Raw genomic sequence first — 230,686 nt, forward strand, 5'->3', positions numbered from 1 at the left:
ACGGTTCTTAAATAAAAAGAGTGTGTTGCTATGAAAAATATCAATCCGACACAAACCGCTGCCTGGCAGGCACTGCAGCAGCATTTTGAACAGATGAAAGATGTGCAAATTGCCGACCTGTTCGCGCAAGATGCCGACCGGTTTGCTAAATTCTCCGCCACTTTTGACGACCAGATGCTGGTGGATTTTTCCAAAAACCGCATCACCCAGGAAACCCTCGACAAGCTGCAAGCGTTGGCGAAAGAGACCGACCTGCAGGGCGCGATCAAGTCGATGTTCTCCGGCGAGAAGATCAACCGCACTGAAGATCGTGCCGTGCTGCACGTGGCGCTGCGCAACCGCAGCAACACCCCGATCATGGTTGATGGCAAAGATGTGATGCCGGAAGTCAACGCGGTGCTGGAAAAGATGAAAGGCTTCTCCGAGCGCATTATCAGCGGCGACTGGAAAGGCTACACCGGCAAAGCCATCACTGACGTGGTGAACATTGGTATCGGCGGCTCCGACCTCGGTCCGTTTATGGTCACCGAAGCACTGCGCCCATATAAGAACCACCTGAATATGCACTTCGTTTCCAACGTCGACGGCACCCATATTGCCGAAACGCTGAAAACGCTGAACCCGGAAACCACGCTGTTCCTCGTGGCCTCGAAAACCTTCACCACTCAGGAGACCATGACCAACGCCCACAGCGCGCGTGACTGGTTCCTGACCTCCGGTGAACAGGAAGACGTGGCGAAGCACTTTGCCGCGCTGTCGACCAATGCTAAAGCGGTCAGCGAGTTCGGGATTGATACTGACAACATGTTCGAATTCTGGGACTGGGTCGGCGGCCGCTACTCACTGTGGTCGGCGATTGGCCTGTCGATCATCCTGTCTATCGGTTTCAGCAACTTTGAGAAGCTGCTGAGCGGCGCGCACGCGATGGACCGCCACTTTGCCGACACGCCGGAAGAGAAAAACCTGCCGGTGCTGCTGGCGCTGATCGGCATCTGGTACAACAACTTCTTTGGTGCTGAAACCGAAGCGATCCTGCCGTACGACCAGTATATGCACCGCTTTGCCGCCTATTTCCAGCAGGGCAACATGGAGTCCAACGGTAAGTACGTTGACCGTAACGGCACGCCGGTAACTTACGAAACGGGTCCGATTATCTGGGGCGAGCCGGGCACTAACGGCCAGCATGCGTTCTACCAGCTGATCCACCAGGGCACTAAGCTTATCCCTTGCGACTTTATTGCTCCGGCGAACACCCACAACAAGCTGGGCGATCATCACAGCAAGCTGCTGTCGAACTTCTTTGCCCAGACCGAAGCGCTGGCGTTTGGTAAAGCGCGTGACGTGGTAGAGAAAGAGTTTGCCGATGCCGGAAAAGATGCGCAGTCCGTCGAGCACGTGGTGCCGTTCAAAGTGTTTGAAGGTAACCGCCCGACCAACTCCATCCTGCTGCGTGATATCACGCCGTTCAGCCTCGGCGCGCTGATTGCGCTGTATGAGCATAAGATCTTCACTCAGGGCGCCATCCTCAACATCTTTACCTTCGATCAGTGGGGCGTTGAGCTGGGCAAACAGCTGGCTAACCGCATCCTGCCGGAACTCTCCGGCGCGGATAACGTCACCAGCCACGACAGCTCTACCAATGGCCTGATTAACCGCTATAAATCCTGGCGTTAATTCTCGGCCTGGGTCAGGCGTGCCTGACCCCTACCAATCCGCATCCCCGTGAACGTAGGGGTCGACCATTTTTTCCGGTCGACCCGTGTTACGGGCTGACCGAAACAGAAGGTCAGCCCCTACAAAACCAGGGCGCTGTGATCCGTGCAGATGATCAATACCCCGCAAGCCGAACCCCCATTTACTGGGGGTTTTTTATTTTCTGGTATTCCCTGGCACTGGTTGACAGCCGGGCAGCCCGCTGTCAGCGATAATCCCACCGTCATCTCGCCGTAAAACCCCCCCAAAGATGAGTAAAGTTTGCGTTTTTGAGATGGGCATATTCCTAAAATTGCGCAAAATCGCCCGATTTTGCGGCAGAAAATTCTGAATCTGGCCGCTGTTTGCAGGGGCTAAACTCGGTCATTCTCTGTGATTATCTTCATGTTTTTAAATGGATTATTACAAAAATAATGCCATTTGCTACCGTCATGTCATTAATATTTCATCTGGCTGGAATTTTTAGCCTATGGCGCCAGATTTAAATTAAATATTGGTATTAATCTCCGTTTAAGGCACTTATGTAGATAAATATCTGCCTTAACCGCAACTTTTTCGCCATTTACCAGTGTTTTACACCATCTCTTTCCGCGCCGGATGGCCCGCTGCTTTCTGATAATTTATTCCCCATACTGGTGTCGCCAGGTGCCATCCAGGCCCTGGTATCCATTCATTTAATGAAGGGAAAGTGTGATGAAAAAAGTCTTATGGGCTACTGCAGCCATAGTGTACTTAGCGAGTGCTTCGGGCGCGTTTGCCGCAGAAGCAGCTGGCGCATCAGCGACAGAGACCGGTGCAGCTGCCGGTGCTGAAGCCGGTGCGATGTCGGCCGGTGTAACCACTGCCGTTGGTATTGGTGCTGCTGGCGCTCTGGCCGGTATTGCGCTGGCCGCGAGCAGCGGTGGTAATGGTTCCAATACCGGAACCACGACCACCACGACCACCAGCACCACCCGCTAAGTACAAAAAATTAATCATAACCACACGCTTGTGTGGTTATTTTCAGCCTTGTTCTACTTTGCTCAGGGACACACACAGGTGCGAAACCTTCCACTGCTGATCCTCTGCCTGCTGCTTCAGGCCTGTACTCAAACGCAAAAAGGATTGGGTGAAACCGTCAAGCTGGCATTTCTCGGCGCTGACGACATCCAGATGACTAACCAACAAATCGACAGTTTGCCCTACGCCAGCATGTATTTGCGCGTCAATGACGGCCAGCAAATCTTCGTGGTGCTCGGCTTCAACGAGAACGGCCAGCAGAAGTGGATCACCCGCGATCGGGCGATGCTGGTGACCCAGCATGGTCGTCTGGTGAAAACGCTGGGCATGGCCGATAACCTCAATGAAGTCAGCAGCCTGGAGAACGACCCGCTGCGCGATGCCCTGCATCTCAGCGTCGGGGCCAGCTGGACGCGGGCCATGAGCTGGACGGAAAACGGCCAGCCGCGCGCCGCAACCGCAACGTCCCACTTTACCCGCCTGAAGGATGAGGTGCTGCAGCTGGCCGGTGAGCCGGTGGCGTGCCGCGTGTGGCAGGAAGAGGTCAGCGCCGACGACGGCCAGTCCTGGCGCAATACGTTCTGGATTGATACCACCAGCGGGCAGGTTCGTCAGGCCCGGCAGATGCTGGGTGCGGACACTATCCCGGTTGAATTCACTATCCTGAAGCCTGCGAAATCATGAAAAAAACTATAACAACTCTTCTCGCAGGGATAGTGGCATCGCTGTCGCTGCAGGCTGTGGCGGATAGCCAGGTCACGGTATTTTATCCCGGGCAAGCGGTACCGGTGGCGATCGTCCACGCCGAAAATCTCGCGCAGCTGGTCACCAGCCCGGTACTCCAGCAGAAAACCTGGTGGCCCGGCACGGTGATAAGCGAAAAGCTGGCCACGGCGGTGGCAGTACAGCAGCAACAGCAGCTGCTGTCGCGCCTGCAGGCGTGGCGTGATGAACTGAAACGTGACGATAACGGCGAACAGGCGGCCATCGTGGATAATCTGCGTCAGCAGATTGCGGCGCTAAAAGTGACAGGACGGCAGAGAGTCAATCTGGACCCGGACTGGGTGCGCTTACGGCCAGAGGCCAACCGCACGCTGCAGGGCGAGTACAGCGTCTATACCCTGGAAAAACCCACGTCGGTGACGCTGGCCGGGGTGGTGGAGAAGGCGGGCAATACGCCATGGGCGGCCGGGCGATCCGTGGTGGATTACCTCGATGCCCACCCGCGCATGAGCGGCGGCGAGCGCAACACCGCGCAGGTGATCTCCCCGGCGGGTGACGTGACCGAGGTGCCCGTGGCTTACTGGAATCGACGTCACTACGAGCCGCAGCCGGGCAGCATCATCTTTGTTGGCTTCTCCTCCTGGACGCTGCCGAGCGCCTATGCCGATCTCAACCAGCAGATCGTTTCTGTTCTGACGCACCGGATCCCTGACTGATGAAAAAACGTTATCTTCTCAGCCTGCTGTCACTTTCCGTCGCCTGTGCCTGCCAGGCTCAGGCGGCGACTTATTCCGATCCGATCGGCCCCTCCCAGTCCGACTTCGGCGGCGTGGGCCTGATGCAGGTACCGACCGCGCGTATGGCAAAAGAGGGCGAGTTCAGCCTTAACTATCGCTACAACGACCAGTACCATTTCTACTCCTCCTCGGTGCAGCTGTTCCCGTGGCTGGAAGCCACCATCCGCTACACCGACGTAAAAACCCGCGAGTACAGCGCGGTGTCGAGCTTCTCGGGGGATCAGACCTATAAAGATAAAGCGTTCGACCTCAAGCTGCGGCTGTGGGAAGAGGGCTTCTGGCTGCCGGAAGTCTCGGTGGGCTCGCGCGATCTCGGCGGCACCGGGCTGTTCGACAGTGAATACCTGGTGGCGACCAAAGCCTGGGGACCGTTTGATTTCACCCTTGGCCTCGGCTGGGGCTACATCGGTAACAGCGGCACCATCAAGAACCCGTTCTGCTCCGCCAGTGAAAAGTACTGCTACCGCACCGAAGGTAACGGCACCGCCGGTTCGGTCAGCGGCAGCGATATGTTCAAAGGCCCGACGGCGCTGTTCGGCGGCATCGAATACCAGACCCCGTGGCAGCCGCTGCGCCTGAAAATGGAGTACGAAGGCAACGACTACCAGGATGATTTTGCCGGTCGTCTGGAGCAGAAGAGCAAGTTCAACGTCGGGGCAATTTACCGCCTTACCGACTGGGCAGACGTCAACGTCAGCTATGAGCGTGGCAACACCTTTATGGCAGGCTTCACCCTGCGCACCAACTTCAACGATCTGCATCAGAACCAGCGTGATATGCCGAAGCCGGAATACAACCCGCAGCCGCAGGATCGCTTCCTCGAGCCGACGGTGACCGCCAGCCAGCTGACCGACCTGAAGTACAATGCCGGGCTGAACGCGCCGAATATTCAGGTGGATGGCAGCACCATGACCGTCACCGGCGAGCAGTATAAGTATCGCGATACTCAGCGCGGCGTCGATCGCGCCAACGTGATCCTCGCCAATCATCTGCCGTCAGGCATTGAGACGCTGCGCGTCACCCAGACGCGCAGCAACATGCCGCAGGTTACTACCGAAACCAACGTCGGCAGCCTGCAACGGCAGCTGGCAGGCTATCCGCTCGGGCGTGAAGAGACGCTACAGCAGCAGCGGGTAAATCCGGTCAGGCTGGGCCATACCGAGCAGGGCTTCCGCATTGATGGCGACCGCCTGAACTACAGCCTGTCGCCGGTGCTTAACCAGTCGGTAGGCGGCCCGGAAAGTTTCTACCTCTACCAGGTGGGGGTGATGGCCAATGCCAGCTTCTGGCTGACCGACCACCTGCTGCTGGACGGCAGCCTGTTCGGCAACCTGGCCAACAACTACGACAAGTTTAACTACAACGGCGCCCCGTCCGACTCCTCGCTGCCGCGCGTGCGTACCCACATTCGCGACTACGTGGAAAACAACGTCTATGTGAATAACCTGCAGGCCAACTACATGCGCGAGCTGGGCAACGGTTTCTACGGTCAGCTGTACGGCGGCTATCTGGAGACCATGTACGGCGGCGTGGGTGGGGAAGTGCTGTATCGTCCGCTGGATGCCAGCTGGGCGGTGGGCGTCGATGCCAATTACGTCAAGCAGCGTGACTGGGACAATATGATGCAGTTCACCGACTATACGGCGAAGGTGGGCAACATTACCGGTTACTGGCAGCCGTGGTTTATGCGTAACGTGCTGGTGAAAGCCAGCGTCGGGCAGTACCTGGCGGAAGATAAAGGCGTGACGGTCGACGTGTCGAAGCGCTTCGACAGCGGCATTATCGTTGGCGCTTACGCCACCAAAACCAACGTCTCGGCGGAGGAGTACGGCGAGGGTGACTTCACCAAAGGCTTCTATATTTCGGTGCCGATGGATGTGTTCAGCGTGTCGCCAACCCGTGGCCGTGCGCAGGTTAACTGGACGCCGCTGACGCGCGATGGCGGTCAGATGCTGGGCCGTAAGTACCAGCTGTACGATATGACCACCGACCGCGACGCCAACTACCGTTAACCACCCCGTTGATGTCGGGGGCGACCTTCTCTTCCGGTCGCCCCGTGCCGACGGTTTGCACCGGCCGTAATGAAGACCTTCTCTTTCGGTCGCCCCGGTTTGACGGGCTGACCGAAAAGGAGGGTCAGCCCCTACGTGTCACACCCTGTAAAATGCCTTTGCCCAATCGAAATGTTGTGATCTGCGTCACGCTCAAGCATATTGTATCCGTCGGCATTCCCGACGGATAACAATGACTTTGAGGCACCCGAGATGACTTCCCAAGACCGTAACACGCCTGCCACCCGGCTGGCATTTGCCCTGCAAATGGTATTAAACACCGGCCTGATCGTGCTGGCCTGTATCCTGATCATCTTCCTCGGCAAAGAGACCATCCACCTCGGCAATGTGCTGCTCAACACCGGCGAGCAGACCTCGTCGTATCTGCTGATTGAAGGCATCGTTATCTACTTTCTTTACTTCGAGTTTATCGCCCTGATCATTAAATACTTCCAGTCGGGCTACCACTTCCCGCTGCGCTACTTTGTTTATATCGGCATCACCGCGATTATCCGCCTGATTATCGTCGACCATAAAAACCCGTTCGACACCCTGGCCTATTCCATAGCCATCCTGATCTTAGTGGTCACGCTGTGGCTGGCGAACAGCAACCGGCTGAAGCGCGAATAAAAAAACAGGCGATCCGAAGATCGCCTGAAGACACAGGGTAACGCTAAGCACTCTCGCAGTGGCAACAACAAAACTGATTTAACCCTTCACGCCGCCCGCCGTCAGGCCGTTAACCAGCCAGCGCTGGGCGACAATAAACACCAGCGTAATCGGCAGCGCAGACAGCACCGCCGCCGCGGCAAAATCACCCCACAGATAGTTCTGCGGATTCAGATACTGCTGCATGCCGACCGCCAGCGTGTAGCTGTTAACGTCGCGCAGCAGCAGCGAGGCGACCGGCACTTCGGTGACGGCGGCAATAAACGACAGAATAAACACCACCGCCAGAATCGGCACCGACAGCGGCAGCAGGATCAGGCGAAACGCCTGCCACGGCGTGGCACCGTCCAGCGCCGCTGCTTCTTCCAGCGAGCCATCGATGGTTTCGAAATAGCCCTTAATCGTCCAGACATGCAGCGCGATACCGCCCAGATAGGCGAAGATCAGCCCGGCATGGGTATTCAGCCCGATAAATGGCAGATACTGGCCAAGGCGGTCAAACAGCGCATACAGCGCCACCAGCGACAGCACCGCCGGGAACATCTGGAAAATCAGCATCCCCTTCAGCAGGCTGGCTTTGCCGCGAAAGCGCATGCGGGCAAAGGCATAAGCGCAGGTGGTGGAGAGGGCGACAATGCCGACGGCGGTGATCGCCGCGACCTTCACCGAATTCCACAGCCACAGCAGCACCGGGAACGGCGGCGGCGTCACGCTGCCGTTCTCATGCGTCACCGCAAAGCCGAGCGCCAGCTTCCAGTGATCCCAGGAAATATGCTCCGGCAGCAGCGAGCCAATCGCATAGTTGCCGGGGCGCAGCGAAATGGCGATCACCATCAGCAGCGGATACATAATCACCGCGACAAACGCCAGCAGCAGCAGGTGGGTCAGCAGCAGCCGCAGCTTTTGCGATTTAGGTTGCACGACAGCCATATCTACCTCACTCGATTTTCATACGCGTGGCTTTCAGGTTCAGCACCGCCAGCCCGCCAACTAACAGGAAGATCAGCGTGGCAATCGCCGCCGCCAGGCCAAAGTCCTGCCCGCCGCCGCCCTCAAAGGCGATGCGCCAGGTGTAGCTCACCAGCAGGTCGGTATAGCCCGCCGGAGTGGTGGTGCCAAGCCGGTCCGGGCCGCCGTTGGTCAGCAGCTGGATCAGCACAAAGTTATTAAAGTTAAAGGCGAAGCTGGCAATCATTAGCGGCGTCAGCGGCTTAAGCAGCAGCGGTAGCGTGATGCGGAAGAAGTTCTGCCCTGGCGTGGCGCCGTCGAGCGCTGAGGCCTCATAGAGATCCTCCGGGATCGCCTTCAGCAGCCCCATGCACAGAATCATCATGTACGGATAGCCAAGCCAGGTATTGACGATCACCAGCATGCCGCGCGCCAGCGTCGGGTCGCTAAACCAGGCCGGTTTTATCCCCAGCAGGCTTTGCAGCATGATATTGATCTCGCCGAAGCTCTGGTTGAACAACCCTTTGAAGATCAGAATCGAGATAAACGCCGGGACCGCATACGGCAGGATCAGCAGCAGGCGATAGGTGGCGCGGCCGCGCAGCGCTTCCCACTGCATCAGGCAGGCCAGCACCATGCCCACGGCGGTGGTCAGCAGAACCGTCAGCAGTGAGAACACCACGGTCCAGACGAAGATCGCCAGGAACGGTTTCTGAATGCCATCGTCGGTCATCACCCGCAGGAAGTTTTTCCAGCCGATCGGCACGGTATAGCCCGGGCTGAGACGCTCGCCGCTCCACTGCTGCGCGGCGTCTTTTGCCTGATAAAACCCGCTGGCGTCGTTAGGCCAGTAAACCGTGCCGTTCTGCTGATTGGTCAGCTCACCCGCGCTGCCCAGCTTGTAGAGCGGCTGGCTGGCGGAAAACTGGCGCAGCGAACTCATGCGCAGGCGGCTGCCGTCCGGCAGCGTGGCGCTGATGCGCGCCAGTGCCTGGCGGTTCTGCGTCACCACGCGCAGCATGGCTCGCTCGCCCGGAGGGTTGCTGCTCTGCGCTTGCAGCGTCAGAGACGGGTCTATCTGCTCATCGAACGAGAACGGCGCAGAGAGGAAACGCTGCTGATTGTCGTCGCTGAGCTGTAAAATCCACTGATTGCCCGCCGGCCACAGGCTGAAGCTGTAGTGCTCCCCGGCCTGGTACTGACGGTCCAGCAGCACCGTCTGCGCCCGTTCAAAGGTCAGCTGGTTGGTGCTGCTGTAGTTGGTAAAGGCAATGGCAATGGTGGCCGCCAGCGGGAACAGGACGAACAGCGCCATGCCCGCTAGCCCCGGATACACATAGCGCCAGGCGCTGGCGCGGCGCTGGGCGAAAATCACCAGCCCGGTGCTGAGCACAATCAGCGTCAGGGCGGCAAACAGCGTTTCGCCCTGCGCATACATCAGCACCACCAGATAACCGGTGAAAATGGCAAACAGGCTGATAACAAGCCACTTCAGGGCGTTCTGTCCGGCTGGCTTCACCATACGAGATTCCTTATCCGGTGGGTTATTTGGTGATGCGCGTCTGCGCGTCTTTCAGCGCGGCATCCACCGTCTGACGGCCATTAATCGCATTCAGCACCGCCGTGCGCTCGGCATACCAGAAGGCGCTCATCTGCGGCACGTTCGGCATGATTTCACCCTTCTGCGAGTTGGCCATGGTGGCGGCGATTTTCGGATCCTGCGCCAGCTTTTCCTGCATCGACTTCAGCGCCACGGCACCCAGCGGCTTATCGGCGTTCACTTTCGCCAGCCCGTCATCGGTCAGCAGATAGTTTTCGATAAACTCTTTCGCCAGCTCTTTGTTCGGACTGGCGGCGTTGATGCCCGCGCTCAGCACGCCAACAAACGGTTTCGACGGCTGGCCTTTAAAGGTCGGCAGCAGGGTAACGCCGTAGTTGATTTTGGCGCTGTCAATATTGCCCCACGCCCACGGGCCGTTGATGGTCATCGCCGTTTCGCCTTTGTTAAAGGCGGCTTCGGCAATGGCAAAGTCGGTATCGGCATTCAGGTGTTTGTTTTTAATCAGGTCGACGAGGAACTGTAAGCCCTCCTGCGAGCCTTTGTTCGCCACGCCAACATCCTTCAGGTCATAGCTGCCGTCAGGTTTTTTCTTGAAGGCGTAGCCACCGTCAGCGGCGGTGAGCGGCCAGGTGAAATAGGGTTCCTGCAGGTTAAACATGATGGCGCTTTTGCCTTTGGCGCGCAGCTGCTTGTCGAGCGCCGGGATCGCTTCCCAACTTTTTGGCGGCTCGGGCAGCAGGTCTTTGTTGTAGATCAGCGACAGCGCTTCGGCCGCAATCGGGTAGCCAATCAGCTTACCGTTAAAACGTACCGCGTCCCAGGTGAAGGGGTAGAGCTTGTCCTGGAAGGCTTTATCCGGCGACACCTCCGCCAGCAGGCCGGACTGCGCGTAGCCGCCAAAGCGGTCATGCGCCCAGAAGATGATGTCCGGGCCGTCCCCGGTAGCCGCCACCTGCGGATACTTCTCTTCCAGCTTGTCCGGGTGCTCTACCGAGACCTTAATGCCGGTATCCTGCTCAAACTTCTTCCCGACTTCCGCCAGACCGTTGTAGCCCTTGTCGCCGTTGATCCAGATAACCAGTTTGCCCTCTTCAATCTTTGCCAGCGCCGTCGCCGGGAGCAGCGCGCAGGTCAGGCTGCACAGCAGCAGGGTTTTCGTACTTAATCTGAACTTCGCCATATTTCGTTCCTCTAAGTGTGAGAAGCCGGGATGTGCCCGCAGTCTGCGGTTAATGCATGCAGCTGGCTTCCTCCCTACGTCTACTCCCCCCAGTTGCGTTATGTGATCGCGCTTACATAAGCGTGAAATCTGCGTGTGCGCGCACAAAAAACACCCCCTGATTTTGCCCGTGACGTCACGAATTTCCGCCGCCGCCCCGGCTTGCCTTCATGCTGCCCGTTTCCTCATCCTCCTTTCTCCTCCCCCATAAAAAAGCGCCCGGTGGAGGAGTTGCCGCGCCGCCGCCTGCCGCACACTCCGGCCATCGAACAGCGTGGAAGGGAGAGGCAGATGGCCAGCGTGGTGCTGAATAATGTCACCAAAGCATGGGGTGACGTGGTGGTATCAGATGCGATTGACCTGACGATTGCCGAAGGGGAATTCGTGGTGTTTGTCGGTCCTTCGGGCTGCGGCAAGTCAACGCTGCTGCGGATGATTGCCGGGCTGGAGGAGATCACCTCCGGCGAGCTGCTGATTGGCGAGCGCCGCATGAATGAAGTGCCGCCCGCCGGGCGCGGCGTCGGCATGGTGTTCCAGTCATACGCGCTCTATCCCCATCTGACCGTGGCGGAAAACATGTCCTTCGGCCTGAAGCTGGCCGGGGTGCCGAAAGCGCAAATCCAGCAGCGGGTGAACCAGGTCGCCGAAGTGCTGCAGCTGGCGCACCTGCTGGAACGCCAGCCGAAAGCGCTCTCCGGCGGCCAGCGTCAGCGCGTGGCAATCGGCCGCACGCTGGTGGCAGAGCCGCAGGTATTCCTGCTGGATGAACCCTTGTCAAACCTCGATGCTGCGCTGCGCGTGCAGATGCGCATTGAGATCTCCCGCCTGCATAAGCGCTTACAGCGCACCATGATTTACGTCACTCACGACCAGGTAGAAGCGATGACGCTGGCCGACAAAATCGTGGTGCTGGAGGGCGGTCGCATTGCCCAGATCGGTAAACCGCTCGAGCTGTACCACTATCCCGCCAACCGCTTCGTTGCCGGGTTTATCGGCTCGCCGAAGATGAACTTCCTGCCGGTCAAAGTGACCGCCACCGCCATCGATCAGGTGCAGGTTGAGCTGCCGAATCGCCAACAGATCTGGCTACCCGTCTCCAGTGACGGCGTGCAGCCCGGCAGCAATATGTCGCTTGGCATTCGCCCCGAGCACCTGCTGCCGAGCGAGGTCGCCGACGTCACGCTCGCCGGTGTGGTGCAGGTGGTCGAACAGCTCGGCCACGAAACCCAGATCCATATCCAGATCCCCGCGCTGCGTCAGAACCTGGTTTACCGCCAGAACGACGTGGTGCTGGTAGAAGAAGGTGCCCATTACGCCATCGGCCTGCCGCCCCAGCGTTGCCATCTGTTTCGCGAAGATGGTCGTGCCTGTCGCCGGCTGCATCAGGAACCGGGTGTTGAAGCACTCCAGCAAAAGCAGTGATAACAGGAGTCAAACAGAATGATTAAGCTGAAATATCCTCTGGCAGTGGCCATTGCGATGGCCATCTCCGGCCAGGCAGCGGCGGTAGATTTTAAAGGCTATGCGCGTTCAGGCATCGGCTGGACCGGCAGCGGCGGCGAGCAGCAGTGCTTCCAGGCGACCGGGGCCAACAGCAAATACCGTCTGGGTAACGAATGTGAAACCTACGCCGAATTAAAACTCGGGCAGGAGCTGTGGAAAGAGGGCGATAAGAGCTTCTACTTCGACACCAACCTGGCCTATGCCGTGTCTCAGCGTTCAGATTTCGAAAGCGTCGATCCCGGCTTTCGTGAAGTGAACGTGCAGGGTAAAAACCTGATCGAGTGGCTGCCAGGCTCTACCCTGTGGGCGGGTAAACGCTTCTATCAGCGTCATGACGTCCATATGATCGACTTCTACTACTGGGACATCTCCGGGCCGGGTGCCGGTCTGGAAAACGTCGATCTCGGCTTCGGTAAACTGTCGATGGCAGTGACGCGTAACGGCGAAGCAGGCGGCTCTTACGGCTTCATCGATAACCAGCAGAACCAGGTGCCGACCATTAACGACACCTTCGACGTGCGGCTTGCCGAGCTGAATACTAACCCGGGCGGCGTGCTGGAGTTCGGCGTCGACTACGGTCGTGCTAACGTGCAGGACGGCTACTCGCTGGCCGACGGCGCCACCAAAGATGGCTGGATGCTGACCGCAGAACATACCCAGACTATCTACAACGGCTACAACAAGTTTGTCGTGCAGTACGCGACCGATGCGCTGACCTCCCAGCGTAACGGCCGTACCGAAGGTTCCAGCATTGATAACAACGGCAAAATGATGCGCTTAATCGACCATGGCGCGCTCGACTTCAATGACAAATGGGGCCTGATGTACGTGGCGATGTTCCAGGATGTGGACCGCGACAACCAGAACGGCACCACCTGGTACACCGCCGGCGTGCGCCCGATGTACAAATGGACGCCAATCATGAGCACCCTGCTGGAGCTCGGCTATGACAACGTCAAGTCGCAGGAAACCGGCGATCGCAACAGCCAGTATAAAGTGACCCTTGCCCAGCAGTGGCAGGCCGGTGACAGCATCTGGTCGCGCCCGGCAATCCGCCTGTTCGCAACTTACGCCAAGTGGGATGAGAAGTGGGGCTACGCCACGGCGGACGATACCGGCTTCACCTCCGGCACCGCCTACAACGATACCAGCGCCAAAACCTTCAGCCGCGGAAACGATGACGAAGTCACCTTCGGCGTGCAGATGGAAGCCTGGTGGTAACCCCTGCCTGACCGCATGTTTTACCCCGATGTTGCATTGCCTGGCGGCATCGGGGTTGTCCGTTTGAGGAACCTAAAATGAAAAAAAATCTGCTGTCTCTCTGCCTGATCGCCGCGCTTGGCCTCGGTGCAGCCCCGCTGTCGCAGGCGGAAACCTTCACTTCTCCGACTAACGTGGCGGTGGCACCGAGCATCCCGGCGGACGCGCTTCAGCGCCTCTCCTGGCTGCCGATGACGCCGCCTGTCTCGAACGATATCCAGCTGAACGCCTCGTCGCAGTCGCTTAACCAGGGCGAAATCACCGGCCCGGTTGCCGCCGTGACGCTGCCCGCCGATCGCGGCTCGCTGGAGATTACCCTCACCAGCGTGGTGAAAGACAAGCGCGTATACGTGCCGAACGTGCTGGTGCTGGATGAGCAGAAACGCCCGGCGGCCTTCTATCCCGGTAGCTACTTCCCGTATGAAAAACCTGGCGTGGTGTCGATGGACAGGCTGGAGGGAACGCTGAAGCTCACCCCGGCGCTGGGCCAGAAGCAGATCTATCTGCTGATCTACACCACCCGTCAGGATCTGACCACCACCACCCAGCTGAAAAATCCAGCAAAAGCCTACGCGGAAGGGGTGGGTAATGCGGTGCCGTCAATCCCCGATCCGGTGGCGACTCACGTCAGCGATGGCCTGATCAAGCTAAAGGTTAAGGCGGAGCAGGGTAGCGGCAACATTATGATAGGCCAGGTGTTTAACCAGCCTGAACCGCAGCCGGTGGTGGTTGGCGGCAGCGCACCCGCCAGCGCTCCGGCTCCGGCGGCGTCAGCGCCTGCAGCCAAAGGCGAACCGATGCTCAGCGATACCGAAAGCTACTTCAACCAGGGCATCCGCCAGGCGGCGAAAGCGGGCGATATCGACAAAGCCCTGCGCCTGATGAATGAGGCTGAGCGTTTAGGCTCCACCTCAGCGCGCAAAACCTTTATCAGCAGTGTGAAAGGCAAGGGCTAAGCTCTGCCCCGCTATGGGCTGCAAGCCCATAGCGGGGGACGGCGTGAAACCCCGCACTGCTGTTGTGGCGGGATGACTGGTGCGCTGCGTTATCGGGCGCACTTTTTTTCACGCTTTTTCCTGACAAAATTCCTCACTTTTACCGCGCTTTAATAGGTTTGCCCCCGGGGTGTGCGATACACTCAGGCATCAAAAGTTTTACGGAGAAGTGTTATGGCTGATAACGCGCTGTCGCTGTTGCGCGCGATCAACTGGCTACCGAACTCATCACCCCTGCTAACCGCCCCCCTGCTCGACTGGCTGATGGAAGTTGATTCCATGACCCGCCGCTTTGAGCGTCACTGCCAGTGCGTGACGGTTAACCTGCTGCGTGAAGGGTTTGTTGGCGCTGAGGAAGCGGGAGAGGATGCGGCGCTGCTGCCCGATGAGTCTCAATACTGGCTGCGGGAAATCGAGCTGTGTGGCGATGGCGTGCCGTGGCTGGTGGCGCGCACCCTGGTGCCGGAATCGACCCTCAACGGCCCGGAGCAAAAGCTCCAGCAGCTCGGCACTGTCCCGCTCGGGCGCTATCTGTTTGCCACCTCGACCCTGACGCGCGATTTTATTGACGTTGGCCACAGTGCTGAACTGTGGGGGCGGCGCTCGCGCCTGCGCCTGGCGGGCAAACCGCTGCTGTTAACCGAACTGTTTTTACCGCCTTCACCGCTCTACGCCAGCCTGGAGGCCAAGTAGCATGGAGAGAACGTTGCCAATGAGTAAGCTGTCGGCATATAGCCGCCTGATGCGCATCGATAAACCGATTGGCTCGCTGCTGCTGCTGTGGCCAACGCTGTGGGCGCTGTGGCTGTCCGGCATGCAGATGCCGCCACTCAATGTGCTGCTGGTGTTCGTGCTGGGCGTATTCTTTATGCGCGCCGCGGGCTGCGTGGTGAATGACTTTGCCGACCGTAAAATCGACGGCCACGTTAAGCGCACGCGCGGGCGCCCGCTGCCGAGCGGCGCGGTCAGCAGTAAAGAGGCTAAAGTGCTGTTTACCGTGCTGGTGCTCATCTCCTTTGCGCTGGTGCTGACCATGAACCGCCTGACTATCTGGCTGTCATTTGGTGGCCTGGCGCTGGCGTGGATGTACCCGTTTATGAAGCGCCATACCCATCTGCCGCAGGTGGTGCTCGGTGCGGCGTTTGGCTGGTCGATCCCGATGGGCTGGGCGGCAGTGAGCGGCAGCGTGCCGCTGAACTGCTGGCTGCTGTTCCTCGCCAATATCTGCTGGACCGTGGCCTACGACACGCAGTATGCGATGGTCGACCGCGATGACGACCTGAAGATCGGCGTGAAATCGACGGCAATCCTGTTTGGGCGCTTCGACAATTTGATTAACGGCGTGCTGCAGCTGGCGGCGCTGGGCCTGCTGGCGCTGGTTGGCATGCGTAGCGGGCTGGGCAGTGCCTTCTACTGGTCGATGCTGGTGGCGGCGGGGTTGTTTGTTTATCAACAGAAGCTGACCGCCAATCGCCAGCGCGAGCTGTGCTTCAAGGCGTTTCTCAATAATAACTGGGTAGGCTTCACGCTGTTCGTCGGCGTGGTGCTGGGCATCTGGCAGTAGCGGGTCGGGCATGCCCGACCCCTACAGAAAACCGGTAACGCACCCGCAGGGCATGAGCATGCCCGACCCCTACAGAAAACCGGTAACGCATCCGTAGGGGACGGGCATGCCCGTCCCGCAGGCACCAAGTTTCCAACGCAATAAAAAAGGGTCGACCGCAAAAAAAGGTCGACCCTTACCGGGATCGGGTGCCGTGAATTATAGGGGCCGATCTTTTGTGTCGATCGGCCCGTAGATCCTGTCCTCAGTCGGGCGCGACCGCGCTCTCAATCGTCATCCGGACTTCCTGAGTAATCAGCTCGGCCAGCAGCTGATAAACCTGCTGCGTGCGCTCGACCTGGGCGTCGCCAGAATCACTGATATAGCCCTCATCACGCAGCGTCAGCACCAGTGAAGTAAACACCGCTTTATCAAAGAACTCCGGCGCGTTAATCCCGTGCAGCACCGACAGGCGCTGGGCCATGGTGCGGCTCTCTTTCTCCAGCGTACCGCGGTTGATTGCCGGGTTAGCGCTGAGGATAGAGAAGGTAATCGCGTAACGCTGCAGGGTTTCACGGACGCCAGCCGCCAGCAGCTGCAGCGTGCGGAAACGACCCGGGCTCAGGCGCAGCGTGCTTTCATCGGCATTCAGCAGCCCCTGGCGCGCCATCTCCGCGATCAGCGCATCCAGCACCGCAGGCAGCTCTGCAATATCCCAGCGCAGGAACAGCTCGGCCTTCAGCATCGGATAAACCACGCTCACCTGGCGCAGCAGCCCGGCGCGGTCGATCTCGCGGTGCTGCATCAGAATCGCAGCAATCAGCGACGGCAGGACCAGCATGTGATGAATGTTGTTGCGGTAATAGGTCATCAGCACCGCCTGCTCGCGCGGCAGAATGACAATCTCACCGATGCTGTCCTGCTCCAGCTCGAACTTATTCATGCTCAGCGCATGTTCCAGCAGCGCTTCCGGCGTCATATCCGGCACGGTGGAGTCCGGCGAATAGGGCACGTTGCGCAGCAGTTGGGTATAGCAGTCGAGCTGTTCAGTCAGCTGTTCACGCGTCATCGAACGCTGGCGCGAGGCCAGCAGCGCGGTGACGCACAGGTTCATGGCATTAGCGGCACCGGCGTTGTTGATGCGCACCATCACTTTCTGGGCGATATCGTTGACGGCCGGGGTCAGCCACGCCGGGCGCTGGGCTTCAATAGGGTCGATCGCGTCACGCCACTCCGGCACCTGCTGGTTAAGGTAGGAGATCAGCGGCAGCGGCTCACCGAAGTTGACGTAGCCCTGACCGAGGTTGCGCAGCTTACGCAGCCCGCGCACCATCGACATAAAGCCCTCTTTCTCTTTCGTCGCCCCGCGCAGCTCTTTGGCGTAAGTACCCACTTCCATCACGTGCTCGTAACCGATGTAGATGGGCACCAGGGTGATTGGGCGATTACCGCCGCGCAGCATCGCCTGAATGGTCATCGACAGCGTGCCGGTTTTCGGGTCGAGCAGGCGACCGGTACGTGAACGGCCCCCCTCAACGAAATACTCCACCGAATAGCCGCGGGTAAACAGCTCGCCGAGATATTCGCGGAACACCGTGGAGTAGAGCTTGTTGCCCTTGAAGGTGCGGCGAATAAAGAACGCACCCAGGCGGCGGAAGATCGGACCGGCTGGCCAGAAGTTCAGGTTGATACCGGCAGCGATATGCGGCGGCACCAGACCCTGGTGATACAGTACGTAAGAGAGCAGCAGGTAGTCCATATGGCTGCGATGGCAGGGGACGTAAACAATTTCATGCCCGTCCTGCGCCAGCTGGCGCACGCGCTCGCCGCCATTAACGTTGATACCCTGATACAGCTTGCTCCAGGTCCAGCCCATAATACGGTCGGTGAGGCGAATCGCCTCGTAGGAGAAGTCGGCAGCAATCTCTTCCATCAGCTCAACGGCGTTCTGCTGGGCTTTCTCATGGGAAATTTTCTTACTGCGCGCTTCATCCTCCACCGCCTTGGCGATAGCTTTCGACTGCAGCAGCTTATTGAACAGGTCCTGACGCACCGGCAGGCGTGGCCCGACGGCAGCCAGACGCTGGCGGGCAAAGTGCATCCGCGCCACGCGGGCCAGCTTCTGGGCAATAATCTTGTCGGTGCCGTGCTCGGTGGCCATATGGCGTAAAGAGACCATCGGCGAGAAGCGCACAAAGCTGTCGCGGCCCAGCCACAGCACCGCAAAGAATTTCTGAATGCCGTTCAGCATCCGCAGATGCGGCTGTGCATCGCCCTGAACCTCGCGGCCCGGCGAGCGCCCGAACATCACCGATACCGGCACCATCTGCACATCCAGTTCCGGATGGCTGCGGTGCAGGTCGAGATATTCATGGAACAGCTTGACTGACTCAAGGTTCGGCACGAAATAGGGGAATACGCGTGGGCCATCATGGATAAACACATGACGTGGCAAAACGGCCCCGTCTATCTCCAGCGGTTCCAGCGGATCGGGGAGATCCTGCTTGCGGCACTGCTCTCGCAGTGCAAGGAGATCGGCCTTTGAATCATAAGGCAGTACATACATAATAGGGCGCGACGTATCCAGCCCGAGCTCGGCAACCGGCTCAGCGGGGATCGCCTTGCTTTTTACCAGGAATTTAACTGGTAGATTCAATAAGTTATAATATAAATTACGCCAACCTGACATAGACAACATGAAGCCTCTTGTTAGCAAAGCGCCGCAAGCATACCAGAAAGCGCCAACAGATTCTGTGGTGTTGCAAAATGTGCGCCACCCAGACATTGACGTTCAACATCGTAAAGGGTTCCCTGATTATGGCAAATAACGTCACCGGATTGACTCGGATTATAAAAGCTGCGGGCTATTCCTGGAAAGGTTTACGCGCGGCATGGCAGCATGAAGCGGCATTTCGTCAGGAGGCTATCGCCGCTATTGTTGCCATTGTTGTTGCTCTGTGGCTCGACGTGGACGCCATCACTCGTGTCCTGCTGGTCGGCTCCGTGGTGCTGGTGATTATCGTTGAGGTGCTCAATAGCGCCGTCGAAGCGGTCGTCGACCGCATCGGCAGTGAAATTCACCCGCTGGCAGGCCGGGCGAAAGACATGGGTTCGGCAGCCGTATTGCTGACGATTTTACTGGCTGTTTTTGTCTGGATCATGCTGTTAGTGCCGCATTTGCGATGAGTTTTCCAAAATTTGCAACAAACTGAATTTTGACCAACTTTAGGTTTTCATCGCGCAAATACCTGTATATACTCACAGTCGACTGTATAAACAACCAGGGGGCGGGATGAAAGCACTAACGGCAAGGCAGCAGCAGGTTTACGACCTGATTCGCGACCACATTAACCAGACCGGCATGCCGCCGACACGGGCAGAGATTGCTACGCAGCTCGGTTTCCGTTCCCCGAATGCCGCTGAAGAACACCTCAAAGCGTTGGCGCGTAAAGGCGTGATTGAGATTGTTTCAGGCGCTTCACGCGGTATCCGCCTGATGATGGAAGAAGAAGACGGTCTTCCGCTGATTGGTCGCGTTGCCGCAGGTGAACCGCTGCTTGCTGAGCAACATATCGAAGGCCACTACAAAGTGGACCCTGACCTGTTTAAACCGGGCGCCGATTTCCTGCTGCGCGTCAGCGGAATGTCGATGAGAGATATCGGCATTATGGATGGTGACCTGCTGGCGGTACATAAAACTGAAGATGTGCGTAACGGCCAGGTGGTGGTTGCCCGTATTGATGATGAAGTGACCGTGAAGCGCCTGAAGCGCCAGGGTAACACCGTGCATCTGCTGCCGGAAAACCCGGAATTCCAGCCTATCGTGGTTGACCTGCGTAACCAGACGCTGACCATCGAAGGTCTGGCCGTCGGCGTGATCCGCAACGGCAACTGGCTGTAGCAGTTACTCCCTCTAAGCGGGTCGGTCATGACCGACCCCGACTAAATCCAGATACCGACCCCTGTGAAATCCTGGTAACGCACCATGCGACTCCTCACTACAGCTGATAAACACCTCTGGCGGCTGGCGCTGCCGATGATCCTCTCCAATATCACCGTGCCGCTGCTAGGCCTGGTGGATACCGCCGTGATTGGCCATCTCGATAGCCCGGTTTACCTGGGCGGCGTTGCGGTCGGTACTACCGTTACCAGCTTCCTGTTTATGCTGCTGCTGTTCCTGCGTATGAGCACCACCGGGCTGACCGCGCAGGCATTTGGCGCGCAGGACAAACCTGCGCTGGCGCGCGCGCTAATGCAGCCGCTGCTGCTGGCACTGCTCGCCGGGCTGCTGTTCATCATCCTGAAAACGCCGCTCACTCAGCTGGCGCTCAGTCTGACCGGCGGCAGCGAGGCGGTGCTGCACCAGGCGGCGCTGTTTATGCAGATCCGCTGGCTCAGCGCCCCGGCAACGCTGGCTAACCTGGTGCTGCTCGGCTGGCTGCTGGGCGTGCAGTATGCGCGTGCGCCGGTGATCCTGCTGGTGGTCGGTAACCTGGTGAATATTCTGCTCGACCTGTGGTTCGTTATCGGCCTGGGGTGGGGCGTGCAGGGCGCGGCGGCGGCCACCGCTATTGCGGAGTACGTCAGCTTTATTGTCGGGCTGCTGCTGGTTTGGCGGGTGATGGTACTGCGCGGCCTGTCGCTGCGCCTGCTGCTCAATGCCTGGCGCGGAAACCTGGGGCGCCTGCTGCGACTTAATCGCGACATCATGCTGCGCTCGCTGCTGCTGCAAATCTGCTTCGCCTCGCTGACCCTCTTCGGGGCGCGGCTCGGCAGCGATGTGGTGGCGGTCAATGCAGTGCTGCTGATGTTCCTGACGTTTACCGCCTATGCCCTCGACGGCTTTGCCTATGCGGTGGAAGCCTGCTCCGGCGAAGCCTACGGCGCCAGCAACAGCCAGCGCCTGCTCAGCGTCTGGCACGCTGCCTGCCGCCAGTCGGTGGTGGTAGCCATCGCCTTCTCGTTACTCTATGCGCTGTGTGGCGAGCAGATAGTCGCGTTGCTGACCTCGCTACAGCCGCTGCAGCAGCTGGCCGATCGCTATCTTTGGTGGCAGGTTGTGATGCCGCTGGCGGGAGTGGGATGCTATCTGCTGGACGGGATGTTTATTGGCGCCACGCGCGCCAGCGAGATGCGTAACGGCATGGCGATAGCCGCGGTCGGTTTTGTCTTAACCCTGTGCAGCGTTCCCTGGTTGGGTAATCATGGGCTGTGGCTGGCAATGACCGTGTTCCTGCTGCTGCGCGGCCTGACGCTGTGGATTATCTGGCGCAGGCACTGGCGCAACGGCACCTGGTTTGCTCACTGAAACATTTGTTTACGTCTTCCGCCGCTGCGCTACCTCTATGATGTATTAGGGTTTTTCTCTGCTTTATGGCTTTTTTGTCAGGGGTTGTCGCAACGAGAACCCATTTCTCTACTACAATTATCTCTACGTTAAGCACTTGACCAGATATTTGACTGGTATCTAAGTGGGATTCTTAACCATAAAAGCTGTTTTAACCCAAGGTAGAGGAAACACATCATGAATAAAGACGAAGCCGGCGGTAACTGGAAACAGTTTAAAGGTAAAGTGAAAGAGCAATGGGGCAAGCTGACGGATGACGACCTGACCGTGGTTGAAGGTAAACGCGATCAGTTGGTCGGCAAAATCCAGGAGCGCTACGGCTATCAGAAAGATCAGGCCGAAAAAGAGCTTAAAGACTGGGAAACCCGTAACGATCATCGCTGGTAAGCGACGAACGACAGTAAGTATTAGCTCCTACCCAGGCACATGGAATGTGCCATCCCCCAATTATTCCCGCAAAAAATTTATCAACGCCCGCGCTTTTTGCTCTGCACGCTATGATCGTGCTGGCACGCATCCTGATGGGTGCAGGCTTCAATCTCACCACACTCCTGACAAAATCCGTGCGCTTCAATCACACTATGCCCAAGGGTAAAACCTGACTTCAGGGCCAATGATTTCAAGATATCTTCCACGCCATCCGCATGCTGCTCGCTTACTGAACCGCAGCGATCGCAAATCAACATCGCTGAGGTGTGCGAAGGCTCTTCAAAATGGTGGCAGACCACGTAGCTATTGGTTGACTCGACGCGGTGGATAAAACCCTGCTCCAGCAGGAAGTCCAGCGCCCGATAAATGGTCGGGGGTTTTGCCTGGGGTTCAGAGACGCGCAGCAGGTCCAGCAGGTCATAGGCGCTGATAGCCCCATTCTGTTCGCTCATCAGGCGCAGCACTTCAAGACGCTGTGGCGTCAGACGCACGCTACGCTGCTGGCAAATCACTTCAGCCTGCGTCAGGATTTTTTCTGCACTGGTAATATTCATGGATCCCCCTCAGGCAAGATAGGATGTTATTTTATCACGTCTGCCACAAAACGCCGAGTTTGCCATTTTAACCTGCCGACCCTGTATAAATGACTGGTATTGCCGATAAGCTAAGCTGATAAAGAACGTTTAATCAGTGGCGGCTTAACGATCGGGTCCAGATTTTTTTTGATTAACACAACTAATCTGATTTGCAGCGCTTAGCGTTTATGTCTACCTTTTTCATAGGGCTGGATGCGTTTTTACCGCGAAGTCACAGTGTAAAAATGCTCAACTGTTAGCGTGTTAACAGATTAATAAAATGGCAATGACCTGAAAAGCCCACTCATTTTCTCTCAATTCACAGCAATGAAATGCTGCCTGTATGTTCATCATTCAGGTATGACGGTTGTGCGCGCGTTTTCGCATTCGCTTTTACATTTTCTATGGTGGATTCTGGGTAAATGGCTAATACATTCAAAAAGTTGATCGGGGTTTCCCGGCCTGTGGTGTTACCCGCTCTGTTTCTGGCGCCTTTCAGCGTGATGGCCGCCGGCAACTATTTCGACGCCCGCAACGATGCGATGGGCGGCACCGGCGTGGCCTCTTCAACCTACGGATCTGCGGTGCTGGCTAACCCAGCCCTGATGACCAAAGCGCAGCCGGAGGATAATGTCAGTATCATCCTGCCTGCGGCCGGTGCGCAGATCAGTGACAACGATAAGCTGATCGATAAAGTTGACGATCTGACCAACTCCGTCGACGGTTATCGTGACCTGCTGAATAACTTCGTCTTCCCCACCGATATTCCGCGTATCCAGGCCGCAGCGGGCGATTTAGCTAACCGGCTGGAGGATATTCGCGGTGAGAAAGCCTGGGGGCAGGCGGGTGCGGCATTTGCCGTGACGGTGCCGAATGATGTGCTGACCTTTGCCCTGGTGACCAAAGCCTACGGAACAGCCTCAGTCAGTAGTGAAATCAGCCAGAGCGATATCGACAACCTGAACGCGGTCGCCGGGGGAGGCTTGCCATCATCGCTGGATCTCACTTCCGTCGGGCTGGGCCGCGGGGCCATCGTCTATGATTTTGGCGTGGCAATGGCGCATGAATTTGATATTGGTGGCCACCCGGTGTCGTTTGGCGTGACGCCGAAACTGCAGAAAACCACGCTGTATAACTATAGCGCCTCGGTATACACCTACGACAAGTCAGACTTTACCGACGGTCGTTACAAGAACAACAATACCGGCTTTAACGTTGACGCCGGTGTCGCCACCGATCTCGGTGACAACTGGACGTTCGGCCTGAGCGGGCAGAACCTGATTTCGCGTGATATCGATACCAAAGAAGTGAACGGTTACATCGATACCTACCAGATCCGCCCGCTGGTCACTTCCGGCGTGTCGTTCCACACCGAGCGTCTGACCACCGCGCTGGATGTTGACCTGACGCCAACCAAACGCTTTAAGTCAATGCAGGACAGCCAGTACGCCTCGGTCGGTGCAGAATATCGTCTGCTGAGCTGGCTGCAGCTGCGCGCCGGCTACCGCGCCGATATGAAATCGAACGATACCAACGTGTTCACCGGTGGTTTCGGTATTTCACCGTACAACAAGGTGCATCTGGATCTCACCGGAATGGCGGGTAAGGACAACACCTGGGGCGCGGTGGCGCAGCTGAACTTCACCTTCTGACCCTCTGCGGGCGAGGCTTGCCTCGCCCCTGCGCGATCCCCGTTTTACGTAGCCAAAACAGTGCCCTGAACTGCACGGATGATGTAAATATCGCCAGGCGTTGCACGTTCAGGAACACGTGGTATGCTGTTCCACATTAAGGAACACGGACGCCACAATGATTGCAAGCTTCAAACACAAAGGATTGAAAAATTTTTTCATGAAAGCCGATCGTAGCGGGATTGAACAAAAATGGGTGTCCCGCATCAAGACACGGCTTACCGTAATCGACGCGGCTGAAACCATCGATGCTATCAATCTCCCTGGGTATGACCTGCATCAGCTCAAGGTCGATCGTGCCGACATCTGGACAATCAGTGTCTCCGGGAACTGGCGCATCACGTTCAGGTTTATCGACGGAGATGCAGAAATTCTCAATTTGGAGGATTATCACTAATGAGAATGGCAACCCCTGCCTATCCGGGCGAAATCATCGCAGAGATTTTGCAAGACAATAACGTTAGTCTTCGACAGTTTGCTAAAGCCATGGACATTGCGCCGTCTACAGCAAGCCGTTTGCTGGCAGGGCAAACTTCGGTAACGTCTGAAATGGCGCTGAAATTGGCGGCTGTGGTTGGTAGCACCCCGGAAACCTGGCTGAAGATTCAGACGAACTTCAGCCTGAATGAAGCCAGGAAAAAGACTGATACCAGCCATTTGCACAAGCTGGTGTTTGCTTGAGCCGGATTTAGGCACAAAAAAAGGGGTATCCTTTCGGCTACCCCTCTCTGTTACTGCATCTTTTGCCATTCGTCTTTAGCTTCCTTTCTTCGCTTATCAATAAACTCCGCCAGGTCCGAAACATCCACTGTGCGCGGTGATTTCTGATAGCTGCGATCCGGAAAGTCGCGAGGAGCAATTCGCCACCGCGCTGGGTTGATACCAGGGGACGACCGGAAAAAAAGGTCGTCCCCTACAGGATCACTCCCCGCCGTGCTATCATTGTGCACAATATCGTCACCCCTTCTGATACAGAGTTAGCGCTTTTCATGACCGAGAAATTACCTGCACACCGCTTTTCCATTGCCCCGATGCTCGACTGGACCGATCGTCACTGTCGTTACTTCCATCGCCAGTTGACGCGGCAGACGCTGCTGTACACCGAAATGGTGACCACCGGCGCGATCATCCACGGTAAAGGCGACTATCTGGCATTCAGCCCGGAAGAGCAGCCGGTTGCACTGCAGCTGGGCGGCAGCGATCCCGCTGCGCTGGCGCAGTGTGCCGTGCTGGCGGAACAGCGCGGCTACAATGAGGTGAACCTCAACGTGGGCTGCCCGTCAGACCGCGTGCAGAACGGCCGCTTTGGTGCCTGTCTGATGGGTGAAGCCCAGCTGGTGGCGGATGGCATTAAAGCGATGCGCGACAAGGTCTCGATTCCGGTCACGGTGAAAACCCGCATCGGCATTGACGACCAGGACAGCTATGAATTTCTCTGTGATTTTATCCGCACGGTGTCAGAGCAGGGCGGCTGCGACTCTTTTATCATCCATGCGCGTAAAGCCTGGCTTTCCGGCCTCAGCCCGAAAGAGAACCGTGAAATCCCACCGCTCGACTACCCGCGCGTTTATCAGCTGAAGCGCGATTTCCCGCACCTGACGCTGGCGATTAACGGCGGCGTGAAGACGCTGGAAGAAGCGCAAACTCACCTGCAGCATCTGGACGGCGTAATGATGGGGCGCGAAGCCTATCAGAACCCTGGCCTGCTGGCGCAGGTGGACCAGCAGATTTTCGGCAGCAGTCAGCCGGTGGTGGACCCGGTTGCCGTGGTGCGTTCAATGTACCCCTACATTGAACGTGAACTGGCGAACGGCACCTACCTCGGCCATGTTACCCGTCATATGTTGGGCCTGTTCCAGGGGATCCCGGGTGCGCGCCAGTGGCGGCGTTACCTCAGCGAAAACGCGCACAAAGCGGGCGCGGGCGTAGACGTGGTCGAGAAGGCGCTCTCGCTGGTTGCCGATAAGATCCCTGCCGCAGTTTAAGTTCGTCAAAACTTCACCAGATAGTGATGAATTTCATCAGGGGAAATCCTCCCCTGGTGGATACCTTTCATGAATATCAATCAGTTAACTTCTTCTCCATTCTGGCACGCTTCTTGTAATAGCTCTCCTGGAGTTCAATATCTGGAGCGAGTGATTATGTTAGAGATCCTGTTTGTCATCGGTTTTTTTCTGATGCTGCTGCTGACCGGTATTTCCCTGCTGGGAATTATCGCGGCGCTGCTGGTTGCCACCGTGGTGATGTTCGTGGGTGGGCTGTTTGCTATTGTTATTAAATTGTTGCCGTGGCTGGTGGTGGCGGTGGTTGCCGTGTGGCTGTATCGCGCGTTGCGCAAGCCGTCAGCGGATGATAAGCCCTGGCTATCTCGCTGATATCAATCAGGAGTCTGCTGCTTCTGTGAATGTAATGCGGGCTGGATCACATCATGACAAATTGCTTAGCTGAATATCGCAATTAAACATATTTTTTACTTATGAATTCTGTCAGGATGGTTTAACTGAATCATCACGTATTCATCGCCGCTGACCCTACACCAGCGCGAACTATAAAAAAGAAAGAAACAAAAAGGGGCTTCCGCAAGGGAGCCCCATTTTTTTGCCTGAATGATGGAGTGGGTCAGGCATCCCTGACCCTGGAACATCTAGGGAATCAACAGGCTCGACCCCTGGGTGCCGCGGCTCTCCAGCGTCTGATGCGCCTTTTGCGCATCCGCCAGCGCAAATTTCTGCGCCTGTGGCACATCTACCCTGATCGCGTTACTGGCAATCAGCGAGAACAGCTCATTGCTGGCCTGCGTCAGCGCCTCACGCGTGGTGATATAGCCGTTGAGCGACGGGCGGGTAACGTACAGCGAGCCTTTCTGATTCAGGATCGCCAGATTCACCCCGGTGACCGGGCCGGAAGAGTTGCCGAAGCTCACCATCAGCCCACGGCGTTGCAGGCAGTCGAGCGAGGCTTCCCAGGTATCTTTCCCCACCGAGTCATACACCACGCGCAGCTTTTTACCGTGCGTCAGCTCGCTGACCCGCCCGGCAATATTCTCTTCGCGATAATTAATGGTGGCCCATGCCCCGGCATCTTTTGCCATCTGCGCCTTCTCCGCTGAGCCGACCGTACCAATCAAATGCGCACCCAGCGCTTTCGCCCACTGGCAGGCAATCAGCCCAACGCCCCCGGCCGCCGCATGGAACAGGAATACCTCATCCGGCTGCACCACATAGGTCTGGCGCAGCAGGTAATGCACGGTCAGCCCTTTGAGGAAGGAGGCAGCAGCCTGCTCAAAGGAGATGGCATCCGGCAGCAGCGCCAGCTTATCTACCGGCACGTTATGCACTTCGCTGTAGGCACCGAGGGAGGATTGCGCGTACACCACGCGGTCACCCGGCTTCAATTCGCTGACGCCGGGGCCAACACGCGTCACCACGCCTGCCGCTTCGGTGCCTAAACCGGACGGCAGCGCGGCAGGGTAAAGCCCACTGCGCACGTAGGTATCGATATAGTTGATACCAATCGCTTTATTCTCAACCTGCACCTCTCCCGCCCCTGGATCGGCCGGGTCGAAGTCCACCAGTTGCATCACTTCGGGTGCGCCGTGCTGGCTGATTTGTATACGTTTTGCCATGATCACTCCTGTGGATTGCGCCGCGAATGGGGGAGGACGCAGGCTATGCAAACGAGTATACTTGCGCGTCCCCCCACAAGATTTTTGGTATTACATCACTATGGCAGGAAATAAACCCACCAACAAATCCTTCGAAAACCGTGAGCCGCGTGACCGTCAGATGGAAGGTCTGAAGCTGCCGCCGCACTCGCTGGAAGCAGAACAGTCGGTGTTGGGCGGTTTAATGCTGGATAACGAACGCTGGGATAATGTCTCCGAGCGCGTGGTGGCGAAGGACTTCTTCAGCCGACCGCACCGCATGATTTTCGCGGAAATGCAGCACCTGCTGGAACAGGGCAAGCCGATCGATCTGATCACGCTGTCCGAGTCGATGGAAACCAAGGGCGAGCTGAGCATGGTGGGTGGCTTTGCTTATCTGGCCGAGCTGTCGAAAAACACGCCAAGTGCGGCGAACATTGGCGCTTATGCCGATATCGTGCGCGAACGCGCGGTAGTACGTGAGATGATTGCGGTGGCGAATGAGATCGCCGACGCGGGTTACGATCCGCAGGGCCGTACCAGCGAGGATCTGCTCGATCTCGCTGAATCCCGCGTATTCCAGATCGCCGAAAGCCGCGCCAATAAAGATGACGGCCCGAAAAGCGTCGATCAGATCCTCGAAGCCACCATTGCGCGTATTGAATCGCTCTATCAGACGCCGCACGACGGGGTAACCGGCGTCGATACCGGCTATCACGACCTGAACAAGAAGACCGCGGGTCTGCAGCGCTCGGATCTGATTATCGTGGCGGCTCGTCCGGCAATGGGTAAAACCACCTTCGCCATGAACCTGTGTGAAAACGCCGCGATGCTGCAGGATAAACCGGTGCTGATCTTCAGCCTCGAGATGCCCGGCGAGCAGATCATGATGCGTATGCTGGCGTCGCTGTCGCGCGTGGACCAGACGCGCATTCGTACCGGCCAGCTGGATGATGAGGACTGGGCGCGTATCTCCAGCACCATGGGCATCCTGCTGGAGAAGAAGAACATGTTTATCGATGACTCTTCCGGCCTGACGCCAACCGAAGTCCGCTCGCGTGCGCGCCGTATCTTCCGCGAGCACGGCGGTCTGAGCATGATCATGATCGACTACCTGCAGCTGATGCGCGTGCCGTCACTGTCCGATAACCGTACGCTGGAGATCGCCGAGATCTCACGCTCGCTTAAAGCGCTGGCGAAAGAGCTGCAGGTGCCGGTGGTGGCGCTGTCGCAGCTTAACCGCTCCCTGGAGCAGCGTGCCGATAAGCGCCCGGTCAACTCCGACCTGCGTGAATCCGGCTCCATCGAGCAGGATGCCGACCTGATCATGTTTATCTACCGTGATGAGGTGTATCACGAAAACAGCGACCTGAAAGGGGTGGCGGAGATCATTCTGGGTAAGCAGCGTAACGGCCCCATCGGCACCGTGCGCCTGACCTTTAACGGCCAGTGGTCACGCTTCGATAACTACGCGGGCCCACAGTACGACGACGAATAATCCCCTCGGGTCAGGCATGCCTGACCCCTACGTCACCTCTCCCTCGTAGGGGGCGGGCATGCCCGACCCGGACCCTCTCCGGATCATCACAAAATAGTGTTGGACAACACTGTAAAAAATGCGGTTATCTGTCGGTAAGCAGTACCCAGCAACCGGCATGGACGAACGATGACTCAGATTGATGATTTCGACCTTAAGATACTGACTTTACTGGAAGCAAACGGCCGCCTGACCAATCAGGAACTGAGCGATATCGTCGGGCTTTCCGCCTCACAGTGTTCCCGCCGCCGCATCAACCTTGAGCAGGCGGGATTGATCCTCGGCTACCACGCCAGGCTGTCGCCGGATGCGGTGGGTTTAGGCATGATCGGCCTGATTGAGGTGCGTCTGATCAACCATACCGCGGAATACGTTGAGAGTTTTCACCGCATGGTGGCGGAGCAGGCGGGCATTGTTGATGCCTATAAAACCACCGGAGATGCCGATTACCTGTTGAAAGTCGCGGTTGCCGATCTCGCCGGGCTGAGTGCTTTAATCAGCCAGCTGGTCGCCGGGCATCAGAGCGTGGCGCATGTGAAAACCTCAGTGGTCCTCAACCGTCTGAAGGAGAATGGTTTGATGTCGGTAAGCGAGACTCTGCTGCGCTAGAATGGTGCGTGTTACGCACCGCAATTGTGCATAAAACTCCGTATGCATGCGGTATCCGTGCGGGAAAGCAGCTTTCAGTGCGTGAAATGATGCTGTATTAATTATTTCATGCACAAAATCGAGCAATAAAGCGCCTTGTATTCAATGGGTTAATTCGCTGGCACCATCCGGTGGTTTGAACCTCCACCGGATTGGTGCGATTTTTGCTAAGTTATTGCTAAAATTTGGCGGTCCCTCTGCCATATCCCTAGTCATAATCACCAGAGAATCAATCTGATGGACAACGTGGTACACCCTGTCAAAATCCCCCATACCCTGCTGGAAGATGTGCTGGCTATCGTGCTCGGCACCCTGATGGTCTCCTTTGGCGTTACCCTGTTAAAACAGGCCGGAGCGTTAACCGGCAGCACTGCAGGCATTGCCTTTCTCATCAGTTACCTGAGCAAAACCTCTTTTGGCCTCGCTTTCTTTCTGATTAACATCCCGTTCTACTGGCTGGCGGTCAGGCGCATGGGCTGGGCATTCACTGTAAAAACCTTCTCTGCCGTGGCGCTGGTGTCGCTCTTCAGCCACCTGCACCCGTTATTTATCCATTTTTCCGCGCTGGATCCCTTTTATGCGACACTGTTCGGTAACGTGGTGATGGGAATTGGGTTTATAGTGTTATTTCGCCATAAGGCCAGCCTTGGCGGCATCAATATTCTGGCGCTGTGGCTGCAGGACCGTTACGGTATCCGTGCCGGAAAATTGCAGATGGTGGTCGATACCTGCGTGGTGCTGGCCTCGCTGTTTGTGGTCTCACGCGAGATGCTGGCAGCCTCAATTGCCGGAGCCGTGGTGCTCAACCTGATTATCGCCATGAACCATCGCCCTGGCCGCTATTTCGTCTGAGTCGCTGAATTTATTGATTATTTAATGGAGATTTGCACCGTGTTTCAAAACGTTGATGCCTACGCTGGCGACCCGATCCTCTCCCTGATGGAAACCTTCAAGCAGGATGCCCGCCCGCACAAGGTCAACCTGAGCATTGGTCTGTACTACAACGAGCAGGGTGTGATCCCACAGATGCAGGCTGTTGCCGCCGCTGAAGAGCAGCTGCACGCCCAGCCGCAGGCCGCCTCGCTCTATCTGCCGATGGAAGGCCTGCCGCCTTACCGCAGCGCCATCGCACCTTTGCTGTTCGGCGCCGAGCACCCGGTACTGAAAGCGGGCCGCATCGCCACTATTCAGACGCTGGGCGGTTCCGGTGCGCTGAAAGTCGGTGCCGACTTCCTGAAGTTCTATTTCCCGGATTCGCAGGTGTGGGTCAGCGATCCGACGTGGGAAAATCATATCGCCATCTTCAACGGTGCCGGTTTCACCGTAAATACCTACCCGTGGTACGACACGGCAACCAACGGCGTGAAGTTTGATGCGCTGCTGGAAAAACTCAATACGCTGCCGGCGCAAAGCATCGTGCTGCTGCATCCGTGCTGTCACAACCCAACCGGTGCTGACCTGACTAATGCGCAGTGGGATGAAGTGACCGGGGTGCTGAAAGATCGCGAGCTGATCCCGTTCCTCGACATCGCCTATCAGGGCTTTGGCGGCGGCATGGAGGAAGATGCCTACGCTATTCGCAGCATCGCCGCAGCGGGCCTGCCAGCGCTGGTCAGTAACTCATTCTCAAAAATCTTCTCGCTGTACGGCGAGCGCGTTGGTGGTCTGTCAATCGTCTGCGATGACGCCGAAGAAGCCGCCCGCGTACTGGGCCAGCTGAAGGCCACCGTGCGCCGCAACTACTCCAGCCCGCCAAACTTCGGGGCGCAGGTGGTTTCCTGCGTGCTGAATAACCCTGAGCTGAAGGCGAGCTGGCTGGCGGAAGTGGAAGCGATGCGCCTGCGTATTATTGAGATGCGCCAGGTGCTGGTGGACGCGCTGACTCAGGCGGTGCCGGGCAAGAACTTCGACTTCCTGCTCAAGCAGCGCGGTATGTTCAGCTACACCGGCCTGAGCGCTGCACAGGTTGATCGTCTGCGTAACGAGTTTGGTGTCTATCTGATCGCCAGCGGCCGCGTCTGCATGGCCGGTCTCAACCGCAACAACGTGCATCAGGTAGCGGAAGCCTTCGCCGCCGTGATGTAATTTCTGCTGGCCGGGGCTGCCCGGCCACAGTTTTTCCCTTTTCAGGTTTACCTTTTCGCCACTTGCTGCACACTTAACGGAACCGATAAGTTAAGGAGCCGTATCATGTGGTATCAGCAAACCCTTACCCTGAACGAAAAACCACGCGGATTTCATCTGGTTACTGACGAAATCCTCGCAGAGCTGCGCCGCTTAGCGGATGTTCAGACCGGGCTGTTGCACCTGCTATTGCAGCACACTTCCGCCTCACTGACGCTGAATGAGAACTGCGACCCAACGGTCCGTGCCGATATGGAGCAGCATTTCCTGCGCACGGTACCGGAAGATGCGCCGTATCAGCACGATTACGAAGGGGCCGACGATATGCCCGCCCACATCAAGTCCTCACTGCTGGGCACCTCGCTGATGCTGCCGGTCAGCCGCGGGCGTCTGCTGCTGGGGACCTGGCAGGGGATTTATCTTGGTGAACACCGTATTCACGGCGGGCAGCGGCGCATTGTCGCCACTTTACAGGGGGATGATTAATTATGACGGTTTCCGATTTGCTCACCTACTGCATGAACAAACCCGGCGCGCAGCAGAGCGTGCACAGCGACTGGAAAGCCACGCAGATTAAGGTCGATGATGTGATGTTTGCCATGGTGCACGAGGTTGATGGCCACCCGGCGGTGGCACTGAAGTGCAGCCCGGCGCTGGCGGAGTTGATCCGCGAGCAGCACAGCGATGTGCATCCCAGCGCGCACCTCAATCCGTCGCACTGGAACACCGTACTGCTCGACGGATCGCTTAAAGATTCACAGATCTATTATCTGGTCGATGCATCGCTGCAGCAGATCCAGAAACAGTTATAACGGGTGTTGACCTCCAGGAAACCCGTAGGGGTCGGGCATGCCCGACCCGCTTCATTATGAGGCGCGCAGTGAATCGATATCGATCACGAAACGGTACTTCACGTCGCTTTTCAGCATACGCTCGTAGGCCTCATTGATCTGATCGATCTTAATCATCTCGATATCGGAAGTGATGTTGTGCTTACCGCAGAAATCCAGCATCTCCTGCGTCTCTTTGATCCCACCGATCAGCGATCCTGCCACGCTGCGGCGTTTGAAGATCATATTAACCACCTGCGTTGACGGATGGTCATGCTCCGGCACGCCAACCAGCGTCATGGTGCCATCGCGGCGCAGCAGGTTGATAAACGGGTTGAGATCGTGCTGAGCAGCAACGGTGTTAAGAATGAAGTCGAAGCTGTTGGTGTGCTGCGCCATCTGATCGGCATCTTTCGAGATCACCACTTCATCGGCGCCCAGGCGCTTACCGTCTTCTACTTTAGAAGGCGAAGTAGTGAAGAGCACAACGTGCGCACCCATCGCATGAGCAATTTTCACGCCCATATGACCCAGTCCGCCAAGGCCAACGATACCAACTTTTTTGCCCGGGCCAACGCCCCAGTGATGCAGTGGGGAGAAGGTGGTGATACCCGCGCACAGCAGCGGAGCAGCACCGGCCGGATCAAGATTTTCCGGCACGCGCAGCACGAAGTCTTCGTGTACGACCACTTGAGTCGAGTAACCGCCGTAGGTGATATCGCCGCTGGTGCGGTCTTTACCGTTGTAGGTGCCGACGAAACCCTCTTCGCAGTACTGCTCAAGATCCTCTTTACAGCTGTCGCAGGTGCGGCAGGAGTCGACCATACAGCCTACGCCGACCAGATCGCCAACTTTGTATTTATGGCCGTGCGCGCCGACTGCCGTCACGCGGCCAACAATCTCGTGGCCTGGCACTACCGGGAAGATCGTGTTGCGCCATTCATTGCGCGCCTGGTGCAGGTCAGAGTGGCACACGCCGCAGTACTGCACTTCAATCTGCACATCATGTTCACGCAGTTCGCGCGGTTTAAATTCAAACGGAGCCAGCGGAGATTTTGCGTCCTGAGCGGCATAAGCATGCGTAATATTCATTGGTCTCTCCAGTTGTGGATGATGTGGCGCAGTGGCCGTAATGGCGGGAGCAGGCAGCAGGAAAAGCGGGCCTTCTCCGCAAAAAGGTGAAGGTTAAGCATAGTCACTCAACGGCGTAACGGGTATATCCAAAACTCGCTAAGTCTTGCCTGATCCTGCAAGATTTTGTGGTAATTGTAAGAAAAGTGCAGCAAATCGCGGGGAAAACCAGGGCTGACAGTAGCGGGGCCGGCATGCCCGACCCGTACGGGATTGCGGCGGGTATAAGCCAGGGGCGAGGCATGGCCTCGCCCGTCGGTTATTAACCCTGTAACAGCGGTTTCAGGAAGCGCGCGGTGTGCGAACGCTCGCACTGCGCCACGGTTTCCGGCGTGCCGGAGACGAGGATTTCACCGCCGCCGCTGCCGCCTTCCGGGCCGAGATCGACAATCCAGTCGGCGGTTTTGATCACATCAAGGTTGTGCTCAATCACCACGATGGTATTGCCCTGGTCGCGCAGCTGGTGCAGGACTTCCAGCAGCTGCTGGATATCGGCGAAGTGCAGACCGGTGGTCGGCTCATCAAGGATATACAGCGTCTGCCCGGTGCCGCGCTTCGACAGCTCACGCGCCAGCTTCACGCGCTGCGCTTCACCGCCGGACAGCGTGGTAGCCGACTGACCGAGGCGGATATACGACAGGCCAACGTCCATCAGCGTTTGCAGCTTACGCGCCAGCGCCGGCACCGCATCGAAGAACTCACGCGCTTCTTCAATGGTCATCTCCAGCACTTCATGAATGCTCTTGCCCTTGTACTTCACTTCCAGCGTCTCGCGGTTATAGCGTTTGCCTTTACACTGGTCGCACGGCACGTAGATATCCGGCAGGAAGTGCATCTCAACCTTGATCACGCCGTCGCCCTGGCAGGCTTCGCAGCGCCCGCCGCGCACGTTAAAGCTGAAACGCCCCGGCGTGTAGCCACGGGTACGTGATTCCGGCACCCCGGCAAACAGCTCGCGCACCGGGGTAAAGATACCGGTATAGGTTGCCGGGTTGGAGCGCGGCGTGCGGCCAATCGGGCTTTGATCGATATCGATAACTTTGTCGAAGTGCTCCATGCCGCTGATGCTGCGGTAAGGCGCGGCTTCGGCAATGGTGGCGCCGTTCAGCTGGCGCTGGGCCAGCGGGAACAGGGTATCGTTGATCAGCGTCGATTTACCGGAGCCGGACACGCCGGTAACGCAGGTAAACAGGCCAACCGGCAGCGTCAGGGTGACATCCTTCAGGTTGTTGCCGCTGGCTCCGGTCAGCTTCAGCACTTTCGCCGGGTCGCCCTTCACCCGCTCCTCAGGAATGGCGATGCCGCGCTTGCCGCTGAGGAACTGCCCGGTCAGCGACGCTTCTACAGCCATAATGTCGTCAACGGTGCCTTCGGCGACAATCTGCCCGCCGTGCACGCCCGCGCCGGGCCCGATATCGATCACATGGTCAGCAGCGCGAATCGCATCTTCATCATGCTCCACCACAATCACCGTATTGCCGAGATTGCGCAGGTGAACCAGCGTTTCCAGCAGGCGTTCATTGTCGCGCTGATGCAGACCGATAGACGGCTCATCCAGCACGTACATCACGCCGACCAGTCCGGCACCGATCTGGCTGGCCAGACGAATACGCTGCGCCTCGCCGCCGGAGAGCGTTTCCGCCGAGCGCGACATCGACAGGTAGTTCAGCCCGACGTTCACCAGGAACTTCAGGCGGTCGCCGATCTCTTTCAGCACTTTCTCAGCAATCTGCGCGCGCTGGCCGCTGAGCTTCATATTCTGGAAAAACGCCATCGCATGGCCGATGCTCATATCTGAGATGGTCGGCAGCGTGGTGTTCTCAACAAAAACGTGGCGCGCTTCACGGCGCAGACGGGTGCCGTGGCAGCTGGTGCAGGAGCGGTTACTGATAAACTTCGCCAGCTCTTCGCGTACCGCAGACGATTCTGTCTCTTTATAACGGCGCTCGATATTGTGCAGCACGCCCTCGAATGGATGGCGGCGCACAGAAGTGTCTCCGCGATCGTTGACGTATTTAAACTCGATATTGTCTTTGCCGGAACCGTACAGGATCACCTTGCGGCTCTCTTCCGGCAGGGAGTTGAACGGCGCTTCGATATCAAACTTCAGATGCTCCGCCAGCGAGCGCAGCATCTGGAAATAGTAGAAGTTGCGGCGGTCCCAGCCGCGGATCGCGCCGCCGGCCAGCGACAGCTCCGGGTTCTGCACCACGCGCTCCGGGTCGAAATACTGCTGAACGCCCAGCCCGTCACAGGTCGGGCAGGCACCGGCCGGGTTATTGAAGGAGAACAGGCGGGGTTCCAGCTCGTTCATGCTGTAGCCGCAAATCGGGCAGGCGAAGTTGGCCGAGAACAGCAGCTCTTCAGCGGCGGCGTCATCCATATCGGCCACCACGGCGGTGCCGCCGGAGAGCTCCAGCGCGGTTTCAAACGACTCTGCCAGGCGCTGCGCGAGATCGTCACGTACCTTAAAGCGGTCCACCACCACTTCGATGGTGTGTTTCTTCTGCAGTTCCAGCTTTGGCGGATCGGAGAGATCGCACACTTCACCGTCGATGCGGGCGCGGATATAGCCCTGGCTGGCGAGGTTTTCCAACGTTTTGCTGTGCTCACCTTTGCGATCTTTGACGATCGGGGCCAGCAGCATCAGGCGGCGGCCTTCCGGCTGCGCCAGCACGTTGTCCACCATCTGGCTGACGGTCTGTGCCGCCAGCGTGACGTCGTGATCCGGACAGCGCGGTTCGCCAACGCGGGCAAACAGCAGGCGCAGGTAGTCATGGATTTCGGTGATGGTGCCGACGGTGGAACGCGGGTTATGCGAGGTAGATTTCTGCTCGATCGAAATCGCCGGAGAGAGCCCCTCAATGTGGTCAACGTCCGGTTTTTCCATCAGTGACAGGAACTGGCGCGCATAGGCGGAGAGCGATTCAACGTAGCGGCGCTGACCCTCGGCGTACAGCGTATCAAACGCCAGCGAGGACTTGCCGGAACCTGACAGGCCGGTCACCACGATCAGTTTATCGCGCGGAATGGTCAGGTTGATGTTTTTCAAATTGTGGGTGCGGGCACCCCGTACTTCGATCTTATCCATTCACAATTCCCGGATTAGCACAAACCTCACCATGCCTGCCCGGCACGGCCAGAAAGAAACGTGTCATTATGGCACAAAAAAACCTGAATGGATAACCAGTGTTTTGCCCTGAAGTGCCATGCAAACTGATGCAACGCTGCAACGAAAGTAAGCCTTTTTCGAGGCGTCTCCTAAATGTAGGATCTCAGGGTAGCCCATGATAGAATTTTGCGCCTAGACTTAGAGAACGAACATTAACCGGAGAGAGCAACATGGCCAGCAGAGGCGTAAACAAAGTAATTTTAGTCGGAAATCTGGGGCAGGACCCGGAAGTTCGCTACATGCCGAATGGCGGTGCCGTTGCCAACATCACTCTGGCTACCTCCGAATCCTGGCGCGACAAGCAGACCGGCGAAACCAAAGAGAAAACTGAATGGCACCGCGTTGTGCTGTTCGGCAAGCTGGCAGAAGTGGCCGGTGAATACCTGCGTAAAGGCTCTCAGGTTTATATCGAAGGCGCACTGCAGACCCGTAAATGGACTGACCAGGCTGGCGTTGAGAAGTACACCACCGAAGTTGTGGTTAACGTTGGCGGCACCATGCAGATGCTGGGCGGTCGTGCTCAGGGCGGCGGTGCTCCAGCAGGCGGCGGTCAGGGCGCAGGCAACAACAACGGTTGGGGCCAGCCTCAGCAGCCACAGGGCGGCAACCAGTTCAGCGGCGGCGCACAGCAGTCCCGTCCGCAGCAGGCTCCACAGCAGAACAGCGCACCTGCTAACAATGAGCCACCAATGGACTTCGACGACGACATCCCTTTCTGATTTGACAGCGTCGTCAGCGAGTCAAAAAAAGCCCCGCATACCAATGCGGGGCTTTTTGTTTTCAGCTCATTTAGAGGGTTCTTTGTCTTTTCTCTTGCCCCATTGATGGGATAACCCTTGTAGACAGGCTGTCAGTTACTCTCCGATTCCGCCTCTTCCGCCTCTTTGCCTTGCTCGTCATCTCCGCCGGAAATCAAATCACTCAGCTTCATCTCGCCCAGTTCGCTGATCTTTTTCTTCGCCTCATCCAGCGGTTGTGCGGCATTCAGCTCGGCCATTTTTTGGTCGGCGAGATCGGTGGCCTGTTTGCGGGTTTCATCCCACTGGGATTGCGCGGATTCGACCAGGCTGGTCGCACTCTTATCGGCTTCTTTGATCTTCTCTTTGGTGGCGTCGTCGCAGGCGGCGATCATCGTCACCATCGCGGTTATGACCAGAATACCTAACTTTTTCATGATGAAGTTTCCCAGATTAATTTAAAGAGCAGGGTTAGCCGCAGGCGCAAACACCTGAATAGCTTTAGTTTTGATTGTGAAGCGAGCAGGGGTCTGCCCGATCAGCTCACCGTCGGCGTTGATATCATGCGGGCGACGGGTGGTCAGCGTCAGCGCGGTGGTGGAAAGCGTGCGCACCTTGCGCCAGCGGCCATGCGTGCCGCGCCGCAGCGCAGGCAGCAGGGCGATCATCTGCCACCAGTGCGCCACTTCCAGGCTGTACACGTCCAGTAATCCGTCATCGGGGGCAGCACTCTGTTCCACGGTCATCCCGCCACCGTAAAAACGCCCGTTTCCGACTGAAACCTGTACGGTTTTCACCTTCTCGGTCACGCCGTCATGCTCGATGCTGGCGCTAAACGGGCGGCTCTGTTTCAGCAGCTTAAACGCGGCCAGCGCATAGCCGAAGGTGCCCCAGCGCTTTTTCGATTCGGCGGTCAGATGGCGGGCAAGCGTGGCGGAAAAGCCGATGCTGGAGACGTTGAAAAACAGGTGGCCATTAACTTCGCCAAGATCGACCTCCCGGCGATGTCCGGCGGCAATAATTTTTACCGCCTGCTGCAGATCGTTGCTGATGCCGAGCGTGCGGGCAAAATCATTGGCGGTACCCAGCGGCAATACGCCGAGCGGCAAGCCGCTGCTCATTAACCCCGGCGCTGCGGCATTCAGGCTGCCGTCACCGCCGCCAACAATCACCAGATCAATGCCGTCGGCCCAGGCGCGGATCAGGTCACTGCTGCTGCGGCGATCCTCTTTTGGCGGTTCAATCACGTCGATGCGGTGCGCTGACAGGCTCTGTTTCGCCTGCTGGCGTAGCGCTTTGCCATTGCGCGAATGCTCATTGATCAATAACAGCGCGGTCAGATTGAGTGGCTCAGAATCGGTGTTATCTCTCATTAGGCTTAATTCAACTCATTGAACGGAACGGGGGGAGAGTGCATCGAATCACGGTAATGAGCAGGTGAGCAATCGCCATTTCTCATGTTTACATTTATCGATAAATCATGACGTCCCCTTTTTCTGCCTCTGCGCCAATTACCCCTGTTTATCTCACGATTTCGGTCATAACTTTTTCTTATCGGTCGTCTCTGCCTTGAGGGGGCGCCAGGGCAGAGCTGGCGGTGCTTTGCGCGATTTTTGCTGCTTTTCCCTGCGCTTTTCAGCTCATCACTTTTTCATTGCACCCTTAAAGTGCGGTGATATAGTCGCGCAAGGAACCTCATCATCCCTCTGATTATCCTGAAAAATAATGAATGTCATTAGGGCTAGCTCATCTCGCATAAGGAATTTGTTATGACAGCTTTTACCTCTCTGGAAGCGTTTCTCACCTCTTTACAGCAGCGCGATCCGCATCAGCCAGAGTATCTGCAGGCGGTGCGCGAAGTATTCACCTCCCTGTGGCCATTCCTCGAACAAAACCCTCACTATCAGCAGCAGGCGCTACTGGAGCGGCTGGTTGAGCCGGAGCGCGCTATTCAGTTCCGCGTGGCCTGGGTTGATGATAAAGGCCAGGTACAGGTTAATCGTGCGTGGCGCGTGCAGTTCAGCTCGGCGATTGGTCCGTATAAAGGAGGGATGCGCTTTCATCCATCGGTAAATCTGTCGATCCTCAAGTTCCTCGGCTTCGAGCAGACCTTTAAAAATGCGCTGACGACGTTACCCATGGGCGGTGGCAAGGGCGGTTCTGACTTCAACCCGAAAGGGAAAAGTCACGGTGAAGTGATGCGCTTCTGTCAGGCGCTGATGACCGAACTGTATCGCCACCTTGGCCCGGATACCGACGTTCCGGCCGGGGATATCGGCGTGGGCGGGCGCGAAGTGGCATTTATGGCTGGGATGATGAAGAAGCTGTCGAATAACACCGCCTGCGTGTTCACCGGCAAAGGACTGTCGTTCGGCGGCAGTCTGATCCGCCCGGAAGCGACCGGCTATGGCCTGGTGTACTTTACCGACGCGATGCTGAAACGCCACGGTCTGGGCTTTGAGGGCAGCACGGTTGCCGTGTCCGGCGCGGGCAACGTGGCGCAGTATGCGATTGAAAAGGCGATGGCGCTGGGCGCGCGCGTGCTGACCGCGTCGGATTCACGCGGCACGGTAGTGGATGAAGCGGGCTTTACGCCTGCGAGCCTGGCGCATCTGGCCGAGATCAAAAACGAACGATACGGCAGCGTGGAAGAGTATGCGCGCGAACGCAACCTGGTGTATCTCGCCGGGCAGCAGCCGTGGAGCGTGCCGGTGGATATCGCGCTGCCGTGCGCCACGCAGAATGAGCTGGATCTACCTGCCGCCCGTCTGCTGATTGCCAATGGCGTAAAGGCGGTGGCGGAAGGTGCCAACATGCCAACCACCATCCAGGCGACCGATGCGTTTCTTGATGCGGGCGTGCTGTTTGCGCCCGGCAAGGCAGCGAATGCGGGCGGGGTGGCGACTTCCGGGCTGGAGATGGCGCAGAACGCCGCCCGTCTGAGCTGGAAGGCGGAGAAGGTCGATATCCGCCTGCAACATATCATGCTGGATATCCACCACGCCTGCGTGGAGCACGGCGGGGAGGGCAAGCAGACGCAGTATGTGCGCGGCGCCAACATTGCCGGATTCGTCAAAGTCGCCGACGCGATGCTGGCGCAGGGCGTGCTGTAAGCGCGATAAACACCCGGCAGGGGCCGATCTTTTTCCGATCGGCCCGTCCCCATGTTGCACCGACGGGCGGACCGGAAAAGAGGGTCCGCCCCTACAAATAACGTGGTTCTCACCTGTAGGGGCCGATCCTCTTTACCGATCGGCCCTACCCATGTTGCCCCGACGGGCGGACCGGAAAAGAGGGTCCGCCCCTACAAATAACGTGGTTCTCACCTGTAGGGGCCGATCCTCTTTACCGATCGGCCCTACCCATGTTGCACCGACGGGCGGACCGGAAAAGAGGGTCCGCCCCTACAAAACAACGCGGTTCTCACCCGTAGGGGCCGATCCTCTTTTTCGATCGGCCGCCGGGCCATTACAAAACCGTGGCGGTCTGCTGCTGCTCCCGGCGCTGCTTCACCCGCCAGAACCACGCCAGCAGGATAAACCACAGCGGCATTGCACAGAGCGCGCTCAGCGTATCCGGGTCAAACACCATCACCACCAGCGAGAACAGGAAAAACAGCAGGGTTAGCCAGCTCATCACAATCCCCGCCGGCATCTTAAACGTCGCGCGCTGGTGCAGTTGCGGGCAGCGCTTGCGGTACACCAGATAGGCCACCAGAATCATCCCCCAGCTGTAAATCACCAGGATTGCCGCCAGCGTCGACACCACGGTAAACAGCGTCATCACGTTCGGCACCAGGAACAGCAGCAGCGTCCCGCTTAACATGCAAAAGCAGGAGAACATCAGGCTGCGCACCGGAATGCGCGTGGTGCGCGACAGAATGCGGAACTGCCAGTGGGCGTGCTGCTCAACCGACAGGCCATAAAGCATGCGCGTGCTGGAGTAGACGCCGCTGTTGGCCGAGGACATCGCCGAGGTCAGGGCCACAAAGTTGATCACCGCGGCGGCGGCAGGCAGGCCCGCCTTGGCAAACAGCGTGACGAACGGGCTGGTCTCCGGCGAAATATGCTGCCACGAGGTCACCGCAATAATCACCACCATCGAAAGCACATAGAAGATGATGATGCGCAGCGGAATCGCCTTGATCGCCTTCGGCAGCACCGTCTGCGGCGATTTGGTTTCGGCGCTCATGGTGCCGAGCAGCTCAATACCGGTGTAGGAGAAAATCGCGATCTGGAAACCGGCAAAAAAGCCGACAATGCCGTGCGGCATAAACACCGCCGGGTCGCTGAGGTTATGCAGCGAGGCGGTCACGCCGTCCGGGGAGGTCCAGCCGGTTGCCACCATCCAGATGCCGGTGACAATCAGCGCCACAATGGCGATCACCTTAATAATCGCAAACCAGAATTCCGCCTCGCCAAACATTTTCACCGACAGCAGGTTAAACAGGCACAGCAACCCAAGGGTGAACAGCGCCGGTATCCACGGTGACAGCTGCGGTAGCCAGTACTGTACATAACCTCCGCACACCACCACATCGGCAATACAGGTCACCACCCAGCTCAGCCAGTAGGACCAGCCGAGGAAGAAGCTGGCCTTAGGGCCGAGATAGTCGGAAACGAAATCGGCGAAGGAGCGGTAATCGAGCTTTGTCAGCAGCACTTCACCCATCGCGCGCATCACCATATACATAAAGAAGCCGACCACGATATAGGTGATAAGGATCGAGGTGCCGGAAACGGCGATGGTTTTGCCCGCGCCCATAAACAGCCCGGTGCCGATCGCACCGCCGAGGGAGATAAGCTGAATATGGCGTGAACTCAGGCCGCGATGCAGGTGTTGCTGCGCATCCGTTTGGTCAGACATAGCATCCTCTCAACATTGTATTATTAGCGGGCAAAACCACCCCTTCCCCATAGAAATATCAGGGCGTTACGAGCGCAGGAAGTCGGTAAGTGGGCATCATGCTGGCGCTGTGCTGTAACAAAGTCAACACAGTGTCATCCGTAATTATTCACTTTATGATCACATTCAACTTTTTGAAAAACAGAGGGAAATTTTTTTATATGCATTTTTACTGCATATAAGTTGCATAAAATTGCGTTATCTATACCAGAGTAAAAAGTTAACTAATTATTCATTCGTAAGCGGGTCAGGTACACTCGATGCGGCAAAAAAATAAACGCTAAGGAGAGGCAAGAAGATGCAACACGCTCTTACCCTGCAACAGCTGACCGACCTGGTCAGCGCCGATAATCTGATTACCGATAGCTACCAGAAAGCCTGGTACTGCAAAGGCTTTCGCGTCGGGCACGGTGATGCGCTGGCGGTGGTGCTGCCGGAAACGCTGCTGCAGCTGTGGCAGGTGCTGCAGGTGTGCCAGCAGGATGACTGCATAATTTTGATGCAGGCATCTAATACCGGGGTGACCGGCGGTTCAACGCCGCACGGTGATGACTACGATCGCCCGGTGATTATCGTCAGCACGCGCAAGATCAAAGGCGTGCAGGTGATTGATAATGCAGAGCAGATTATTGCCTTTCCCGGCAGCACCCTGACCGAGCTGGAAGCGGCGCTTGCCCCTTACAATAAGGAGCCGCATTCGGTGATCGGCTCCTCGTGCATTGGCGCGTCGGTGGTGGGCGGTATCTGTAATAATTCCGGCGGCTCGCTGCTGCAGCGCGGCCCGGCGTTTACCGAGAAGTCGCTGTTTGCGCAAATTACCGAGGACGGCCAGCTGCTGCTGGTCAATCACCTCGGTATCGATCTCGGCACTGCGCCGGAGGAGATCATCGCCAACCTGGAGGCCGGGCAGTACACCACCGGTACCGCGCCGGATTGGGCGGGTAAGATCTGGGCGGATGACTATGCGGCGGTGATCAAAGACGTGGCGGCGGAAACCCCAACGCGCTTCAACGGCAATCCGCAGTATCTGCACGACAGCGCGGGCTGCGCCGGCAAAGTGATCGTTTTCGCCGTGCGCCTGGCAACCTTTGACGCTACCCCGCAGGAGGACACCTTCTATATCGGCAGCAACGATGAGCAGGTGCTGCTCGGCCTGCGCCGCTATCTGATTGAGAATCTGGAAACCCTGCCGATTCAGGCGGAGTATATCCACCGCAACGCCTTCCGTCTGACGCTGCGCTATGCCCGCCATATGTTCCTGTCGATCAAGCGCCTTGGCCCGGCGGCGCTGCCCGGCCTGATGCGTAAAAAGGCGTTGTGGGATGCGCGGGTGAAAAAGCTGAAGCTGTTCCCTGCCAACACCATCGATAAGCTGATCCAGTGGGGCAACCGCGTGACGCCATCAACCGTGGCGCCGCGCCTGCTCTCCTGGCATCGCCGCTATGAACACCATCTGATGATTAAACTGGCCCACGATGAGGTTGCGTCGATGAGCCGTCTGCTGACGGCCTTTTTCGCCGCGCGCAACGGCGAGTGGTTTCACTGCAGCGAAGCTGAACAGCAGGATGCGTTTCTGGTGCGTTTCGGCGTGGGTGCCTGCACGGTGTTCTACTGCGACTATTACGGTATTAATACCGACGACAGGCTGATCGCCTTTGACGTCGCCCTGCGCCGTAACGATACGCAGTGGCTGATCCACCTGCCGCCGGAGCTACAGTCACAGGTGCTGGAAAACTCCTGCTGCGGCCACTTCTTCTGCCTGGTCAACCATCAGGACTACATCCTCAAGCCGGGCGTTGATGGCGCCCGGTTCAAGGCGGCGGTGCTGGAGTATCTCGACCAGCGCGGGGCGAAATATCCGGCCGAGCACAATATTGGCCACCTGTATCACGCCTCACAAGCGCATCAGCAGCACTTCCATCAGCTCGATCCCACCAATAGCTGCAATCCGGGCATTGGCAAAACCAGCAAGAAGAAGCACTGGGCATGAATCCGACACCGTTAGTTTTACTGCCCGGCGTGATGTGTGATGCCGGGCTGTGGCAGCGTATGCTGCCGGAGCTGGAGCAGCTTGGCCCGCTGATTTACGGCGATCTGTCGCAGGGGCGCTCCATTACGGAGATGGCCGATGCGGTACTGGCAGCCTGCCCGCCACGGTTCACGCTGGTGGGGTTCTCAATGGGCGGATATGTTGCGCGCGAGATCCTGCGCCGGGTGCCGCAGCGCGTGCAGAGTCTGGTGCTGATCGCCACCTCCAGCGCGGCGGACAGTGAGGCGATGGCGGAGTTTAAGCAGGCGGTGGCGGAGAATCTGCAGCGCGCCAGCGGCACCTTCCACGGCATCGGCCAGCGGGCGATCGCGCAATCGCTGAGCCGTGACCATCAGTCCGACCCGCAGCTGCAGCAGGCGATCCTCGATATGAGCGTGCGCCTCGGGCGCGAGACCTTTATCCGCCAGCTGCGGATGCCGCGCAGCAGCGACACCGATCTCCTGTCGGCCATCCGCTGCCCCACGCTGGTGATTGCCGCCGCCGACGATCGCATGCGCACGCTGGAAGAGTCGCGGCAGCTGGCGGCGGCCATTCCCGCATCGCGGCTGGAAGTGGTCGAAAACAGTGGGCATATGCTGCCGCTGGAGCAGCCCGGTGCGCTGCTTATGCTGCTGCGCGACTGGCTGGGCAACGCAGCATAAACAGTTACTAAAAAAACAGGCGGGCAGAGGGGCGCAGGGCTGGATTAGCCGGATAATTTCAATACAATCACTGTCGGCCAGGATGGCACTAAAATGCTCAGGAGTGTAAGTGGTGATTTATCCGGGATGGTTTGCATGAAAAAGTGGTTGCTGATGCTGGTTGTCACGCTGTTTGCCTGTGGGGCGGTGGCGGCGGAGCATAACGTCGATCCACAGGGGACCAGCCTGGCCTTTTACAGCTGGTATCTGACGGCATTGAGTAAAGAAGAGAGCCCGATCGATGAACACGATCCGCTGTTAAATGAATATGTCACCCAGCGGCTGCTGCAAAAAATTAACCTGCTGATCAAAAGCCCTGATGGCATGGACGATGACTATTTTCTGCAGGATCAGGACTACAGCGATGGCTGGGTCAATAACGTCAGCGTCAGCCGTTTTACCTACAACGGCAACCGCGCCGCCGGGGATGTGATCCTCGGCCGCGATCCCAGCGACCAGCAGCATCTGCTGGTAACGCTGGTGCATGAACGCGACGGCTGGAAGATCGACGAAGTGCAGCAGGAATCCACCCCCGCGCAGTAATCCCCTCAGGCGAAGCGGCTAAACTGCTGGTGCAGATCGTCCAGCAGCTGATAGCGGCGGCGATACTCCGCGCGTTTCTTACTGGGGATCTCTTCCATGGCTTTGTGTGCCAGTTCCGCTGGCAGTTGCCATAGCTGGCGCGACAGGCGGCTGGCATCAAGCGACTGCCAGAACTCATCATAGCTGGCGACAAACGCCTCTTTCTTTTTAAAGCGATAGCGCAGGCTGCGCCAGGTGTGGCTGCAGTCGCTGACCCCCTGCAGGGTGCTGATACCGAGCTCACGCGCCAGCAAAAATGCCACTTCCAGCAGTAATCGTTTCGGAAACAGACCGTAGCAGGCTTTGGTCGCGAGGCGGATTGCCTCGTGGGGCGTATCGCGATGGGCACCCTGCACGCAACCAATGACCAGCACCGGCTGGCCGCGCTGTTCGGTAATGGCGAACGTCAGCACTGCCAGCGTAACCTCCCCACTACTGAGCAGCATCACCACTTCACCCTCGCGCTCGCAGCGGCCATTACAGGCAACTGTGACGCGAAAAGGTTGGTCATCCTTGCCATAAAAACTCACCAGCTCGGTGGAGTGCGGCGACAGCAGCGCCTGGCGCAGAACGCCAGCGGTTAACTGTTGCATAAAACGGTAATGTTGGCCGATGGTCCGGGCACGCTGGGTGGCGCTCAGCCCCAGATGCAGGTACGGGCGGTGAACTTTTCCCGGCAGCATCGGCTGAAGCACAAGTGCTTCGCGCATTGCCGGGATATCCGCCAGCTGCCTCATATGCAGGGCGGTGCTGTGCGGAAAGGCCAGCGAGCGCAGCAGGAACTTTGCCCGATAAGCGGAGGATTGCCATGTGGCGTTCGGCGTGATGCGTCCGCTGACCAGGGCAGTAAACAGTGAGAGCGCGCTCTCGGGACTGCTGAAAAACAGTGCTTCTGATGACATGACAATAAGCCGTTGTAGGAAAGTGTCCCGATTAAAGCAGGACAAAGCTTAATGGTGCCTCAATGCCCGGTGACTGTTTCGTGACGTTATCATTCGGTTGAATCGGCGTTTACTCTTCTCTGGTAACCCCTGTGCGGTGGCATAAACGGCTAAAGTCGGCGTAGACTGAATCGCGTATGGTGATGCCCATCTATTAACAAGGAGTTAGCTTGATGAAACTGTTCTATACCCCGGGTGCCTGTTCGTTATCTCCCCACATTGCTCTGGAAGAAGTGGGTGCGACCTTCACGCTGGAACGCGTTGATCTGAAAACTAAAAAAACCGAAAGCGGCGCAGATTTCACCACCATCAACAGCAAAGGCTATATTCCTGCCTTACTGCTGGATGATGGCAGCCTGCTGACCGAAGGTACCGTGATTGCGCAGTACGTGGCTGACCTCAAGCCGGAGTCGGGTCTTGCGCCCTTAGCCGGCACCGCCGAACGCTACAGGCTGATGGAGTGGCTGAGCTTTATCAGCACCGAGCTGCACAAGCCGATGGGGTCGCTATTCAACCCCGCGCAGTCGGCGGACTGGAAACAGGCGGCGACCGGCAATCTGAACAAACGTCTCGACTGGCTCTCCGGCGCGCTGGCGGGTAAAAACTGGCTGATGGGCGATAAATTTACCGTGGCCGATGCCTATCTGTTTACCGTTCTCGGCTGGAGCAAAGTGGTGGGCTTTAGCCTGGATAACTGGCCGGATCTGCAGGCGTTTGCGGGCCGCGTTGCGGCTCGTCCGGCGGTTCAGCGCGCGATGAAGGCGGAAGGTCTGATTTAACCCGGCTGGAAAGCGTGAGGCAAACACCGTAAGCTGACGCCCTGTTCATTTTTTGATGGGGTCGGCAGTGGAAGGGGTACCAGAGCAGTTTTGCTACGAGCAGGATCGCGCCAGCTTCCGGCATCTTTCCGGGCAGCCAGGCGTCGAGCTGTATCGTGCGCATATCACGCGTTACGCCTTCGAGCCTCATACGCATGAAGCGTTCGGCATCGGCACCATCGATCGCGGTGCCGAACGCTTTCGCTATCGCGGGGCGCAGCATGTCGCCCCGGTCGATTCACTGGTGCTGATGAACCCGGACGAGCTGCACACCGGCGAATCCGCCACTGAAGGCGGCTGGCAGTACCGTATGATCTACCTTGAGCCACAACGTCTGGCTGCCCTGACCGGGGAAGCAGAATGGTGGTTTGAACAGGCGGTGTGCCACGATCCACAGCGCGCCCGTCTGCTGTCGCAGCTGATGGAAAATCTGTGGCATCACGATGATCCGCTGGCCGTGGATGGCCTGTTGCTCAACCTCTGCGAGCTACTGCGCCCGCACGCCCGCATCGCCCGCCCCTTAGCGGCAGGACCACGCCATCGCTTTGACGTGGTGCGTGATTATCTGCGCGCGAACCTCTGCGAACGCATCTCCCTGAATGAGCTGGCCGCGCTGGTCTCGCTCAGCCCGTATCACTTTCAGCGGCAGTTTAAGGCACAGTACCACGTCACCCCGCATCAGATGCTGATGGCATTTCGCCTTTACCGCGCCAGCCAGCTGTTGGCCGCCGGCCTGCCTGCGGCGGACGTGGCTGCATCGGTCGGGCTGACCGACCAGGCGCACCTGACGCGCTCCTTCGCCATCCGCTACGGCATTACCCCTTCGCGCTATCAGAAGCAGGTGCGTGCTCAGCTGCGCTGATCGCAATTTGCTACAATCTCTGCCCGCTCTCTTTCCCCATACTGGCGTTTTCTTTTGGCCGGAGCGGACTATGCTTGCTGGAATTTTATTTGCCATGATTGCAGGGCTGATGTGGGGGCTGATCTTCGTTGGCCCGCTGATGGTGCCGGATTATCCCGGCACGCTGCAGTCGATGGGGCGCTACCTGGCGTTTGGACTGATTGCGCTGCTGCTGGCCTGGCAGGATCGCCATCGTCTGAAGAAACTGTCGCGCCGCGACTGGCAGGAGGCTTTTCGCCTGACGCTGGTCGGCAACCTTCTCTATTACGCCTGCCTGGCGACGGCGATCCAGCGCACCGGCGCGCCAATCTCTACCATGATTATCGGCACGCTGCCGGTGGTTATCTCGGTGAGTGCCAATCTGTTTTACGGCGCTGAAGAAGGGCGCTTGCGCTGGGCGAAACTCTGCCCCGCGCTGCTGCTGATTGCTGCCGGGCTGGTGTGCGTCAACGTGGCCGAGTTGCGTACAGTGGGGCAGCAGTTTGATCTTTGGCGCTACCTGAGCGGCATGGCGCTGGCGTTTGCCGCCGTCGTTTGCTGGACATGGTATCCACTGCGCAATGCCCGCTGGCTGCGCCGGCATCCCATCCGCCCGGCGACCTGGGCAACTGCGCAGGGGGTGGTCACGCTGCCGCTGGCCGCTGTCGGTTATCTGCTGGTGATGGCGCTGCTTCATGTGACCCGGCCGGAGTTCGCCTTGCCCTTTGGCCCGCGCCCCGGCGTATTTATTGCGCTGATGCTGGCGATTGCGCTGCTCTGCTCGTGGCTGGGCACGCTGTGCTGGAATGAAGCCAGCCAGCGCTTGCCGACTGTGCTGGTGGGGCCACTTATCGTGTTTGAAATCCTCGCCGGGCTCACTTATACCTTTTTATTACGTCAGTCGTGGCCGCCGTTACTCACCCTGTGCGGCGTGGCTTGCCTGATGGTCGGCGTGATTAGCGCAATGCGTATCAAGCCAGAGCCGGTAGTAAAGTCGTTGAAGATAACTGAGTAATGCAGGCTGCTGGCGAGGAAATCCTGATGATTTCTGTCGCGCAGCGGCCCGCTCTGGCTCGCGCTCACCGCGGGCCATATAATCGCATTTGTGTGATTTAGATCACACATTTTTGGCCGTGTCGGTCGCGCTTTTTTTCATCTCTTGCCACCGCTGCATGGCACAATCCAGGATTGTTCCGCTATAAGAATAATCGCTATTCTTATTGCACCTTTTTTTTGGACAGTGAATACCTCCTACTGAATGTTAAATTCTCCATTTTTGAGACGCATTTATCTTGCGGATACCACTATTTAATCGAAAAAATGAGTCAAAAATTGATAAGTCGCCCGAAGTTTTCCCCATGGGAAGAGGAGGGATTGATAAGATAAAACATCATTTAACAGTAGTGAAGGCGTGGGTTAAGCCTGTAATGTTTAACTCTGATAATGTAAAAGCGCACTTGTAGCATGATGCTACTCACATTCTGATGCCCTTAAAGGCGCGTGGCAGCACATTTCGTTAAGCATAAGCTCAGCGACGGAACGCCCACAATAAATCAGTTTAATGAACCAGTGATTAAGCGAGAATGATTATCGTGGCAGGGGCATTAGCGGCGGGGATTGGCAGAATTATTAGAAGTGGTTAAGTCACTTTCGGCGCGTTTATCTTTGCCTGCAAAGATAAACGCGCATTGAAAGCCTTGATGCTACTGAGTTTTTAGCTGGTGACTGAGTAAGTTACGGCCAAACTACTGGGCGGGATTACGAATAATTCATCAGTAAAAATCCGCGCCAAAAAAAACGTCCGGTACTTTTCAATAAGTATTGAGAATATTTTAATTTGGACCTGTTAATACATAACAAACAGCTTAAAACGATTACTGATTTTCGAGATTATACGGGTAATGATAGACGCTACGGCTGATATCCAGCAGGCGACAGCTGCGGCGCGTGCCGATGTCGTAAGTATCCTGCAAAAAATTAACGGCCTGGCGCTTGTCATTGGTGGTAAAGAAATTCTTCAATACGCTTTGCAGCATCTCTTTGTCCGATGACAGGGTTTGTAGTTCCCGCTCCATAGTGTGTACTTTTTCCTCCAACTCTTTGATTTTTCTCCCTTCTTCTGAAGAGAGGCCAGCATATTTCTTTTTCCAACTGTAGAAAGTTGCTTCAGAAATCCCCAGTTCATCACAAATCTCTTTCACCTTAATGCCGCTCTCAGAAGCTTTAATGGCACTGGTGATTTGCTCTTCGGTATATCGTGACTTTCTCATAATGCTATTACCTTTCTTAACAATATTGGGATGAGAATAACTGCATTAATCAATGGATCTGTTTTGTACAGATATTGGCGCAGTGTTTAAAAGTACGCGATTGGAATGGCAGGCTTTAAGTTAAGGGATTATGAAGAAATAACATCATGGGATTTCTCCTATTTTATTTCAAAAGGGTTTTGTTAGCTTTCGATATTGGTTTTTTTGATATAAATTCGTCTCATGCCAGTACAAGACCAGGCAGTAATTAGGAAAACTCCAGCGGGCAGGGAAAAAAAACTGTGCTAACTTTGCTCCCGACTTAAGCATTTTTGTGAAAACGGTCACAGTATGAATAAGACCAGAGTTAACTACACTCGCAGCAGTTGAGAATGTGGCACGGTTAAAAAAACCGTCTCAAAAATAAATGGCATGATTTAATAAAAGGCACGCCGATGCCTGATTAGCAGATTAATTTTCGCTTTGTCGCCAGGTATCACTGTGCGTTATTGAATCAGTTGTGGACAAGGATGTGTTGGTTAGTGGCTTTAGGGTGTTGGAAACACAAAGGATGCTTCGATGAAATACAGTGTGATGTCTAATGCTGCCTGGATGATGTCTGAAAAGATTGTCTCGGTTTTTGGTGTAATTTTTGTCACCTCCTATGTGGCCAAATCTTTCGGTCCAGCCATATTTGGCCAAATAGCATTTTCTGCATCACTTTTTTCAATTGTTCAGACTATTGCCATTTTTGGTACTGAAACCATTCTTTTCAAAAGCATCAGCAAAAGTGCATCGAAAGGAATGCGGTTGATGGCCGTGGCGAAATCACTGCGCCTGACATTATTACTGGTGCTGTCGTTACCGGTATTGCTGTATGTCTGGTTGACCATGCGTGAAAATTTTATTGTTTTTGCCGTGGCTTCATTTATTTCGGCCATGTTCGTTACTCAGGATATTTTTAGCGTATACAACAATGCGCGCCTTGAATCGCGAATGAACACGGTGGCCAATGCCACGGGGATGATACTCAGTTTCGCCATCAGCTTTGGCGTTGCCTGGTTCAAACTCAGCCCGTTGCTGCTGTCACTGTCGATTGTTGCGGTTACGCTGGTACCGTATCTGATCAAGCGCAGTCGCTTTTATCAGACCAACAGCATCAGCCCACCGCCGCGGCGCAAGCGCAGGAATTATTTACGTTATTTACTGCATGCGGGTTTGCCACTGGCGATTTCCAGCGTGTTCATCTCTATTCAGGTAAAGACGGCACAGTTCTTTCTGGTTGGGGTTGGCTCAGCGCATGAGCTGGGGTTGTTCACCGCAGCAAACACCATTTCTGCTTCATGGATTTTTATTCCGGTCGCAATCATTACATCGTGCTTTTCTGAGATTTTCCGGGAACGCGGTGATGTGGCAGTAAAACTGGCTTCACGACTGTACGGATATGTAATGGCAGTTTCATTTTTGATGCTCTCCCTTGTCACGCTGTTTGGTGACAGGATCATCAACAGCCTTTATGGGCAAGACTACACACAATCGGGAAACCTCATTACGTTGTTGTCGTTAGCAACCTGCTTTTCGGCAATGGGAACAGTAGCGTATCGCTACATGGTTAAAGAGGGCGGTTTCAACTACTTACTGGTGAAAGTCATTTTACTGGTGGTGATTGGTCTGGCAACGTCTTACTTCTTTATCCACTCCTGGGGATTAACAGGCGCAGCCTGGAGCGTGTTTGTTACTGAGCTTTTATCCCTGACGATAATGAATTATTTCTTTAAGAATGGCGTCATTCTTAAAATACAGCTTTCCTCACTCAACTACAAAACCTACAGATGAGGTAAATCATGTTGAAGCTCAAAGCAGAATTGAGAAAAGGTTTTGTTTACCTGCTCAAAAAGATGCCTTGGTCTTACCAGGATAAAGTTTATTACTTTCAGAAATTCAGAAGTATACCTAACATCCGGGAACCTAAGTTGTTCAATGAGAAAGTTCTGTATCGTAAATATGTGACCGGCGATCACGTACGCTATGCCAATCTTTCAGATAAATTGCTGGTAAGAGATTATATTGCCCGCGTTATTGGCGAAGAGTATCTGATTCCGTTGATTCATGAGACTGACGATCCGATTTCACTGCTCAGCCTGGGCAGCCTGAAAAATACCGTGATCAAGCCGAACCATGGCTCAGGGATGGTCGAAATCGTGCTGGAAGAGCCCGACTGCATTCAGAAGCAGCTGCTGATTAAACGTTGTGATGAGTGGCTGCATCAGGACTTCTCGCACCATGCGCGTGAGATCCACTATCGCTATATCAAGCCGCGCATTCTGGTTGAGCAATACGTCGGGGATGGCAAGTTTGCCGCCGTTGACTACAAGTTCCATATGTTCAACAAGAAAGATGGCAACTTTGAGTATGTGCTGCAGGTGATCTACAACCGCGCAGGCTGTTCGGCGCTGTCGATGAACTTCTACGTTAACAACCTGAAGAACTGCTTCTACAAAATCCGCGATACCGGTTTTGATATCAGCGGCGATATGGAGACGCTGGAACGTGCGCTAACCCTCAGCAAACAGCTGGCGGCAGATTTTGACTATGTGCGCGTGGACTGGTACATCCATGAAGGGCATATCTACTTTGGCGAACTGACGTTTACCCCAGGCGCGGGGTTGGTGACCGGTCTGGATAACGGACTGAATCAGCTGATGGGAGATATGTGGTTGCAGGACCGTAAATCAGAAGCGTTGCCGGGAAGCAAAGAGCCCGAAGATGTGCCGTTACCGGCGGTGCTAAAAAAGATTTAAAGAGTGGCAAATAATACCCTGTACGGCGAGCCGGGTCAGCTCGCCATGCAGGTGTCGCTTACGGCATTGGCCAGTCAGCGGGTGTACGGCTCATCACTTCGACAAACACATCTTTGGTGATATGCCAGAAGTTGTGCAGATTTTCCATACTCAGCGTAATACCCAGCAGCCCGGTGACAAACCAGCATGACATACCGATACCGATACCAGTAAACATGAAAGCCATCGCATTGCGACTGGCTTTTCGGCACTGCACGTTAAAGGTGCTGGCAATAAACATCATCACTGCACTCAGCAGTTCCCATCTCATGAGTAGTACGCTGGTGGTAATCGTAGCCATCTTATCTAAACTCCACGGTGATCGGTCCTGACAAACGGATGCATCATCACCATGAGCGGACGGGAGCTGCCAGGTAGGCTCCGTTTCGCCTTGACGCGCAGGTCATTAAAGTGTGACGGCGGTCACATTATATCACTCGATTTTAAAAGTTGAACAATATTTATACCTGGTATGGTAGTTTTTTTAGTATCAAAAGTGACCGTAACCTCTGGCGAAAAACGTCTGTTTGCTCTCAGTGATTTGACTTACCGCTAAGTCAAACTTGATGGTTTAAGATGAATCTCACGCTGTTTAAAGTTGTGCAGCCTGGCGATGACCTGTAGGATTTTTATCAATGCTGCTCCTAATCTTAATTTCCAGAAATCTATTCTGGAGGGTTTCCGCTTGCCGAAATCCAAGCAAAAATAATTAATCAGGGGCAGAAGATAATAAGGAGCCTGCGTGTCATTTAATGGTAACTCCTGGCTATCCAGCCTTTTACACCAGCGAAATAAAACCGTGGCCGCGCGCGAACTGCCGACCATGCGCGAGTCTTTTCAGCGCATTCACCTGATCATTATCGTGGTATCGCTGCTGTTTAGCGGCGCATCGCTGTCGGCGCTGTCGATGTTCGCACTGCGCAGCTACGCCGAGAATAATATTCAGCTGGTCGCAACCAGCGTCAGCTACAGCGCGCAAATGGCGGTAGCGCAGAATGATGCAGCAGCGGCAAAGGAGATCCTGCGCGAGATCGGTAACCAGGCCGAATTTGCCTCCGGGCGCATTTATAACGCGAACCTGCAGCTGCTCGCCAGCTGGCAGCAGCCGGGCAAGGCAGAGCACAGCGGGCTGAGCGCTGCCGTGTCGCGCTGGCTGTTTCCGCAACCGGTTAGTGCGCCGGTGATGCTGCATCGGCAGGAAATTGGCCGGGTGTGGATCAGCGGCGATGCGACTCGCGTGCTGCACTATCTGTGGCAGGCACTGCTGTGGCTAAGCGGCAGCCTGTTTGTCACCGCGCTGGTGGCGTGTGCGCTGTCGAACCGCATGCATGCGGGGATCCTCCTGGGCCTGCAAAATATCGCCTCCGTTGCCCACGATGTGCGCCGCCGACGGGCATTTTCCCTGCGCGTGCCGTCATCGTCGATTGCAGAGCTGAACAAGCTAAGCGGCGACTTTAACAGCCTGCTCGACGAGCTGGATAACTGGCAGCGCCATCTGAAGCGTGAAAATGACACGCTGGCCCATCAGGCGCTGCACGATTCCCTGACCGGCCTGCCCAACCGCAAGGCGTTTGAGCAGCAGCTGGCGACGCTGATGCAGGATGCGCTGGCGCGCAAGCAGGTTGGCGTGCTGTTTATTGACGGCGACCGCTTCAAGCAGGTCAACGACCGTTTCGGCCACGCGGCGGGGGACTACGTGCTGACCGTCACCGCGCAGCGGCTGCGCGCCAGTTTACCCGCGTATAATTTGGTGGCGCGTCTCGGCGGCGATGAGTTTGCCGTGCTGCTGCCAACGGTAGAGCGTGAGGAGCAGGTGGCTCAGGTGGCGCGCAACATCCTTGATGCGATGGCGCTGCCGATCCCTCTGCCGGAAGGCACGCGGGTAAGGCAGGCGCTAAGCATTGGCGTGGCGCTGGCTAAAAATCACCGTTCGGCCGAGTCGCTGCTGGCGCAGGCCGATGCGGCGATGTATCACATCAAGGAGATGGGTGGTGGCTGGTACCTGTCGCCCTCGTACTGGGGGCAGGAGGCGCAGGAGCTGCCACCGTCAATCGCAGTGGCGTCGCGCTGATTCAGTTGCGCAGCCCGCTGGTTGAGTAGTCGCTGCAGTCGAAGTTCCAGCTGCTGCGCTGTAAAGACTGGCGGCGCATAGCGTGGCGATAAGCGGTCGGCGTCTGTGAGAACTGGCGGCGGAACACGCGTGAGAAGGTCTGCTGCGAGTCATAGCCATACTGCATAGCGATATCAAACACCGGGCGCTGGGTCTGACGCAGGGCTTCTGCGGCCAGCGTCAGGCGGCGTTCGCGAATATAGTTGCCCAGCGTCTGCCTGGTGACGGTGCGGAACATACGCTGCAGGTGCCATTTCGAATATCCCGATTTTGCCGCCACTTCATCTATCGACAACGTCTTATCCAGGTTGTTATCAATCCAGTGGGTCAGGGTGTTGATGATGTCGTCATGCATTCCTTTTTCTCCCAGGTCTTGTGCGTCAAACGGTCGCGGTCTCAATGGTTGCTGAGTATAATTCCTCAAGTTAACTTGAGGTAAAGGGCCAAATGAAAAAAAGTCTCAACAATCCCAACAAGCGAGAACTGACCCCCGGCGACGTGGCGCAGCGCTGCGGCGTGGCGGTCTCCACGCTGCACTTCTATGAAAGCAAAGGATTAATCAGCAGCTATCGCAACCCCGGCAACCAGCGGCGTTACACGCGCGACGTGCTGCGGCGCGTGGCGGTGATCAAGATTGCCCAGCGCATCGGTATTCCGCTGGCGACCATCAGCGACAGTCTGATGCAGTACCCGCCGGGCAAACGCATGTCGCCAAAAGAGTGGGCGGTGCTGTCGCAGCAGTGGCGTGTAGAGCTGGATCGCCGCATCGAGACGCTGACCCATCTCAGAGACGACCTCGACGGCTGCATCGGCTGTGGCTGCCTGTCGATGGAGGACTGCCCGCTGCGCAACCCGGGCGACAGGCTGAGCGAGCAGGGCACCGGCGCGATCCTGCTGGATGTGAAAGGGCCATAAACTCCTATACTTAGAGTTTGTTCACCGCTTGAAGGAGTGGCTATGATCACCGTGCATCATCTGAATAATTCGCGCTCGCAGCGTGTGCTGTGGCTGCTGGAAGAGCTGGAAGTGCCCTATCAAATCAAGCGTTACCAGCGCGAAACCAGCATGCTGGCCCCCGCCGAGCTGAAAAAAGTGCATCCGCTGGGTAAATCCCCGGTTATCACCGATGGAAATCGCGTGGTGGCCGAGTCCGGCGCGATCCTCGAATACCTGGAAGCCCACTATGACGCAGAAAATCGGCTGAAACTTTTCGATGAGGAGGAGGTGATCCAGTCGCGCTACTGGCTGCACTACGCGGAAGGCTCACTGATGCCGCTGCTGGTGATGAAGCTGATCTTCAGCCGCATGGGGCAGGCTCCGGTGCCGTGGCTGCTGCGCCCGATTGGCAGCGCCTTTGGTAAAGGGGTGCAGAAAGGCTATCTCAACCCGCAGATCGCGACTCATCGCCAGTTTATTGAGCAGCACCTGACCAGCCATCAGTGGTTTGCCGGCAGCCGCTTCAGCATTGCCGATGTGCAAATGAGTTTTCCACTACAGGCGCTGACCGCACGCGGAGGCGCCGCCGACAGCCCGGCGATTCAGGCATGGCTGCAAAAAGTGCAGGCGCGTGCCGCCTGGCAGCGCGCTCTGCAGCAGGGTGGCGAAATCAACCTCTCCTGAATTTTTTTCTCCCTCTGACGCATAAAGGTTTCACCCAGCCTGCATCGTGCCATAGCCATAAGAAAGCGCTATGACGATGCAGGCACGCTCCCCCGCTACTATTTTGCTGAGATCCGCTTAACAGGTGTTGAAAATGCACCAATAAACACCGGATAATCGTTTGCTCACAAATAAGCACTGCAATTACGCGGTTTTTTGCGTGGAATAGAAAACGTTTGCCTTTATCCGGTCAGTGCCTCGCCCTGAGGTTTTTTGTACCGCGTATATTGTGCCAGGGATGCAAATGTTGGACGCCGCTGGGTAACAGCGGTACTGCGCAGCGATAACTCATAAGAAAGCTCAGGGGATTACTATGTCGACTCCTTCTCAACCGGCCAGCGGCTCTTTAGACGCCTGGTTCAAAATCTCTGCGCGCGGCAGTAGCGTGCGCCAGGAAGTCTTAGCCGGACTCACCACCTTCCTTGCGATGGTTTACTCGGTGATCGTGGTGCCTTCAATGCTGGGCAAAGCCGGTTTCCCACCGACCGCCGTGTTCGTCGCGACCTGCCTGGTGGCCGGTTTCGGCTCGCTGCTGATGGGCCTGTGGGCCAACCTGCCGATGGCGATTGGCTGTGCTATCTCGCTGACGGCATTTACCGCCTTCAGCCTGGTGCTGGGCCAGCATATCAGCGTTCCGGTGGCACTCGGTGCGGTATTCCTGATGGGGGTGCTGTTTACGCTGATTTCCGCCACCGGTATCCGCGCGTGGATTTTGCGTAACCTGCCGATGGGCGTGGCGCACGGCACCGGCGTGGGTATTGGCCTGTTCCTGCTGCTGATTGCGGCGGATGGCGTTGGCCTGGTGGTGAAAAACCCGGGCCCAGGCCTGCCGGTTACGCTGGGTCACTTCCCCTCCTTCCCGGTGGTGATGACGCTGCTTGGTCTGGCGGTGATTTTCGGCCTGGAAAAACTGCGCGTGCCGGGCGGCATCCTGCTGACGATTATTGCTATCTCGGTGATTGGTCTGATCTTCGACCCGGCGGTGAGCTATCAGGGGCTGTTCGCGATGCCAAGCCTGAGCGATGCGCAGGGTAACTCGCTGCTGTTCAGCCTTGATATTCTTGGCGCGCTGAAACCGGCGGTGCTGCCAAGCGTGCTGGCGCTGGTGATGACGGCGGTGTTTGACGCCACCGGTACCATCCGCGCGGTGGCTGGCCAGGCAAATCTGCTGGACAAAGATAACCAGATTATTAACGGCGGCAAGGCACTGACCACCGACTCACTGAGCAGCATCTTCTCCGGTCTGGTCGGCGCCGCACCTGCGGCCGTGTATATCGAATCGGCAGCGGGCACGGCGGCGGGCGGTAAAACCGGTCTGACGGCGATTGTGGTTGGCGTGCTGTTCCTGATGATCCTGTTCCTGTCGCCGCTGGCCTATCTGGTCCCTGGCTATGCCACGGCGCCTGCGCTGATGTACGTTGGCCTGCTGATGCTGAGCAACGTGTCGAAAATTGATTTTAGCGACTTCGTGGATGCGATGTCCGGCCTGCTGGCTGCGGTATTTATCGTGCTGACCTGTAACATCGTCACCGGCATCATGCTCGGTTTCGGCGCCCTGGTCATCGGCCGTATCTTTGCCGGCGAGTGGCGCAAGCTGAATGCGGGCACGGTGATCATTGCCGTGGCCCTGGTCGCTTTCTATGCCGGCGGTTGGGCGATTTAATCCTGTTTCGGGGCCGAATTCGTCGGCCCCACCTTCAGATGTCACTGAATTTCTCCTCTATACGCACATCCTGTTTCTAAACATTTTCTTAATTTGTTTTACTATCATTCAGGACATGATCATCATCATGTTCGTGGTTGTTTTTTACCCACCGGAAGACGTATAAAGAAAGGAAAGCATGGAAATCTTCTTCACCATCCTCATTTTGACGCTGGTTGTTTCGCTGTCCGGCGTTGCTGCACGCATCATTCCGTTTCAAATTCCCCTGCCGCTGGTGCAGATCGCCATGGGCGCGCTGCTGGCGTGGCCGACCTTTGGTCTGCATGTCGACTTTGATCCGGAGCTGTTTTTAGTCCTGTTTATCCCGCCGCTGCTGTTTGCCGATGGCTGGAAAACCCCAACCAGTGAGTTTCTGCACCACGGGCGCGAGATCCTCGGCCTGGCGCTGGTGCTGGTACTGATTACCGTGGTCGGTATCGGCTATCTGATTTACTGGCTGGTGCCGGGCATTCCGCTGCTGGCCGCCTTTGCGCTGGCGGCGGTGCTGTCACCCACCGATGCCGTGGCGCTCTCCGGTATCGTCGGCGAGGGGCGCATCCCGAAAAAGATCATGGCGATTTTGCAGGGCGAGGCGCTGATGAACGATGCGTCTGGCCTGGTGTCGCTGAAATTTGCCGTTGCGGTGGCGATGGGCACCATGGTGTTTACCGTTTCCGGCGCCTCGATAGAGTTCCTGAAAGTGGCGATCGGCGGCCTGCTGGCGGGTATTGCCATCTGCTGGCTGTACGGTAAATCGCTGCGCCTGTTCAGCCGCTGGAGCGGGGATGATCCGGCCACCCAGACCGTGCTGCTGCTGCTGCTGCCGTTTGCTTCTTATCTGATTGCCGAACATATCGGCGTCTCCGGTATCCTTGCGGCGGTAGCAGCCGGGATGACCATTTCGCGCTCCGGCATTATCCGCCAGGCACCGCTGGCGATGCGCCTGCGCGCCAACAGCGTCTGGCAGATGCTGGAGTTTGTCTTTAACGGCATGGTGTTCCTGATGCTGGGCCTGCAGCTGCCGGGCATACTTGAAATCTCGGTGCACCAGGCGGATGCGGATCCCAACGTTGAGCTGTGGGCGCTGTTTGCTTCCGTGGTGATGATCTATGTCGCGCTGATGATTGTACGTTTTGGCTGGCTGTGGACCATGCGCCTCATCAGCCGCACCGCGCTGAAAAAGCGTCCGATGGAGTTCTCCAGCTACTCGACGCGTGAACTGCTGATTGCCTCCTTTGCCGGGGTGCGCGGGGCGATTACTCTGGCCGGTGTGCTCTCTATTCCACTGCTGCTGACCAACGGCGATGATTTCCCGGCGCGCTATGAGCTGGTGTTCCTCGCCACCGGGGTGATCCTGTTCTCACTGCTGGTCGGCGTCGTGGTGCTGCCGCTGCTGCTGCGCGGGGTGGAAGGGATTGATAAAACCGTTCACCGCCGCGAAGTACAGATGGCGCGCGCGGTGATGGCCGGCACGGCGATCGAGAGCCTGTACAAGATGGAAGAGCGCCTGGCGGCGGATACGGAAGAGAATATCGACCCGGAGCTGCTGAAAGAGATCAGTTCGCGCGTGGTGGGTAACCTGCGCCGCCGCGTGGACGGTAAGGAAGATCTGGAGCGCGCACTGTATGCCGAGAACCTCGAACGCCGCTTCCGCCTTAGCGGCCTGCGTGCCGAGCGCGGCGAGCTGTATCATCTGCGCGCCACGCAGCAGATCAGCAACGAAACCATGCAGAAACTGCTGCACGACCTCGACCTGCTGGAAACGCTGCTGATTGAGAAAGAGGAATGAAGGGATTGCGGGTCGGGCATGCCCGACCCCTACGCGATTTCGCAGGGGCGAGGCATGCCTCGCCCTGGTTTTGCCGGGGTTACAACGATAACCGCGGCGCTTCTCCCGGCCAGAACTCGCGGCAGCAGGTGATCCACGCCTGGGCGCTGCGCGACAGATAGCTGCCTTCCCGCCAGATCAAGCCCAGTTTCCACACCAGCTCCGACTTCAGCGGCAGCCACAGCAGCTGGCTTTTATCCAGCCGCTGACAGATTGGCTCCGGCAGGATCGCCACCCCCATTCCCGCCTGCACCATTGCCGCCAGAAAATCCCACTGCCCGCTGCGTACCGCAATCTGTGGGGTAAAGCCGCTGGCCTGGAAGGCGCGCATCAGCTGGCGATTGAGCGAGAACTCTTCGTTATAAATCAGGATCGGCAGCCCGGCCAGCTCGCTGATCGGCAGATGACTGCGGCGCAGCCACTGCTCGGTGCGCGGCACCAGTACGCACAGCGGGTGGCTCATCAGCGCCAGCGAGTTTAGCGGCAAATCGTCGGCTACCGGCAGCGCGGTCATGGCGATATCAAGGCTGCCAGACAGCACCGCCTGCTGCACCGTCAGGCCGCCAAATTCGGAAATTTTCAGCTTCACCCCAGGATAGCGCTGGCGAAAGGCCGAAATGGAACCGGCAATCTGCATCCCGACCATGGGCGGAATGCCGAGGCGCAGCTCGCCGGTTTTCAGCTCGTTAATATCGCTGATCTCCGCTTCCAGCTGCTTAAACTCCTGCAGGATGGTCAGCCCGCGCTGATACACCGCCTGGCCGGTATCGGTCAGATGCAGTTTGCGGCCCTCGCGGATCAGCAGCGTACAGCCCAGCTCGTCTTCCAGCTGGCGCAGCATCTTACTGATCGTCGGCTGAGTGACGTACAGCTGCTCGGCTGCGCGGGTAAAGCTCTGCTGGCGAACCACTTCCACAAAGTAGCGCAGGGCGCGAACGTCCATAATCATTCCTGTCTGGCATAGTTTGAATAATATTAAGTCATTTTTTTCACCCTTTGTTACCGCTTTATAATGTTTGCAGTAAAAACAATTGGCGATGGGGTAAACATCATGGCGCTGGCAATAAGCCCGCAGAGAACGGGCTGGCTGCACAGGTTACAGGTTCCGCTACAGGTGATGCTGTACATTGGGCTATTTGTTTTTTCAGAACAGCTAGTTATCTGGTTCCATTTGCCGCTTCCGGCCAATATCGTCGGCATGTTACTGCTGCTGACACTGATTATCTGCCGCGTGATGCCGCTCGGCTGGGTGAAGGCCGGAGCCAGCTGGCTGCTGGCGGAAATGCTGCTGTTTTTTGTTCCTGCGGTGGTGGCGGTGGTTAACTACGCCGAGCTGCTGCGTCTTGAGGGCTGGCGCATTCTGCTGGTGATTGGCCTCAGCACGCTGCTGGTGCTGGCGGCGACCTCGCTGGTGGTCGAGCGGGTTTATCGTTTCGAAATCTGGCTGGCGCAGCGCAAACAGGAGAAACGCGATGCGTGATTTGCTGCTGAGTATTGCCTGCCTGCTGGCCACGCTGCTGGTTTACTTCCTCAACAAACGCCTGTACCGCCGCTGGCACCGACTGCTGATGATGCCGCTGGTGATGACGCCAATGGTGCTGGTGGCGCTGCTGCTGGTGACGCATATCTCCTGGCAGGATTACATTGGCGAGAGCCGCTGGCTGCTGTGGCTGCTCGGCCCGGCCACCCTGGCGTTTGCCGTGCCGGTGTATGAGAACCTGGCGATTATCCGCCGCCACTGGCTGTCGCTCAGCGCCGGGGTGATCACCGCCACTACCGTCGCGGTGTGCAGCTCGGTGTGGCTGGCGCGCCTGCTGACGCTGCCGGAGGAGATCCAGCGCAGCCTGGCAGTGCGCTCCATCACTACACCGTTTGCGCTGGCGGCGGCGAAACAGCTCGGCGGGCAGCCGGATCTGGTGGCGCTGTTCGTGGTGATCACCGGGGTATTTGGTATGGCGGTCGGTGACCTGCTGTTTCTGCGCCTGGCGATCAAGCAGGGGCTGGCAAAAGGTGCCGGGTTTGGCGCGGCATCGCACGGGGCGGGTACGGCACGCGCCTATGAGATCGGCCAGCAGGAGGGGGTGGTTTCCAGCCTGGTGATGATGCTGTCAGGCGTGGTGACCGTGGTGATTGCCCCGGCGATTGGCCATGTTATGTGGGCGGTTGCCTGAAACATTCACTTGCGCGATGTTTTGTAATGTTACTCAAATTCATCTCAATTGGTTTCTTTCTCATATAAATCCGTATTGGGTTGGTTTACTCTGCACAGCCGCCGCATTTCGGCGTGAGTAAAATTAATCAGGAGAAAAAAATGAAAAGAGTGGCAATGACAACGGGCGCACTGGCGCTGCTGGCGCTGGCAGGCTCTGCTCAGGCTATCGAAGGTGGCGTGAATGTGGGCAAAAATTACACTGACGTACACGTAGGCCTGGGAACTAACTCACCTGGTTTTGCCCTTTCCGGTGACTGGTTGCGCAGCGATCACGACGGTAACGTTGAAAGCCTGGGTCTGGGCTACAACGTCGCGGTCGGTGATGTGTTCCTGTCACCTACCGTGAAAGCCATGTCCACCAACCCGAAAGACACCAAAGATGGCTACGGTATTGCTATCGGTGGCGGCGTGAAGGTTCCGGTTACCAATATGTTCAACGTGTACGGTGAATATTTCTGGTCGCCGGATTCGTTCTCCAGCCATATCGACAACTACCAGGAAGCGTCAGCGGGCGTGAGCTTCCAGCCGATTTCGCTGGTTGATGTCAGCGTGGGTTATAAATACATGACGATGAACGGTAAAGATGGCCGTAAAGACAACGTGGTGGCCGATGGCCCATACGTTGGCGCCGCAGTGCATTTCTAATCACGTCACCGTCTCGTAGGGGCGAGGCATGCCTCGCCCTGGGTCGGGCATGCCCGACCCCTACGGGGCCCTTTTCAATGCCGCAGTTAATGTCCTTTCCCACCCTCAATGCCAATACCGGTCTGCGAACGCACAAACTGTGCGCGGAAGCGCAGGCGCTCCTGCGCGCCGGATGCCGAGTGATCGGTGATGGAGAACAGCCACGTCCCGATAAACGCCACCAGCATTGAGAACAGCGCCGGATACTCATACGGGAAGATCGCTTTGGCGTGCCCCAGCACCTGCACCCACACCGTCGGGCCGAGGATCATCAGCAGTACCGCCGTCAGCAGCCCCAGCCAGCCGCCAATCATCGCGCCGCGCGTGGTCAGCTTCGACCAGTACATCGACAGCAGGATAATCGGGAAGTTACAGCTGGCCGCGATGGAGAACGCCAGGCCGACCATAAAGGCGATGTTCTGCTTCTCAAACATTATCCCCAGCAGAATCGCCACCACGCCCAGGATCACCACGGTAATCTTCGAGACGCGCAGCTCCTCTTTCTCACTCGCCTGTCCCTGACGGAACACGCTGGCGTAGAGATCGTGCGAAACGGCCGAAGCGCCAGCCAGCGTCAGCCCGGCGACCACCGCCAGGATAGTGGCAAACGCCACGGCGGAGATAAAGCCAAGGAACAGGCTGCCGCCTACCGCATCGGCCAGATGCACCGCCGCCATGTTATTACCGCCAATCAGCGCGCCGGTGGCATCTTTAAACGCCGGGTTAGCCCCGACCAGCAGGATGGCGCCGAAGCCGATAATAAAGGTCAGGAAGTAGAAGTAGCCCATAAAGCCGGTGGCGTAGAACACGCTTTTACGCGCCTCGCGCGCGTCGCTGACGGTGAAGAAGCGCATCAGGATATGCGGCAGGCCGGCGGTACCAAACATCAACCCGAGGCCGAGCGACAGCGCGGATATCGGGTCATGTACCAGCCCGCCGGGGCTCATAATCGCAATGCCTTTCGGGTGCACCTTCATTGCTTCGGTAAACAGTGTGTTAAAGCTGAAGCCAACGGTCTTCATCACCATAATTGCCATAAAGCTGGCGCCGAACAGCAGCAGCACGGCTTTAATAATCTGCACCCAGGTGGTGGCGAGCATGCCGCCAAACAGCACATACATCACCATCAGAATACCGACCAGCACCACGGCAACGTGATAGTCGAGGCCGAAAAGCAGCTGGATAAGTTTGCCCGCGCCGACCATCTGCGCAATCAAGTACAGCGCCACCACCACCAGCGAGCCGCAGGCCGACAGTACGCGGATCGGCTTCTGCTTCAGGCGGTAAGAGGCGACGTCGGCAAAGGTATAGCGCCCGAGGTTGCGCAGGCGTTCGGCAATCAGGAACAGGATAATTGGCCAGCCGACGAGGAAGCCGAGCGAGTAGATCAGCCCGTCATAGCCGGAGGTGTAAACCAGCGCGGAGATACCGAGGAAAGAGGCCGCCGACATAAAGTCCCCGGCCATCGCCAGCCCGTTCTGGAAGCCGGTGATATTGCCGCCTGCGGTATAATAATCGCTGCGTGAACGGGTGCGTTTGGACGCCCAGTAAGTGATGCCAAGCGTAAAGGCGACGAATATCAGAAACATGATAATCGCTTCGACGTTGGTCGGCTGGCGCTCAACCGCCCCGCTGATAGCATCGGCCGCCAGCACGCCGCCCGGCAGTAACACCGCCAGAGCAGGTAACAGATATCGTGATTTCATCCCTTCACCTCTTTCAGCAGTTCACGGGTCAGGCGATCGAATTCACCATTCGCGCGCCAGACATACACACCGGTCAACAGGAAGGAGATGACAATTAAGCCAACGCCTATGGGAATGCCGCGCGTCACATTGGTGCCTTGGTGCAGCGGCGTACCCAGCCACGCGGGCGCGAAGGCAATCAGTAAAATAAAGCCGACGTAAAGCACCAGCATAATTATCGACAGCAGGGTGGCAAAGCTCTGGCGTTTTCTCACCAGCTCTTTAAAGCGTGCGCTTTTTTCTATTCTTTCATATAAGACATCGTTCATTGCAGCATCTCCAGAGGTAGAGAGGGTGAGTATTTTTTTATAACTTCACGGTGCTGAAAATTAAGACGTAATACGGCAGGGCTGCTCTGTGGCAGTTAGGATTGAGAGAATAATGGGGGCGCTGAGAGGCCCCCACGGAGTTATGGCATTTTAATGGACTGCTTCTCTTCGAGTAATTTTTCCACCACGCCTGGATCGGCGAGAGTCGAGGTATCGCCGAGGTTGCTGGTATCACCGGCGGCAATTTTGCGCAAAATGCGGCGCATAATTTTCCCCGAGCGGGTTTTAGGCAGTGAGTCGGTCCAGTGCAGCACGTCCGGCGTGGCAATCGGGCCGATCTCTTTACGTACCCAGTTACGCACTTCGCTATACAGCTCCGGCGACGGCTCTTCGCCGCTATTCAGCGTGATATAGGCATAGATCGCCTGGCCCTTCAGCCCGTGTGGAATACCGACCACGGCGGCCTCGGCGATTTTCGGATGGGAGACCAGCGCAGATTCAATCTCCGCGGTGCCCAGGCGGTGGCCGGAGACATTCAGTACGTCATCCACGCGCCCGGTGATCCAGTAATAGCCATCTTCATCACGGCGCGCGCCGTCGCCGCTGAAGTACATATTTTTAAAGGTGGAGAAGTAGGTCTGCTCAAAGCGCTCGTGATCGCCAAACAGCGTGCGCGCCTGACCCGGCCAGGAGTCGACAATCGCCAGATTGCCTTCGGTCGCGCCCTCCAGCACGTTGCCTTCGTTATCCACCAGCGCGGGCTGGACGCCGAAGAACGGATGGGTCGCCGAGCCGGGTTTCAGCGCGGTGGCACCCGGCAGCGGGGTGATCATAAAGCCGCCGGTTTCGGTTTGCCACCAGGTGTCAGAGATAGGACAGTTGCCGTTACCTATTTTCTTGTGGAACCACTCCCAGGCTTCCGGGTTGATTGGCTCACCGACGGAGCCGAGAATGCGCAGGCTGGAGCGGTCGGTGCCCTCAATGGCTCTGTCGCCCTCTGCCATGAGCGCACGCACGGCGGTCGGCGCAGTGTAGAGAATGGTGACCTTATGCTTGTCCACCACTTCGGCCATCCGGCTCGGTTTCGGCCAGTTTGGCACCCCTTCAAACATCAGGGTGGTAGCACCACACGCCAGCGGGCCGTACAGCAGGTAGCTGTGACCGGTGACCCAGCCAACATCGGCGGTACACCAGTAGACATCTTCCGGATGGTAATCAAACACGTATTTAAAGGTGGTGGCTGCGTACACCAGGTAGCCGCCGGTGGTGTGCAGCACGCCTTTCGGCTTGCCGGTGGAACCCGAGGTGTAGAGGATAAACAGCGGGTCCTCGGCGTTCATCTCTTCCGGCTGGTGGTGGGCGCTGGCTTTGTTCATCAGCTCGTGCCACCAGAGATCGCGATCGCCGTTCCAGCCGACATCTTTGCCGGTGCGTTTAAACACCACCACTTTACCTACGCTGGTGACAGCGGGGTTAGCCAGCGCGTCGTCGACGTTTTTCTTCAGCGGGATGCTGCGCCCGGCGCGCACGCCCTCATCGGCGGTGATCACCAGGCGGGCGTTACTGTCGATAATCCGGCCAGAGACGGCTTCCGGCGAGAAGCCACCGAAGATCACCGAGTGCACCGCGCCAATGCGCGCGCAGGCCAGCATCGCCACGGCCGCTTCCGGCACCATGGGCATATAGATCGCCACGACATCGCCCTTATTGATGCCGAGCTCTTTCAGGGTGTTGGCAAAGCGGCACACGTCGCGGTGCAGCTCACGGTAGCTAATGGTTTTGCTTTCGCTGGCGTCATCACCTTCCCAGATGATGGCCGGATGGTCGCCGCGCGTTTGCAGATGGCGATCAAGGCAGTTAGCGGCAAGGTTTAGCGTGCCGTCCTCATACCAGCGAATGGAAATATTGCCGGGGGCGAAAGAGGTGTTCTTCACCGTGCGGTAGGGTTTGATCCAGTCAAGTATCTTGCCTTGCTCACCCCAGAATGCGTCTGGGTCCTGTACCGACTGCTGATACATCGACTGGTACTGCTGGGCATTAATCAGGGTGTTTTCCGCGATGTTCGCGGGCACCGGGTATACGTGTGATTGGCTCATGGCTGGTCTCCTTGAAGATGTTAATAATATGTCAATCAATGGTTAAGTGAAGATGCGCGTTTGGCTTTGTTTTCTTTTTGCGCGGCAGATCACGTCATAACGGAATGTAATGAAATGGCAATATCACTTTGCTCAAAAGAGAAGAGGCGATGCTAACAATCTTAGAAAAATGCCCGCTAAGGTGCGCAAAAAAAGCGCAACCAGACCATTTCGTTGTTACGGGTAATTGTTCAATTTTTGCATGGCTATGCTATTTGCCATAAGAATATTACCTTTTATAACAAAGGTTTATTTTAAGTGGCTACAGGCAGTGCTTTATCCTGTCTACTGAGCATTAAATAGACACATCTCGCGTAGGGTTGCATTCTTACCGCTGAAAATGGTACTGATTACGCGCCTGCAAAACAGGAATCAACCATCCATTACCTGCGAATTGCCCGATCCCGGTCATCCTCCTTCGAGTGTTATTCACTCCGCATGCAGTACGCGGAAAGCAGGTTTTGTTAAGGAAAAATACAATATGAAAGCTGTAAAATTCAGCCTCGCCTGGCAAATTCTGGTGGCGTTGGTACTGGGGATCACCGTCGGGGCGATACTGCATAACCAGCCGGAAAACCGTGAATGGTTAGTCACTAACGTACTCACGCCGGCTGGGGATATCTTTATCCACCTGATTAAAATGATCGTGGTGCCTATCGTCATTTCCACGCTGATTGTCGGCATTGCCGGCGTCGGGGATGCGAAAAAACTGGGGCGTATTGGCGTTAAAACCATCGTCTACTTTGAAGTGATTACCACCATTGCCATTGTGACAGGTATTACTCTGGCGAACGTGTTCCAACCCGGCTCCGGCATTGATATGTCGACGCTGGCAACGGTGGACATCTCTAAATATGAAGCGACCACGCAGCAGGTGCAGAGCGGCCCGCATAGCCTGGTGACCACTATCCTGTCGCTGATCCCGCAGAATATCTTCGCGGCGATTGCCAGGGGTGACATGCTGCCGATTATCTTCTTCTCGGTGCTGTTTGGCCTTGGACTCTCTTCACTGCCGTCTGAACACCGCGATCCGCTGGTGAAAGTGTTCCGCTCAACGTCAGAAGCGATGTTCAAAGTGACCCATATGATTATGCGTTATGCCCCTGTTGGGGTGTTTGCGCTGATCTCGGTGACGGTAGCAAACTTCGGTTTTGCCTCGCTGTGGCCGCTGGCGAAGCTGGTGATACTGGTGTATGCCGCTATCTTCTTCTTCGCGCTGGTGGTGCTGGGTGGGGTGGCGCGCTTCTGCGGTCTGCGCATCACCACGCTGATACGTATCCTCAAGGATGAGCTCATCCTCTCTTACTCCACGGCCAGCTCTGAAACCGTGCTGCCGCGCATCATGGAGAAGATGGAAGCCTACGGCGCGCCGAAGTCGATCACCAGCTTTGTGGTGCCGACCGGCTACTCGTTTAACCTGGACGGTTCGACGCTGTACCAAAGTATCGCCGCCATCTTTATCGCGCAGCTATACGGCATTGACCTGTCGCTGGGCGATGAGATCGTACTGGTGCTGACGCTGATGGTGACGTCAAAAGGGATTGCTGGCGTGCCGGGCGTCTCCTTCGTGGTGCTGCTGGCCACTCTTGGCAGCGTCGGAATTCCGCTGGAAGGCCTGGCATTTATCGCCGGCGTTGACCGTATCCTCGATATGGCACGTACCGCGCTGAACGTGGTGGGCAACGCGCTGGCGGTGCTGGTGATTGCCAAGTGGGAAGATCAGTTTGATGCGAAGCAGGCGCTCGCCTATGAAGCACAGCTGAAAGCCCAGCCTACGGGCCAGTAAAAATCGCGGGCGGGTGATGCGTCACCTGCCCGTTTTGCCTCCACTCTCCAGTTTAGCCCTGGATCCTACCTCACAAATCTCGCAAAAATTCCCGTAAGTTTGATTTAAGTGCCCTGGCGTTCAGTGCCGATCTGTGAAGCGGGCGTCTCATACCGCAAGGTTACTATTATGATTTGTCATCAATAAGTTAGCTGAGAATTTTTCGCTGCTATTAGTGTCGCTGTTGGTAACACTATTTTATCTTTGCCGTGAATTTCATAAAAAAATTCAGAATAATGAGTTGCCAGAAAATAAATCAAAAACTATAGATGAATAGACATTATTATCAGCAAAAGTATTAATGAGACTAATTATTGATATTAGTGCCATTTATTTATAGAGATTCTATTTATCATTTATTTTATTTGAATATTTATCCTTGTTATTAACAGGTGCCTTTCTGGGGATGTCACTCCGCACGGATGGATGAATCTGCTGCTTCCCAAGGCCCGGCAATAAACCCTGTATGGACTCAGGGGGACTGCATTCGCCCGGAGGAAATATGCGTTACAGATTAAATCCAGTGTTATCAGGCCTGCTCGCCGCTTTTAGTATTCCTTTCGCTACTGCCGATGTGCTATCTATTTATTCCCCGCTAACGAACGATAATCTTGCTAACCGACAGGCGGTAATTAATGATGGTTCCGTCGGCGCTATTACCGGTAATCAACGCTTCCAGCCCGGAACCAATGGTGCAGTCAATACCACGCTGGGCTCATTACAAAGCGCCGGGCGTATTGTTAATGACAACGGGGTGATTGGTGCCGAGCGTCTCGATCCCGGCCCGCAGAATTTCGCGATAACCATCCCCGATGCGACCACCGGCGGCAACACCACTTTCCAGGTCTATAACCCCGCCAGTCTGGTGGCGCAAACCCCGGTTGGCGCCAGCACTGCGGTAGCGGATATCGTCAACGTGGGTGACGATCAGTACATCAATACCCGTATTGCCGATGTCACAAACGGCACGCTAAACGTCGATATTGGGCAGCGCGGGGCACGGTCGACCGCCGCGACCAATGGCTGGACCATGGCGGCCAAGCAGAGCACGCTGTTCAACGTTGACGGTACCACCAACAGCTCAACGGTGAACTGGAATTCGAACAACCGCATCACCTTTACCGGCGCAGCCGCAGACCCCACGGTGCCGCGCCAGTTCCAGGTCACCAACGTCGCTACCTACAAGGGCGCATTTAGCGTCACCACCCTTGATGGCAAAAGTAACGCGTTTAACGTCACCAGCGCTGCCGGGCTAAAAAGCTATAACGACTGGCTGATTACCCAGCTGAAAAGCGGAAATCTCAATACTGCCTCCTACCTGACCGAATTTAACAAAGCCTTCAGTAAAACCAACCAGAATATCGACTACACCATCAGCGCGGATGACCCGAACGATGACGTGGCGCAGGCGATTGGCGACCGGGTGGTGATCGGCGCCAGCGGGGCCAGTGCGCAGGTGAATATTGCGGCGGGCAGCACGCTGGAAGTGGTCGGCGCCAACGGCGGTGCCATTCGCGCCACCGACGGGGCGACCGTGACAAATAACGGTAAAGTCTCCAGCTCCGGCGGGCTGGGCTCCGACAGCGCGGCGCTGAGCCTGAATACCGGCAGCCGCGGCACCAACTCCGCTACCGGGGTGATCAACGGCGGCTTCTATAATCGCGTCGATGGTACCGGAGTCGGGGCGACCGGCTATAACTCGAACGGCGTCAACGTGGCGGGGGGCAGCACCTTCGATAATGCCGGGATTGTCAACTTCGCCAGCGGCGGCAACCCGGCGGGCGGCTCGACGGCGGCGATTAATCTGACCTCTTCCACGGCGACCAACAGCGGCAACATCAACGTCGGCGTTAATGGCTCCAGCGCCAGCGGCACCACCAGCGGCGTGGCGGTGGATACCGGCTCTGATTTTACCAACGCCCGCGGCGGGACGATCTACCTGGGTCGCGGCCCGCAGAACAGCCTGGGTGAAGAGACGGCAGAAACCGCGCTGAATCAAAGTGGGACCACCAGCGGCATTTCGGTCAGCGGCAACGGCAGCGCCATCAACCACGGTGAGATTATTATGGGTAGCAGGGTACAGAACGGCGCCGGCATGCTGGCCAGCGGCGGAGCTAACAGTACCCTGATTAACGATACCGACGGCGTGATTACCGTCAGCGGCGCAGCGGCGGCTGTACCGCGGGAAAATATCGCCATGTCGGTGCTCAATGCGGGCAGCGGCGGCAATATTGAAAACCGCGGTACCATTAACCTCAACGGCGTCAACGCCACCGGGCTGAAGGTGCTGGCCACCAACGGCAATACGGCGGCAGCGCAGTCCAGCGGCACTATCAACGTTGCGGGCGGCGCGGATCCCGACAGCGGCACGCGCAACTTCGGCGTCTGGGCGGAAGGCCAGGGCAGCGGTACGGCCACGGCCAATGTCGATGGCCCGATCAACCTGACCGGTAACGGGGCCATTGGTGTCCATGCGCGCGGCAATGCGACGGTGCTGGTCAACAGCGACGCCGTACCGCGCTTCAGCCAGGGCAGCAATCAGATCGCCTTCTTCGCTTACGGCCCGAATGCCAGGATCGACGTGACCAATAATAACGCCTTTGACGTAACCACCAGCGGCTCGACCCTGTTCCGTCTGGAGCAGGGCGCGGACTTTGCCGGTAACAACCTGTCGCTAACCGCTTCCGGCGCTAACTCCGTCGGGGTGATGGGGACCGGAACGGGGGGCACCGAGATCAACACGCAGAACGCCAGCTTTGAGGTTTCCGGCAGTGGTGCCACCGCGGTCATTATTGAAGGGGGAGCGGTGGGAAATATTGATGCCGGAACCACCATCAACCTCAGCGGCGTTAATGCTGTCGGGGCGATTGCCGACGGGCAGAAACACACCCTGGCCGGGCGCACCAGCGGCAGCCCGGTGGCCAGCACCACGCTGACCTCGCAGGCTGCCCTCAGCTCCGGCCAGACCGGGCTAACCGGACTGATTGCCCGCAACCGGGCGCAGCTCACCAACGCCGGGAATATCACTTTCACCGGCGCCGGCTCCACCGGCATCCTGGTGGAGAGCGGGGCAACGGGTGCCAACAGCGGCGATATCTCGGTGACCGATGGCGGCTTCGGCATGCGCGTCAACGGCAGCGGTAGCCAGGCGACCACGGCGAACAATAGCGGCACGATTAATGTGGAAGGCGGCTCGACCAGCCAGCGTACGCGCGGCGTCAGCGCGGCCGGCAGCCGGGCGGTGGCAAACCTGACGGGAGCCATCAACATGAACGGACGCGGAGCGATAGGCGCCGAGGCGCTGAACGGCGCAACGGTTAACGTGGGTAGCGCTGCAACGCCCGCGTTTAACAATAGCGATCAGATTGCCTGGCACGCAGCGGGCGTCGGCTCAACCATCAACAGCAGCAGCAGCGCCACCAGCAACGTGACGACCGACCGCTCGGCGCTATACCGCATTGATGATGCCGCCGCGTTGAACTTCAGCACGCCGGCAAATATTACCCTCAGTGGGGCAGGCAGCAGTGGCGTGATCGCCTCCGGCCCCGACAGCCTGTTTAACAGCGGCAGCAGCCAGTTCAACGTTAACGGCAACGGGGCGAATGCGCTACGCGTCGAAGGCGGTGCCAGCGCCACGCTCGGCAGCGGCACCCGCGTGGCGCTTAACGGCGCCAGCAGCATTGGCGTATTGGTGAATAATCTGCGTACCGACCTCAGCAATGCGCTGGATGGCAGTGCAGCGCCCACCCTGGTCACCAGCAGCGCCAGCGTGAGCGCAACAGGTGCCAACAGCATCGGCTATGACGTGGCCAACGGCGCCACGCTGGTTAACGACGGTGCGGTGAATATGAACGGCGCCAACAATATCGGTATCCGCACGCGCAGCGGCAGCAACATTACCAATAACGGCGTGGTGAATGTTGCCAACGGCACCGGGCTGGATATCAGCGGCAGCGGCACCACGCTGGCGAAAGGCGGTGCGATTAACGTGGCGGACGGCGTGGCCGGGGTGCGTATCGGCTCCGGCTCCAGCCTTGCGCTAAGCGGCAGCGACACGGTGATCGCCACCAACGGCAGCGCGCACGGCATTCTGCTCGACAGCGGGGCGGCGGCGCTGAGTGCCAGCGATGCCACCATCAACGTTAACGGCAGCGGCAACGGCATTGAAAACCGCGTCGAGACGCGCAGCGTGACGTTGAATAACCTGACGGTCAACGTCGCCGACGGCAGCGGCCTGCGTACCGCCGTACCGTTCGATCCCGCCTCGACGGTGACCACTAACGTCAGCGGCAGCGGCAGCGGGCTGAATTTCACCCAGGCCAACGGCAGCGCAACCACCAACGATTTGATCCTCGGCAGCGGCTATCAGTTTAACGTCAGCGGCGCGGGCGGCACCGGGATCCGCGCCAATACCACCGGAGCGGTGCAGTCGGCGGCCAACGTCAATATCACCAGCGCCAGCGGCGGTTCGGCCCTGGTAGCGGGCACCGCCAGCTCGGTGCTGAACACCGGGACGCTGGTCTCCGCCAGCACCCGAGCGCCGGTAGTGGATTTACGCGGCGGCACTGCGGTGTTTGAAAACCGTGGCACCATCACGCCAGGCTCGCCTGAGGGCGTGGCGGTGGCGGGCAGCAACGCCAACGATGTGGTGCTGCTGACTAACGGTGACGTGCTGGGGGATATCAATACCGGCGGCGGCACCGATGCACTCGAGTGGACCGGCGGTACGCTGAACGGCAGCCTGACGCTGGGCAATGGTGTGAATAACCGCGCCCTGATCCAGGGCGTTGACCTGGCGCAAACGCGTCACATCACTAACGGCGGAGCAACGGGCAGTGCGTTGACCTTTGACAATATCAGCGCGCGCGGTGGCTCGTTTAGCGCGGATGATATCAGTAAAGGCACCAACCTCGGCTCGGGCTGGAGCACCATTAACTTCAGTAACAGCCAGTGGACGCTGACCGATAATCTGCAGCTGGCGCACAGCACCGTCAATATCGACAGCGGCTCCACGCTGTATGCCGGGAACGGCGTTAATCCGGTGCTGACAGGCGGCAGCAGCAACTCGCTGACGGTGAATAACGGCGGGCTGATTGACCTGACCAACGGCAGCGGATCGCCGGGCAACTCGCTGACGATTAACGGCAATCTCGCCTCTGCAGGTGGTTCGGTGAAAATAAATACCGAGCTGAACGCGGGCGGCGCGCTGAGCAATCAGTTCAGCGATAACCTGCGGGTGACCGGCAATGCCAGCGGCACCACGCTGCTGGATGTCACCCCCACCGCGCTCAGCACGGGGGCGCTGACCGACCTCGACTTCAGCAGCTCAATTGAGAGTAATGAAGGGATTTCACTGGCGCAGGTGGCGGGTAATGCCAGCAGAGATAGCTTTGCGCTGAAGGATGGCTACCTGGCCGCCGGCCCCTGGAGCTACGGGCTGTACAGCTTCGCACCGGGCACCAGTGATGCCAGCCAGCGGCGCGTTGCCGGGGGCAGCGATAATCAGTTCTGGGACTATCGCCTGGCAAATAACTACGTCTGCGCAGGCGGTGCTGCCTGTCTGACCACCTTTAACAACTACCTCGCGCCGAATCAGGAGAGCCGCCCGGCGGTGGTGCCGCAGGTGCCTTCCTATATCTCTGCACCGGTCGGCCTGGCCTACTACACCGCGGCGATTATCGATGACCTGCATAAACGCCTTGGCGAGCTGCGCCACCAGCAGAGCCAGCAGGCGGGCGACAGCGGCGAGATGTTCGTGCGCTATATTGGCTCCAACCTGACCTGGAGCAGTAATAAGAGCTTTAAAGACTTCGGCTATGACTTCGACCTCGACTATAGCGCGCTGCAAATCGGCGGTAACCTGCTGCGGCTCGACGGCGAGAAAGACAGCCTGCGCGGGGGCCTGGCCTATACCCGCGGCAACACCCGCCTGCGCCCGGATGCGGCGGACGGTTACAGCTCCACCACCTTTGACAGCGACAGCCTGGCGCTCTATATGACCTGGCAGCGTGAAAGCGGCTTCTACCTGGATGGCGCACTGTCGTATGACTGGCACCGTGGCGAAACCGATATCCCGCGCCAGAAGGATGTGGCGAAGCTGAGAGGCAAAGGCTGGACGGCATCACTGGAGAGCGGCTACCCGTTTGAGTTTGATAACGGCGTGCGGCTGGAACCGCAGGCGCAGCTAATGTACATGCACCTGGGGATGGATGACTTCACCGATAAAGACCAGCTGACCGTGAAGTACGACAGCTACAACCAGACCATTGGCCGCCTCGGTGCGCGACTCGATCGCACCTGGACCGATGAGAGCAACCGTCAGTACACGCCTTACGTGCGCGCTAACTACTATCGCGGCTGGGGCGGTGAGTCAAAAACCCGCATTGGTGCGGAAAACCTCGACGTCAGTAACACCTTCAGCGGCGGCAACTTTGGCCAGATGTGGGAACTGGGCGTCGGTGGCACCATCACCTTTAAAAACGACGTCTCGCTGTATGCGGAAACCGACTACCGCAAGCAGATCGACGACAACGGGGCTAAGGGCTGGCGCTATAACGTCGGCGTGCGCTGGAACTTCTGATCGTCAGGCGGGCTGTATCACGCAGCCCGCCGTACTAAACATGCATCAGCAGTATTATAAACGTTGCCTTTAGAGTCATCGCTGACTCTGAAGGTGTCTTAGCTGGCTCTTTTCCGCCTCTCCCCGCCAAAATGTCGTTATGCCGCAATATTGCGCGCTTTGCTGGCGCGATCGCAAAATCAGGCGAACGCCGGCTAAAGATCCACGAACTCACGCCGAAAATATAAAAAAACGTAATTAATATTCTCCTCGCCAACCTTTGTTGATCCCTTTAAGGATTTAACCCATGCGTAATAATTTGCCCGTTACACAGCAAGAGTACCTGTTTGACGATCGCGCCACCCTGATGTCAACCACCGACACCCACAGCCATATCACCTATGCCAATGATGCGTTTATTGAGGCCAGCGGTTTCTCGCCGGAGGAGATTAACGGTCAGCCGCACAATATGGTGCGCCACCCGGATATGCCGCCGGAAGCGTTCGCCGATATGTGGGCGACCCTGAAGCAGGGCGAACCCTGGACCGCGCTGGTAAAAAACCGCCGCAAAAACGGCGATCACTACTGGGTGCGCGCCAACGCCATTCCGGTGGTGCGCGACGGCGTGGTACAGGGCTATATGTCGGTGCGCACCAGGCCAACCCCGCAGGAGGTGCGCGACACCGAACGCCTGTATCAGAACTTCCGCGAGGGCAAAGCCAAAGGGCTGCGTTTTCATAAAGGGCTGATTGTCCGCACCGGCATGATGCGCTGGCGCTCGATTTTCAAAACCCTGTCGCTGCGCTGGCGTATTCGCTCGGCGCTGCTGGCCCTGCTGCCGCTGTCAACGCTTGGCGTTTGGGGGCTGGGGCTGAGCCCGGCCGCGCTGGCGATGTTTGCTGGCGGCATGGCGCTGCTGCTGCTGCTGGCTTCGGCCTGGCTGGAGATGCAGGTCTCCCGGCCGATTGAGCGCGTCTGCCGCCAGGCGCTGCGCGTGGCGACCGGGGCCGATCATAAAGTGGAGCAGATGGACCGCGTGGATGAAGTTGGCACGACGCTACGCGCCATTGGTCAGCTGGGGCTGATGTTCCGCTGGCTGGTGGATGACGTCAGCGGCCAGGCGATCAACGTGCTGAGCGCCAGCGATTCTATTGCCCAGAGCAACAGCGAGCTGAGCCGCCGCACGGAACAGGCTGCGGCCAACGTGCAGCAGACGGCAGCGACCATGAACGAGATGACTGCGACGGTGAAGAGCAACACCGAAACTGCCGCCGAAGTGAAAACCCTGTCAGCCAGCACCAGCAGTGCGGCGGTGCAGGGTGGAGAAGCGATGGCGGATATGGTGACGATGATGGCGGAAATTACCGACAGCTCGAAGAAAATCGCCAATATTACCAGCGTGATCGACGGCATCGCCTTCCAGACCAATATCCTGGCGCTGAATGCGGCGGTGGAAGCGGCGCGCGCCGGTGAGCAGGGTAAAGGTTTTGCCGTGGTCGCCGGGGAAGTGCGCAGTCTCGCCCAGCGCAGCGCCAAGGCCGCCAGCGAGATAAAACAGCTGGTGGAAACCAGCGCCGAGAAGGTGAAGTCCGGCACGCTGCACGTTAACGAGGCCGGTAAAACCATCGAAAGTATTGTCTCGCAGGTGCAAAACGTCACCGCGCTGATTGCCCAGATCAGCTCCGCCACCGCCGAGCAGGCCACGGCCATCGGTGAGATTAGCCTGGCAGTGGAAGATCTCGATAACATTACCCACCAGAACGCCGCGAAGGTGGAGGAGGGCGCGCAGGCCTCCGGCCGCATGACCCGCCAGGCCACTCGTCTGGTCGAAGCGATCAGCGTGTTCCGTTAAACCCACCGGGCGCCTTTTCGCGTTGGGGGCGACCCTTTTTTCCGGTCGCCCCGTGCCAAGGACTGGCACCGTCTTGATGAAGATGATCTTTTCCGATCGACCCGTGATTTTGTTAATCTGGTCCTCCATCCCTGCGTGAGGATCCTATGTCAGCCACCGTCGACTTTTCCTTTGCTCACCGCCCGCTGATCCCCTATGCGCACGACTATCGCCACGGCGACTGCCAGCCGCTGCATCATCATAATTGTGCGCAGCTGGTGCATACGCTGAGCGGCGTGGTGAAGGTGGAGACGCCGCAGGGGCACTGGATTGTGCCGCCGGGGCGTGGCGTCTGGCTGCCTGCTGGCGTGCCTCATGCGTTGCAAATCACCGGAGAGGTAGCGGCGCGTACGCTGTTTGTCGACCCGCTGGCGCGCGCCGATCTGCCCGCCACCTGCCAGGTGGTGCAGGTTTCACCGCTGCTGCGTGAGCTGATAGTTAGCGCGCTGGAGCTGCCGGAGGCCTATGCGCCTGCCAGCCGCGCCGAACGGATTTATGAACTGATCCTTGATGAGATCCGCGTGATGGCCGAGCTGCCGTTTACCCTACCGGAACCGAGCAGTAACGCGCTGATTGCGCTGTGCCAGGCATTACGTGCGGCGCCGGGGGAGAGCTGGACGCTGGAGAGCAGCGCCCGGCGGATGAACGTCAGCAGCCGCACTCTGGCGCGGCGCTTTTATCAGGAAACCGGACTGCAGTTCAGTGACTGGGTGCGGCGCGCCAGAGTAATGGAGGCCCTGACGCGGCTGGCGCTCGGTGAGTCGGTGCTGGCGGTCTCACTCGAGCTGGGTTATGAGAGCCAGAGCGCTTTCAGCGCCATGTTCCGCCGCATTCTCGGCGTGGCGCCCAGCGACTACTTCCCGTCCGCCCGCTGACCCTGTGCCAGCGCATTCAGCAGCGCCTGCAGCGAGGCCCGCGACACGTCGCTGTCGATGCCCACGCCCCACGCGCTGCGGTTATCGGGAAAAGTGCAGAGCAGATAGGTGGCGGAGCGGCTGTCGCTACGCTGGCCGAGGGTGTGCTCGTGGTAATCCTGGATTGAGAGCGGCACGTCAAACGCCTGGCGCAGCGCGTCAACCGCCGCGGACAACAGGCCGTTGCCACGCCCGCTAATCTGCTGCATTTTTTCCCCCTGGCGTACGCTGGCGCTGAACAGCAGTTGGCCCTGGCTATCGCTTTCGCTGCGATACTCCGCCAGCTGGAGCGGCGGCGTATCAATGCCGTACTCCTGGCGGAAAAGCTGCCAGAGCGCCGCCTGGGTCATCTCTTTACTCTCGCGGTCTGCTTCCTGCTGCACCCGCTGGCTGAAGTCCTGCTGTAGCGCACGCGGCAGGCTCAGACCGTGATTCTGCTCGATCATCCACGCGGCCCCGCTCTTGCCGGACTGGCTGTTGACGCGGATCACGGCCTCATAGCTACAGCCGATGTCTGCCGGATCGAGCGGCAAATAAGGGACTTCCCAGCGATTATCCTGCTGCTGTTTGCGTTCGGCGAAACCTTTCTTAATCGCATCCTGGTGCGATCCGGAGAAGGCGGTAAATACCAGCTCCCCGGCATAAGGATGGCGCGGATGCACCGGCAGCTGATTGCACAGCTCGACGACGTCCACCACCTGCTTAATCTGACTGAAATCGAGCTGCGGATGGATGCCCTGGCTATAGAAGTTGAGCGCCATCGTGACCAGGTCGACATTGCCAGTGCGCTCGCCGTTGCCGAACAGGCAGCCTTCGACGCGATCCGCACCGGCCAGCAGCGCCAGCTCGGCAGCGGCAATGCCGGTGCCGCGATCGTTATGCGGATGCACGCTGATGCATACCTGCTCACGCTGCGAGAAGTGGCGGCAGAAGTATTCAATCTGGTCGGCGTAAACATTCGGCGTGCTGACCTCCACGGTGGCGGGCAGGTTGATAATCATTGGCCGCGCGGCACACGGCTGCCACACGGCGGCGACCGCCTCGCAGATCTCCAGCGCAAACTCCGCTTCGGTAAAGCAGAAGGTTTCCGGTGAGTATTCATAGGTCCAGCGCGTCTCTGGCTGCGCTTCGCAGCGTTGGCGGATCAGGCGGGTGGCATTCACTGCCAGTTCAATAATCTGCGCTTTGCTCTGGCGGAACACCAGGCGGCGAAACACCGGCGCGGTAGCGTTGTACAGATGAACGCAGGCACTGTGCGCACCCTTCAGCGCGACGAAGGTGCGGTCGATCAGGTCGTCCCTCGCCTGAGTCAGCACCTGGAGGGTGACATCGTCGGGGATCATGCGCTCCTCGATCAGCTCGCGCACAAAGTTAAAATCGGTCTGCGACGCCGAAGGAAACGCCACCTCAATCTCTTTAAAGCCACACTGCAGCAGCAGCTGCCAGAACTGCTTTTTCCGCACGGCATCCATCGGTTCCGCCAGCGACTGATTGCCATCACGCAGGTCGGTGGAGAGCCAGCGCGGTGCCTGGCTGAGCGTGCGTCCGGGCCACTGGCGATCGGTTAACTGTAACGGAGGAAAGGGATGATACTTGTCAGCGGGGTGTTGCAGCATGGTCTGGCTCCTTGTGTTGTGAGCCGTTAGTCTGACGCGCAGCGCGGCGGCTGGCTGGCGCATAACTGACAACCTGTGGTGCAAAACTGACAGGCGAAAAACATAAAAAAAAGAGCAAACGATGAAGTTTGCCCCTTGTAACGCCCTGGTGGTGGCGTGATAGGTCTGTTATCTGCGGATAAATGATCACTGCCAGCAAGGCTGATAGAAATATCTCATTATATCCTTGCTGCTTTAATGGAGATATAGGCGTGCTTTATTATGTCAGTGGATCTGACACTGAAGGTTATAAGCGTCTTTTCTCATCAGTGCAGGAAGATTAATAGCAAAATGTGATTGATACTGCAATTTCATTTAGTACGCCATGCAGCCACTAATATGTGTTTAAATATTACCACAAAGAAAAAATTCATAACATTCAATTGGTTGGTGTTATTTAGTGTGGGGTTTTTCTGAGTTTAGTATCGCGAAGGTTATTTTTCGCTTTCATCACGCGTGCAAACGACGAATAAAAGGCTATAACTGGACGTTAGCAGACTATTAATTATTAGATGTACAGGTAACAGATATTACTCATGCACAAGAGGGAGAGACAATGAGTCAGTTCTTTATGAATCAGAAGCAGGATCTGGTCAATGAGGCGATTGAAGGAGTGCTGCAAAGCGCGGCCAGCCACAATCTGGCGCGGCTGGCGCTGGGGCCGCAGATGCGGGTGGTGGTACGCAGCGACTGGGATAAGTCGCGGGTTGCCCTGATCTCCGGCGGTGGCTCTGGCCATGAACCGGCCCATATCGGTTTTGTTGGCAAAGGCATGCTAACCGCGGCGGTCTGCGGCGATGTATTTGCTTCACCCAGCGTGGATGCGGTGCTGCACGCCATTATTAACGTCACGGGCGAAGCGGGCTGCCTGCTGATCGTCAAAAACTACACCGGCGACCGTCTCAACTTCGGCCTTGCGGCGGAAAAAGCCAAACAGCTGGGCTATCGCGTTGAGATGGTGATGGTGCGTGATGATATCGCCCTGCCGGATAATCCGCAGCCGCGCGGAATTGCCGGAACGGCGCTGGTGCATAAGGTCGCTGGCTTTGCCGCTGAGCAGGGGCAGGGGTTGGAGGCCGTCAGCGCGCTGGCGCAGCGAGCAATTGATGCGACTGCCTCTATCGGGCTGGCCTTTACCACCTGCCACGTGCCGGGGGAGGATCGTGACGATCATCGCGTCGAGCCGGGGTGCAGCGAGCTGGGCATGGGGATCCACGGCGAGCCGGGCGCCTCGACGCTGAAAACGCAAAACAGCGCGGAGATCGTGGCGGAGCTGACGCAGCGTTTAGCCAGCAAAAGTGGCAGCGGTAAGCTGGCGCTGCTGGTGAATAATCTGGGCGGTTTCTCCGCGCTGGAGATGGCTATCCTGACGCGCGAAACGCTGAAATCTGCTCTCGGTAAACAGGTGAAGCTGCTGATTGGCCCGGCAACGCTGGTCAGCGCGCTGGATATGAAAGGCTTCTCACTCTCCACCCTGCAGCTTGATGATGAGCTGGAAGCCGCGCTGTTAGCCCCGGTAGAAACCAGCGGCTGGGTGCGTGCGTTTGAACCCCAGCCGGCAAAAGAGCAGGAAGCGCAACGCGTCGCGCAGCAGCAGAGCTTTACGCCTTCAAATAATGCGGCCGTGGCCGCCACGCTTCACACGCTGTGCCAGACGCTGATTGAACTGGAGAGCGAACTAAACCAGCTGGATGCCAAAGTAGGTGATGGCGATACCGGATCCACCTTCTCTGCCGGAGCGCGCAGCGTGCTGGAAGCCAGCCAGAACGGGGAGCTGCCGCTCGACCAGATGGATGCGCTGCTTACGGTGGTGGGCGAAAAGCTGGCGAACGTGATGGGGGGCTCCAGCGGCGTGCTGATGTCGATTATGTTTACCGCTGCCGGGCAGCAGTTGAAGCAGGGTAAATCGCTGGCCGCGGCGCTGACCTTTGGCCTTGAACGCATGCAGCATTACGGTGGAGCGGGCGTGGGCGACCGCACGATGATCGACGCACTCGACCCGGCGTTTGCCGCGTTAGCGGCAGGCAAAAATCTGGCCGCTGTTGCTGCCGCAGCAAAGCAGGGCGCGGACAGTACCCGCCAGATGCTCAGCGCCGCCGCCGGGCGCTCCTCCTACCTCAATCAGGAGAGCCTGAAGGACGTTAAAGATCCGGGGGCTTACGCGGTGGAGAGCGTCTTCGCTGCGCTGGCCGCTCAAAGATAATGCTGCGGCAAGGGCCGATCGAAACAGAAGATCGGCCCCTACAGTAGGGGCTGACCCTCTTTTTCGGTCAGCCCGAAGGGATCATCCAGCGTGCGCTCAAAGCCACGCAGACGTTTGTAGATCGACATCAGCTCCACCAGCGTGGTCCATGAGTTAATCAGGTACTGGAATGATCCACGTACCTGATCGAATACGTTAGTGATCTGTCTCATCAGCCCAAGCGTGATCGCACCGGTAACAATCGACGGGAACAGCATCAGCATGCCAAATACCGCGTCCACCTGCAGATAGAAAATACGCACGATATTGAAGTAGAGATAGTGGAAGTAGAGGCGGAAATAGTTCCTGCGCACGCCAAGGAACAGTTCACGCACCGTCGGCGGCTGCGCCCGCGATGCATCATCCTCGCCGTAGACCAGCTCTTTACGATAGGCCGCCTCAACCCGCTGATTGCGGAACGACAGCCCCGGCAGTTTGATGCCGACGATGGCCAGTAGCCCGGTGCCGAACAGCGACCACAACACGGCGGCAATCACCAATGCATAAGGGATGCTGCCCAGAACTGGCACGGTTTTCACATGCACCGACAGCGTTACCAGCACCGGCAGGAAGGCAATCAGCGTCATAATGGCGTTAATAAAGCTGACGCCCATATCCTCCAGCGTGGAGGCAAAACGCATCGTGTCCTCCTGCACACGCTGCGCGGCACCCTCAATGTGGCGCAGGCGCGGCCAGTACTGCATGTAGTAATTGTTCATCGCCGTGCGCCAGCGGAACACGTAATGGCTGATAAAGAACAGATTTATCGTGTTAATCGTTACGTAAATCAGGGCGATGTAGAGAAACGTTCTGGTTAACGCGTAGAGGGTGGTCACCTTAACGGTATTGGGATGCGCCATCGCCTGCTGAATGAGATCGAAAAAAGGCTCATACCAGCTGTTGATTGCCACGCCCAGTTCTACCGAAAACCAGGTAATGAAGATAATCAGCGCGCTGCCGAGTATTGACCAGTATTGCCACGGGTGCGGGCTGGCAATAAACCAGAAACCGGCAAACAGCAGCGTGACCAGCAGGTAGTAGCTGTAGATTGCGAGCATCGATGGGGCAATAAAGCGTGAAACGTTATTCGGTAAAGGCCCGTCGGCAACCGGGGAGAAATGCATCAGGTGAGCGAACAGGCTGTCGGCATAGCCGAACCACAGCAGTATCGCCAGCAGGCTCCAGATTGCCGCACTGCTGAAGAACAGCGCTGGCCTGGGGAAAAAGGATTTAAACATAGGCACTCCGCTGTCAATGTTGGATGGTTATACCCTGATTGACTGTGAGTAATCTCACTGTGGTTGTATCTATTAATTTCAGTGGTGAAGCCTGAACGTTTGAATAAGTTATTTATACCTTTTTTAACTCAATTTCATTTATTTTATAAAAGCCAACAGACAAATTTCCCACATAAATATAAGCGCAGCGGCAAGTTTATTTTTTTTTAGCGCTGAATGTTTTTTAAACAAAGCCGATAACGATCAATGAACCGCAGTGCTGAAGCGGAAATTGCTTGAATTGGCTGATGTTTTCGGTTTATACCCGTGTGGTTTTAACACACACAAAACAGGGTACCTGCGGCGAAAGAGCGCGTGGGACGGTAATTTTTACGTCAGTTAATGGCGTATTGCAGCGTTGCGCATATTTTCTACTGTGGGGAAAATGACGGCCAGCGCCCAGGCGAAAATAATAATGAATGAAGACTCTGATGTCATGTACCGTCTACTGGTACAGAGCGTGGTTGACTACGCCATATATATGCTGACGCCAGAAGGTAACGTCGCTAACTGGAATCCGGGCGCGCAGCGCGCCAAAGGATACCGCCCTGATGAGATCGTCGGGAAAAACTTTCGCTGTTTCTACAGCACTCAGGATCGGCTGGACAAAGTACCGGAGAAGAATCTGGCCACCGCTTACCGAACCGGGCGCTTTGAAGAGCAGGGCTGGCGCTACCGTAAAGACGGCAGCGCGTTTTGGGCCAACGTCGTCATTGATGCGGTTCGCGATGATGACGGCAGGCTGATTGGTTACGCCAAGATCACCCGCGACTGTACCGAGGTGCGCGAGTACGAACAGCAGATCCTGCGTGGGAAAGATCTGGCCGAGCAGAACAGTAAAAAAATGGCCTCGCTGTCAAAATTCCTCGACATTATCGTCGCCAATATTCCGTCCAGCGTGATTGTTGAGGATGTGGTCTCGCGCGAGATCCTGCTGATCAACAGCAAGGCGCAGCAGCTGCTTGGCGGCACGCAGCGCCACTTTATCGGCAAGCGCGCGCCCGACTGCATGACGGCGGAAATGGGCGAATATTTTATGCAGCTCTCCGATGCGGCGCAGCGCAAGGAGGGGATGCAGCGCAACGAACGTCTGCTGAACACGCCGGGCGGCGAGCGTATTCTGAATACCACCGCCACCATTATTCGCGGCAACGACGAACGCCATAACTACGTGCTGCTGATCGCCGACGACGTCACCGATCAGCGTGCGGCGGATGCGCGCATCCACCATATGGCGCACCACGATAACCTCACCAGCCTGCCGAACCGCGTGCTGTTTAGCCAGCGCCTGACCGCCGCGCTGCGCGAGGATCGCGATGCCCGCCGGCTGACCGCCACGCTGGGGCTGGATCTCGATAACTTCAAAAACGTTAACGACGCGCTCGGCCATCAGGTCGGCGACGAGCTGCTGCGTTCGGTGGCGGTGCGTCTGCACTCGGTGCTGCGCGACCAGGATACGCTGGCGCGCAGCGGCGGCGATGAGTTCTCTGTCGTGCTGCCGGGGCTGTCGCATCAGCAGGAGGCGGAAGTGGTCGCCAGCCGCCTGATCGAAACCCTTCGTCCGCCGTTTAACGTGGACGGGCACAACCTCTCCATCGGGCTGAGCATCGGTATTGCCATCGCCGACAGCGGCATGACCACCCCGGACCAGCTGCTGCGCTGCGCGGATATGGCGCTGTATGAAGCCAAGCGCAACGGGCGCAACCGCTTTGAACACTTCACCGCTGCCATGGGCGATATGGCGCAGAAGCGTCGGGTCATCGAGAGCGACCTGCGCGAGGCGCTCACCCGCCGCCAGCTCAAGCTTTACTATCAGCCGATCACCAACAACCTGCATCAGGAGATCATCGGCTATGAAGCGCTGATGCGCTGGCATCACCCGGAAAAGGGCACCATCATGCCGATGGACTTTATTCCGATAGCCGAAGAGACCGGCCTGATCCACAGCCTGGGGGCTTACGCGCTGTATGAAGCCTGCCGCGAGGCCGCTACCTGGCCCGGCGATCAGAGCGTGGCGGTCAATCTGTCGCCGCTGCAGTTTAAAAACAGCGCCCTGGTGTCGGTGGTGGAAGCGGCGCTGAAAGATTCCGGGCTGGCCCCGCATCGTCTGGAGGTGGAGATCACCGAATCGGTGCTGCTGGATAACACGCTGGTCAATATCCATATTCTGCAAAAGCTTAAGGCGTTGGGCGTGCATATTGCGCTGGATGATTTCGGCACCGGCTATTCATCGCTCAGCTACCTGCGCTCATTCCCGTTCGATAAGATCAAGATAGACAAGTCGTTTATCAATGATATGCATGACAGTCGGGAAGCGCTGGCGATTATCAGGGCGATTACCGGCATGAGCCGCAGCCTGGATATTCAAATCACCGCCGAAGGAGTGGAGAGCAACGAGCAGTTCGAACGGCTGAAAGCGGAAGGGTGCACCCTGTTCCAGGGCTACTACTTTGGCCGCCCGCAGCCGTCGGAGAGCCGTTTGCAAGAGTTTTAATATCCGTAGGGGGCGACCGCTGTTCTGGTCGCCCCGCCAGCCTCCACCGGTTTAAATATTCTCTAAATTTATCCCGCGCGTTTTCGGCCCGAAAATGCCGATGGTTAGCATCACGATCAACATGCTGACCACGATAAATGCGATCACCCCCTGGGTGCCCGCCGCCTGCAAAATCATGCCGATAATCAGACTGCTAAACACCGTCGACAGGCGGCTGAACGAGTAGCAGAAGCCGACCGCACGGGCGCGAATATAGGTCGGGAACACCTCGGTCTGATAAGCGTGATAGCTGTAGGTCAGCCAGGCATTTGAATAAGTAATGCAGAAGCCGCAGAGGATCAGCATCAGCGGATTATTCTGCAGCGCAAACAGCGTGCCGAACACCACCGTCATCAGCGACGACAGAACGATCTGCCACTTGTTCTCAATCTTATCGGCGTAGCGGCTGCAAATCAGCGAGCCGAGCGGGTAGGCAAGGGTAATAAAGAATGCGTACAGCAGGCTGTGGGTGATGGTCGCGCCTTTGCCGGACAGTAGCGCGGGCAGCCAGTTGCCGAAGCCGAAGAAACCAATCGCCTGGAAGATATTCATCACCACCAGCATCAGCGTGCGCCGGCGGTATTGCGGCGCCCAGATATCGCGAAAACGGCCTTTACGCTGGCTGATTTCTGCCGTTTCAATCTCTTGTGGATGTGGGGCGCTGTCCGCCGCGCCGCAGCGAATTTCCACCGCGCTGACCACCTGATGCGCTTCCTGATGGCGCCCCTGCTGCGCCAGCCAGCGCGGAGACTCCGGCAGGTTCTTGCGTACCAGCCAGATAACCATTGAGCAGACCGCACCGGCTATCACCACCCAGCGCCAGCCTGTCAGGCCAAGAATGGTCTGCGGCACCAGCCACCAGGACATCAGCGCCACCGCCGGTACCGATAAAAACTGTACAAAGAAGGCGAAGGCAAAGGCTTTGCTGCGCAGGCGCGTCGGGACACATTCTGTAAGATAAGTATCGATGGTCACCAGCTCAATGCCCAGCCCGACGCCGACCAGAAAGCGGCAGAAGATGATCCACTCCGCCTGATTCTGAAACGCCATCAGCAGTGAAAAACAGCCGTACCACGCCAGGGCAAACATAAACGTCAGGCGGCGGCCAAAGCGATCGGCGTAAGGGGCCAGCAGACTGGCCCCGAAAAACAGCCCGAGGAAGGTCACGGAAGCAAATGCGGCCTGGTCAGATATGCCAAATACGCCGAGATCGCCAACATGAAATATGCCTCCGGCGATTAAACCTGAACTGATATAGCCCGTCTGGAACAGATCGTAGAGTTCGAAAAAACCGCCAAGCGAGAGTAAGGCAATAAAGCGCCACAGCCCGGCAGAAGCGGGAAGGGCATCGATGCGTTCAGATAATTTATTGTTATTAAAGGGTTTGTGTTGCGGTTCGGGCATCCCTGGGGCGCAGGCTTCACTCATGTTACGTTCCTGATAATCATTGCACGGTAAAATAATTTTCCATGCTAATAGTTAGCAGTAAAATTTAAATTTTGAATTACGCCCTGTAAGCAGAAAAATAAGCATAAAAAATGGCAATGGCCGTTTTGCTGCTATTTCTTCCTGTTTCATCCGCCAGGCGTTCAGACTGAAGCTTGCGCAGTTGTTAATGATTTTGTGCCATTTTGTTTCCATACCCTCACGCTTTTCCCCGGTTACTGTTACAATCTGCATTATTGTTACCGGTAACAATCTGCCGGTAGATACCGACCTGGTAAAAAAGCAGGCGGCGACTCACTATTGTCCCTACACTTTGTGTCATTAAAATTGTGTCACTAAACTTTTTGTCATTAAAAAAGCGACCCCCCATTTTAATCAGCACCCTGTGCTGGTTCGAGAAGGCAATGTCATGTCAGAGCAAAAAAACGGAAGCACGCGCAGAGACTTTCTGCTGAAAACTATCACCCTCGCCCCGGCGATGGCGATTGGCTCCGCAGGGCTGGGTTCACTGGCCGCCGCTGCGCCCGCCGTGGCGAAAGAGGCCGCTAAAACCGGGCCACAGCAGGCGCGCGAGTACCAGCCAACGTGGTTTACCCCCGAAGAGTATGCCTTTCTGCAGGCCGCCGTTGCGCGCCTGATCCCGGCCGATGAACGCGGCCCTGGCGCGCTGGAAGCGGGCGTGCCCGAGTATATCGACCGCCAGATGAACACCCCGTATGCCACCGGCGCCAACTGGTACATGCAGGGGCCGTTCCACCCGGATGCCGATAAAGCGCTGGGCTACCAGCTGCCATTGACCCCGCGTGATATCTATCGCCTTGGCCTGGCCGATGCCGATGCGCTGGCAAAACAGCAGCATGGCAAGGTGTTTGCTGCGCTAAGCGGCGAGCAGCAGGATGCGCTGTTACAGGCGCTGGAAGCGGGCAGCGTGGAGCTGAAACAGCTCCCTGCCAAAACCTTTTTCTCCTTCCTGCTGCAGAACACCCGCGAAGGGTTCTTCAGCGACCCGATCCACGGCGGCAACCAGGGGCTGGTCGGCTGGCAGCTGATTAACTTCCCCGGCGCGCGCGCTGATTTTATGGACTGGGTGGAGCGCGGCGAGCAGTACCCGCTGCCGCCGGTGTCAATTCGTGGGGAAAGAGCATAACCATGGCAAACGTACAGAAGAAAGTCGATGCGGTAATCGTCGGTTTCGGCTGGGCCGGGGCGATTATGGCCAAAGAGCTGACCGAAGCCGGTCTTAACGTGGTGGCGCTGGAGCGCGGCCCGCATCGCGATACCTATCCTGACGGTGCGTATCCGCAGGTGATTGACGAACTGACCTATAACATTCGTAAAAAGCTGTTCCAGGATCTGTCAAAAAGCACCGTGACCATCCGTCATAACTCCGCGCAGACCGCGCAGCCGTATCGTCAGCTGGCGGCATTCCTGCCCGGTACCGGCACCGGCGGCGCGGGCCTGCACTGGTCCGGCGTGCATTTCCGCGTCGACCCGATGGAACTGCGCATGCGCAGCCATTATGAAGAGCGCTACGGCAAAAACTTTATCCCGGAAGGGATGACCATCCAGGACTTCGGCGTCACTTACGACGAGCTGGAACCCTATTTCGACCAGGCCGAGAAGGTGTTCGGCACTTCCGGTTCAGCCTGGAGCGTAAAGGGTAAAGTGGTCGGTCAGGGCGGCAAAGGCAACCCGTTTGCCCCGGACCGCTCCAGCCCGTTCCCGCTGCCCGCGCAGAAGCGCACTTACTCGGCGCAGCTGTTTGCCCAGGCGGCGGAAAGCATTGGCTACCATCCGTACGACCTGCCTTCTGCCAATACCTCCGGCCCGTATACCAACACCTACGGTGCGCAGATGGGGCCGTGCAACTTCTGCGGCTACTGCAGCGGCTATGCCTGCTATATGTATTCCAAAGCCTCGCCGAACGTCAACATCCTGCCTGCACTGCGCCAGGAGTCGAAGTTCGAGCTGCGCAATAACGCTTACGTCCTGCGCGTTAACCTGACGGACGACAAGAAGCACGCGACTGGCGTCACCTATGTTGATGCACTGGGGCGTGAAAACGAACAGCCTGCTGACCTGGTGATCCTCTCCGCGTTCCAGTTCCACAACGTGCATCTGATGCTGCTGTCCGGCATCGGCAAGCCGTACGATCCGGTGACGAACGAAGGCACCGTCGGGCGCAACTTCGCCTATCAGAACATCTCCACCATCAAAGCGTTCTTCGATAAAGACGTGTTCACCAATAACTTTATCGGTGCAGGCGGCGCGGGCGTTGGGGTGGATGACTTCAACGGCGACAACTTCGACCACGCGCAGTATGGCTTCGTTGGCGGTTCGCCGATGTGGGTGAACCAGGCGGGGGTCAAGCCGATCTCCGGCCTGCCTACCCCTCCGGGCACGCCGAACTGGGGCAGCAAGTGGAAAGCGGCGGTGGCCGATCACTACACCCACCACGTGTCGATGGATGCCCACGGCGCGCATCAGTCGTACCGCAATAACTACCTCGACCTCGATCCCAACTACAAGGATATCCACGGCCAGCCGCTGCTGCGTATGACCTTCGACTGGCAGGAAAACGACATCAAAATGTCGCAGTTTATGCACGGTCGCATGCACAAGATTGCCGAGGCGATGAACCCGAAATTGATCAGCGGTGCGCCAAAAATGCCGGGCGCGCACTTCGACACCACCGTCTATCAGACCACGCATATGAACGGCGGCGCGATCATGGGTGAAGATCCAAAAACCAGCGCGATTAACCGTTATCTGCAGAGCTGGGACGTGCCGAACGTCTTTGTGCCGGGCGCCTCCGCTTTCCCGCAGGGGCTGGGCTACAACCCGACCGGTATGGTGGCGGCGCTGACCTACTGGTCGGCGAAGGCGATTCGTGAACAGTACCTGAAAAACCCGGGCCCACTGGTGCAGGCATAAGGATAAGCAGATGAAAAAGTTACTTCTTATTGCCCTGCTGCCGGGCATGCTGGCGTTTAACGCGCTGGCAGAGGATAGCGCGGCGGCTGAAATTCAGCGCGGTGAGTATCTGGCGCGCGCCGGGGACTGCGTGGCCTGCCACACCAAAGCGGGCGGCGAAGCATTTGCCGGTGGCCTGCCGATGGCAACGCCTATCGGCACCATTTACTCCACCAATATTACCCCGGACAAGCAGAGCGGGATTGGCGGCTACAGCTATGACGACTTCCAGAAAGCGGTGCGTCACGGCGTGGCGAAAAACGGCGACACGCTCTACCCGGCGATGCCTTACCCGTCCTACGCGGTGGTCAGCGACGAGGATATGCAGGCGCTTTACACCTACTTTATGCACGGCGTTAAGCCGGTGAACCAGGCGAACAAAGAGAGCGACATTCCGTGGCCGCTGTCGATGCGCTGGCCGCTGGCGATCTGGCGCGGCGTATTTGCGCCGGACGTCAAGGCCTTCCAGCCGATCAAAGGGCAGGATCCGGTGCTGGCGCGCGGCCAGTATCTGGTTGAGGGCCTTGGCCACTGCGGCGCCTGCCATACGCCGCGCAGCATCACCATGCAGGAAAAAGCGCTGAACAACGAGGAAGGCAGTGATTACCTCTCCGGCAGCAGCGCGCCCATCGACGGCTGGACCGCGAGCAATCTGCGCGGTGATGGCCGCGACGGGCTGGGCCGCTGGAGTGAAGATGACCTGGTGCAGTTCCTGCGCATGGGCCGTAACGATCGCACCGCGGTATTTGGCGGTATGACCGATGTGGTACAGCACAGCCTGCAGCACCTGACGCCGGAAGATGCGACCGCGATTGCACGCTACCTGAAATCGCTGGGGGCTAAAGATCCCAACCAGGTGGGCTTCACGCCGGATGATGCAGTGGCGAAAGCGCTGTGGAAGGGCGACGACAGCAAAACTGGCGCATCAGTCTACGTTGACAGCTGCGCGGCCTGCCATAAAACCGACGGCAGCGGCTACCAGCGCTTCTTCCCGGAGCTGCGCGGTAATCCGGTGGTGCTGGCGGAAGATCCGACTTCGCTGATTCATATTGTGCTGAGCGGCGCACAGCTGCCGGGCGTCAAGGATGCACCAACCACCATCACCATGCCGGCCTTCGGCTGGCGCCTGAACGACCAGCAGGTCGCAGACGTGGTGAACTTTATCCGCACCAGCTGGGGCAATACCGCGAAGTCTGCGGTATCAGCCAGCGACGTGGCGAAAGTGCGCAAGGATGAAACGGTGGTCAATCAGCAGGGCAATGTTGATGTGGAGAAGTTGACGCCATAACGTTGAGCTGGCCTTGCGGGTCGATCGGAAAAGATGATCGACCCCTACGGTTCGTGGGCATTTCCGGTTCGGAAAACCCGGCCGTTGTAGGGGCGGACCTTCTGTTTCGGTCCGCCCGCCAATGGGCACTCTATTGCCCGTAATACGCCCCCGCCCCATGTTTACGCAGATAATGCTTATCCAGCAGCACCTGCTGCATATCGCGCATCCCCGGCGTCAGCTGGCGCGAGAAAATCCCCATATAGGCAATCTCCTCCAGTACCACCGCGTTATGCACCGCATTCTCCGCGCTGCTGCCCCAGGCAAACGGGCCGTGGGCGTTGACCAGCACCGCCGGGATCGCCGTCGGGCTGATGCCGCGTGACTGGAAGGTATCAATAATCACCTCGCCGGTGTTGTGTTCGTAATTCTCCGCGATCTCCTGCGCTGTCATCAGACGGGTGCAGGGAATGGTGCCGTAGAAATAGTCGGCGTGGGTGGTGCCCCAGGCGGGGAGATCCAGCCCGGCCTGCGCCCAGATGGTGGCGTGGCGCGAATGGGTATGAACAATGCCGCCGATATCGTTAAACGCACGATACAGCGCCAGATGGGTCGCGGTATCAGAAGAGGGCTTTTTGCTGCCCTCCACGGTGCGGCCGCTCTCCAGCTCCACCACCACGATATCGTCAACGGTCATAACGTCATACTCCACGCCGGAGGGTTTGATCGCCACCAGCCCGCTGTTGCGGTCAATGGCGCTGACGTTGCCCCAGGTGAAGGTCACCAGACGGTGGCGCGGCAGGGCCAGATTGGCCGCGAAAACCTGCTGTTTCAGCGTTGATAAACTCATTGTAAGCCTCCTTCCTGCATTTTCTGTTCAATCCAGCGCCGCGCCTGCACAATCTCGGCCACCGGCTCCTCGGCTTTTTCTGTCCACATCTCAATCAGAAACGCGCCACGATAGTTCAGCTGTTTCAGCGTGCGGAACACGCCAACAAAATCGACGCAGCCTGCGCCAAACGGCACGTCACGAAACTGCCCCGGCGAGCTGGCGGTGACGGGCTGCGTATCTTTGAGGTGGATAGCGGCGATGCGATCAATGCCCAGCGCCAGCTCGGCGGCGACGTCATTGCCCCAGGCGGTCAGATTGCCGACGTCGGGATAGACGGTGAACCACGGCGAGGCCTGCTGCTTATCCCAGTGTTTCCACTTGCTGATGGCGTTGATAAATTCGGTATCCATAATCTCGACGGCCAGCATCACCTGCGCGGCTGCGGCGCGATCCACCGCCCACGCCAGCCCTTCAGCGAAGCGCGCCACCGTCCCCTCGTCATGCGCTTCGTAGTAAACGTCGTAGCCCGCCAGCTGGATGGTGCGGATGCCAACGTCCTTTGCCAGCTGGATCGCCTGCTCCATCAGGCTATAGGCCTGCTGGCGTATCTCCGGGTCGTGACTGCCAAACGGGAAGCGGCGGTGGCCCGAGAGGCACATCGACGGGATGGTCACGCCGGTTTCCATCATTGCGTTGACCAGCGAGAGGCGCTGCTCTTTGCTCCACTGCAGGCGCGACAGCCGCAGATCGGTTTCGTCCACCGACATCTCGACAAAGTCGAAACCGCAGGCTTTTGCCAGCGCCAGACGTTCCGGCCAGCTCAGGTGAGGCGGCAGGGCTTTTTCATAAATTCCCAGCGGATGTTGGCGCATGATTATTGTCCCCAGATGCTGGCAATGGCCTGATGGAAGTCGGCGGCGGTCGCCCGCCCGTCGGCGCTTTCGCTCAGCGCCCGCCCGACGATAAACGCCTTCACGTCGATGTTTTTAAACTGCGGCAGTTCGTCCGGGGTAATGCCGCCGGTGACCGACAGGGCAAAGCCCAGATCGGACAGGGCTTTCATCGCGTCCAGATCCTGCTGGCTCCACTGCTGGCCGCTGGCCTGGGCATCGCGTCCACGATGGTAAATGGCCTGCGTCAGCCCCAGCTCGCGCCAGCGCTTAGCATCAGCCAGCGTCCAGTGGCCGAACAGCTCAATCTGAATGTCGCCCTGATGCTGGTGGGCCACCTCCAGCGCGCTGGCAAAGGTCGCCAGCGGGGCTGCGCAGATCACCGTCATCCAGTTGGCGCCGGCTTCAAACGCCAGCGTCGCCAGCGTCGCCCCGGCATCCGCCACTTTAAAATCGGCCACCAGGGTTTTCGCGGGCAGCTGCTGACGCAGCTGGCGCACCGCGTCTATCCCGGCGCTGAAGCACAGAATGGTGCCGGCTTCGACAATATCGACCTGCTGATGCAGGCGCTGTGCCGTCTCCAGCGCGGCATCCAGCCGGGTGTGGTCGAGGGCCAGCTGAAGCTGGGGAACCCGGGAACGGCTCATGATGTGACTCCTTGTGTGGCGATCAGCGCCGCCAGTAGTTGCTGATAACGTTGATATTTTTTCTGATACAGGGCATGACGCTCGCTATCGGGCTGGTAGCTGACCATTTCGGGTACCAGCGCCTGCTGTGCCTGTTGCAGCGAGACATACGCCCCGGTTCCGGTCATTGCCGCCAGCGCTGCGCCCAGGCAGCCGCTCTCTTCGATCTGCGGGATCTCCACCGGCAGGCCGCTGGCGTCGGCAAACATTTGCATCCATACCGCTGAACGCGTCGATCCCCCGCTCAGGCGCAAGGCCTTGACCTGCGGGAAGCGTGTCAGAATGCGATTGAGGTGGGTGAGGTGGGAGAACACCACGCCTTCGTAGATCGCCTGCACCAGATGGCCGCGCTGGTGGCCCGCCTGCATACCGAAGAAGCTGGCGTGCAGGTCAGCCCCGGCGTTGCAGCCGTAGAGGAACGGCAGGAACAGCAGGGAACTCGCGGCTGGCGGTAGTTCCGCCACCCACTGATTAAGCAGGTCGTAGTCATCGATGCCCCACTGCTGGCAAAACCACTCCAGATTGGCGGCCGAGGTCGGGCTGGCTTCGTGAATAATGTACTGGCCGTCAATGGCATAGCGGCCGTAAACAAACGGATAGTCGGCTTCGTCGCTGATGCGATCGGTAATCCCGCTGGTCACCGACCAGGTGCCCATGACGGCGTTCAGTCGGGTATCGTCATGCAGCCCGGCGCACAGCGCGGTAGAGACCACGTCGAACAGCCCACCGACCACCGGCGTGCCCGCGCGCAGTCCGCACAGGGCGGCCGCTTCAGCGCTGACATAGCCCGCCATGTCCGTTGGCCCGACAATCGGCGGCAGGGCAGGCAGAATATCGCCGATGCCGAGAGTTTCTGCCAGCGCGGCGGACCAGCCGCCCTGCTGCATGTCGTACAGGTTGGATTCGGAGATATTGGTCTCTTCGCAGGCCAGCTCTCCGGTCAGGCAGTAGCGCAGATAGTCATGGGCCATCAGCACGCTGCCGATCGCCGCGTAGCGCTGCGGTTGATGCTCCTTCAGCCAGCGCAGCAGTGACACCGGATGTCCGGTCCATAACGTCTGTCGGGTGAGCGGATATAGCGTCTGCGGCATGCCGTCACGCTGCCACTGCTGCACCAGCGCCAGCGCCCGGCGGTCGGAGGAGAGAATGCCGTTACCCAGCGGCTGCTGCTGTTTATCCAGCAGAAACAGCCCTTTGCCCTGCGCCGAAATGCCGACGCCGGCAATCTGTGCGGCATCCAGCCCGCTGCGTTTCAGCACCTCTGCGATGACCCGTGCGGCCTGCTGCCACAGCAGCGGCATATCGCGCTCGGCCCAGCCCGGCTGCGGCACCTGCACCGGCAGCGTCTGGCGTGACACTGCCTGTTCGCGGCCCTGTGCGTCATACAGCCCGGCCTTAATAAAGGTGCCGCCGCAGTCCAGCCCTAACCAGTAATTCATGCGGCCTCCCGGTGCTGCGCATCGCAGCGGGCTGGCAGCGTTAACGCCAGCAGTGAGGCAATCGCCAGCGCGATCGCCAGGCTGTAGACCCCGGCATCTTTGCTGTACGCCACGATTAACACCCCGACCATATAGGGGCCGCAGAAGCCACCGAGGTTGCCCAGGGCGTTAATCACCCCGCGCGCACCGCCGGCCACTTCGGCATTAAACAGGCGTGGAGGAATGCTCCAGAACACCCCAGCCGCTGACTGGATAAAGAAACCGCAGCCAACCAGCGCTGCGTAAGACCACCAGATATGCGCTTTCAGCACTACCGACAGCGCCATACACAGGGCAAAACCGGCCAGCGGCAGGGCGACGAACAGCTTGCGGCGTCCGGTGGCATCCGACAGCGCGGAGAACAGGAACATGCCGAAAATCGCGCAGACATAGGGCAGGATCGCCAACATGCCGACCTGCTCCAGATTGCCGTGGGTCAGCCCTTTGAGAATGGTGGGTAGCCACAGGGTGTAGCCGTAGATCCCGGTCTGATAGAAGAAGTTCACCAGGATCAGCCGCCACATCACCGGCTCACGCATCACCTGACGCAGTGAGGCTTTACGGCTGTTTTTGCCTTTGATCAGCAGCTGCTCGTCGTGCAGGGTTTTGATCAGATACTGTTTTTCCGCCGCGGAGATCCACTTCGCCTCCTGCGGGCGGTTGCTGATGGTGAAATGCCACAGCGCCATGACAAACAGCGACAGCACACCCTCAACGAAGAACAGCATGCGCCAGTCCCAGGCGGTAATGATCCAGCCGGAGAGCGGGGCGGTGAGGATCCCGGCGATCGGCACAAACATGATCACAATGGCGTTGGCGCGGCCGCGCTCGGCATCGGGGAACCAGTTACCGATCATCGTCAGCACCACCGGTAACATCCCGCCTTCGGAAACCCCCAGCGCAAAACGCAGCGCCAGCAGCTGATACTGATTGCTGGCGAGGCCGGTCAGCAGGGAGATTACCGCCCAGGCCAGCAGTGACCAGCCGATAAAGCGTTTACCGTTGCCGTAGACCGCCAGCTTGCCCCCCGGCACCTGTAAGAACAGATAACCGATAAAGAAGATGCCCCCGGCCAGTCCGGCCATTGAGGCGCTGATGCCGAGATCGGCATCCATCCCGCCCGGCATGGCAAAGGCGATATTGACCCGATCCATATAGGAAATAATGCAGGTGATCAGGATCGGCGGAATGATCCGCAGCCAGCGCAGAGACGGGATCCCTTCGCGGGCGAGGGTGGTAGACGTCAGGCTCATAGCGATCCTCTTTTAGTCAGCGAGATCGGCCACAGGGATCTTTACCACCACCTTGCGGATCGCCTCAGGGGCATGCAGCGCGCAGTTTGGGCGGTGAATATCCTGCGGGAAGAACACCGCGAAGTTTCCCGGCCGCATCCGCAGCAGGGTTTCATTGGCGGCATCCTGGTAAAAGATGATGTCGCGTACGTCATCATACGGCTGGTGGATCGCCGGTTCCGCTCCCCCGGTGGAGACGCCCATCAGCTCATTGCCGCAGACCAGGTACTGCACATCGATAAAGTGCCGGTGCGCCTCCGGGTAGTTGTCGCCGTGCGGGGCGGTTTGCAGGTCAAGCACCTGCACCTGCCAGCCGGTTTGGCTGTCCTGGTAACGCCCGGCGGCCATCGTGGCCAGATCGTGGCGGGCTAAATAGTCGATGGCGCGCGCAATCGCAGGCGGATAGTGACGGGCATCGGTGTGGTTGATATGGCCAAAAATCATGCGGTGTACTCCCGTTACAGTGCCTGGATGCGTGCCCAGACGCGTTCATCCACCGGAATGCCGAGGCGCTGGTTTTCAGCGCGAATACCGGGGAACTTGTGGCCCGGCAGGCGGATCGCCTGCTGGTCGGCGCGCTCGGCACCGGTAATCGATTCGCGGATGCGCGCCAGCTTGCTGTCGCGGGTGGCGCCGTCGATCAGGCGATCGACATCGATGGCGATAAAGACCTGGGAGATGCCAAATTCGTCGCCGTTATCCTCGGTCACTTCGGTAACGGAGGCCCCGTCAGAGAGCAGGGTGGCGACCATATCCAGCACGATTGAGAGCGCGGAACCTTTCCAGTAGCCCATGGGCAAAATGCGGCGATTTTCTTCTATCGTGGCGGGATCGCGAGTGTATTGGCCGTCATTGTCAAAACCGCCGTCGACCGGCAGGGTTTTGCCCGCCAGGCGGTTCACTTCCAGCATGCCGTAGGAGAACATCGACATCGACATATCGACCATGGTGATCGGTTCGCCCGGCACGGCAACGATTAGCGGGTTGGTGCCGATGGCGCAGCTTTTGGCCCCCCACGGCGGCATAACCGCAATGGAGTTGGTCCAGCAGACGCCGATATAGCCTTTTTCTGCTGCCTGCCAGCCGTAGCTGCCGCCGCGCATCCAGTGGTTGGCATTACGCAGCGCCACCAGACCGATCCCGTGGCCGTCGGCCAGTTCAATGGCGCGATCCATCATGCTGCGGGCGGTAAGATTGCCTATCGCACGGTGCGCATCCCACTGTTCGATCGCCCCCAGCGAGAGGATCTTTTCGGCTTCTGCCTGCGGCACGATATGCCCGGCGTCCAGCTGCTGGATAAAGCGGGGAAAACGATTCACCCCGTGGGAGTAAACGCCGCTCTCGCTGGTGTCAGCGAACAGGGTGGCACAGCTTTCGGCTTTCTCTGCTGGCACACCGCGCGCCAGTAACACCCGCAGAAACTCCTGTTTCAACTGCTGATAGCTGATTCTCATACTGCTGTTTCTCCCCGGAGATGGCTTTATTTCAATATATGGAATGTCGTTCCAAATAAATCCTATGCGCCTGACGAGGACAAGTCAAAGAAATGAGCTGTGATTTTGTCTTTATAAAACAGTGAGATAAAAATAGTATTGGGTTCTGTGATCGGTAACACATCGGGTGAAGTCGTGGCGTGGGGAAGCCGGGTCAGGCATGCCTGACCCCGACAAAAAAACGCATCGCGGCCATCCCTTACCGTCAGGGCGTGGCACGCCTTGCCCGGCCGTTAACCGACGATCGCCCGGTACAGCGAGGTGGTGGCGGTAATATACAGCTCATTACCCTGCGGGCCGCCGAGGGTGCAGTTTGACACCCGTTCCGGCACCGCGATCTTGCCGCGCGTCACGCCTTTGCTGTCGAAAATAATCACCCCGTCGGCGCAGCTACAGTAAAGATTGCCGCGCGGATCCACGCAGAAGCCATCCGGAAAACCGGGGGCCACCTCGGCAAACAGCCGCCCGCTGCCCAGCTCCCGGCCATCTACCGGATAGACCCTGAGCTGGCGGCGACCCAGCGTCGGGAAGTCAACCACCGACATATCCGCGACATACAGCAGGCTTTCATCGGGCGAAAAGGCCAGCCCGTTGGGGCGTTGCAGATCGCTGGCGGCGATGGTCAGCCGCTGTTCGATCGGATCGAAGCAGTAGAGATAACAGCCGATCACCTGGCTGTGCGCGTGATAGCCCTCCTCGTCGCTGACGATGCCGTAAGGCGGATCGGTGAACCAGATCGTGCCATCGGATCGCACCACGACGTCGTTCGGCGAGTTGAAACGCTTGCCGTCCACCTTCTCCACCAGCAGCCTGACGCTGCCGTCATGCTCGGTGCGGCTGATGGCGCGGCGGCCATGCTCGCAGCTCACCACCCGGCCCTCATTATCCAGGGCATTGCCGTTGGCGTAGTGCGACGATGCCCGCCACAGGCTGACTTCGCCATTGCGCTGCCAGCAGAACATGCGGTTACCCTTCACGTCGCTGAACACCACTGCATCCTGGCCGGGCAGCCATACCGGCCCCTCAGCCCAGATGGCCGGGGAGCAGAGTTTTTCCAGCGTCAGATTATCGGTCTGCATAGCGCCTCCGTTACTTCACGCCCCAGATAGTTTTGTAATGCCCCTGATAATCATTCTGCGGGTCGTAATGGTTCTGCGGCCCGCCGTCGCTGCCGATATTATCGCGGGTGATCAGATGCGCGGGGGTGACGTAACCTGATGGCGGCTGCCCGGCAAAGGCGCGGTTAAACTCATCCAGCAGCTGCCAGCCGTGCAGTTTCAGCGGCTCGGCCACCGTGCCGATCTGGCTGTCGCCGCTGCGAATACGCTGGAAGGCAGAGATTGACCCATCCCCGGCGGAGATATTAAACGGCGCGTTTTTGCCGCCTTTGCCGGCGGTCTTCAGCGCCGGGGCCATAAAGTCAAAGTAGAGGTCGTTGATCGCCAGCGCGTACTGGAAGCTGTCGCCGTATTTTTGCAGCAGGCTGAAGGTCATCGACGGCATACGGTTGGCGGTATCGGCCAGCGGGGTATCGATAAACTCCACCACTTTACAGCCGCTGCATTTCTCAATTTCCTGCTTCATCGCGTTGGCCTTATCCAGGGCAATTTGATACAGCGAATCGGTGAAAATCAGCACCTGCGCCTTGCCACCGGACTGCACCACCGCATACTGCGCGGCAAGGCGGGCGACCTCGTTAGAGTCTGAGGTGATGTTGGCGACCACGTTATATTTGGCAATCGGTCCCGGCTGCGGTTCGGCGTGCCAGGCCATCAGCACGATTTTTTGCTGAACCGCTTTTTTCAGCGGAATTTTCGCCACGTTCGGATTCCAGCCGCCAATAACAATGCCGTCAGGGCGCTGGGCGATCGCCTGATTGAGCGCCGCCAGCTGATCTTTCACCGAGCCGCCACCGTCGAGGGTTTCCAGCTTCCAGCCCGCCGCCGCCGCGGCTTCACTCAGCCCCTGCTGCACGCCCTGCACGCCGCCGTTTTTCATATCAGAGGCGATAAAAATCACCTTCTTATTCTTTTGCAGGGTCGGGCCGGTCGTCGGGCCGTCCCACTCTGTGACGCTGGCAGTGGCTTTGGTGACCGCCGCCGTGGCCCGATCGAGATAGCTGTCGGCCCAGGCGGGCAGCGAACCTGCCAGCAGGGCGCCAAGGGTCAGAGCAAGAAGATGACGTTTCATAAGGTACTCCCTGGAGTGAGGGTTTTCTGGTTATTGTCAGGAGTGGTAGCCGGAGCGGTTTGACTGCGCACCACGGCCTTTTGATTCAACATCCGGCGACGCTGGGCGTAACCGGCGAGGGTGATGGAGAGCAGCAGGGTGGCGCCGTTAAACAACGGTTCAACCCAGAAGTCGCCGCCGAACTGCTGGATGCCGGCAATGCCGATTGCCAGGATGGCGATGCCGACCACGGTGCCCCAGACATTCACGCGTCCGGGGCGAATGGTGGTACTGCCGAGGAATGCACCCACCAGCGCAGGCAGCAGGTAATCCATGCCGACGCTGGCCTGACCAACGCCCTGTTCGGCGGCGATTAGCACCCCGCTGAAGCCGGTCAGCACGCTGGAGGCGATAAAGGCACCGATGGTAAATTTATTCACCGCAATACCGTTCAGCCGCGCCGCCGCAGGGTTACCGCCTACGGCATACATGCAGCGGCCAAGCGGGGTGTGTTCGGTGATCAGCCACAGGATAATGGCCACGGCCAGTACGTAGAACGCGCCGATTGGGATACCGAAGATTTCGGTATGATGCAGGGCGGTAAAAGCATCAGGCAGATCGCCGACGATCTGGCGGCCGCCGGAGTGCCACAGCGCCACGGCGTACAGCACGGTGCCGGAGCCCAGGGTAGCCACGAAGCTATCGATATCGGCCAGCGCCACCAGAATGCCGTTCAGCAAGCCGTAAACGGCGGAGATGGCCAGTACGGTCAGCACCGCCATCTGCCAGGAGAAGCCATATTCCACCTGTAAGGTGATGGCGAGGATATGCCAAAGCACAATACCAAAGCCGACGTTCAGGTCGATTTTGCCAACAATCATCGGAATGGTGGCGGCCAGCGCCAGCAGGGCAATTTTGGCCTTACTGGCGAGGATCGCCTGTAAGGTCAGCATGCTGGCAAATGAGGGCGACAGTAAGGAAAACAGCAGGGTGAGCAAAATACACAGCAGCAGCAGGCCGTAGCGGGTGACGATCTGCATCAGCCACGCGGCGGGGCCGTGCTCGCTGAGGCTGACCCGCTGTTCCAGCGCGGTAGACTTCACGGATGTTTTGGACATAGCAGCTTCTCCTGCCACCGTTGGGAGGTGGCGTTAATCATTCAGGCGGTGGCGACAGGGGTTTCGTGGCTGGCAGAGGCCAGTTCGAGTAAGTTGGCAAAGGTGACGCGTTCATTTTTCAGTTCACCCACCACCTGACCACGGTTAAACACCAGCGCGCGGTTGCAGATATGGGCGATCTCTTCGAAGTCGTTGGAGATCACCAGCACCGCCACGCCGTCGGCCAGCGCTTTATTCAGCAGGTGATAGATCTCTTCCCGTGCGCCGACATCGACGCCAGCGGTGGGATCTTCGAGGATCAGCAGCGGGGCATTGAGGTGCATCCAGCGCGCCATCACCACTTTTTGCTGATTGCCGCCGGAGAGGGCGCTGATGTCGAGGTTGACGTCTTTCGGACGGACATCGAACAGCTGCACTTTCCACCAGCTGGCCCCGATTTCGGCGCGGCGGCCGTAGCGTGACAGCAGGGCATGGCCGCTGGCGCAGGGATTAATAAACAGGTTTTCGCGCACGCTCATCGACATCACCAGGCTTTCGCCAGTACGGTCGCCTGCCACCAGAGAGATACCTGCGGCCATCGCCTGCTGCGGCGACTGCGCGTCATACCGTTTGTCCCGGAACTGAATGTTGCCGCCGCTGCGCTGGCGCAGGCCAAACAGCAGGCGACCAATCTCCTCCTGCCCGGCACCGCGCAGACCGGCCAGCGCCAGCATCTCGCCGGGTTGCAGGCTGAAGGAGACCGGGCCGACCTCATCAATACACACCTGGTCGAGAGCCAGTACCGGATCTTTGCCTGCCGGCAGGGCTTCACGCCGGTCGCCGTCGATCGCTTCTCCGACGATCATTTCCACCAGATTGCGCAGGGTGTATTGCGCCGTCATCCCGCCCGCCACCCGTTTGCCGTCGCGCATTACGCAGACGCGATCGGCAATCTCTATCACCTCATCCAGACGATGAGTGACGTAAATCATCCCGACCTTCTTACTTTTCAGATGGTTGATCACGCTGAACAGGTGGCGCACGTCGTTGGCGGGTAGCGAGGCGGTGGGCTCATCCAGCACCAGTACTTCGGCGTTGACCGCCACGGCACGGGCAATCGCCAGCAGGGATTTTTCGGTACGCGACAGCTCAAATACGCGGGCGTCCGGATCGAGTGCGATGCCGACCTCCTCCAGCGCCGCACGCGAACGTTCACGCACCGCACGCCAGTCAATCAGCCCCAGACGGCGGGTAAATCCCATCACCAGCGCCATATTCTCCGCCACGGTCATCCACTCAATCAGCCCGAGATCCTGATGGATAAAGGCGATCGGTTGCTGACGGGCGGTTTTTAAACTGGCGGCAGAAGCGATGCTGGTATGTTGAAAACGGATCTCCCCGCTGTCGCGGGCATAGACTCCGGCCAGCACTTTGATCAGCGTGGACTTTCCGGCACCGTTTTCCCCCAACAGGGCGACCACTTCGCCAGGGAAAACCTCCAGACTGACATCGTTAACAGCGATATTGCCGCCAAAGCGTTTGGTGATATGGCTCAGAGTAAGAACCGGCGTACCGGGTGTATGCTGCATGACAGCCTCCTGCAACTCCTGGTGGGCATTCAACGCGGCGTGGTTAGGAAAAAAGCACCGCAATATTCCAATATGCGAAATCAAGTTTCAAAAATACTATTCTCAGTTGCAGCGGAAAGCAAAGGCACGGGTGTTTTATTTGTTTAGATAAAACAATGATTTATTTTTGATGTTGTGGAATTGTGATGGACAGCGCACTTCTGCAGCGGGCGCCTGCGGGTGAAATTCTGCCTAAAACGGCGCTGAAACAGGGTTCCATGTTCACAGTGCAGGGTGCATGGGGTAACATCGGGCCACTCCCCGTTGCGGGGCAGGAACTTAAGGGGAAGTGTGGATGAGCGTGAAGGACGATAAGAAAGACAAGCCGCTGGGCACCCAGAGCCTGTTTCGTGGCCTTCAGTTGATTGAACTGTTAAGCAACTATCCGAACGGCTGCCCGCTGGCCACTCTGTCTGAGCTGTCCGGAATGAATAAAAGTACGGTACACCGCCTGTTGCAGGGGCTGCACAGCAGCGGCTATGTGACTCAGGCACCGTCGCCGGGCAGTTATCGTCTGACCACTAAATTTATCTCCGTCGGGCAGAAGGCGCTCTCGTCGCTGAACGTGATCCACGTTGCGGCGCCGCATCTGGAAAAACTCAATCTTGAGGTCGGTGAAACCGTCAACTTCTCCAGCCGCGAAGATGACCATGTGATCCTGATTTACAAGCTGGAACCGACCACCGGCATGATGCGGACCCGCGCCTATATTGGCCAGCATATGCCGCTTTACTGCTCGGCAATGGGCAAGATTTTTATGGCCTGGGGCAGCGAAGATTATCCCGCGCAGTACTGGCAGAGCCATCAGGACACTATCCAGCCGCTAACGAAAAATACCATCACCACGCTACCGGAGATGCTGGACGAGCTGAAAAATATTCGTCAGCAGCAGACGGCGATGGACCGCGAAGAGAACGAGTTGGGCGTTTCCTGTATTGCCGCGCCGGTGTTTGATATTCAGCAGCGGGTGCCGTTCGCGGTATCGGTATCGTTACCGACGGCGAAACTGCAGCAGATTGGGGTGAAAAAACTGATGGCGCCGGTGGTGGCGACCGCCAAAGCCATCTCCGCCGAATTGGGCTTTCACGGTTAATGCATCATCCCGGGGCGGCCCGTGTTGCGGTCGCCTCGCTTTATTCAATTGTTAATTTCTCCAGCGTGTTCAGCAGGGCATCCACCTTCGGCGTCAGCTGCTTTTTACGTGGCCACACCACGTACAGCGGTAAACCCGGCACGCTCAGCTCCGGCAGGAATGGCACCAGCTCGCCATTGGCTAACTGCTCTTCCATCAGCCACGTTGCCATCTGCGCCACCCCCAAACCCGCCATTACCGCTGCGCGCTGCGCTTCGCCATCCCCTAAAGCCATGCGGTGCGCCACGGTGCGCGTGGTGACCCGTCCGTCCGGCGAGGTGACGTGCCACGGGCTGGTACTGCCGTCGCCGCGGTAATAGACAATCGCCCGGTGCTGCTCCAGCTCGGCCAGCGACTGCGGCGTGCCGTGCTGAGCCAGGTAAGCGGGCGAAGCGCAGAAGATCAGCCGCTCGCAGCCCTGGTAACGTACGCTGAGGGAGGGGGGATAGTTGCCCGGCCCGCCGATGCGGATCGCCACATCCACCCCTTCCTCAAACAGATCGACAAAGCGGTCGGAGAACGACAGGCTGAGCTGCATCTCAGGGTATTGCAGGCAGAACTGGTTGAGCAGCGGCAGCACGTGCAGGCGGCCGTAAGTGTGCGGCACCGTCAGCATCAGGCGCCCGACCGGGATGGTGCGCTGGGCGGCCAGCACCGCTTCGGCTTCCGCCAGTTCGTTCAGCACGCGGGTACAGGTATCATAAAATGCCTGTCCGGCGTCGGTCAGCGCCAGGCTGCGGGTGGTGCGCTCGAACAGCCGCGAGCCGAGCCGCTCCTCCAGCCGCGCGACACTCTTACTCACCGCCGAACTGGTCAGATGCAGGCTCTCCGCCGCCGCGGTAAAGCTGCCGTGTTCCACGGTGGCAACAAACGGGGTTATCCCGCGCAGACGATCGTCAGATAGCGCCATTCATTCCTCCAGTTCATTAATCCTGTGAATTTATACCTGAGATGGGAATTATATTCTCTATTAAGCTTAACCCATCAACCGAACAGGAGAGAACCTATGCAACAACGAGCTTTGATTGTCGGCGTCAGTGGCGTCACCGGAAGTGCGCTGGCGGAACGTCTGCTGGCTGAGGGCTGGGCGGTTTACGGGCTGTCGCGCGGGCGGACTCCGGTCGCTGCAGGCGTGCAATCGCTGACTGCTGACCTGACCGATGCCGCTTCCGTACAGTCCGCATTACAGGGCGTGGTAGTGGATAAGGTGTTCTTCAGCGCCTGGGCGCGCCAGGAAACTGAAAAAGAGAATATCCGCGTCAACGGCGGCATGGTGCGTAACGTGCTGAGCGCGCTGGGTGACTCGCTGAAGGGCGGCCATGTGGCGCTGATCACCGGTCTGAAACACTACCTTGGCCCGTTTGACGCCTACGGTAAAGGCGCCGTGCCGCAGACGCCGTTCCGTGAGGAGCAGGGCCGCCAGCCGGTCGAAAACTTCTACTACGCGCAGGAAGATGAGGTGTTTGCCGCCGCAGAGAAATACGGTTTCAGCTGGAGCGTGCATCGCCCGCATACGGTGATTGGTTTCGCCGTCGGCAACGCGATGAACATGGGCCAGACGCTGGCGGTGTATGCCAGCCTGTGTAAACAGAGCGGGCAGCCGTTTATCTTCCCTGGCTCGAAAGCGCAGTGGGAAGGGGTTAGCGACATGACCGACGCACGGCTGCTGGCCGATCAGCTGCTGTGGGCGGCGACCACGCCGTCGGCGCAGAATCAGGACTACAATGTGGTCAACGGCGACGTGTTCCGCTGGCAGTGGATGTGGGGCGAAATTGCCGACTACTTCGCTATCGAAGCCGCGCCGTTCAGTGGCGAAGTGCAGCCGCTGGAAGGCCGGATGAACGACGCCCCTGCCCAGTGGCAGGCGCTGGCGCAGCAGCACGGGCTCAAGCAGGACGATGTGACTAAGCTGGCCTCCTGGTGGCACACCGATGCCGATCTCGGTCGCCCGATGGAAGTGTTCACCGACGTCAGCAAAAGCCGTCAGGCCGGGTTCACTGGCTATCAGCCAACGCGTGAAGCGTTCTTCGAACTGTTCGATCACCTGAAAGCCGAGCAGCTGATCCCGCGCTGAGAGGCAACGGTTGTTTCCTGATGGAAACAATCGTGCGCTTTGATAGTTTATTGTTGCGCTGAAAACTGGCTGTGGCAGGATGGTTTCAACGGGTGATTACCCACTTAAATTGAAACGAATCTGAATTAAGGGTCTGCTATGAACGATAAAGTTGTTAACTGGAATGGTGGCTTACAGCCGGAAGCCGTGAAGATCCTGTCTGCTGAAGGCGGCATGATCGTCTGCCCAACCAAAGTGGGCTACATCATCATGACTTCCGATGCCAAAGGTCTGGAGCGCAAATTTGACGCCAAGCAGCGTAACCGTAACAAGCCGGGCGTCGTGCTGTGTGGTTCTCTGGCGCAGCTGAAAGAGCTGGCGCAGCTGAACCCGGAAATCGAAGCGCTGTATCAGCAGCACTGGGACAAAGACGTGCTGCTGGGCTGCATCCTGCCGTGGAAAGAAGAAGCGGTTGCGCGTATCCCGGATGACGGTTCTAAAGATCTGATGATGGACCGCCGCCAGACCAGCTGCTTCGTGATTAAGTTCGGTACCCCGGGCGAAAATCTGGCGAAAGAGCTGTGGGAAAACCACGGTAAATTCTCCTTCGCCAGCTCGGCCAACCCGTCAGGCAAAGGCAACCGTGGCCTGGTAGAGGGCATCGGTGAGCGCATTGAGCAGCACGCTGACCTGATTATCGCTGCCAACGACTATGTGAAATCTATCCAGCCAAACGAGTCTGAAAAGACCCGCTATGAGCAGGGTGTGATGGTGGCGATGGTTGATGATAATGGCAAACTGGTGCCAGAGCAGAAGGGCGAGCGCAATATTACCCCTTGCCCGGTACTGATCCGCAAAGGTCTGGACGTGGATAAGATTATGTCGATGATGTCGGATATCTTTACCACCTGGGATTACCGTCACGGCAACTATTATTAATCTTCTGCCGAAGATGAATAAAGGGCTGACCGAAACAGAAGGTCAGCCCCTACTGTAGGGGGCGATCTTCTTTTCGATCGCCCCTTTTATTCCTGCAACGCCTTCTGCAAATCTTCAATAAATAATCTCACCCGTGGCGAAATGAAATTATCACTCTTCACCAGAATATACGATTTATAAATATCCATTTCCCAGTCGGGTAATATCTGCACCAGCCTGCCGCTTTCCACCGCTTCCTGCGCAATATAACTCGGTAAATAAGCAATGCCGGTCTGCGCGACCGCGGAATTTAACAGGGCGATACTGTTGTTGGCGCGAAAACGGCTGCGCACCTCAATATCTTTCTTCTGCTTTTCCTTACGAAACGGCAATGAAATGGTGTGGGCGGGGCCGCGGAACAGAATAAAATCCTGGCGCGGCAGGTCGTCCGGGCTGGCGATGGCATTCAGCTTACTGAGATAGCCCGGCGCGGCATAAAGTCCCCAGGCAATATCAATCAGCGGTCGGTAGTGGCGGTGATCCGGCAGGTCGCGGGTGATGGCAATGGCGATATCAAAATGGTCATCTTCCAGATTCACCGGGCGGTCGGTGAGATCGAGGTCAATGCTGACGTGGATATTGCCCGCCACAAAGCTATTAAGCACCGGTACAATGCACTGGCAGCCAAAGGTGACCGGGGCCACGACGCGCAGGCTGCCGGTTGGCTCCTCATGGAACTGGCGGATAAACAGGTCTGCGCTTTTCACCTCGTGCAGAATGCGGTAGCAGTAGTGATAATAGGTCATACCGACTTCCGTCACCTGAATGCGCCGCGTGGTGCGCTGCAGCAGCTTCGCCCCGAGACGCACTTCCAGCGCCGAGATCTCTTTACTCACCGAGGATTTTGCCAGCCCGAGCGTCTTTGCCGCTTCGGTATAGCTCAGCGTTTCCACCACCCTGGCAAAAATAATCATCCCGTGCAGGTTTTCAAAATCGCTCATTATTATCCCGGATTGTTTTCAGGCGGAAACAGTGCGCGATATTAGCATATTCCGCGTTTACTGCGCAGGGAAAAGCGCTATGGTGATTAAAATTCATTTACTCCCCGGTAATCTCACAACGCAGAGAGTTAATTTAATGGGTCAGACAATTAGCCAGAAAATACTCGCCCGAGCCAGCGGGCGCGAAAGCGTCACGCCTGGAGAAATAGTTTGGGCAAAGGTCGATATATTAATGTCGCACGATCCCTGCACGCCCGGTGTCGCCAGCGTATTTAAAAAAGAGTTTGGCGCCCAGGCTAAAGTCTGGGATGCGCAACGTTTTATTATGATCCCGGACCACTTTGTCTATTCTGCTGATGCGCAGGCGAATCAAAATATTCGCGTGATGCGCGAATTCGCCGCGGAGCAGGGAATTAAACACTTCTACGATGTGGGTACGCCACAGTATAAAGGCGTCTGCCACATCGGGCTGGCGGAAGGGGGGCATACTCGTCCTGGTGAAGTGCTGCTCGGCACCGATTCGCACACCGTAACCGCCGGGGCGTTTGGCTGTTTTGCTATTGGTTTGGGGATCACCGATGCTGCCTACGCGCTGGGCACAGGCGAGATCCCGCTGAAAGTGCCCTCCACTATTCGCGTTAACTACCACGGCGAACAGCCCGCCCACGTGCAGGCGAAAGATCTGATCCTCGCGCTGATGGCGGAGCTCACGGCAGACGGTGCAACCTATGAAGCGATTGAGTTCGGCGGCAGCGTGGTGGAGGCGATGTCGGTCGATGAGCGTATGACGATGTGCAATATGGTGGTGGAGTGCGGCGCGAAAAACGGCATTATGGTGCCGAACCAGGCGACGCTGGATTATCTGGCCGGGCGCACTGATATCCCTTATCACGTGGTCGAGGCCGATGCCGATGCCTGCTACAGCCGGGTGATGGAGTTTGATGTCTCGACCATGCAGCCGCTGGTGGCAAAACCGCACTCGCCGGATAACGTCGTTACGGCTGACAGCCTGAAAAATGTTGCTGTCTCACAGGCTTATATTGGCTCCTGCACCGGCGGCAAGCTGGCGGATTTTCACGCGGCTGCGCAGGTACTTAAAGGGCACCAGGTGTGCATTCCCACCTTTGCCGTTCCGGCGACCAAAGAGGTATTCCATCAGCTGATCGCGACTCAGCTCGACGGCCAGTCGCTGTATCAGATCCTCTGCGACGCGGGTGTGCAGCTCTCTGCTGAAGCCGGATGCGCCGCCTGCTGCGGCGGCCCTGCCGATACCTTTGGCCGGGTGAATGACCCGATATCGGTGATCTCCACCACCAACCGCAATTTTGTCGGACGCATGGGCCACAAGCGGGCCTGCATTTATCTTGCCTCACCTTATTCCGTCGCGGCGGCGGCAGTGACGGGCACCATTACCAACCCGCTGGGCATGACAGGAGCAGCACAATGAACGCCATTATTCAGGGTGCGGTGTACGTACTGGGTGACAATATTGATACCGATCAGATTCTGAGTGCCGAATTTCTTAAGGTCAATCCCTCCACGCCGGAAGGCTACGCGCAGCTGGGAGCACTGGCGATGTGCGGCCTGCCGGAAGGTGCCCAGCCGTTTATTGATGCCGTCAGCGGGCGCAGCGCCTATCCGATCATCGTGGCGGGAAAAAATTTTGGCTGTGGGTCGTCGCGGGAACATGCGGTGGTGGCGCTGGGTGCGGCGGGGGTAAAGGCGGTGCTGGCACAATCCTATGCGCGTATCTTCTTCCGTAACTGTGTGGCCACCGGGGAGCTACTGCCGGTGGCCTGTGGCCAGGCGTTATACCGGCAGTTATGCACCGGCGACCGGATAACCCTTGATACCGTCACGCAGAGCGTGACGCTGGAGGCAACGGGGGAGCAACTGGCGATCGACCCGGTAGGGGAGCTGGCGAGTATCGTTGATGCGGGCGGGCTGTTTGCCTTTGCCCGCGCCAGCGGACGCATCAAAACCGCCGGGTAAATTACTTCGCCGAGATGGCCAGTGCGCCACCGGCAAAGACGAACAGGCTGCCCGTGGAGCGGTTGAGAATGCGCAGACGGCGGCGGCTGGCGAAGACGCCCGATAGGCGGCGACCGGCGCAGGCATAGCTGAACATAATGCTGCAATCCAGCACCGCCCAGGTGATGGCCAGCGTGGCGAACTGCAGGGCGTGCGGCTGGCTGGCATCGATGAAGTTCGGGAACAGCGCGGCGAAGAACAGCAGATCCTTCGGGTTGCTGATGCCGACGGTGAAGCCTTTGCGGAACAGACGAAATGCCCCTGGGGCCTCTTCCATTTCGCTGGTGCTGACCGCCGTCGGCTCGCTGTTATCGCGCCAGGCAGCAATTCCCAGCCAGATCAGATAGGCAGCGCCCACCACTTTCAGCACGGTAAAGGCGGTGGTTGAGGCGGCGAGGATCGCGCCCAGACCCAGCGCGGAGGCCGTCATCAGCATCATTGCGGCCAGTACGCCACCGCTGACGGTCGCCAGCGCCTGCCTGCGGCCATAGCGCAGGCCGTGGGTCATGCTGATCAGCGCCGAAGGGCCGGGAATGGCAATCAGTGCGGCAATCACACCGGTGTACGCCAGCCAGAGTTGAAGCGTCATGAAAAAAATCCTTTAATTTACAACCCTCTGCCTGAGAGTCTCAGCGTTAGGGGAATGGGGTTCAGAGTAAAGCCTTTCGAAGGCGCAATAGTTTATTTTCCCGGCGATAAGAAGTAAATCTCCGCCGTAAGAAATATCCCGATTCAGATGTAGGATTGTGCTGAGTATTGTCTGAAACCTCAGTTCGGCGCCCGATTTGCAACTTTTACACCGGTGTAACACCCGGGCGGGTAACGGCTCGGCAAGGGTAATCTCGACCTGTTCAGCGGAATGTGAACTAATTGTCTGTTCATACTGAAGATTATGGCGCGCTGCGCGAATTTACGCTGTTTTATCAGTTTGGCTTCTCAGCGGGATAACTCGCTGTAATAAATCAATTAATTCATCGAAATTAACACTACGATTAACATTGTCAGTTTGTGTTTATTTTCCAGTAATACTTCCCCTGTCTGTCAATAAATTAAGGGAAATTCGCCATCTGTTTATTTTTTGAAATATCTCTTCATTAAGAGTAATAGAAACATCGGGTTGCGTCGCGAGACTGCGGTACTATAATAGGTTGCTTATTCACCAAGCGACTTTGTCGGACTTTTTCGGCATCAGGAGGTTCTTATCACTTTCAACCAAAACGAAACGCTGATTGACAATAACCATACTGAATATGAAGCCTGGTATGATGATTATGAGTCGGGTCCAGAGGCGGGGGTTGAACCGCAGCCGGAGCCGATTCGTGGGCTGCCCGCCCCGGACATCCTCACCCCGTCAGACCGTTATCAGGATCTGTTCGAGGCGGTGCAGATGTCGCGTATTTTCCCCGACAGCAAAACCTTTGCCGACTGTGCGCCGAAGATTGAACCGGAGCGCATCCTGTATCGCTATTATCTGGAACGCGAGCAGCAGCAGTTCGACCTGCTGAAGTTTGTGCTGGAGAATTTCGATCTGCCGGGGACTTATGACAGCCGCTATGTGTCTGACCCCACCAACACCATGGCGCAGCACATTGATGCGCTGTGGCCGGTACTCACCCGTCAGCCGCAGAAGCACAGTGAGTTCTCCTCCCTGCTGCCGCTGCCAAAACCCTATGTGGTGCCGGGGGGTCGCTTTAGTGAGACCTATTACTGGGACTCATACTTCAGCATGCTGGGCTTTGCGGCGGCAGGGCGCTGCGATCTGATGCGCAATATGGCTGATAACTTTGCGTGGATGATCGACAAGTACGGCCATATTCCTAACGGCAACCGGACCTATTATCTCAGCCGCTCGCAGCCGCCAGTGTTCGCCATGATGGTCGAGCTGTTTGAGAAGAACGACGTGCATGAAGCGGCGCACTATCTGCCGCAGCTGAAAAGCGAATATGCGTTCTGGATGGACGGGCAGGAAAACCTGCAGCCGAATCAGGCCTATCGCCACGTGGTGATGCTGCCGGACGGCTCGGTGCTGAACCGCTACTGGGACGACCGCGACACGCCGCGCGACGAATCCTGGTATGAGGATGTAGAGACGGCCCGCCAGTCGTCACGCCCGGCGAGCGAAGTCTACCGCGACCTGCGTGCCGGGGCGGCTTCCGGCTGGGACTATACCTCGCGCTGGCTGAGCGAGCCTGGCCGTCTGGAGAGTATCCAGACCACCAGCATTGTGCCGATCGATCTCAATGCGTTCCTCTACAAGCTGGAAACCACCATTGCGCGCCTGTCGGCCAGCAAAGGCGACCAGGCGACTGCGGATCGCTATCAGCAGCTGGCGCTGACGCGCCGTGAAATCGTTGATAAGTATCTGTGGGAAGAGGATACCGGCCTGTATCGCGACTATAACTGGCGCGATGGCGAAAAGGCGTCGTTCTCTGCCGCTGCGGTCACCCCGGTGTATGTCGGCATGTCGAGCCTGGATCAGGCGACGCGCACCTCGAAAGCGGTGCGGGATTATCTGCTGGCGCCGGGCGGCATGCTGTGCAGCATGGAAGTGACCGGCGAGCAGTGGGACAGCCCGAACGGCTGGGCGCCGCTGCAGTGGCTGGCGGTGAAAGGCTTCAACAGCTACGGCGAAGAGCTGCTGGCGCAGGAGATTGCCAGCCGCTGGCTGAAAACCGTCGGTGCGACCTATGACCAGCACCATAAGATGGTGGAGAAGTACAACATCAGCGGTGATGCCGCGCTGCTGGGCGGCGGCGGTGAGTATCCGCTGCAGGATGGCTTCGGCTGGACCAATGGCGTGACGCGCCGCCTGCTTGAGATGTATCCACAGCTGTAATGACCCCGGGGCGGCACGCTGTCGCCCCGTTTAATTTCCCCGCGCATTATAAAAGTGGCTTATAAACGGCCGCGCTTTCATAAGACAAATGCTTTATTTCTTGATGTGAAATCATGCTATTACTGGTGCTTAACCCTATAAAGCTCCCGGAGATCGTGGCATGAAAAAACTGACTTTAACCGCGCTGGCACTGTTGGTGGGGTTTAGCGCTTCGGCATTTGCCGCTGAAGAGCTGCGCTTCGGCGTCGACCCGACTTTCCCACCGTTTGAATCGAAAGCGCCTGATGGCTCGCTGCAGGGTTTTGATATCGATATGGGTAACGCTATCTGCCAGCAGATGCAGGTGAAATGCGTCTGGGTGCAGACCGGCTATGACGGCATCATCCCGGCGCTGCAGGCGCGTAAATTTGACGCAATTCTCTCGGCCATGGCGATGACCGAAAAGCGCCGCCAGCAGGTGGCCTTCACCGATATGCTCTACAACACGCCGAGCGCACTGCTGACGCGTAAAGAGAGTAAGCTGCTGCCGGAGCTGGCATCGCTGAAGGGCAAAACCGTCGGCGTGGCGCAGGGCACTACCCAGGAGGGCTACGCGAAAGCGATGTGGGGCAGCCAGGGCGTGGAAGTGATTAGCTACCCTAACCAGTCCGAGATTTATCCGGATCTCGCTTCGGGGCGTCTCGACTCCACCTTTACCAGCGCGGCATCCGCCGAATCGGGCTTTCTGAAAACCCCTCAGGGTGCCGATTATCACATTGCCGGTAAACCGCTGTATGACCCGAAATACTTTGGTGAAGGCGTGGGGATTGGGCTGCGTAAAGATGACACTGCGCGCATTGCCAAAATTAACGCGGCGATGGCCGAGCTGCATAAAAACGGCACCTACGACCAGCTGTCGAAAAAGTACTTCAGCTTTGATGTTTACCACCGCCCGGAGTAGACCATGACGCAGATAACACTGCCCGATTATCGCCAGCAGCGGGCGCGCTTCCTGGCGGCCGCTAGGCGGCTGGGCGGGGTAGTCACTTGCTATCCGCACCCGCTGGCCGGACCGCAGGGTGAGGCACTCTCAACCGAGGTGGCGGTGATTGGCCGGGCCGATGCGCCGCAGGTGATGCTGGTGGTTTCCGGCACGCACGGCGTCGAAGGGTATTATGGTTCTGACAGCCAGATCGCCTGGCTCGACGCGCTCGACGGCAGTTCGCTGCCGCCGCACGTGGCGCTGGTGATGGTGCATCTGATCAATCCCTGGGGCACCGCGCACCTGCGCCGCGTCAATGAAGATAATGCTGACCTGAACCGCAACTTTATCGATTTCAGCGCGGCTATTCCGCAAAACCTGGCGTACCCGCAGCTGCACAGCATTTATCGCTGTCAGGATATTGATGGCCCCGAGCGCGCTGCCGCCGATATGCAGATGGCGCAGAAGTGTGCCGACATGGGCTGGAGCGGCGTAAAGCGTATTGTCGAAGCCGGACAGTATCAGTTTGCCGACGGCATTTTCTACGGTGGCTGCGAGCCCAGCTGGTCGCAGCGCACGCTGCGTCAGATTATTGCGAATCATCTGCAAATGGCGCGGCGGATTATCAGCTTCGATCTGCACACCGGCGCGGGGGCTTACGGCCATCCGATGCTGTTAGCGATTGCCGAGCGCCCTTATGCGGCGCTGGAGCAGGCTAAGCAGCTGTTCGGCGAGTGGCTGACGGCGATCGTGACCGGTGACAACCGCGACAGCGAAACCGGGGTCACCGCGACGGCAACCGGCTATCTGTCACAGTTTATGCTCGATCAGCTACCGGACACCGAGCTGCTGCAGCTGGTGGTGGAGTGCGGCACCTACGAAGGGCAGGAGATGCACCGCCGGGTGCGCGACGATCACTGGCTGCATCTTTACGGCGACCCGCTTAGCGAGCAGGGCATCGCATTGAAAAAGCAGCTGTTTGAGGGGTTCTATCCGGCGGATGAAGACTGGCGAGCGCTAACGGCACTGCGTACCCGCCAGATCTTTCAGCGCGGCTGGGATGCCCTGATCGGCTAAGGCTACAGGCGCCCGTAGAAGGTCATGCGGGCGCTTTCCGACAGCGCAATATCCGGTTGTGCATTGTAAGCCAGCACCACCAGCATGCGCGTGGTATCGCCTTCCGTGGGCGAGACGCGATGCAGCGCATTACGCCCGCGGAACAGCACTAAATCCCCCGGTTCAATCGCCAGCTGCTGTACCGCACGTTCCCCGTCCAGCACTTCGGCCACCCCGGCAAAATTCATTTCACCCGCTTCCGCATCACGCAAATGGCTGACGTACTCAAACACGCCGCCCGCCTCGGGTTTCTGGATCAGCAAAGTAATAGCAAATGAGGAGTTATCGAAGTGCCAGCCCAGCTCCTGCCCGGTGTGCGCGTAGTGCAGGTTGATAGAGGAGAGCGTGTCGGCATAAGGATAAAGCTGCTGCTCCTGCAATACCCCGCAGAGAAACGCCTTAAACACCGCCGAGTCATACAGGGTACGCAGCGCGGAATCGGCCGGGATCTCTTCATCGGTGATGCAGCCTTTCGACGAGACCACCTGGCGGTTGCGCGGATGGTTGTCAGCATAGTGCGCATCGGGCTTTTGCAGATAGACGTTGTGCTGGCTGGCAGCGTAGAACGCCAGCTGCTGATTTTCATCGCCTTCCTGCTTAATCGCGGCCAGCGCATCCGCAGTCAGAAAGCCGCGCAGCACCAGCGCGCCGTCGCTGGCCAATTGCTGCTGGCAGCGGGCGATATAGTCAGCATCGTCAATCGGGTGGGTAGTGAGGTTAAGCAGCGGGGCAAGAGGATTCATCGCGTTCTCATCGGCAGAATGGGGATAAACCAATGTAAAGCTTTGCCCGACGCGTTGCTACGGGTTGTGGCTGATTTCTCATCAGATTATGGACAAAAAAAAGAACCCGATCTTTCAACCGGGCTCTCTTTCTCTGCGCTCGCCGCTGCGGGTAACAGCGACGAGGGCGGTGCGACAAGTACTCCCCAACAGGCGATATATTAGTACGCTTTGTGAGCAGGGTCAATGTGCGGTTATTGTGAAATTATCACTCAGGGTATTATAATTTCAGCGCTGTTGAAGAGTCGTCGTCACTTTTAAGGTGGGCAAGAAAAAGTTTTCGCTCCCGACCGGTAACAGGTGGTGCTGCCCGGTTTGCCTCCACCTGAGAGGGCGACAAGTGCTCCCCAACAGCGAGTACACGCCGTCAGGGGAAATGGAAAGGCACTGATGGTGCGGTGCGCACTCTCCCACAAGGAGCGTGCCGAGTGATAATTGCAGAAGCAATTCTGCTGGCGTTGAACATTGTTCTCGCCAGCCTGCAAATTGTCGTTGCGATAAAGCAACTGACCAGTAGCCGGTAAGGACACTGGAACTCTGAGCAAAGGCGAAGCTAACCCCTTCGCCTTTTTTCGTCTCTATCTAGAATAAAAGCAAAAAAAGAACCCGATCTTTCGACCGGGCTCTCTTTCTCAGCGCTCGCCGCTGCGGGTAACAGCGGTAAGGGCGGTGCGACAAGTACTCTCCTCAACGGGTGAGATTTTAGTACGCTTTGTGAGCAGGGGCAATATGCACTTATTGTGAGATTATCACTGACGGGATTATCATTTCGCCGCTTTCCCAGGGCCACCATTGCTCAGCGCGTTGAGATCGGTTTCTGCCAGCAGCGATCGCAGCGGGGCGAACAGCGGCTGCGGCAGAGCGCCTACGTCAAACCACTGCCAGCCTTCACATTTTTCCGGTTCCAGGCGCTGCGGCGTGCCTTCGGCGTCGTAATTAAGCATAAAAATCGTGACGTAATGTTTCTGCTCACGGCTGAAAAAGTCGTTTGTAAAGGGACCATTAATACATTTCCCTAAGGTTAATCCGGTTTCTTCGGCGACCTCCCGTACAGCGCACTGCTGCGGTGTCTCGCCATACTCCAGATGCCCGCCGGGGGCTGACCAGTCGCCAGCACCGTGGCTGCCGCTGCGTTTCCCCAGTAACAGCAGGCCATTGCGGAATATCAGGACGCCAACGCCCACTCGTGGATAGGCCATATTTGCTCCTCGCGATAATGTTTTAAGCCGCCTCACCCTGCCCTCCGCCGAGGGCTGAAGTAAGACTGGGGTATCAGCTAAGCTTAACTATTGCCCTAATTTACAATCCATTTACAAATCCGCCTGCATAGTGTGAAACTGGTCACAATTTTTCAAACCAGGCACCCATTTATGTTAACACGCAGGACTCTCATTACTTCCGCTGCGGCGCTGCTGGGCGTGGCGGTACTCAATCCGTCACTCTCCTGGGGCGCCGCGCCCGCAGCCTCGAGCGACAGCCATATTTTCTACCGGATCTCGCTGTTATTAACCGGACGCACCCAGCTTAGCCCGCTGGTTTCAGAGCGCGCACTGCACTGCCTGGCGGCGGAAGATGCGCAGTTTCCAGCCCATCTTCAGCAGCTGAGCAGCGCGTTGCAGAGCGCGGGCATCACTCAAGCGGACCAGCTTAACGGTCATGCGCTGATGCAGGGTGGCAGCGGTGACACGATCAAAACCATTATCTCAGCCTGGTATCTCGGCTACACCGGTACGCCGGTTGCGCTGCGTGCCGTTGATAATACCCGTTTTGTCACCTACACCGATGCGCTGATGTATGCCCCGACGCTGGATGCCACCGTCATCCCAACGTATTCCCGTGGTCATACCAATTACTGGACCCAGCCGCCAGCAACACTAAAAAACGATTAACTCTTTCTCTTTTAATGTGAGCACCACGATGAGCCAACAATACGATGCCGACGTGATTGTCGTCGGTTCCGGCGCGCTGGGCAGTAATGCCGCCACTACGCTGGCCCGCATGGGCAAATCGGTGATTATTCTGGAAGCCGGAGAGAAGATCCCGCGCTGGAAAATCGTCGAAAACTTCCGTAATTCGCCGAAAAAAGGCAACTATAACTCGCCGTATCCGAACGAGCCCTGGGCGCACCACTCTTACGACGAACAGTATATTGAAAATACCGGTTCGTTCGACTTTCGCCCCGGCATGCTGAAGCTGGTGGGCGGCACGACCTGGCACTGGGCCGCAGCCTGCTGGCGCTATCTGCCGAATGATATGAAGCTGAAAACTCTGTACGGCGTCGGTCGCGACTGGCCGATGGAGTACAGCGAACTGGAGCCGTATTACCAGAAGGCGGAAGAGGCGCTCGGCGTGTGCGGCAGCGATACGGACGACCAGAGCGGCCAGGGCGGCAGCGCCTTTCCGCCGCGCTCAAAACCGTACCCGATGGAGCCGGAAGGCGAAACCTATATTTTCCAGCGCCTGAAAAGCCGCCTCAGCCCGGCCGGGTACCACTTTATCCATGAGCCTAATGGCCGCGCCACCCGTCCTTATGACGGTCGCCCGGCGTGCAGCGGCAACAACAACTGCATGCCGGTGTGCCCGATTGGCTCGATGTACAGCGGCGACAAGCACGCGCAGCACGCGGAAGATGCCGGGGCGCGTCTGCTGACCGACTCCACCGCGTGGAAGCTGGAAAAAGGCGCCGACGGTAAGATTGTGGCGGTACACGTACGCAGTTCAAAAGGCGTCGATACGCGCCTGACGGCGAAATATTTTATCGTTGCCGCACACGGGCTGGAAACGCCCAAGCTGCTGCTGATCTCGGATGTCGCCAACAGTTCCGATCAGGTTGGGCGTAACCTGATGGACCACACCGGCATGGGGCTGCAGTTCCTTGCCGATGAGCCGCTGTGGCCCGGCCGGGGAGCGGTGCAGCAGGGCGGCATCTTCAACTATCGCGACGGCGACTTCCGCAAAAAACACGCCGCCATCAAACACGCCATGTCGAACAACGTGCCGAATATGGCGGTGGCGCAGCGGCTGATCGCCAAAGGGGTCATCGGTAAGGCGCTCGACGAGCAGATCCGTCACCAGGCCGCGCGCTGGGTGGATATCTCCACGGTATTTGAGATCCTGCCGCACGCCACCAACACCGTGCGCCCGAGCAGCACGCGCAAAGATGCCCTCGGCATCCCGATGCTGACGGTGCATTACGAGGTGGATGATTACGTCAAGGCGGCGAAAAACGTGGTAGATGCCGACTATCGCCGCTTCGTCAGCCTGATGGGCGGAGAAGTGGTGGAGGACAACACCGGCTGGCAGAACCGCGACCACCTGATGGGCACGGTGATCATGGGCGCTGACCCGAAAGATTCGGTGGTCAATCACGAATGCCGCAGCTGGGATCACAGCAATCTGTTCCTTGCGACGACGGGCGTTATTCCGGCTTCCGGCGTCATCAACCCCACGCTGACCGGCGTGGCGCTGAGTATCCGCATGGCGGAAATCATTGAGAGGGAGATCTGATGATGAAAACGCTTCTGACTACTCTGCTGCTGACCTGCGCTTTCAGCGCGGCGGCGGCTGATGCACAGCCTGACCCGGCGCTGATTGCCCGCGGTAAGTACGTGGCCGTCGCCGCCGACTGCGGCGCCTGCCACCGTCAGACCGCTGAGAACGGCGCGCCGTTTGCCGGGGGCTACGCCATCGACTCGCCGATGGGGCGCATTATTGCCAGCAATATCACCCCGTCGAAGCAGTTCGGCATCGGCAACTACACGGAACAGCAGTTCGCCGACGCGCTGCGCAAAGGGGTGGCCGCCGACGGCAGTAACCTCTACCCGGCGATGCCGTACACCGCCTATCAGGGGATGACCGATGAGGATATCCGCGCGCTATACGCCTACCTGATGCACGACGTGAAGCCGGTCGAGCAGGCTCCGGCGGAGAAAACTCAACTGGCGTTCCCGTTCAATATTCGCCAGATCATGTGGGGCTGGAACCTGCTGTACCGCGACGATAAGCCTTTTAAACCGCAGGCCGATCTCAGCGCGCAGCTCAATCGCGGTAAATATCTGGTCGACGTGCTGGCCCACTGCAGCACCTGCCATACCCCGCGCAACCTAATGATGGCGGAAGAGAGCAGCCGCTATCTGGCGGGCAGCCCGCTGGGTGGCTGGTACGCCCCCAATATTACGCCGGATAAATCAGGGATTGGCGACTGGAGCCAGCAGGATATTGTCACCTATCTGAAAACCGGCCACCTTGAGGGCAAAGCGCAGGCGGCGGGTGCGATGGGCGAAGCGGTGGAGCACAGCTTCCAGTACCTGCCGGATAACGATTTGCAGGCAATTGCCGCGTGGATCAAACAGGTCCCCGCGCAGCAAAGCCCGCTGGCGGTCACCGCTGATAAACCGGCTGCGACCGATATCAACGCGGTGATTAGCGGGCAGGGCGACCAGGCTTCGCTGGCGGACAGCGCCACCACCGACGGTGCGGTGCTGTACAGCGGCGCCTGTTCCAGCTGCCATGGCCGGACGGGCGAGGGCACGAAGGATAACTTCTACCCGTCGCTGACCCACAACAGCGCGGTCTCCGCCGCCACGCCGAACAACCTGGTGATGACCATCGTTGACGGCATTCATCGTAAAAGCCGCGATGCGGACGTGGGCATGCCAGCGTTTGCTACCGAGCTGAACAACGCGCAGATTGCCTCGGTCACCCGCTATGTGCGCAGCCACTTTGCCGGAATTAATGATGAGTTAACGGCCGATGAGGTCGCCCAGCTGCGTCAGGGCGGGCAAGCGCCGCTGATTGTGCGTTACATGAACTGGCTGATTGCCGGAGGCGTGGTGCTGGTGCTGCTGCTCCTCTTCGCGCTGCTGCGCCTGCGCAGGCGCTAACCTCGCCAACCCATGAGCGGACCGTTCTGGTCCGCTTCTCTCTCTAACGCAGACGTTCCTGCACAAAATCACGGATGCTGCTCTCCTGACAGTGTTCAAAGAAGCAGTGCTGGAAGCGTTCCCCGGAAATCGCCGTTTTCACCAGCTCCGGGTCAATGGCGCGCAGCGTATCGAGATAGTTATCTTTGATCACCGCGGCCTTCACCTTGTTGAGGATCCCGGCGTTGCGCACCTGTGGCTCTTTGCGCTCCGGTGGGTAACCCTGACCTTTGGCACCGGCGAAGGCCTTCTCAAAGATAAAGCGCAGGTTCAGCTCCGCGCCCCAGCCAAAACCTTTAGCGAACGGCAGCGACAGCGCATTGCCATTGTTGATCTGGGCAAATAAATAGGCATCCGCCGGGTCGATGCAGTAGCCGCACACCACGCCGGGGTGAATATTGAGAGAGACCAGCGCGCCCTGACCGGTGCCGCACCCGGCGATGACAAAATCCACGGCTTTTGAATTCAGTAGCAGGCTGGCCATAATCCCCAGGTGGATGTAGGTCAGGTGGTGATCCTGCTCATCGCTCATGCCGACGTTATACACCGGAAAGTCCTGCTGGGCGGCAACCTGCTGCAGTTCATTCAGCACGATGGCGTTCTTCGCGGCCTGGCTGTTTTCCATCATCAATGCAATTTTCATCCGGTCTCTCCTGATTAAGCGGGTCGTGATGTCAGGTGAGTGTAGTGCGACCCGCCGAAGAGCTCAAGTAAAAGTAAAACAGCGTTTCATTTTTGTGATTTGGCTATCTCATCCCGCGACGAGATCAAATTCTGTGATGAAACTATCACTTAGCTCGCAGCGGCATGACTATCCTGCGGGTGGGACTTTTCAGGAGAACAGTAATGAGCGACCGGTTTATCAGCGCGGACCATATTCGTGACCGCTTTTCCAAAGCGATGTCGGCGATGTACCAGACGGAAGTTCCTCAATATGGCACGCTGTTGCAGCTGGTGCGTGAGGTGAATCAACAGGTTTTACAGCAGCACCCTGAGCAGCTGGCAGCGGCGCAGTGGCAGCAGGAAGTGGAGCGGCTAAGCGTGGAGCGTCACGGCGCTATCCGCGTCGGCAGCGCGCAGGAGTTAGCGACGCTGCGCCAGGTGTTTGCGGTGATGGGCATGTCGGCGGTCGGCTATTACGACCTGTCGGCGGCGGGCGTGCCGGTGCACTCCACCGCGTTCCGCCCGGTGGAAGAGCGCGCGCTGCAGATCAATCCATTTCGCGTGTTTACCTCGCTGCTGCGCCTGGAGCTGATTAGCGATGACGCGCTGCGCCAGCGGGTCAGTGAGATCCTGCAACAGCGCGATATCTTTACGCCGCGCCTGCGCGAGCTGCTGGCGCAGTGGCAGCAGGAGGGCGGGCTGAGGGATGATGATGCCGATGAGTTTGTGCGCCAGGCGCTGGAAACGTTCCGCTGGCACCAGCAGGCCTCGGTCGATCTCAGCACCTATAACACCCTGCTGGCGCAGCACCGGCTGATCGCCGACGTGGTCTGCTTCCGCGGGCCGCATATCAACCATCTGACGCCGCGCACGCTGGATATTGACCGCGTGCAGCAGCTGATGCCGGAGTATGGCATCACGCCGAAGGAGACCATAGAAGGACCGCCAGCGCGCAGCTGCCCGATCCTGCTGCGTCAGACCAGTTTTAAAGCCCTGAACGAGGCGATTGATTTCAGCGACCGCACGGCCGGCACGCATACGGCGCGCTTTGGCGAGATTGAGCAGCGCGGCGTGGCGTTAACCCGTAAAGGACGCGCGCTGTACGACCGCCTGCTGCGCGAGGCCGCAGCGGAAAAACACAGCGATAACGCCAGCCATCAGCAGCATCTCAGCGCGGTGTTCGCTGCCTTCCCGGATGATGCCGCAACCTTACGGCGCGAGCAGCTGGCGTGGTATCGCTACCGGCGTAATCAGCAGGTCAGCGCGCAGCCGGGCGAAGATCTGGAGAGCCTGATTGCCCGTGGCGCGGTGACGGCCGAGCCGATTATCTACGAGGATTTTTTGCCGGTGAGTGCGGCAGGGATTTTCCAGTCGAATCTGGGCAGCGATGCCAGTTCAGTGGGCAGCGGCAACCCCAGCCAGGCGGAATTTGAACGGGCGCTGGGCGTGGCCGTGATTGATGAGTTCAGCCTGTACCAGCAGCTGCAGCAGGACTCAATCGATAATTTGTTCCGTTAAGGGGCACGCCCACCACGGGGCGAGCGGAAAAATGGTCGGCCCCTGCAACAAACTGCCTTCGTAGGGGCGGACCTTCTTTTTCGGTCAGCCCGCTTTTAATGGCTAAACGGATGGCTCCCGGTCAGCACGCGCTCAATCACATTGAGCGCGCCTTGCTGATTGTTACTCTCGGTGTGATACCCCGCGACCTTTTTCACGCCGGGCTGGGCATTATCCATGGCAAAGCCAAAGCCGGCGTGGGCCACCATTTCGATATCATTGCCGCTGTCGCCGACCGCCACCACTTCCTCATCGGCAATCTGCCACTGACGCTGCAGCAGCTTCAGCCCGTGGGCTTTATGTACGCCGGGTATGATCAGGTCGACAAAGCCAAAGCCGCTGGAAACCGGGGTGACGATACCCTCCAGCGCATCCCCGATATGCGCCATCAGCTCGGGGATCTTCTCGTCATTCAGATTCAGGGAGAACTTAAAGATGGTGTCATCCAGCGCGGCAAAATTCTCGCGCAGTTCAAGGCGATGATAATGCTTAGCCATCAGCGCCAGCAGCGGTTGCGGGGTGGTATCAAGCATGTACGCGCTGCGCGGTCCGCACACCACGGCATGAATATAGGGAATGCCCGCCAGCACTTCCAGCACGCGCCGCAGATGCGCATCGCTGAGCGCACCACAAAACAGCGTTTTACCCTTATCCACGATATTCGCCCCATTTTCGGCGATAAAAGCGATCTCATCGCGGATTTCTGGGAAGAAGCTAATCAGCTGGTAATACTGGTTGCCGCTGGCCACCACAAACTTGATTCCCCGCTGCTTTAGCTGCTGATACTGCTGTAAAAATCGCGCTTTGTTATAGCGCTTATTATCGTCGAGAAAGGTGCCGTCCATATCCACAGCAATCATTTTAATCATCACGCCAGCCCCAGGTTGAAATAAACAGAAGATAAACCCTGCCTATCATCGGGGAAAAACATACCGTGAAAAAGAGGTCGTTTTTGCCGATGGCTTCCCCTTTTCAACCGCAAAACAGGCTGTTATCCGACGCCGGTAGCGATTTTATTCCCCCTGACAGGGCATCAGCAGCACAAGAGGATAGGTTAGAAATATCTGAGTAAAAAAAGAGGCATCGAACAGCGCCGTGGAAAGAGATTGTGAATCCGCAACGGCTTTCATAATATGAAAATCACGCTTTATTTTGAAACATCCTGTCACGTCATGGAGCAGAAATGAAAGAGAGACAGCGGCGCATTCTCGACCGGGTAGAAGAGAAAGGTAAAGTCAGCATCAGCGAGCTGGCGCGTCTGTCCGGGGTTTCCGGGGTGACGATCCGTAAAGATCTCGCGGAGCTGGAGAGTCTGCACTATCTGAGCCGCGCCCACGGTTATGCGGTGTCGCTGAACGACCTCAGCGAACGCGTCAGCAGCAACTTCACCACCAAAGAGGCGATGGCAAAACGGGCGCTGACGCTGCTGGAGGAGGGCGATACGCTGTTTATTGAAGCGGGCAGCAGCAATGCGCATTTCGCCCGTGAGATTGGCCGCTCCGGGCTGGATGTCATGGTGGTCACGCCCTGCGTTTATGTGGCTAATGAACTGAAAAACTGCCATCAGGATGTGGTGCTGATCGGTGGCGTGCTGCAAAAACGCAGCGAGTGCCTCGTCGGGCCGCTGACGCATCTGTGCATCAATAACATCAATTTTAACAAGGTATTCATCGGCATTGATGGCTACCACCCGAACTATGGCTTCACCGGCCGCGATATTATGCGCGCAGAGAATATCCGCCTGGCAATTGAGAAAGGCGTGCAGAACTTTGTCATCGCCGAGTCGGCGAAATTCGGCAAGCTGTTCCCCTATAACGTGGCGAAGCACAGCGATATCGACACGGTGATTACCGATGCGGGCCTGCTGCTGAACGTCGAAACGGCGCTGACGCAGCAGGGCGTGACGGTGATGAAAGCCTGACGCTTTCATAAAACGTAGCCTGAGTGACTCAATCCTGCCGCAGATGAAAGCGCGCTTTCACTTATTGCAGGCGGCAGTGGATGTAACACCATTAATCAGTTAATTTCCATAGAGATACATCGCCATTCGCGCATTTAATTTGTGCATGTGGAAGCGTGATGGCGATCAAATTTAGCCACCAGGATTTCATTTATCTTGCTGTGAAACAAAATAGCTTTCATTTGAAAGGTAAACTGGCTTCCCGGAGGGTGTGATGGAATTTTATTTAGATACCGCTGACGTCGGCGTGGTGAAACGCCTGGCGGCGATCCTGCCGATCAAAGGGGTCACCACCAATCCCAGCATTGTGGCACGCAGCAGGCGTCTGCTCAGCAGCGTGCTGCAGGAGCTGGTCTCAATCCTGCCTGCTGACAGTACGCTGTTTGCTCAGGTGATCGCCCACGATGCCGCGGCGATGGTGGATGAGGCGCTGCAGCTGCGCGAAGCGGTGCCGGGACTGGTGGTGAAAGTGCCGGTGACGCATCAGGGGCTGACGGCGATTAAAGCGCTGACGCAGCAGAATATCCCGACCCTGGGCACGGCTGTATACGGTGCCGGACAGGGGTTTTACGCGGCGCTGGCCGGGGCGAGCTATATCGCGCCCTATGTGAACCGCATCGATGCGCAGGGCGGAGACGGTATTGCGCTGGTGAAGGAGCTGCAAACCCTGCTCGGGCTGCACTGCCCGCACAGTAAAGTGCTGGCGGCCAGCTTCCGCACGCCGCGCCAGGTGCTCGACTGTATGCTGGCGGGCTGCCAGGCGATCACCGTCGATCCCGACGTGGCCGAGCTGTTCCTGCTCGATCCGGCGGTCGACAGCGCGCTGCAGCGCTTCGATCAGGACTGGTCTGCGGCCTACGGTAGCCTGCAGCTGTCGTAGATCTCTTACTCGCTGGCGAGGTGCTGTTCCAGCTTCGCCAGCAGCGCCACCAGCTGCTGCTGCTCATCATCACTCAGGGCGGTCAGCATCGCTCTCTCATTTGCCACATGCTTGCCCACCAGCTCATCAATCAGCTGAAAACCGCTGTCGGTCAACTGCACGTGCACCGAACGGCGGTCGCCAACAATCGGCACGCGGATAAGGTGGCCGTGCTTCTCCAGGCGATCGAGGCGGCTGGTTAGCGTGCTGTTGTTGATCATCAGGGCGCTGACAATCTGCGACGGGTTCAGTGCGTAGGGCGCGCCGCTGCGGCGCAGGGTAGCGAGAATATCGAATTCGCTGCTGGAGAGCCCGTACTGGCTGAACAGCTGCTGGATTTTCAGCCCGGCGAAATAGCGGGTGCGGCCGAGCTGACCAATCACCCGCATGGGCGCGACATCGAGGTCCGGGCGCTCCTGCTGCCACTGCGCAATGATGGTGTCGATAGGCATCTGTGAACTCATCTTTCTGATATTCCTTCTTATTTTTTTACTGTCACTCGCATGCTTGCGCCAAAGTAGCATAATTTGGGCAAAAATATCATCCGCGGATATTTCACTTTCGAAATACTTTGACTGATTTATAACGCTGTCGTACTTTACGATCTCGTAATAAATTCGGCCTGTCGCCGGATAATGCGCGGAGTGCAAAATGATAGCGTTACGACACCTGGCGTTTCTCGCCCCCTGCGTGTGGGGCTCCACCTACTATGTCACTACCCAGTTTTTACCGGATGATAAGCCGCTGCTGGCGGCACTGATCCGCGCGCTGCCCGCCGGGCTGATCCTGATTTGTGGGGCACGCCTGCCGGAGTGGCGCTGGCTGCTGCGGCTGCTGGTGCTGGGTGCGCTGAATATCGGCCTGTTCTTTATCCTGCTGTTTTCTGCAGCCTATCGCGTACCGGGTGGGGTGGTGGCGCTGATTGGGGCGCTGCAACCGCTGGCGGTGATCGCGCTCTCCAGCCTGCTGCTTGCGCAGCGCGCCAGCAGAAGCCAGCTGCTGGCGGCCGGGCTGGGGGCGGTGGGCGTTTTTCTGCTGATTGCGCTGCCTTCAGGACGGCTCGATCCCGTCGGGCTGCTGGCGGCGTTTCTCGCCACCCTGAGCATGGGCAGCGGGCTGGTCTTAACGAAAAAGTGGGGCAGGCCCCCACGGATGAGCATGATGACGTTTACCGGCTGGCAGCTGCTGGCCGGTGGACTGGTGGTGCTGCCCGCCCAGCTGCTGACGGAGTCCTTGCCGTCAGCGCTGACCCTGACCAATCTGCTTGGCTATGCCTGGGTGGCGATCCCCGGTTCGCTGTGCGCCTACTGGCTGTGGTTTGCCGGCGCCGAAGCAAACCCCCCGGTGGTGATGTCGCTGCTGGGGTTGCTCAGCCCGCTGGTGGCGCTGATCATCGGCTATGCGCTGCTCGACCAGACGCTGAACGCCAGCCAGCGGGTGGGTGCGCTGCTGATTTTCAGCGTGGTGCTGATGGTGCAGTGGGGCAACGCGCGGCGCGTCCCTGCATCCTGACAATAAAGCTGCCCGCGCCTGCCAGCGTCAGCAGCGCCACCACGCCAGGCCAGCCCGCTTTTTCCAGCATCAGGCTGCCGAGCGCTGAACCTATTGCCATGCCAATAAACACCCCGGTGAACATCAGCGCATTGAGACGGCTGCGGGCGGCCGGTTCCAGGCCGAAAATCAGCGTCTGGTGCGATACCAGCGTAGCCTGCACGCCGAAATCAAAGCCGATGGCGGAGATGACAATCAGCGCCAGCTGGGCAGGTACCGGCAGCAGCGGCAGTAAGAACAGCGCCGCGAAGGAGACGGTCGCCAGCGCGGTGCTGAACTGCGTCACCAGCGCCGGGCCGCGGCGGTCTGCCATGGCGCCCGCCAGCGGAGCCGCCAGCGCACCGGCAGCGCCGGCGAGGCCAAATGCTCCCGCCGTGGCGCTGCCAAGCCCGTAGTGGTTATGCAGCATAACCGCCAGCGTCGACCAGAAAGCGCTGAATCCAACCGACAGCAGCCCCTGCGCCAGCGCGGCGCGGCGCAGTTCGCCATGCTGGCGCCAGAGATGGCGCATTGAGGCCAGCAGCGCCGGGTAGCTCAGACTGGTGCTCGGGGCGATATGCGGCAGGCGGCGCCATAAAATCAGCGTCATCATCAGCACCAGCGCCGCCGCGAGGATAAACATCACGCGCCAGCCAAAAACCTGCGCGACCAGCCCGCTCACCACGCGCGACAGCAGAATGCCAAGCAGCAGCCCGGTCATCACCGTGCCGACGGTTTTACCGCGCTGCGCTTCCGGTGACAGGCTGGCCGAGGCCGGAACAATATCCTGCGCCATGGTCGCGGTAATACCAATGGCCAGGCTGGCAGCCAGCAGCACCATGATGTTGCCCGCGGCGGCGCTCAGCAGCAGCGCCAGCGTCAGCAGCACGCCCTTGATGGTGATGATGGTGCGGCGATCGTGACGGTCGCCCAGCGGAGCCAGCAGTAAGATACCCAGCGCGTAGCCCATCTGCGTCAGCGTCGGCACCAGGCCGCTGGCGGTGACGCTGGCGTGCAGATCGCCGGATAAAATCGCCAGCATCGGCTGGCTGTAATAGATGGATGCCACGCTAAAGCCCGCGCCGCTGGCTAACATCAGCACGGTGCGGCCGCTGAGCGGTGGAGGAGTGAGTGATGCGCCGGAGAGGGTCGACATGTTGTGTAGCCTGTTAGTCAGTAGTGGATGCCGCTATTGTCCGCTGCGCAGGTGACGCTGGGTAGTCGCCTGGCGAGTAAAACTGTTATACGATGAGCGTATGAACAAATCTTCTCTTGCTGGCACGGACCGTATAGAACTGATGCAGACCTTCGTGCGCATCGTTGAAGCAGGCAGCCTGTCTGCGGCGGCCGCGCGTCTGGAAACCAGCCAGCCGACCATCAGCCGCCGCCTGCAGGCGCTGGAAAAGCTGCTCGGCCTGAAGCTGGTGCAGCGCACCACGCACGTCATGAAGCTGACCGAGGACGGCGAACGCTGCTATGCGCATGCCAAAACGCTGCTGGAGAGCTGGCAGGGGATCGAGGACGATCTGCGCGGCGTCACCGAGGAGCCGCAGGGCGTGCTGCGCGTGCTGGCTCCGCACGCCTTTGGTCAGGACCAGATGATCGCTCCGCTGCAATCCTATCTGCAGCGTTACCCCAAAATGACCGTCGACTGGATGCTGAGCGACCGCCGCCCGGACTTTATTGCCGAGGGTATCGACTGCGCGGTGCACGTCGGCCCGGTAACCGATCCGTCGGTGGTGGCCCTGCTGGTGGCGGAAGTGCCGCGTATTGTGATCGGCACCCCGGCGCTGCTGGCACAGCGGCCGCTGCCGCGCCATCCCCAGCAGCTGCAGGACCTGCCGTGGCTGTCGCTGAGTATTTTCTATCGCCACAGCGTGACGCTCAGCCATGAGCAGAGCGGGGAGATGCAACGTTTTGATATTCAGCCACGCCTGATGACCGACAGCCTGTACGCGCTGCGCAATGCGGCGCTGGCTGGGATGGGGGTGGGCATTGCCTCGTCCTGGGTGGTGGCAGAGGATATTGCGCGCGGTGAGCTGCTGCATCTGGCCCCCGAGTGGCAGGCTTCCGCGCTGCCGGTTTATCTGGTTTATCCGCATGCGCGCTACTACCCGGCGCGTTTACGCATGTTTCTGGCGCTGATGAAAGAGGTCATGCCGGCACTGAGCGGGACTCAGCACCCGGGAAGATAGAAGGGCGCCCGTCAGAAGCGCCCGTTAAGCGGTGATTAGAAGCTGTAGCTGACGCCCGCCTGCCAGGTACGGTCGCGGCCGATCCAGCAGTTATTGGTGTCGTAGCAGGTGAAGGTCTCTTTGTTGGTCAGGTTCTGCGCGCTGACTTTCAGCGTGACGCCCGACAGCGTTGCGTCCACTGCCGCCATATTGTAGGACAGCGCCATATCAAACAGCGTGGTGCCGCCCAGTTTGCCCTGATCGTTGGCCAGCGAAATCTCCATCGGACCGGTATAACGCGCACCGCCACCGACGGTCAGACCGCGCAGCACGCTGCTGTCGAAGGTATAATCCCCCCAAACGTTAAATGCATTCTCGGCCACCTGGGTAGGGCGCTTGCCCTGGTATTTATCATCTTTGGTATTCAGCGCGTGGGTATAGGCGTAGTTGGCGATGATAGTGATATTGTCGGTTGGGCGGGCGTTCAGCGACACTTCGGCCCCCTTCGACTCCACTTCCCCGGTTTGACGATAGTTCAGATAGCTGAGATCGGAAGTCAGCACGTTTTTCTGGCGGATAGTAAACACCGAGGCTGTCAGGGTGGTGGCATAGTCAGCCAGCAGGTATTTCACACCGCCTTCCAGCTGGCGGCTGGTAGTGGGTTTGGCGCTGGTCAGATTGCCGGTTGGCGACACGGGCAGGAAACCTTCGGAGTAGCTGATAAACGGCGCGATACCGTTATCGAAGGTGTAAAGCGCGCCGAGGCGTTTGGTCAGACGATGCTGTTCAACCCAGCTCTTATCGTTGTTGCTCAGAGAGTTGGTATTGGTTGAACGGTAGTCGTCATAGCGCAGTCCGGCGATCAGGCTTAGCTGGTCAAACTCGATTTGGTCCTGGAAGTAGTAGCCGGTCTGATTGTAGCTCAGGCGATTTTTCTGCGCGGTATACAACCCCAGAGCGGACTCTGACACCAGGTTGTAATCCGGGTGCAGCATATCGATATCCGGTGATTTCTGCGAGGCGTACTGATAGTTAAAGTGCGAGTCCAGGCGCTGGTGATCGATACCGACCATCAGATGGTTTTTAACGTCGCCGATATCTACCTGTTTGGTGAGCTGATTATCGATATTAAAGCTGCGCAGGTCTTCGTCGGTGGTGTAGGCAAAGCGCGGCAGGATAATGCTGTCCGCCGTCTGCGTCATGCTACCGGTGGCGTAGATGCTGCGCTGATGGGTATCGACATCGAAGTAGCGTGCTTTCTGCGCGAAGCCCCAGCCGCTGTCAAACTCATGTTCAAAACTGTAGCCAACGGACCACTGGCGCTGCTTAAAGCCGCTCCAGTTATCACCGGAGTAATCACGGCGGGAAGCGTGCCCCGAACGCAGATAAGCCATCGGCAGCGGATTAGACGGCGTCAGGCTTGGGATATCCTGGTACTGGGCATCAAGGGTCAGACGCGTTTTATCCGATGGCTGCCAGGTCACGGAAGGGGCCAGCAGGTAATTTTCTGATTGAGTGGAATGTGGCTGATCGTCGCCCGCGCTGGCCTTGCCGATAAAGCGGTAACTCCAGTCGCTGTCGGCAATCGCACCGGTACTGTCGATATAGCCTTCACGCAGGTTGCGGCTACCCGAATTAAAGCCCACTTCGGTTTGCTGCTCGCGCTGCGGTTTTTTACTCTGAATGTTGACCAGGCCGCCCGGCGATCCGTTGCCGTACAGCACAGAGGCCGGGCCTTTCAGGATATCCACGTGATCGATCAGGATCGGGTCAATATTGGCTTTAGTATTACCGGTGACGTTATACGGCAGCTGCAAGCCGTCGTAGAAGGTGTTATCGACGGTGAAACCGCGAATTTTGTACTCGCTCATATAGCTGGTCGAGCCGCGGGTTTCTGTCGACACGCCAGGCGCATAGCGCAGGATCTCATTCAGCGAGTTGGCATGGCGCTGGCTAATTTCCCTGCTGCTGACGCTGTTAATCACCTGCGGTGTTTTACTCTCCGGCACTGCCGACTTAGTGGCGCTGTTGGTGTAAGCCGGCAGGGTGGCTGCGGAGCCGTCACCGGAGGCACTGACCACGAGGGTGTCATCGGCGCTGGCGGCAAAAGCGGAAGAACTGAAGATGCTGGTGATAAGCACGGCAAGAAGGCACGGCTTAAAAGTAAACGTTTTCATGGTTGCCATTATGATAATGTGAAAGATAACGACAATTATTATCATTAGCGATTCAAAAACAATAAGGCGGTGAAAATAAAAACGGCAGGGAGGTTGATTGCGGGTGGCAGTTGGCGACTCAGTGAAAGCCGCATCTCACCTTCAGGCGGTTAAGCTCCTTCTCCTTGTCGAAGATGGGGAAGAGTGTCTGGCTGGCGTGCGCCACGTCCGATACCGGCACATCCTTAGTATGAAAGTGGTGGTTTTTTCAAAAAATTAATCACGCGAAAAAATAGTAAACTTTCATCAAAATATGAAAGGCGCGCCGCAGTTAATTTCAGCGTTTTCAGCGTTTTCAGCGATTTTACAGAGATGCAGGCGTATATTTGTACAGTAGTTAACAGCGAAAGATGGGTACAAAGATAGAGTAATAAAGAGTTATTAAACGCGGACTGAAGGTGCGTCAACACCAGCAGCCCGCTTACCACAGCAACTATACAAGGTAGTTATCATGGCTAAGCGCGATTGTAAGTCAGAACCGCAGGCAACTGAAGTACCGCAACCGACCCACCGCTGTGAGTTTCATAGCAGCGCCCTGCATCATGGGCTGTTTTTACGCGGAGAGTGGCTGGAGCAGGCGGGATTTATAACTTTCACGATAAAGCTTGTAGACTTAAAAGATGATTCTTTGCTTTGTCGATAAGATTTATGAACTCATCATAATTAAATTCAAAAATATCATCATCATTAGGATAAATAAGCACGCTTAAAGAATGTCTATCTTCAGATAGACAGATTTCACCCCACTGACACGATTAAATGATAACTCAACATAAAGATCATCTCTATCCGTAGAACTTCCTGCGCTATATTCCAGCATGATATTAACTCCATATTATTTAGATGGTTCACTGAAACCAATCAATCGTGAACCATCGGCATTAAATCTCAATGCACGGCCGTCAGGTGCAGTGGCTTCAACTACTGTAACCTTCTGTTTATTCTCAAAACAACTCTACTTTGAACTTTCGCATTAGGATTACTCAAGATCTCATTCACGATTGATTGAGCCTCTTGATTCAATACAGCAGCTTTCTGGCTGGTATATGAATATACCGAACCTTCTCTGCCACCATGTTTCTGTAAAGCACGCCCAGCATCAGTTAAACCATTTCTGTTAGGAGCCGATGCCGGGCTGCCTGATACTGATGGTACAACCGTTCACGCCGTAACCGGAGATTATGTATACGCTGAAGAAGGTCTGTAAGCTGTCGGCCCGTAAGCAGCAGCAGGTAACAGAGTTGGTCGAGGTGGTCAGCGGGCGGCAGATACAGAGCGGAAACAGGCTGGGGTATAGATAAAAATCCCGACATCGCGGCCGGGATTTGTTTTGCCTAAAGGTTAATGAAAATCGTCTTGTGTGAGCTGTTTACCCGTCGGGATGACTTCATTTTTATCAAAAGACAAAAGATTTTCTTTATCATAAAGCTTTATTGAGAACCCATAAAGTATCCCATCCTCTTCACTTATTCCCATAATTGCCTATATATATCTTGTTTTTTTCTTTGCAGTCAGTGGATATTTCCACTTCCTGGTAAAACCAATCTTATTTTCCACGAAAGCTTACCTTAGTTATTCCTGAGTGACCATTAGCGTATAAATGTTCTCTTCACCCTAACTGATATCAGGAAATAGGGGATCCAGACCGCAGCATGAATAACCTTCTGTGCGATTCGTTTTATATCAGCAGCGTTAACCTCAATCTGTAAAAAATGATCCGCTAGCCAAAGATCTGAAAGGTCAACCGCGATGGCTGTGATAAGTAGAGTGATATAGTACAGGGGGAGAGTGCGCTTTTTTCTGAAAAATAAGCTTCCGAGATAGATGCTACCAGTCACCAGAGCTAGCATCATAGCTGTTTCGTAAATTAATAGTGATTTTAACGTGTTGCTTATATTTTTGTAGTTAAACATCAATATATTCAAATTGTTTACAAAACTAGCTGTATAGAGGCAGCCGTTCAAAATCAGTGCGGTTAATGGGAACCACAGCCAGCCGCCAATTTTACTGAGCTCTTTTTTCTCACAGGCTGCGCAGTAATCAGATTCACTAATCGCGGGCTGGTCGCACTTGATACATTCCATTTTTTTGGATCTCCTATTCAAATTGTCTAATGTTTTAGTTAAATACAATTGGTGGGCATAAAGAGTGCCGCTATTTTGTGGCGCTATCAATGTAGTTGTAGCTGTTTAATACTCCTGCGCTGTTTAAATTCAACGACAGAATCTGATCTTTATCATTATTAAACGGGATGAAAAAATAGATGCGGCGATCTGTTCGGGTGGATTTGTAAATCCAGGTGTTCATCTTGTTGTATTCTACAGGAAAAGCCGGTACGCCCAGAAGTAGTAAAATATCCTTTTTTGTGGTGCTGCCAGCAGTTAACTTTTCCTTTATCGTGGTTTCTGTATAACCGTCAAGAGCGTTGGTGCGTGTTCTGTCAATATTCGCCATACAGCCTGAAAGAAATATGGCAAGTATGAATGTTAAAACGTTTTTCATTACTTAATTATCTCTTCAACGTAAATGCCCCTGCGTCCTAGCGATGTCCGCCGCCTGGCTGCCGATATCGCCGATAAGCTGCGCCTCCTTCAGGCGGTGCTGCTCCTTCTCCTTGTCGAAGATGGGAAAGCGCGCCGCAAATTTCCTTAGTTTTTTTTCGACGATTAGTCAACATTTCGGAGACCCAATATTTATTGAGACTTATTCAATCAAAATAAAAATCATTTAAAAAAAGTAGGTTTTCTTTGTGTCCCAGAGCTACTATCTCTGAATGAATTTCATCGAAGCTTCCTAGCAAAATAAAAATAATCCCGTTATTTTCCCAGACTTTTTTCATCCAGTCAGATATTTTCCCAAAACTTCCGTCTTGCTGGGAAATGTTATCAGCTTCGATGTTGGTAAAATATAATTTATCCTGGGAGTTAATGATTCCCTGAATAACTCCTACTGTGCTGATAGGGATTTTCCCTGTGCCAGTTAACACTAATCCCTTCTTTCCAGGGGTGATGTAAGATTTTTTATTATTTATTTTACTTACATCTATCCCCCGACTCTCAATCAAACCCCATGTCTTTTTGTGTTTTACAATTGCATTATCAGGTTGCTCTGGTGTTAATTCCAATATTACATTTATTTGCTTTTCTTCAGTAAGTGAAATTTTTTCTGCCATCATTTTCACTAAAGCTTCGCCCATTTTTTTGCGAGGCTCATTAGGCATTTCCCAGCTTAATGCAGAAATATTTTCCCCTTCAATGAAATATTTTTCAAATTTAGCTATCTCATTGTTTTTATTTATATTTTCAGCGTATCTTGTTACGATCTTAGTAGTCATAGTGATTGCCTGTTTGATCGTTAAAATGTGATCCACGATTTTGAGGGTCATCAACTCCAAAAAAGTGTCCTCCAGCATCATCTCGTATATAAATTTTCTGGGTTCCGCCGCCCGGTTTAGATACTTCAAACTCATAAATTAAACCTGGCTGTGGGTTTCCACGTTTATCTGTGTTAGGCAAGACTTGAGTTGGGCTCTGGCTAACAGGTATACCTGACTGCCTCTTGGCTTCATTGAATGCTCCAGCTCTTCCTGCTCCTTCTGGTGATAAATTAGCAGGTTTGTCACCTTCAGACTGATAAGCCAGATCATCCTTACCCGGCCCATCAGGGATCGGCGTAACCGTAGTATTGCCGCCCGTATCTGGTGCTCCATCGTTGTTACCTGTATGCGTAGCTCCGTTCTGATCGCGCTGATCTGGCGTGGTGAGCGAAGTATCCTTTTCACCCTGATGGCCCGGATTTTCCAGCTTACCGCCCGTCAGGTCATCCTTCACCGGCAGGGTTTCGGTTTTACTGCCAGAACCGTCCGAATGCTGCTGGCTTTGCGCTGAAACTATTGCCATCAGCACGCAGGCGTCATTTGCCAGGCAGCCCGCGCTCAGCCCTGCTTTTACCGCTTTCGTCAGCGCCAGCGCCGCCTGGTCGTTCGCGTTGCCTTTTCCTGCTTCGGCCATCGCCGCCGAGTTCAGCGTCTGCTGTGCCAGCATCTGTGACAGCATTCCCGCGCCGACCATATTGTTGCTGAGTTCGTTCTGGCCCGCCTGTGCGCCTGCAACGGCTCCTGCCGTATCGCCTCCGGCAACGCCGCCAGCAAGGCCTGCTGCCAGCGTTCCCAGTGCGACCAGCGTCTGTTTCTGCTCCTCGCTCAGCTGGCTGACGGGCACATCACCATACATTGCTTTTTTGATGGTTTCACCCATCGCCGCAGTCGTCAGCGCACCCGCAGCACCCGCCGCGGCTGAGTTCCCCTGCAGCTGTGCGATAACGCCAGCCACCACCGCATGAGCCATTACGCGGCTGGCCTCGTCCGGCGCGGTCTGCTTGATAACCTCGGCGATGTAAGGCGTGGAGCCGCCCGCAATGGCCTTCGCCAGGTCGCCGCCCGCCAGGCCCTGCACCGCAGCCGTGGCGGCCTGGATACCCTGCTGGAGCGCGCTGCCCGTGCCGTACTTCTGCATCTCGGCCTTATAAACGTCCGAGCTGCGCAGCGCTACCAGATATTCGGCCTTTTCTTTGTCGGTCGCATTCTCCTTCAGCGGGCCAAGCGCTTTTTTTGCCGCCGCCAGCCCGTTGAGGTCGCCCTGCGTCCTCGCAATATCCGCCGCCTGGCTGCCTATCTCGCCAATCAGCTGCGCCTCCTTCAGGCGGTTCTGCTCCTTCTCCTTGTCGAAGATGGGGGAGAGCGTCTGGTTGGCGTGCTCCACGTCGCGGCTCAGGTCAACCACGTCCTGCTTCTGGTTCGCCTGGTCACGCACGATAATCGTGCCGTCGCTGACCGCCGATTTCGTGGTTGAGCTGTCGCTGCCCCTGCCGTTAACGCCGGTCAGCAGGCCGTTGGCCATATTGCCGGCGAACTGGCCGCCGATGCTGCCGCCGCTGCTGACGCCGACGCTCTGGTGCTCCACCTGGTAGTCGGCCTGGTTGCGGATATCGCTGAAGCCGAGGGTGCCGGTATCCAGTTTGTTTTTCGCCGCGTCCGCCGTGGAGCCCATCACCGCGCCGTTCAGCTGGGTGTGCCCGCCGACCGTGACGTCAAAGCCGCCCTTACCGGCAAAGATGCCGGTCTGCTCCTCCACCGACCGCCAGCTGCTGTGCATTTTATCCCGGCTCAGGTTCGCCGAGGCGCTGCCGCCGCCGGAGCTGACGCTGCCGCCCGCGCTGGCGCTCTGCTGCTTCGAGTCGTAGTAGTCTTCGTCCTGCTGGCTGGTCAGGGTCAGGTCGCGGCCGACGTTTATCTTCACCGCCTCGCCGCTGGCCTGCGCCCCGGTCAGGGTGGCGTCGCGCCCGCTGGTGATGCTGAGGTTGCTGCCCGCGTTGACGGTGGTCTCGCTGTGGGTGGTGCCGTTGCCGGTCTCGCTGCCGCGCCCCCTGTTGACGCTGGCGTTGAGCGACGGGCCGTTCGACCCCTGGCCGAAGCTGATGCCGACGCCGACCGAGCCGCCGTGGCTCTCGTTCCTGCCGTCCAGGCGCTGGGTGTTCTGCGCCGAGGTCAGGTTAACGTCGCGCGCCGCGCCGAGGCTGATATCCTTTCCGGCCTGCAGCCGGCTGCCCTGCACGTTGAGGTCGGTGCCGGTGGCGTTCACCGTCAGGCTGTTGCCCGCGGTCAGGCTGCTGCCCTGGCTCTGCGTCTGCGTCGAGGTCTGTTCGGAGCGGGAAGACTGGCTGCCGTAAGAGAGGTTAACGCCCGCCATGCTGCCCGGCGCGCCGCCCGCTTCTGCCAGGCTGGCGGCCTGTGCCGCCTGCACCCCGGTCAGCGCGGCCTTCATGCCCTGCAGGGCGGCGAGGCGGCCGCTGCTCTCTTTACTGGCGTCGTTCGCCGTTGATACCGCCGAGTTTATGGCGCTGCCCGCGGTGCCGGAGAGCGCCAGGGTCAGGCCGCTCTGCTTCTGCTCGACCACGTGCCGCTGGCTGCTCTGGTTCCCGGCGGCGAGGATATTCACCTCTTTCCCCTTCAGGGCGATGTCCTTCGCCGCCAGCACGTCGGCCCCCTTCACCGTCAGGCTATTGCCCGCGCTCAGGGTCACGCTGCCGCCGGTGCTGCCCACGGTGCTGCCGAGGCTGCTCAGGCTGCGCGCCACGTCGGTGGTTCTGGTGCTGGAGGAGCCGGCCGTCACGCCGACGCCGCCGGTGCCGGACAGGCCGCTCTTCTTCTCCTGCAGCATATGCGACTCGTCGCGCTGCTCCGTGGCGGCGTTCACCGTCAGGCTGTTGCCCGCGCTCAGCGCCACGTCGTGGCTGCCCGCCACGCTGCTGCCGGTGACGGTCAGGTCGCGCCCGGCCCGCATCAGCACGCTATCGCCGCCGAGCTGGCTGCCGTTCACGCTCTGCTGGCTGACGGTGTCGCGCGACTCGGTGCGGGTTTTTGCCAGCATGCCGCTGCTGCCGGTGGCCTTGTAGTGCTGGTCGAGCGTGGTGCCGTCGGTGCCGTGCTGTACGCGGATGTCGTTGCCCGCCGCCACGCCGAGCTGCTGCCCGGCGTTGATGGTGCCGGCGGTCAGGTTCACGTCATGCCCGGCGGCGAGCGCCACGCTGCCCTTGCCGGTCACCGTGCTGCCGACCTGCCGGCTGCTGCCGTGGTGCTGCCAGTTGTCGCCCCAGCTGAGGTTGTCTTTGCTGCCGGTGTCGACGGTGGTGAGGTTCAGGTCGCGCCCGGCGCGGATAGCGGTGCTGCCGTTCTCGCCGCTGTTCACCACCTGCGCCGCGCTCAGGCTGACGTCGCGCCCGGCCTGCAGCGCCAGCCTGCCGTCCGGCTGCTGCACGTAGAGGCCCGCCACGCGGTCGACGGTGCTGCGGGCAAAGTTGCCGTCGGCACTTTCCGCGCTGCGGGTGGTGGTGGTGGCGCTGATGTCGCGCCCGGCCAGCGCCAGCAGGCTGTGCTGGCCCGTTACGGTGCCGCCAGTGTTGTTGATGTCGGTGCGCGCCTGCAGCGCGACGTCGCCACCCCGGATCAGGCCGCCGTTGTTGTTGATGTTCTGCGCCAGCAGCTGCGTGCGCTGCTGCGCGCTGATGCGCCCGCCGTTGTTGAGGTCGCCGCTCAGGTTCAGGCCGACGCTGTTCCCGGCCAGCAGCGCGCCGCTGCCGTCGAGGTCGCCCGGCTTGAGCGTGGCGTAGACCTGCGGCACCAGCACCCGCTGGCTGCTGCCGTCGGGCAGGGTGACCGTCTGCGCCACCATCCAGACGATATCGCCGGTCAGCAGCGCCATCTGCTGCGCCGTCAGCGCCACGCCCGGGGTGAGCTGGTACTGTTTGCCGAAGGCTACCCCGGCGTCCATCAGCCCCTTGTACTGCTCCTCGTCGCTCTGCCAGTTGCCGAGGTAGCGGCTGCCGGCGAGGGCGATGACCTGCTCGCGGATCAGGCGCTGCTCGTAGTAGCCGTCGCCCAGGCGCTTCAGCACGTTGTTCGGGGCGGTGGTGAAGGCGTTCATCATGTAGTCGGAGCTGAGCCACTGCTTTTTGTTGGTGAAGCGCGGGTCGGTCTCGATCAGGTACGGGCTGGTGCTGGCCGGCTGCACCCGGTACAGGCTGTTGTCGGGCACGCGGATGTCCGGGCCGACCAGGCGCACTACGTCGCCGGAGCCGATAGTTACCTCGAAGGTTTTGCCCGCCGGGACGGTGGCCGGGGTGATGGCGGCGGCGTCGCGCCCGCCAATTGTCAGGCCGCTGCCTTCGCCCCGGGCGTGGTCCTGCAGGGTGCTGGCGTTGAGGGCGATGCCCTGGATCACGGTCGGCGGGGTGTAGCCGGTGACGTCAACGTTGGAGGAGTCGCCGTGCTTCTGCTGATGGCGCGAGTAGAAGGTGGCGGTGCCCGCGTCGCTGATCTGGCGGTTGGCCGCCACCTCAACGTTATCCAGCGTGCTGCCCTGCAGGTTGAGGTCGCCGCCCGCCACAATCTGGCTCTTGTCGTTGAGCACGCGGTCGGCGCTGACGCTGAGGCTTCCCCCGGCGATAATCTTGCCGGGGTCGCTCTCTTTAACCCGGTCCTCGGTGATGGTGCGCACGTAGTCGTAGTGGGTAAAGCGGTCGCCGTCGGTGGTGTGGCAGATCACCCCCTCGATGCACAGGATGTTCACCTCATCCTGATAGATGTAGATGGTGTAATCCTTGTCGTTGTAGCGTACGCCGTTGTTCAGGTGCGCCACCTCGTACTCGGAAATGTGCTCCTGCGACACCAGCACGTTCTCCAGCGCAAAGTGGTCGTTGACGTTGTTGAGCTGCGCCACGTTGAGCGCCATATTGCCGCCGGACTCAATGGTGGCGCTGTGGTTGTTCAGCACGCTGGCCTGGCCGCTGGCGCGCCAGTCGGCGTCGAGCGTGCGGCCAAGCGCCATATCGCCATCGCTGTAGATCAGCGCGTGGTCGCGGTTGTTCAGCGTCTCCACGGCGAGATCCAGCCGCTGGCGGGCGGCAAGGGTTGCCGCCTTGCCGTTCTGCGCCAGGTTGTTCAGCGTGGTGGCGGCTATCGCCAGCGCATCACCGTAGATGCGGCCGCTGCCGAGATTGTTGAGCACCGCGGCCAGAATGCGGGTGTTGAAGCCGTCGATCAGACCGCTGTTATTCAACGTCTGCGTGGCCGTCAGCTGGGTTGTGTTGGCGCTAAGCTCCGCATCCGCGCCGTTCTGCATATTGCTGGCGGTCACCGCCAGCAGATTGCCCGCCTGCATCAGCGCCTGGTTGTTCAGGTCACCCTGGGTGGTCAGGTTCAGGTCGCGGCTGGCCTGCACCCTGCCGCTATTGTTGAAATCCTGCGTCAGGTCGAGGGTCATATCCCCCAGCGACAGCAGGGTGCCGTCCCCGCTCAGGCCGTCGGCGCGCAGGCTGAGGGTGTTACCCGCTTCGAGATTGCCGCTGCGGTTGGCGATCTGCTGCGCCTGCGCCTGCAGGTTGCCCTGCGCGCTGACCAGACCGCTACCGTTGTCCAGCGTGCCGCTCAGGAACAGCGACAGGTCGTTATCGGCCAGCAGGGCGCCGTCGCGGTTATCGAGATTCTGCGCGCGCAGGGACAGGCTGCTCCCCTGGATGCCCGCGCCGTCGCGCCGGGTCTGGCTGTTTACGATGTCCGCCGCGCTCAGCGTCACCGCCTGCGCACCCTGGATCAGCCCGCCAGTGTTGTCGATGCTGGCGCTGGCCGCCGTCAGGGTGATATCGCCCAGCGCCTGGATCTGCCCCGCGCGGTTATTGAGGTCGGCGGAGGTGACGGCGAGCGCGCCCTTGCTGCTGATATTCCCGGCGTTGCTGTTGTCCAGCCCGGCGCTGAATACCGACAGTGACTCCCCGGCGGCCAGCAGCCCCTGCTGGTTGTTGATATCGCCTGCGTTCAGCGTCAGTGAACCGAGCGCGCTGAAGGTGCCGCGCTGGTTATCAAAGGCGTTGCCCTGCGTGTTCCACAGCAGGCTCTGGCCGGACTGGACGGTGCCGCCAGCGTTGTTCAGCGCGCTGCTGGTAGCGGTGAGTTTGCCGCGCGCCAGCAGCTGGCCCTGCTGGTTATCGAAGGTGGCGGTATTCAGCGTCAGCGTGTTGCTGTTGCTGCCGAGTATGCCGCCGCGGTTGTCGATGCCGCCCGCAAGCGACAGCGTCAGATCCTGCAGCCCCCGCTGTTGCAGGTTGCCCTTCTGATTCGACAGGCGGTTGGCGGTCAGGTCGAGCTTATCCGCGCTGATTTTGCCGCCGTCGTTGTTCAGGCGGCCTGCGGTGCGGGCGCTGAGCTGATGGCTGGCGGAAACATTGGCCCCGGCGCTGCTGATATCGCCCTTGCCGGCATTCAGAGTGATGCCGTCGGCGGAGGTCTGGCTGCCGCTGAGATCGATAGCGCTGCCCGATGCCGTGAGCTGGCCTGCTGCCGCATTCTGACCGTTGGCGCTCAATATCCCCTGACTGTTGAGCGTCAGGTTGCCGCCCTGCGTGCCGAGGGAACCGTCGCGGCGCATCCCCGCCGCCAGGGTGCCTTTGGCGCTGCTGTGGATGCTGGCGGCGCTAATTGTGGTGTGCTGCTGCGCCGCGATAATGCCGCTGTTGCTGACGGCGGCAGCGGCGCTCAGCGTGGTGTCGCGCCCGGCATAGACCGTGCCGCTGTTGTTCAGGCCGGCTTGGGTCGTCAGCTGCACCGCCTGGGTGGCGCTGATGGCACCGCTGTTGCTTATTGTGCCGTCGGCATTGACCACCACATCCCCGGCGCTGGCACCGATAGCCCCGGCGTTATGCACGCCGACCCCGGCCTCGGTGCCGAGCAGGCGGATCTTATTGGCATACATGCCGCCCAGCGCTGCCACGTCGATCGCCACCTGCGGGTGCGCGCTGCCGTCGTCCGCTTTGCGCGTCGCATTCTGATTGGCGGCATCGACGCTGTTGCGCCCGGTGGTGACGGCGAGGTCTTTGGCCCACAGCCCGGCGTTGATTTTTACCGAGCGGGCGATGAGATCGGTATGGTCCTGCAGGCTGCTGTCCATGCCGTTGCCCTGAATGATGATTTCGCCGCGATCGACGTCATAACCGCTCAGCTGGCCGTTATTCATTTTCACCTGGCCGGTGGTCAGGGTGGCGCGGTTGGCGTTGATAAAGCCGCAGCCGCTGCAGGTAATGCCCGCCGGGTTAGCGATCACCACCTGGGCCTTTTGCCCGGCGACTTCGATAAAGCCGTTAAGCTGGCTGGGGTTGCGCGAGTTGACTTCGTTGAGGATGATTTTGGCTTCACCCTTTGCCAGCCAGGGATTGCCGGTGACCATCCCGGCCAGCTGCGTCTGGGTGCTGGCACGGCTGTTGTTCAGCACCACGCCTTTGTTGTTGACGTCGAACTGGCTGTAAACGTTGCGCGACACGCCGCCCGCGCTCGGGGTCTGAATATTGACCTGCGGCGTACCGTTAGCGCTGCCGATAATGGTCGGCTGCTGGTTATCGGGCGCGCGGCCATCGGCGACGATCGCCGCCTGCACCGGCTGCACCGCCCCAAGGGCCAGCAGCAGGGCGAAAGAGAGACCCTTAACTTTGCCGATCGGCTGGCTGAGGGTGTGGCCGGTGCCGGAAGAGGGCGACGAGCCTGCACGGCCTGAACGGGCGATCTCCGGGACGGCCATCAGCATGCCGCGCGCTTTGTTAAAAATCAGTCGGTATAAATTCTTGTTCATAGCTGCATCCCTGCATAATTTTCGGGTAGGGGATGACCTTGTTTCCGGTCAGCCCGCAATCACGGCACGGGTCGACCGGAAAACAAGGTCGACCCCTACGGCAGCCGCTTAGAAACGGTAGCCGACACCAATGCTGAAGCCGTTGATGGCGTGGTCTTTCTCGCCGTCATTCAGGCTTGAACCTTCGTAGCCAATATCCACGGCAATATTCTCAATCGGGTTGATCTGCACACCTGCGCCATACATAAATGAGGTTTTGCTGATGCTGCCGTCGCTGGTGCCCATATCGCGGTAAGAGCCTGCTTCATAGTTAAGCCAGCGGGTGCTGTAATCGGCTTTATTGTAATTAACGCCGATCAGGCCATAGACGCTGACGTAGGAATTAATGCGGTATGCCGGGCCCGCGGACAGGGAGTAGTATTTAAGGTCGACTTTGTTGTCGATAATATCTTTCGTCGCCAGGTAAGAGTAATCAGACTTCCCGCCCATATAGGTGAATGAACCGATAACGCTGAAAGGCGAATTCCACTCATAGCGATACTTAACGTTCACGCCATTGATGTTCTTCAGGTCCTGCACTTTGCTGTGCGCATACCCCAGAGTAATGGTTTGCCGATCGGCCTGGGCCTGCGTGCTTAAACCCAGTATCGCGACCAGTGCAGAGCGGATAAATAATGTTTTCATGTTTAATCCTTTAAGGTTGTTATATCTGCTTGCGCAGTTTTAGGTTGCTCATCCCGCCGCGAACTTTTCGCTGGCGGAAATTCGGGAATATCAACGGATAATGGTGAACCCGCGCGCCAGGCGCGCGCCTGCTGCGGGCTGATTTGCCTGCCCTTAAAATTCATCACCCGCATCCCGCGCCGTTTTCCCTGGTGATACAGAGAGCGGAAGCAGCGGTCGGGAAACAGCAGATCCGTCACCAGGCGGCTGATGGCGCGGGTGTCGCCAAACGGCGCGATCCAGTCGCGGATCCACAGGCGGTCGCCGCTCAGCCAGTCGCTCTCCTGCACCATAATCGCGGGCTGCGACAGGTAGCGGCGCTCCGCCTCGTTATCCAGCGACATCCAGCTCATAAAGAAAACCGGGCGACCCTCGCGGCTCACCAGCAGGTAGTGCTGATGCTTGATAATTGGCAGCAGCACCGTGGGCAGCGCATGCAGCGGCAGGTCGCGGTGCTGCGGCGAGTGCATCCACAGCCACACCGCGGCGCCGAACACTTCGGCTTCGCTGCGTTCCCCGCCCAGCAGCAGCGGGGCATGAACGTCATAAATTCCGCTTTGCATGGTGCGCTCCTCAGAAGTCCCAGTTCAGGCTGAAGCCCAGCGTCACCGGGCTGGTTTTGAAGCCATCCGGTTTGGCGATCGGCACGCCGGCAAACAGGTCATAGCCGGTTTTTAATACGTTGCCGCGCAGCCCGACCACGCCACCGGCTAAGTGGTTACCCACCAGATCCTCAATGCCGTGGCCGCTGACATGCCCATAGTCAGCCCCCAGATAGAGCTCCTGCGCAGGCAGCGGCGTGCTCCATGCCAAGTCGTTGCGCACCAGCCAGCCGCCGTTAGCGTTGAGGGTGCGTTCGCCGTCAAACCCGCGCACGCTGTAGCGGCTGCCAATGGCGAACTGCTCCTGCGGCGTCAGCGGGGTGCTGCTGATCTGGCGCTGATACTGCACGCTGTAGCGGAAATTCTGGCTGCCGATGGCAAACGGCACGTTGAGCTGGCTGCTGAGCTGCACGATTTTGCTCAGCGCGGTGGCGTAGCCGTTGGACTCTTCCGGTGCGGGCAGCGCGCCAAACCAGCGGGTGCCGCGCTGGTAGCTGACGCCCGCATCCAGCGTCGCCTGCCGGATGTAATGGCGGTGCTGCAGGCCGATGCGCCAGCCTGCGGTCTGGCGGCGTTGCACTTCCACTTCGGTATCGTTGACGTAGTTCTTTGACTCACGCATCAGTACCGCGTAGCTGAAGGTGGTTTTCTGGCTACCGCTGCGGTGCAGTACTTCGCTGAGTTCGGCCGTCAGATTGCGGCTTTTACCGCTGTAGCGATAGTCACCGTTCAGCCCGGCGACGTTCTGATGGTAGTCATAGTCGCTGCCGGTGACCGACAGCATCGCGTAGCGGAACGGCACCGAGTAGTGTGCGGTGACGTTCTGGCTGCCTTTGTCACTACCGGGCCTGACGGCGCGGGTGCCGGAGAGATAGAACAGGTCGCTGAGCGAGAAGGGGTTATCCAGCGACAGGGTCATACCGCCCTGATAGCGCCCGGTGCTGCGGGTGCCGGAATCATCGAGCGAGGCGCCCAGACGCCAGATTTTCGCCTGCTGCCAGTGCAGCATGATGTCGCTTTCACCCGGCTGTTCGCCGGGGACGATCTCCATGCTGGCCTGCACGGTCGGCAGGCGTTGCAGGTTCTCCAGCCCCTGTTCGATATCGCGAAGATCCAGCAGATTACCGGAGCGGGCGGGGAAGGCATTAAACAGGGTGACGTAGCGGCCGCTGTCCGGGGTCAGTTTCACCTGGTGAACGTAGCCGGGCAGGAGGCTGAGCCGCAGGATGCCACTCTTCAAATCCTGCTGCGGTGCCAGCACGCGGGTGGTGATATAGCCGTGATCCACCAGTCTGTTCTGCATGCTGCTCATCAGCAGGTTGATGCCTTTGCCACCCAGGCACTGGCCCTGCGCCTGATTCGCCATGCGCTGCAGCGGCAGCCAGTGCGGTAAAGCGTCTTTGCCGCTTAGCACCACCTGGTCAATGTGGAAGCACGGGGTTTCCTGCGGGAATGCCAGTTTGCCGCTCTGGTCAACGTTGGGTTGCAGACGGATATCGGGCGTGGGCGGCAGCAGCTGCTGTTCAAGCGCCTTCTGCCGCTGCTGTTGCAAGATTAACTGCTCATCTGCCAGCGCCAGCGGGGAGACCATCAGCAGCGCAGGAAAAGCTAGCGCGCAGGGGCGGTAAGGCGCTGCCCGGCGCAAAAAATGAGGGAACAACATCAAACAATCCTTGTTAATGAAACGCTTAATAATTAGCCATGTTGAGGTGGCGAATAATAGGAACAGCCTGGTCGTTTTGCAACCAGTTGATGCGTTTCTAAGGGATCTTCTTAAGCGCAGCGGGGGGAGTTAACCCGCTATTTCTGAGTCAGGCTGAGGTTTTTGCTGCGTGTTGCCACCGTGCTGATTTTACCGATATGACCCGGTCAGTTCGCGCCAGGCAGGACAAAACAGAGGGCGCAGCAGAAGATGATAAATTTGTCATCTTTGCTCGTCGCCGCGCAGTAATGGTTTATTCTGTCGCTTGAGTTTTTCCGGTAAATCATAAGGATCGCACGATGAAGACGGTGGTGTTTGGCTATCACGATATGGGATGCAGTGGATTGCAGGCGCTGCTGGCGGCCGGTTATGAGGTCATGGCGGTTTTCACCCATGCCGATGTGCCGGGTGAAAATCACTTCCACGGTTCGCTGGCACAGCAGGCCGCTGAGCAGGGCATTGCGGTGTTTATGCCTGAAGATATCAATCAGCCATCCATCGTCGCGCAGCTCAGGGCGCTGGCACCTGAAGCGATTTTTTGTTTCTCATACCGTCAGGCGCTGAATGCAGAGATTCGCGCCTGTGCCAGCGTGGGAGCTTTCAATGTGCATGCCTCCCTGCTGCCTGCCCATCGCGGCAGGGCACACCTGAACTGGGCGCTGATTAAAGGGGATAAAGAGACCGGCGTCACGCTCCACCGTATCACCGAGCGGCCCGATGCCGGGCCGATACTTGCTCAACAGCGGGTGGCCATTACCCCACAGGATGATGTTTTTTCGCTGCATAACAAGCTGGTCGCCACCAGTGCGGCGCAGTTGGCCCTCTGGCTTCCTGCGCTGAAGGCAGGGCGGCTGACGGAAACGGAACAGGACGAAAGCCAGGCCAGCAGTTTTGGTGCGCGTAAGCCTGAAGACGGTGAAATCCATTGGCAGCAGAGCGCCGACGAGGTTCACAATCTTATCCGTGCGCTGACGCGGCCCTGGCCAGGCGCTTTTAGCGGCTATCAGGGGCAGCGCATCATCATCTGGCAGAGCCGGGCGATCAACGAATCTTCCCCGCAACCGCCGGGCACCCTGATTTCGATCTCACCGCTGATGGTTGCCTGTGGTTCTGGGGCGTTGGAAATCCTACACGCGGAGTGTGTGGCCATGGCCAATATGGCGGTTGGCGATAAATTAAGCGGCTGAGCGTAGAGTAAGCAGCGTTATTTTATTGATAATAAAAGTAAAAAAAATCTCCATGTCATATTTATTAAATGCCTTAAGGTATTCCTAATCTGCGGTGGCGACACTGGGTGCAATTGTTTGATAATGGGCCCAAAAGTTATGCCACTGCTTTACTTTAAAAGACCAGCGCTGAGCCGCATCTCTTATCTGATTCTCTTTTCACTCTATATCTCAGTCTTTCTGAATATTGCCTATTACCGTCAGGTTTTAGTGGATATGCCGCTTGATAACCTGCGCACCGTGCTGGTGTTCCTGTCGATGCCGGTGGTGGCTTTTAGCGTGATTAATATCATCACCACGCTGGCCTCGTTCCTGTGGCTCGACCGCCCGGTGATTGCCCTGTTTATCCTGGTCTCGGCCTGCGCGCAGTATTTCATTATCAATTACGGCATTGTGCTCGACCGTTCGATGATCGTGAACATGATGGACACCACCGCATCGGAGACCTTTGCGCTACTGACGCCGAAAATGGTGATTACGCTGCTGCTGACGGCGGTACTGATGATGGTGATGGCGTTCTGGGTGCGGATTAAAAAGACGCAGCCGCTGTGGAGAAGCGCGCTCTATCGCCTGATCGGCGTGGCGATCTCCATCTGCCTGATCCTGCTGGTGGCGCTGTTCTTCTACAAAGATTATGCCTCGCTGTTTCGCAATAATAAGGAACTGGTGAAGGCGTTAAGCCCGTCGAACAGCATTGTCGCCTCGCTCTCTTATTACTCGCATCAGAAGCTGGCGAATGCTCCGCTGATTAAGATTGGCGAGGATGCAAAGCTAAACCCGTTAATGAGCGGCGGTAAAAAAAATCTGACCATTATCGTGCTGGGTGAAACCACGCGCGCGGACAACTTCTCGCTGGGCGGCACTTATTCGCGTGAGACCACGCCGCTGCTGGCAAAAGAGGATGTGGCTTACTTCCCGCACACCATTTCGTGCGGCACGGCCACGGCGGTGTCGGTGCCCTGCATGTTCTCCAATATGCCACGCGCCCATTACGACAGCGACCTTGCCGCTCACCAGGAGGGGATGCTGGATATCATTCAGCGCGCCGGTATTCAGGTGCTGTGGAAGGATAACGATGGCGGCTGTAAAGGGGCCTGCGATCGCGTGCCGCATGAGGATGTCACCAGCCTGAACCTGGCAGATATGTGCATCAACGGTGAATGTTACGACGAGGCGCTGTTCCACAATCTTGAGGATTATATTCAGAACCTGAAAGGCAACGGCGTCATTGTTCTGCACACCATCGGCAGCCACGGCCCGACCTACTGGCACCGTTATCCGCCACAGTTCCGCAAATTTACCCCGACCTGTGATACCAGCCAGATTCAGGAGTGCTCGCAGCAGCAGCTGATAAATACTTACGACAATACCATTCTGTATATCGATTACATCGTCGATAAAGCGATTAACGTGCTGAAATCACATCAGGATCGGTACACCACCAGCCTGGTTTATCTCTCCGATCACGGTGAGTCGCTGGGGGAAAACGGCGCCTATCTGCACGGCCTGCCGTATGCGATTGCGCCGATGACGCAGAAGCACGTCCCGATGTTGATCTGGCTGTCGCCGGACTATCAGCAGCGCTATGGCGTTAACGGCGAGTGTCTGAAAAAGCTGGCGAAAAACGATGAGTTTTCTCAGGACAACCTGTTCTCCACGATGCTGGGATTAACCGGCACGCAGACCAAAGAGTATGTTCCAGGGGATGACATTCTGACGTCATGCCGGAGTCGATAATCCATGAAAATTCTTATTGTCGAGCATGATGCCCTGCTTTTGCAGGGCCTTATTCTGGCACTGGAAGGCGAAGGTTATGTTTGCGAAGGGGTCGCCACCCGGCGGGAGGCGGAAACGCATCTCGCTTCCGGCTTATACCAGCTGGTGATCCTTGACCTCGGGCTGCCGGACGGCGCGGGCCTCTACCTGCTGTCACATTTATGCCACCAGATTAAACGCTTGCCGGTGCTGATTATCACCGCCCGCGACGCGGTCGATGAGCGTATTGCCGGGCTTGAAGCCGGTGCGGACGATGACATCATCAAGCCCTTTTCGAACCAGGAGCTGCTGGCGCGGGTGCATAAACTGACCCACTCCGGGATTCGCGGGCGACAGCAGGTGGTGGTCGACGATCTGCGCCTCGAAATGAAATATCGCCAGATTTTTATGAACGATCGGGCGCTCGAAATTACCCCCAAAGAGTATGTCATCCTGGCGCGCCTGATGATGAGCGTTGGCAACCCGGTGCACCGCGATACGCTGTGTGAGGATATTTATCAGCGCAGGAGCCAACCCACCACCAACGTACTGGAAGTGCATATCCATAACTTACGGGAGAAAATTGGCAAAGAGCGCATTCGCACGGTGCGTAGCTTTGGCTATGCGTTAATCAGGCAGGGGGAAAAAGACAAAACCTGATGACAGCATGAGGTGGGGTTCACAGAGTAAACCAGATGTACAGAAAGCTCACCAGGGCCAGCGAAGTGAGCGCCAGCGCGGCTGACGCGTTAATTACCGATTTCATCACGACAGACTCCTGAAAAAAAAGTAATGATATGGCTAAAATATTAAGACCACCTTAAGGCAGCGTTAATTTTCCCCCTCCTGTTTTTGATCCGCCCGCTGCACGATTTCTGCGCACCGTTTCTGGCCGCTGTCGCCTCAATTTCTTACTCTTTTAACTCTTCCTTTCTCCCTCCTTGTTACCCGGCCAAATTGCCAGTCGCGCAATATGTGCTCTTTTTTTCCTGACAGGGAGAAACCCGAAGCGGCAAAGTATCGTAGCGCTCGTGAAATCTTTGTGCGCATAACTCATTATTTTGTTTGGGTAATTTTAATTTCTCTTCTACGGAGATAGATTGTTCAGCGTTGCGTTTAATGTTTAGTTAAGGAAGCTCATATAGGATTAATCTGCATCTCATGATGGGCGTGGGCTGAGATAACCTGCGGCTATTCCCGACAGAAAAATATGCGTGCTGAGAGCTAACTGTCACATTTAAGTAAAATTTTATGTGTAATTACTATCCCTGCGGGACGCCAGAAAAGCACGTTGTGCTAAATTGAACAGACTGAAAACATTAAAGGATTTTAATAATGGCGTTCCTTCCCTTTTCGCGCCCTTCACTGGGTGAAGCGGAGCTGGCCGCGGTACAGGAAGTATTTCAATCCGGCTGGATCACTACCGGGCCAAAGTGTGCTGAGCTCGAACAGGCGTTCTGCCAGCTAACCGGTAATCAGCATGCCATCGCCGTAAGTTCGGCCACGGCAGGTATGCACGTCACGCTGATGGCGTTAAATATTCAGGCGGGTGATGAAGTGATCACGCCGTCAATGACCTGGGTTTCAACGCTGAATATCATCACGCTGCTGGGCGCTACGCCGGTGATGATCGATGTTGACCCGGAGACGTTAATGGTCACGCCAGAGGCGGTTGCAGCGGCGATCACCCCACGTACCAAAGCGATCATTCCCGTCCATTACGCCGGTGCGCCTGCGGATATCGACGCCATTCAGGCCATTGGTCAGCGCCACGGTATTGCGGTGATTGAGGATGCCGCGCACGCGGCGGGGACCTACTATCACCAGCGCCATGTCGGCGGGCAGGGGACTGCAATTTTCTCCTTCCACGCCATCAAAAATATGACCTGCGCAGAAGGCGGGCTGGTGGTGACGGACGACGCCGCGCTGGCCGAGCGCATTCGCATGCTGAAATTCCACGGCCTCGGCGTTGATGCGTTTGACCGCCAGACTCACGGCCGCCAGCCGCAGGCGGAGGTGATCTCCCCCGGGTTTAAATACAACCTGCCGGATATCAGCGCGGCAATCGCGCTGGTACAGCTGGCAAAGCTGGACGAGATCAACGCCCGCCGCAGCGCCATCGCACAGCGTTATCTTGCCGCGCTGCAGGACACGCCATTCAAGCCGCTGGCCCAGCCGGGATGGCCACACCGGCACGCCTGGCATCTGTTTATTATTCGCGTCGACGAGACCACCTGCGGCATCTCCCGCGATGGGTTGATGCAGGCGCTGAAAGCGCAGGATATTGGCACCGGGCTGCATTTCCGCGCGGCGCATACCCACCGCTATTACCGCGAACGCTATCCGCAGCTCTCGCTGCCTGCTACCGAGTGGAACAGCGAGCGTATCTGCTCCATCCCGCTTTTTCCTGATATGACCGACAGTGACGTCGAGCGCGTGATTACTGCACTGCGCGGGCTTGCCGGGGTTTAAATGATGACGGATAAAAAAATTGAGAAAGTGTCGGTGGTGATCCCGGTTTATAACGAGCAGGAGAGCCTGCCCGAGCTGATCCGCCGCACCGAGGCTGCCTGTCAAACGCTGAATCTGCGGTATGAAATCCTGCTGGTGGATGACGGCAGCCAGGATGCCTCCGCCGAGATGATCGCCGCCGCCGCCGAAACGGCCGGCAGCCATGTGGTGGCGGTGCTGCTGAACCGCAACTACGGCCAGCACTCGGCGATTATGGCCGGGTTTAGCCATGTGAGCGGCGATCTCATCATCACGCTGGACGCGGATTTACAAAACCCGCCGGAAGAGATCCCCCGGCTGGTTGCTGCTGCTCAGGAAGGGTATGACGTGGTGGGCACGGTGCGCCAGAACCGCCAGGACAGCTGGTTCCGCCGCCGCGCGTCGCGCACCATCAACCACCTTATCCAGCGCGTTACGGGTAAGGCGATGGGGGATTATGGCTGCATGCTGCGCGCCTATCGTCGCCATATTATCGATGCGATGCTCAACTGCCATGAGCGCAGCACCTTTATTCCGATCCTCGCCAATACCTTTGCGCGCCGTACCATTGAGCTGCCGGTGACGCACGCCGAGCGCGAGTTTGGCGACTCTAAATACAGCTTTATGCGCCTGATTAACCTGATGTATGACCTGGTGACCTGCCTGACCACCACGCCGCTGCGCATGCTCAGCGTGCTTGGCAGCCTGATTGCGCTGTCAGGGTTTGCCTTCTCCCTGATGTTGATCGTGCTGCGCCTGTTTTTCGGTGCCGCCTGGGCGGGCGAAGGTGTCTTTGTGCTGTTTGCCATCCTGTTTATGTTTATCGGGGCGCAGTTTATCGGTATGGGGCTGCTCGGTGAATATATCGGCCGCATCTACAACGATGTGCGGGCCAGACCTCGCTATTTTATTCAACGCGTTATCCATCCTAAGAAAGACGCTTCAGTACAGGAATCCGAGTAATGAAAACCATCGTTTTTGCTTATCACGACATGGGCTGTGCGGGTATCCGCGCGCTGCTTCAGGCAGGTTTTTCCATCAGCGCGATTTTCACCCATGCCGATCGGGCGTCTGAGAATCATTTCTTTGGCTCGGTAGCGCGTCTGGCGGCGGAAAACAGCATCCCGGTGTATGCCCCTGATGACGTCAATCACCCGCTGTGGATCGACCGTATTCAGGCGATGGCACCAGACCTGATTTTCTCCTTCTACTATCGCAACCTGCTTTGCGACCGCATCCTTAACAGCGCGCAGCACGGCGCGTTTAACCTGCATGGTTCCCTGTTGCCGAAATATCGTGGCCGCGCGCCGCTTAACTGGGCGCTGGTTAATGGGGAAAGCGAAACCGGGGTCACGCTGCACCGCATGGTGAAACAGGCCGATGCGGGTGAGATTGTGGCCCAGCAGCGTGTCAGCATTGAAGCGGAAGATAACGCGCTGACGCTGCACCATAAGATGGTGAAGAGCGCCAGCACGCTGCTGGAAAACATTCTGCCGGTGATGAAGCAGGGCACCATCACCGGCCAGCCGCAGGATGAAACGCAGGCAACGGTGGTGGGCCGCCGTACGCCAGAAGATGGGCGTATTAACTGGGCGCTTTCGGCGCAGCAGGTCAATAACCTGATCCGCGCCGTCACCGATCCGTGGCCGGGCGCTTTTGCCTATGCCGGGACCTCAAAATTTGTGGTGTGGAAAGCCAAAGTGCTGGCGAGCAACAGCCAGGCTAAGCCAGGCACCGTGCTGTCAGCAGAGCCGTTTGTGGTGGCCTGCGGTGACGGTGCGCTGGAAATTCTCACTGGTCAGACCGAAAACAGCGTCTATATGAACGGCAGCCAGCTGGCGCAGAACCTTGGCATGGTAACGGGCGCGCTGCTCTACTCCAGGCCGGTCGCGGCGATCAAACGCCGCACGCGCGTGCTGATCCTGGGCGTCAATGGCTTTATCGGTAACCACCTGACCGAGCGTCTGCTGCGCGATGACAATTTTGACGTGTTTGGCCTCGATATCGGTTCCGATGCCATCAGCCGCTTTGTCGGCCATCCCCGTTTCCAGTTTGTCGAAGGGGATATCAGCATTCACTCCGAGTGGATCGAGTATCACATCAAAAAATGTGACGTGATCCTGCCGCTGGTTGCCATCGCCACGCCAATTGAATACACCCGCAATCCGCTCCGGGTATTTGAACTGGACTTCGAAGAGAACCTCAAAATCATTCGTGACTGCGTGAAGTACGGTAAGCGCATCATCTTCCCGTCGACGTCCGAAGTGTACGGGATGTGTACCGATGCCAACTTCGATGAGGATAACTCCAACCTGGTGGTTGGCCCCATCAACAAACAGCGCTGGATTTACTCGGTGTCGAAGCAGCTGCTGGACCGCGTCATCTGGGCATATGGCGAAAAAGAGGGGCTGCGCTTTACGCTGTTCCGCCCGTTTAACTGGATGGGACCGCGCCTTGATAACCTGAATGCCGCGCGCATTGGCAGCTCGCGCGCCATTACCCAGCTCATTCTTAATCTGGTGGAAGGTTCGCCGATCAAGCTGATTGACGGTGGCCGTCAGAAGCGATGCTTCACCGATATCAGCGACGGCATTGAAGCGCTGTTCCGCATTATAGAAAACAGAGATAACAACTGCGATGGGCAGATTGTGAATATCGGTAATCCGGATAACGAAGCCAGTATCAAAGAGCTGGCCGAATGCCTGCTCGCCAGCTTTGAGCGCCATCCGCTGCGCGACCGCTTCCCGCCGTTTGCCGGCTTCCGCGAGGTGGAAAGCAGCAGCTATTACGGTAAAGGCTATCAGGATGTGGAACATCGCAAGCCGTCTATCCGTAATGCCAAACGTCTGCTGGGTTGGGTTCCGACGGTGGAGATGAACACCACCATCGATAACACGCTCGACTTCTTCCTGCGCACCGTTGAGCTGCAGGAGGGCGATGAATGAGAAAAGTCGGTCTGCGGGTTGATGTCGATACCTGGCGCGGAACCGAGCAGGGGGTGCCTGCGCTGCTGAATGTGTTTAACCAGCATAATATTCAGGCCACTTTCTTCTTCAGCGTTGGACCAGACAATATGGGGCGTCATTTATGGCGCCTGTTAAAACCGCGTTTCCTGTGGAAAATGCTGCGCTCGCGCGCGGCATCGCTCTACGGTTGGGATATTTTGCTGGCCGGCACCGCATGGCCGGGCAAGGTGATTGGCGAGGGGTTGAAATCTACTATTCTGGCCACCGCCGAACATCATGAAGTGGGCCTGCACGCCTGGGATCACTTCGCCTGGCAGACCTGGGCTGGCGTCTGGCCCAGCGCGCAGCTCGACAGGCATATCGCTCTCGGGCGCGAAGCGCTGGAAGCGATTATCGGGCAGCCGGTAACCTGCTCTGCCGTGGCTGGCTGGCGTGCCGATGGCCGGGTGGTGCAGGCCAAGCAGGGCTGCGGATTTACCTATAACAGCGACTGCCGGGGCACGGCACCGTTTCGCCCGCTGCTGAGTAACGGGCAGCCGGGCACGGTGCAGATCCCGGTCACGTTGCCCACCTGGGATGAAGTGGTGGGGCCAGCGGTCAGCGCCGGGCGCTTTAACGACTACATCCTCGCCAAGATTCATGCCGACCAGGGGACGCCGGTCTATACCATTCATGCCGAAGTGGAGGGGATTAGCCAGCTTCAGGCTTTCTCCGAACTGCTCCAGCGCGCTAAGGAGCAGGGATTGCAGTTTTGTCCTTTGAGCGAGCTACTGCCGCAAGATGTAAACACTTTACCGACCGGAAAAATTATCCGTGGTCATATTGCCGGTCGCGAAGGATGGCTTGGCTGTGAAACTTTGACAGGATCATCGGAATGACGACAACCAGCAAATCGCTCTTATTGATTTCATTATTCATTCTCTATTACTTAATCCCGATTGAATTCCGCCACCTGTGGCAACCTGACGAAACGCGTTACGCGGAGATCAGTCGCGAGATGCTGCAAAGCGGCAACTGGGTAACGCCGCATTTCTTTGATTCGCGCTATTTCGAGAAGCCGATAGCCGGTTACTGGTTCAATAACATTGGCCAGATGATATTTGGTCATAATAATTTTGCCGTGCGCATCGGTTCGGTATTTTGCACGCTGCTCAGTGCGCTGATGGTGTACTGGCTGGGGCGGCGCATCTATGGCGGGCGCGCCATTGCGCTGACGGCGAGCGTGATTTTCCTCACCTCGCTGCTGGTCTACGGCGTGGGCACCTACGCGGTGCTCGACCCGATGCTGGCGCTGTGGATGACGGCGGCGATGTGCTGCTACTGGTTCGCCAGCGAAGCGGTGAGCGTCAGGCAGCGGGTGCTGCGCTATCTGCTGCTGGGATTAGCCTGTGGTATGGGCTTTATGACCAAAGGTTTTCTGGCGCTCGCGGTGCCGGCGATCGCCATTCTGCCCTGGGCGATCTGGCATCAGCGCCTGCGTGAACTGCTGGTTTACGGTCCGCTGGCGGTAGTCAGTGCGGCGCTGTTAAGCATGCCGTGGGCGATGGCCATTCATCAGCAGCAGCCTGACTTCTGGCACTATTTCTTCTGGGTTGAGCATATTCAGCGCTTTGCCGACTCCGATGCCCAGCATAAAGCGCCATTCTGGTATTACCTGCCAATTATCGTGGCGGGCGCGCTGCCGTGGGCGGCCCTGTTACCCGGCGCGTTATCGATGGGCTGGCGCGAACGACAGCAGTCTGCCGGTGGACTGTATTTACTCAGCTGGGTGGTGATCCCATTCCTGTTCTTTAGCATCGCCAAAGGTAAGTTGCCGACCTATCTGCTGCCGCTGTTTGCCCCGCTGGCCCTGCTGATGGCGCAGTATGGCTACCGCCTGGCGCAGCAGGGCAGCCGCATCCTCAAGGTGAATGGCTGGATCAATGTTGCCTTTGGGCTGGTTTGTGTCATCGCGCTGCTGCTGGTACTGGCTCCATGGGGATTGAGCCACCGCCCGCTCTACCCGGCGCATCAGATGCTGGCGCTGGGGATGGCAACGCTCTCCTTCGCGGGCTGGGCGCTGGCGGGCCTCCTGAGCCTGCGGCCCGGTGCTCACCGCTGGCTAGCCGCGGCGCTTTGTCCGCTGGCGCTGGCGCTGTGCGTAGGAGCGGCTATTCCGGAGAGCGTGCAGAACACCAAACAGCCTCAGGTGTTTATCCAGCCTATCGCGGATAGGCTGGCTGGCAGCCGCTTTATTCTTAGCGATAACTCAGGGATCGCCTCCGGCATCGCCTGGGCGCTACAGCGCAGCGATATCCTCGCGTTCGATAAGAAGGGTGAATTGAGCTATGGCCTGAGCTACCCGGATGCGCAGGCGCGTTACGTCAGCGAGCAGGATTTCCCGCAGTGGCTGGCGGCCCATCGTCAGGATGGAACCGTTTCGCTGGTGCTGATGCTCAACCGTGGTGAAGCGACGCCGACCAATCTGCCGCCCGCTGATTATGTCTATCGTGCCGATCGCTTGCTGCTGCTGCAGTACTACGCCGTAAAATGATCATCAGCCTGCTGTTGGTGCTGTTAACCAGTCTGCTGACCTGTGCCGGGCAGCTGTGCCAGAAACAGGCGGCACATCAGACTCAGCGCCGCCTGATGCTGCGCTGGCTCATTGCCAGCGTGCTGCTGTTGGCAGGCGGCATGCTGGTGTGGCTGATGGTGCTACAACGGCTGCCGGTTAGCCTGGCTTACCCGATGCTGAGCATCAACTTTATCCTGGTCGCGCTGGCGGGGCATTTTATCTGGCGTGAACAGCTCACGTGGAATCAGTGGCTGGGTACAGCGCTGATTATGGTGGGCGTGGCGATGATCGGGAGTTACGTATAATGGGGTACGTTTTTGCCCTGTGCAGCGTGATGCTGGTGACGCTGGCTCAGCTGATGCTGCGCTGGTCGATGGTGAGATTGCCGGGCATTGAGGAGATCGCCGGGCAGTGGCAGCAGCTGTCGCTGCCTGCGGTGATAGCGCTGTGTGCCGGCTTGCTGGCCTATACGCTGTCGATGCTTTGCTGGATGCTGGCGCTCAGGCGTATCGCGCTCAGCCGGGCTTATCCGCTGCTCAGCCTGAGCTATGTGCTGGTGTGGCTGTTGGCGATCGCGCTGCCGATATTCTCCGAACCTTTCCATATCGGGGCGCTGATCGGCGTGCTGCTGATCATTATCGGGCTGGTATTGAGCTGCCTGAAGCCTGCGGTAAAAAAGCGGTAAGCACAGAAAGCAAAAAACCCGCCAGAGGCGGGTTTTTCTAAATATGGTGCCCGAACCCGGAATCGAACCAGGGACACGGGGATTTTCAATCCCCTGCTCTACCGACTGAGCTATTCGGGCAACGGGGCGCATTAAACCGTAAAGGCCGTTCGGCGTCAACGGCTTTGTCATAAAAAAGACGCAAACTCCCGCCGACTGCCTGCTTTTTGCCCGCCTGGATTAAAAGCTGTTCAGCTCAGCGCACCGTTCTTGCGGCACAGCGCAAAGTTGAGCACATCTTCCGCCAGGCAGCGCGCAGTCTCGACATCCTCTACCTGGCGTTTAACCAGCAGGCGTGACAGGCAGCCCTCCAGAATCAGCTCCATCTGGTGCGCGACGCCCGCAGGGTTGTCCGTTTCCAGCTCGCTCAGCAATTGATGAGTGAACTGCCACGAAGCCTGTTTTTGCAGCTCGGCAATCTGGTGGATCGGGTGCTCCGGCTGCGGATAGAAGCTGCAGGCGGCAATAAACAGGCAGCCGGGATAGCGCTTATTGTTCACCGCATCGGCCAGCACCTGGTAACGGGCCAGCAGTTTTTGCCCGGCGCTCAGGCTATCATCCAGCAGCAGCTGGCGGCGCCACACGTCGATCTGCTGGCCGTGATAGCGCAGCGCGTCATACAGCAGCGCGTCGCGATCCGGCCAGAAGCGCTGCAGCTCCTGTGCACTGCAGTCCAGTTCACCCGCCATCATTTCAAGAGAGGTGGTCGCCGCAAGGCCATGCTGCTCCAGCACGTTCAGAGCCTGTTCAAGTACGTGTTCACGCTGCACGCGGTTCTCCTCTTTTACACTTCATTATCGAACCTTAGTGTCGTTTAACGCGCCAGTTTCTGCAAATGCGCGCGGAAAGCGGCAGGTTTCATCCAGCCGGTGATGCGCGAGCCGGGAATTTCGTGGCCGCTGGCATCGAAGAACAAAATGGTCGGCAGGCCGAGCACGTTCAGGTGCTGGAGCAGGGCGCTGTCGGTGGCACTGTTGGCGGTGACGTCCGCCTGTAACAGCTGCAGCTGGCCGAGCGCGCTCTGCACCTGGCCGTCGCTGAAGGTGTACTTCTCAAACTCTTTGCAGGCCACGCACCAGTCGGCATACAGATCGAGCAGGGTGATTTTGCCCGCGCTGTTTTGCAGCTGCTGGTTGAGCTGCTCAACGCTGCTGACGCGGTTAAAGCTGAGGTGCGCGGCCGATTCTGCCGTTGGCGCATTGCCGAAGGCCCAGTCCTGTAACGGGCGGGCAGCAATCAGCATGGCGCCCAGCAGCAGGATTTGCAGCACGCGCAGCCAGCCGCGGTTGGCTTTCAGGCTGCTGATAAATGCCCAGCCGAAGAAGGCCACGCCCAGCGCGCTCCACAGGCGCAGGCCCCAGGCATCGCCGATAACGCGTTCCAGCAGGAACACCGGCAGGGCGAGGATGACGAAGCCGAAGCCCTCTTTGACCGTCTGCATCCACGGGCCGCTTTTCGGCAGCAGGCGGTTACCAAACAGCGTAATGGCAATCAGCGGCAGGCCCATGCCCAGCGCGTAGAGATACAGCGTGCCGCCACCGGCCAGCATATTGCCGCTCTGGGCGATATACAGCAGGATGGCGCTGAGCGGGGCAGTGGTGCACGGCGAGCAGATCAGCCCGGCCAGCGCGCCCATCAGGAATACGCCGGGCAGCGATCCCCCCTGCTGGCGGTTGCTCCACAGCGTCAGGCGGGTCTGCAGGGAAGAGGGCAGCTGCAGGCTGAACAGGCCAAACATCGACAGCGCCAGCACGATAAACAACGCGGAAAGCACGATCAGGACGGCGGGAGCCTGCAGCGCCGCCTGGAAGCGCAGCCCGGCAGCGGCGACAACAATCCCCATCACCGTGTAGGTCAGCGCCATTCCCTGCACATAGACCATCGCCAGCGCGAACAGGCGGCCCAGGCGGTACTGGCGGTTACCGCCGAGGATAATGCCGGAGATTAGCGGATACATCGGCAGTACGCAGGGGGTGAACGCCACGCCAATCCCAATCAGCAATGCCCACAGCGGGGAGAATGGCAGGGTATTATCGCTGCGGTTATCCGGCGCGGCGCTGACGGCGGCTGATGGCGCGGGCGCAGGTGCGCTGCTGTGGGCTGCCACGGCATTGAGCGGCACGCTGCGGGTTTCCGGCGGGTAGCAGAATCCGGCAGCGGCGCAGCCCTGATAGGTGACCGTCATCTGCGCGCCGTTCCCGGCCTGCTCAAGGGTAAACGGCAGCGTCAGGCTCTGCGGGTAGATTTCGGTCTTGCCGTAGAACTCATCTTCGTGTGGCTTGCCTGCAGGCAGTTCCCACTGCGCCAGGGTCGCGCCCTGTACGCTGATCTTCAGCTGTTGGCGATAAAGGTAGTAGCCGGGCTTGACCTGCCAGCTGAGCGTGAGCTGATCGTTTTTCTGAGAAAAATCAAAAGCAAAAGCCTGATTGACCGGAACAAACTGGCTGTTACTGTTCTGCCCGAACAGTGATGCACTGGCGGTAGCGCTGAACAGGCTGAGCAACAGCAGAAAAATGTAGGGGATAAGTCGCTGGGTCATAACGGGTCTTTCTCTCTCCATGTGGGACCGGCCTTACGGGGGAGAGATAATAGCATGGCGTAGGAATTTCGGGTCGACACTAAATGAGCGGGTCGACCGGAAAAAAGGTCGACCCCTACAGTGCTGAATCGAACCCTGATGTCAGAGGAAAATTCCGCCGAGCAGGAAACCAAACGCAACCGACAGGATAATCGCCAGCGTGCCGGGCACCAGGAATGAGTGGTTAAACACAAAGCGGCCAATGCGCGTCGACCCGGTGTCGTCCATCTCTACTGCCGCCAGCAGGGTTGGGTAGGTCGGTAACACAAACAGCGCGGACACCGCTGCAAATGAGGCGACGGCGGTAACCGGCGACACGCCGAGCAGCAGCGCCGCTGGCATCAGCGCTTTGGTGGTCGCCGCCTGAGAATAGAGCAGGGTAGAAGCAAAGAACAGGATCACCGCCAGCATCCACGGATAGTCATGCAGCAGCTCGCCCGCCACCTGCTGGATCTCGCCGATATGCGCTTTAACAAAAGTGTCGCCCAGCCACGCTACGCCGAGTACGCAGACGCAGGCGCTCATGCCGGATTTAAAGGTGCTGGCGCTGAGGATCTCCCCGGTATCGATTTTACAGGTCAGGCAGATCAGCGCGGCCACGGTCAGCATAAACACCACAATGGCCTCATTGCGCGGCAGCACCGGGTTGGCAATCAGCCCCACGGCATCGCTGATGGCGGTGGCGTACAGCACCACGGCAACGATCCCCAGCAGCAGCAGCAGCACTGAACGCTTAGCGCCGGGCTTCTCCTGGAATTTGCTGGCGCCGCGCAGGGTCACTTCGCCCTTGGCCAGACGTGCCTGGTAAACATCATCATCCTTTAACTCCTTCCCTAAGAAGTTGGTGAACAGCGCGGCAATAAAAATAGCGGCCATGGTGGACGGGATCGCCACGCCGAGCAGCGCCAGATAGCTGATGCCGCGCGGTTCGAGAATGCCGGCCATAAACACCACCGCCGCCGAGATCGGCGAGGCGGTAATCGCAATCTGCGAGGCGACGACCGCAATCGACAGCGGGCGCGACGGGCGCACACCCTGCTCCTTGGCAACTTCGGCAATCACCGGCAGCGTCGAGAACGCGGTGTGCCCGGTTCCGGCCAGCAGCGTCATAAAATAGGTCACCAGCGGCGCGAGGAAGGTGATATAGCGCGGATGCTTGCGCAGCAGGCGCTCTGCCAGGCTGACCAGGTAATCCATCCCCCCGGCAACCTGCATTGCGGCAATGGCGGCGATCACCCCCATGATGATCTCAATCACGTCGAACGGAATGGCTCCCGGGGTAATCTGGAAACCGAGGGTGAGCACCAGAACCCCCATTCCCCCGGCAAAGCCAATGCCGATGCCGCCCAGCCGGCTACCTAAATAGATCGCCAAAAACACGACGATGAGTTCTGGTAATAACATGTTGTATTCCTTAAGGCTAAAGATAAAAAACCGTTAAAAATTTGTGCGCCATACCAAGTAAAAAGGCACGTCGTTCTGAGAACTGACGTGCCTTAAGCTGCTATCTGATGAATGGATTATTGTTCATTTTCATCGGTGTAGCGTTTGGCTTTATACACCGGGAACATCAGGTTCTGGGTGGAGAAGATGTCATCCAGCTCGCTTTCGGTCAGCAGCCCGCGCTCAAGCACCACTTCGCGTACGCTCTTACCGGTTTCGGCGCAGATTTTGCCAACGATATCGCCGTTGTGGTGGCCGATATACGGGTTGAGGTAGGTGACGATGCCGATGGAGTTAAACACATAGGCTTCGCATACCGCTTTATTGGCAGTGATGCCATCGACGCATTTTTCCAGCAGGTTGTAGCAGGCGTTGGTCAGGATGTGGACCGACTCAAACATCGCCTGGCCAATCACCGGCTCCATCACGTTGAGCTGCAGCTGACCCGCTTCAGAGGCCATGGTGACGGTGATGTCGTTGCCGATCACCTTGAAGCACACCTGATTCACCACTTCCGGCACTACCGGGTTCACCTTAGCGGGCATGATGGACGAACCGGCCTGCAGTTCAGGCAGATTGATCTCATTCAGGCCAGCACGCGGGCCGGAGGAGAGCAGGCGCAGGTCATTACAGATTTTCGACAGTTTAACCGCCAGGCGCTTCAGCGAGCTGTGCACCATCACGTAAGCCCCACAGTCGGAGGTCGCTTCGATCAGGTCTTCCGCCGGAACGCAGGCGAGGCCGCTGACTTCCGCCAGCTTCTGCACCGCCAGCTGCTGATAGCCATCCGGGGTATTCAGGCGCGTACCGATGGCGGTGGCGCCAAGGTTCACTTCCAGCAGCAGTTCCGCGGTGCGCAGTATGCTGCGGATCTCTTCGTTCAGCAGGACGTTAAACGCGTGGAACTCCTGGCCAAGCGTCATCGGGACGGCATCCTGCAGCTGGGTACGGCCCATCTTCAGAATGGTATTAAACTCGACGGCCTTGCGCTGGAAGCCTTCGCTCAGCTGGCCGATAGCATCCAGCAGCTTGAGGATTGAGCTATAAACCGCAATGCGGAAACCGGTTGGATAGGCATCGTTGGTTGACTGGCATTTGTTGACGTGGTCGTTCGGGTTGAGGAACTGATACTCCCCTTTCTGATGGCCCATCAGCTCAAGACCGATATTGGCTAACACTTCGTTGGTGTTCATGTTCACCGAGGTGCCCGCGCCGCCCTGATAGACGTCAATCGGGAACTGATCCATGCATTTGCCGTTGTTCAGCACTTCATCGCAAGCATTGACGATCGCGTTGGCCACGTTGCGCGGAATAGTTTGCAGCTCTTTGTTCGCCAGCGCCGCCGCTTTTTTTACCATCACCATACCGCGCACAAACTCAGGAATATCGCTGATTTTGCTGTTGCTGATATAGAAGTTTTCAATCGCACGCAGAGTATGAACACCGTAATAAGCATCTGCGGGAACTTCACGCATACCTAACAGGTCTTCTTCGATACGAATGTTATTAGCCATGTGAACCTTCTTTTAGGGGATTACCGGGTCAGAACCTATCCCATTAGGCTATTTTACTTGTCATTTTGCACCTGGGCAGTGCTCAAAATCCTCACGTACTGCGTGTACGCTCCGGTTTTTCCGCGCTGTCCGTGTCCAAACTGACTGCGACAATTACGCCTGATGGGATAGGGTCTAAATCATCACAATTTAAGTGCCTGCTCCGTGGCTGGCATCCAGTGATTATCGGGCCGGGTACAGCCCGCAGCGGGATATTATCCGTTTGCGCTGGGCTGAGCACGATCATATTCTGCTGTGTTGCAAAAGCCTGAATCCAGATCACTTAAACCGTTTGCCATATCAAACAGTTTCAATGATATGTGATCCTGGTCACTTTGAAAGGGGGGGATGAATTTCGGCATTTCCAGTTGAAAAACCGGGCTGCCGGACCCACCTTCTATACTATCGGTCGCGAAGACCGCCATTTTCTGCCGCCGCAAAACAGTGGGGCGGCCACTGATACAGGAGAATACGGTGCGCTGGTTACCGTTCTTAGTGATTTTTGCCCTGGTGTGGATCGAGATTTCACTCTTCATACAGGTGGCCCACGTGATGGGCGTTTTACTGACCATGCTGCTGGTGATTTTCACCTCCTGCATCGGGATCTCGCTGGTGAAAAATCAGGGGATGAAAAACTTTATGCTGATGCAGCAGAAGCTGAACGCGGGTGAAAGCCCGGCGGCGGAGATGATCAAGAGCGTTTCGCTGGTGCTGGCGGGCTTTCTGCTGCTGCTGCCGGGATTCTTCACCGATTTCCTCGGCCTGCTGCTGCTGTTACCACCGGTGCAGAAGCACCTGACGCTGAAGCTGATGCCGCATCTTAAAATGTGGCGTGGCAATGGCGCCGGGCCGGACAGCGGGTTTACCGTGGACGGCGAATACGAGCGCAAAGAGTCAAATCTGATTGAGCATGACGATCGTCACGATCGCCATTGATTTGCCGAATAAATTCGCCAGCGGCGCAGCCTTAGGGGCTGCGCCGTTTTTTTTGCACTGGGCGACCAGTTGTGCAAAAAAACGCCGAACGAAGCAGTTAACAAAAAAAAATACCTCCTGCCCTTGAAAGGGGTGCTACCCGGCCTTATCTCTTCCGTCACGAGGCCGATGCCAAAGCAGCACGGCTTTCATCCCAAAATGATTGGACTTCTCAAAGGAGAGCTAACAATGAAAATTCGTCCATTGCACGATCGTGTTATCGTCAAGCGTAAAGAAGTTGAATCCAAATCTGCTGGCGGCATCGTGCTGACTGGTTCCGCGGCGGGCAAATCGACCCGTGGCGAAGTGCTGGCTGTCGGTAACGGCCGCATCCTGGAAAACGGTGACGTGAAGCCGTTGGACGTGAAAGTGGGTGATGTCGTGATCTTCAGCGAAGGCTACGGCGCAAAAACTGAAAAAATCGACAACGAAGAAGTTCTGATCATCTCAGAAAACGACATTCTGGCGATTGTTGAAGGGTAATTTTCGCCTATTCATTTCACTTCAGTCACTGAACGTAACGAATTTAAGGAATAAGTAAAAATGGCAGCTAAAGACGTAAAATTCGGTAATGACGCACGCGTAAAAATGCTGCGCGGTGTCAACGTACTGGCAGATGCAGTAAAAGTTACCCTGGGCCCGAAAGGCCGTAACGTGGTTCTGGATAAATCTTTTGGTGCACCGACCATCACCAAAGATGGTGTTTCTGTCGCACGTGAAATCGAGCTGGAAGACAAGTTCGAAAACATGGGCGCGCAGATGGTGAAAGAAGTGGCCTCTAAAGCGAACGATGCTGCAGGCGACGGTACCACCACCGCCACCGTACTGGCTCAGTCCATCATCACCGAAGGCCTGAAAGCCGTCGCTGCGGGCATGAACCCGATGGATCTGAAGCGCGGTATCGACCAGGCGGTTATCGCTGCGGTTGACGAACTGAAAAAACTGTCTGTGCCATGCTCTGACTCTAAAGCTATCGCTCAGGTGGGGACTATCTCTGCTAACTCCGACGCAACCGTGGGCGAACTGATTGCTCAGGCGATGGAAAAAGTCGGCAAAGAAGGCGTGATCACCGTTGAAGAAGGCACCGGCCTGCAGGACGAGCTGGACGTGGTTGAAGGTATGCAGTTCGACCGTGGCTACCTGTCCCCGTACTTCATCAACAAGCCAGAAACTGGCGCAGTTGAGCTGGAATCTCCATTCATCCTGCTGGCTGACAAAAAAATCTCCAACATCCGTGAAATGCTGCCAGTGCTGGAAGCCGTTGCGAAAGCCGGTAAACCACTGCTGATCATTGCTGAAGATGTTGAAGGCGAAGCGCTGGCTACCCTGGTGGTTAACACCATGCGCGGCATCGTGAAAGTGGCTGCGGTTAAAGCACCAGGCTTCGGCGACCGTCGTAAAGCCATGCTGCAGGACATCGCAGTGCTGACCGGTGGTACCGTGATCTCTGAAGAGATCGGTATGGAGCTGGAAAAAGCCGGTCTGGAAGATATGGGCCAGGCGAAACGCGTTGTGATCAACAAAGACACCACCATCATCATCGATGGTACGGGCGAAGAAGCGACGATCAACGGCCGCGTGACTCAGATCCGTCAGCAGATCGAAGAAGCGACCTCTGATTACGACCGTGAAAAACTGCAGGAGCGCGTAGCGAAACTGGCAGGCGGCGTGGCCGTGCTGAAAGTGGGCGCAGCAACTGAAGTTGAAATGAAAGAGAAGAAAGCGCGCGTTGAAGATGCCCTGCACGCAACCCGTGCTGCGGTAGAAGAAGGCGTGGTTGCTGGTGGTGGTGTTGCACTGGTACGCGTGGCTTCTAAACTGGCTGAACTGCGTGGTCAGAACGAAGACCAGAACGTGGGTATCAAAGTGGCACTGCGTGCGATGGAATCCCCACTGCGTCAGATCGTTTCTAACGCCGGTGAAGAGCCATCTGTGGTCACCAACAACGTGAAAGCGGGTGAAGGTAACTACGGTTACAACGCGCAGACCGAAGAGTACGGCGACATGATCGACTTCGGTATCCTCGACCCAACTAAAGTGACCCGTTCTGCTCTGCAGTACGCGGCCTCTGTTGCTGGCCTGATGATCACCACCGAATGCATGGTGACCGACCTGCCTAAAGGCGATGCGCCTGACTTAGGTGCTGGCGGCGGCATGGGCGGCATGGGTGGTATGGGCGGAATGATGTAATTCCCCCACCTCGCGTGAGTAAAAACCCTCTGTCTTTGACAGGGGGTTTTTCTTTTTGGGGGGAAAATAGTAAAGTCATTAGCACACGATCTAACCTGATGAATTTTTTGCGGGTTCCAGGGCAAGGATAGATGATGCTCTGGCCTGAATCTGATGATAATAAATGGGGATTAAAATGCGGATTAACTTGCTGGGACTCTCTGTGGCGGCCCTGCTGCTGGCAGGCTGTAGTACCTCTAACACCCTGAGTTCTGCGGGCGAGCGCGTCACCTTTACCGATCAGCAACCGGCCAGCAGCTGCCAGCTGCTGGGCAACGTGACCGGCGCGCAAAGCAACTGGTTCTCAGGTGCAGGCGGTGAAGGCAGCTCACTGCGCGGCGCGGCCAACGACCTGCGTAACCGTGCGGCCGAGATGGGCGGCAACGTCATTTATGGTGCCACCAGCCCAACCCAGAACATCTGGTCCAGCTTCGCACCGCTGGACAGCAAAATGAGCGGCCAGGTTTACAAGTGCCCGTGAAATCGCTGATTTAAGCGGTGATGTGCCTTGAATAAGGGTGACCTCTGTGGTCACCCTTTTTTTATGCAGATTAGTGTATGCAGATTAGTGAACGGACTTACGGTCGTTACGGTAATTCACCACCGCGTTAATCACCAGCGTCAGCGCCAGGATGCCGCCAACAATCCCCAGCGAAATCGCAATCGGGATATGGAAGAAATCGACAATCAGCATCTTCACGCCGATAAACACCAGAATCACCGACAGGCCATATTTCAGCATGCTGAAGCGCTCCGCGACGTTCGCCAGCAGGAAGTACATCGCACGCAGGCCGAGGATGGCGAACAGGTTAGAGGTCAGCACGATAAACGGGTCGGTGGTGACGGCGAAGATCGCCGGAATACTGTCGACCGCGAAAATCACATCGCTCAGCTCGACCATAATCAGCACCAGCAGCAGCGGGGTGGCATACAGCAGGCCGTTCTGACGCACGAAGAACTTCTCGCCTTCGATCTTATCGGTCATGCGCAGGTGGCCGCGCAGCCAGCGCACCAGCGGCTTATCGCCAATCGCGCTGTCATCTTCCTTCGCCAGCGCCATTTTAATCCCGGTAAACAGCAGGAACGCGCCGAAGATATAGAGCAGCCAGCTGAACTGCGTGACCAGCCAGCTACCGGCGAAGATCATGATGGTACGCAGCACGATAGCGCCCAGCACGCCGTAGATCAGCACACGGCGCTGCAACGCCGCAGGCACGGCAAAGTAGCTGAACAGCATCAGCCAGACGAAGACGTTATCCACCGCCAGCGCTTTTTCAATCAGATAGCCGGTGAGGAACGCCAGCGCCTGGGTATCGGCCACCTCGCGCCCGGCAGTGCCGGTGAGATACCACCAGAAGGCGACGTTAAACAGCAGCGAAAGGGTCACCCAGACCAGCGACCAGGCCGCAGCCTGCTTCATGGTCATGGTGTGTGAGCCGCGACGGCCCTGCAGCAGCAGGTCAATCGCCAGCATAATGACGACAACGACAGCGAAGCTGCCCCAGAGTAACGGTGTGCCAACAGTATTCATTTTTTCTTGCCCCAATAACAAAAATGGCCAACGTCGGAAGACGCCAGCCACATTATTATTGTCGCTGTAAGCAAACCTCGCCTCCCGGCAAGGTCTCACTTACAACCAAAATTTGGTTGCCCCAGTAACCGGACATCGTGTGGATGCCGTATTGACGATTAACTGGCGAAGAAGTTACTCCCCTTTGCTGGGCAAAAGATATGCTGCGCGCCGGGCCAGGTCAACATTCTTCAGTAATATTTAGAAATATTTACACAACCGCCGCATCGGGGCTGTCTGCCGGGAACACCACGCCGGTCTGGCGGCGGATCTCGGTCAGCAGCTGGGCGGTGGTCAGCGAGGTTGCCAGGCCGGCATGATTGATCTCGTTGTTCTCTACCAGGCGGGCGAAGGTTTCCGCTTCGTACAGCATGGTATTGATATGCTGCGGCTGGCTGAGATCCTGCGCTTTGCCGCCGCGTGGCACCAGGCTGACGCGCTGGCATTCGGAAACCTGCTCGATCACCAGCGAACCCTCTTCGCCCTGGATCTCACTTGGCAGCGTCGACTGGCTGACCTTCGAGTGCTGGATAGTCACGTCAAAATCGCCGTAGTTGAGGATCACGCTGCCGTGGGCGTCGACGCCGCTCTCCAGCAGGCTGGCGCTGGCGGTGACGCTGTACGGCGCCCCCCACAGGCTGACGGCGGTGCCGAGGCAGTAATAACCGATATCCATAATTGACCCGTTGGACCACGCCGGGTTGAAGGTGTTGGGGTTCTCACCGTCGAGGTAGCGCTGATAGCGTGACGAATACTGGCAGTAGTTGATAAAGGCTTTGCGCAGCTTGCCGATGCGGGTGAGCGACTGCTGCAGGGTCAGGAAATTCGGCAGGCTGGCGGTTTTAAACGCCTCAAACAGCACCACCTGGTTATCACGTGCGCAGGCGACCATCGCCTCCGCTTCGCGCAGGTTGGACGCCAGCGGCTTCTCGCAGATCACGTGCTTGCCGTGGCGCATAAACAGCAGCGCCTGCGGGCAGTGCAGGGCGTTCGGGCTGGCGATATACACCGCATCGATAGCCTCGCTCTGCGCCAGCTGCTCCAGAGAGTCAAACAGCAGCTCGACCGGATAATCGCTGGCGAAGGTTTTCGCCTGCTGCAGCGAGCGCGAATAGACGGCGCTGAGCTTCATTTTTCCGGTTTCGTGAGCGGCATCGACAAACTGACGGGTGATCCAGTTGGTTCCAACGACGGCGAAGCGAATCATAGTGTTCCTGTGCGGCTGAGTGAACGAAAAAGCAGAGTACCATTTGTGTAAAGTGAGGCAATGACAAAAAGGCGTGATTTGATTTTTCAGCTCACCTCTCGCACCATACAGGAAATCATCCCGAGGGAACCCGATGAGTATCAGCAGCAGGCACGCACTTAACTGGACCAGCATCCTGGTCGCCATACCCGTCGGGCTGGTCGCCACGCTGGTGACGCTGCTCTTCCGTGAAGCCATCGCCCTGGTGGATACCCTGATTTTTGGCGGATCCGGTGATATCACGCAGTCAATGCGCGCCTATCCCTGGTACTGCTGGCCGCTGATTATTGGCGCGGGCGGGCTGGTGGCCGGATTTTTCCTGCGCTACGCCGCCGCCATCGAGCAGAAAGAGACGGTGCGCACCGACTATCTGGAAGTGATCAACGCCCGGCTCGATGCGGTGCCGACTAAAACCTCGCTGTTTCGCGGGCTCTCCTCGCTGGCGAGTATCAGCAGCGGCGCGTCCATCGGGCGCGAAGGGCCGATGGTGCAGCTCTCTGCCCTGAGCGGTAGCCTGATGGGGCGCTGGCTGTTTCGCTCGCTGCCGCTGAAGAACAGCGATGTGGTGGCGATGGCCGCTGCGGCCGGGCTGGCGTCGGTCTATCACGCACCGCTGGCTTCGGCGATCTTCGTCGCTGAGATCGCCTTTGGCATCTCCTCGATGCAGCGGCTGATCCCGCTGATTATCGCCGCCGGCGTCGCGGTGCTGACCATGTGGTCGCTGGGCTTTCGCTCCGCCATCTATCCCTTCTCCCACAGCCAGTTTGACCTCTCTGCGGGCAGTATCGCCCTGACGGTGCTTATCGGGCTGCTGGCCGGGCTGCTTGGCTGGGCGATGATCGGGCTGATTGGTCAGAGCAAGCGGCTGTTCGCGCCGCTGAAAAGCCTGCCGCTGCGCCTCGGTATCGGCGGCGTGCTGGTCGGGGTGCTGGCGATAGGCAGCACCCAGATCCTCGGCAACGGTTACGAAGTGATCGTCCGCATTATGGCCGGGGATTTCCTGCTGCCGATGCTGCTGGCGCTGCTGCTGCTGAAGATGCTGGCCACGGCGATCTCGGTGGGTTCCAGCGCGGTGGGCGGCCTGTTTACCCCGGCGCTGCTGATTGGTGCTTTAATGGGGGAAATGGTGGCGCTGGTGGCCGCCGCTGCCGGGCTACCGATCGGTAACGCCGAAGTGTTCGCCGCCGTGGGTATGGGCGCGGTGCTGGCCTCGGTCAGTCAGGCGCCGCTGATGGCGATGCTGATGGTGCTGGAGATGACGCTCAACAGCAGCCTGCTGTTTCCGGCGATGATCGCCTGCGTGCTGGCCTCGATGACGGTTTACCGCCTGCATTCCACCAGCACCTATCCGGTGATGAACAACCACTTCAGCCGCTCTGACGCCAAGTTCAACTTCGATAATGGTATCATCTCGCAGTTTATTATCTCCGGCGCGGCGCTGACGCCGGAGGCCTCGGTGGGTAAAGCGCTGGCGGTTAGCTCGCTGAAGCGCGAGCGTTTTGTGTATGTGGTCAGCGAGGAGGGGAAGTTCCTTGGCGCCGTGTCGATCCACGATATTTCGCATAAAGTGCTGGATAAAGAGATTACCCTGACCTCCCCGGTGAGCTGCGTGATGGACAGCAGCTTCCCCTATATCTATGAAAATCAGACCATCAAAGAGGGGTGGGAAGCCTTCGCCCAGGTGACGCTGGAGCGCCTGCCGGTGCTGAATAACCCGATAGAGAAGAAGTTTCTTGGTGCGCTGACTAAAACCAGCCTGATCCAGCAGGCAAAAGACTTTATCTGAGGCTGAAAAAACGCTGAGCGCTCCATTGGATGGTGCGCTCAGCGTCAGGCCACGGGTGAAGAAGATGACCCATTTTATTGATAATAGTAAACCCCAAAGTCATTCATTCTTTTCTGGAAGTCGGCCATGTTTTTGCATTTCAGCTTCTCCATAATTTTTAATTTATAGTAGCTAATGGTTTTAATGCTCAGCGGCAAGCGGCGCGAAATATCTTTATGGCATTTTCCTTCCGACAGGAAGCGCAGCAAATAAAATTCCCGCGCGGTTAAAATATCCTTCTGATAACAGGCCAGCTCCTCTTCCGCGCTTTTCTGGTGCAACCTTGAAGGTGTAATACAGAGCGACAGGGCAATAGCGCTTTCATATTTAAATGCCAGCTCGCAGCGCGGCAGGGTTTTACGCACGTAAGCGATAAGCGCCGGGTCGCGCAGGCGGGTATAGATCACCAGCTTCAGCGTTGGCCAGCGGTGCTGGAAATTCTTAAAGTAATCAATGCAGGAAAACAGGGTATCATTGTCCGTTACCAGTTCGCTGATGACCACTTTAATCCGATTTTTTTGCAGCGTATTATCCAGTTCGGCCAGTGATGAACAGCCGAGGGTGTGAATTTCGCTGAGTTTAAAATATTCCTCGACGCCTTTAATGCAAAATGCGTCGCTATCAAGCATGGCGATATGAGACATAATCAGGTGACCGTGTAATTAGAATAATCTCATTACACTCCTGGCCCCGTTTGTTGTCTATCAGTGCCGTCTGCTGCTTTCGTAGGATTATTCTGACGGGATGACATAAGGCATGCTTTAATTCCCCGCCAGATAGTTTTCAATAGCCCGATTTAATATAGCCAGTTCGTTCTCCGTTTCCTGCCACAGAGCCTGGGCTTCTTCAGCGGAGACGTCATCCTGACGGCAGAGATCTTCCAGACGGCGACAGAGCGCTTCGGCTTTATTGGCGCTGATAATCTGGCAGGCACCCGACATGCGATGAATGCACTTCGCCATTTCCGGCCAGTCCTCCAGCTCCAGCAGCTCTGCCGCTTCGACTATATCCTGGCGTTGGGTGGTTAAGGTGACGCTCAGCAGGGAGTGCAGCAGCTCATCATCGCCCTGGGTCAGATTATTCAGGCCGCTAAAGCTGAGCATCTGTTCCAGCTCGCTGGGGGCGGGCCTGTCTTTTGCCATGCGCAGCGCCACCTGGCCTAGCATCGCCTGCAGCTGCGGAAGCTGCAGCGGTTTAAACATGCAGTCATCCATTCCGGCCTGCTGGCAGCGTGCGCGCTCTTCCGGCCACGCATTCGCGGTCAGGCCAACGATCATTAACGGCTGCGTCTGGTGGGCACGGATTAGCCGCGTCAGCTCCAGCCCGTCCATACCGGGCATACTGCAATCGGTGATCAGCAGGTCGAACTGCTGCTGCTGCCAGATCTCCCAGGCTTTTTCGCCGTCGCTGGCCTCGGTCACCTGATGGCCGAGGCGCGCCAGCTGGCGGCGCAGCAGCATGCGGTTAGCCGGGTGATCGTCTACCGCGAGGATGCGCAGCGGCGGCACTTCAATGGCGGCTGGCAGGGCTTTGGTCGGTATCTCCTCCGGCCGTGAACTGCGGGTTGCCAGGGCCAGGGTGAAGGTGACCTCGGTGCCGCGCCCCGGTTCGCTTTGCAGCGTAATGTTGCCGCTCATCATCTGCACCAGCTGGGAACAGATGGCCAGGCCAAGGCCGGAGCCGCTCTGACGCTTGCCGTCCTCTGCCTGTACCCACGGATTAAAGATATCGTGTTGTTCACCTGCGGAGATCCCTTTGCCGCTGTCTTTCACCGACACGCTCAGCCGCACCTCGTCATTCTCCAGAGCGGTGATATCGATATTGACTTCCACACTGCCTTTTTCAGTAAATTTAATCGCGTTACTCACCAGGTTAGAGAGGATCTGGCGAAAGCGCAGGGCATCGATAAACACTTCATAAGGCATGACCGGCGGCAGCGTACAGCTCAGGCGCAGGCTTTTTTGTCGCGCCAGCCCCTCAAACACGCGTACCACCGGTGGCGCCAGCTCGGTGCTGCGCACCCACTCTGGTGCCAGCTCAAGACGCCCGGATTCAATGCGTGCCATATCGAGAATATCGCCGATCAATCCCATTAATGACCGGGCCGATTCCCAGGCGACTTTGACCGGCTCATCATCGTCGGTTTTCCGCCCCGGCGCGCTGACTGCCAGCTCCAGCAGGCCAATAATGGCGCTGACCGGGGTGCGAATTTCATGGCTCATGGTGGCAAGGAAGGTACTTTTCGCCCGGTTGGCCTGCTCGGCGCGTTCGCGCGCCAGCGACAGGTCGGTGGTCAGGCTCTGATGCTCGGTGACATCAATCCAGCTGCAGATCAGTCCCGCCGTTTGCTGGGAATCGTCGAGGTAGCGCACGGCGTTATGGATCACGCTGCGCTGACTTTCGCCATTAAAAATCTGGAAGGCTTGCGGGCTGGGCTGCGGCGCGGCATTACCCTGTATCACCTCATCTTTAATCTCGCGCCAGATGACATTGAGCGGATTGTTAACATCGGCCACGCTGCCGCGCGCGCCGTTGACGCTATCGCCTTTAAAGAACTCCTGCCATGACTGGTTAAACAGCACCAGCCCGCCTTGACGATCGACCACGTACACCGGCACCTGCACGTTATTCAGCAGCTTATCGCTGAACTGAAGCTGAGATTGCAGGCTCTGCTGCGCCCGGCGGCGCGCAGAGATCTGGCGGCGCAGATAGTAGATCCAGATCAGCGACGTCAGGCCAATTGCCAATGTCAGGCCTCCCAGCAGCCAGAATTGCGTGCGATAGGCAGCCCAGGTATCCAGCTGCACATCCGGTGAGGTTTGCCATTTATTGATCACCCGGGTCATCGTGCGTGGGGCGATGTCGGCCAGCGCTTTATTCAGGATGCTGAGCAGCTCCGGCTGGTCAGGGCTGACAGCAAAAGAGATCTGCGATGACGCATCTCCCAGCGTCATGGCGATTTTTAAATTATTGCGAAAGTAGCGGTCAATCATATAGCCGCCGCCGACCAGAGTGTGCACCGCGCCGTCGACCTTGCCCTCATTGACCAGCTGCATAGCGATACTGGCATTGGCAACCGTCACCAGGTTGATGCCCGGATACTGCTTTTTCAGCTCGGGGATCAGCATGTTGTTTTCAGTAATCGCAATGCGGGTGTGCTTATTTAGCGCCATCGGCAGCGATTGCGACTGCTGCACCACCAGCACAAAGGGGGAGGAAAAATAGGGACGGGTAAAGCGCAGCTGGTTATCGCGCATATCGCTGTAGCTAATGGCGGCAATAAACCTGGCTTTACCCCCCTTCACGTCGCGGAACATCTCGTTGACCGACTCGGCGACCACCGGGGTGAAGTTAATCCCGGTACGCAGGCGGATCAGGCGCAGCAAATCGGCGCTGATGCCGTAAAAATTGCCCTGGGCATCCACCATGGTGAAGGGGGCATACAGCGAATTAACCACCACCGGGATGTTGGGGTTCTCTTTCAGCCAGCGTTTTTCGCGTTCGTTAAAATTTAGCCGGTTAATAATGGGCAGCAGGTCGGAGCCTTCGCTCCACTGCTGATAGATCACCTGATTTTGCGTCGCCGGGATCGCGGCCAGCACGCTGTTGACGGCGTTGACCAACTGCCAGTCTGCAGCACGCATCAGAAAACGGCTGCCCGGTGCGCGCACTGGAAAAATCTCCTGTACTGCCAGCAGGTTATTGTAGTTACGCCCGACCAGATAGCTGGCGGTCGTCAGATTGCCGAGGTAATAATCACTGTTGCCAAAGGCCAGCGATGCCAGCGCCTCTTCGTCGGTATCAAAACGTTGAATACTCGCTTCAGGGAAGTGCTGTTTCAGCCAGGCCAAATCGAGATAGTGATGTGACACCGCCAGATGCAGGTTTTTAACTGCCTTCCAGTTGGTGCGCTGGTCGCTGATACGCCGCATCAGCGTGGGATTATCCGGCATGAAGCTGCGGCTGCCGACCAGTGTGCTATGGATGGGCAGCGGATTGCCGGTCGGGTCGGTGACGATATCGACCTGATGCGTTTCCAGTGCCTGTAGCGCCTGTTCGCGGCTGGCAAAGCGGGTAATCTGCGAACGCATCCCGAGGTACTGCGTCACCAGCAGCGAATAGTCGGCGTCAATGCCTTCATACTTGCCGCTTTCGGTAAACATATCGAACGGCGGGGTTTCCGGCAGCCAGACGCCGATTTTCAGCTCGCGTTTTTGCCCCAGCCAGCGCCAGTCTTCATCGCTGATATTGAAACTGCGGGGGTTATAATTCTCGCGGCTGATAATCGATAGCGTTTCGGGCGTGTCCTCAGCCCGCGCCATTAGCAGAGGAAGCAGCAGCAACAGCACGAACAGGACAGGTTTTTTCACAGGATTAATCCAGATGGTTGCGCCGGGCGAAATCAATTAATGCCAGATTAGATTCTAGCTCCAGTTTGGTCATTACCCGGGTTTTATAGGTACTGACGGTTTTGTTACTGATGTGCATGCGCTGCGAGATATCAATGACTTTCATCCCCTGGGCCAGATAGCGCAGAACCTGCAATTCACGGCTGGAGAGCGCTTTCAACGACTCCGTTTCCTGTTCAGGATGGGCAATATTGCCGCCGTTTTTACGCTTCAGCGGGAAGTAGCCGTAGCCGCGCATTACGGCTTTTACCGCATCGCTCAGCTCTTCCAGATTATTTTTCTTGCTGACAAAGCCGTCGGCGCCGATGCTCATGCAGCGGCTGAGATAGTGCTCATCATCGCGTGAGGTCAGGACCAGCAGACCCCCTTTGAAGCCGCTGGCGCGCAGCTTTTCAATCACTTCTATTCCGCTCAGTGAAGGGATGTCGAGATCGACAATCACCATATCCGGTTCAAGCTGGCGCACCATCTGTAATGCCTTTAGTCCGTCATCCGCCTCGCCGACCACCGTGTGCTGATCTTTTTCTAACAGCATCCTGATCGCCAGACGTGCGACGGGATGATCGTCAATCATCAAAATGTTAGCCATTACAACGCCTCATAAATAAATGTCCTTCCCGAATACTGTCATAATAATTACAAACTGTAAAAGTGATTTAATATAAAAATACAGAATTATCTTATTCAATGTAGTCCACGCTGAAATGGATGACAAAATAAGTAAAAAGGCCTGCGTAACTGCTGTTTCTATCTGATGTTAATTGTTTTTTCATGGCCCTACTATTCGCGACCTATATCAGTTAAATCATCATCTTATGGTTTGGTTTGACTGTCTTTGCGTTATTAAACTTTAGATTATGAGATTCGACGTTATTAATTAGCGCCTTAAGCGAGGTTTTTCTATTTCTTGCTGAGAGCGTCAGGCAATTTCATTTTTAATTGTGATAGCGCGTATCTGTCCAGGAACATACGATGAGCCAACGATTTACCCCTTCCGTGCTATCTCAGTGCTGTCTGCTGGCGCTGGCGTCCGGCACATTTTCTCCCGCGCATGCGGGCTATAGCGTTACCGACGGTTCGACGCTGCTGGTCAGCAGCGGTTATACCACCAGCAGCGCAGGCGATTATCCGCTGTTAGCCAGCGGGACAGGAAGCCTGCTGCAAACCAGCGTGCCGCTCACCTTCCGCACCTCCGGCAATAATCTGTTCGCCGCCCGCATCCTTGACGGCGGCGCGATGGCGCTGAACGGTGCCACTCTGAGCACCAATGGGCTGCAGGCGAACGGGCTCGACGTTACCGCTGCGCTGGCCACGCTGCGCGGCGGTCTGATCGCCACCAGCGGCGTGAACAGTAGCGCCATCGCCGTGCGCGGTGACAGCCAGCTAACGCTGGCGGATTTGGCGCTGGTCACCAACGGCAGCCAGAGCAGTGGCATCGATATGCGCGGCGGAACGCTACAAGCGGATAGCGTCAGCCTGGTGGTGAACGGCAGCAGTGCCAGCGGAATTGCACTTGGCAGCGGCATATTTTCAACGCACGTTGACGCGGTACTGAATGACGTCAGCGTCCTGATGCAGGGCACGGGAACGCAGGCGGCGATTGAGGTAGGAAATGCGCAGCTGAATGGCGATCGCGTGACGATCAATGCCCTGGATCAGCACCGTGGGGTGGAAATCTACAACCCGGAAAATAGCCGCGGCGAAGTCACGCTCAGTCACAGCACAATCGCCAGCGAAAGCGGTGATGCGGTCTACCTGCTGAACGGCGATATCACCCTGAACAACAGTCAGCTGAACAGCGGCAGCGGTATCGGCGTTAACGTAAATAAAAATGCCAGCGCCACGCTGAGCCAGACGTCGGTGACCACCCGCGGTAACGGTGCCGATGCGATGTGGATTGCCGAGGCAAATTCACGCGCGCAGATCGCCGATTCCGTGCTCAGCACCACGGGCAGTGCTGCCACGGCACTGAACGCGCAGTACGGCCCGGCAACCATCACCAACAGCGAGCTGAAAACCAGCGGCAGCGGCAGCCACGGTATTTACACCCAGAGTCAGGTCGATGCCGATGGCGTCACCATTACCACCGCTGGCGGCTCCGGTATGGGCGTGTTTGCCGCGATGGGCGGGCAGGTCAACATCAGCAACAGCGCCATTAACACGGCGGGTGAGCTGGCGGCCGGGCTGCTGGCTTATCCAGGATCGCGCATTGTCGGCGATCGGCTGAGCGTGACGACCACCGGCGATAACGCCTTCGCCCTCTGGACGCGCTCCGGCGAGCTGGATATCAGTAACAGCACCCTGACCACCGAGGGGAATGCAGCAGGTCTGTACATCAGCAGCAACAGTCTGGGCGATGCCAGTACGGTCAGCCTCGATAACAGCACCCTGACCAGCCAGGCCGCCAGCGGCATCCAGGCTGTGGGTGCGCAGGGAGAGCTGGCGCTGAGTAAGGGCACCACCGTAACTGGCGGCAACGGCGTGCTGCTGCAATCCAGCGCGGGCAGCATCCTGGCCGTTACCGCCGACAGTCAGGTGACGCTGAACGGCGATGTCAATGTCGCTGCCGGTGACCAGGTCACGCTGGCGATGAGCAATGATTCCACGCTAACCGGCGCGGTGCAGAACCTGCAGACCCTGACGCTGGATAACAGCGTGTGGAATCTCACCGGGGATTCGCTCGTCGGCGCATTGGCCAATAGCGGTACGGTAAACTTCGTCAGCGATGACGCGGGCTACCATACCCTTAACCTCAGCGCGCTGAGCGGCAGCGGTCAGTTTGTGATGAACACCGATATTGCCGGCTTGCAGGGCGACCTGATCAACATTTCCGGCGACGCCAGCGGCGCGCACCGCATCAGCGTGCGCGACAGCGGGCGCGAGCCGGCCGACAGCAGCGGCGTACTGCCGCTGGTGCATACCGCGGGCGGCAGCGCGCTCTTCACCCTGAATAACGGGGTGGTGGATGCCGGGGTGTATCAATATGAAATGCAGCATCGCGGCGACGACTGGGTATTGGCAGCGAAACCCACCGAAACTGGCCCGGGTACGGACTCACCGGATATCGACCTGCCGCCACCACCGGTGGATGACCCCGATAGCGGACTGCCGGTTAAACCGGTAGTGCCCGTTAAACCGGTGGTGCCTGTTGAACCGGTGGTGCCCGTCGCACCGGTTGTGCCGCTCAACCCGGCGCTGACGCCGGCGGCCCGCAGCGTGCTGGCCCTGACCAATGTGCTACCCGTGGCGGCGGATGCTGAACTGAGTACTCAGCGTACCCGCGCCGGGGAGATCCGCAGCGGTCAGCAGCAGGGCGGTGCCTGGCTGCGCGCCCTGGGCGGTGAATATCGCCAGGACGGCAGCCGGGGGACGGATGCGCAGCTGCAGCAGAGCGGCATGATGATCGGCGTGGACAGTGCGCGCGAAGTGGGGGAGAGCACCTCACTGGTTGGCCTGTTTACCGGCGTCAGCCATAACAACGTGAAGTACAGCGTGGGCGGTAGCGGCAAGATCGACAGCTACTTTATCGGTGCCTATAACACCTGGCTGCTGAATGATGGCTGGTTTGTCGATGCGGTGGCAAAAGCCAACAACTTCAGCGTCAGCAACCGCGTGACGATGAGCGGCGGCGAGCAGAGCAAAGGCGGGTTCAGCACGCCGGGCTTCACGCTGTCGCTGGAAGCGGGCCGCCATATCGCACTGAACGACGGCTGGTTTATCGAACCGTCGGCGCTGGTGGCAGGTAGCTGGATCAAAGGGCAGAACTGGCAGATGGATAACGGTATGCAGGTGAAAAATGGCCAGATGTCATCACAGCAGGGCGAGCTGAAAGCCGTGGCAGGGCGCTCCGTCACGCTGGCGAATGGCGTGCAGCTGCAGCCGTGGCTCCAGCTGGCGGCCATCAACGAATTTGCCTCGGGCGATGATATTGATCTTAACGGCCACGCTTTCCGCAATGACAGAAGCGGTCTGCGCGGCGAAGCCGGAGTTGGCATGGCGGCGCAGGTTAACCGCGATCTGCAGATTTACAGCGAAGCCACCCGGGCTAAAGGCAAAAACAGCGAACAACCGTGGGGGGCCAGCCTCGGCGTGCGCTGGAGCTGGTAAGCCATCCCCTGTCGCGCCCTACAAAATGCAGGACATGGACTACAGGTATGGCCTGCAAATCCGATGGAGGGTAAAGACGCTGCGGCAGATAATGGCCGCAGCTAAATTTCCTGCTTATTTGCTTAACCCTTAACTTCTGGACTCTGTAATGAAAACTTCAATCACCGCTATTACCCTGCTGGCATTGAGCCACGGGGCGCTCGCCGCAGACAGCGTCGATGTACGCGTAGTCGGCACCATCGTTCCCGCCGCCTGTACTCCCTCTTTCCCGTCTGGTGCAGTGGTGGACTATGGCACGATTAAGGCCAGCAGCCTGAATCAGACCAGCTACACCGTATTGAACGAAAAAGCGGTGGAGTTTGCGATTACCTGCGAAGCGCCAACTAAAGTGTCCCTGCGTGCGATTAACGGCCGCCCAAATACCACGGCAGATTCGAATGATACGTCGTACGGCTTTGCGCCAATGCCGATGGGGATCACGCTGCTGGGTAAAACCTTCCCATCGGGTACTGCCGGGCTGGGGCTGGACGGTGCGACGCGTATCGGTGGCTATGCCATGATGATCAACAACAGCAGCTTTACGGCAGACGGTGTTGCCGTCAACGCTATCCGCCGCCCGTTTGCAAACGCGCCAACCACCTGGGCCGCCTCTGACGGCACGCTGTTCTCGATTTCACCGAGCGATGTGACGCCGGTCAGCTGGGCCGCCGCCGGGCAGTTAACGCCGGTCGCTTTTACCACCTTAACGGGCCAGCTGCGCGTACAGGGCTTCCTGAATAAGGTTTCGGCGCTGGACGTGTCAAAACCGATTCATCTTGATGGTTTAACCACGCTGGAAGTTAACTATCTGTAAGTCTCTATTTTTATAAAAAAAGAGTGTCTGTAGGTGTAGTTTTTCCCGCTCCGGCGGGATTTTTTTTGCCTGTAGTCCTTTAGTTATGGCAAAAAATGGTCGATAGATCCTGAGAGCAACGGTATGATCCCCTCTCAGGAGAACCCCATGAAACTAACTCATCTGGCCTTACTGGCCACCACGCTACTCGTTGCACATGCCACCGTCGCTGCCGATAGCGTCACGCTGCGCGTGACCGGCACCATTGTGCCCGTCGCCTGTTCACCCATGGTCAGCGGGCAGCCCCAGCAGCCCGACCTGAAGATTGACTGCTTCAGGCCGCGCGCGGTGGATATCCGCTGGACGGAAAGCGGTGGCAACAGGCCGATCGCCACCCCGCATCTGTCTCTCTCGCCCAGGACCACCCTGAAGCGCAGCATCGCATCGGGCGGTGCAAGCGAGCTGGAAATTTACTATCTCTGATAACCCTGCGGGCTGACCGAACAAAAGGATCGGCCCCTTTTCCTGCACTCTCGCCTGACCTGTAGGCTGACGCCTACAAATCCCCATCCCCGGCCTTCAGAGCCCTGGCTGTACTCTCATTCAGAACATTCCGTAGTCCTGCCACAATGATTTCACTGAGCAGCGAGACAAAAAATGCCGGCAGGGTTAACACCAGCGGCAGAGATTGTTCCTCGACTGGCCGTCAGCGTGAACTCAAACTTAACTATTGGAATACCTGTCATGATGAAGAAAACTGTTGTTGCCCTGGCCCTGCTGGCCACTACCGCGTCTGCTTTTGCTGCCGACAGCGTTGATGTGCGCGTTATCGGTACTATCGTGCCTGCGGCCTGTACCCCGGCCCTGACCGGCGGCGGCGTGGTGGATTACGGCACCATTAAAGCCGACACCATCAGCGCGACCGACTACACCGTGCTGCCAGAGAAGCAGATCAGCTTTGCGATTACCTGTGATGCACCGGCCAAAGTAGCGCTGATCGCCAGCAATGGCCGCACAGGCTCACTGGCAGGCGTCCCTGAGACAGCTCACGGAGCGGGTCGTAGCCCGGTTAACCTGTTTGGTCTGTCAGCCGTTGGCGCTGCGGGTTTGGGTATGGAAGGTACATCGCAAGTTGGTGGCTACGGCGTGCGTATTGACAGCAGCACGGTGACTGCTGACGGAGTGGCGGTTGACAGTCTGCGCGCCGACCGCGACCCGGGCCATGCTGACTCACCATGGGTTAAAGATAGCTATTCAGGGATCGTTTATTCTCCAAACTATCAGCGCCTGACTACCTGGGCTGCAACCGGTACCACCACGCCAGTAGCCTTTACCGCACTGAGCGGCCAGCTGGGCGTGCAGGCTTATATCAACAAAGGTTCCGAGCTGGACCTGAGCAAGCCGGTGCATCTCGATGGCCTGACCACCATCACTCTGTACTACATGTAATTCCCCGGTATTACAGAATCAGCCGCTCCTTCGGGGGCGGTTTTTTTTGCCTGGAATATGGCTGTAGTCCGCACCCTACAGATCTTCATCCCTGGCCTTCATCAGACCGGCTGCACTCTCATTCAGAACATTCCGTAGTCCTGCCACAATGATTTCACTGAGCAGCGAGACAGAAAATGCCGGAAGGGTTAACACCAGCGGCAACGATTGTTCCTCGTCTGACCGTCAGCGTGAACTTAAACTTAACTTATTGGAATACCTGTCATGATGAAGAAAACTGTTGTTGCCCTGGCCCTGCTGGCTACCACCTCTACTGCTTTTGCTGCCGACAGCGTTGATGTGCGCGTTATCGGCACTATCGTGCCTACGGCCTGTACTCCGGCCCTGACCGGCGGCGGCGTGGTCGATTACGGCACCATTAAAGCGGATACCATCAGCGCGACCAACTACACCGTGCTGCCAGAGAAGCAGGTTGGCTTCTCCATTACCTGTGATGCACCGGCAAAAGTGGCGCTGATTGCCAGCAATGGCCGCGTGGGTTCTCTCGCCGGGGCGACTGAGACCAGTTATGGTGCGGGTGAAGCACCGATGAGCCTGTTCGGACTGTTTAACGTAGGCGCTGCTGGCCTGGGTATGGATGGCAGCAGCAAAATTGGCGGCTACGGCGTACGTATTGATAACACTACCGTGACCGCTGATGGCGTGGCGGTTGACAGCCTGCGTGCGGATAACAATGCCGGTACTACCAGTGCATGGGTCAAAGATGCTTACGCAGGTCTGGCTTACTCCCCTTACTTCCAGCGTATGACTACCTGGGCTGCTGCAGGGACTTCAACGCCGGTTGCCTTTACCGCACTGTCCGGCCAGCTTGGCGTGCAGGCTTATATCAACAAAGGATCCCAGTTGGATCTCAGCAAGCCGATTCACCTCGATGGCCTGACTACCATCACCCTGTACTACATGTAATTGATTGCCGAATGGCTGAACAGCCGCTCCTTCGGGAGCGGTTTTTTTTGCCTTGAAGATGGCTGTAGTCCGCGCCCTACAGATCTTCATCCCTGGCCTTCAGCGGACCGCCCCCCCTCTCATTCAGAATATTCCGTAGTCCTGTCAGACTTATTTCATCGGACAGCGCAAGGCATTTGGCCTGCTCTGGCTCAAAACCTGAACAACAGATTCAGGCTTAACCCCTTAATCTCATTGAACTTACACGTCGAGTCGAAATAATGAAACTGTCTCATTCACTGCCTGAGCGCACGCTGTTCCGCTTTTCACTTATCAGCCTGCTGGTGCTGGCTAACCTGATCGCGCCGCCCGCGCTGATGGCGGCTGAAGAGACCCAGTTTGACCTTGAAGCGCTGAAGTCCCGCGGGATTGACCCGCGCATTGCGGAAACCTTTAAAAAGGCACCGCGCTTTAATACTGGCGAAACCACGGTCGCGCTGACGGTCAACGGCAAGGGGCGTGGCAAGGTGAAAGTGCAGTTCGACCAGCAGGGGCAGCTGTGTGCGGATGCGGCCTTTATGCGCGCAGCCGGGCTGAATACACCGGGCAAGGCCGCCGACTGCTATGACCTGAAGGCGCTGTGGCCGCAGACCGAACTGCAGCTGAGCCCGGAAGATGAGAGCATCACGCTGGTGCTCCCGGCCGAAGCCATCAATATGGACGCCAGCCAGAACACCGAGTGGAGCCACGGCGGCGTTGCCGGGCTGCTGAACTACGACGCGCAGTATCTGACCTCAACCGGCAGCGGTAGCAGCCTGAATTTCTACCAGGTCAACAGCGAAGCGGGCTTTAACGCCGGTGACTGGATCTTCCGCAGCCGCCAGTCGCTGACGCACTTCAACAATAGCGACAGCCTGCAACATCAGAACGCCTACGCGCAGCGCACCTTTAAGGAGTCTAAGCGCGTATTGCAGGTCGGGCAGATTGGCCTTGGCAACTCGCTGTTCGGCGCAGGTCAGGTGCTGGGCTTCCAGATGTTTCCGGAGCAGGCATTGCAGGGCGGCGGGCGCGGTATTGGCCTGGTGGAAGGTATTGCCGACAGCCAGTCGGTGGTGGAAGTTCGTCAGTCTGGCGTGCTGGTGCACAGCACCACCGTGCCTTCCGGCCCCTTTTCCCTACAGGGCTTTCAGCTGCTGAATACCCGCAGCGATCTGGAAGTGACGGTCACCGGCACCGGCGGTGAGAAACGCCAGTTTACCGTGCCGGCGGCGGCCTTTCTGCTGAACGGCAACCGCATCGCGCCGGGGTTCACTTTTGGTGCCGGGCAGCTGGACCAGCAGGGCAGCGCGCAGTCGCCGCTGCTGGCCACGGCAGCAAAGGGCTGGCAGCTGACGCCGGGCTGGATGCTTAACAGCGGCATCCTGGCGTCGTCACCGTATCAGGCTGGCGCAATCGGCACCGATATTCAGCCGTTTAATGACACCCTGCTGAATGTGCAGGCGACGGCAGCGCGTGACAGCGAGCACGGTAATCAGGGGGTGTCGCTCTCCTCCAGCCTGAGCCATAACCTGACCGAGCGCCTCAGCACCAGCTTTAACGTCTCGAAACAGAGCAGCGGCTACCGCGAACTGAGCGATGCCGTCTCGCGCGAGCCGCAGGATATCAATCGCAGCAGCAGCCAGTATGGCCTCGGCCTGGGATGGTCCGGGCAGAACGTCGGCAGTTTCAACCTCTCATACTCGCAGGCGCAGACTTTCGGCAGCGGTAATATCAGCTACGTGCGCGGTGGCTGGAGCAAAGCCTTTGGCCGCACCTATGTCGGTGCCAGCCTGGAGCGCAGCAGCGGGGGATATTACGGATCGGAAGACCGTTTCTACCTCACCCTGAGCGTGCCGCTGGGCGATCGCAGCATCAGCAGCTGGGTTAACGGCAGTAAGAACGGTAACCGCGCCGGGGTGCGCTACAGCGAGCGTCTGAGTCAGGATCGCAATTACAGTCTCTCCACCGAACATGACAACGGCAGCAAGCGGACTTCGACCACCGGCAACTTCGACATGGTGACGCCGGTCAGCCAGCTGAGCGCCGGCGTCAGCCGCGACAGCGACGGCTATACCAGCTGGTCAGGGCGCGCCAGCGGTGCGGCGGTGGTGCACAACCACGGCGTAACGCTGTCGCCGTATAAGGTCGGCGATACATTCGGCATTGCCAAAATCGGCGAAGAGAAGGGCGTGCGGGTTGAAACCCCGGCCGGACCCACCTGGACCGACGGGCGCGGCTACGCGGTGATCCCGCGCATCACCAGCTACAGCAAATCCTCGGTGCAGGTGGATACCCGCAGCCTGGGTAAGAACGTCGATATCAATAACGCCCTTTACGAGACCGAAGCGGCGCGCGGCTCCGTCAGCTACATCGACTTTGGCGTGGTGCGTAGCCGCCGCGTACTGATCGACGTGAAGGACGCGGCAGGGAAACCTCTGCAGCAGGGCGCCAGCGTGTTCGCCGCAGATAACAGCTTTGTCTCCGTGGTGACGGATAAAAGCGCGGTGTTTATTAACGACGCCGCCGACGGCCAGCAGTTCAGCATCGAACGCCAGGGGCAGAGCGACTGCCGCTTTACCCTCAAACTGGCGGAAAAGCCTGCTAACCCGGGCCTGTATGAAGAGGCCAGCGCGGTGTGTCGTTAATTGGCTGTAGGCCAATGCTGACAAAATCAGAGGTGAGGCCTGCACTTCCGGGTAGGGGGGCTGATATCCCTGCACACCCTACTGGATAATAATCTGCTCAGGTAGCGTCAGCCACAGTGCGGCTAGCGCCAGAAGATTCACCGCCTCATACTAGGAGAGCGGTGGTAAATAATGTTCTAAGGAATTGTTAAAAATGAAAAAAACCGTTATTGCTCTGCTGCTGGCCGCTTCTGCCACTTCTGCTTTTGCCGCTGACAGCGTAGACGTCAGGGTTATTGGCACGATTGTCCCTGCGGCCTGTGTTCCAACGCTGCCAGGCGGCGCCGTGGTGGATTACGGCACCATCAAAGCCGACTCCATCAGCAAAACGGCTTATACCGTGCTGCCGGAAAAGATGATCGACTTCACCATCCAGTGTGATGCACCGGCGAAGGTGGCAGTCCATGCAATTAACGGGCGTAAAGGCTCTCTGGCTGGTGTGACGGAGAATGTAGAGGGCGGAGCTGTCGCCCCTGTTGCGTTGTTCGGCAGTGCCAGCACCGTAGCCGTGGGCCTGGGCATGCAGGGTGCAAGCAAAGTGGGCGGCTATGGTATTCGCATTGTTGGCGCCACCGCGACCGCCGATGGCGTGCCGGTCAGCACGCTGGTGAAACCTGTGACTGCCACCAGCTGGGCAATCTCCGCTGCTGGCGGCATGCTGTATGACGCAACCTGGAGCCGTGTAGTGAGCTGGGGAGCGGTGGGTAGCAAAGTCCCGGTAGCCTTCACCGTGTTCTCCGGCCAGCTGTCAGTACAGGCTTATATCAATAAAGGCTCCGCGCTGGATCTGACTCAGCCGGTACACCTTGACGGCTTGAGCACGCTGGAAATGTATTACCTGTAATCCTGAAGCCCTGCCTCACTATAGCGCCCAAATTCGGGCGCTTTTTGCATTTCAGTCCCCGTCATATCACGCGTAGTCCTCAGCCTACAAATTCCCATCCCAGGCCTTCAGCTGTAAGCCGCCGCTCTCATATTGCTCACTCCCTCAACCTGTCAAACTCTCTTCATCGGCACAGGGATGGGTCGAAAGGGAATAGTTCAACACCTGACAGCAAGGACGCTGTCACCTCCAAAGCGGAGGATAAGCCGGGCAGAAAGACCCAGGCACCCGAAACCTTAATTGATTTATAAACACGTCGAGAACCCAACATGAAACTGAACAAAATGACCTCTTTACTGGCCGCAGGCGCACTCTCTCTGTCCCTGTTTTCTTCCCTGGCGCTGGCGACCGGCATGATCCCGGAAACCTCGGTGGTTATCGTGGAAGAGTCCGATGGCGAAGGTGCCATCAACGTAAAAAACAGCGATGGCTTCCCGGTGCTGCTGATGACGTCGCTGGAAAATATCAAAGAAGATAACGAATCCCTGCTGACGATTACGCCGCCCGCCGCCCGTGTCGAAGCCGGGAAATCGCAGCGCGTGCGTTTTATTCTGACCAGCAAAACGCCGCTGAAGACCGAACGCCTGAAGCGGGTGATTTTCGAAGGCGTCCCGCCGAAAGAGAAAGGCAAAAACGAAGTGCGCATGACCGTGCGTCAGAACCTGCCGGTGCTGATCCGTCCTGCGGGCCTCGCACGCGATGAAGCGCCGTGGAAGCAGCTGAAGTGGTCAACGCAGGGCGGTAAGCTGGTGGTCACTAACCCATCGCCTTACGTGGTGCGCATGGGCTCCAGCGTGCAGACCCTGCCGGACAACAGTCAGTGGAACATGACCAACAGCTATGTGCTGCCGGGGCAGACCATTACCCTGAGCAATGATAAGAATAAGTCCGTTAGCGGCAGCAAGCAGGTGCGTATTTCTCCGGCCACCACCTGGGGCTTTACGGTACAGAGCTACGACGCAGCCCTGAACTAATCCTCTCCTGACGCTGCCGCCTGCAAACGCTGGCGGCAGCAGGATACCGCGATGAAAAAATTTACCCTGCTACTGCTTCTTCTCAATGCTGCGGTTTATGCGGCGCCCCCAACGATGCCCGGCAACCCGTCTGAAATGCCGCTGTCGATCCCCACTGACAGCCGCTGCACCCTGAGTGCCGGGGGGGGCCAGGCTGATTTTGGCTCCCTGTCGCGCTGGCAGCTGCAGCCCGCCGCAGAGGGAGGCGATCGCTTATCGCTCGGTAAGCGGATGGTGAACGTTAGCGTCACCTGTCCCTTCTCCCAGACGATGAAGCTGATGATTAACGGTGACAGCGCCCTGAACGGTGGTTTTCGCTACGGTCAGAACGGCGAGCTGCGGGTAGTGGTGAAAGAGGCACGGCTCGACGGTCAGCCGGTACAGATTAAAATGCAGCCCGCAGGGCGCGCCGAACAGCCGGGTAGCCTGGCACTGAAAGCCAACGGGCTGCTGGCGTTTGTCAGCCCGGGTGGGGCAGCGATAAAGGGCAAAAGCCTGATGCTGCAGCTGGAAGCTGAACCGCTGCTGCGCGAAGCGGATGCCCGCGTGGCATCACGACAGAATCTCGAAAGTGGTTTTTCAATAAACCTGTCCGATTGAAGTACTTAAACCGGTTTGTCGCGCGCGATAACCGGCTTTTCCCCCCGCGACGTGCGGGGTTTTTTTTCACTATCCTTCACGCCCTTCCATCGCCTGCGCCGTCAGCCACAGGCGCGTATCAAACTCCAGCTGGTGATATTGCGGTTCCATATGGCAGCAGAGCTGATAAAACGCTTTGTTGTGATCCTTCTCTTTGATGTGCGCCAGCTCGTGTACCACAATCATACGCAGGAATGCTTCCGGCGCCTGTTTGAAAATGGTCGCCACGCGGATCTCGGCTTTGGCCTTCAGCTTACCGCCCTGCACGCGTGAGATGGCGGTATGCAGCCCCAGCGCGTGCTTCATCACTTTGATCTTACTGTCGTACAGCACTTTATTCAGCGGCGGGGCATTGCGCAGCGCCTGATTCTTGAGATCCAGCGCGTAGTCATACAGCGCTTTATCGCTGGTGATGCCGTGCGTGGACGGATAACGCTGGTTGATCACCTCGCCTAAACGCTGCTGTTCGATCAGCGTGCGCACCTGTGACAGCAGGGATTCAGGGTAACCTTGCAGGTAAATCAGTGACGACATGCGAACTCCATTAAAGAAAAACGTTTACTGCGCGCCCGTTTTAGGGGATAAAACGCGGAAATTTTACCACTAAGGTGATCCCATGAGCCAACTTGAACTGAGCAACCGCACGCTGACGCTGCATCGATTTCCACAAATGCGCGAAGAGAGCCCGTTGCAGGCCTGGGATGCGGCCGACGAATATCTGCTGCGCCATCTTGATGATGCCCCGGTCAACGGCCCGACGCTGATCTTTAACGATACCTTCGGCGCGCTGGGCTGTGCGCTGGCGGGCGAGGGCGTGTACAGCATCAGTGATTCCTGGCTGAACCAGCAGGCGACGCGGCAGAACCTGGCGCTCAACGGGCTGGATGAGGGCGGCGTGCAGCTGCTGGACAGCCTGGCGCCACTGCCGGCCGCCCCGGCTCGCGTACTGCTGAAAGTGCCAAAAACCCTCGCATTACTGGAACAGCAGCTGCGTGCGCTGCGCGCGGTCGTGACCCCGCAGACCCAGATTATCGCCGCCGGTAAAGCGAAAGATATCCACACCTCGACCCTGCAGCTGTTTGAAAAAGTGCTCGGCCCGACTACCACCTCGCTGGCGTGGAAAAAAGCGCGTCTGATTTACGGCACCTTCACAAAACCAGCACTGGCAGAGAGTGACGTGATTGCGCGCTGGCAGCTGGACGGCACCGACTATCAGATCGGCAACCACGCCAACGTCTTCTCGCGCGGCGGGCTGGACGTGGGCGCGCGCTTCTTCCTGCAGCATCTGCCGTCCGATCTGGAAGGGGAGATTGTTGACCTCGGCTGCGGCAATGGGGTGATAGGCCTGATGGCGCTGCAGCAGAATCCGCTGGCGCAGCTGCACTTCGTCGATGAGTCTTACATGGCGGTGGCCTCCAGCCGTATGAACATTGAAGCCAACCGCCCGCAGGATCTGGCGCGCAGCGAGTTCCGCGTCAATAACTCGCTGGCCGGCTTCCCGTCCGATCGCCTGCATGCGGTGCTGTGCAACCCGCCGTTCCACCAGCAGAGCGCGGTCACCGACCATATCGCCTGGCAGATGCTGCGCGATGCGCGCCGCTGCCTGCAGGACGGCGGCGAGCTGCGCATCGTCGGCAACCGCCACCTCGATAACTACCACAAAATGAAAAAGCTGTTTGGTAACTGCACCACCGTCGCCAGCAACCAGAAATTTGTGGTGCTGCGCTCGGTGAAGATGCCGTAACTAGAGGAGTGCGGGTCGACCGAAAAAAAGGTCGACCCCTACGAAAATTTCGCACCAACCGTAGTGGCGAGGCATGCCTCGCCCGCTGTTATCACCGCTTCGCAATCCACGAGAAGCGCTGCTCATATCCGTGCTGGCAATGGCTGTTGCGGCGGTAGCTGGCTTTCTCCTCCGCCATGCAGTAGGTACAAATCCCCGCCTGATCAATCTGCGCCTGCGGCACGCCCGCCCGTCGCGCAATCCTGTGCGCCAGCAGCGGCAAATCAAACCACACTCCCCCCGTCGTGCCCTGCGCCTGCGCGCGCTGCGCCAGCGGATTGTTGACCGCCTGCGCCGACCACGGCAGCATTTCGGCCAGCTGCTGCGGGTCATCCTGCTGCGCATGGTCAATCACATCCTGCCCCAGCTCATAGCAGCACGGCCCAATCGCCGGGCCGATGGCGATATACAGGCTATCCGGCGTCGCCCCGCGTGTGCATAAGGCCTGGATCGCATTAATCAGCACGCCGCTCAGCACCCCTTTTAACCCACCGTGTACCGCCGCCACCTGCTGCTGGCGCGTATCGGCCAGCAAGATCGGCAGGCAGTCGGCGGTATATACCGCCAGCGGATTTGACCCGCTGCCAATTAACCCGTCCGCATCCTGGCTTTTGACCGGCAGGGCCTCAACATCGCGGATCACGCGCGCGCTGTGGCGCTGCTGGTTGTAGATCGTCCCTTGCGGCGGGCGCTCCCCGGCGGGCAGAAACGCGTGGTCGAGCCAGTCAATACGGGAAAGCAGCGGTGAGCGATAAGGGGAGGGCATGGTGAATTCCTCAAAGCGGGAAAGAGCTCGATGCTACCAGAAAAGCGGGCGGAAACCATGGCGACAAAATGACAGCAAACTGTTGTAGGGGCGGACCCTCTTTTTCGGTCCGCCCGCAAGATGCTAAGGTGCTCTAATTTTGTTGTAATGTTTTACAACACCCTGCAGTGTTGGTATTATTTACAACACCTGAAAGTGGAAAGGATATCCCAATGGTCGCAAAGCAGTTAATCAGAATCCGTCAATTTATTGATGATAACGCGCTTGTTGAAATTGTTGTCTGGGAAGTCGCTCCTCCCGTTAGGGCGAGCCAGCATGGTTATAAGTACCGCCTCGCTTATGTTGTCGATGGACAATGCGTACTGCGCTATGACAACGAAGCTGGCAAGGGCGATCACAAACATATCGGCAGTGATGAGGTCGGCATCTCTTTTGAAAGCCTTGAGGGGTTGCTCTCGGCTTTTTGGGATGACGTAAACAACTTCAAGGGGTAATGCCATGAGAACATTAACGATTAATATTTCCACCATTGAAGAGACTCAGCGCCGTACGCTGGCAGCAATCAAAGGCGACGTGAAAGCGCGTGGCGATTTCCTCTCTTTCACCAGCTGGGACTTGTTGCACAAAGTGCTTACGCCAAAATGCATGAACATCCTCAATGCCATGACAGGCGAGGGCAACTTGTCGGTCAGAGAGGTCGCACGACGCGTCGGCAGAGATATTAAGGGCGTGCATACCGACGTGAAGAAGCTGCTTAGCCACGGTGTCATTGAACATGGCCCCGATGGAATTCAGTTCCCGTTTGATGAGATACGTTTCGATTTTTCTCTGGGGCACGCAGCGGCGTAGCGGCGGACCCTCTTTTTCGGTACGCCCGTCTCACCATTAAGAACGTCATCTCCTATTTCGTTCAGGAGGTGAACTCTCACTGCTTGCTACATCGTTGCCCATTGCGAAGCATCGAGGCTGGAATCTTGATAGGAAATAATTAAATCTGACAGTCCGCAATGAGCGAGATATAGTCATTCGCAATTTATCGATAAAAGATGCAGGCTTGTAAAACGGTCGCGCATTGATCGTGTAGAAATAAAGCAGTTTTTCTATATAGTTGGATGATGAACATTCAAAACTCAGCAGGTAATTGCATGATCTTAAGTGTTAATCACGTTGGTTTTTCAGTTAAAAACATTGAAGACTCATTATTATTTTGGACTCGGATTCTTGGAGGTAAATTATTACGTGAAGGAAAAATGTCTGGACCTATAATCGATGAGGTAACAGGTGCAAGGGGAGCTGATGTACGAATGGCTTTGCTTGAACTGGCTGATATTCAAATTGAATTACTACAATACAATAACATTGAGCAGCCAGAAGAACCTTCAGCGCCCTATATCCCAGGCTACGCTCACCTTGCTTTTATAGTTGAGGATCTTGATACGCTCTTGGGCAAAGTATCGGACTACGGCTGGAAGACGCCGGGTAAACCTCAGACAGTGTTGTCAGGCCCCATGCAGGGAACCAGAGTAATATATTTACAAAGCCCTGATGGTCAGACGCTTGAATTGATGGAACGCAGTCAATGAGGCCCACATATTATGACCTGTTATCCTCTAATTAAAACAGTGATGTTTGCAAAGTCCGCTCCAGGGCACTGAGCAGACCATCAGAACAGATTTCGTCTTATTGGGTCTGGTCACTGGTGAAAATATACTATGTTTATCCCCCCACTTCCGCCACTGCCACGGGGTGACCGGAAAAAGGTCACCCGCTATAAACTGCCGCCAACCTCATTCACAGCGGGCGCCCGATTTGAGGGGCAGGGATGCAGCCTTTGTCGGTCCGGCGTGCTCAATGTTGCCCCGCAGCAGACACAAATATTCCCGGCAACGAGGAACAAATTAAATCCCCAGCCCCAGCCTGGTGCCCTGGGCAATTGCCCGCCTGGCATCCAGCTCCTCGGCGACATCGGCGCCGCCGATAATATGCGGTTGCTTCCCCTGCGCCATCAGCGCATCGGCTAAACGGCGGTTGGGCTCCTGACCGGCGCAGATCACCACGTTATCGACTGCCAGCCGCTGCGGTTCGCCGTCGCGCAGAATATGCAGCCCGTCATTATCAATACGCAGATACTGCACGCCGCCCCACATCTGCACACCGTGCATTTGCAGGCTGGCGCGGTGGATCCAGCCGGTGGTTTTTGCCAGCCCGGCGCCCGGCTTGCCGGGTTTACGCTGCAGCAGCCAGATCTGCCTTTGGCTATGCGGCAGTACCGGGCGCGTCAGGCCGCCGGGCTGCTGCAGGCTGCGGTCAATGCCCCACTGCTGGCAAAATGCGGCGATATCCAGCGCGGTCTGCTCGCCGCTGGCGGCCAGGTACTCCGCCGTATCAAAGCCGATGCCGCCCGCGCCAATAATCGCCACGCGCGGCCCGACCGGTCTTTTATCGCGGATCACGTCGAGATAGCTCAATACCGAAGGGTGATCGATGCCGGGGATCTGCGGGGTGCGCGGCACGATCCCGCTCGCCAGCACCACCTCATCAAACCCGGCCAGATCGTCAGCGCTGGCAGGGTGATCCAGCCGCTGGACAACATGATGCAGCGCCAGCTGGCGGCGATAGTAGCGCAGCGTCTCGCTGAACTCCTCTTTACCGGGGATCTGACGCGCAATATTGAACTGGCCGCCAACCTGCGGGCTGGCATCAAACAGCGTCACCCGGTGGCCGCGCTGCGCGGCGTTAACTGCAAACGCCAGCCCGGCAGGCCCGGCACCGACCACGGCAATGCGTTTGATCTGCTGCGCGGGCGTCATCACCAGCTCGGTCTCGTGGCAGGCGCGTGGATTCACCAGGCAGGAGGTCAGCTTGCCGACGAAAATCTGATCGAGGCAGGCCTGGTTACAGCCAATGCAGGTGTTGATCTCATCGCTTCGCCCCTGCTGCGCTTTCAGCACAAACTCCGCGTCGGCAAGAAACGGCCGCGCCATCGACACCATATCAGCGCAGCCCTCGTCCAGCAGCGCCTGCGCCACGTCCGGGTGATTAATGCGGTTGGTGGTAATCAGCGGGATGCGCAGATGCTGCTTCAGCGTCTGCGTTACCCAGCCAAACGCCGCGCGCGGCACCGAAGTGGCGATGGTCGGAATGCGCGCCTCGTGCCAGCCAATGCCGGTGTTGATCAGCGTCGCACCGGCCTGTTCCACCGCTTTGGCCAGGCGGATGGTCTGCTCGAGGGTGCTGCCCTGTTCCACCAGGTCGAGCATCGACAGGCGGAAGATAATAATAAACGCCTCACCGACGGCGGCGCGCACCGCCCGCAGGATCGCCAGCGCCAGCCGCTGACGGCGGGCTTCATCGCCGCCCCATTGGTCGTCGCGCTGGTTGGTACGCGCCACCAGGAACTGGTTAATCAGATAGCCTTCGGAGGCCATAATTTCCACGCCGTCATAGCCCGCCTGCTGCGCCAGCCGCGCACAGCGGGCGTAATCGGCGATCAGCTGGACAATGTCATCATGGCTTAACGCGCGCGGTGTAAACGGGTTAATCGGCGCCTGCAGTGCGGAAGGGGCGACCAGCGCGGGCTGATAGCTGTAGCGCCCGGCGTGCAGGATCTGCATGGCGATTTTGCCACCCGCCTGATGCACCGCGTCGGTAACTTCGCGGTGATGCGGCAGCTGCGACGCGTCATTGAGCACCGAAGCGCCTCTGCTCACCACCCCCTCCGGCGAGGGGGCGATGCCGCCGGTAACAATCAGTGCCACCCCGGCACGGGCGCGCTCGGCATAAAAAGCGGCCAGCCGCGCCGCGCCATCCGGGTGCTCTTCCAGCCCGGTATGCATCGAACCCATCAGAAAACGGTTTTTAAGCTGGGTGAATCCCAGGTCGAGGGGGGCAAACAGTGAGACGCTCATCGTCAGCGATTCCTGAAGTGGTCGGATGAGTTCTACTGTAGCGGTGATATGAGCGTGACGAAAGTGCAGTTATTGGCTTTGTGATGCGCGCCACTGATTCCCGCTACCCTGAAAGAGCTACCTGCTTCACGTTATGCGTAACATGGGTTTAGTAACATGAATTTTGGTGATCTGATTCACAGTTTTACAAGTTAAACATCTGTCTGATAGGCAGCTGAACTGATACGCATTTAGAGGTACGTCATGAGCACCATCACGCAATCCTGCATGATTAACGGTAAACAACAGGTTGAAGTCATCAGCCAGCAGGTCAACTACCAGGGCGAAGGCACGCTGGTGCGCATCACGCGCGGCGGCATCTGCGGTTCCGATCTGCACTACTACCAGCACGGTAAAGTCGGCAGTTTTGCGGTGAAGATGCCGATGATCCTCGGCCACGAAGTGATCGGCCAGGTGGTGAAAAGCGATAACCCGGCGCTAACAGAGGGGCAGAAAGTGGCGGTTAACCCGTCGAAGCCTTGCGGCTCCTGCAAGTATTGCCTGGCGGATGAAGATAACCAGTGCACCACCATGCGCTTCTTCGGCAGCGCGATGTATACCCCGCACGTGGACGGCGGCTTTACCCAGTACAAAGTGGTCGACAGCGCGCAGTGCATCCCCTACGACAACGCCGCCGACGACACCATTATGGTGTTCGCAGAACCGCTGGCGGTGTGCATTCACGCGGCCAACCAGGGCGGCGCGCTGAAAGGCAAAAAAGTGTTTATCTCCGGCGTGGGTCCGATTGGCTGCCTGATTGCCGCCGCGGCGAAAGCCAAAGGCGCGGCGGAAGTGGTCTGTGCCGACGTCAGCGAGCGCTCGCTGGAGATGGCAACCGCCATGGGCGCGACCCGCACTATTCATGCCGCAGACGGCGATTTTGCGCCCTACCTGGCGGATAAGGGCTATTTTGACGTGTCGTTTGAGGCCTCCGGCCATCCCTCCTCGCTGACCCGCTGCCTGGAAGTCACCCGCGCCAAAGGCACGCTGGTGCAGGTCGGTATGGGCGGCGACGTACCGGGCTTCCCGATCATGATGCTGATCGCCAAAGAGATTAATCTGGTCGGCTCTTTCCGCTTCACCACCGAGTTCAATACGGCGGTTGAGTGGCTCGGCAACGGCACGGTTAACCCGCTGCCGCTGTTTAGCGGTGCCTATGACTACCAGAATATCGATGCGGCGCTGCAGTTTGCCGGTGACAAGAGCAAAGCCGCCAAAGTGCAGCTAACTTTCTAAGGGATGACCATGACCACACTTTTCTCGCTGGAAAACAAACGCGTGCTGATCACCGGTTCCGCTCGCGGCATCGGCTTTCTGATGGCGAAAGGCCTGTGCGAAGCCGGGGCAGAGGTGATTATCAACGCCACCACCCAGCAGGGCGCAGAGAGAGCCGCCGCCGAGCTGCAACAGCAGGGCTTTAAAGCCCACGCGGTGGCCTTTAACGTCACCCAGTCCGCCGAAGTGAACGCGGCGGTAGCGAAGATTGAGAGCGAAATAGGCCCGATTGACGTGCTGGTGAATAACGCCGGGATCCAGCGCCGCCGCCCGTTCCTCGAATTCCCGGAGCAGGACTGGAACGAGGTGATTGCGGTCAACCAGACGGCGGTGTTCCTGGTCTCGCAGGCGGTAGCCCGCCAGATGGTCACGCGCCAGAAAGGTAAAATTATCAACATCGGCTCAATGCAGAGCGAGCTGGGGCGCGACACCATTACCCCGTATGCCGCGTCGAAAGGGGCGGTCACCATGCTGACGCGCGGCATGTGCGTGGAGCTGGCGCGCCACAATATTCAGGTCAACGGCATTGCCCCGGGCTATTTCAAAACCGAAATGACCCAGGCACTGGCGGATGATGAAGCCTTCACCTCCTGGCTGTGCAAGCGCACCCCGGCGGCGCGCTGGGGGAACCCGGAGGAGTTGATCGGGGCGGCGGTGTTCCTGGCATCGAAAGCCTCTGATTTTGTGAACGGCCACTTACTTTTTGTCGATGGTGGCATGCGAGTGGCGGTGTAACAGCTACAACTTATTCACCTGTACCTACCTCTACCTCAAAGGAAGTGCTTTATGCCCATTACAATAATAGCTATTGGCGTAATCCTGCTGTTGGTGCTGATGATCGTCTTCAAGGTCAACGGCTTTATCGCCCTGATATTCGTCTCCGCCGTGGTGGGGATGGCGGAAGGGATGACGCCGCTGGCCGTTATCGCCTCAATCCAGAAGGGGGTTGGCGGCACGCTCGGCAGCCTGGCGCTGATCCTCGGATTCGGGGCGATGCTGGGGAAACTGGTGTCGGACACCGGGGCCGCGCAGCGCGTTGCCACCACGCTGATCGCCTCGTTTGGCAAGCAGCGCGTGCAGTGGGCGCTGATGGTCACCGGGCTGATCGTCGGCCTGGCGATGTTCTATGAAATCGGCTTCGTGCTGCTGCTGCCGCTGGTGTTTACCGTGGTTGCCGCATCGGGTATGCCGATGCTGTACGTTGGCCTGCCGATGGTTGCCGCGCTGTCGGTCACCCACTGCTTCCTGCCGCCGCACCCGGGCCCGACGGCGATCGCCACCATCTTTGGCGCCAATCTCGGCACCACGCTGCTGTACGGCATGATCATCACCATCCCGACGGTGATTATCGCCGGGCCGATCTTCTCTAAATTCCTCAAAGGCTTTGAAAAATCGCCGCCGGAAGGGCTGTATAACCCGAAAATCTTTGAAGACCACGAAATGCCGGGCTTCTGGACCAGCATTTTTGCCGCAGTGATCCCGGTGATCCTGATGGCGGTGGCGGCGGTGTTTGAGCTGACCACGCCGAAAGAGAACGTGCTGCGCCAGTTCTTCGAATTTGTCGGCAACCCGGCGGTGGCGCTGTTTATCTCGGTGGTGATTGCCGTCTTCACCCTCGGCCTGCGGAACGGACGCAAGATGGAAGAGGTGATGGAGATGTGCGGTTCGTCGATTGCCGCCATTGCCATGATCGTCTTTATTATCGCCGGTGGCGGTGCCTTTAAGCAGGTGCTGGTCGACAGCGGCGTGGGCGACTACATCGCCAATATGATGAAAGGCTCGTCGCTGTCTCCGCTGCTGATGTGCTGGACGGTCGCGGCGATGCTGCGTATCGCGCTGGGTTCAGCAACCGTGGCGGCGATTACTACCGCGGGTATCGTCACGCCAATTATCGCTATCACCCACGCCGACCCGGCGCTGATGGTGCTGGCGGTCGGTTCCGGTAGCGTTATCGCCTCCCACGTTAACGACCCTGGCTTCTGGCTGTTCAAAGGTTACTTCAACCTGAGCGTGGTCGAAACGCTGAAAACCTGGACGGTGATGGAAACCCTGATCTCCTTCCTCGGCCTGGCAGGGGTGTTGATCCTGAACGCGATTATTCATTAATCTTGTGCTGTACAGTAGGGGGCGACCGATTTTCTGGTCGCCCCTTTTCACATTTAATCACGGAACCCTGATGCGCGCGCACCGAATCTCCCTGCAGGACATCGCTTCGCTTGCTGGCGTAACCAAAATGACGGTCAGCCGCTATCTGCGCACCCCCGACCGCGTTTCGCCGCAGACCGGGGCGAAAATCGCGCAGATCATCGAAGAGATAAACTACATTCCCAACCGCGCGCCGGAGATGCTGCTCAGCTCGAAAAGCTACACCCTCGGCGTGCTGATCCCCTCGTTTAAAAATCAGATCTTCGCCGACCTGCTGAGCGGCATTGAAGCGGCGACCAAGGAGGGGCGCTACCAGACGCTGATCGCCAACTACAACTATGACAGGCAGACGGAAGAGGAGCAGATCATCAATCTGCTGTCGTACAACATCGACGGCATTCTGCTGAGCGAGAAGGATCACACCCTGCGTGCGGTGAAATATCTGCGTGCGGCGCAGATCCCGATTGTTGAAGTGATGGACACCCAGGGCGGCTGTCTGGATATGCAGGTTGGCTTTAATAACTTCAGCGCGGGCTACGATATGACGCGGGTGCTGCTCGACCAGGGGCGCAGCAATATTATCTACTTTGGCTCGCAGGATGACCGGCGCGATGAGTTTCGCTATCAGGGTTACTGCCAGGCGATGGAGCAGCACGGCGGGGTGGGGCTGCGCATCAATCCAAAGGCGATCTCCTCGCAGAAGCTGGGGGCGGCGATGCTCGCCAGCGCGCTGGAGCGGCATCCCGACCTTGATGCGGTGTTCTGCACCAATGACGATCTGGCGCTCGGTGCGCTGCTGCACTGCCAGCGTCACGGCATTGCGGTGCCGCAGCGCATTGCCATCGCCGGCTTTCACGGGCTGGAAATCAGCCGCGAAATGTACCCGACAATGGCGAGCGTCATCACCCCGCGTTATGCGATCGGTTACACCGCCGCGGAGCTGCTGCTAAAAAAAATCGGCGACAGTCATTTTGTCGCCGACTCGGTCGATCTCAGCTATCAGATCTTTATGGGTGAGACCATTTAAGGCTTATCGCCCTGCTGGAAAACCGGTGGCGAGGCCAGTTTGGCCTCCTCGCGCAGCGTGCTGACCTGCTTCGCGCTGACGTTTGCCGCCGCCGGGTTACCAAACTGCTGGCTGACAAAATTACTGACGTCGGCCACCTGCTGGTCGCTCAGCTCCGGGGCAAAGGCGGGCATAAAGATCTCGCCTTCGGCCATGTGGCGGCGCACGCCGTTCAGCACTACCGACACCAGGTTACGCGCATCGGCCGCGCCGGTGCTGGTGTGGTGGAACAGCGATGGATAGGCATGGAAGCCCTTGCCCGAACCCGCTCCGTCCGCGCCGTGGCAGCTGGCGCAGTTGCCGGCAAACACCACCGCACCCGGCTGCGCATCACGCGTGGCGGCATCCGCACCGCGCAGCGTAATCAGCGCATTCGACGGTTGCCCCCAGCTGTCCCGCGCCCGGGTCTGCTGCTTATCCCCCTGAGGCTTCACGCTCTTGAGATAGGTGGCAATATCCTCAAGATCGCTCTCCGGCAGGTACTGCAGGCTGTGCTCGATAGCTTCCGCCATCGGGCCGGAGGCGCTGGCTTTTCCGGCGACAAAGCCGGTTTTCAGGTAGGTCACCAGCTCCTGCTGACTCCAGTCACCAATCCCGGCCTGCTTATCCGGCGTGATGTTGTACGCCAGCCAGCCGCCCAGATCGCCGCCTGCCAGCGGTTTATCGTTATCCATGCCCATCGTCAGAGTGCGCGGCGTATGGCAGGTGCCACAGTGCGCCAGCGCCTCAACCAGATAGCGGCCGTTATTCCATTGTGCGCTCTGCTGCGCATCGTTCTGCAGCTCACCCCGATCAAAGTTGAACCACTTCCAGAAGCGCATCCCCCAGCGCTGATTGAACGGGAACGGCAGGTCGGTCTGCGGTGACGCCTGATGCACCGCAGGCATCGACATCAGGTAAGCTTTAATCGCCAGCACATCCTCGCGCTTCATTTTGGTGAAGGAGTCGTAAGGCATCGCCGGGTAGAGCTGCTCGCCATTTTTGCCAATGCCCTCCTGCACTGCCGCGACAAACTGGTCGTCGCTCCAGCTGCCGATGCCGTACTGCTTATCGGAAGAGATGTTACTGCCCCAGATCTGACCAAACGGGGTGCTGACGGCAAAGCCGCCGCCAAACAGCGGGCCGTTGGTGGCGGTATGGCAGGCGGTACAGTCGCCCGCCCGCGCCAGGTACTCGCCGCGCTTGATCAGCGCGCTGTTGTCTGCCGCCTGCGCCGCTGCGCACTGCATCAGGGCCACCGCGATGACGAAGGTGCTTAAAACAATTTTCATCGGGTGCTCCTTACAGGCTGGAAAGAACGCTGTCGGCCATACGCAGTGCCAGCGCGGTTCCGGTCAGCGTTGAGTTCACCGTCGAGGCTGACGGCATGATCCCGGTTCCGGCAATAAACAGGTTCGGGTGATCGTGGGTGCGGCAGTGGCCGTCCACCACGGAATCCTGCGGATTACTGCCCATGATCATGGTGCCGGTAATGTGCTGGTTATTGTCGTAAACGCCGCGCTTGCTGTAGATCGCCTCGCTGCCGCCCATCTCCTTCACCATGCGCTGGAAGTCGATCATCGACTGGTCATAGCCGCGATGCACATATTCCGGGAAGCTGTAGTAGACCTCCAGCCGCGGAATGCCCCAGGCATCCTTTTCGGTTTTGCTGAGCGTGACGCGGTTCTGCGGTTCCGGCAGCATCTCCAGCAGGCACTTCAGCTGGACAAAGCGTTCGGACTGGAAGGCCAGCTTGTCGTTGAGCGCTTTACCGTAGTAGCCCTGGCGCACCAGCCGTTCGGTGAGGTAGCGCACCGGCGAGGTATTGGCGAGGTCGATGCGCAGCGCCGAGCGCTCGCTGCGGAAATCCCCGTCGCGCAGATTATTGATGCTGCCCGGACGCATTGGCCCGCGGCCAAACCACACCGGCTCATCGGCGTAGAACTCCACCGACGATCCCGGGTGATCCATCAGATTGCGCCCGACCATGCCGGAGCTGTTGGCGATGCCGTCCGGGTAGCGTTCGCTGGTGGAGAGCAGCAGAATTTTCGGGCTTTCAATACCGTTGGCCGTCAGGACAAACTGTTTACCGGTGACGCGATGGCGCACTTTGTTCCGATCGAGGTAGTGCACCGCCTGGATGGTCCCTTTGTCATCAGCTTCAATGCGGAACACCACCGCATTGGCAACGATTTTCACCCCGGCATCCAGCGCCTTACGCGCCGAAATACCGCCGTGATACTGCGCATCGATCGGGCAGACCGGCATACAGTTATTGTTGCCGCAGCAGGCCGGGCGGCCATCGTAAGCGATGCTGTTGCGCGCCTGCGGGCCAATACCCACCTCATAGCCCAGCGGGCCGAGGCGCTGCCTGAGGCGTTCGAAGCCGTACGGCAGCGGAATGCCGGGCAGCGGATAGGGGCGCGAACGCGGCGACGCCAGATCGCTGTCGCCGGAGACGCCCATCTGGTATTCGGCGTCGCAGTAGTACGGCTCCAGTTCGGCGTAGCTGATGGGCCAGTCGCGCCCGATGCCGTACAGAGAGTGGATGCGCATATCGTTCGGCAGCAGGCGAAATGCCTGGCCTGCCCAGTGCCAGGTGGTACCGCCGATGCCGCGCAGGTACTGGGCGCGATAGGGGTCCGGCCCTTTCTGGATCAGGTAGTTATTATCGGCAGGAATAAACTTCGGCTGCGGTGCCCACGGCTGCGGCGGGAAGGGTTCGGTAAAGTCGCCTTTAAACGGCGAGTTGCGAAAATACTCCACCGCTTCGTCGCGCTTAATCTCCGGCCCGGACTCCAGCATCAGCACCGAAGCGCCCGCTTTGGCCATCTTCAGTGCCGCCAGCGAACCGGCAATCCCGGCACCAATCACCACCACATCGGCGCTTAATGAATCAGACATGTGCTCTCCTTGCTGGCGGCTGCGTCCAGAAATCAGGTTGCCCCGGCGCATAGCTCGGCGGTAACAGGGAATCGCGAACCAGCCGATAGCTGGCAATATTTTCAAAGGCAATACACTGCGGGCGCGGCAGCGGGCCGACCACGCCGAGATACCAGCCGGAAACCAGCGCCTGATAGAGGTCGTTCAGCGCTTTAGGCTGCGCCGCCAGCAGCGTTAACAGGGCGCTGCCGTTGGCGTCAGGCTGCTGTTGCAGCAGCGCGTTGAGCGTATCCAGCTGGCTGTCCAACTGGGGAAAGTGGTCATGCAGCCAGCTGTACAGGCGCTGGGACAGCAGGGCATCCGGCTGGTCAAAAGCGGTCAGCCTGACGGAGATGGCGCGAAAACTGGCGGACGGTGCCACCGCAGCGGCCAGCGGAGGGCTGGCAAAGGCCAGGCTGGCGGGCAGCACCTGAGCCAGGACGCCAGCCACCAGCAGGCCCGCCGTGCCGGTCAGTAACCGACGGCGTGAGAGAGTTATCATCAGAATTCCCCTGGCGTTATTTCAGTGCCTGAGCGGCAGCCTCTGAAGCCTGATTGTCCAGCTCCTGTTTCGGCGTGCTGACGCCGACGGCGCCGACCACTTCATCCTGCAGAGCCAGCGGATAACCGCCGCCGAGTGCGATGGCATGCGGGATAGCCAGCACGGTGGTTTCGCCACTCTGCAAGCGCTGCATAAATTTCAGCGAGGGGGCGTGATACAGCGCGGAGGTGCGCGCTTTACCGATTGCCGCATCGACACAGCCCGGCGAGGCGCCATCCAGGCGCTGGAAGGCAAGCAGCGTGCCGCTGGCATCCACCACGGCGACGCAGCCGGTGCTGTGCTGCGCGCTGATACTGTTTTTCACGCTGGCGATCACCCGGTCAGCGTGAGCCGCGTCCAGCTGCGCCGCTGCGGCCTGGCCGATGCCAGCCGCCAGGAGTAGGGAGAGGGTTACAGATGCTCTAAGTTTCATACATTGCTTCCTGATATCCATTCACCGGTGAGCGCACTGGCCCCGGTATTTATTTTTTTCAGACGACCATCTCGTCGCCGTTACGCTACGCCGTTGCCAATAGCCAGGCAACGCGCGATAAACAAAACGCATGCCTCTATCGACATAACTCATTGTGCTGGATAGATCTTATCCAGCGTCTCCTGCCAGACAAACGGGGTGAGCTGCTGATACTCCAGCGATCGCGCCTGCAGTGCGTCCACCAGCCCCTGCTGGGTTGCGACGATGGCCGCGCTCATGGCGGGCGGAACCCCGACGTCGCGCAGGGTTTTCACCACTTCCTGCATCTCTTCGGCGCGGCGCTGGCCGTGCTCCGCCACGCGGCTAATCAGGTAGTGCGGCAGCTGTTCATCCCAGCCGAGCGAAGGGAAGCTGGCGTGCAGTGAGTCGAGCACCGCCTGCTCGACGCCGTACTGCCGCGCCGCGCTCAGACACTCAGTGGTCAGGGCTTCCAGCCCTTTGATCATGATGCTGCGGCACATCTTAATGGCCGAAGCTTCCCCCACTTCGCTGCCCAGCAGGCGGCTGTTAAGACCGAGCTGCAGCAGCAGGGCATTAACTGCCTCAGCCTGAATCCCGCCGACCAGCAGCGGCGTGGCGAGGCGTTTTGGCGGCACCGGGGCCATCACGGCGACGTCGATATAGCTGGCCCCGTGCGCACCCACCGCGTCGGCCGCCGCGCGTTTGGTATGCGGGGCCACCGAATTCAGATCGAGGAAGTGCTGCCCGGCCTTGAGCAGCGGCGCGGCCTGCTGCGCCACGCCCAGCGCCTGGGATGCGGTGACCGTGGAGAAAACCAGCGTGGCGCTCTGCAACGCCTCAGCCAGCGAGGGCGCCAGCCGCACGCCGCACTGCAGCGCTTTTTCCCGCAGCGCGGGCAGGCTCTGCGCATCCAGCGCTTTGCGGTCCCACACCGTCAGCACATGGCCCTGCGCCTGTAAGTCACGGGCCAGGATGCCGCCCGCTTCGCCAAAACCGATAAAGGTGATGTTCATAACGCTACTCCTTGCTTAGCGGCCAGACAGCCGCAGGGATGAGGACTTCCCCGGCAAAAATGGCGCGCGCGGTGCGCAGTAGCCCGCAGCCCGCCAGCGGATTATCGCCAGCGCGCTGCAGCAGCACGCTGAACTCACCGCTGGGATGCTCCACGCTCAGGCGCTGCTGGGGGGCGTTGCTGATGCGCGCCAGCCCGTCAGCAACGCTGCCCGGGATCAGGCAGGCGCTGGCGACGCTGACCGCGCCGAGCACGCCAATCGACGCGTGGCAGCGGTGCGGGATAAAGGTGCGCGAGCTGACAGCACCGCCGTGGCGCGCCTCGGCCAGCAGGGTGACTTTCGGCACCGTACGCTGGCTGACGTCGCCCAGATTCATGCGCGGCCCGGCCTGCAGGCGAATCGACTCCAGCCGCTGCTTCAGCTCGCTGTCGTTATCCAACTGCTCACGGCTCTCATAGCCGCTGCGGCCCACATCGGCGGCGCGCAGCAGCACCACCGGCATGCCGTTATCGATACAGGTGACGTCGACGTCGTCAAAGCGATCGCGCGGCTGGCCGGTCGGCAACAGCGCCCCGCAGCTCGATCCGGCAATCTCTTCGAAGGTAAGGGCGATCTCGCCCGCGGTGCCCGGCACGCCATCGATGCGCAGATCGCCGTCATAGTCGACCTCGCCGCCTGGGGTGGCGAATTCCGCCTCGGCAATTTGCCCGGTGTTCTGCATGAAGATGCGCACGCGGGTACGCTCACTGCCCGCCGTCACCAGCCCACGCTCAACGGCGAATGGCCCCACGGCGGCGAGAATATTGCCGCAGTTCTGCCCGTAATCAACGTAAGGCCGATCGACGTTGACCTGGGCAAACAGATAGTCGACATCAGCATCGTCACGGCGGGAAGCGCTGACGATCGCCACTTTGCTGGTGAGCGGATCGGCGCCGCCCAGACCGTCTATCTGGCGGATATCGGGCGAGCCCATCACCGCCAGCAGCACCCGGTCGCGCACGGAGGGGTCCGACGGCAGATCGTCTGCCAGGAAGCAGGCGGCTTTTGAGGTGCCGCCGCGCATCAGTAAACAGGGGATGCGGCGCTGGCGCATGGGTTACTCCTCCAGTTGCTCAAGCGTGTCGACATAGCGCAGCCCTTTTTCCGCCAGGCGCGGGCGCATCTGATAAATATCCAGCCCCAGCTCGCCTGCTGCCATGCGCTCACGCTTGCTCTCTTCCAGCGCTTCGCGCTGCTGCGCTTTTTCCGCCACGCTGGCGGCTTCGCGGCGCGCTACCACCACCACGCCGTCGTCATCGGCGACGATCACATCTCCGGGCCAGATCGGCTGCCCGGCGCACACCAGCGGCACATTGACCGAGCCGAGCGTCTCTTTCACGGTGCCCTGCGCATACACGGCCCGCGACCAGACGGCAAAGCCCATGGCGCGCAGCGTGCGGGTATCACGCACGCCAAGGTCTGCCACCAGCCCGCGCACGCCGCGTGACTGCAATGAGGTCGCCAGCAGATCGCCGAAGTAGCCGTCGCTGCAGGGAGAGGTGGGCGCCACCACCAGCACGTCCCCCGGCTGGCAGAGTTCTACCGCCACGTGGAACATCCAGTTGTCACCCGGTGCCACCAGCACGGTGACTGCACTCCCGGCGATGCCGCAGTCCTGCTGGATGGGACGGATGGCCGGGTCCAGCAACCCTTTTCGCCCCTGGGCCTCATGGACGGTGGCGACGCCGGAGCGGGCCAGCGCGTCAATGTCGCTGCTGGCTGCGCGTGGGATCTGGCGCACGACGACGCCCTTTTTACCGATGATGCTCATGCCAGATCCTCCGTCACGCGTGGGAAGATACTCTGGTAGCCTTCGCCGTAAACGATGTCGCGGCTGCTGGCGATCCCAACGTTGCGTTTGGCCTGCACGCCGCGCTGCTGCGCCACCCGCGTGTAGTATTCCCACAGATGTTCCTGCCCGGCCATGCACTGGATGGCCTGATATTTTTTGTCCCACACCGTGGTGATATCCAGCAGCACGTCCGGCTTCCAGCTGCACTGCTCAGGCTGATGCGGTTCAAAGCAGTAGACCGGCGTCGCCCCGATGATCTTCTCGCCCGGGCGGTAACCTTCGGCCTGGGCGATGATGCGCGCTTCCTGCGCCAGATGCGTGGCCATCGGATGGTCATAGTTGTACGGGTCCTGCAGCGAGTGCGTCAGCACAAAGTGCGGCTGCACGCGGCGATAGACGTCCGCCAGACGGAACAGCGTCTCTTTATCGGGGCGCAGCGGGTAGTCGCCGAGATCGAAAAATTCGATGCTGGCGCCGAGGATCTCCGCTGCGGCCTGCGCTTCGCTGCGGCGGGCCGCCTTCACGTTGGCCTCGCTCATCTCACCCTTGCGCCACAGCTTGGCCGATTCGCCACGCTCGCCAAATGAGAGGCAGACCACGTGGACGTCATAGCCCCGGGCATGGTGCAGAGCGATGGCCCCACCCGCGCGCCAGACGAAATCTGCCGAGTGGGCGCTAACCACCAGCGCGGTTTTTTTTGGGGTGTTCTCAGTCATGGCACTTCCTCCGCTGTTTTTTTCCATGCTGTCACCGCCGGCGCGGTGGCGATAATTCATTTGATTGCAGCGGGTATGCGTTTTATTTATATTGCGACATCGGACGGTGGCGAAAACAGGCAGGGGATCAGAGTGGAAAATGCAACGCAGGAACTGACAAACCTGATGCAAATCAGAGCATTCAGTCAGGTGGTCGCCCAGGGGAGTGTCTCCCGTGCTGCGGATGAATTATTTCGCACCCAGTCGGCAATCACCCGTGCAATTCGCGATCTCGAACTCACTTTAGGCGTGACGTTATTTGAGCGTCACGCCGGGGGAATGATGCTGACCGACCTCGGCAAATGCGTGCTGCCGCGCGCGCTACGGGCAATTGATGAATTGCATCAGGTGCCGCAGCGTCTGGCAAAACTGCACGGGCGCGCGGGGTTGCGCAGCGACGCGGAGCCGCTGTGGTTATTCAACGTGCGTCGCCTGCAAATTTTTATCACCCTGTGCCAGACGCGGCATATGCAGACAGTGGCGGCCCGGCTCGGGCTGAGCCAGCCAGCGGTGAGTGCAGCGCTGCGCGTGCTGGAAAACGGCGCGGGCGTCGCACTGCTGGAGCGCACCCCACACGGCATGATGCCGTCGCTGGCCGGGCGTGAAATAGAGCCTAACGTGCGGCGAGCGCTGAATGAACTGCGCCATATTCCGGCCGATATCGCCGCCCGCAGCGGGGTGCTGGAGGGGACGGTGCGGGTCGGCGCTCTGCCGCTGGGGCGCACGCGCATTCTGCCGCAGGCGATTGTGATGCTGACGGCGCGCTATCCTGGCGTGCGGGTGGTGACCAGCGAAAGCGCATTTGGCGTGCTGGCCTCTGAGATGCGCTCCGGCGATATCGATTTTATCTTTGGGGCATTGCGGCGTGATGAAGAGGCGCTCGACGTGACGCGTGAAACGCTGTTTTCCGAGCGCATGGTGCTGCTGGCGCGCCACGATCATCCGCTGGTGGGGGGCGCCATCTCCAGCGCCGATCTACGGGCGGCGCGCTGGGTGCTGCCGCGTTCGGCAACGCCTGCCCGCCATCTGCTGGACAACAGCTTTCAGGCAATGGGCATCCCGGCGCCTAATCCGGTGGTGGAAACCGGCGATCTGGCGCTGGTGCGCGGGCTGCTGATGCAGTCAGATATGCTGGCGGCGGTCTCCGCGCATCAGCTGGAAGTTGAGCTGGCCTCCGGCGCGCTGGTGGTGCTGCCGGTACCGCTGCCGGATACCGAGCGCGCCATCGGGCTGACGGTGCGCGCCGGCTGCCTGCACTCTCCGGCAGCCGATGCGCTGATCCGCTGTCTGCGCGAGGTGTGTGCACCCTGACGCTGTGGTCATCAGGGGCAGCTCCGACAGCAAACCCGCAGCCGCGACATGCTTAAATTACAATCCGCCTGACTTATAATTTCTCGCCGCCGGTGCGCCGTTGCTGGCCGGCGTTTTACGACCGATAGTCTCCATGCGTACCTGGAACGGTGGGAACGGCATCTCCAGCCCGTGCTCATGATAACCGCGCAGGATCAGCTGATGCAGCTCATGGCGCAGCGGCATGCGGTGCCCCATTTCAGCGGCGTGAATACGCAGCTCAAACAGCTGAATACCCTGCTGTAAATCCACCAGGAACGCTTCCGGCTGCGGCGTATCGAGCACATAACTGCAGCGCTGTGCCGCGGTCAGCAGCACGTTGGTGACCTCTTCACTGTTGGCTTCTGCCGCAGCGGGTATGGTCAGCACCACGCGCGTCACCGGATCGGTCAGCGACCAGTTGATAAACTGCTCGGTGATGAAGGCCTTGTTCGGCACGATAATCTCTTTGCGATCCCAGTCGGTAATCGTGGTCGCGCGCGTATTGATGCGCGTGATGCTGCCGGTGAGGTCGCGGATAGTGACGGTATCGCCGATGCGGATCGGTTTCTCAAACAGGATGATCAGGCCGGAGATAAAGTTGGCGAAAATCTCCTGCAAACCAAACCCTAACCCGACCCCTAAGGCCGCCACCAGCCACTGCAGCTTCGACCAGTCGACGCCGAGCATGGAGAAGCCGCTCAGCCCGCCAATCAGGATCAGCAGATACTTGGTGATGGTGGTGACGGCATAGCCGGTACCCGGCGTCAGGCTGAGGTGCTGCAACAGCGCCAGCTCCAGCAGGGCCGGCATATTGCGCACCAGCTGGGTGGTGATAATCAACACCAGCACGGCGATCAGCACCGATCCGAGGGTGATCGGCTGCAGGTTCTCCACCCCCTGCACGGTGGTGCTGACATCCCACAGGCGGATGTTTTCGAGGAAGCCGAAGGCAGAGTGGATCTCCGACCACAGCACGATCACCGACACCAGCGCGATCAGCGTCAGGATCGAGCGCACCAGCCGCAGAGACTGTGCGCTGATGGCATCAAGGTCGATCACCGGCTCTTCCACATCGATATTATCGGCGGCGGTTTGCTGCGCGGTCAGCTCCTCTTCACTGCGTGCACGCTGTGCCAGAATTTCGGCACGGCGCTGACGGGCGCGATCAAAGGCGATGCGGCGGCGCTGGATCAGCATCCAGCGGCGGATAATGTGGTAAATCACCAGCAGCAGGAACCAGATCGCCACCGAGGTTTCCAGCCTCGCCAGCAGCGCCTGGGCGGTTGCCAGATAGCCGATGCAGGAAGCCAGCGCCGCCAGCAGCGGAATGGCGATCATCGCGTTCCACAGCACGTTATTAATAAAGTTCTCGCCGTTACCCTCTTTATCCAGGTGCAGCGGAATACCGGCTCGTTTCAGGCTGACGGTCACCATGCTCAGTGCGCCACAGATCAGGATAAAGCACAGGCGTCCAAGGGTGGCCGAGAATTCGCGGTCTTCGAGGTTATCGAAGGCGATCAGCAGCATGATCAGCGGCACCACCAGCCCGATGCACAGCGTGTAAAAGCGCATCGCACGGGCCACGCGCGCCTGCGGCCAGCGGAAATGAACGATAAACAGCCCCTGTGAGCGGGCGAAGCTGTTGCTGATCATAAACGCCCACAGCAGCGGCACGCTGGCGGTGACGCCATCGCCAATCGCCACGGCAATCGGATAGGGCCAGGCGTGCTGTAAACCGTAGCCGAGCGCCGCCCACAGCACCGGCAGCGGCAATGCCACCAGTATTGACCAGAATACGGTGCGCATCGTCAGGCTGAAATGGTCCTGCGTGACTTTGCCGACTTTGCTGGAGGCGCGTTCAAGGAAGCGGCGGAAGTGGCGGCGCGAGCTGATGCTAAAGCCGACCAGCAGGATAGCGCCGATGATCGGCAGCACGGTTTCACGGCTGGTGACCATCATCACCATCGCCCCGCCGAGCTGGCCAAGGGTATCCAGCGACAGCAGGCGCTGCAGATCGCGTGCCAAATCGAGCGGATAGCTGAAGCTCAGCGCGCTGACGTCGGCGGTCCAGAACAGATAGCGGTGGGTGGCTTCTTTGACTTCATTCAGCGCATCCACCAGCTGGCTGTTGCCCACTTTCAGCTTGGTGACTTCCAGAATCAGGTTATCGCAGCCGGAGAGCAGGGAGGTCAGCAGCTCGCGCTGGGTTTTCAGCTGCGCATCGAGGATGCGTTTCTGCTCGTTGGTCAGGTTACTGTTATCGTCCTGACGCAGCTGGCGCAGCGACTGCTGGCGCTCCAGCAGGTCTTCATAGTGCAGGCGCTGCACGCGCAGCTGGGCCATTTCACTGTCGAGCTGCTGTGGTTTGGGCATATCCGGCAGGCGTGATACCTGGGCGCGTAGCGCTTCCCCCAGCACGTTCGAGACGCCGAGCCACTGTGACTGCTCGCGGATGGTGCTCAGCGCCTGGCGCACCTGAATCGTCTGGTTAGCGGCGGTGCGCTGCTGCGAGGCCACCAGATCCATGCGCTGCGCCTGCTGGTTCAGCGCGGCGGAGAGCTCGCGGTTGACGCGGAACTGATCGGTGATACCTCTGGGCATGTCGCCGCTGTTTTCCGCCAGCTGCTCGGTGCGGGCCAGCGCCATTTCCGCTTCACGCTGACGCAGGCCGTTGAGCTGATTGCGCAGGTCCTGCAGGTAGGCATCCAGCTCGGCGGACTTGCGCTGGTGGACTTCCGCGCGCATGCGCGCCAGCTCCTGGCGATTGTTGGCCGACAGCTGCGCCAGCTCCAGCTCGTCAACGCGGGCCTTCTGCGCGGCGGATTCCGCCTGGCGCTGTGCCAGCTGAGCCTGGCCGAGCGGGGTGGTGGCAGCAGGCTGCCCCTGCAGGCGGCGTTCGATTTCATTGAGCGCGCGGCGCGCTTCGGTCTGCTGCTGCGGCAGCTGGGAAAGTGAGTCACTGATTTCGCGCGCGCGGTCCTGCTCCTGCTGTGCCTGGCGGCTCTCTTCCAGCAGCTGGCTGCTGACCTGTAGGATCTCCTGATCGAGATCGGCCGCGCTCATATTGCTGCGCAGCGTTCTGCTGCTGTCGGTCAGATTGACGATTTGCTGGCGCAGTTCGCGCGAGAGCTTAGGGAAGTCATCGATAACCTGCTGGTAATCGTTTGAGCGCTGAAGGGACTCCTCGCGCTCATCCAGCCAGTTAATCGTGCCCTGCAGGGCAGCGACAAGTTCCGCCTGATTCGCGGTCGTTTTGTCTGACTTTGCCTCATCAAGTTCCTGTTTGATCTGCGCGGCATCCGGTGCGCTGGCGGCATAAACCGGCTGGAGCAAGCTCCAGCCTAACAAAAGCGTGAGGATCAGGCGTGACATGGCGCTCTGCTATGGGTGATGGAGGACGTCTTCCGCACTCTCTTTCTGGAGTGCAATGGCCAGCGTTTCGCCAAGGCGGGTTTTGCTCTCTGCCGCCAGGCTCTCTGCCAGTTTCACTTTACCTGCCGCGAACAGGTTGATCACCGTGGAACCCAGCTTGAAGCGGCCCATCTCCTGGCCTTTCAGCAGCACCACGGCGCCTTCTTCATCGGCACCCGGCCAGCTCCAGCGCTTGATCACGCCTTCACGCGGCGGGGTCACGGTGCCGGACCAGACGGTTTCAATGCTGCCGACAATGGTGGCGCCCACCAGAATCTGCACCATCGGGCCAACTTCAGTATCGAAGCGGCAGATGACGCGCTCATTACGGGCAAACAGGTTGGGAATGTTCTGCGCGGTCAGCGGATTCACCGAGTACAGATCGCCCGGGACGTAGATCATCTCGCGCAGGATGCCGTTACACGGCATATGCACGCGGTGATAGTCGCGCGGGGCCAGGTAGGTGGTAACGAACTCGCCGTCGCGGAACATATCGGTCATCGCGGCGTTTCCGGCCAGTAGCGCTTCCAGCGAATAGGTGTGGCCCTTCGCCTGGAAAATCTGGTCACCGTGAATGCGGCCCAGCTGGCTGATGGCGCCATCGGCAGGCAGGATCAGCAGGTTTGGGTCAGTCTCAATCGGGCGGGCATCGTCACGCAGCGGGCGCACGAAGAAATCGTTAAACGTGCGATAGCTGGCGGTATCGGGTTTCTGCGCCTCTTTCATATCCACTTTGTAATACCAGACAAAAGCATCGATAACGGCTTTGGTCAGCCATCCTGCACGCTTGCTGGCACCCCAGCCTGCCAGTTCAGTCAGGGCTTTTTTAGGCAGTATATTATTCAGGCCGAGTTTAATACGATCTAACACGTTAGCCTCCTGGCTTGGCAAGACACTCGATAAAAGGGGGCGGATTGTAGCAGCGCCGGCAGGATTAGGCTATTGCCTGCCTGCGGGCGCGCCCCGGTCAGTCTTTGTCCGTGGTAAAGTTGCGGCGCGTTTTCGCCTGCACTTCAGACATCGTTTCCAGAATCAGGTGGTAGTTAACAAAACGCGATTCGTCGATCTCACCTTTTTCCACCGCTTCGCGGATGGCGCAGCCGGGGTCGGTGTCATGCTTACAGTCGCGGAATTTGCAGCCACCTAAATAGTCACGGAATTCGACAAATCCCTGAGTGATTTGTTCCGGCTCCAGATGCCATAAACCAAATTCACGCACCCCCGGCGAGTCAATCACATCGCCGCCGTGCGGGAAGTGGTACAGGCGTGATGCGGTGGTGGTGTGCTGGCCCAGGCCCGAGTTATCGGAGACGTCATTGGTGAGGATCTCCGCGCTGCTCAGCTCCAGCCCCAGCAGCGCATTCAGCAGGCTGGATTTGCCCACGCCCGACTGCCCGGCAAAGATGCTGATACGGTCGGTGAGTGCGCTTTCCAGCTCTGCCAGGCCCTCTTTGCGATGGCTGGAGACCATCAGCACCTTGTAACCAATGTGGCGATAGATATCCATCTGCTCGTCGACGAACTTACGGCCATCCGCATCCAGCAGGTCGGTTTTGTTCAGCACGATCAGCGGCTCCACGCCGAGCGTTTCGCAGGCCACCAGATAGCGGTCGATAATGTTCAGCGACAGCTCGGGCAGAATGGCCGAGACCACCACGATCTGATCGATATTGGCGGCAATCGGTTTGACGCCGTCATAAAAGTCAGGGCGGGTCAGCACCGAGGTGCGCTCGTGAACGGCTTCAACAATGCCTTTGACCGTGGCTGCGCCTTCAGCACCCGGGCGCCACAGCACGCGGTCCCCGGTCACCAGCGAACGAATAGTCCGGCGGATGTTGCAGCGGTGAACGGAACCATCCGCATCTTCCACATCGCAGTGCATACCAAAACGGCTGATCACCACGCCATCACGCGCTTCCCCGAACAGATTGTCATCTGGCTCGGGTTTATCAGCACGCTGCTTCAGGCGACGATCGTGGTTGGCACTTACGCGACGTTGCTGACCTTTGGATAGTTTGTTTTTAGTCACTGTTCCTCACACCCTGTTCGGCATATTTCGCCCTGGCAGGGCAAAACGTCTATCATACACGCTACTTAACTATGCAGCCTATACTCTAAATAATTCGAGTTGCAGGAAGGCGGCAAGGCTGCGAGTCTCCGGGAGCATAGTAAACTATGTGACCGGAGTGAGTAGACGCAGCTAACGCATCTGCAACTTGAAGTATGACGAGTATACGCCGTGGGACCCTATATGACTGCTAATGCTAACAACCTGATTTGGATTGACCTTGAGATGACCGGGCTGGACCCGGAGCAGGACCGGATTATTGAGATCGCCACGCTGGTGACCGATGCCGATTTAAACATCCTTGCGGAAGGCCCGGTGTTTGCCGTGCATCAGTCCGACGCGCAGCTGGCGCTGATGGATGAGTGGAACGTCAATACCCATACCCACAGTGGCCTGGTGGAACGCGTCAAGGCCAGCCAGTACGATGACCGCGCCGCCGAGCTGGCGACGATTGAGTTTCTTAAACAGTGGGTGCCGCACAACAGCTCGCCGATTTGCGGCAACAGCATCGGCCAGGATCGCCGCTTTCTGTTCAAATATATGCCGGAGCTGGAAGCCTACTTCCATTATCGCTATCTCGACGTCAGCACCCTGAAAGAGCTGGCGCGCCGCTGGAAGCCGGAGATCCTGCCAGGCTTTAAAAAGCAGGGTACCCACCAGGCGATGGACGATATTCGCGAATCCGTGGCCGAGCTGGCCTATTACCGCGAACATTTTATTCAGCTTTAATTGCCTGAAAGCAGGCTGTTTTCGCGCCAGATTGCCGATTAAAACCCCATTACGCTGTTTTAATCGGCAGTCAGACATAAAAGTGAAAATTTTTAGCGGGACAGGGTTGCTACAGGATAAAATCCTCGTATAATGCGCACCCCGTACCGGTGAAGAATTTACATCGTTACGCAGAGCGGGAATAGCTCAGTTGGTAGAGCACGACCTTGCCAAGGTCGGGGTCGCGAGTTCGAGTCTCGTTTCCCGCTCCAAATTACGTTTTAGCCGTATCAGCACCACCCAAGCGGGAATAGCTCAGTTGGTAGAGCACGACCTTGCCAAGGTCGGGGTCGCGAGTTCGAGTCTCGTTTCCCGCTCCAAATTCAGTTTGCAGATTCCGCTCTGTAAGCAATTAAAGAAAGAGCCGCAAGGCTCTTTTTTTATGCCTGTTTTTCGCGCGGCTTAGCTGGCAAAGCTCAGTCTGGCGAGGTCGATAAACGCCCGCGCCGCCGCCGTCTGATAGCCCCCTTTTCTTTGCAGCAGCACCGCCGTTCTCTCCAGCAGAGAAGGGGAGAGTGCAACCGCCTTCAGCTCCCCGTTTTCCCGTGCAATCTTCGCCGGTAACAGCGTGGCCAGCTGCGTGCGCCGCACGATCTCCACCACCGCACTGACCGAACTGGCTTCCATCTGCACCTTTGGCCGCAGCTGGTGCTGGCGGCAGTAATAGTCAATCTGTTCGCGGGTGGCATATTCGGGCGTCAGCAGCACCAGATGCAGGTCGTTAAGCGCGCTCAGCCCGATTTGGCTCTCAATGGCCAGCGGATGATGGCGGGCAACGACCAGCGCCAGCGTCTCGCTCAGCAGCGGCTGGGCGTCGATATCGGCCTGCACGCCGTCGGCAAACCCCAGCGCCAGGTCCAGCCGGTCAGCCAGCAGATCCTGCTGCATCTGCTCCTGCGGCATTTCGCGGATCGCCAGCGTAATCGACGGATACTGCTGATGAAAGCGTGCCACCAGCGGACCAAGCAGGTAGCCGGTAAACGTCGGGTTGATGGCGATGCGTAACGCGCCACGGCTGAGGTTGTCGACGTCGTGGATAGCCCGTTCGCCCGCCGACAGCTCGCGCAGCGCCTGCTGCGCATAGCGGGCATACACTTCACCGGCATCGGTCAGGCGTACTGTGCGGCCGGAGCGGTCAAACAGTATCGCCCCGAGCGTCTCCTCCAGCTGTTTAATCTGCTGGGACAGGGCGGGCTGTGAGACGTAGAGCGCGCTGGCAGCACGGGTAAAACTGCCGTGCTCGGCCACGGCCAGAAAATAGTGAATATGGCGCAACAGCATACCGCTTCCTATAACTTCAGCTTATAGCGTTGATTATAAATGCGACTTTTACATTATACCAATGCGCGCTTAACCTCAGTGCTGTCACTACTGCTAATGAGGAGAAGATCATGGATTTTGTACAACGCACCGTTGACCTGGCGCTGAAAAACGTTGAAGAGGGCGGGCGCCCGTTTGCCACGGTGATTGTGCGCAATGGCGAAGTGATTGCGGAAAGCGCCAATCAAGTTGCGCAGACCAGCGATCCGACCGCGCATGCGGAGATCCTCGCAATTCGTGAAGCCTGCACTAAGCTGGGCACGGAAAACCTGACCGACTGCGAAATTTATATTCTCGCCAGCCCGTGCCCGATGTGCCTGGGTTCGCTCTACTACTGCAGCCCGAAAAAAGTGGTCTATCTCACCACGCGCGAAGACTACGCGCCATTCTACCAGGATGACCGCAAGTACTTTGAGCTGGACACCTTCTATGCTGAGTACAGCAAGCCGATTGCCCAGCGCCGCCTGCCGATGGTTCAGCAGAAGAGTGGCGAGGCAATTAAGGTTTATCAGCGCTGGCAACAGCTGAACTCTCAGTAACCAGTCAGCTGGCCAGCCCGCTGGCAGGCGCAGTGCGTGCTGTTGCATTTGTGAGCAACATGAATTTTTTTTGACGCAACGCTTGCCAGCACCATTAAACAGGTACATAATGGCGACCTCTCCTCAGAAAGAGGGGGTTAAAAATCAGTATAATCAATAACTTACAGGTTTTTAGCGCAGTAAAGCAGCACCACTCCTAAGCGGGAATAGCTCAGTTGGTAGAGCACGACCTTGCCAAGGTCGGGGTCGCGAGTTCGAGTCTCGTTTCCCGCTCCAAATAAAATTTTTTCTCATTTAGCCCCATACTTATCCACAGCGCCAGACGCCGTGCGCTCGCTAATTTACGCTCTCTGAAATAATTTTCTAAACAGACTTATCCACAGCTTCTGTTGCCGCACGCTTATCAGCTAAAATGGGCAAAATCTTACATGACTTGTGTAAGTCATTGATTTTAAGTTTATTGTGATTATTTCAAAATGTTATCTGGATCGCTTGTGCTTTCTGTGACGCTTGAATGACAACGAGTTTTTATTTTTATTCACAGCATGTGGAAAAGATTTCGCGTCGGTAATATTCAGCGTGTTGTGCATTTAAGCATCACGGGGTAAGCCTTTCTCCACCACCCGCACCAGGCGTTTTTGCTGGCTGCTCTGCACTTCAATCGTATTTTCATCTCTGCGCGCCAGCTGGCAGGCTATCGCCCAGTGGATATGCTCATCCAGCATGCTGTTTTCACCCAGCCGCGCTTGCAGCGCTGACAGGTGGGCTTGGTCCCACGGGGCATTCCCCAGCGCCACCGCAATATTGCGCAGCCAGCGCAGATGACCAATGCGGCGGATAGCCGACCCTTCCGTCACGCGCAGGAATTTTGCTTCATCCCAGGCAAACAGATCGGTCAGCGGCGGAGCGTGCAGCACCGCACGTGGGCTAAAATCATCCTCATCGGTAAGCTGGCCGTAGCGGTTCCACGGGCAGATCAGCTGGCAGTCGTCACAGCCGTAAATACGGTTACCAATCAGCGGTCGAAACTCTTCCGGGATTGCGCCTTCTAACTCAATGGTGAGATAGGAGATGCAGCGGCGGGCATCGACGGTGTAGGGTTCAACAATGGCGCCGGTTGGGCAGGTCGTGATACAGGCGACGCAGCGCCCGCAGTTCTCCTCAACCGGCTGATCCACCGGCAGCGGCAGATTGACAAGCAGCTCGCCGAGGAAAAACCAGGAGCCGGCTTCACGATTGAGGATCAGCGAATGTTTGCCGGTCCAGCCCAGCCCGGCTTTCGCCGCCAGCGGGCGCTCCAGCAGCGGAGCGGAGTCAACAAAGGGGCGGAACTCAGCCTGTTCGCAGTGCTCACGGATCATATCGCCAAGCTTTTTCAGGCGGTTGCGTAATACTTTGTGATAGTCACGCCCCAGCGCATAGCGACTAACATATCCGAGACGCGGATTTTTTAGCGTGCTGGCAAAGGCGGCTTTGGCAGGCAGGTAATTCATCCGCACGCTGATCACCCGCAGCGTGCCGGGCAGCAGTTCATGGGGACGGGCGCGCATCATACCGTGACGCGCCATCCAGTCCATCTCACCGTGATATTGCTTATCCAGCCAGGCCTGCAGCCGCGGCTCTTCCAGCGTCAGGTCGGTATCACAGATACCCACCTGCTGAAAGCCGAGCGCCAGCCCCCACTGTTTAATATCCAGGGCGAGTTGATTGAAATCGAGAGGATGCGACATGAATAACCTGAACCAGCAGAAAGACTCTGACAGTTTACCCTATTCTGTCTGGCCTGTAGAGGCGTTAGCCCGGCTGGAGCGCGAAGGGGCCGATGCACTCGGCCTCACGCTGTTCGAACTGATGCAGCGCGCCGGCGAAGCGGCATTTGCGCAGCTGCGCCAGCGCTACCCTGCGGCTCAGCACTGGCTGGTGCTGTGCGGGCATGGCAATAACGGCGGCGATGGCTATATCGTGGCACGGCTGGCGCAGTCCGCCGGGCTGACGGTGACGGCGATCGCCGTGGAGGGCAGCAAGGCGCTGCCGGAAGAGGCGCAGCAGGCGCGCGATGGCTGGCTGGCGGCGGGCGGCGCGATCCACGATGCGGCGATCGCCTGGCCGGAAAAGGTGGAGGTGATTGTCGATGCGCTGCTGGGTACCGGCCTCAACCGGGCTGTGCAAGCGCCGTATGACCAGCTGATTGAGCAGGCTAATCGCCATTCAGCGCCGATTTTTGCCGTTGATGTACCCTCGGGGTTAGTGGCTGCTAACGGCACAGCGCCCGGCAGCGTGATAAATGCCGACCATACTTTAACGTTTATTGCCCTTAAGCCGGGATTACTGACCGGCAAGGCGCGTGACCATGTCGGGCAGTTGCACTGTCATGCGCTGAGTCTGGATAGCTGGCTGGACACCCAGCCCGCGCCGCTGGCCCGTTATGATGGCACCAGCCTGACGCAGTGGCTGCAGCCGCGTCGGCCCACCTCGCACAAGGGCGATCACGGCAAGCTGCTGGTGATTGGCGGCGACCACGGCACGGCGGGAGCCATCCGCATGACCGCCGAGGCCGCGCTGCGAAGTGGAGCTGGCTTAGTGCGAGTACTTACTCACAAAGACAACCTTGGCCCGCTGCTGACCGCCCGGCCAGAACTGATGGTGCAGGAACTGAGCGCGGCCGCAATGGATGACGGTCTGGCGTGGGCCGATGTCATCGTCATTGGCCCCGGTTTGGGACAGAGTGCATGGGGCAAAAAAGCCCTGAACAAAGTAGAAAACTGCCAGAAACCGATGCTTTGGGACGCTGACGCGCTTAACCTGCTGGCAATCAGCCCCGATAAACGTCAAAATCGAATCATTACGCCGCACCCCGGTGAAGCGGCCCGCTTGCTCAACTGTAAAGTCAGTGAAATTGAGAGTGACCGCTTACTTGCTGCAAGGCGCCTGGCGAAGCGTTATGGCGGTGTCGTGGTGTTAAAAGGTGCCGGAACGTTAATCGCCGACGCCGGCGGCAGCATAGCGATAGCGGATGTGGGTAATGCCGGTATGGCCAGCGGGGGCATGGGAGATGTGTTATCTGGTATCATCGGCAGTCTGGCAGGGCAAAAGCTCTCACTGTACGATGCCGCCTGCGCAGGGTGCGTAGCGCACGGAGCGGCGGCCGAAGCGGTGGCAAAACGTCAGGGTACACGCGGGATGTTAGCCACCGATCTGTTTGCCGAGCTGTATCTGTTTGTCAATCCTGAGATGTCGAATACAAAAGAATGATGACCTGTGAAATTGCGTTGCCCGATGAGGCAGCAACCCTCGCACTGGGTGCCCGCCTGGCCCGCGCCTGTGACGGCGCGGCGACCCTTTATCTCTATGGCGACCTGGGTGCGGGTAAAACCACCTTTAGCCGCGGATTTTTGCAGGCGCTGGGGCATCAGGGCAATGTTAAAAGCCCGACCTATACGCTGGTGGAGCCTTATGAACTGCCCGATCGCCGCGTCTATCATTTTGACCTTTATCGCCTCTCCGACCCGGAAGAGCTGGAGTTTATGGGCATTCGTGATTACTTCGGCGCGGACAGCCTGTGCCTGGTCGAATGGCCGCAGCAGGGCGCAGGCGTCTTACCCGAGCCCGACCTGGAGCTGCACCTTAGCTATGTCGGCCACGCACGCCAGGCCCAACTGCGCGCCTGCTCGCCCGCGGGCGAAACCATGCTGCAGCGCGTTGCTGCTGAGCAGGGTGAGGCATGATGCTGCGTTTTAAATCCTGGTGCCTGCTGGCCCTGTTCTGCTGCTCGTTTAGCGCGCTCTCCGCCAATCTTTCCGATATCAAAGTCTCGAACGGCAGTAATCAGGCGGAGGTGACGCTCAGCTTTAGCTCACAGCCGATCTACGCTTTCTTCCCGCTGCATAATCCGGAGCGCGTGGTGCTCGACATCCGCCAGAGTGCGGTGGTGCAGGGATTACCACTGACCTTCAGCGGTGAGAATATCGTGAAGCGCATCCGCTCCAGCAACGCGCAGGACAGCCAGAGCATCCGCCTGGTGTTTGAACTGACCCAGCGCGGCAAAACGCGGGCGGTCACCAAGCGCAGCGGCAGCAATTACAACGTGGTGTTCACCATTTCCGGCACGCAGCCGGCGCAAACGGCCAGCCGCAGTGCGCCGGTCAGCAGCGCGACCGCCTCACGCCCGGTCAGCAGCACGCCGCCTAAAAGCCCATTCGATGCCAACCCGGTGACGGCAGTGAGCAGCGGTAATCAGGTGGCACGGCCGCGCAGCGCTGCCAGCAGCAATGACACGGTGATTGTGGCGATCGATGCCGGGCACGGTGGTCAGGATCCGGGCGCGATTGGCGGCGGCGGGCTGAAAGAGAAGAATGTGACCATCGCCATTGCCCGCAAGCTGAAGGCATTGCTGAATGCCGACCCGATGTTTAAAGGGGTGATGACGCGCGATGGCGACTACTTTATCTCGGTGATGGGCCGTTCGGACGTGGCGCGTAAGCAGAACGCCAACCTGCTGGTCTCGATTCACGCCGATGCCGCGCCAAACCGCAGCGCCTCCGGTGCATCGGTATGGGTGCTGTCGAACCGCCGCGCCAATAGTGAAATGGCAGGCTGGTTAGAGCAGCATGAGAAACAGTCTGAACTGCTGGGCGGGGCCGGCGATCTGCTGGCAAATAGCCAGGCGGATCCCTACCTCAGCCAGGCGGTGCTCGACCTGCAGTTCGGCCACTCGCAGCGGGTGGGATATGATGTCGCGGTAAAAGTGATTGCTCAGCTGCAGCGCGTGGGCGCACTGCACAAGCGCCGACCGGAACATGCCAGCCTGGGCGTTCTGCGCTCGCCGGATATTCCTTCCCTGCTGGTGGAAACCGGCTTTATCAGTAATCCTTCGGAGGAGCGACTGCTAGGCAGTAGCGCATACCAGCAGAAGATTGCCGAGTCGATTTATAAAGGCTTACGCAACTACTTCCTGGCGCACCCGCTGCAATCAATCCCAAAGGAGGAAAACCGTCCGTTGCAGTCCGCAGCGGCGGTTGAGGTAGAAGCTAACCCGGCCCCGGCAGGCACAGAGTACAGCGGCCCGACGCAGCGCCACGTGGTGAAACGCGGTGAGACGCTGTCCGGTATCGCCGCGAACTACGGCGTCAGCATGACGACGCTGCGTGCGATGAACACTCTGAAAAGAGACGTGGTGTGGGTCGGACAGCGGCTGAAAGTGCCGGCAGGCAGCAGCAGTGCGGCGACGGCCAGCGTGGCCAGAAGTAAAAAGCCGCTGCGCCATAAAGTGGTGCGCGGTGACTCGCTCACGGCGATTGCGGCCAAATACGGCGTCAGCCCGCAGGCGATCCAGCAGGCGAACAAAATGAAGTCGCAGAATGTGATGCTGGGCCAGACGCTGAAGATCCCGACGTCATAATCACGCGCGGACCGAAAAAGAGGGTCCGCCCCTACAATGTTCGCTGTCGTTTGTAGGGGCCGATCTTTTTTTCCGATCGGCCCGTGCCAAAACGAACTCAAGGATACATCATGCCCATCCAGGTATTACCGCCACAGCTTGCTAACCAGATTGCCGCCGGAGAGGTGGTTGAACGCCCGGCTTCGGTAGTCAAAGAGCTGGTGGAAAATAGCCTGGATGCCGGTGCCACGCGCATCGACATTGATATCGAGAAGGGCGGCGCCAGGCTGATCCGCATTCGCGATAACGGTTGTGGCATAGGTAAAGACGAGCTGGCAATGGCCTTAGCGCGCCACGCCACCAGTAAAATCACCACGCTGGATGACCTTGAAGCGATTATCAGCCTCGGATTTCGTGGTGAAGCGCTGGCCAGTATCAGTTCGGTTTCACGCCTGACGCTGACCTCGCGCACCGAGGCGCAAAGTGAAGCCTGGCAGGCCTATGCTGAAGGGCGCGATCAAAGCGTCACGGTGAAACCGGCCGCGCACCCGGTCGGCACTACCCTGGAAGTGCTGGACCTGTTCTATAACACCCCGGCGCGGCGTAAATTTATGCGCACCGAGAAAACCGAATTTACCCATATTGATGAAGTGATCCGCCGTATTGCGCTGGCACGCTTTGATGTGGCGATCTCCCTCAGCCACAATGGCAAACTGATGCGCCAGTACCGCGGCGTCAGCGATAACAGCCAGCGCGAGCGCCGTTTAGGGGCGATCTGCGGCACCGCTTTCCAGACCCATGCACTCAAAATTGCGTGGCAGCACGGCGAGCTGAGCCTGCACGGCTGGGTCGCCGACCCGGTCGGGTCGAAAGCGCTGCCTGAGCTGCAATATTGTTACGTCAACGGGCGTATGATGCGTGACCGCCTGATCAATCATGCCATCCGCCAGGCCTATCAGGATAAGCTCGGCGATCGGCATCAGCCCGCTTATGTACTCTATCTCGAGATCGATCCGCACCAGGTGGATGTCAACGTGCATCCGGCGAAACACGAAGTGCGCTTCCATCAGTCGCGGCTGGTGCACGATTTTATCTATCAGGGCGTGGTCAGCGCGCTACAGGAAACCGGTGCGGAAAGCCTGCCCGACGTGACCGATTCCGCGCCCGCTGAACGCTGGCAGCCGGAAAACCGCCAGGCGGCAGGCGGCAATCACTTCGCCACGCCGGCACCGGCAGCGGCGCCGCGCCCGGCGGCAGCGTCGGGTGGCGGAGGGGGGGGCAGCAGCAGGCCGCCGCCGCTGCCTCCGACCTATCAGCAACGGGAAGGTGCGGTGTATCAGCAGCTGCTGAAAACCCCAGCGCCCGCCCGCAGCGAAGAGCCTGCTGCGCAGCCGGTAAAAGAGCCACCGCTCGGCGCCCACGTTCACAGCTTTGGCCGCGTGCTGACGGTGGTAGAGCAGCAGTATGCGCTGGTCGAAGGGAAGAGAGGGCTGGCGCTGGTGGCGTTAGCGGTGGCGGAGCGCTGGTTAAAGCAGGCGCAGCTCGACCCTGGCAACGAGGCGTTAAAACCGCAGCCGCTGCTGATTCCGGTCCGGCTGAAGCTGGAGAAGGCGGAACGAGAGGCGGGTAGCAGCAGCGCGGCTTTATTAAACCAGATGGGTATCGACCTGCAGTTTGACGGCCATCATGTGATGCTGCGCGCCGTGCCTTTACCATTACGCCAACAAAATTTACAAAACTTGATTCCAGAAATGTTAGGGTATTTGGCCCGGCAGCAGGATGTTTCAGTCAGCCAGACGGCGCAGTGGTTAGCGCGCCAGGCGGTCTCTGAACATCAGCACTGGAATCACTCGCAGGCGATCTCCCTGCTGGCTGAAGTCGAACGACTCTGCCCGCAACTGGTGAAATCGCCACCTTCTGGATTACTGCAAGATGTCGATCTTGCGACGGCGATGAATGCCCTGAAGCATGAGTGAACAATCCACGGCTGGCCTGCCTAAGGCAATATTTTTGATGGGGCCGACGGCCTCCGGCAAAACCGCACTGGCGATTGCATTACGTCAGGCGTTACCGGTTGAGCTAATCAGTGTTGATTCGGCGCTGATCTACCGCGGAATGGATATTGGCACCGCCAAGCCTTCTGCCGAAGAACTGGCGCTTGCGCCCCATCGTTTGCTGGACATCCGCGACCCGGCTGAAACCTATTCAGCCGCTGAGTTTCGTCGCGATGCGCTGGCTGAAATGGCGGAAATTACCCAACGTGGGAATATTCCGTTGCTTGTTGGTGGCACCATGCTTTATTACAAGGCGTTGCTGGAAGGATTGTCGCCGTTGCCCTCGGCGGATCCAGAGGTACGTCAGCGTATAGAGCAGATGGCGAGTGAAGAGGGCTGGGAAGCACTTCACCGCCAGTTATGTGATGTAGATCCCGTTGCTGGACGTCGTATTCATCCGAATGATCCCCAGAGACTCTCGCGAGCACTGGAAGTTTTTTTTATTTCGGGTAAAACTTTAACGGAACTGACAAAAACATCGGGCGAAGCTCTGCCGTATGATGTTGCCCAGTTCGCCATCGCACCCGCGAGCCGCGAGCTGATCCATCAACGAATTGAGCAGCGCTTTCATCAGATGCTGGCGTCAGGATTTGAAGCGGAGGCTCGGGCGCTCTTTGCACGAGGTGATTTGCATACGGACATGCCTTCCATTCGTTGTGTTGGTTATCGCCAGATGTGGTCATTTTTATCCGGTGAAATTGATTACGATGACATGGTTTATCGGGGGATTTGCGCAACCCGGCAGTTAGCTAAGCGCCAGATAACCTGGTTACGCGGCTGGAAGGACGTTCACTGGCTTGACAGCGAACAGCCTGAAGCGGCGTACTCCCAAGTGTTACAGGTTCTTAGTGCGAAGCATGGGTGATTGTGTACAATTGGTCTGTTTTCTTGCGCAAATTTTTACGTCGTATTTCGAACCGCAGGGTTCTTAAGTTACAAACAACAAGCATATAAGGAAAAGATAGAATGGCTAAGGGGCAATCATTGCAAGATCCGTTCTTGAACGCACTGCGTCGCGAACGTGTTCCGGTTTCGATTTATTTGGTAAACGGTATCAAACTTCAGGGCCAGATCGAGTCGTTTGACCAATTTGTTATTCTTTTGAAAAACACGGTTAGCCAGATGGTGTATAAGCACGCGATCTCTACCGTTGTTCCGTCCCGTCCGGTCTCCCACCACAGTAACAACACGGGTGGCGGAAGCAGCAACTATCATCATAGTGGCAGTAACCAGGGGGCGTCTTCTCAGCCTTCACAAGACAGTGAAGATGCTGAATAAGTAGCGTGGCTGTCCCTCCACGACGGGGAGTCTTTGGCATTCAGGTTCCCCGTCCTGGCGATGATACTCGAATAATGAACAAGAATTAAACAAGAGAACTATCGCTGATTTCCTCATCTCACCCCGGTTGGGTGGGATCATAAAAACGCCGTCTGGCAAGCTGGACGCGCATTTTGAATCTGGTATTAACGCTGTATGGCCCCAACGCGTAGCAGGTTTAACAAGGTACTGAGAGGTTTTAAGTTTGTTTGACCGTTATGATGCCGGTGAGCAGGCCGTACTGGTTCACATCTATTTCTCGCAAGACAGAGATACGGAAGATTTGCAGGAGTTCGAAACCCTGGTCTCTTCTGCTGGCGTAGAAGCGCTGCGCGTTGTCACTGGCAGCCGCAAAGCGCCACACCCCAAATATTTTGTCGGTGAAGGAAAAGCTGTCGAAATCGCCGAAGCGGTAAAAGAGAGCGGTGCCACCGTGGTGCTGTTCGATCACGCCCTGAGTCCAGCGCAGGAGCGCAACCTTGAAGCGCTGTGCGAGTGCCGCGTTATTGATCGCACCGGGCTGATCCTCGATATTTTTGCCCAGCGTGCGCGCACCCATGAAGGTAAATTACAGGTTGAGCTGGCGCAGCTGCGCCATCTGGCCACGCGGCTGGTGCGCGGCTGGACGCACCTTGAGCGCCAGAAAGGCGGTATCGGTTTACGCGGGCCGGGTGAAACCCAGCTGGAGACCGACCGCCGCTTGCTGCGCAATCGCATTACTCTGATCCTCTCCCGCCTTGAGCGCGTCTCGAAACAGCGCGAGCAGGGCAGGCAGGCTCGCAACAAGGCCGATGTGCCGACCGTATCGCTGGTGGGTTACACCAACGCCGGTAAATCCACACTGTTTAACCGCCTGACCACGTCCGAGGTTTACGTGGCCGACCAGCTGTTCGCTACCCTCGATCCGACTCTGCGCCGCGTTGACGTGGTGGATGTGGGCGAAGTGGTGCTGGCCGATACCGTAGGCTTTATTCGCCACCTGCCGCACGACCTGGTGGCCGCGTTTAAAGCCACGCTGCAGGAAACCCGCGAGGCCGCGCTGCTGCTGCACGTGATTGACGCAGCGGACGTGCGGGTCGATGAGAACATCGAAGCGGTAAACGAAGTGCTGGAAGAGATTGAATCCGATGAAATCCCCAGCCTGCTGGTGATGAATAAAATCGATATGCTTGACGGTTTCGTCCCGCGCATCGACCGTGATGAAGAGAACCTGCCAATCCGGGTCTGGCTCTCCGCCCAAAGTGGAGAGGGCATCCCGCTGCTGTTCCAGGCGCTGACCGAGCGCCTGGCCGGTGAGATTGCGCAGTATGATTTACGTCTACCGCCGGCTGCAGGGCGGCTGCGTAGCCGTTTTTACCAGTTGCAGGCGATAGAAAAAGAGTGGAATGAAGAGGACGGTAGCGTGGGATTACACGTGCGCATGCCGATCGTCGACTGGCGCCGACTGTGCAAACAGGAACCGACGCTGGTGGATTACATTGTTTGACTGATGTTGCCTGACACGCGTATCCCGGCTTGGGATACCACCGCACACACAATTAATGGAGTATAAACATGGCGTGGAATCAGCCCGGGAATAACGGACAGGACCGCGACCCGTGGGGAAGCAGCAATAATCAAGGCGGCAACTCTGGGGGAAATAAAGGAGGGCGCGATAAGGGGCCTCCTGATTTAGATGATATCTTCCGTAAGCTGAGCAATAAGCTTGGTGGACTGGGCGGTGGCAAAAAAAGCGGCGGTGACGGGTCAGGTAACGGCAGCGCACCGCGCAAGCCGGGCAGCGGCGGGCGTCTGGTTGGCATCGTGGCCGTGGCCGTGGTGGTGATCTGGGCCGGTAGCGGCTTCTACACCATCAAAGAAGCCGAGCGCGGCGTGGTGACACGCTTCGGTAAGTTTAGCCATCTGGTCGAGCCAGGTCTGAACTGGAAACCGACCTTTGTCGATCAGGTACGTGCGGTGAACGTGGAGGCGGTGCGCGAGCTCTCTGCTTCCGGCACCATGCTGACCTCGGATGAGAACGTGGTGCGCGTTGAGATGAACGTGCAGTACCGCATCACCAATCCGGAACGCTACCTGTACGCGGTGACCAGCGCCGATGACAGCCTGCGTCAGGCAACCGACAGCGCCCTGCGTGGCGTGATTGGTCGCTCGACCATGGACCGAATTCTGACCGAAGGGCGTACCGTGGTGCGTAGCGAAACCCAGCGCGAGCTGGAAGAGACAATTCGCCCTTACGATATGGGTATTACCCTGCTGGACGTTAACTTCCAGACGGCGCGCCCACCGGAAGACGTTAAAGCGTCATTCGATGATGCCATTGCCGCACGTGAGAACCGTGAGCAGGCGGTACGTGAAGCCGAAGCCTACGCCAACGATAAGCTGCCGCGCGCCCGTGGTGATGCGCAGGGTATCCTTGAGCAGGCTCGTGCCTACAAGTCCCGCGTGACGCTGGAAGCCCAGGGTGAAGTCGACAGCTTTGCGCGTATCCTGCCGGAATACAAAGCCGCACCGCAGATCACCCGCGAGCGTCTGTATATCGAAACCATGGAACGTGTTCTGTCACACACGCGTAAGGTACTGGTTAACGATAAAGGCAACAGCCTGATGGTGCTGCCTCTCGATCAGCTGATGCGCGGCCAGAGTGGCGCGGCATCCGGCAATAACCAGAGCGGAAGCAGCAGCCTGCTGCGTCTGCCACCCGCTTCAGGCAGCAGCGAGCGCGCCAGCAGCAGTTCGTCGTTCAGTCCGGACGACATCATGGATCAGCGCCGGGTGAATGCTCAGCGTAACGATAGCCAGCGCGAAGGGAGAGAGTAATCGATGCGTAAGCCATTAATCGTACTATTGATTGTTGTGCTGGTGGTGCTGTACGCGTCACTGTTTGTGGTGCAGGAAGGCCAGCGCGGCATTGTGATGCGCTTCGGTAAAGTTCTGCGCGATGATGAAAATAAACCGCTGGTGTATGCGCCAGGCCTGCACTTCAAGATCCCATTCCTGGAATCTGTGAAGTCACTTGATGCGCGTATCCAGACTATGGACAACCAGGCCGACCGCTTCGTCACCAAAGAGAAGAAAGACCTGATTGTTGACTCCTATATCAAATGGCGCGTCAGCGACTTCAGCCGTTATTACCTCGCCACCGGCGGCGGTGATATTTCTCAGGCCGAAGTGCTGCTGAAACGTAAGTTCAGCGACCGTCTGCGTTCTGAGATTGGGCGTCTGGACGTGAAAGATATCGTCACCGATTCCCGTGGCCGTCTGACCACCGATGTGCGCGATGCGCTGAACACCGGTAGTGCGGGTGCGGATGATGAAGTGGCTACGCCAGCAGCAGACGATGCGATTGCCTCTGTGGCTAAGCGCGTTGAGAGCGAGACCAACAGCAACGAACCGGCTATCAACCCGAACAGTATGGCGGCGTTGGGTATCCAGGTGGTTGACGTGCGCATCAAGCAGATCAACCTGCCAACCGAAGTGTCTGATGCGATCTATGCGCGTATGCGTGCCGAGCGTGAATCCGTTGCCCGTAGCCAGCGTGCTCAGGGTGCGGAAGAAGCCGCCAAAGTGCGTGCTCAGGCCGACTACGAAGTTGAACGTACGCTGGCAGAAGCCCGCCGTCAGGCTCTGATCACGCAGGGTGAAGGTGATGCCGAAGCGGCCAAGCTGTTTGCTGATGCTTTCAGTCAGGACCCGGATTTCTACGCCTTTATGCGTAGCCTGCGTGCTTACGACAACAGCTTCAAGAGCAATCAGGATGTGATGGTGCTGAGCCCGGATAGCGACTTCTTCCGCTTTATGAAAAGTCCGTCTTCCTCCACGCGCTAATAATCTGCTATAACGTGCGAAGGGCCGGTTCTCCGGCCCTTTTTTTATGGGATTTTCCAGGCGAAGCGGCGAGTAACAATAATGAATACAACTGTATGGATGGCGTTAGGGCTGGTGCTGGTGTTCGAGGGGTTAGGCCCGGTGCTCTATCCGCAGCTGTGGCGGCGGATGATTCTGGCAATGGCAAACATGCCCGATGGACTGCTGCGCCGGGTTGGCGGTGGGCTGGTGGTGGCAGGCGCAGTAATCTACTACATGCTCAGCCGCGCGAACGGGGCATAGGCTTAACGCTGCGGGTGATGTCGCGCACTTTGGCAAAAAAGTCCGCAATCGTATGCTAAAACAGCTGAAAGACTAAAATGACGATGGTAGAATCCTTTTTTAAGCAATCGGTGATTTTGAAAATGGGTAAGAACGTCGTCGTACTGGGCACCCAATGGGGTGACGAAGGTAAAGGTAAGATTGTTGACCTTCTGACAGAACGCGCTAAATACGTAGTGCGCTATCAGGGTGGCCATAACGCTGGCCACACGCTAGTCATCAACGGTGAGAAAACCGTCCTCCACTTAATTCCATCTGGCATCCTGCGTGAAAACGTCACCAGCATCATCGGCAACGGTGTTGTTCTGTCGCCTGCCGCGCTGATGAAAGAGATGAAAGGTCTGGAAGATCGTGGCTTCCCGGTACGCGAACGTCTGTTCATTTCAGAAGCCTGCCCACTGATCCTTGAATATCACGTTGCCCTTGATGTGGCACGTGAGAAAGCCCGTGGCGCGAAAGCGATCGGCACCACCGGTCGTGGTATCGGCCC

Annotated in this window: 194 protein-coding genes, 4 tRNA genes and 2 pseudogenes (1 of these 200 only partly in view); 120 read left to right on the forward strand and 80 right to left on the reverse strand. The window is 58.1% G+C overall.

From position 1 onward, the window contains the following. The first annotated feature begins 30 nt into the window (after nt 1-30). The 6 genes from pgi to psiE all read left to right on the forward strand — a co-directional run bounded on the left by pgi (nt 31) and on the right by psiE (nt 6,913). Nucleotides 31-1,674, forward strand: a complete 1,644-nt coding sequence (gene pgi / locus J2Y91_RS09560; RefSeq protein WP_048917593.1) for a glucose-6-phosphate isomerase — start codon at nt 31-33, stop codon at nt 1,672-1,674. Nucleotides 1,675-2,406: 732 nt separating this feature from the next. Further along, on the forward strand, nt 2,407-2,673 hold the full coding sequence (gene yjbE, locus J2Y91_RS09565) for an exopolysaccharide production protein YjbE (RefSeq protein WP_048917588.1): 267 nt from the start codon (nt 2,407-2,409) through the stop codon (nt 2,671-2,673). A 78-nt stretch (nt 2,674-2,751) separates the two neighbouring features. Beyond that, on the forward strand, nt 2,752-3,396 hold the full coding sequence (locus J2Y91_RS09570) for a YjbF family lipoprotein (protein ID WP_253538016.1): 645 nt from the start codon (nt 2,752-2,754) through the stop codon (nt 3,394-3,396). Next, nucleotides 3,393-4,151: a capsule biosynthesis GfcC D2 domain-containing protein gene (locus J2Y91_RS09575; RefSeq protein ID WP_253538019.1), complete on the forward strand. Its 759-nt coding sequence runs from the start codon at nt 3,393-3,395 to the stop codon at nt 4,149-4,151. Before J2Y91_RS09570 ends, J2Y91_RS09575 begins: the two co-directional genes overlap by 4 nt. Further along, nucleotides 4,151-6,244: a YjbH domain-containing protein gene (locus J2Y91_RS09580; RefSeq protein WP_253538022.1), complete on the forward strand. Its 2,094-nt coding sequence runs from the start codon at nt 4,151-4,153 to the stop codon at nt 6,242-6,244. Before J2Y91_RS09575 ends, J2Y91_RS09580 begins: the two co-directional genes overlap by 1 nt. Nucleotides 6,245-6,496: 252 nt before the next feature. Continuing rightward, a complete protein-coding gene (gene psiE / locus J2Y91_RS09585) occupies nt 6,497-6,913 on the forward strand; it encodes a phosphate-starvation-inducible protein PsiE (protein ID WP_048917584.1) in 417 nt (138 codons plus the stop codon). Between the two features lie 78 nt (nt 6,914-6,991). On the opposite strand, the gene malG is transcribed toward psiE, so the two are convergent. From malG to malE, 3 genes are read right to left on the reverse strand one after another with little or no spacing between them, the layout of a single operon-like run. Beyond that, complete coding sequence (gene malG, locus J2Y91_RS09590; RefSeq protein WP_048917583.1) at nt 6,992-7,882, reverse strand: maltose ABC transporter permease MalG; 891 nt, start codon at nt 7,880-7,882, stop codon at nt 6,992-6,994. A gap of 7 nt (nt 7,883-7,889) precedes the next feature. Continuing rightward, entirely contained in the window at nt 7,890-9,422 is a 1,533-nt protein-coding gene (gene malF, locus J2Y91_RS09595; protein ID WP_253538025.1) for a maltose ABC transporter permease MalF, read from the reverse strand. Between the two features lie 22 nt (nt 9,423-9,444). Further along, nucleotides 9,445-10,641 (reverse strand): maltose/maltodextrin ABC transporter substrate-binding protein MalE, encoded by a 1,197-nt coding sequence (malE, locus tag J2Y91_RS09600; RefSeq protein WP_048917581.1) that lies wholly within the window; start codon nt 10,639-10,641, stop codon nt 9,445-9,447. A 330-nt stretch (nt 10,642-10,971) separates the two neighbouring features. Here malE and malK point away from each other — a divergent pair, with 330 nt between their 5' ends. From malK to ubiA, 5 genes are all read left to right on the forward strand, one after another. Then, the gene (malK, locus tag J2Y91_RS09605; RefSeq protein WP_253539485.1) at nt 10,972-12,102 is read left to right on the forward strand and encodes a maltose/maltodextrin ABC transporter ATP-binding protein MalK; all 1,131 of its coding nucleotides are present in this window, start codon (nt 10,972-10,974) and stop codon (nt 12,100-12,102) included. Nucleotides 12,103-12,120: 18 nt separating this feature from the next. Beyond that, on the forward strand, nt 12,121-13,404 hold the full coding sequence (locus J2Y91_RS09610) for a maltoporin (protein ID WP_048917579.1): 1,284 nt from the start codon (nt 12,121-12,123) through the stop codon (nt 13,402-13,404). Nucleotides 13,405-13,481: 77 nt separating this feature from the next. Then, nucleotides 13,482-14,399: a maltose operon protein MalM gene (gene malM / locus J2Y91_RS09615; protein WP_099754521.1), complete on the forward strand. Its 918-nt coding sequence runs from the start codon at nt 13,482-13,484 to the stop codon at nt 14,397-14,399. A gap of 213 nt (nt 14,400-14,612) precedes the next feature. Beyond that, complete coding sequence (gene ubiC, locus J2Y91_RS09620) at nt 14,613-15,131, forward strand: chorismate lyase (RefSeq protein WP_048917577.1); 519 nt, start codon at nt 14,613-14,615, stop codon at nt 15,129-15,131. A gap of 1 nt (nt 15,132) precedes the next feature. Beyond that, nucleotides 15,133-16,002, forward strand: coding sequence for a 4-hydroxybenzoate octaprenyltransferase (ubiA, locus tag J2Y91_RS09625; RefSeq protein ID WP_253538028.1), 870 nt, complete (start codon nt 15,133-15,135; stop codon nt 16,000-16,002). 244 nt (nt 16,003-16,246) lie between these two features. Here ubiA and plsB read toward each other — a convergent pair whose 3' ends face one another. After that, nucleotides 16,247-18,670 carry a glycerol-3-phosphate 1-O-acyltransferase PlsB gene (gene plsB / locus J2Y91_RS09630; RefSeq protein WP_253539489.1) on the reverse strand — a complete coding sequence of 808 codons (2,424 nt, stop codon included), beginning with the start codon at nt 18,668-18,670 and terminating at the stop codon, nt 16,247-16,249. Nucleotides 18,671-18,798: 128 nt separating this feature from the next. Between plsB and J2Y91_RS09635 the strand changes: the two genes are divergently transcribed. The 4 genes from J2Y91_RS09635 (at nt 18,799) to J2Y91_RS09650 (ending at nt 21,715) form a co-directional block, all read left to right on the forward strand. Beyond that, on the forward strand, nt 18,799-19,167 hold the full coding sequence (locus tag J2Y91_RS09635; protein ID WP_048917592.1) for a diacylglycerol kinase: 369 nt from the start codon (nt 18,799-18,801) through the stop codon (nt 19,165-19,167). 106 nt (nt 19,168-19,273) lie between these two features. Continuing rightward, nucleotides 19,274-19,882, forward strand: a complete 609-nt coding sequence (lexA, locus tag J2Y91_RS09640) for a transcriptional repressor LexA (protein ID WP_048917574.1) — start codon at nt 19,274-19,276, stop codon at nt 19,880-19,882. An 84-nt stretch (nt 19,883-19,966) separates the two neighbouring features. Continuing rightward, entirely contained in the window at nt 19,967-21,289 is a 1,323-nt protein-coding gene (gene dinF / locus J2Y91_RS09645; RefSeq protein ID WP_253538031.1) for an MATE family efflux transporter DinF, read from the forward strand. Between the two features lie 216 nt (nt 21,290-21,505). Continuing rightward, nucleotides 21,506-21,715, forward strand: a complete 210-nt coding sequence (locus J2Y91_RS09650; protein ID WP_048917572.1) for a CsbD family protein — start codon at nt 21,506-21,508, stop codon at nt 21,713-21,715. Nucleotides 21,716-21,795: 80 nt separating this feature from the next. Here the strand turns inward: J2Y91_RS09650 and zur are convergent, their stop codons facing one another. Beyond that, on the reverse strand, nt 21,796-22,311 hold the full coding sequence (zur, locus tag J2Y91_RS09655; protein WP_048917571.1) for a zinc uptake transcriptional repressor Zur: 516 nt from the start codon (nt 22,309-22,311) through the stop codon (nt 21,796-21,798). A 443-nt stretch (nt 22,312-22,754) separates the two neighbouring features. Between zur and J2Y91_RS09660 the strand changes: the two genes are divergently transcribed. The 5 genes from J2Y91_RS09660 to pspG all read left to right on the forward strand — a co-directional run bounded on the left by J2Y91_RS09660 (nt 22,755) and on the right by pspG (nt 26,398). After that, on the forward strand, nt 22,755-23,984 hold the full coding sequence (locus J2Y91_RS09660; protein WP_253538034.1) for a conjugal transfer protein TraF: 1,230 nt from the start codon (nt 22,755-22,757) through the stop codon (nt 23,982-23,984). A 157-nt stretch (nt 23,985-24,141) separates the two neighbouring features. After that, nucleotides 24,142-24,420 carry a type II toxin-antitoxin system RelE/ParE family toxin gene (locus J2Y91_RS09665; RefSeq protein WP_253538037.1) on the forward strand — a complete coding sequence of 93 codons (279 nt, stop codon included), beginning with the start codon at nt 24,142-24,144 and terminating at the stop codon, nt 24,418-24,420. Next, nucleotides 24,420-24,704, forward strand: coding sequence for a HigA family addiction module antitoxin (locus J2Y91_RS09670; RefSeq protein ID WP_253538040.1), 285 nt, complete (start codon nt 24,420-24,422; stop codon nt 24,702-24,704). Before J2Y91_RS09665 ends, J2Y91_RS09670 begins: the two co-directional genes overlap by 1 nt. A gap of 308 nt (nt 24,705-25,012) precedes the next feature. Continuing rightward, entirely contained in the window at nt 25,013-26,008 is a 996-nt protein-coding gene (dusA, locus tag J2Y91_RS09675; RefSeq protein WP_048917569.1) for a tRNA dihydrouridine(20/20a) synthase DusA, read from the forward strand. A gap of 156 nt (nt 26,009-26,164) precedes the next feature. Continuing rightward, the gene (gene pspG, locus J2Y91_RS09680; protein ID WP_048917568.1) at nt 26,165-26,398 is read left to right on the forward strand and encodes an envelope stress response protein PspG; all 234 of its coding nucleotides are present in this window, start codon (nt 26,165-26,167) and stop codon (nt 26,396-26,398) included. Between the two features lie 269 nt (nt 26,399-26,667). Here pspG and J2Y91_RS09685 read toward each other — a convergent pair whose 3' ends face one another. Continuing rightward, nucleotides 26,668-27,648 carry a quinone oxidoreductase gene (locus J2Y91_RS09685; RefSeq protein WP_253538042.1) on the reverse strand — a complete coding sequence of 327 codons (981 nt, stop codon included), beginning with the start codon at nt 27,646-27,648 and terminating at the stop codon, nt 26,668-26,670. A gap of 100 nt (nt 27,649-27,748) precedes the next feature. Between J2Y91_RS09685 and dnaB the strand changes: the two genes are divergently transcribed. The 6 genes from dnaB (at nt 27,749) to J2Y91_RS09715 (ending at nt 32,787) form a co-directional block, all read left to right on the forward strand. Further along, complete coding sequence (gene dnaB / locus J2Y91_RS09690) at nt 27,749-29,164, forward strand: replicative DNA helicase (protein WP_048917566.1); 1,416 nt, start codon at nt 27,749-27,751, stop codon at nt 29,162-29,164. A 168-nt stretch (nt 29,165-29,332) separates the two neighbouring features. Beyond that, a complete protein-coding gene (locus tag J2Y91_RS09695) occupies nt 29,333-29,812 on the forward strand; it encodes an Lrp/AsnC family transcriptional regulator (protein WP_048917565.1) in 480 nt (159 codons plus the stop codon). 276 nt (nt 29,813-30,088) lie between these two features. Continuing rightward, complete coding sequence (locus J2Y91_RS09700) at nt 30,089-30,703, forward strand: YitT family protein (protein ID WP_048917564.1); 615 nt, start codon at nt 30,089-30,091, stop codon at nt 30,701-30,703. 39 nt (nt 30,704-30,742) lie between these two features. Beyond that, nucleotides 30,743-31,936 (forward strand): amino acid aminotransferase, encoded by a 1,194-nt coding sequence (locus J2Y91_RS09705; RefSeq protein ID WP_253538044.1) that lies wholly within the window; start codon nt 30,743-30,745, stop codon nt 31,934-31,936. A 105-nt stretch (nt 31,937-32,041) separates the two neighbouring features. After that, entirely contained in the window at nt 32,042-32,461 is a 420-nt protein-coding gene (locus J2Y91_RS09710) for a secondary thiamine-phosphate synthase enzyme YjbQ (protein ID WP_048917562.1), read from the forward strand. Nucleotides 32,462-32,463: 2 nt separating this feature from the next. Continuing rightward, nucleotides 32,464-32,787 carry an MmcQ/YjbR family DNA-binding protein gene (locus tag J2Y91_RS09715; RefSeq protein ID WP_253538047.1) on the forward strand — a complete coding sequence of 108 codons (324 nt, stop codon included), beginning with the start codon at nt 32,464-32,466 and terminating at the stop codon, nt 32,785-32,787. Between the two features lie 54 nt (nt 32,788-32,841). Here J2Y91_RS09715 and J2Y91_RS09720 read toward each other — a convergent pair whose 3' ends face one another. Together J2Y91_RS09720 and uvrA are read right to left on the reverse strand one after the other, a co-directional pair. Further along, a complete protein-coding gene (locus J2Y91_RS09720; protein WP_133624967.1) occupies nt 32,842-33,897 on the reverse strand; it encodes an NAD(P)-dependent alcohol dehydrogenase in 1,056 nt (351 codons plus the stop codon). A 301-nt stretch (nt 33,898-34,198) separates the two neighbouring features. Further along, on the reverse strand, nt 34,199-37,027 hold the full coding sequence (gene uvrA / locus J2Y91_RS09725; RefSeq protein WP_048917559.1) for an excinuclease ABC subunit UvrA: 2,829 nt from the start codon (nt 37,025-37,027) through the stop codon (nt 34,199-34,201). Between the two features lie 251 nt (nt 37,028-37,278). Here uvrA and ssb1 point away from each other — a divergent pair, with 251 nt between their 5' ends. Beyond that, entirely contained in the window at nt 37,279-37,827 is a 549-nt protein-coding gene (gene ssb1, locus J2Y91_RS09730) for a single-stranded DNA-binding protein SSB1 (RefSeq protein WP_048917558.1), read from the forward strand. A 131-nt stretch (nt 37,828-37,958) separates the two neighbouring features. Here the strand turns inward: ssb1 and J2Y91_RS09735 are convergent, their stop codons facing one another. Both J2Y91_RS09735 and J2Y91_RS09740 read right to left on the reverse strand, forming a co-directional pair. After that, nucleotides 37,959-38,282, reverse strand: coding sequence for a hypothetical protein (locus J2Y91_RS09735; protein WP_133624966.1), 324 nt, complete (start codon nt 38,280-38,282; stop codon nt 37,959-37,961). A gap of 21 nt (nt 38,283-38,303) precedes the next feature. Beyond that, nucleotides 38,304-39,218 carry a lipid kinase gene (locus tag J2Y91_RS09740; RefSeq protein ID WP_133624965.1) on the reverse strand — a complete coding sequence of 305 codons (915 nt, stop codon included), beginning with the start codon at nt 39,216-39,218 and terminating at the stop codon, nt 38,304-38,306. A gap of 396 nt (nt 39,219-39,614) precedes the next feature. Here J2Y91_RS09740 and gdhA point away from each other — a divergent pair, with 396 nt between their 5' ends. Then, nucleotides 39,615-40,958, forward strand: a complete 1,344-nt coding sequence (gene gdhA, locus J2Y91_RS09745; RefSeq protein ID WP_133624964.1) for an NADP-specific glutamate dehydrogenase — start codon at nt 39,615-39,617, stop codon at nt 40,956-40,958. Between the two features lie 355 nt (nt 40,959-41,313). Here the strand turns inward: gdhA and J2Y91_RS09750 are convergent, their stop codons facing one another. Beyond that, complete coding sequence (locus J2Y91_RS09750; protein WP_133624963.1) at nt 41,314-42,711, reverse strand: amino acid permease; 1,398 nt, start codon at nt 42,709-42,711, stop codon at nt 41,314-41,316. 337 nt (nt 42,712-43,048) lie between these two features. Here J2Y91_RS09750 and dld point away from each other — a divergent pair, with 337 nt between their 5' ends. The 3 genes from dld to J2Y91_RS09765 all read left to right on the forward strand — a co-directional run bounded on the left by dld (nt 43,049) and on the right by J2Y91_RS09765 (nt 46,023). Then, nucleotides 43,049-44,740, forward strand: coding sequence for a D-lactate dehydrogenase (gene dld / locus J2Y91_RS09755; RefSeq protein WP_133624962.1), 1,692 nt, complete (start codon nt 43,049-43,051; stop codon nt 44,738-44,740). Then, on the forward strand, nt 44,737-45,441 hold the full coding sequence (locus J2Y91_RS09760) for an alpha/beta fold hydrolase (RefSeq protein WP_048917553.1): 705 nt from the start codon (nt 44,737-44,739) through the stop codon (nt 45,439-45,441). The genes dld and J2Y91_RS09760 overlap by 4 nt, the downstream gene beginning before the upstream one ends. Nucleotides 45,442-45,576: 135 nt before the next feature. Continuing rightward, complete coding sequence (locus tag J2Y91_RS09765) at nt 45,577-46,023, forward strand: DUF3828 domain-containing protein (RefSeq protein WP_048917552.1); 447 nt, start codon at nt 45,577-45,579, stop codon at nt 46,021-46,023. A gap of 5 nt (nt 46,024-46,028) precedes the next feature. Here J2Y91_RS09765 and J2Y91_RS09770 read toward each other — a convergent pair whose 3' ends face one another. Further along, the gene (locus J2Y91_RS09770; protein ID WP_048917551.1) at nt 46,029-46,964 is read right to left on the reverse strand and encodes a VirK/YbjX family protein; all 936 of its coding nucleotides are present in this window, start codon (nt 46,962-46,964) and stop codon (nt 46,029-46,031) included. A gap of 212 nt (nt 46,965-47,176) precedes the next feature. Between J2Y91_RS09770 and gstA the strand changes: the two genes are divergently transcribed. From gstA to J2Y91_RS09785, 3 genes are all read left to right on the forward strand, one after another. Next, nucleotides 47,177-47,782: a glutathione transferase GstA gene (gene gstA / locus J2Y91_RS09775; RefSeq protein WP_048917550.1), complete on the forward strand. Its 606-nt coding sequence runs from the start codon at nt 47,177-47,179 to the stop codon at nt 47,780-47,782. A 67-nt stretch (nt 47,783-47,849) separates the two neighbouring features. Next, nucleotides 47,850-48,683, forward strand: coding sequence for an AraC family transcriptional regulator (locus J2Y91_RS09780; RefSeq protein ID WP_253538049.1), 834 nt, complete (start codon nt 47,850-47,852; stop codon nt 48,681-48,683). Nucleotides 48,684-48,753: 70 nt separating this feature from the next. Then, the gene (locus J2Y91_RS09785; RefSeq protein WP_253538051.1) at nt 48,754-49,716 is read left to right on the forward strand and encodes a DMT family transporter; all 963 of its coding nucleotides are present in this window, start codon (nt 48,754-48,756) and stop codon (nt 49,714-49,716) included. An 859-nt stretch (nt 49,717-50,575) separates the two neighbouring features. Here the strand turns inward: J2Y91_RS09785 and J2Y91_RS09790 are convergent. Continuing rightward, complete coding sequence (locus J2Y91_RS09790) at nt 50,576-50,971, reverse strand: transposase (protein ID WP_048917547.1); 396 nt, start codon at nt 50,969-50,971, stop codon at nt 50,576-50,578. A gap of 558 nt (nt 50,972-51,529) precedes the next feature. Between J2Y91_RS09790 and J2Y91_RS09795 the strand changes: the two genes are divergently transcribed. Further along, nucleotides 51,530-52,786: an MATE family efflux transporter gene (locus J2Y91_RS09795; protein ID WP_048917546.1), complete on the forward strand. Its 1,257-nt coding sequence runs from the start codon at nt 51,530-51,532 to the stop codon at nt 52,784-52,786. Between the two features lie 8 nt (nt 52,787-52,794). Then, complete coding sequence (locus tag J2Y91_RS09800) at nt 52,795-53,751, forward strand: ATP-grasp fold amidoligase family protein (RefSeq protein ID WP_048917545.1); 957 nt, start codon at nt 52,795-52,797, stop codon at nt 53,749-53,751. Between the two features lie 58 nt (nt 53,752-53,809). Here J2Y91_RS09800 and J2Y91_RS09805 read toward each other — a convergent pair whose 3' ends face one another. Beyond that, the gene (locus tag J2Y91_RS09805) at nt 53,810-54,091 is read right to left on the reverse strand and encodes a YjcB family protein (protein WP_048917544.1); all 282 of its coding nucleotides are present in this window, start codon (nt 54,089-54,091) and stop codon (nt 53,810-53,812) included. Between the two features lie 441 nt (nt 54,092-54,532). On the opposite strand from J2Y91_RS09805, the gene dgcN reads away from it, so the two are divergent. Further along, nucleotides 54,533-55,861, forward strand: a complete 1,329-nt coding sequence (dgcN, locus tag J2Y91_RS09810) for a diguanylate cyclase DgcN/YfiN (protein ID WP_253538062.1) — start codon at nt 54,533-54,535, stop codon at nt 55,859-55,861. Nucleotide 55,862: 1 nt separating this feature from the next. Here dgcN and soxS read toward each other — a convergent pair whose 3' ends face one another. Then, nucleotides 55,863-56,255: a superoxide response transcriptional regulator SoxS gene (gene soxS / locus J2Y91_RS09815; RefSeq protein WP_253538065.1), complete on the reverse strand. Its 393-nt coding sequence runs from the start codon at nt 56,253-56,255 to the stop codon at nt 55,863-55,865. Between the two features lie 92 nt (nt 56,256-56,347). Between soxS and soxR the strand changes: the two genes are divergently transcribed. The 4 genes from soxR (at nt 56,348) to J2Y91_RS09835 (ending at nt 61,050) form a co-directional block, all read left to right on the forward strand. Next, on the forward strand, nt 56,348-56,815 hold the full coding sequence (soxR, locus tag J2Y91_RS09820) for a redox-sensitive transcriptional activator SoxR (protein ID WP_048917542.1): 468 nt from the start codon (nt 56,348-56,350) through the stop codon (nt 56,813-56,815). Between the two features lie 42 nt (nt 56,816-56,857). After that, nucleotides 56,858-57,520 carry a glutathione S-transferase family protein gene (locus J2Y91_RS09825; protein ID WP_253538067.1) on the forward strand — a complete coding sequence of 221 codons (663 nt, stop codon included), beginning with the start codon at nt 56,858-56,860 and terminating at the stop codon, nt 57,518-57,520. A gap of 352 nt (nt 57,521-57,872) precedes the next feature. Continuing rightward, the gene (locus tag J2Y91_RS09830) at nt 57,873-59,222 is read left to right on the forward strand and encodes an NCS2 family permease (protein ID WP_048917540.1); all 1,350 of its coding nucleotides are present in this window, start codon (nt 57,873-57,875) and stop codon (nt 59,220-59,222) included. Between the two features lie 178 nt (nt 59,223-59,400). Beyond that, the gene (locus J2Y91_RS09835; protein ID WP_048917539.1) at nt 59,401-61,050 is read left to right on the forward strand and encodes a Na+/H+ antiporter; all 1,650 of its coding nucleotides are present in this window, start codon (nt 59,401-59,403) and stop codon (nt 61,048-61,050) included. Between the two features lie 79 nt (nt 61,051-61,129). Here the strand turns inward: J2Y91_RS09835 and J2Y91_RS09840 are convergent, their stop codons facing one another. Then, entirely contained in the window at nt 61,130-62,032 is a 903-nt protein-coding gene (locus tag J2Y91_RS09840) for a LysR family transcriptional regulator (RefSeq protein WP_133624959.1), read from the reverse strand. Between the two features lie 108 nt (nt 62,033-62,140). On the opposite strand from J2Y91_RS09840, the gene J2Y91_RS09845 reads away from it, so the two are divergent. The 3 genes from J2Y91_RS09845 to J2Y91_RS09855 all read left to right on the forward strand — a co-directional run bounded on the left by J2Y91_RS09845 (nt 62,141) and on the right by J2Y91_RS09855 (nt 63,946). Then, the gene (locus tag J2Y91_RS09845) at nt 62,141-62,569 is read left to right on the forward strand and encodes a CidA/LrgA family protein (protein ID WP_062818492.1); all 429 of its coding nucleotides are present in this window, start codon (nt 62,141-62,143) and stop codon (nt 62,567-62,569) included. Beyond that, the gene (locus J2Y91_RS09850; protein ID WP_048917537.1) at nt 62,562-63,260 is read left to right on the forward strand and encodes an LrgB family protein; all 699 of its coding nucleotides are present in this window, start codon (nt 62,562-62,564) and stop codon (nt 63,258-63,260) included. Before J2Y91_RS09845 ends, J2Y91_RS09850 begins: the two co-directional genes overlap by 8 nt. A 140-nt stretch (nt 63,261-63,400) precedes the next feature. Further along, the gene (locus tag J2Y91_RS09855) at nt 63,401-63,946 is read left to right on the forward strand and encodes a YfaZ family outer membrane protein (protein ID WP_048917536.1); all 546 of its coding nucleotides are present in this window, start codon (nt 63,401-63,403) and stop codon (nt 63,944-63,946) included. Between the two features lie 86 nt (nt 63,947-64,032). Here J2Y91_RS09855 and actP read toward each other — a convergent pair whose 3' ends face one another. The 3 genes from actP to acs form a co-directional block, all read right to left on the reverse strand. After that, nucleotides 64,033-65,691 (reverse strand): cation/acetate symporter ActP, encoded by a 1,659-nt coding sequence (gene actP, locus J2Y91_RS09860; RefSeq protein WP_062818491.1) that lies wholly within the window; start codon nt 65,689-65,691, stop codon nt 64,033-64,035. Next, nucleotides 65,688-65,999, reverse strand: coding sequence for a DUF485 domain-containing protein (locus J2Y91_RS09865; RefSeq protein ID WP_048917534.1), 312 nt, complete (start codon nt 65,997-65,999; stop codon nt 65,688-65,690). The genes actP and J2Y91_RS09865 overlap by 4 nt, the downstream gene beginning before the upstream one ends. Before the next feature lie 140 nt (nt 66,000-66,139). Continuing rightward, entirely contained in the window at nt 66,140-68,095 is a 1,956-nt protein-coding gene (acs, locus tag J2Y91_RS09870) for an acetate--CoA ligase (protein ID WP_099753703.1), read from the reverse strand. Nucleotides 68,096-68,615: 520 nt separating this feature from the next. Here acs and gltP point away from each other — a divergent pair. The 4 genes from gltP to J2Y91_RS09890 all read left to right on the forward strand — a co-directional run bounded on the left by gltP (nt 68,616) and on the right by J2Y91_RS09890 (nt 79,284). Further along, nucleotides 68,616-69,920 (forward strand): glutamate/aspartate:proton symporter GltP, encoded by a 1,305-nt coding sequence (gltP, locus tag J2Y91_RS09875; protein WP_048917532.1) that lies wholly within the window; start codon nt 68,616-68,618, stop codon nt 69,918-69,920. Between the two features lie 541 nt (nt 69,921-70,461). After that, the gene (locus tag J2Y91_RS09880) at nt 70,462-76,539 is read left to right on the forward strand and encodes an autotransporter outer membrane beta-barrel domain-containing protein (protein ID WP_133624958.1); all 6,078 of its coding nucleotides are present in this window, start codon (nt 70,462-70,464) and stop codon (nt 76,537-76,539) included. Between the two features lie 286 nt (nt 76,540-76,825). Next, complete coding sequence (locus J2Y91_RS09885) at nt 76,826-78,370, forward strand: methyl-accepting chemotaxis protein (RefSeq protein WP_048917531.1); 1,545 nt, start codon at nt 76,826-76,828, stop codon at nt 78,368-78,370. A gap of 146 nt (nt 78,371-78,516) precedes the next feature. Further along, nucleotides 78,517-79,284, forward strand: a complete 768-nt coding sequence (locus J2Y91_RS09890; protein WP_133624957.1) for an AraC family transcriptional regulator — start codon at nt 78,517-78,519, stop codon at nt 79,282-79,284. Here the strand turns inward: J2Y91_RS09890 and leuA are convergent. After that, the gene (leuA, locus tag J2Y91_RS09895) at nt 79,263-80,939 is read right to left on the reverse strand and encodes a 2-isopropylmalate synthase (RefSeq protein WP_133625142.1); all 1,677 of its coding nucleotides are present in this window, start codon (nt 80,937-80,939) and stop codon (nt 79,263-79,265) included. The genes J2Y91_RS09890 and leuA overlap by 22 nt on opposite strands. A 595-nt stretch (nt 80,940-81,534) precedes the next feature. Between leuA and J2Y91_RS09900 the strand changes: the two genes are divergently transcribed. Beyond that, a complete protein-coding gene (locus J2Y91_RS09900; RefSeq protein WP_133624956.1) occupies nt 81,535-83,181 on the forward strand; it encodes a dihydroxyacetone kinase subunit DhaK in 1,647 nt (548 codons plus the stop codon). Between the two features lie 38 nt (nt 83,182-83,219). Here J2Y91_RS09900 and sbmA read toward each other — a convergent pair whose 3' ends face one another. Then, entirely contained in the window at nt 83,220-84,458 is a 1,239-nt protein-coding gene (sbmA, locus tag J2Y91_RS09905) for a peptide antibiotic transporter SbmA (protein WP_133624955.1), read from the reverse strand. A 454-nt stretch (nt 84,459-84,912) separates the two neighbouring features. Between sbmA and J2Y91_RS09910 the strand changes: the two genes are divergently transcribed. Then, nucleotides 84,913-86,991 (forward strand): sensor domain-containing protein, encoded by a 2,079-nt coding sequence (locus tag J2Y91_RS09910; protein ID WP_253538071.1) that lies wholly within the window; start codon nt 84,913-84,915, stop codon nt 86,989-86,991. 51 nt (nt 86,992-87,042) lie between these two features. On the opposite strand, the gene J2Y91_RS09915 is transcribed toward J2Y91_RS09910, so the two are convergent. Further along, entirely contained in the window at nt 87,043-88,434 is a 1,392-nt protein-coding gene (locus tag J2Y91_RS09915) for an MFS transporter (protein WP_133625141.1), read from the reverse strand. 75 nt (nt 88,435-88,509) lie between these two features. Continuing rightward, complete coding sequence (locus tag J2Y91_RS09920) at nt 88,510-88,710, reverse strand: hypothetical protein (RefSeq protein ID WP_048917523.1); 201 nt, start codon at nt 88,708-88,710, stop codon at nt 88,510-88,512. A 175-nt stretch (nt 88,711-88,885) separates the two neighbouring features. On the opposite strand from J2Y91_RS09920, the gene J2Y91_RS09925 reads away from it, so the two are divergent. Genes J2Y91_RS09925 through J2Y91_RS09935 form a run of 3 tightly spaced genes read left to right on the forward strand, consistent with a single transcriptional unit; the run spans nt 88,886 to nt 92,737 of the window. Next, nucleotides 88,886-89,623, forward strand: coding sequence for a gluconate 2-dehydrogenase subunit 3 family protein (locus J2Y91_RS09925; protein WP_133624954.1), 738 nt, complete (start codon nt 88,886-88,888; stop codon nt 89,621-89,623). 2 nt (nt 89,624-89,625) lie between these two features. After that, the gene (locus J2Y91_RS09930; protein WP_048917521.1) at nt 89,626-91,410 is read left to right on the forward strand and encodes a GMC family oxidoreductase; all 1,785 of its coding nucleotides are present in this window, start codon (nt 89,626-89,628) and stop codon (nt 91,408-91,410) included. 10 nt (nt 91,411-91,420) lie between these two features. Further along, complete coding sequence (locus J2Y91_RS09935; protein WP_133624953.1) at nt 91,421-92,737, forward strand: c-type cytochrome; 1,317 nt, start codon at nt 91,421-91,423, stop codon at nt 92,735-92,737. A gap of 130 nt (nt 92,738-92,867) precedes the next feature. Here J2Y91_RS09935 and araD read toward each other — a convergent pair whose 3' ends face one another. From araD to J2Y91_RS09990, 11 genes are all read right to left on the reverse strand, one after another. Then, nucleotides 92,868-93,566, reverse strand: coding sequence for an L-ribulose-5-phosphate 4-epimerase (gene araD / locus J2Y91_RS09940; protein WP_133624952.1), 699 nt, complete (start codon nt 93,564-93,566; stop codon nt 92,868-92,870). Then, nucleotides 93,563-94,420 (reverse strand): L-ribulose-5-phosphate 3-epimerase, encoded by an 858-nt coding sequence (locus tag J2Y91_RS09945; protein ID WP_133624951.1) that lies wholly within the window; start codon nt 94,418-94,420, stop codon nt 93,563-93,565. The genes araD and J2Y91_RS09945 overlap by 4 nt, the downstream gene beginning before the upstream one ends. A 2-nt stretch (nt 94,421-94,422) precedes the next feature. Then, a complete protein-coding gene (gene ulaD / locus J2Y91_RS09950; protein WP_133624950.1) occupies nt 94,423-95,085 on the reverse strand; it encodes a 3-keto-L-gulonate-6-phosphate decarboxylase UlaD in 663 nt (220 codons plus the stop codon). Further along, nucleotides 95,082-96,563 (reverse strand): FGGY-family carbohydrate kinase, encoded by a 1,482-nt coding sequence (locus tag J2Y91_RS09955; protein WP_133624949.1) that lies wholly within the window; start codon nt 96,561-96,563, stop codon nt 95,082-95,084. Before J2Y91_RS09955 ends, ulaD begins: the two co-directional genes overlap by 4 nt. Next, complete coding sequence (locus tag J2Y91_RS09960; protein ID WP_133624948.1) at nt 96,560-97,855, reverse strand: MFS transporter; 1,296 nt, start codon at nt 97,853-97,855, stop codon at nt 96,560-96,562. The genes J2Y91_RS09955 and J2Y91_RS09960 overlap by 4 nt, the downstream gene beginning before the upstream one ends. Nucleotides 97,856-97,867: 12 nt before the next feature. Beyond that, the gene (locus J2Y91_RS09965) at nt 97,868-98,338 is read right to left on the reverse strand and encodes a NanQ anomerase/TabA/YiaL family protein (RefSeq protein WP_133624947.1); all 471 of its coding nucleotides are present in this window, start codon (nt 98,336-98,338) and stop codon (nt 97,868-97,870) included. Between the two features lie 14 nt (nt 98,339-98,352). Then, nucleotides 98,353-99,348 carry a 3-dehydro-L-gulonate 2-dehydrogenase gene (gene yiaK, locus J2Y91_RS09970; RefSeq protein WP_133624946.1) on the reverse strand — a complete coding sequence of 332 codons (996 nt, stop codon included), beginning with the start codon at nt 99,346-99,348 and terminating at the stop codon, nt 98,353-98,355. Between the two features lie 272 nt (nt 99,349-99,620). Further along, on the reverse strand, nt 99,621-100,466 hold the full coding sequence (locus J2Y91_RS09975; RefSeq protein ID WP_133624945.1) for an SMP-30/gluconolactonase/LRE family protein: 846 nt from the start codon (nt 100,464-100,466) through the stop codon (nt 99,621-99,623). A 10-nt stretch (nt 100,467-100,476) separates the two neighbouring features. Further along, nucleotides 100,477-101,577 carry an ABC transporter substrate-binding protein gene (locus J2Y91_RS09980; RefSeq protein ID WP_133624944.1) on the reverse strand — a complete coding sequence of 367 codons (1,101 nt, stop codon included), beginning with the start codon at nt 101,575-101,577 and terminating at the stop codon, nt 100,477-100,479. Then, nucleotides 101,574-102,674: an ABC transporter permease gene (locus tag J2Y91_RS09985; RefSeq protein WP_133624943.1), complete on the reverse strand. Its 1,101-nt coding sequence runs from the start codon at nt 102,672-102,674 to the stop codon at nt 101,574-101,576. The genes J2Y91_RS09980 and J2Y91_RS09985 overlap by 4 nt, the downstream gene beginning before the upstream one ends. 41 nt (nt 102,675-102,715) lie before the next feature. Beyond that, nucleotides 102,716-104,242 carry a sugar ABC transporter ATP-binding protein gene (locus J2Y91_RS09990; RefSeq protein ID WP_133624942.1) on the reverse strand — a complete coding sequence of 509 codons (1,527 nt, stop codon included), beginning with the start codon at nt 104,240-104,242 and terminating at the stop codon, nt 102,716-102,718. A gap of 334 nt (nt 104,243-104,576) precedes the next feature. Between J2Y91_RS09990 and J2Y91_RS09995 the strand changes: the two genes are divergently transcribed. Continuing rightward, complete coding sequence (locus J2Y91_RS09995) at nt 104,577-105,374, forward strand: IclR family transcriptional regulator (protein ID WP_048917509.1); 798 nt, start codon at nt 104,577-104,579, stop codon at nt 105,372-105,374. A 40-nt stretch (nt 105,375-105,414) separates the two neighbouring features. On the opposite strand, the gene J2Y91_RS10000 is transcribed toward J2Y91_RS09995, so the two are convergent. Continuing rightward, on the reverse strand, nt 105,415-106,323 hold the full coding sequence (locus J2Y91_RS10000; protein WP_133624941.1) for a LysR family transcriptional regulator: 909 nt from the start codon (nt 106,321-106,323) through the stop codon (nt 105,415-105,417). 96 nt (nt 106,324-106,419) lie between these two features. On the opposite strand from J2Y91_RS10000, the gene J2Y91_RS10005 reads away from it, so the two are divergent. After that, nucleotides 106,420-107,487, forward strand: coding sequence for an SDR family oxidoreductase (locus J2Y91_RS10005; RefSeq protein WP_133624940.1), 1,068 nt, complete (start codon nt 106,420-106,422; stop codon nt 107,485-107,487). 138 nt (nt 107,488-107,625) lie between these two features. After that, nucleotides 107,626-108,405, forward strand: a complete 780-nt coding sequence (locus J2Y91_RS10010) for an L-threonylcarbamoyladenylate synthase (protein ID WP_048917503.1) — start codon at nt 107,626-107,628, stop codon at nt 108,403-108,405. An 86-nt stretch (nt 108,406-108,491) separates the two neighbouring features. Here J2Y91_RS10010 and J2Y91_RS10015 read toward each other — a convergent pair whose 3' ends face one another. Then, nucleotides 108,492-109,385: a LysR family transcriptional regulator gene (locus tag J2Y91_RS10015; protein ID WP_133624939.1), complete on the reverse strand. Its 894-nt coding sequence runs from the start codon at nt 109,383-109,385 to the stop codon at nt 108,492-108,494. A 136-nt stretch (nt 109,386-109,521) separates the two neighbouring features. On the opposite strand from J2Y91_RS10015, the gene J2Y91_RS10020 reads away from it, so the two are divergent. Both J2Y91_RS10020 and J2Y91_RS10025 read left to right on the forward strand, forming a co-directional pair. Beyond that, the gene (locus J2Y91_RS10020; RefSeq protein WP_133624938.1) at nt 109,522-110,832 is read left to right on the forward strand and encodes a 3-isopropylmalate dehydratase large subunit; all 1,311 of its coding nucleotides are present in this window, start codon (nt 109,522-109,524) and stop codon (nt 110,830-110,832) included. Continuing rightward, a complete protein-coding gene (locus J2Y91_RS10025; protein WP_133624937.1) occupies nt 110,829-111,377 on the forward strand; it encodes a LeuD/DmdB family oxidoreductase small subunit in 549 nt (182 codons plus the stop codon). Before J2Y91_RS10020 ends, J2Y91_RS10025 begins: the two co-directional genes overlap by 4 nt. Nucleotide 111,378: 1 nt before the next feature. Here J2Y91_RS10025 and J2Y91_RS10030 read toward each other — a convergent pair whose 3' ends face one another. Then, a complete protein-coding gene (locus tag J2Y91_RS10030; RefSeq protein WP_048917501.1) occupies nt 111,379-112,005 on the reverse strand; it encodes a LysE family translocator in 627 nt (208 codons plus the stop codon). Between the two features lie 612 nt (nt 112,006-112,617). Here J2Y91_RS10030 and treF point away from each other — a divergent pair. The 3 genes from treF to J2Y91_RS10045 all read left to right on the forward strand — a co-directional run bounded on the left by treF (nt 112,618) and on the right by J2Y91_RS10045 (nt 116,290). Further along, nucleotides 112,618-114,252: an alpha,alpha-trehalase TreF gene (gene treF, locus J2Y91_RS10035; protein WP_366521327.1), complete on the forward strand. Its 1,635-nt coding sequence runs from the start codon at nt 112,618-112,620 to the stop codon at nt 114,250-114,252. A 160-nt stretch (nt 114,253-114,412) separates the two neighbouring features. Beyond that, the gene (locus tag J2Y91_RS10040; RefSeq protein WP_253538073.1) at nt 114,413-115,192 is read left to right on the forward strand and encodes an ABC transporter substrate-binding protein; all 780 of its coding nucleotides are present in this window, start codon (nt 114,413-114,415) and stop codon (nt 115,190-115,192) included. Nucleotides 115,193-115,204: 12 nt separating this feature from the next. Continuing rightward, a complete protein-coding gene (locus tag J2Y91_RS10045) occupies nt 115,205-116,290 on the forward strand; it encodes a DUF2817 domain-containing protein (protein ID WP_253539494.1) in 1,086 nt (361 codons plus the stop codon). 2 nt (nt 116,291-116,292) lie between these two features. Here the strand turns inward: J2Y91_RS10045 and J2Y91_RS10050 are convergent, their stop codons facing one another. Together J2Y91_RS10050 and J2Y91_RS10055 are read right to left on the reverse strand one after the other, a co-directional pair. Beyond that, entirely contained in the window at nt 116,293-117,072 is a 780-nt protein-coding gene (locus tag J2Y91_RS10050; protein WP_253538076.1) for a HalD/BesD family halogenase, read from the reverse strand. 803 nt (nt 117,073-117,875) lie between these two features. Beyond that, entirely contained in the window at nt 117,876-118,310 is a 435-nt protein-coding gene (locus J2Y91_RS10055; protein ID WP_253538079.1) for a nucleotide triphosphate diphosphatase NUDT15, read from the reverse strand. Nucleotides 118,311-118,481: 171 nt separating this feature from the next. On the opposite strand from J2Y91_RS10055, the gene J2Y91_RS10060 reads away from it, so the two are divergent. The 3 genes from J2Y91_RS10060 to J2Y91_RS10070 are packed head-to-tail and all read left to right on the forward strand — an operon-like array spanning nt 118,482 to nt 121,994. After that, entirely contained in the window at nt 118,482-119,000 is a 519-nt protein-coding gene (locus J2Y91_RS10060; RefSeq protein ID WP_253538082.1) for a sorbitol dehydrogenase family protein, read from the forward strand. Between the two features lie 28 nt (nt 119,001-119,028). Next, nucleotides 119,029-120,618 carry a GMC family oxidoreductase gene (locus J2Y91_RS10065; RefSeq protein ID WP_133624931.1) on the forward strand — a complete coding sequence of 530 codons (1,590 nt, stop codon included), beginning with the start codon at nt 119,029-119,031 and terminating at the stop codon, nt 120,616-120,618. After that, nucleotides 120,618-121,994 carry a cytochrome c gene (locus J2Y91_RS10070; RefSeq protein ID WP_099754419.1) on the forward strand — a complete coding sequence of 459 codons (1,377 nt, stop codon included), beginning with the start codon at nt 120,618-120,620 and terminating at the stop codon, nt 121,992-121,994. Before J2Y91_RS10065 ends, J2Y91_RS10070 begins: the two co-directional genes overlap by 1 nt. 43 nt (nt 121,995-122,037) lie before the next feature. Here J2Y91_RS10070 and J2Y91_RS10075 read toward each other — a convergent pair whose 3' ends face one another. After that, entirely contained in the window at nt 122,038-122,676 is a 639-nt protein-coding gene (locus J2Y91_RS10075) for an RpiB/LacA/LacB family sugar-phosphate isomerase (RefSeq protein ID WP_133624930.1), read from the reverse strand. A gap of 203 nt (nt 122,677-122,879) precedes the next feature. Here J2Y91_RS10075 and hglS point away from each other — a divergent pair, with 203 nt between their 5' ends. Then, nucleotides 122,880-124,214: a 2-oxoadipate dioxygenase/decarboxylase HglS gene (hglS, locus tag J2Y91_RS10080; protein WP_133624929.1), complete on the forward strand. Its 1,335-nt coding sequence runs from the start codon at nt 122,880-122,882 to the stop codon at nt 124,212-124,214. 95 nt (nt 124,215-124,309) lie between these two features. On the opposite strand, the gene J2Y91_RS10085 is transcribed toward hglS, so the two are convergent. Continuing rightward, nucleotides 124,310-125,122 (reverse strand): Cof-type HAD-IIB family hydrolase, encoded by an 813-nt coding sequence (locus tag J2Y91_RS10085; RefSeq protein WP_133625139.1) that lies wholly within the window; start codon nt 125,120-125,122, stop codon nt 124,310-124,312. 314 nt (nt 125,123-125,436) lie between these two features. Between J2Y91_RS10085 and J2Y91_RS10090 the strand changes: the two genes are divergently transcribed. Both J2Y91_RS10090 and fsa read left to right on the forward strand, forming a co-directional pair. Further along, the gene (locus J2Y91_RS10090) at nt 125,437-126,174 is read left to right on the forward strand and encodes a DeoR/GlpR family DNA-binding transcription regulator (protein ID WP_133624928.1); all 738 of its coding nucleotides are present in this window, start codon (nt 125,437-125,439) and stop codon (nt 126,172-126,174) included. A 253-nt stretch (nt 126,175-126,427) separates the two neighbouring features. After that, nucleotides 126,428-127,093, forward strand: a complete 666-nt coding sequence (gene fsa / locus J2Y91_RS10095; RefSeq protein ID WP_133624927.1) for a fructose-6-phosphate aldolase — start codon at nt 126,428-126,430, stop codon at nt 127,091-127,093. 5 nt (nt 127,094-127,098) lie between these two features. Here the strand turns inward: fsa and J2Y91_RS10100 are convergent, their stop codons facing one another. Next, entirely contained in the window at nt 127,099-127,596 is a 498-nt protein-coding gene (locus J2Y91_RS10100) for a MarR family winged helix-turn-helix transcriptional regulator (RefSeq protein WP_133624926.1), read from the reverse strand. Nucleotides 127,597-127,783: 187 nt separating this feature from the next. Between J2Y91_RS10100 and J2Y91_RS10105 the strand changes: the two genes are divergently transcribed. Beyond that, nucleotides 127,784-128,644, forward strand: coding sequence for an EamA family transporter (locus J2Y91_RS10105; protein ID WP_253538086.1), 861 nt, complete (start codon nt 127,784-127,786; stop codon nt 128,642-128,644). On the opposite strand, the gene J2Y91_RS10110 is transcribed toward J2Y91_RS10105, so the two are convergent. Further along, a complete protein-coding gene (locus tag J2Y91_RS10110) occupies nt 128,589-129,818 on the reverse strand; it encodes an MFS transporter (protein ID WP_048917484.1) in 1,230 nt (409 codons plus the stop codon). The genes J2Y91_RS10105 and J2Y91_RS10110 overlap by 56 nt on opposite strands. A 100-nt stretch (nt 129,819-129,918) precedes the next feature. Here J2Y91_RS10110 and J2Y91_RS10115 point away from each other — a divergent pair, with 100 nt between their 5' ends. Then, entirely contained in the window at nt 129,919-130,857 is a 939-nt protein-coding gene (locus J2Y91_RS10115; protein ID WP_133624925.1) for a LysR family transcriptional regulator, read from the forward strand. 35 nt (nt 130,858-130,892) lie between these two features. Here J2Y91_RS10115 and J2Y91_RS10120 read toward each other — a convergent pair whose 3' ends face one another. Continuing rightward, a complete protein-coding gene (locus J2Y91_RS10120) occupies nt 130,893-133,013 on the reverse strand; it encodes a TonB-dependent siderophore receptor (RefSeq protein ID WP_253538090.1) in 2,121 nt (706 codons plus the stop codon). A gap of 490 nt (nt 133,014-133,503) precedes the next feature. On the opposite strand from J2Y91_RS10120, the gene J2Y91_RS10125 reads away from it, so the two are divergent. Next, nucleotides 133,504-133,695, forward strand: coding sequence for a type I toxin-antitoxin system SymE family toxin (locus J2Y91_RS10125; RefSeq protein WP_166643201.1), 192 nt, complete (start codon nt 133,504-133,506; stop codon nt 133,693-133,695). A gap of 278 nt (nt 133,696-133,973) precedes the next feature. Here J2Y91_RS10125 and J2Y91_RS23175 read toward each other — a convergent pair. Next, nucleotides 133,974-134,123 (reverse strand): annotated as a pseudogene (locus tag J2Y91_RS23175) (hypothetical protein); the annotation flags it as partial. Between the two features lie 110 nt (nt 134,124-134,233). Here J2Y91_RS23175 and J2Y91_RS23180 point away from each other — a divergent pair. Then, nucleotides 134,234-134,353, forward strand: a complete 120-nt coding sequence (locus tag J2Y91_RS23180; RefSeq protein ID WP_494773784.1) for a hypothetical protein — start codon at nt 134,234-134,236, stop codon at nt 134,351-134,353. A 288-nt stretch (nt 134,354-134,641) separates the two neighbouring features. On the opposite strand, the gene J2Y91_RS10130 is transcribed toward J2Y91_RS23180, so the two are convergent. From J2Y91_RS10130 to J2Y91_RS10160, 8 genes and pseudogenes are all read right to left on the reverse strand, one after another. Further along, nucleotides 134,642-135,136, reverse strand: a complete 495-nt coding sequence (locus J2Y91_RS10130) for a DUF2569 domain-containing protein (protein ID WP_133624923.1) — start codon at nt 135,134-135,136, stop codon at nt 134,642-134,644. 70 nt (nt 135,137-135,206) lie between these two features. Continuing rightward, complete coding sequence (locus J2Y91_RS10135) at nt 135,207-135,554, reverse strand: hypothetical protein (RefSeq protein ID WP_133624922.1); 348 nt, start codon at nt 135,552-135,554, stop codon at nt 135,207-135,209. A 21-nt stretch (nt 135,555-135,575) separates the two neighbouring features. Further along, a pseudogene (locus J2Y91_RS23090) lies at nt 135,576-135,680 on the reverse strand (hemolysin); the annotation flags it as partial. Between the two features lie 79 nt (nt 135,681-135,759). Continuing rightward, on the reverse strand, nt 135,760-136,386 hold the full coding sequence (locus J2Y91_RS10140; RefSeq protein WP_133624921.1) for a hypothetical protein: 627 nt from the start codon (nt 136,384-136,386) through the stop codon (nt 135,760-135,762). Next, complete coding sequence (locus J2Y91_RS10145) at nt 136,376-144,226, reverse strand: two-partner secretion domain-containing protein (protein WP_133624920.1); 7,851 nt, start codon at nt 144,224-144,226, stop codon at nt 136,376-136,378. Before J2Y91_RS10145 ends, J2Y91_RS10140 begins: the two co-directional genes overlap by 11 nt. Nucleotides 144,227-144,334: 108 nt before the next feature. Beyond that, a complete protein-coding gene (locus tag J2Y91_RS10150) occupies nt 144,335-144,910 on the reverse strand; it encodes an Ail/Lom family outer membrane beta-barrel protein (protein WP_133624919.1) in 576 nt (191 codons plus the stop codon). 2 nt (nt 144,911-144,912) lie between these two features. Continuing rightward, the gene (locus J2Y91_RS10155; protein WP_133624918.1) at nt 144,913-145,512 is read right to left on the reverse strand and encodes a toxin-activating lysine-acyltransferase; all 600 of its coding nucleotides are present in this window, start codon (nt 145,510-145,512) and stop codon (nt 144,913-144,915) included. A 10-nt stretch (nt 145,513-145,522) separates the two neighbouring features. After that, entirely contained in the window at nt 145,523-147,142 is a 1,620-nt protein-coding gene (locus J2Y91_RS10160) for a ShlB/FhaC/HecB family hemolysin secretion/activation protein (protein ID WP_253539496.1), read from the reverse strand. A 410-nt stretch (nt 147,143-147,552) separates the two neighbouring features. Between J2Y91_RS10160 and J2Y91_RS10165 the strand changes: the two genes are divergently transcribed. From J2Y91_RS10165 to arnF, 10 genes are all read left to right on the forward strand, one after another. Further along, nucleotides 147,553-148,440, forward strand: coding sequence for a formyltransferase family protein (locus J2Y91_RS10165; protein ID WP_133624916.1), 888 nt, complete (start codon nt 147,553-147,555; stop codon nt 148,438-148,440). A 138-nt stretch (nt 148,441-148,578) separates the two neighbouring features. Then, a complete protein-coding gene (gene eptA / locus J2Y91_RS10170; RefSeq protein ID WP_133624915.1) occupies nt 148,579-150,216 on the forward strand; it encodes a phosphoethanolamine transferase EptA in 1,638 nt (545 codons plus the stop codon). A 3-nt stretch (nt 150,217-150,219) separates the two neighbouring features. After that, nucleotides 150,220-150,894, forward strand: coding sequence for a response regulator (locus J2Y91_RS10175; RefSeq protein WP_133624914.1), 675 nt, complete (start codon nt 150,220-150,222; stop codon nt 150,892-150,894). A gap of 675 nt (nt 150,895-151,569) precedes the next feature. Continuing rightward, nucleotides 151,570-152,706: a UDP-4-amino-4-deoxy-L-arabinose aminotransferase gene (gene arnB, locus J2Y91_RS10180; RefSeq protein ID WP_208864897.1), complete on the forward strand. Its 1,137-nt coding sequence runs from the start codon at nt 151,570-151,572 to the stop codon at nt 152,704-152,706. Further along, nucleotides 152,707-153,687: an undecaprenyl-phosphate 4-deoxy-4-formamido-L-arabinose transferase gene (arnC, locus tag J2Y91_RS10185; RefSeq protein WP_133624912.1), complete on the forward strand. Its 981-nt coding sequence runs from the start codon at nt 152,707-152,709 to the stop codon at nt 153,685-153,687. It begins immediately after the preceding gene. Next, nucleotides 153,687-155,669 (forward strand): bifunctional UDP-4-amino-4-deoxy-L-arabinose formyltransferase/UDP-glucuronic acid oxidase ArnA, encoded by a 1,983-nt coding sequence (gene arnA / locus J2Y91_RS10190; protein ID WP_133624911.1) that lies wholly within the window; start codon nt 153,687-153,689, stop codon nt 155,667-155,669. The genes arnC and arnA overlap by 1 nt, the downstream gene beginning before the upstream one ends. Continuing rightward, on the forward strand, nt 155,666-156,568 hold the full coding sequence (gene arnD / locus J2Y91_RS10195) for a 4-deoxy-4-formamido-L-arabinose-phosphoundecaprenol deformylase (RefSeq protein ID WP_133624910.1): 903 nt from the start codon (nt 155,666-155,668) through the stop codon (nt 156,566-156,568). Before arnA ends, arnD begins: the two co-directional genes overlap by 4 nt. Next, nucleotides 156,565-158,223 carry a lipid IV(A) 4-amino-4-deoxy-L-arabinosyltransferase gene (gene arnT, locus J2Y91_RS10200; protein ID WP_133624909.1) on the forward strand — a complete coding sequence of 553 codons (1,659 nt, stop codon included), beginning with the start codon at nt 156,565-156,567 and terminating at the stop codon, nt 158,221-158,223. Before arnD ends, arnT begins: the two co-directional genes overlap by 4 nt. Then, nucleotides 158,220-158,549 (forward strand): 4-amino-4-deoxy-L-arabinose-phosphoundecaprenol flippase subunit ArnE, encoded by a 330-nt coding sequence (gene arnE, locus J2Y91_RS10205; protein ID WP_166643200.1) that lies wholly within the window; start codon nt 158,220-158,222, stop codon nt 158,547-158,549. The genes arnT and arnE overlap by 4 nt, the downstream gene beginning before the upstream one ends. Beyond that, nucleotides 158,546-158,929 (forward strand): 4-amino-4-deoxy-L-arabinose-phosphoundecaprenol flippase subunit ArnF, encoded by a 384-nt coding sequence (gene arnF / locus J2Y91_RS10210; protein ID WP_133625137.1) that lies wholly within the window; start codon nt 158,546-158,548, stop codon nt 158,927-158,929. The genes arnE and arnF overlap by 4 nt, the downstream gene beginning before the upstream one ends. 44 nt (nt 158,930-158,973) lie before the next feature. On the opposite strand, the gene J2Y91_RS10215 is transcribed toward arnF, so the two are convergent. The 6 genes from J2Y91_RS10215 to J2Y91_RS10240 all read right to left on the reverse strand — a co-directional run bounded on the left by J2Y91_RS10215 (nt 158,974) and on the right by J2Y91_RS10240 (nt 165,078). Then, a tRNA-Phe gene (locus J2Y91_RS10215) sits at nt 158,974-159,049 on the reverse strand. 110 nt (nt 159,050-159,159) lie between these two features. Then, nucleotides 159,160-159,738 (reverse strand): transcriptional regulator, encoded by a 579-nt coding sequence (locus J2Y91_RS10220; protein ID WP_048917446.1) that lies wholly within the window; start codon nt 159,736-159,738, stop codon nt 159,160-159,162. 44 nt (nt 159,739-159,782) lie between these two features. Continuing rightward, nucleotides 159,783-161,507, reverse strand: a complete 1,725-nt coding sequence (locus J2Y91_RS10225; protein WP_253538093.1) for a protein-disulfide reductase DsbD — start codon at nt 161,505-161,507, stop codon at nt 159,783-159,785. A 141-nt stretch (nt 161,508-161,648) separates the two neighbouring features. Continuing rightward, nucleotides 161,649-162,950 carry an anaerobic C4-dicarboxylate transporter gene (locus tag J2Y91_RS10230; RefSeq protein ID WP_048917444.1) on the reverse strand — a complete coding sequence of 434 codons (1,302 nt, stop codon included), beginning with the start codon at nt 162,948-162,950 and terminating at the stop codon, nt 161,649-161,651. A 116-nt stretch (nt 162,951-163,066) separates the two neighbouring features. Continuing rightward, nucleotides 163,067-164,503, reverse strand: a complete 1,437-nt coding sequence (gene aspA, locus J2Y91_RS10235) for an aspartate ammonia-lyase (protein ID WP_253538096.1) — start codon at nt 164,501-164,503, stop codon at nt 163,067-163,069. 254 nt (nt 164,504-164,757) lie between these two features. Then, complete coding sequence (locus J2Y91_RS10240) at nt 164,758-165,078, reverse strand: hypothetical protein (RefSeq protein ID WP_253539573.1); 321 nt, start codon at nt 165,076-165,078, stop codon at nt 164,758-164,760. Here J2Y91_RS10240 and J2Y91_RS10245 point away from each other — a divergent pair. The 4 genes from J2Y91_RS10245 to J2Y91_RS10260 all read left to right on the forward strand — a co-directional run bounded on the left by J2Y91_RS10245 (nt 165,017) and on the right by J2Y91_RS10260 (nt 168,227). Then, nucleotides 165,017-165,478, forward strand: a complete 462-nt coding sequence (locus J2Y91_RS10245) for an FxsA family protein (protein ID WP_253538098.1) — start codon at nt 165,017-165,019, stop codon at nt 165,476-165,478. The genes J2Y91_RS10240 and J2Y91_RS10245 overlap by 62 nt on opposite strands. A 228-nt stretch (nt 165,479-165,706) precedes the next feature. Continuing rightward, nucleotides 165,707-166,000 (forward strand): co-chaperone GroES, encoded by a 294-nt coding sequence (locus J2Y91_RS10250; protein ID WP_048917440.1) that lies wholly within the window; start codon nt 165,707-165,709, stop codon nt 165,998-166,000. A 60-nt stretch (nt 166,001-166,060) separates the two neighbouring features. Beyond that, a complete protein-coding gene (groL, locus tag J2Y91_RS10255; RefSeq protein WP_048917439.1) occupies nt 166,061-167,707 on the forward strand; it encodes a chaperonin GroEL in 1,647 nt (548 codons plus the stop codon). A 175-nt stretch (nt 167,708-167,882) separates the two neighbouring features. After that, on the forward strand, nt 167,883-168,227 hold the full coding sequence (locus tag J2Y91_RS10260) for a DUF4156 domain-containing protein (RefSeq protein WP_048917447.1): 345 nt from the start codon (nt 167,883-167,885) through the stop codon (nt 168,225-168,227). 84 nt (nt 168,228-168,311) lie between these two features. On the opposite strand, the gene J2Y91_RS10265 is transcribed toward J2Y91_RS10260, so the two are convergent. Together J2Y91_RS10265 and J2Y91_RS10270 are read right to left on the reverse strand one after the other, a co-directional pair. Continuing rightward, nucleotides 168,312-169,277 (reverse strand): TerC family protein, encoded by a 966-nt coding sequence (locus J2Y91_RS10265; protein ID WP_253538101.1) that lies wholly within the window; start codon nt 169,275-169,277, stop codon nt 168,312-168,314. A 250-nt stretch (nt 169,278-169,527) separates the two neighbouring features. Then, a complete protein-coding gene (locus tag J2Y91_RS10270) occupies nt 169,528-170,523 on the reverse strand; it encodes a Gfo/Idh/MocA family protein (protein ID WP_253538105.1) in 996 nt (331 codons plus the stop codon). A 133-nt stretch (nt 170,524-170,656) separates the two neighbouring features. Between J2Y91_RS10270 and J2Y91_RS10275 the strand changes: the two genes are divergently transcribed. Next, nucleotides 170,657-172,348, forward strand: coding sequence for a chloride channel protein (locus J2Y91_RS10275; RefSeq protein ID WP_253538109.1), 1,692 nt, complete (start codon nt 170,657-170,659; stop codon nt 172,346-172,348). 74 nt (nt 172,349-172,422) lie between these two features. Here the strand turns inward: J2Y91_RS10275 and J2Y91_RS10280 are convergent, their stop codons facing one another. The 3 genes from J2Y91_RS10280 to J2Y91_RS10290 form a co-directional block, all read right to left on the reverse strand. Then, entirely contained in the window at nt 172,423-173,031 is a 609-nt protein-coding gene (locus tag J2Y91_RS10280) for a LuxR C-terminal-related transcriptional regulator (protein ID WP_133624902.1), read from the reverse strand. A gap of 117 nt (nt 173,032-173,148) precedes the next feature. Continuing rightward, on the reverse strand, nt 173,149-176,757 hold the full coding sequence (locus J2Y91_RS10285) for a response regulator (protein ID WP_253538112.1): 3,609 nt from the start codon (nt 176,755-176,757) through the stop codon (nt 173,149-173,151). Between the two features lie 4 nt (nt 176,758-176,761). Beyond that, a complete protein-coding gene (locus J2Y91_RS10290; protein WP_253538114.1) occupies nt 176,762-177,385 on the reverse strand; it encodes a response regulator in 624 nt (207 codons plus the stop codon). Between the two features lie 383 nt (nt 177,386-177,768). Between J2Y91_RS10290 and J2Y91_RS10295 the strand changes: the two genes are divergently transcribed. The 9 genes from J2Y91_RS10295 to J2Y91_RS10335 all read left to right on the forward strand — a co-directional run bounded on the left by J2Y91_RS10295 (nt 177,769) and on the right by J2Y91_RS10335 (nt 189,348). Further along, a complete protein-coding gene (locus tag J2Y91_RS10295) occupies nt 177,769-180,903 on the forward strand; it encodes an autotransporter outer membrane beta-barrel domain-containing protein (RefSeq protein WP_133624900.1) in 3,135 nt (1,044 codons plus the stop codon). A 148-nt stretch (nt 180,904-181,051) separates the two neighbouring features. Continuing rightward, on the forward strand, nt 181,052-181,756 hold the full coding sequence (locus J2Y91_RS10300) for a DUF1120 domain-containing protein (protein WP_253538117.1): 705 nt from the start codon (nt 181,052-181,054) through the stop codon (nt 181,754-181,756). 147 nt (nt 181,757-181,903) lie between these two features. Continuing rightward, nucleotides 181,904-182,218 (forward strand): hypothetical protein, encoded by a 315-nt coding sequence (locus J2Y91_RS10305; RefSeq protein WP_133624898.1) that lies wholly within the window; start codon nt 181,904-181,906, stop codon nt 182,216-182,218. A gap of 261 nt (nt 182,219-182,479) precedes the next feature. Then, a complete protein-coding gene (locus tag J2Y91_RS10310; RefSeq protein ID WP_253538121.1) occupies nt 182,480-183,184 on the forward strand; it encodes a DUF1120 domain-containing protein in 705 nt (234 codons plus the stop codon). Between the two features lie 264 nt (nt 183,185-183,448). After that, nucleotides 183,449-184,150 (forward strand): DUF1120 domain-containing protein, encoded by a 702-nt coding sequence (locus J2Y91_RS10315; RefSeq protein WP_253538124.1) that lies wholly within the window; start codon nt 183,449-183,451, stop codon nt 184,148-184,150. Nucleotides 184,151-184,410: 260 nt separating this feature from the next. Continuing rightward, nucleotides 184,411-186,813: a fimbria/pilus outer membrane usher protein gene (locus J2Y91_RS10320; RefSeq protein ID WP_253538142.1), complete on the forward strand. Its 2,403-nt coding sequence runs from the start codon at nt 184,411-184,413 to the stop codon at nt 186,811-186,813. 193 nt (nt 186,814-187,006) lie between these two features. Next, on the forward strand, nt 187,007-187,696 hold the full coding sequence (locus tag J2Y91_RS10325; protein ID WP_133624896.1) for a DUF1120 domain-containing protein: 690 nt from the start codon (nt 187,007-187,009) through the stop codon (nt 187,694-187,696). Between the two features lie 308 nt (nt 187,697-188,004). Continuing rightward, nucleotides 188,005-188,709 carry a fimbria/pilus chaperone family protein gene (locus J2Y91_RS10330; RefSeq protein WP_413449714.1) on the forward strand — a complete coding sequence of 235 codons (705 nt, stop codon included), beginning with the start codon at nt 188,005-188,007 and terminating at the stop codon, nt 188,707-188,709. Nucleotides 188,710-188,760: 51 nt separating this feature from the next. After that, the gene (locus J2Y91_RS10335) at nt 188,761-189,348 is read left to right on the forward strand and encodes a DUF1120 domain-containing protein (protein ID WP_133624895.1); all 588 of its coding nucleotides are present in this window, start codon (nt 188,761-188,763) and stop codon (nt 189,346-189,348) included. Nucleotides 189,349-189,417: 69 nt separating this feature from the next. On the opposite strand, the gene J2Y91_RS10340 is transcribed toward J2Y91_RS10335, so the two are convergent. Continuing rightward, the gene (locus J2Y91_RS10340) at nt 189,418-189,921 is read right to left on the reverse strand and encodes a M48 metallopeptidase family protein (RefSeq protein ID WP_133624894.1); all 504 of its coding nucleotides are present in this window, start codon (nt 189,919-189,921) and stop codon (nt 189,418-189,420) included. 82 nt (nt 189,922-190,003) lie between these two features. On the opposite strand from J2Y91_RS10340, the gene rlmG reads away from it, so the two are divergent. Then, on the forward strand, nt 190,004-191,131 hold the full coding sequence (gene rlmG / locus J2Y91_RS10345) for a 23S rRNA (guanine(1835)-N(2))-methyltransferase RlmG (RefSeq protein ID WP_133624893.1): 1,128 nt from the start codon (nt 190,004-190,006) through the stop codon (nt 191,129-191,131). Between the two features lie 91 nt (nt 191,132-191,222). Here the strand turns inward: rlmG and J2Y91_RS10350 are convergent, their stop codons facing one another. Further along, a complete protein-coding gene (locus J2Y91_RS10350; RefSeq protein WP_133624892.1) occupies nt 191,223-191,936 on the reverse strand; it encodes a purine nucleoside phosphorylase YfiH/LACC1 family protein in 714 nt (237 codons plus the stop codon). 212 nt (nt 191,937-192,148) lie between these two features. Between J2Y91_RS10350 and J2Y91_RS10355 the strand changes: the two genes are divergently transcribed. From J2Y91_RS10355 to J2Y91_RS10365, 3 genes are all read left to right on the forward strand, one after another. Next, complete coding sequence (locus J2Y91_RS10355) at nt 192,149-192,430, forward strand: toxin-antitoxin system TumE family protein (protein ID WP_133624891.1); 282 nt, start codon at nt 192,149-192,151, stop codon at nt 192,428-192,430. Between the two features lie 4 nt (nt 192,431-192,434). Then, nucleotides 192,435-192,785: an HVO_A0114 family putative DNA-binding protein gene (locus J2Y91_RS10360; protein ID WP_133624890.1), complete on the forward strand. Its 351-nt coding sequence runs from the start codon at nt 192,435-192,437 to the stop codon at nt 192,783-192,785. A gap of 296 nt (nt 192,786-193,081) precedes the next feature. Further along, a complete protein-coding gene (locus J2Y91_RS10365; RefSeq protein WP_133624889.1) occupies nt 193,082-193,519 on the forward strand; it encodes a VOC family protein in 438 nt (145 codons plus the stop codon). 315 nt (nt 193,520-193,834) lie between these two features. Here J2Y91_RS10365 and J2Y91_RS10370 read toward each other — a convergent pair whose 3' ends face one another. Beyond that, on the reverse strand, nt 193,835-195,844 hold the full coding sequence (locus J2Y91_RS10370) for an oxidoreductase (protein ID WP_133624888.1): 2,010 nt from the start codon (nt 195,842-195,844) through the stop codon (nt 193,835-193,837). A 243-nt stretch (nt 195,845-196,087) separates the two neighbouring features. On the opposite strand from J2Y91_RS10370, the gene idnD reads away from it, so the two are divergent. The 4 genes from idnD to idnR all read left to right on the forward strand — a co-directional run bounded on the left by idnD (nt 196,088) and on the right by idnR (nt 200,330). Beyond that, nucleotides 196,088-197,119, forward strand: a complete 1,032-nt coding sequence (idnD, locus tag J2Y91_RS10375; RefSeq protein WP_133624887.1) for an L-idonate 5-dehydrogenase — start codon at nt 196,088-196,090, stop codon at nt 197,117-197,119. A gap of 9 nt (nt 197,120-197,128) precedes the next feature. Further along, nucleotides 197,129-197,893, forward strand: coding sequence for a gluconate 5-dehydrogenase (idnO, locus tag J2Y91_RS10380; protein WP_048917422.1), 765 nt, complete (start codon nt 197,129-197,131; stop codon nt 197,891-197,893). Nucleotides 197,894-197,944: 51 nt separating this feature from the next. Then, nucleotides 197,945-199,264, forward strand: coding sequence for a gluconate:H+ symporter (locus J2Y91_RS10385; RefSeq protein ID WP_048917421.1), 1,320 nt, complete (start codon nt 197,945-197,947; stop codon nt 199,262-199,264). Nucleotides 199,265-199,334: 70 nt separating this feature from the next. Continuing rightward, nucleotides 199,335-200,330: a DNA-binding transcriptional regulator IdnR gene (gene idnR / locus J2Y91_RS10390; RefSeq protein WP_133624886.1), complete on the forward strand. Its 996-nt coding sequence runs from the start codon at nt 199,335-199,337 to the stop codon at nt 200,328-200,330. On the opposite strand, the gene J2Y91_RS10395 is transcribed toward idnR, so the two are convergent. The 8 genes from J2Y91_RS10395 to galB all read right to left on the reverse strand — a co-directional run bounded on the left by J2Y91_RS10395 (nt 200,327) and on the right by galB (nt 207,825). Beyond that, the gene (locus J2Y91_RS10395; RefSeq protein WP_253539498.1) at nt 200,327-201,598 is read right to left on the reverse strand and encodes a cytochrome c; all 1,272 of its coding nucleotides are present in this window, start codon (nt 201,596-201,598) and stop codon (nt 200,327-200,329) included. The genes idnR and J2Y91_RS10395 overlap by 4 nt on opposite strands. Nucleotides 201,599-201,650: 52 nt before the next feature. Continuing rightward, entirely contained in the window at nt 201,651-203,252 is a 1,602-nt protein-coding gene (locus tag J2Y91_RS10400) for a GMC family oxidoreductase (RefSeq protein ID WP_133624884.1), read from the reverse strand. Continuing rightward, nucleotides 203,245-203,772: a sugar dehydrogenase complex small subunit gene (locus tag J2Y91_RS10405; protein WP_133624883.1), complete on the reverse strand. Its 528-nt coding sequence runs from the start codon at nt 203,770-203,772 to the stop codon at nt 203,245-203,247. Before J2Y91_RS10405 ends, J2Y91_RS10400 begins: the two co-directional genes overlap by 8 nt. A 16-nt stretch (nt 203,773-203,788) precedes the next feature. Further along, a complete protein-coding gene (locus J2Y91_RS10410; protein WP_133624882.1) occupies nt 203,789-204,244 on the reverse strand; it encodes a GlcG/HbpS family heme-binding protein in 456 nt (151 codons plus the stop codon). A gap of 149 nt (nt 204,245-204,393) precedes the next feature. Further along, nucleotides 204,394-205,278 carry an NAD(P)-dependent oxidoreductase gene (locus J2Y91_RS10415; RefSeq protein WP_253538145.1) on the reverse strand — a complete coding sequence of 295 codons (885 nt, stop codon included), beginning with the start codon at nt 205,276-205,278 and terminating at the stop codon, nt 204,394-204,396. A 4-nt stretch (nt 205,279-205,282) separates the two neighbouring features. Continuing rightward, a complete protein-coding gene (locus tag J2Y91_RS10420) occupies nt 205,283-206,371 on the reverse strand; it encodes a 4-oxalomesaconate tautomerase (protein WP_191149582.1) in 1,089 nt (362 codons plus the stop codon). Nucleotides 206,372-206,374: 3 nt separating this feature from the next. Then, nucleotides 206,375-207,088, reverse strand: a complete 714-nt coding sequence (locus tag J2Y91_RS10425) for a 4-carboxy-4-hydroxy-2-oxoadipate aldolase/oxaloacetate decarboxylase (protein WP_253538148.1) — start codon at nt 207,086-207,088, stop codon at nt 206,375-206,377. Beyond that, complete coding sequence (galB, locus tag J2Y91_RS10430; protein ID WP_253538151.1) at nt 207,085-207,825, reverse strand: 4-oxalmesaconate hydratase; 741 nt, start codon at nt 207,823-207,825, stop codon at nt 207,085-207,087. The genes J2Y91_RS10425 and galB overlap by 4 nt, the downstream gene beginning before the upstream one ends. Before the next feature lie 165 nt (nt 207,826-207,990). On the opposite strand from galB, the gene J2Y91_RS10435 reads away from it, so the two are divergent. Then, nucleotides 207,991-209,175, forward strand: coding sequence for a LysR family transcriptional regulator (locus J2Y91_RS10435; RefSeq protein WP_133624877.1), 1,185 nt, complete (start codon nt 207,991-207,993; stop codon nt 209,173-209,175). A gap of 57 nt (nt 209,176-209,232) precedes the next feature. On the opposite strand, the gene mscM is transcribed toward J2Y91_RS10435, so the two are convergent. The 3 genes from mscM to rsgA all read right to left on the reverse strand — a co-directional run bounded on the left by mscM (nt 209,233) and on the right by rsgA (nt 214,636). Further along, nucleotides 209,233-212,568 carry a miniconductance mechanosensitive channel MscM gene (gene mscM / locus J2Y91_RS10440; protein ID WP_133624876.1) on the reverse strand — a complete coding sequence of 1,112 codons (3,336 nt, stop codon included), beginning with the start codon at nt 212,566-212,568 and terminating at the stop codon, nt 209,233-209,235. Between the two features lie 9 nt (nt 212,569-212,577). After that, entirely contained in the window at nt 212,578-213,477 is a 900-nt protein-coding gene (gene asd / locus J2Y91_RS10445; protein ID WP_133624875.1) for an archaetidylserine decarboxylase, read from the reverse strand. A gap of 97 nt (nt 213,478-213,574) precedes the next feature. Continuing rightward, nucleotides 213,575-214,636, reverse strand: coding sequence for a small ribosomal subunit biogenesis GTPase RsgA (gene rsgA / locus J2Y91_RS10450; protein ID WP_133624874.1), 1,062 nt, complete (start codon nt 214,634-214,636; stop codon nt 213,575-213,577). Nucleotides 214,637-214,858: 222 nt separating this feature from the next. Between rsgA and orn the strand changes: the two genes are divergently transcribed. The 3 genes from orn (at nt 214,859) to J2Y91_RS10465 (ending at nt 215,763) form a co-directional block, all read left to right on the forward strand. Next, the gene (orn, locus tag J2Y91_RS10455) at nt 214,859-215,404 is read left to right on the forward strand and encodes an oligoribonuclease (RefSeq protein ID WP_048917432.1); all 546 of its coding nucleotides are present in this window, start codon (nt 214,859-214,861) and stop codon (nt 215,402-215,404) included. 175 nt (nt 215,405-215,579) lie between these two features. Beyond that, nucleotides 215,580-215,655, forward strand: a tRNA-Gly gene (locus J2Y91_RS10460). 32 nt (nt 215,656-215,687) lie between these two features. Next, a tRNA-Gly gene (locus J2Y91_RS10465) sits at nt 215,688-215,763 on the forward strand. Between the two features lie 82 nt (nt 215,764-215,845). Here the strand turns inward: J2Y91_RS10465 and cynR are convergent. Next, nucleotides 215,846-216,724, reverse strand: a complete 879-nt coding sequence (gene cynR / locus J2Y91_RS10470) for a transcriptional regulator CynR (RefSeq protein WP_133624873.1) — start codon at nt 216,722-216,724, stop codon at nt 215,846-215,848. A gap of 110 nt (nt 216,725-216,834) precedes the next feature. On the opposite strand from cynR, the gene J2Y91_RS10475 reads away from it, so the two are divergent. Beyond that, the gene (locus J2Y91_RS10475; protein WP_048917409.1) at nt 216,835-217,302 is read left to right on the forward strand and encodes a nucleoside deaminase; all 468 of its coding nucleotides are present in this window, start codon (nt 216,835-216,837) and stop codon (nt 217,300-217,302) included. Nucleotides 217,303-217,502: 200 nt separating this feature from the next. Further along, nucleotides 217,503-217,578: transfer RNA gene (locus tag J2Y91_RS10480), tRNA-Gly, on the forward strand. Between the two features lie 314 nt (nt 217,579-217,892). Here J2Y91_RS10480 and queG read toward each other — a convergent pair. Beyond that, on the reverse strand, nt 217,893-219,032 hold the full coding sequence (queG, locus tag J2Y91_RS10485) for a tRNA epoxyqueuosine(34) reductase QueG (protein WP_133624872.1): 1,140 nt from the start codon (nt 219,030-219,032) through the stop codon (nt 217,893-217,895). Here queG and nnr point away from each other — a divergent pair. From nnr to J2Y91_RS10540, 11 genes are all read left to right on the forward strand, one after another. Next, on the forward strand, nt 219,031-220,554 hold the full coding sequence (gene nnr, locus J2Y91_RS10490; RefSeq protein WP_253538154.1) for a bifunctional ADP-dependent NAD(P)H-hydrate dehydratase/NAD(P)H-hydrate epimerase: 1,524 nt from the start codon (nt 219,031-219,033) through the stop codon (nt 220,552-220,554). The genes queG and nnr overlap by 2 nt on opposite strands. Beyond that, entirely contained in the window at nt 220,551-221,027 is a 477-nt protein-coding gene (gene tsaE, locus J2Y91_RS10495; RefSeq protein ID WP_048917406.1) for a tRNA (adenosine(37)-N6)-threonylcarbamoyltransferase complex ATPase subunit type 1 TsaE, read from the forward strand. The genes nnr and tsaE overlap by 4 nt, the downstream gene beginning before the upstream one ends. Next, nucleotides 221,024-222,700: an N-acetylmuramoyl-L-alanine amidase AmiB gene (gene amiB, locus J2Y91_RS10500; protein ID WP_133624870.1), complete on the forward strand. Its 1,677-nt coding sequence runs from the start codon at nt 221,024-221,026 to the stop codon at nt 222,698-222,700. Before tsaE ends, amiB begins: the two co-directional genes overlap by 4 nt. A 110-nt stretch (nt 222,701-222,810) precedes the next feature. Beyond that, the gene (gene mutL / locus J2Y91_RS10505) at nt 222,811-224,655 is read left to right on the forward strand and encodes a DNA mismatch repair endonuclease MutL (RefSeq protein ID WP_133624869.1); all 1,845 of its coding nucleotides are present in this window, start codon (nt 222,811-222,813) and stop codon (nt 224,653-224,655) included. Next, entirely contained in the window at nt 224,648-225,598 is a 951-nt protein-coding gene (gene miaA, locus J2Y91_RS10510; protein WP_048917403.1) for a tRNA (adenosine(37)-N6)-dimethylallyltransferase MiaA, read from the forward strand. The genes mutL and miaA overlap by 8 nt, the downstream gene beginning before the upstream one ends. Before the next feature lie 101 nt (nt 225,599-225,699). Next, nucleotides 225,700-226,011: an RNA chaperone Hfq gene (hfq, locus tag J2Y91_RS10515; RefSeq protein WP_048917402.1), complete on the forward strand. Its 312-nt coding sequence runs from the start codon at nt 225,700-225,702 to the stop codon at nt 226,009-226,011. A gap of 244 nt (nt 226,012-226,255) precedes the next feature. After that, entirely contained in the window at nt 226,256-227,536 is a 1,281-nt protein-coding gene (gene hflX, locus J2Y91_RS10520; RefSeq protein ID WP_099753547.1) for a ribosome rescue GTPase HflX, read from the forward strand. Between the two features lie 68 nt (nt 227,537-227,604). Next, nucleotides 227,605-228,867, forward strand: coding sequence for an FtsH protease activity modulator HflK (hflK, locus tag J2Y91_RS10525; RefSeq protein WP_048917400.1), 1,263 nt, complete (start codon nt 227,605-227,607; stop codon nt 228,865-228,867). 3 nt (nt 228,868-228,870) lie between these two features. Further along, complete coding sequence (gene hflC, locus J2Y91_RS10530) at nt 228,871-229,875, forward strand: protease modulator HflC (protein WP_048917399.1); 1,005 nt, start codon at nt 228,871-228,873, stop codon at nt 229,873-229,875. Between the two features lie 81 nt (nt 229,876-229,956). Next, nucleotides 229,957-230,157: a DUF2065 domain-containing protein gene (locus tag J2Y91_RS10535; protein WP_048917398.1), complete on the forward strand. Its 201-nt coding sequence runs from the start codon at nt 229,957-229,959 to the stop codon at nt 230,155-230,157. Nucleotides 230,158-230,279: 122 nt separating this feature from the next. Further along, nucleotides 230,280-230,686, forward strand: partial view of an adenylosuccinate synthase gene (locus tag J2Y91_RS10540; protein ID WP_133625131.1) — the start only. It continues 892 nt past the right edge of the window; 407 of the gene's 1,299 nt are visible here — the first part of the coding sequence; it begins with the start codon at nt 230,280-230,282; the stop codon falls past the right edge of the window.

Origin of the sequence: Erwinia aphidicola (genome assembly GCF_024169515.1) — a bacterium.
GTDB classification, from domain to species: Bacteria; Pseudomonadota; Gammaproteobacteria; order Enterobacterales; family Enterobacteriaceae; genus Erwinia; species Erwinia aphidicola.

Excerpts from the sequence above, each read along its gene's own strand:
- J2Y91_RS10400 (WP_133624884.1), bottom strand. The coding sequence starts at position 203,252 with ATGTCTGATTCATTAAGCGCCGATGTGGTGGTGATTGGTGCCGGGATT.
- J2Y91_RS10310 (WP_253538121.1), top strand. The coding sequence starts at position 182,480 with ATGATGAAGAAAACTGTTGTTGCCCTGGCCCTGCTGGCCACTACCGCG.
- J2Y91_RS10420 (WP_191149582.1), bottom strand. The coding sequence starts at position 206,371 with ATGCGCCAGCGCCGCATCCCCTGTTTACTGATGCGCGGCGGCACCTCA.
- arnC (WP_133624912.1), top strand. The coding sequence starts at position 152,707 with ATGATGACGGATAAAAAAATTGAGAAAGTGTCGGTGGTGATCCCGGTT.
- J2Y91_RS09835 (WP_048917539.1), top strand. The coding sequence starts at position 59,401 with ATGGAAATCTTCTTCACCATCCTCATTTTGACGCTGGTTGTTTCGCTG.
- gstA (WP_048917550.1), top strand. The coding sequence starts at position 47,177 with ATGAAACTGTTCTATACCCCGGGTGCCTGTTCGTTATCTCCCCACATT.
- J2Y91_RS10260 (WP_048917447.1), top strand. The coding sequence starts at position 167,883 with ATGCGGATTAACTTGCTGGGACTCTCTGTGGCGGCCCTGCTGCTGGCA.
- zur (WP_048917571.1), bottom strand. The coding sequence starts at position 22,311 with ATGAATATTACCAGTGCAGAAAAAATCCTGACGCAGGCTGAAGTGATT.
- J2Y91_RS10280 (WP_133624902.1), bottom strand. The coding sequence starts at position 173,031 with ATGTCTCATATCGCCATGCTTGATAGCGACGCATTTTGCATTAAAGGC.
- dld (WP_133624962.1), top strand. The coding sequence starts at position 43,049 with ATGCAACACGCTCTTACCCTGCAACAGCTGACCGACCTGGTCAGCGCC.
- nnr (WP_253538154.1), top strand. The coding sequence starts at position 219,031 with ATGAATAACCTGAACCAGCAGAAAGACTCTGACAGTTTACCCTATTCT.
- J2Y91_RS10040 (WP_253538073.1), top strand. The coding sequence starts at position 114,413 with ATGAAAAAACTGACTTTAACCGCGCTGGCACTGTTGGTGGGGTTTAGC.
- queG (WP_133624872.1), bottom strand. The coding sequence starts at position 219,032 with ATGTCGCATCCTCTCGATTTCAATCAACTCGCCCTGGATATTAAACAG.
- J2Y91_RS09930 (WP_048917521.1), top strand. The coding sequence starts at position 89,626 with ATGGCAAACGTACAGAAGAAAGTCGATGCGGTAATCGTCGGTTTCGGC.
- J2Y91_RS10225 (WP_253538093.1), bottom strand. The coding sequence starts at position 161,507 with ATGACCCAGCGACTTATCCCCTACATTTTTCTGCTGTTGCTCAGCCTG.
- yiaK (WP_133624946.1), bottom strand. The coding sequence starts at position 99,348 with ATGAGAATCAGCTATCAGCAGTTGAAACAGGAGTTTCTGCGGGTGTTA.
- idnO (WP_048917422.1), top strand. The coding sequence starts at position 197,129 with ATGACCACACTTTTCTCGCTGGAAAACAAACGCGTGCTGATCACCGGT.
- J2Y91_RS10320 (WP_253538142.1), top strand. The coding sequence starts at position 184,411 with ATGAAACTGTCTCATTCACTGCCTGAGCGCACGCTGTTCCGCTTTTCA.
- J2Y91_RS09945 (WP_133624951.1), bottom strand. The coding sequence starts at position 94,420 with ATGCGCCAACATCCGCTGGGAATTTATGAAAAAGCCCTGCCGCCTCAC.
- J2Y91_RS09760 (WP_048917553.1), top strand. The coding sequence starts at position 44,737 with ATGAATCCGACACCGTTAGTTTTACTGCCCGGCGTGATGTGTGATGCC.
- J2Y91_RS10385 (WP_048917421.1), top strand. The coding sequence starts at position 197,945 with ATGCCCATTACAATAATAGCTATTGGCGTAATCCTGCTGTTGGTGCTG.
- hfq (WP_048917402.1), top strand. The coding sequence starts at position 225,700 with ATGGCTAAGGGGCAATCATTGCAAGATCCGTTCTTGAACGCACTGCGT.
- J2Y91_RS10020 (WP_133624938.1), top strand. The coding sequence starts at position 109,522 with ATGGGTCAGACAATTAGCCAGAAAATACTCGCCCGAGCCAGCGGGCGC.
- J2Y91_RS10290 (WP_253538114.1), bottom strand. The coding sequence starts at position 177,385 with ATGGCTAACATTTTGATGATTGACGATCATCCCGTCGCACGTCTGGCG.
- J2Y91_RS10125 (WP_166643201.1), top strand. The coding sequence starts at position 133,504 with ATGGCTAAGCGCGATTGTAAGTCAGAACCGCAGGCAACTGAAGTACCG.
- J2Y91_RS09980 (WP_133624944.1), bottom strand. The coding sequence starts at position 101,577 with ATGAAACGTCATCTTCTTGCTCTGACCCTTGGCGCCCTGCTGGCAGGT.
- ssb1 (WP_048917558.1), top strand. The coding sequence starts at position 37,279 with ATGGCCAGCAGAGGCGTAAACAAAGTAATTTTAGTCGGAAATCTGGGG.
- J2Y91_RS10030 (WP_048917501.1), bottom strand. The coding sequence starts at position 112,005 with ATGACGCTTCAACTCTGGCTGGCGTACACCGGTGTGATTGCCGCACTG.
- aspA (WP_253538096.1), bottom strand. The coding sequence starts at position 164,503 with ATGGCTAATAACATTCGTATCGAAGAAGACCTGTTAGGTATGCGTGAA.
- amiB (WP_133624870.1), top strand. The coding sequence starts at position 221,024 with ATGATGCTGCGTTTTAAATCCTGGTGCCTGCTGGCCCTGTTCTGCTGC.
- J2Y91_RS10370 (WP_133624888.1), bottom strand. The coding sequence starts at position 195,844 with ATGAGCGTCTCACTGTTTGCCCCCCTCGACCTGGGATTCACCCAGCTT.
- idnD (WP_133624887.1), top strand. The coding sequence starts at position 196,088 with ATGAGCACCATCACGCAATCCTGCATGATTAACGGTAAACAACAGGTT.
- J2Y91_RS10115 (WP_133624925.1), top strand. The coding sequence starts at position 129,919 with ATGAACAAATCTTCTCTTGCTGGCACGGACCGTATAGAACTGATGCAG.
- J2Y91_RS23180 (WP_494773784.1), top strand. The coding sequence starts at position 134,234 with ATGTATACGCTGAAGAAGGTCTGTAAGCTGTCGGCCCGTAAGCAGCAG.
- J2Y91_RS10015 (WP_133624939.1), bottom strand. The coding sequence starts at position 109,385 with ATGAGCGATTTTGAAAACCTGCACGGGATGATTATTTTTGCCAGGGTG.
- J2Y91_RS09735 (WP_133624966.1), bottom strand. The coding sequence starts at position 38,282 with ATGAAAAAGTTAGGTATTCTGGTCATAACCGCGATGGTGACGATGATC.
- J2Y91_RS10150 (WP_133624919.1), bottom strand. The coding sequence starts at position 144,910 with ATGAAAACATTATTTATCCGCTCTGCACTGGTCGCGATACTGGGTTTA.
- J2Y91_RS09665 (WP_253538037.1), top strand. The coding sequence starts at position 24,142 with ATGATTGCAAGCTTCAAACACAAAGGATTGAAAAATTTTTTCATGAAA.
- J2Y91_RS09800 (WP_048917545.1), top strand. The coding sequence starts at position 52,795 with ATGTTGAAGCTCAAAGCAGAATTGAGAAAAGGTTTTGTTTACCTGCTC.
- J2Y91_RS10305 (WP_133624898.1), top strand. The coding sequence starts at position 181,904 with ATGAAACTAACTCATCTGGCCTTACTGGCCACCACGCTACTCGTTGCA.
- J2Y91_RS09885 (WP_048917531.1), top strand. The coding sequence starts at position 76,826 with ATGCGTAATAATTTGCCCGTTACACAGCAAGAGTACCTGTTTGACGAT.
- arnT (WP_133624909.1), top strand. The coding sequence starts at position 156,565 with ATGACGACAACCAGCAAATCGCTCTTATTGATTTCATTATTCATTCTC.
- J2Y91_RS09580 (WP_253538022.1), top strand. The coding sequence starts at position 4,151 with ATGAAAAAACGTTATCTTCTCAGCCTGCTGTCACTTTCCGTCGCCTGT.
- yjbE (WP_048917588.1), top strand. The coding sequence starts at position 2,407 with ATGAAAAAAGTCTTATGGGCTACTGCAGCCATAGTGTACTTAGCGAGT.
- ubiA (WP_253538028.1), top strand. The coding sequence starts at position 15,133 with ATGGAGAGAACGTTGCCAATGAGTAAGCTGTCGGCATATAGCCGCCTG.
- J2Y91_RS09740 (WP_133624965.1), bottom strand. The coding sequence starts at position 39,218 with ATGAGAGATAACACCGATTCTGAGCCACTCAATCTGACCGCGCTGTTA.
- J2Y91_RS09575 (WP_253538019.1), top strand. The coding sequence starts at position 3,393 with ATGAAAAAAACTATAACAACTCTTCTCGCAGGGATAGTGGCATCGCTG.
- J2Y91_RS10165 (WP_133624916.1), top strand. The coding sequence starts at position 147,553 with ATGAAGACGGTGGTGTTTGGCTATCACGATATGGGATGCAGTGGATTG.
- malG (WP_048917583.1), bottom strand. The coding sequence starts at position 7,882 with ATGGCTGTCGTGCAACCTAAATCGCAAAAGCTGCGGCTGCTGCTGACC.
- J2Y91_RS10065 (WP_133624931.1), top strand. The coding sequence starts at position 119,029 with ATGAGCCAACAATACGATGCCGACGTGATTGTCGTCGGTTCCGGCGCG.
- leuA (WP_133625142.1), bottom strand. The coding sequence starts at position 80,939 with ATGCTGCAACACCCCGCTGACAAGTATCATCCCTTTCCTCCGTTACAG.
- soxS (WP_253538065.1), bottom strand. The coding sequence starts at position 56,255 with ATGCATGACGACATCATCAACACCCTGACCCACTGGATTGATAACAAC.
- J2Y91_RS10435 (WP_133624877.1), top strand. The coding sequence starts at position 207,991 with ATGCAAATCAGAGCATTCAGTCAGGTGGTCGCCCAGGGGAGTGTCTCC.
- pgi (WP_048917593.1), top strand. The coding sequence starts at position 31 with ATGAAAAATATCAATCCGACACAAACCGCTGCCTGGCAGGCACTGCAG.
- J2Y91_RS09900 (WP_133624956.1), top strand. The coding sequence starts at position 81,535 with ATGAGTCAGTTCTTTATGAATCAGAAGCAGGATCTGGTCAATGAGGCG.
- J2Y91_RS09805 (WP_048917544.1), bottom strand. The coding sequence starts at position 54,091 with ATGGCTACGATTACCACCAGCGTACTACTCATGAGATGGGAACTGCTG.
- fsa (WP_133624927.1), top strand. The coding sequence starts at position 126,428 with ATGGAATTTTATTTAGATACCGCTGACGTCGGCGTGGTGAAACGCCTG.
- J2Y91_RS09825 (WP_253538067.1), top strand. The coding sequence starts at position 56,858 with ATGATCACCGTGCATCATCTGAATAATTCGCGCTCGCAGCGTGTGCTG.
- J2Y91_RS09770 (WP_048917551.1), bottom strand. The coding sequence starts at position 46,964 with ATGTCATCAGAAGCACTGTTTTTCAGCAGTCCCGAGAGCGCGCTCTCA.
- J2Y91_RS10240 (WP_253539573.1), bottom strand. The coding sequence starts at position 165,078 with ATGAAGAGTGAAATCTCGATCCACACCAGGGCAAAAATCACTAAGAAC.
- J2Y91_RS10140 (WP_133624921.1), bottom strand. The coding sequence starts at position 136,386 with ATGACTACTAAGATCGTAACAAGATACGCTGAAAATATAAATAAAAAC.
- J2Y91_RS09670 (WP_253538040.1), top strand. The coding sequence starts at position 24,420 with ATGAGAATGGCAACCCCTGCCTATCCGGGCGAAATCATCGCAGAGATT.
- J2Y91_RS10410 (WP_133624882.1), bottom strand. The coding sequence starts at position 204,244 with ATGAAACTTAGAGCATCTGTAACCCTCTCCCTACTCCTGGCGGCTGGC.
- gdhA (WP_133624964.1), top strand. The coding sequence starts at position 39,615 with ATGACAGCTTTTACCTCTCTGGAAGCGTTTCTCACCTCTTTACAGCAG.
- J2Y91_RS09955 (WP_133624949.1), bottom strand. The coding sequence starts at position 96,563 with ATGAATTACTGGTTAGGGCTGGACTGCGGCGGCACCTTTATTAAGGCC.
- J2Y91_RS10005 (WP_133624940.1), top strand. The coding sequence starts at position 106,420 with ATGCAACAACGAGCTTTGATTGTCGGCGTCAGTGGCGTCACCGGAAGT.
- J2Y91_RS10085 (WP_133625139.1), bottom strand. The coding sequence starts at position 125,122 with ATGATTAAAATGATTGCTGTGGATATGGACGGCACCTTTCTCGACGAT.
- J2Y91_RS10405 (WP_133624883.1), bottom strand. The coding sequence starts at position 203,772 with ATGATAACTCTCTCACGCCGTCGGTTACTGACCGGCACGGCGGGCCTG.
- acs (WP_099753703.1), bottom strand. The coding sequence starts at position 68,095 with ATGAGCCAATCACACGTATACCCGGTGCCCGCGAACATCGCGGAAAAC.
- J2Y91_RS09855 (WP_048917536.1), top strand. The coding sequence starts at position 63,401 with ATGAAAAGAGTGGCAATGACAACGGGCGCACTGGCGCTGCTGGCGCTG.
- J2Y91_RS10155 (WP_133624918.1), bottom strand. The coding sequence starts at position 145,512 with ATGCAAAGCGGAATTTATGACGTTCATGCCCCGCTGCTGCTGGGCGGG.
- J2Y91_RS10265 (WP_253538101.1), bottom strand. The coding sequence starts at position 169,277 with ATGAATACTGTTGGCACACCGTTACTCTGGGGCAGCTTCGCTGTCGTT.
- J2Y91_RS10300 (WP_253538117.1), top strand. The coding sequence starts at position 181,052 with ATGAAAACTTCAATCACCGCTATTACCCTGCTGGCATTGAGCCACGGG.
- J2Y91_RS09635 (WP_048917592.1), top strand. The coding sequence starts at position 18,799 with ATGGCAAATAACGTCACCGGATTGACTCGGATTATAAAAGCTGCGGGC.
- J2Y91_RS10350 (WP_133624892.1), bottom strand. The coding sequence starts at position 191,936 with ATGCCCTCCCCTTATCGCTCACCGCTGCTTTCCCGTATTGACTGGCTC.
- J2Y91_RS09660 (WP_253538034.1), top strand. The coding sequence starts at position 22,755 with ATGGCTAATACATTCAAAAAGTTGATCGGGGTTTCCCGGCCTGTGGTG.
- eptA (WP_133624915.1), top strand. The coding sequence starts at position 148,579 with ATGCCACTGCTTTACTTTAAAAGACCAGCGCTGAGCCGCATCTCTTAT.
- J2Y91_RS10360 (WP_133624890.1), top strand. The coding sequence starts at position 192,435 with ATGAGAACATTAACGATTAATATTTCCACCATTGAAGAGACTCAGCGC.
- J2Y91_RS09920 (WP_048917523.1), bottom strand. The coding sequence starts at position 88,710 with ATGCAGATTGTAACAGTAACCGGGGAAAAGCGTGAGGGTATGGAAACA.
- J2Y91_RS10415 (WP_253538145.1), bottom strand. The coding sequence starts at position 205,278 with ATGAACATCACCTTTATCGGTTTTGGCGAAGCGGGCGGCATCCTGGCC.
- J2Y91_RS09935 (WP_133624953.1), top strand. The coding sequence starts at position 91,421 with ATGAAAAAGTTACTTCTTATTGCCCTGCTGCCGGGCATGCTGGCGTTT.
- cynR (WP_133624873.1), bottom strand. The coding sequence starts at position 216,724 with ATGCTGTTGCGCCATATTCACTATTTTCTGGCCGTGGCCGAGCACGGC.
- J2Y91_RS09910 (WP_253538071.1), top strand. The coding sequence starts at position 84,913 with ATGAATGAAGACTCTGATGTCATGTACCGTCTACTGGTACAGAGCGTG.
- malF (WP_253538025.1), bottom strand. The coding sequence starts at position 9,422 with ATGGTGAAGCCAGCCGGACAGAACGCCCTGAAGTGGCTTGTTATCAGC.
- J2Y91_RS10425 (WP_253538148.1), bottom strand. The coding sequence starts at position 207,088 with ATGAGCATCATCGGTAAAAAGGGCGTCGTCGTGCGCCAGATCCCACGC.
- dnaB (WP_048917566.1), top strand. The coding sequence starts at position 27,749 with ATGGCAGGAAATAAACCCACCAACAAATCCTTCGAAAACCGTGAGCCG.
- hflC (WP_048917399.1), top strand. The coding sequence starts at position 228,871 with ATGCGTAAGCCATTAATCGTACTATTGATTGTTGTGCTGGTGGTGCTG.
- J2Y91_RS09840 (WP_133624959.1), bottom strand. The coding sequence starts at position 62,032 with ATGGACGTTCGCGCCCTGCGCTACTTTGTGGAAGTGGTTCGCCAGCAG.
- J2Y91_RS10365 (WP_133624889.1), top strand. The coding sequence starts at position 193,082 with ATGATCTTAAGTGTTAATCACGTTGGTTTTTCAGTTAAAAACATTGAA.
- J2Y91_RS09685 (WP_253538042.1), bottom strand. The coding sequence starts at position 27,648 with ATGGCAAAACGTATACAAATCAGCCAGCACGGCGCACCCGAAGTGATG.
- J2Y91_RS09845 (WP_062818492.1), top strand. The coding sequence starts at position 62,141 with ATGGCGCTGGCAATAAGCCCGCAGAGAACGGGCTGGCTGCACAGGTTA.
- J2Y91_RS10105 (WP_253538086.1), top strand. The coding sequence starts at position 127,784 with ATGATAGCGTTACGACACCTGGCGTTTCTCGCCCCCTGCGTGTGGGGC.
- J2Y91_RS09985 (WP_133624943.1), bottom strand. The coding sequence starts at position 102,674 with ATGTCCAAAACATCCGTGAAGTCTACCGCGCTGGAACAGCGGGTCAGC.
- J2Y91_RS09995 (WP_048917509.1), top strand. The coding sequence starts at position 104,577 with ATGAGCGTGAAGGACGATAAGAAAGACAAGCCGCTGGGCACCCAGAGC.
- J2Y91_RS10000 (WP_133624941.1), bottom strand. The coding sequence starts at position 106,323 with ATGGCGCTATCTGACGATCGTCTGCGCGGGATAACCCCGTTTGTTGCC.
- J2Y91_RS09695 (WP_048917565.1), top strand. The coding sequence starts at position 29,333 with ATGACTCAGATTGATGATTTCGACCTTAAGATACTGACTTTACTGGAA.
- J2Y91_RS10315 (WP_253538124.1), top strand. The coding sequence starts at position 183,449 with ATGATGAAGAAAACTGTTGTTGCCCTGGCCCTGCTGGCTACCACCTCT.
- idnR (WP_133624886.1), top strand. The coding sequence starts at position 199,335 with ATGCGCGCGCACCGAATCTCCCTGCAGGACATCGCTTCGCTTGCTGGC.
- J2Y91_RS10340 (WP_133624894.1), bottom strand. The coding sequence starts at position 189,921 with ATGTCGTCACTGATTTACCTGCAAGGTTACCCTGAATCCCTGCTGTCA.
- lexA (WP_048917574.1), top strand. The coding sequence starts at position 19,274 with ATGAAAGCACTAACGGCAAGGCAGCAGCAGGTTTACGACCTGATTCGC.
- J2Y91_RS10335 (WP_133624895.1), top strand. The coding sequence starts at position 188,761 with ATGAAAAAATTTACCCTGCTACTGCTTCTTCTCAATGCTGCGGTTTAT.
- J2Y91_RS09785 (WP_253538051.1), top strand. The coding sequence starts at position 48,754 with ATGCTTGCTGGAATTTTATTTGCCATGATTGCAGGGCTGATGTGGGGG.
- J2Y91_RS10475 (WP_048917409.1), top strand. The coding sequence starts at position 216,835 with ATGGATTTTGTACAACGCACCGTTGACCTGGCGCTGAAAAACGTTGAA.
- J2Y91_RS09795 (WP_048917546.1), top strand. The coding sequence starts at position 51,530 with ATGAAATACAGTGTGATGTCTAATGCTGCCTGGATGATGTCTGAAAAG.
- groL (WP_048917439.1), top strand. The coding sequence starts at position 166,061 with ATGGCAGCTAAAGACGTAAAATTCGGTAATGACGCACGCGTAAAAATG.
- J2Y91_RS09610 (WP_048917579.1), top strand. The coding sequence starts at position 12,121 with ATGATTAAGCTGAAATATCCTCTGGCAGTGGCCATTGCGATGGCCATC.
- J2Y91_RS10050 (WP_253538076.1), bottom strand. The coding sequence starts at position 117,072 with ATGAATCCTCTTGCCCCGCTGCTTAACCTCACTACCCACCCGATTGAC.
- J2Y91_RS10025 (WP_133624937.1), top strand. The coding sequence starts at position 110,829 with ATGAACGCCATTATTCAGGGTGCGGTGTACGTACTGGGTGACAATATT.
- J2Y91_RS10250 (WP_048917440.1), top strand. The coding sequence starts at position 165,707 with ATGAAAATTCGTCCATTGCACGATCGTGTTATCGTCAAGCGTAAAGAA.
- J2Y91_RS10075 (WP_133624930.1), bottom strand. The coding sequence starts at position 122,676 with ATGAAAATTGCATTGATGATGGAAAACAGCCAGGCCGCGAAGAACGCC.
- J2Y91_RS10010 (WP_048917503.1), top strand. The coding sequence starts at position 107,626 with ATGAACGATAAAGTTGTTAACTGGAATGGTGGCTTACAGCCGGAAGCC.
- miaA (WP_048917403.1), top strand. The coding sequence starts at position 224,648 with ATGAGTGAACAATCCACGGCTGGCCTGCCTAAGGCAATATTTTTGATG.
- J2Y91_RS09915 (WP_133625141.1), bottom strand. The coding sequence starts at position 88,434 with ATGCCCGAACCGCAACACAAACCCTTTAATAACAATAAATTATCTGAA.
- hflK (WP_048917400.1), top strand. The coding sequence starts at position 227,605 with ATGGCGTGGAATCAGCCCGGGAATAACGGACAGGACCGCGACCCGTGG.
- soxR (WP_048917542.1), top strand. The coding sequence starts at position 56,348 with ATGAAAAAAAGTCTCAACAATCCCAACAAGCGAGAACTGACCCCCGGC.
- malM (WP_099754521.1), top strand. The coding sequence starts at position 13,482 with ATGAAAAAAAATCTGCTGTCTCTCTGCCTGATCGCCGCGCTTGGCCTC.
- gltP (WP_048917532.1), top strand. The coding sequence starts at position 68,616 with ATGAAAGCTGTAAAATTCAGCCTCGCCTGGCAAATTCTGGTGGCGTTG.
- J2Y91_RS10070 (WP_099754419.1), top strand. The coding sequence starts at position 120,618 with ATGATGAAAACGCTTCTGACTACTCTGCTGCTGACCTGCGCTTTCAGC.
- psiE (WP_048917584.1), top strand. The coding sequence starts at position 6,497 with ATGACTTCCCAAGACCGTAACACGCCTGCCACCCGGCTGGCATTTGCC.
- J2Y91_RS10175 (WP_133624914.1), top strand. The coding sequence starts at position 150,220 with ATGAAAATTCTTATTGTCGAGCATGATGCCCTGCTTTTGCAGGGCCTT.
- arnE (WP_166643200.1), top strand. The coding sequence starts at position 158,220 with ATGATCATCAGCCTGCTGTTGGTGCTGTTAACCAGTCTGCTGACCTGT.
- J2Y91_RS10395 (WP_253539498.1), bottom strand. The coding sequence starts at position 201,598 with ATGCAGTGCGCAGCGGCGCAGGCGGCAGACAACAGCGCGCTGATCAAG.
- plsB (WP_253539489.1), bottom strand. The coding sequence starts at position 18,670 with ATGTCAGGTTGGCGTAATTTATATTATAACTTATTGAATCTACCAGTT.
- malK (WP_253539485.1), top strand. The coding sequence starts at position 10,972 with ATGGCCAGCGTGGTGCTGAATAATGTCACCAAAGCATGGGGTGACGTG.
- J2Y91_RS10090 (WP_133624928.1), top strand. The coding sequence starts at position 125,437 with ATGAAAGAGAGACAGCGGCGCATTCTCGACCGGGTAGAAGAGAAAGGT.
- J2Y91_RS09790 (WP_048917547.1), bottom strand. The coding sequence starts at position 50,971 with ATGAGAAAGTCACGATATACCGAAGAGCAAATCACCAGTGCCATTAAA.
- araD (WP_133624952.1), bottom strand. The coding sequence starts at position 93,566 with ATGAGTTTATCAACGCTGAAACAGCAGGTTTTCGCGGCCAATCTGGCC.
- J2Y91_RS10145 (WP_133624920.1), bottom strand. The coding sequence starts at position 144,226 with ATGAACAAGAATTTATACCGACTGATTTTTAACAAAGCGCGCGGCATG.
- tsaE (WP_048917406.1), top strand. The coding sequence starts at position 220,551 with ATGATGACCTGTGAAATTGCGTTGCCCGATGAGGCAGCAACCCTCGCA.
- orn (WP_048917432.1), top strand. The coding sequence starts at position 214,859 with ATGACTGCTAATGCTAACAACCTGATTTGGATTGACCTTGAGATGACC.
- J2Y91_RS10325 (WP_133624896.1), top strand. The coding sequence starts at position 187,007 with ATGAAAAAAACCGTTATTGCTCTGCTGCTGGCCGCTTCTGCCACTTCT.
- J2Y91_RS10135 (WP_133624922.1), bottom strand. The coding sequence starts at position 135,554 with ATGAAAAACGTTTTAACATTCATACTTGCCATATTTCTTTCAGGCTGT.
- ubiC (WP_048917577.1), top strand. The coding sequence starts at position 14,613 with ATGGCTGATAACGCGCTGTCGCTGTTGCGCGCGATCAACTGGCTACCG.
- arnD (WP_133624910.1), top strand. The coding sequence starts at position 155,666 with ATGAGAAAAGTCGGTCTGCGGGTTGATGTCGATACCTGGCGCGGAACC.
- J2Y91_RS10230 (WP_048917444.1), bottom strand. The coding sequence starts at position 162,950 with ATGTTATTACCAGAACTCATCGTCGTGTTTTTGGCGATCTATTTAGGT.
- J2Y91_RS10275 (WP_253538109.1), top strand. The coding sequence starts at position 170,657 with ATGAGTATCAGCAGCAGGCACGCACTTAACTGGACCAGCATCCTGGTC.
- mutL (WP_133624869.1), top strand. The coding sequence starts at position 222,811 with ATGCCCATCCAGGTATTACCGCCACAGCTTGCTAACCAGATTGCCGCC.
- J2Y91_RS10160 (WP_253539496.1), bottom strand. The coding sequence starts at position 147,142 with ATGGTCTCCCCGCTGGCGCTGGCAGATGAGCAGTTAATCTTGCAACAG.
- J2Y91_RS10330 (WP_413449714.1), top strand. The coding sequence starts at position 188,005 with ATGAAACTGAACAAAATGACCTCTTTACTGGCCGCAGGCGCACTCTCT.
- J2Y91_RS09925 (WP_133624954.1), top strand. The coding sequence starts at position 88,886 with ATGTCAGAGCAAAAAAACGGAAGCACGCGCAGAGACTTTCTGCTGAAA.
- J2Y91_RS10535 (WP_048917398.1), top strand. The coding sequence starts at position 229,957 with ATGAATACAACTGTATGGATGGCGTTAGGGCTGGTGCTGGTGTTCGAG.
- J2Y91_RS09890 (WP_133624957.1), top strand. The coding sequence starts at position 78,517 with ATGTCAGCCACCGTCGACTTTTCCTTTGCTCACCGCCCGCTGATCCCC.
- J2Y91_RS09880 (WP_133624958.1), top strand. The coding sequence starts at position 70,462 with ATGCGTTACAGATTAAATCCAGTGTTATCAGGCCTGCTCGCCGCTTTT.
- J2Y91_RS10130 (WP_133624923.1), bottom strand. The coding sequence starts at position 135,136 with ATGGAATGTATCAAGTGCGACCAGCCCGCGATTAGTGAATCTGATTAC.
- uvrA (WP_048917559.1), bottom strand. The coding sequence starts at position 37,027 with ATGGATAAGATCGAAGTACGGGGTGCCCGCACCCACAATTTGAAAAAC.
- J2Y91_RS09715 (WP_253538047.1), top strand. The coding sequence starts at position 32,464 with ATGACGGTTTCCGATTTGCTCACCTACTGCATGAACAAACCCGGCGCG.
- J2Y91_RS09965 (WP_133624947.1), bottom strand. The coding sequence starts at position 98,338 with ATGATTTTTGGCCATATCAACCACACCGATGCCCGTCACTATCCGCCT.
- J2Y91_RS10100 (WP_133624926.1), bottom strand. The coding sequence starts at position 127,596 with ATGAGTTCACAGATGCCTATCGACACCATCATTGCGCAGTGGCAGCAG.
- J2Y91_RS10355 (WP_133624891.1), top strand. The coding sequence starts at position 192,149 with ATGGTCGCAAAGCAGTTAATCAGAATCCGTCAATTTATTGATGATAAC.
- J2Y91_RS10055 (WP_253538079.1), bottom strand. The coding sequence starts at position 118,310 with ATGGCCTATCCACGAGTGGGCGTTGGCGTCCTGATATTCCGCAATGGC.
- J2Y91_RS10120 (WP_253538090.1), bottom strand. The coding sequence starts at position 133,013 with ATGAAAACGTTTACTTTTAAGCCGTGCCTTCTTGCCGTGCTTATCACC.
- J2Y91_RS10295 (WP_133624900.1), top strand. The coding sequence starts at position 177,769 with ATGAGCCAACGATTTACCCCTTCCGTGCTATCTCAGTGCTGTCTGCTG.
- dinF (WP_253538031.1), top strand. The coding sequence starts at position 19,967 with ATGCGACTCCTCACTACAGCTGATAAACACCTCTGGCGGCTGGCGCTG.
- J2Y91_RS09710 (WP_048917562.1), top strand. The coding sequence starts at position 32,042 with ATGTGGTATCAGCAAACCCTTACCCTGAACGAAAAACCACGCGGATTT.
- pspG (WP_048917568.1), top strand. The coding sequence starts at position 26,165 with ATGTTAGAGATCCTGTTTGTCATCGGTTTTTTTCTGATGCTGCTGCTG.
- J2Y91_RS10060 (WP_253538082.1), top strand. The coding sequence starts at position 118,482 with ATGTTAACACGCAGGACTCTCATTACTTCCGCTGCGGCGCTGCTGGGC.
- J2Y91_RS10270 (WP_253538105.1), bottom strand. The coding sequence starts at position 170,523 with ATGATTCGCTTCGCCGTCGTTGGAACCAACTGGATCACCCGTCAGTTT.
- hglS (WP_133624929.1), top strand. The coding sequence starts at position 122,880 with ATGAGCGACCGGTTTATCAGCGCGGACCATATTCGTGACCGCTTTTCC.
- J2Y91_RS09830 (WP_048917540.1), top strand. The coding sequence starts at position 57,873 with ATGTCGACTCCTTCTCAACCGGCCAGCGGCTCTTTAGACGCCTGGTTC.
- J2Y91_RS09650 (WP_048917572.1), top strand. The coding sequence starts at position 21,506 with ATGAATAAAGACGAAGCCGGCGGTAACTGGAAACAGTTTAAAGGTAAA.
- malE (WP_048917581.1), bottom strand. The coding sequence starts at position 10,641 with ATGGCGAAGTTCAGATTAAGTACGAAAACCCTGCTGCTGTGCAGCCTG.
- rlmG (WP_133624893.1), top strand. The coding sequence starts at position 190,004 with ATGAGCCAACTTGAACTGAGCAACCGCACGCTGACGCTGCATCGATTT.
- J2Y91_RS09700 (WP_048917564.1), top strand. The coding sequence starts at position 30,089 with ATGGACAACGTGGTACACCCTGTCAAAATCCCCCATACCCTGCTGGAA.
- J2Y91_RS09720 (WP_133624967.1), bottom strand. The coding sequence starts at position 33,897 with ATGAATATTACGCATGCTTATGCCGCTCAGGACGCAAAATCTCCGCTG.
- ulaD (WP_133624950.1), bottom strand. The coding sequence starts at position 95,085 with ATGAGCCGTTCCCGGGTTCCCCAGCTTCAGCTGGCCCTCGACCACACC.
- J2Y91_RS09750 (WP_133624963.1), bottom strand. The coding sequence starts at position 42,711 with ATGTCTGACCAAACGGATGCGCAGCAACACCTGCATCGCGGCCTGAGT.
- sbmA (WP_133624955.1), bottom strand. The coding sequence starts at position 84,458 with ATGTTTAAATCCTTTTTCCCCAGGCCAGCGCTGTTCTTCAGCAGTGCG.
- actP (WP_062818491.1), bottom strand. The coding sequence starts at position 65,691 with ATGAAATCACGATATCTGTTACCTGCTCTGGCGGTGTTACTGCCGGGC.
- J2Y91_RS09960 (WP_133624948.1), bottom strand. The coding sequence starts at position 97,855 with ATGAGCCTGACGTCTACCACCCTCGCCCGCGAAGGGATCCCGTCTCTG.
- galB (WP_253538151.1), bottom strand. The coding sequence starts at position 207,825 with ATGACTGAGAACACCCCAAAAAAAACCGCGCTGGTGGTTAGCGCCCAC.
- dusA (WP_048917569.1), top strand. The coding sequence starts at position 25,013 with ATGACCGAGAAATTACCTGCACACCGCTTTTCCATTGCCCCGATGCTC.
- J2Y91_RS09990 (WP_133624942.1), bottom strand. The coding sequence starts at position 104,242 with ATGCAGCATACACCCGGTACGCCGGTTCTTACTCTGAGCCATATCACC.
- J2Y91_RS09765 (WP_048917552.1), top strand. The coding sequence starts at position 45,577 with ATGAAAAAGTGGTTGCTGATGCTGGTTGTCACGCTGTTTGCCTGTGGG.
- J2Y91_RS09975 (WP_133624945.1), bottom strand. The coding sequence starts at position 100,466 with ATGCAGACCGATAATCTGACGCTGGAAAAACTCTGCTCCCCGGCCATC.
- arnA (WP_133624911.1), top strand. The coding sequence starts at position 153,687 with ATGAAAACCATCGTTTTTGCTTATCACGACATGGGCTGTGCGGGTATC.
- mscM (WP_133624876.1), bottom strand. The coding sequence starts at position 212,568 with ATGTCACGCCTGATCCTCACGCTTTTGTTAGGCTGGAGCTTGCTCCAG.
- J2Y91_RS09865 (WP_048917534.1), bottom strand. The coding sequence starts at position 65,999 with ATGAACGATGTCTTATATGAAAGAATAGAAAAAAGCGCACGCTTTAAA.
- J2Y91_RS09850 (WP_048917537.1), top strand. The coding sequence starts at position 62,562 with ATGCGTGATTTGCTGCTGAGTATTGCCTGCCTGCTGGCCACGCTGCTG.
- arnB (WP_208864897.1), top strand. The coding sequence starts at position 151,570 with ATGGCGTTCCTTCCCTTTTCGCGCCCTTCACTGGGTGAAGCGGAGCTG.
- J2Y91_RS10110 (WP_048917484.1), bottom strand. The coding sequence starts at position 129,818 with ATGTCGACCCTCTCCGGCGCATCACTCACTCCTCCACCGCTCAGCGGC.